209 protein-coding genes, 3 pseudogenes and 1 riboswitch (2 of these 213 cut by a window edge) are annotated in these 225,243 nt (G+C 73.0%); of the genes and pseudogenes, 103 read left to right on the top strand and 109 right to left on the bottom strand.

The window, feature by feature from the left end; all coding sequences use genetic code 11:
* A protein-coding gene (locus tag IE311_RS11555) for an MFS transporter (RefSeq protein ID WP_189831529.1) crosses the window boundary here: on the top strand, window positions 1-1,280 show its 3' portion. It extends 220 nt beyond the left edge of the window; only the last 1,280 of its 1,500 coding nucleotides appear in the window; its start codon lies beyond the left edge, outside the window; the stop codon is at window positions 1,278-1,280.
* 139 nt (window positions 1,281-1,419) lie between these two features.
* Here the strand turns inward: IE311_RS11555 and IE311_RS37075 are convergent, their stop codons facing one another.
* The 4 genes from IE311_RS37075 to IE311_RS11535 all read right to left on the bottom strand — a co-directional run bounded on the left by IE311_RS37075 (window position 1,420) and on the right by IE311_RS11535 (window position 5,235).
* Window positions 1,420-2,451, bottom strand: coding sequence for a hypothetical protein (locus IE311_RS37075; protein ID WP_268257182.1), 1,032 nt, complete (start codon window positions 2,449-2,451; stop codon window positions 1,420-1,422).
* Between the two features lie 101 nt (window positions 2,452-2,552).
* Window positions 2,553-3,218, bottom strand: a complete 666-nt coding sequence (locus tag IE311_RS11545; protein WP_189831528.1) for a response regulator transcription factor — start codon at window positions 3,216-3,218, stop codon at window positions 2,553-2,555.
* On the bottom strand, window positions 3,215-4,432 hold the full coding sequence (locus IE311_RS11540) for a sensor histidine kinase (protein ID WP_189831527.1): 1,218 nt from the start codon (window positions 4,430-4,432) through the stop codon (window positions 3,215-3,217). The genes IE311_RS11545 and IE311_RS11540 overlap by 4 nt, the downstream gene beginning before the upstream one ends.
* A 107-nt stretch (window positions 4,433-4,539) precedes the next feature.
* The gene (locus IE311_RS11535; RefSeq protein WP_189831526.1) at window positions 4,540-5,235 is read right to left on the bottom strand and encodes a TetR/AcrR family transcriptional regulator; all 696 of its coding nucleotides are present in this window, start codon (window positions 5,233-5,235) and stop codon (window positions 4,540-4,542) included.
* A gap of 156 nt (window positions 5,236-5,391) precedes the next feature.
* On the opposite strand from IE311_RS11535, the gene IE311_RS11530 reads away from it, so the two are divergent.
* Window positions 5,392-5,895, top strand: a complete 504-nt coding sequence (locus tag IE311_RS11530; protein ID WP_189831525.1) for a nitroreductase family deazaflavin-dependent oxidoreductase — start codon at window positions 5,392-5,394, stop codon at window positions 5,893-5,895.
* An 85-nt stretch (window positions 5,896-5,980) separates the two neighbouring features.
* Here the strand turns inward: IE311_RS11530 and IE311_RS11525 are convergent, their stop codons facing one another.
* Window positions 5,981-7,432 carry a geranylgeranyl reductase family protein gene (locus tag IE311_RS11525; RefSeq protein ID WP_229901863.1) on the bottom strand — a complete coding sequence of 484 codons (1,452 nt, stop codon included), beginning with the start codon at window positions 7,430-7,432 and terminating at the stop codon, window positions 5,981-5,983.
* A gap of 417 nt (window positions 7,433-7,849) precedes the next feature.
* Here IE311_RS11525 and IE311_RS11520 point away from each other — a divergent pair, with 417 nt between their 5' ends.
* Both IE311_RS11520 and IE311_RS11515 read left to right on the top strand, forming a co-directional pair.
* Window positions 7,850-9,214 carry a dipeptidase gene (locus IE311_RS11520; protein ID WP_189831523.1) on the top strand — a complete coding sequence of 455 codons (1,365 nt, stop codon included), beginning with the start codon at window positions 7,850-7,852 and terminating at the stop codon, window positions 9,212-9,214.
* A gap of 119 nt (window positions 9,215-9,333) precedes the next feature.
* Window positions 9,334-10,014 carry an MBL fold metallo-hydrolase gene (locus tag IE311_RS11515; RefSeq protein WP_189831522.1) on the top strand — a complete coding sequence of 227 codons (681 nt, stop codon included), beginning with the start codon at window positions 9,334-9,336 and terminating at the stop codon, window positions 10,012-10,014.
* Between the two features lie 148 nt (window positions 10,015-10,162).
* Here the strand turns inward: IE311_RS11515 and IE311_RS11505 are convergent, their stop codons facing one another.
* Window positions 10,163-11,197, bottom strand: coding sequence for an NUDIX hydrolase (locus tag IE311_RS11505; protein ID WP_189831521.1), 1,035 nt, complete (start codon window positions 11,195-11,197; stop codon window positions 10,163-10,165).
* Window positions 11,198-11,334: 137 nt separating this feature from the next.
* Here IE311_RS11505 and IE311_RS11500 point away from each other — a divergent pair, with 137 nt between their 5' ends.
* On the top strand, window positions 11,335-11,517 hold the full coding sequence (locus IE311_RS11500) for a hypothetical protein (RefSeq protein ID WP_189831520.1): 183 nt from the start codon (window positions 11,335-11,337) through the stop codon (window positions 11,515-11,517).
* A gap of 109 nt (window positions 11,518-11,626) precedes the next feature.
* Here the strand turns inward: IE311_RS11500 and IE311_RS11495 are convergent, their stop codons facing one another.
* Entirely contained in the window at window positions 11,627-12,610 is a 984-nt protein-coding gene (locus IE311_RS11495; protein ID WP_189831519.1) for an ROK family protein, read from the bottom strand.
* 131 nt (window positions 12,611-12,741) lie between these two features.
* Between IE311_RS11495 and IE311_RS11490 the strand changes: the two genes are divergently transcribed.
* Window positions 12,742-13,776, top strand: a complete 1,035-nt coding sequence (locus tag IE311_RS11490) for a LacI family DNA-binding transcriptional regulator (RefSeq protein ID WP_189831518.1) — start codon at window positions 12,742-12,744, stop codon at window positions 13,774-13,776.
* Between the two features lie 199 nt (window positions 13,777-13,975).
* On the opposite strand, the gene IE311_RS11485 is transcribed toward IE311_RS11490, so the two are convergent.
* From IE311_RS11485 to IE311_RS11465, 5 genes are all read right to left on the bottom strand, one after another.
* Entirely contained in the window at window positions 13,976-15,265 is a 1,290-nt protein-coding gene (locus tag IE311_RS11485) for a DUF6986 family protein (RefSeq protein WP_189831517.1), read from the bottom strand.
* A gap of 167 nt (window positions 15,266-15,432) precedes the next feature.
* Complete coding sequence (locus IE311_RS11480; RefSeq protein ID WP_189831516.1) at window positions 15,433-16,395, bottom strand: electron transfer flavoprotein subunit alpha/FixB family protein; 963 nt, start codon at window positions 16,393-16,395, stop codon at window positions 15,433-15,435.
* Window positions 16,396-16,482: 87 nt separating this feature from the next.
* Entirely contained in the window at window positions 16,483-17,268 is a 786-nt protein-coding gene (locus tag IE311_RS11475) for an electron transfer flavoprotein subunit beta/FixA family protein (RefSeq protein WP_189831515.1), read from the bottom strand.
* A gap of 199 nt (window positions 17,269-17,467) precedes the next feature.
* Window positions 17,468-17,998 (bottom strand): flavin reductase family protein, encoded by a 531-nt coding sequence (locus tag IE311_RS11470; RefSeq protein WP_189831514.1) that lies wholly within the window; start codon window positions 17,996-17,998, stop codon window positions 17,468-17,470.
* A 197-nt stretch (window positions 17,999-18,195) separates the two neighbouring features.
* Window positions 18,196-18,507: a TlpA family protein disulfide reductase gene (locus tag IE311_RS11465; RefSeq protein ID WP_189831513.1), complete on the bottom strand. Its 312-nt coding sequence runs from the start codon at window positions 18,505-18,507 to the stop codon at window positions 18,196-18,198.
* Window positions 18,508-18,742: 235 nt separating this feature from the next.
* On the opposite strand from IE311_RS11465, the gene IE311_RS11460 reads away from it, so the two are divergent.
* Entirely contained in the window at window positions 18,743-19,465 is a 723-nt protein-coding gene (locus IE311_RS11460; protein WP_189831512.1) for a lysophospholipid acyltransferase family protein, read from the top strand.
* A 45-nt stretch (window positions 19,466-19,510) separates the two neighbouring features.
* Here IE311_RS11460 and IE311_RS11455 read toward each other — a convergent pair whose 3' ends face one another.
* The 6 genes from IE311_RS11455 to IE311_RS11430 form a co-directional block, all read right to left on the bottom strand.
* Window positions 19,511-20,203, bottom strand: a complete 693-nt coding sequence (locus IE311_RS11455; RefSeq protein WP_189831511.1) for a B3/B4 domain-containing protein — start codon at window positions 20,201-20,203, stop codon at window positions 19,511-19,513.
* A 26-nt stretch (window positions 20,204-20,229) separates the two neighbouring features.
* Window positions 20,230-20,829, bottom strand: a complete 600-nt coding sequence (locus IE311_RS11450) for a transglutaminase-like domain-containing protein (protein ID WP_189831580.1) — start codon at window positions 20,827-20,829, stop codon at window positions 20,230-20,232.
* A gap of 99 nt (window positions 20,830-20,928) precedes the next feature.
* Entirely contained in the window at window positions 20,929-22,008 is a 1,080-nt protein-coding gene (locus IE311_RS11445; protein ID WP_189831579.1) for a threonine aldolase family protein, read from the bottom strand.
* Window positions 22,005-22,766, bottom strand: a complete 762-nt coding sequence (locus IE311_RS11440; protein ID WP_189831510.1) for an SDR family oxidoreductase — start codon at window positions 22,764-22,766, stop codon at window positions 22,005-22,007. Before IE311_RS11440 ends, IE311_RS11445 begins: the two co-directional genes overlap by 4 nt.
* A gap of 35 nt (window positions 22,767-22,801) precedes the next feature.
* On the bottom strand, window positions 22,802-24,208 hold the full coding sequence (locus IE311_RS11435) for a DUF6421 family protein (protein WP_189831509.1): 1,407 nt from the start codon (window positions 24,206-24,208) through the stop codon (window positions 22,802-22,804).
* Between the two features lie 156 nt (window positions 24,209-24,364).
* On the bottom strand, window positions 24,365-24,916 hold the full coding sequence (locus IE311_RS11430; RefSeq protein WP_189831508.1) for a GNAT family N-acetyltransferase: 552 nt from the start codon (window positions 24,914-24,916) through the stop codon (window positions 24,365-24,367).
* Between the two features lie 171 nt (window positions 24,917-25,087).
* On the opposite strand from IE311_RS11430, the gene IE311_RS11425 reads away from it, so the two are divergent.
* From IE311_RS11425 to IE311_RS11410, 4 genes are all read left to right on the top strand, one after another.
* Entirely contained in the window at window positions 25,088-25,651 is a 564-nt protein-coding gene (locus IE311_RS11425; protein WP_189831507.1) for a DUF5134 domain-containing protein, read from the top strand.
* 168 nt (window positions 25,652-25,819) lie between these two features.
* Window positions 25,820-26,755 (top strand): M56 family metallopeptidase, encoded by a 936-nt coding sequence (locus tag IE311_RS11420; protein WP_189831506.1) that lies wholly within the window; start codon window positions 25,820-25,822, stop codon window positions 26,753-26,755.
* A 117-nt stretch (window positions 26,756-26,872) separates the two neighbouring features.
* Window positions 26,873-27,556 (top strand): phosphatase PAP2 family protein, encoded by a 684-nt coding sequence (locus IE311_RS11415; RefSeq protein ID WP_189831505.1) that lies wholly within the window; start codon window positions 26,873-26,875, stop codon window positions 27,554-27,556.
* 129 nt (window positions 27,557-27,685) lie between these two features.
* A complete protein-coding gene (locus IE311_RS11410) occupies window positions 27,686-28,375 on the top strand; it encodes a TetR/AcrR family transcriptional regulator (RefSeq protein WP_189831504.1) in 690 nt (229 codons plus the stop codon).
* Here the strand turns inward: IE311_RS11410 and IE311_RS11405 are convergent.
* The gene (locus IE311_RS11405) at window positions 28,354-29,793 is read right to left on the bottom strand and encodes an LVIVD repeat-containing protein (protein WP_189831578.1); all 1,440 of its coding nucleotides are present in this window, start codon (window positions 29,791-29,793) and stop codon (window positions 28,354-28,356) included. The genes IE311_RS11410 and IE311_RS11405 overlap by 22 nt on opposite strands.
* Window positions 29,794-30,065: 272 nt before the next feature.
* Here IE311_RS11405 and IE311_RS11400 point away from each other — a divergent pair, with 272 nt between their 5' ends.
* Window positions 30,066-30,716 (top strand): DUF305 domain-containing protein, encoded by a 651-nt coding sequence (locus tag IE311_RS11400; RefSeq protein WP_189831503.1) that lies wholly within the window; start codon window positions 30,066-30,068, stop codon window positions 30,714-30,716.
* Between the two features lie 134 nt (window positions 30,717-30,850).
* Here IE311_RS11400 and IE311_RS11395 read toward each other — a convergent pair whose 3' ends face one another.
* Complete coding sequence (locus tag IE311_RS11395; RefSeq protein WP_189831502.1) at window positions 30,851-31,216, bottom strand: ArsR/SmtB family transcription factor; 366 nt, start codon at window positions 31,214-31,216, stop codon at window positions 30,851-30,853.
* A gap of 124 nt (window positions 31,217-31,340) precedes the next feature.
* On the opposite strand from IE311_RS11395, the gene IE311_RS11390 reads away from it, so the two are divergent.
* Window positions 31,341-32,426, top strand: coding sequence for an NADH:flavin oxidoreductase/NADH oxidase (locus tag IE311_RS11390; RefSeq protein ID WP_189831501.1), 1,086 nt, complete (start codon window positions 31,341-31,343; stop codon window positions 32,424-32,426).
* A 344-nt stretch (window positions 32,427-32,770) separates the two neighbouring features.
* Entirely contained in the window at window positions 32,771-33,853 is a 1,083-nt protein-coding gene (locus IE311_RS11385) for a WD40/YVTN/BNR-like repeat-containing protein (protein ID WP_189831500.1), read from the top strand.
* An 84-nt stretch (window positions 33,854-33,937) separates the two neighbouring features.
* Here IE311_RS11385 and IE311_RS11380 read toward each other — a convergent pair whose 3' ends face one another.
* Entirely contained in the window at window positions 33,938-34,615 is a 678-nt protein-coding gene (locus tag IE311_RS11380) for a uracil-DNA glycosylase (protein WP_189831499.1), read from the bottom strand.
* Between the two features lie 242 nt (window positions 34,616-34,857).
* Here IE311_RS11380 and IE311_RS11375 point away from each other — a divergent pair, with 242 nt between their 5' ends.
* Entirely contained in the window at window positions 34,858-35,829 is a 972-nt protein-coding gene (locus IE311_RS11375) for an N-acetylglucosamine kinase (protein ID WP_229901862.1), read from the top strand.
* Window positions 35,830-35,969: 140 nt separating this feature from the next.
* Entirely contained in the window at window positions 35,970-36,893 is a 924-nt protein-coding gene (locus IE311_RS11370; protein WP_189831497.1) for a sirohydrochlorin chelatase, read from the top strand.
* A 142-nt stretch (window positions 36,894-37,035) separates the two neighbouring features.
* Here the strand turns inward: IE311_RS11370 and IE311_RS11365 are convergent, their stop codons facing one another.
* The 5 genes from IE311_RS11365 to IE311_RS11345 form a co-directional block, all read right to left on the bottom strand.
* On the bottom strand, window positions 37,036-38,091 hold the full coding sequence (locus IE311_RS11365) for a lactonase family protein (RefSeq protein WP_189831496.1): 1,056 nt from the start codon (window positions 38,089-38,091) through the stop codon (window positions 37,036-37,038).
* A gap of 267 nt (window positions 38,092-38,358) precedes the next feature.
* Window positions 38,359-39,861: an FUSC family protein gene (locus tag IE311_RS11360; RefSeq protein WP_189831577.1), complete on the bottom strand. Its 1,503-nt coding sequence runs from the start codon at window positions 39,859-39,861 to the stop codon at window positions 38,359-38,361.
* A 376-nt stretch (window positions 39,862-40,237) separates the two neighbouring features.
* Window positions 40,238-40,798 carry a PH domain-containing protein gene (locus IE311_RS11355; RefSeq protein ID WP_229901852.1) on the bottom strand — a complete coding sequence of 187 codons (561 nt, stop codon included), beginning with the start codon at window positions 40,796-40,798 and terminating at the stop codon, window positions 40,238-40,240.
* 98 nt (window positions 40,799-40,896) lie between these two features.
* Window positions 40,897-41,274 carry a hypothetical protein gene (locus IE311_RS11350; RefSeq protein WP_189831495.1) on the bottom strand — a complete coding sequence of 126 codons (378 nt, stop codon included), beginning with the start codon at window positions 41,272-41,274 and terminating at the stop codon, window positions 40,897-40,899.
* Window positions 41,275-41,445: 171 nt separating this feature from the next.
* Complete coding sequence (locus tag IE311_RS11345) at window positions 41,446-42,108, bottom strand: MSMEG_1061 family FMN-dependent PPOX-type flavoprotein (protein WP_189831494.1); 663 nt, start codon at window positions 42,106-42,108, stop codon at window positions 41,446-41,448.
* Between the two features lie 234 nt (window positions 42,109-42,342).
* Here IE311_RS11345 and IE311_RS11340 point away from each other — a divergent pair, with 234 nt between their 5' ends.
* From IE311_RS11340 to IE311_RS11320, 5 genes are all read left to right on the top strand, one after another.
* Entirely contained in the window at window positions 42,343-43,167 is an 825-nt protein-coding gene (locus IE311_RS11340) for a YhjD/YihY/BrkB family envelope integrity protein (protein WP_189831493.1), read from the top strand.
* Window positions 43,168-43,317: 150 nt separating this feature from the next.
* A complete protein-coding gene (locus IE311_RS11335; protein ID WP_189831492.1) occupies window positions 43,318-43,686 on the top strand; it encodes a PRC-barrel domain-containing protein in 369 nt (122 codons plus the stop codon).
* Between the two features lie 198 nt (window positions 43,687-43,884).
* On the top strand, window positions 43,885-44,142 hold the full coding sequence (locus IE311_RS11330; protein ID WP_229901851.1) for a DUF6332 family protein: 258 nt from the start codon (window positions 43,885-43,887) through the stop codon (window positions 44,140-44,142).
* An 85-nt stretch (window positions 44,143-44,227) separates the two neighbouring features.
* The gene (locus tag IE311_RS11325) at window positions 44,228-44,743 is read left to right on the top strand and encodes a putative immunity protein (protein ID WP_189831491.1); all 516 of its coding nucleotides are present in this window, start codon (window positions 44,228-44,230) and stop codon (window positions 44,741-44,743) included.
* A 55-nt stretch (window positions 44,744-44,798) separates the two neighbouring features.
* Entirely contained in the window at window positions 44,799-45,308 is a 510-nt protein-coding gene (locus tag IE311_RS11320) for a hypothetical protein (RefSeq protein ID WP_189831490.1), read from the top strand.
* Between the two features lie 207 nt (window positions 45,309-45,515).
* Here IE311_RS11320 and IE311_RS11315 read toward each other — a convergent pair whose 3' ends face one another.
* A complete protein-coding gene (locus IE311_RS11315) occupies window positions 45,516-46,493 on the bottom strand; it encodes a hypothetical protein (protein ID WP_189831489.1) in 978 nt (325 codons plus the stop codon).
* A 216-nt stretch (window positions 46,494-46,709) separates the two neighbouring features.
* On the opposite strand from IE311_RS11315, the gene IE311_RS11310 reads away from it, so the two are divergent.
* From IE311_RS11310 to IE311_RS11300, 3 genes are all read left to right on the top strand, one after another.
* Window positions 46,710-47,186, top strand: a complete 477-nt coding sequence (locus IE311_RS11310) for a DUF4279 domain-containing protein (protein ID WP_189831488.1) — start codon at window positions 46,710-46,712, stop codon at window positions 47,184-47,186.
* A 153-nt stretch (window positions 47,187-47,339) separates the two neighbouring features.
* Window positions 47,340-47,819, top strand: a complete 480-nt coding sequence (locus tag IE311_RS11305; RefSeq protein WP_189831487.1) for an Lrp/AsnC family transcriptional regulator — start codon at window positions 47,340-47,342, stop codon at window positions 47,817-47,819.
* A 127-nt stretch (window positions 47,820-47,946) separates the two neighbouring features.
* Window positions 47,947-48,342, top strand: a complete 396-nt coding sequence (locus IE311_RS11300) for a TOBE domain-containing protein (RefSeq protein ID WP_189831486.1) — start codon at window positions 47,947-47,949, stop codon at window positions 48,340-48,342.
* 105 nt (window positions 48,343-48,447) lie between these two features.
* Here the strand turns inward: IE311_RS11300 and IE311_RS11295 are convergent, their stop codons facing one another.
* Complete coding sequence (locus IE311_RS11295) at window positions 48,448-50,511, bottom strand: SpoIIE family protein phosphatase (RefSeq protein WP_189831485.1); 2,064 nt, start codon at window positions 50,509-50,511, stop codon at window positions 48,448-48,450.
* A gap of 715 nt (window positions 50,512-51,226) precedes the next feature.
* Between IE311_RS11295 and IE311_RS11290 the strand changes: the two genes are divergently transcribed.
* Window positions 51,227-53,227, top strand: a complete 2,001-nt coding sequence (locus tag IE311_RS11290; protein ID WP_189831484.1) for a hypothetical protein — start codon at window positions 51,227-51,229, stop codon at window positions 53,225-53,227.
* A 53-nt stretch (window positions 53,228-53,280) separates the two neighbouring features.
* The gene (locus tag IE311_RS11285; RefSeq protein ID WP_373313824.1) at window positions 53,281-55,113 is read left to right on the top strand and encodes a serine/threonine-protein kinase; all 1,833 of its coding nucleotides are present in this window, start codon (window positions 53,281-53,283) and stop codon (window positions 55,111-55,113) included.
* Here IE311_RS11285 and IE311_RS11280 read toward each other — a convergent pair.
* Window positions 55,095-58,163 (bottom strand): helix-turn-helix transcriptional regulator, encoded by a 3,069-nt coding sequence (locus tag IE311_RS11280; RefSeq protein WP_229901850.1) that lies wholly within the window; start codon window positions 58,161-58,163, stop codon window positions 55,095-55,097. The genes IE311_RS11285 and IE311_RS11280 overlap by 19 nt on opposite strands.
* A 262-nt stretch (window positions 58,164-58,425) precedes the next feature.
* Here IE311_RS11280 and IE311_RS11275 point away from each other — a divergent pair, with 262 nt between their 5' ends.
* Window positions 58,426-60,030, top strand: coding sequence for a TerD family protein (locus tag IE311_RS11275; RefSeq protein ID WP_189831482.1), 1,605 nt, complete (start codon window positions 58,426-58,428; stop codon window positions 60,028-60,030).
* 51 nt (window positions 60,031-60,081) lie between these two features.
* Here IE311_RS11275 and IE311_RS11270 read toward each other — a convergent pair whose 3' ends face one another.
* The gene (locus IE311_RS11270) at window positions 60,082-60,516 is read right to left on the bottom strand and encodes a DUF2000 domain-containing protein (RefSeq protein ID WP_189831481.1); all 435 of its coding nucleotides are present in this window, start codon (window positions 60,514-60,516) and stop codon (window positions 60,082-60,084) included.
* 49 nt (window positions 60,517-60,565) lie between these two features.
* Here IE311_RS11270 and IE311_RS11265 point away from each other — a divergent pair, with 49 nt between their 5' ends.
* The 3 genes from IE311_RS11265 (at window position 60,566) to IE311_RS11255 (ending at window position 63,171) form a co-directional block, all read left to right on the top strand.
* A complete protein-coding gene (locus IE311_RS11265; RefSeq protein WP_189831480.1) occupies window positions 60,566-61,378 on the top strand; it encodes an AraC family transcriptional regulator in 813 nt (270 codons plus the stop codon).
* A gap of 102 nt (window positions 61,379-61,480) precedes the next feature.
* Window positions 61,481-62,347: a GNAT family N-acetyltransferase gene (locus IE311_RS11260; RefSeq protein WP_189831479.1), complete on the top strand. Its 867-nt coding sequence runs from the start codon at window positions 61,481-61,483 to the stop codon at window positions 62,345-62,347.
* Between the two features lie 272 nt (window positions 62,348-62,619).
* Window positions 62,620-63,171, top strand: coding sequence for a carboxymuconolactone decarboxylase family protein (locus tag IE311_RS11255; RefSeq protein ID WP_189831478.1), 552 nt, complete (start codon window positions 62,620-62,622; stop codon window positions 63,169-63,171).
* A 22-nt stretch (window positions 63,172-63,193) separates the two neighbouring features.
* Here the strand turns inward: IE311_RS11255 and IE311_RS11250 are convergent, their stop codons facing one another.
* From IE311_RS11250 to IE311_RS11240, 3 genes are all read right to left on the bottom strand, one after another.
* A complete protein-coding gene (locus IE311_RS11250; RefSeq protein WP_189831477.1) occupies window positions 63,194-63,550 on the bottom strand; it encodes an ArsR/SmtB family transcription factor in 357 nt (118 codons plus the stop codon).
* Between the two features lie 121 nt (window positions 63,551-63,671).
* Window positions 63,672-64,058 carry an STAS domain-containing protein gene (locus tag IE311_RS11245; protein WP_189831476.1) on the bottom strand — a complete coding sequence of 129 codons (387 nt, stop codon included), beginning with the start codon at window positions 64,056-64,058 and terminating at the stop codon, window positions 63,672-63,674.
* 244 nt (window positions 64,059-64,302) lie between these two features.
* A complete protein-coding gene (locus IE311_RS11240; RefSeq protein WP_373313817.1) occupies window positions 64,303-64,446 on the bottom strand; it encodes a hypothetical protein in 144 nt (47 codons plus the stop codon).
* A 245-nt stretch (window positions 64,447-64,691) separates the two neighbouring features.
* Between IE311_RS11240 and IE311_RS11235 the strand changes: the two genes are divergently transcribed.
* The gene (locus IE311_RS11235; RefSeq protein ID WP_268257181.1) at window positions 64,692-65,474 is read left to right on the top strand and encodes an NADPH-dependent F420 reductase; all 783 of its coding nucleotides are present in this window, start codon (window positions 64,692-64,694) and stop codon (window positions 65,472-65,474) included.
* Between the two features lie 313 nt (window positions 65,475-65,787).
* On the opposite strand, the gene IE311_RS11230 is transcribed toward IE311_RS11235, so the two are convergent.
* From IE311_RS11230 to IE311_RS11200, 7 genes are all read right to left on the bottom strand, one after another.
* On the bottom strand, window positions 65,788-66,492 hold the full coding sequence (locus IE311_RS11230; protein WP_189831474.1) for an isochorismatase family protein: 705 nt from the start codon (window positions 66,490-66,492) through the stop codon (window positions 65,788-65,790).
* A 183-nt stretch (window positions 66,493-66,675) separates the two neighbouring features.
* Window positions 66,676-67,422 carry a class I SAM-dependent methyltransferase gene (locus IE311_RS11225; protein ID WP_189831473.1) on the bottom strand — a complete coding sequence of 249 codons (747 nt, stop codon included), beginning with the start codon at window positions 67,420-67,422 and terminating at the stop codon, window positions 66,676-66,678.
* Window positions 67,423-67,514: 92 nt separating this feature from the next.
* Complete coding sequence (locus tag IE311_RS11220) at window positions 67,515-68,576, bottom strand: hypothetical protein (protein WP_189831472.1); 1,062 nt, start codon at window positions 68,574-68,576, stop codon at window positions 67,515-67,517.
* Window positions 68,573-69,859 (bottom strand): DUF2306 domain-containing protein, encoded by a 1,287-nt coding sequence (locus tag IE311_RS11215; RefSeq protein ID WP_229901849.1) that lies wholly within the window; start codon window positions 69,857-69,859, stop codon window positions 68,573-68,575. Before IE311_RS11215 ends, IE311_RS11220 begins: the two co-directional genes overlap by 4 nt.
* A 131-nt stretch (window positions 69,860-69,990) precedes the next feature.
* Entirely contained in the window at window positions 69,991-70,506 is a 516-nt protein-coding gene (locus tag IE311_RS11210; protein ID WP_189831471.1) for a PadR family transcriptional regulator, read from the bottom strand.
* Between the two features lie 53 nt (window positions 70,507-70,559).
* Window positions 70,560-72,953, bottom strand: a complete 2,394-nt coding sequence (locus tag IE311_RS11205; protein ID WP_189831470.1) for an ABC transporter permease — start codon at window positions 72,951-72,953, stop codon at window positions 70,560-70,562.
* Window positions 72,950-73,645: an ABC transporter ATP-binding protein gene (locus tag IE311_RS11200; protein WP_189831469.1), complete on the bottom strand. Its 696-nt coding sequence runs from the start codon at window positions 73,643-73,645 to the stop codon at window positions 72,950-72,952. The genes IE311_RS11205 and IE311_RS11200 overlap by 4 nt, the downstream gene beginning before the upstream one ends.
* 264 nt (window positions 73,646-73,909) lie before the next feature.
* Between IE311_RS11200 and IE311_RS11195 the strand changes: the two genes are divergently transcribed.
* Window positions 73,910-75,292, top strand: a complete 1,383-nt coding sequence (locus IE311_RS11195; RefSeq protein ID WP_229901848.1) for a sensor histidine kinase — start codon at window positions 73,910-73,912, stop codon at window positions 75,290-75,292.
* Window positions 75,289-75,987, top strand: coding sequence for a response regulator (locus tag IE311_RS11190; RefSeq protein WP_189831467.1), 699 nt, complete (start codon window positions 75,289-75,291; stop codon window positions 75,985-75,987). Before IE311_RS11195 ends, IE311_RS11190 begins: the two co-directional genes overlap by 4 nt.
* Here IE311_RS11190 and IE311_RS11185 read toward each other — a convergent pair.
* The 5 genes from IE311_RS11185 to IE311_RS11165 form a co-directional block, all read right to left on the bottom strand.
* Window positions 75,948-76,355 carry an STAS domain-containing protein gene (locus IE311_RS11185; RefSeq protein ID WP_189831466.1) on the bottom strand — a complete coding sequence of 136 codons (408 nt, stop codon included), beginning with the start codon at window positions 76,353-76,355 and terminating at the stop codon, window positions 75,948-75,950. The genes IE311_RS11190 and IE311_RS11185 overlap by 40 nt on opposite strands.
* A gap of 175 nt (window positions 76,356-76,530) precedes the next feature.
* A complete protein-coding gene (locus IE311_RS11180) occupies window positions 76,531-77,673 on the bottom strand; it encodes a 2Fe-2S iron-sulfur cluster-binding protein (protein WP_189831465.1) in 1,143 nt (380 codons plus the stop codon).
* A gap of 19 nt (window positions 77,674-77,692) precedes the next feature.
* Window positions 77,693-79,183, bottom strand: a complete 1,491-nt coding sequence (locus tag IE311_RS11175) for a phytoene desaturase family protein (RefSeq protein WP_189831464.1) — start codon at window positions 79,181-79,183, stop codon at window positions 77,693-77,695.
* Window positions 79,180-79,608: a nuclear transport factor 2 family protein gene (locus IE311_RS11170; RefSeq protein WP_189831463.1), complete on the bottom strand. Its 429-nt coding sequence runs from the start codon at window positions 79,606-79,608 to the stop codon at window positions 79,180-79,182. Before IE311_RS11170 ends, IE311_RS11175 begins: the two co-directional genes overlap by 4 nt.
* Window positions 79,609-79,772: 164 nt before the next feature.
* Window positions 79,773-81,086: a DUF418 domain-containing protein gene (locus IE311_RS11165; protein WP_189831462.1), complete on the bottom strand. Its 1,314-nt coding sequence runs from the start codon at window positions 81,084-81,086 to the stop codon at window positions 79,773-79,775.
* A 96-nt stretch (window positions 81,087-81,182) separates the two neighbouring features.
* Between IE311_RS11165 and IE311_RS11160 the strand changes: the two genes are divergently transcribed.
* Window positions 81,183-81,806 (top strand): GNAT family N-acetyltransferase, encoded by a 624-nt coding sequence (locus IE311_RS11160; RefSeq protein ID WP_189831461.1) that lies wholly within the window; start codon window positions 81,183-81,185, stop codon window positions 81,804-81,806.
* On the top strand, window positions 81,803-82,765 hold the full coding sequence (locus IE311_RS11155) for a PaaX family transcriptional regulator C-terminal domain-containing protein (protein ID WP_189831460.1): 963 nt from the start codon (window positions 81,803-81,805) through the stop codon (window positions 82,763-82,765). Before IE311_RS11160 ends, IE311_RS11155 begins: the two co-directional genes overlap by 4 nt.
* A 96-nt stretch (window positions 82,766-82,861) precedes the next feature.
* Here the strand turns inward: IE311_RS11155 and IE311_RS11150 are convergent, their stop codons facing one another.
* Entirely contained in the window at window positions 82,862-84,274 is a 1,413-nt protein-coding gene (locus IE311_RS11150; RefSeq protein ID WP_189831459.1) for an aminopeptidase P family protein, read from the bottom strand.
* 179 nt (window positions 84,275-84,453) lie between these two features.
* Between IE311_RS11150 and IE311_RS11145 the strand changes: the two genes are divergently transcribed.
* A complete protein-coding gene (locus tag IE311_RS11145; RefSeq protein ID WP_189831458.1) occupies window positions 84,454-85,437 on the top strand; it encodes a helix-turn-helix domain-containing protein in 984 nt (327 codons plus the stop codon).
* Here the strand turns inward: IE311_RS11145 and IE311_RS11140 are convergent.
* The 5 genes from IE311_RS11140 to IE311_RS11120 form a co-directional block, all read right to left on the bottom strand.
* Window positions 85,385-87,490 carry a prolyl oligopeptidase family serine peptidase gene (locus IE311_RS11140; RefSeq protein WP_189831457.1) on the bottom strand — a complete coding sequence of 702 codons (2,106 nt, stop codon included), beginning with the start codon at window positions 87,488-87,490 and terminating at the stop codon, window positions 85,385-85,387. The genes IE311_RS11145 and IE311_RS11140 overlap by 53 nt on opposite strands.
* Window positions 87,491-87,493: 3 nt before the next feature.
* Window positions 87,494-88,042, bottom strand: coding sequence for a heme-binding beta-barrel domain-containing protein (locus IE311_RS11135; RefSeq protein WP_189831456.1), 549 nt, complete (start codon window positions 88,040-88,042; stop codon window positions 87,494-87,496).
* A gap of 81 nt (window positions 88,043-88,123) precedes the next feature.
* Window positions 88,124-90,190 carry an iron ABC transporter permease gene (locus IE311_RS11130; protein WP_189831455.1) on the bottom strand — a complete coding sequence of 689 codons (2,067 nt, stop codon included), beginning with the start codon at window positions 90,188-90,190 and terminating at the stop codon, window positions 88,124-88,126.
* Between the two features lie 4 nt (window positions 90,191-90,194).
* Window positions 90,195-91,172 (bottom strand): iron-siderophore ABC transporter substrate-binding protein, encoded by a 978-nt coding sequence (locus IE311_RS11125; RefSeq protein ID WP_189831454.1) that lies wholly within the window; start codon window positions 91,170-91,172, stop codon window positions 90,195-90,197.
* Entirely contained in the window at window positions 91,169-92,029 is an 861-nt protein-coding gene (locus tag IE311_RS11120) for an ABC transporter ATP-binding protein (protein ID WP_189831453.1), read from the bottom strand. Before IE311_RS11120 ends, IE311_RS11125 begins: the two co-directional genes overlap by 4 nt.
* A 122-nt stretch (window positions 92,030-92,151) precedes the next feature.
* Between IE311_RS11120 and IE311_RS37325 the strand changes: the two genes are divergently transcribed.
* The 4 genes from IE311_RS37325 to IE311_RS11105 all read left to right on the top strand — a co-directional run bounded on the left by IE311_RS37325 (window position 92,152) and on the right by IE311_RS11105 (window position 95,999).
* Window positions 92,152-92,298 (top strand): putative leader peptide, encoded by a 147-nt coding sequence (locus IE311_RS37325; protein WP_373313813.1) that lies wholly within the window; start codon window positions 92,152-92,154, stop codon window positions 92,296-92,298.
* Window positions 92,299-92,662: 364 nt separating this feature from the next.
* Window positions 92,663-93,526 carry an ATP-binding cassette domain-containing protein gene (locus tag IE311_RS11115; RefSeq protein ID WP_189831452.1) on the top strand — a complete coding sequence of 288 codons (864 nt, stop codon included), beginning with the start codon at window positions 92,663-92,665 and terminating at the stop codon, window positions 93,524-93,526.
* Window positions 93,523-94,734 carry an LLM class flavin-dependent oxidoreductase gene (locus tag IE311_RS11110; RefSeq protein WP_189831451.1) on the top strand — a complete coding sequence of 404 codons (1,212 nt, stop codon included), beginning with the start codon at window positions 93,523-93,525 and terminating at the stop codon, window positions 94,732-94,734. The genes IE311_RS11115 and IE311_RS11110 overlap by 4 nt, the downstream gene beginning before the upstream one ends.
* Window positions 94,735-94,898: 164 nt before the next feature.
* Window positions 94,899-95,999, top strand: coding sequence for an NAD(P)-binding domain-containing protein (locus IE311_RS11105; protein WP_189831572.1), 1,101 nt, complete (start codon window positions 94,899-94,901; stop codon window positions 95,997-95,999).
* On the opposite strand, the gene mltG is transcribed toward IE311_RS11105, so the two are convergent.
* Both mltG and IE311_RS11095 read right to left on the bottom strand, forming a co-directional pair.
* Window positions 95,996-96,901 carry an endolytic transglycosylase MltG gene (gene mltG, locus IE311_RS11100; protein ID WP_189831450.1) on the bottom strand — a complete coding sequence of 302 codons (906 nt, stop codon included), beginning with the start codon at window positions 96,899-96,901 and terminating at the stop codon, window positions 95,996-95,998. The two genes, IE311_RS11105 and mltG, sit on opposite strands and share 4 nt — an antisense overlap.
* A 306-nt stretch (window positions 96,902-97,207) precedes the next feature.
* Entirely contained in the window at window positions 97,208-99,076 is a 1,869-nt protein-coding gene (locus IE311_RS11095; protein ID WP_189831449.1) for an ABC transporter ATP-binding protein, read from the bottom strand.
* A gap of 90 nt (window positions 99,077-99,166) precedes the next feature.
* On the opposite strand from IE311_RS11095, the gene IE311_RS11090 reads away from it, so the two are divergent.
* The 3 genes from IE311_RS11090 to IE311_RS11080 all read left to right on the top strand — a co-directional run bounded on the left by IE311_RS11090 (window position 99,167) and on the right by IE311_RS11080 (window position 104,278).
* Window positions 99,167-99,655, top strand: coding sequence for a MarR family winged helix-turn-helix transcriptional regulator (locus tag IE311_RS11090; RefSeq protein ID WP_189831448.1), 489 nt, complete (start codon window positions 99,167-99,169; stop codon window positions 99,653-99,655).
* Window positions 99,656-99,694: 39 nt separating this feature from the next.
* Window positions 99,695-102,640 (top strand): FAD-binding and (Fe-S)-binding domain-containing protein, encoded by a 2,946-nt coding sequence (locus IE311_RS11085; RefSeq protein WP_189831447.1) that lies wholly within the window; start codon window positions 99,695-99,697, stop codon window positions 102,638-102,640.
* Between the two features lie 219 nt (window positions 102,641-102,859).
* A complete protein-coding gene (locus IE311_RS11080) occupies window positions 102,860-104,278 on the top strand; it encodes a Gfo/Idh/MocA family protein (RefSeq protein ID WP_189831446.1) in 1,419 nt (472 codons plus the stop codon).
* 148 nt (window positions 104,279-104,426) lie between these two features.
* On the opposite strand, the gene IE311_RS11075 is transcribed toward IE311_RS11080, so the two are convergent.
* The gene (locus IE311_RS11075; RefSeq protein ID WP_189831445.1) at window positions 104,427-106,043 is read right to left on the bottom strand and encodes a peptide-N4-asparagine amidase; all 1,617 of its coding nucleotides are present in this window, start codon (window positions 106,041-106,043) and stop codon (window positions 104,427-104,429) included.
* Between the two features lie 193 nt (window positions 106,044-106,236).
* On the opposite strand from IE311_RS11075, the gene IE311_RS11070 reads away from it, so the two are divergent.
* Together IE311_RS11070 and IE311_RS11065 are read left to right on the top strand one after the other, a co-directional pair.
* Window positions 106,237-108,045, top strand: a complete 1,809-nt coding sequence (locus IE311_RS11070; protein ID WP_189831444.1) for an ABC transporter transmembrane domain-containing protein — start codon at window positions 106,237-106,239, stop codon at window positions 108,043-108,045.
* Window positions 108,042-109,823: an ABC transporter ATP-binding protein gene (locus IE311_RS11065; protein WP_189831443.1), complete on the top strand. Its 1,782-nt coding sequence runs from the start codon at window positions 108,042-108,044 to the stop codon at window positions 109,821-109,823. The genes IE311_RS11070 and IE311_RS11065 overlap by 4 nt, the downstream gene beginning before the upstream one ends.
* Before the next feature lie 62 nt (window positions 109,824-109,885).
* Here the strand turns inward: IE311_RS11065 and IE311_RS11060 are convergent, their stop codons facing one another.
* Window positions 109,886-110,677 carry a metal-dependent hydrolase gene (locus tag IE311_RS11060; RefSeq protein ID WP_189831442.1) on the bottom strand — a complete coding sequence of 264 codons (792 nt, stop codon included), beginning with the start codon at window positions 110,675-110,677 and terminating at the stop codon, window positions 109,886-109,888.
* A gap of 70 nt (window positions 110,678-110,747) precedes the next feature.
* Here IE311_RS11060 and IE311_RS11055 point away from each other — a divergent pair, with 70 nt between their 5' ends.
* The gene (locus IE311_RS11055) at window positions 110,748-113,321 is read left to right on the top strand and encodes a DEAD/DEAH box helicase (protein ID WP_189831441.1); all 2,574 of its coding nucleotides are present in this window, start codon (window positions 110,748-110,750) and stop codon (window positions 113,319-113,321) included.
* Window positions 113,322-113,334: 13 nt separating this feature from the next.
* The gene (locus IE311_RS11050; protein ID WP_189831440.1) at window positions 113,335-114,201 is read left to right on the top strand and encodes an acyl-CoA thioesterase; all 867 of its coding nucleotides are present in this window, start codon (window positions 113,335-113,337) and stop codon (window positions 114,199-114,201) included.
* A gap of 93 nt (window positions 114,202-114,294) precedes the next feature.
* Here the strand turns inward: IE311_RS11050 and IE311_RS11045 are convergent, their stop codons facing one another.
* Entirely contained in the window at window positions 114,295-115,365 is a 1,071-nt protein-coding gene (locus IE311_RS11045) for an RNA ligase (ATP) (protein WP_189831439.1), read from the bottom strand.
* A gap of 153 nt (window positions 115,366-115,518) precedes the next feature.
* Between IE311_RS11045 and IE311_RS11040 the strand changes: the two genes are divergently transcribed.
* On the top strand, window positions 115,519-116,277 hold the full coding sequence (locus tag IE311_RS11040; RefSeq protein WP_189831438.1) for a hypothetical protein: 759 nt from the start codon (window positions 115,519-115,521) through the stop codon (window positions 116,275-116,277).
* Here the strand turns inward: IE311_RS11040 and IE311_RS11035 are convergent.
* Window positions 116,263-116,505, bottom strand: a complete 243-nt coding sequence (locus IE311_RS11035) for a DUF6011 domain-containing protein (protein WP_189831437.1) — start codon at window positions 116,503-116,505, stop codon at window positions 116,263-116,265. The two genes, IE311_RS11040 and IE311_RS11035, sit on opposite strands and share 15 nt — an antisense overlap.
* Window positions 116,506-116,541: 36 nt before the next feature.
* Between IE311_RS11035 and IE311_RS11030 the strand changes: the two genes are divergently transcribed.
* Window positions 116,542-117,024: a glutathione peroxidase gene (locus tag IE311_RS11030; RefSeq protein ID WP_189831436.1), complete on the top strand. Its 483-nt coding sequence runs from the start codon at window positions 116,542-116,544 to the stop codon at window positions 117,022-117,024.
* 73 nt (window positions 117,025-117,097) lie between these two features.
* The gene (locus tag IE311_RS11025; protein WP_229901861.1) at window positions 117,098-117,799 is read left to right on the top strand and encodes a putative protein N(5)-glutamine methyltransferase; all 702 of its coding nucleotides are present in this window, start codon (window positions 117,098-117,100) and stop codon (window positions 117,797-117,799) included.
* Here the strand turns inward: IE311_RS11025 and IE311_RS11020 are convergent.
* Window positions 117,717-118,355: pseudogene (locus tag IE311_RS11020) on the bottom strand (MFS transporter); the annotation flags it as partial. The gene IE311_RS11025 and the pseudogene IE311_RS11020 overlap by 83 nt on opposite strands.
* 23 nt (window positions 118,356-118,378) lie before the next feature.
* Between IE311_RS11020 and IE311_RS11015 the strand changes: the two are divergent.
* Window positions 118,379-118,687 (top strand): annotated as a pseudogene (locus IE311_RS11015) (CGNR zinc finger domain-containing protein); the annotation flags it as partial.
* A gap of 115 nt (window positions 118,688-118,802) precedes the next feature.
* Here the strand turns inward: IE311_RS11015 and IE311_RS11010 are convergent.
* From IE311_RS11010 to IE311_RS10950, 13 genes are read right to left on the bottom strand one after another with little or no spacing between them, the layout of a single operon-like run.
* Window positions 118,803-119,567, bottom strand: coding sequence for a hypothetical protein (locus IE311_RS11010; RefSeq protein ID WP_189831434.1), 765 nt, complete (start codon window positions 119,565-119,567; stop codon window positions 118,803-118,805).
* A gap of 46 nt (window positions 119,568-119,613) precedes the next feature.
* Window positions 119,614-120,156: a nuclear transport factor 2 family protein gene (locus IE311_RS11005; RefSeq protein WP_189831433.1), complete on the bottom strand. Its 543-nt coding sequence runs from the start codon at window positions 120,154-120,156 to the stop codon at window positions 119,614-119,616.
* Between the two features lie 26 nt (window positions 120,157-120,182).
* Window positions 120,183-120,980, bottom strand: a complete 798-nt coding sequence (locus IE311_RS11000; RefSeq protein WP_189831432.1) for a hypothetical protein — start codon at window positions 120,978-120,980, stop codon at window positions 120,183-120,185.
* Window positions 120,977-121,492: a hypothetical protein gene (locus tag IE311_RS10995; RefSeq protein ID WP_189831431.1), complete on the bottom strand. Its 516-nt coding sequence runs from the start codon at window positions 121,490-121,492 to the stop codon at window positions 120,977-120,979. The genes IE311_RS11000 and IE311_RS10995 overlap by 4 nt, the downstream gene beginning before the upstream one ends.
* Window positions 121,489-122,766 (bottom strand): MCE family protein, encoded by a 1,278-nt coding sequence (locus IE311_RS10990; RefSeq protein ID WP_189831430.1) that lies wholly within the window; start codon window positions 122,764-122,766, stop codon window positions 121,489-121,491. Before IE311_RS10990 ends, IE311_RS10995 begins: the two co-directional genes overlap by 4 nt.
* The gene (locus IE311_RS10985; RefSeq protein WP_189831429.1) at window positions 122,763-123,971 is read right to left on the bottom strand and encodes an MCE family protein; all 1,209 of its coding nucleotides are present in this window, start codon (window positions 123,969-123,971) and stop codon (window positions 122,763-122,765) included. The genes IE311_RS10990 and IE311_RS10985 overlap by 4 nt, the downstream gene beginning before the upstream one ends.
* A complete protein-coding gene (locus IE311_RS10980; protein WP_229901859.1) occupies window positions 123,968-125,065 on the bottom strand; it encodes an MCE family protein in 1,098 nt (365 codons plus the stop codon). Before IE311_RS10980 ends, IE311_RS10985 begins: the two co-directional genes overlap by 4 nt.
* On the bottom strand, window positions 125,065-126,111 hold the full coding sequence (locus tag IE311_RS10975) for an MCE family protein (RefSeq protein WP_189831428.1): 1,047 nt from the start codon (window positions 126,109-126,111) through the stop codon (window positions 125,065-125,067). The genes IE311_RS10980 and IE311_RS10975 overlap by 1 nt, the downstream gene beginning before the upstream one ends.
* Complete coding sequence (locus tag IE311_RS10970) at window positions 126,108-127,163, bottom strand: MCE family protein (protein ID WP_189831427.1); 1,056 nt, start codon at window positions 127,161-127,163, stop codon at window positions 126,108-126,110. The genes IE311_RS10975 and IE311_RS10970 overlap by 4 nt, the downstream gene beginning before the upstream one ends.
* On the bottom strand, window positions 127,160-128,413 hold the full coding sequence (locus IE311_RS10965) for an MCE family protein (protein WP_189831426.1): 1,254 nt from the start codon (window positions 128,411-128,413) through the stop codon (window positions 127,160-127,162). The genes IE311_RS10970 and IE311_RS10965 overlap by 4 nt, the downstream gene beginning before the upstream one ends.
* Window position 128,414: 1 nt before the next feature.
* Window positions 128,415-129,221: an MlaE family ABC transporter permease gene (locus tag IE311_RS10960; protein ID WP_073902099.1), complete on the bottom strand. Its 807-nt coding sequence runs from the start codon at window positions 129,219-129,221 to the stop codon at window positions 128,415-128,417.
* Between the two features lie 5 nt (window positions 129,222-129,226).
* Complete coding sequence (locus IE311_RS10955) at window positions 129,227-129,991, bottom strand: MlaE family ABC transporter permease (RefSeq protein ID WP_189831425.1); 765 nt, start codon at window positions 129,989-129,991, stop codon at window positions 129,227-129,229.
* A complete protein-coding gene (locus IE311_RS10950; RefSeq protein ID WP_189831424.1) occupies window positions 129,988-131,001 on the bottom strand; it encodes an ABC transporter ATP-binding protein in 1,014 nt (337 codons plus the stop codon). Before IE311_RS10950 ends, IE311_RS10955 begins: the two co-directional genes overlap by 4 nt.
* A 580-nt stretch (window positions 131,002-131,581) precedes the next feature.
* Between IE311_RS10950 and IE311_RS10945 the strand changes: the two genes are divergently transcribed.
* The 4 genes from IE311_RS10945 to IE311_RS10930 all read left to right on the top strand — a co-directional run bounded on the left by IE311_RS10945 (window position 131,582) and on the right by IE311_RS10930 (window position 136,483).
* Window positions 131,582-132,217 carry a hypothetical protein gene (locus IE311_RS10945; protein ID WP_189831423.1) on the top strand — a complete coding sequence of 212 codons (636 nt, stop codon included), beginning with the start codon at window positions 131,582-131,584 and terminating at the stop codon, window positions 132,215-132,217.
* Window positions 132,218-132,347: 130 nt separating this feature from the next.
* On the top strand, window positions 132,348-133,982 hold the full coding sequence (locus IE311_RS10940) for a DUF6801 domain-containing protein (RefSeq protein ID WP_189831422.1): 1,635 nt from the start codon (window positions 132,348-132,350) through the stop codon (window positions 133,980-133,982).
* Window positions 133,983-134,113: 131 nt separating this feature from the next.
* A complete protein-coding gene (locus tag IE311_RS10935) occupies window positions 134,114-135,058 on the top strand; it encodes a hypothetical protein (protein ID WP_189831421.1) in 945 nt (314 codons plus the stop codon).
* A gap of 216 nt (window positions 135,059-135,274) precedes the next feature.
* Window positions 135,275-136,483: a helix-turn-helix domain-containing protein gene (locus tag IE311_RS10930; protein WP_189831420.1), complete on the top strand. Its 1,209-nt coding sequence runs from the start codon at window positions 135,275-135,277 to the stop codon at window positions 136,481-136,483.
* 53 nt (window positions 136,484-136,536) lie between these two features.
* Here IE311_RS10930 and IE311_RS10925 read toward each other — a convergent pair whose 3' ends face one another.
* The gene (locus IE311_RS10925) at window positions 136,537-137,934 is read right to left on the bottom strand and encodes a cytochrome P450 (protein WP_373313810.1); all 1,398 of its coding nucleotides are present in this window, start codon (window positions 137,932-137,934) and stop codon (window positions 136,537-136,539) included.
* A gap of 119 nt (window positions 137,935-138,053) precedes the next feature.
* Here IE311_RS10925 and IE311_RS10920 point away from each other — a divergent pair, with 119 nt between their 5' ends.
* Both IE311_RS10920 and IE311_RS10915 read left to right on the top strand, forming a co-directional pair.
* Window positions 138,054-138,521 (top strand): VOC family protein, encoded by a 468-nt coding sequence (locus IE311_RS10920; protein ID WP_189831419.1) that lies wholly within the window; start codon window positions 138,054-138,056, stop codon window positions 138,519-138,521.
* 221 nt (window positions 138,522-138,742) lie between these two features.
* A complete protein-coding gene (locus IE311_RS10915; protein ID WP_189831418.1) occupies window positions 138,743-138,922 on the top strand; it encodes a hypothetical protein in 180 nt (59 codons plus the stop codon).
* Window positions 138,923-138,941: 19 nt separating this feature from the next.
* Here the strand turns inward: IE311_RS10915 and IE311_RS10910 are convergent, their stop codons facing one another.
* Together IE311_RS10910 and IE311_RS10905 are read right to left on the bottom strand one after the other, a co-directional pair.
* Complete coding sequence (locus IE311_RS10910; protein WP_189831417.1) at window positions 138,942-139,427, bottom strand: DUF6221 family protein; 486 nt, start codon at window positions 139,425-139,427, stop codon at window positions 138,942-138,944.
* A gap of 466 nt (window positions 139,428-139,893) precedes the next feature.
* Window positions 139,894-141,108 carry an acyl-CoA dehydrogenase family protein gene (locus tag IE311_RS10905; protein WP_189831416.1) on the bottom strand — a complete coding sequence of 405 codons (1,215 nt, stop codon included), beginning with the start codon at window positions 141,106-141,108 and terminating at the stop codon, window positions 139,894-139,896.
* A 164-nt stretch (window positions 141,109-141,272) separates the two neighbouring features.
* Between IE311_RS10905 and IE311_RS10900 the strand changes: the two genes are divergently transcribed.
* A complete protein-coding gene (locus IE311_RS10900; RefSeq protein WP_189831415.1) occupies window positions 141,273-141,920 on the top strand; it encodes a TetR family transcriptional regulator in 648 nt (215 codons plus the stop codon).
* 125 nt (window positions 141,921-142,045) lie between these two features.
* On the opposite strand, the gene def is transcribed toward IE311_RS10900, so the two are convergent.
* The gene (gene def, locus IE311_RS10895; RefSeq protein ID WP_189831414.1) at window positions 142,046-142,606 is read right to left on the bottom strand and encodes a peptide deformylase; all 561 of its coding nucleotides are present in this window, start codon (window positions 142,604-142,606) and stop codon (window positions 142,046-142,048) included.
* Window positions 142,607-142,732: 126 nt separating this feature from the next.
* On the opposite strand from def, the gene IE311_RS10890 reads away from it, so the two are divergent.
* The 5 genes from IE311_RS10890 to IE311_RS10870 all read left to right on the top strand — a co-directional run bounded on the left by IE311_RS10890 (window position 142,733) and on the right by IE311_RS10870 (window position 147,415).
* A complete protein-coding gene (locus IE311_RS10890) occupies window positions 142,733-143,980 on the top strand; it encodes a Mur ligase family protein (protein WP_189831413.1) in 1,248 nt (415 codons plus the stop codon).
* A 19-nt stretch (window positions 143,981-143,999) separates the two neighbouring features.
* Window positions 144,000-144,728 carry a type 1 glutamine amidotransferase gene (locus IE311_RS10885; protein ID WP_189831412.1) on the top strand — a complete coding sequence of 243 codons (729 nt, stop codon included), beginning with the start codon at window positions 144,000-144,002 and terminating at the stop codon, window positions 144,726-144,728.
* Between the two features lie 191 nt (window positions 144,729-144,919).
* Window positions 144,920-145,945, top strand: a complete 1,026-nt coding sequence (locus tag IE311_RS10880) for a 6-phosphofructokinase (RefSeq protein ID WP_189831411.1) — start codon at window positions 144,920-144,922, stop codon at window positions 145,943-145,945.
* Between the two features lie 104 nt (window positions 145,946-146,049).
* Window positions 146,050-146,994, top strand: coding sequence for a cytochrome c oxidase assembly protein (locus IE311_RS10875; RefSeq protein ID WP_189831410.1), 945 nt, complete (start codon window positions 146,050-146,052; stop codon window positions 146,992-146,994).
* 208 nt (window positions 146,995-147,202) lie between these two features.
* On the top strand, window positions 147,203-147,415 hold the full coding sequence (locus tag IE311_RS10870) for a hypothetical protein (RefSeq protein ID WP_189831409.1): 213 nt from the start codon (window positions 147,203-147,205) through the stop codon (window positions 147,413-147,415).
* A gap of 59 nt (window positions 147,416-147,474) precedes the next feature.
* On the opposite strand, the gene IE311_RS10865 is transcribed toward IE311_RS10870, so the two are convergent.
* Together IE311_RS10865 and IE311_RS10860 are read right to left on the bottom strand one after the other, a co-directional pair.
* Window positions 147,475-149,268: an ATP-binding SpoIIE family protein phosphatase gene (locus tag IE311_RS10865; protein WP_189831408.1), complete on the bottom strand. Its 1,794-nt coding sequence runs from the start codon at window positions 149,266-149,268 to the stop codon at window positions 147,475-147,477.
* 182 nt (window positions 149,269-149,450) lie between these two features.
* Complete coding sequence (locus IE311_RS10860; protein ID WP_189831407.1) at window positions 149,451-150,506, bottom strand: DUF3048 domain-containing protein; 1,056 nt, start codon at window positions 150,504-150,506, stop codon at window positions 149,451-149,453.
* 79 nt (window positions 150,507-150,585) lie between these two features.
* Between IE311_RS10860 and IE311_RS10855 the strand changes: the two genes are divergently transcribed.
* The gene (locus tag IE311_RS10855) at window positions 150,586-151,275 is read left to right on the top strand and encodes a lysophospholipid acyltransferase family protein (RefSeq protein ID WP_189831568.1); all 690 of its coding nucleotides are present in this window, start codon (window positions 150,586-150,588) and stop codon (window positions 151,273-151,275) included.
* Between the two features lie 98 nt (window positions 151,276-151,373).
* The gene (locus IE311_RS10850; RefSeq protein WP_189831406.1) at window positions 151,374-152,411 is read left to right on the top strand and encodes an NAD-dependent epimerase/dehydratase family protein; all 1,038 of its coding nucleotides are present in this window, start codon (window positions 151,374-151,376) and stop codon (window positions 152,409-152,411) included.
* A gap of 52 nt (window positions 152,412-152,463) precedes the next feature.
* On the opposite strand, the gene IE311_RS10845 is transcribed toward IE311_RS10850, so the two are convergent.
* The 8 genes from IE311_RS10845 to IE311_RS10810 all read right to left on the bottom strand — a co-directional run bounded on the left by IE311_RS10845 (window position 152,464) and on the right by IE311_RS10810 (window position 159,574).
* Entirely contained in the window at window positions 152,464-154,044 is a 1,581-nt protein-coding gene (locus IE311_RS10845) for an alpha/beta hydrolase (RefSeq protein WP_189831405.1), read from the bottom strand.
* 180 nt (window positions 154,045-154,224) lie between these two features.
* Window positions 154,225-154,977 carry an urease accessory protein UreD gene (locus tag IE311_RS10840; RefSeq protein WP_189831567.1) on the bottom strand — a complete coding sequence of 251 codons (753 nt, stop codon included), beginning with the start codon at window positions 154,975-154,977 and terminating at the stop codon, window positions 154,225-154,227.
* Window positions 154,974-155,651, bottom strand: a complete 678-nt coding sequence (gene ureG, locus IE311_RS10835; protein ID WP_189831404.1) for an urease accessory protein UreG — start codon at window positions 155,649-155,651, stop codon at window positions 154,974-154,976. Before ureG ends, IE311_RS10840 begins: the two co-directional genes overlap by 4 nt.
* An 18-nt stretch (window positions 155,652-155,669) precedes the next feature.
* Window positions 155,670-156,335 carry an urease accessory protein UreF gene (locus IE311_RS10830; protein WP_189831403.1) on the bottom strand — a complete coding sequence of 222 codons (666 nt, stop codon included), beginning with the start codon at window positions 156,333-156,335 and terminating at the stop codon, window positions 155,670-155,672.
* Complete coding sequence (locus IE311_RS10825; RefSeq protein WP_189831402.1) at window positions 156,335-158,056, bottom strand: urease subunit alpha; 1,722 nt, start codon at window positions 158,054-158,056, stop codon at window positions 156,335-156,337. The genes IE311_RS10830 and IE311_RS10825 overlap by 1 nt, the downstream gene beginning before the upstream one ends.
* On the bottom strand, window positions 158,049-158,420 hold the full coding sequence (locus IE311_RS10820; RefSeq protein WP_189831401.1) for an urease subunit beta: 372 nt from the start codon (window positions 158,418-158,420) through the stop codon (window positions 158,049-158,051). Before IE311_RS10820 ends, IE311_RS10825 begins: the two co-directional genes overlap by 8 nt.
* 14 nt (window positions 158,421-158,434) lie before the next feature.
* Window positions 158,435-158,737, bottom strand: a complete 303-nt coding sequence (locus IE311_RS10815) for an urease subunit gamma (RefSeq protein ID WP_189831400.1) — start codon at window positions 158,735-158,737, stop codon at window positions 158,435-158,437.
* 219 nt (window positions 158,738-158,956) lie between these two features.
* On the bottom strand, window positions 158,957-159,574 hold the full coding sequence (locus IE311_RS10810) for a TetR/AcrR family transcriptional regulator (protein WP_189831399.1): 618 nt from the start codon (window positions 159,572-159,574) through the stop codon (window positions 158,957-158,959).
* Between the two features lie 105 nt (window positions 159,575-159,679).
* Here IE311_RS10810 and IE311_RS10805 point away from each other — a divergent pair, with 105 nt between their 5' ends.
* Window positions 159,680-160,687 carry an ABC transporter permease gene (locus tag IE311_RS10805; RefSeq protein ID WP_189831398.1) on the top strand — a complete coding sequence of 336 codons (1,008 nt, stop codon included), beginning with the start codon at window positions 159,680-159,682 and terminating at the stop codon, window positions 160,685-160,687.
* Between the two features lie 88 nt (window positions 160,688-160,775).
* Here IE311_RS10805 and IE311_RS10800 read toward each other — a convergent pair whose 3' ends face one another.
* On the bottom strand, window positions 160,776-161,054 hold the full coding sequence (locus IE311_RS10800; protein ID WP_189831397.1) for a type II toxin-antitoxin system Phd/YefM family antitoxin: 279 nt from the start codon (window positions 161,052-161,054) through the stop codon (window positions 160,776-160,778).
* 58 nt (window positions 161,055-161,112) lie between these two features.
* Here IE311_RS10800 and IE311_RS10795 point away from each other — a divergent pair, with 58 nt between their 5' ends.
* The 3 genes from IE311_RS10795 (at window position 161,113) to IE311_RS10785 (ending at window position 163,050) form a co-directional block, all read left to right on the top strand.
* Window positions 161,113-161,736, top strand: coding sequence for an ATP-dependent Clp protease proteolytic subunit (locus IE311_RS10795; protein WP_229901847.1), 624 nt, complete (start codon window positions 161,113-161,115; stop codon window positions 161,734-161,736).
* A gap of 7 nt (window positions 161,737-161,743) precedes the next feature.
* Window positions 161,744-162,049 (top strand): hypothetical protein, encoded by a 306-nt coding sequence (locus IE311_RS10790; RefSeq protein WP_189831395.1) that lies wholly within the window; start codon window positions 161,744-161,746, stop codon window positions 162,047-162,049.
* 391 nt (window positions 162,050-162,440) lie between these two features.
* A riboswitch (cyclic di-AMP (ydaO/yuaA leader) is annotated at window positions 162,441-162,570 on the top strand.
* A gap of 3 nt (window positions 162,571-162,573) precedes the next feature.
* Complete coding sequence (locus IE311_RS10785; RefSeq protein ID WP_189831394.1) at window positions 162,574-163,050, top strand: C40 family peptidase; 477 nt, start codon at window positions 162,574-162,576, stop codon at window positions 163,048-163,050.
* A gap of 88 nt (window positions 163,051-163,138) precedes the next feature.
* Here the strand turns inward: IE311_RS10785 and IE311_RS10780 are convergent, their stop codons facing one another.
* A complete protein-coding gene (locus tag IE311_RS10780) occupies window positions 163,139-163,576 on the bottom strand; it encodes an ATP-binding protein (RefSeq protein ID WP_189831393.1) in 438 nt (145 codons plus the stop codon).
* A 162-nt stretch (window positions 163,577-163,738) separates the two neighbouring features.
* Entirely contained in the window at window positions 163,739-164,926 is a 1,188-nt protein-coding gene (locus IE311_RS10775) for an 8-amino-7-oxononanoate synthase (RefSeq protein WP_189831392.1), read from the bottom strand.
* A 143-nt stretch (window positions 164,927-165,069) separates the two neighbouring features.
* On the opposite strand from IE311_RS10775, the gene bioB reads away from it, so the two are divergent.
* From bioB to IE311_RS10735, 8 genes are all read left to right on the top strand, one after another.
* A complete protein-coding gene (gene bioB, locus IE311_RS10770; protein ID WP_189831391.1) occupies window positions 165,070-166,323 on the top strand; it encodes a biotin synthase BioB in 1,254 nt (417 codons plus the stop codon).
* A gap of 5 nt (window positions 166,324-166,328) precedes the next feature.
* A complete protein-coding gene (locus tag IE311_RS10765) occupies window positions 166,329-167,609 on the top strand; it encodes an adenosylmethionine--8-amino-7-oxononanoate transaminase (RefSeq protein ID WP_189831390.1) in 1,281 nt (426 codons plus the stop codon).
* Between the two features lie 17 nt (window positions 167,610-167,626).
* A complete protein-coding gene (bioD, locus tag IE311_RS10760; RefSeq protein WP_189831389.1) occupies window positions 167,627-168,343 on the top strand; it encodes a dethiobiotin synthase in 717 nt (238 codons plus the stop codon).
* 59 nt (window positions 168,344-168,402) lie between these two features.
* The gene (locus tag IE311_RS10755; RefSeq protein ID WP_189831388.1) at window positions 168,403-168,747 is read left to right on the top strand and encodes a VOC family protein; all 345 of its coding nucleotides are present in this window, start codon (window positions 168,403-168,405) and stop codon (window positions 168,745-168,747) included.
* Window positions 168,748-168,757: 10 nt separating this feature from the next.
* A complete protein-coding gene (locus IE311_RS10750; RefSeq protein WP_189831387.1) occupies window positions 168,758-169,429 on the top strand; it encodes a class I SAM-dependent methyltransferase in 672 nt (223 codons plus the stop codon).
* A 148-nt stretch (window positions 169,430-169,577) separates the two neighbouring features.
* Window positions 169,578-170,003, top strand: coding sequence for a GNAT family N-acetyltransferase (locus IE311_RS10745; RefSeq protein ID WP_189831386.1), 426 nt, complete (start codon window positions 169,578-169,580; stop codon window positions 170,001-170,003).
* Window positions 170,004-170,311: 308 nt separating this feature from the next.
* Window positions 170,312-171,655, top strand: a complete 1,344-nt coding sequence (locus tag IE311_RS10740) for a hemolysin family protein (protein ID WP_189831385.1) — start codon at window positions 170,312-170,314, stop codon at window positions 171,653-171,655.
* On the top strand, window positions 171,652-172,671 hold the full coding sequence (locus tag IE311_RS10735) for a hemolysin family protein (RefSeq protein ID WP_189831384.1): 1,020 nt from the start codon (window positions 171,652-171,654) through the stop codon (window positions 172,669-172,671). The genes IE311_RS10740 and IE311_RS10735 overlap by 4 nt, the downstream gene beginning before the upstream one ends.
* Before the next feature lie 131 nt (window positions 172,672-172,802).
* Here IE311_RS10735 and IE311_RS10730 read toward each other — a convergent pair whose 3' ends face one another.
* Window positions 172,803-173,987, bottom strand: a complete 1,185-nt coding sequence (locus IE311_RS10730) for an RNA polymerase sigma factor (protein WP_189831566.1) — start codon at window positions 173,985-173,987, stop codon at window positions 172,803-172,805.
* Between the two features lie 8 nt (window positions 173,988-173,995).
* Window positions 173,996-174,403 (bottom strand): YciI family protein, encoded by a 408-nt coding sequence (locus IE311_RS10725; protein ID WP_189831383.1) that lies wholly within the window; start codon window positions 174,401-174,403, stop codon window positions 173,996-173,998.
* Window positions 174,404-174,638: 235 nt separating this feature from the next.
* On the opposite strand from IE311_RS10725, the gene IE311_RS10720 reads away from it, so the two are divergent.
* The 3 genes from IE311_RS10720 to mug all read left to right on the top strand — a co-directional run bounded on the left by IE311_RS10720 (window position 174,639) and on the right by mug (window position 177,554).
* Window positions 174,639-175,421 carry an SGNH/GDSL hydrolase family protein gene (locus IE311_RS10720; protein WP_189831382.1) on the top strand — a complete coding sequence of 261 codons (783 nt, stop codon included), beginning with the start codon at window positions 174,639-174,641 and terminating at the stop codon, window positions 175,419-175,421.
* Between the two features lie 130 nt (window positions 175,422-175,551).
* A complete protein-coding gene (gene purB, locus IE311_RS10715) occupies window positions 175,552-176,994 on the top strand; it encodes an adenylosuccinate lyase (protein WP_187623649.1) in 1,443 nt (480 codons plus the stop codon).
* A gap of 62 nt (window positions 176,995-177,056) precedes the next feature.
* On the top strand, window positions 177,057-177,554 hold the full coding sequence (gene mug, locus IE311_RS10710) for a G/U mismatch-specific DNA glycosylase (protein WP_189831565.1): 498 nt from the start codon (window positions 177,057-177,059) through the stop codon (window positions 177,552-177,554).
* A gap of 100 nt (window positions 177,555-177,654) precedes the next feature.
* Here mug and IE311_RS10705 read toward each other — a convergent pair whose 3' ends face one another.
* Entirely contained in the window at window positions 177,655-178,065 is a 411-nt protein-coding gene (locus IE311_RS10705) for a hypothetical protein (RefSeq protein ID WP_189831381.1), read from the bottom strand.
* A 173-nt stretch (window positions 178,066-178,238) separates the two neighbouring features.
* On the opposite strand from IE311_RS10705, the gene IE311_RS10700 reads away from it, so the two are divergent.
* Complete coding sequence (locus IE311_RS10700) at window positions 178,239-179,396, top strand: ROK family transcriptional regulator (RefSeq protein WP_189831380.1); 1,158 nt, start codon at window positions 178,239-178,241, stop codon at window positions 179,394-179,396.
* A 67-nt stretch (window positions 179,397-179,463) separates the two neighbouring features.
* Here IE311_RS10700 and IE311_RS10695 read toward each other — a convergent pair whose 3' ends face one another.
* Both IE311_RS10695 and IE311_RS10690 read right to left on the bottom strand, forming a co-directional pair.
* A complete protein-coding gene (locus IE311_RS10695) occupies window positions 179,464-180,204 on the bottom strand; it encodes a GntR family transcriptional regulator (protein ID WP_189831379.1) in 741 nt (246 codons plus the stop codon).
* Between the two features lie 282 nt (window positions 180,205-180,486).
* Window positions 180,487-181,392 carry an RNA polymerase sigma-70 factor gene (locus tag IE311_RS10690; protein WP_268257180.1) on the bottom strand — a complete coding sequence of 302 codons (906 nt, stop codon included), beginning with the start codon at window positions 181,390-181,392 and terminating at the stop codon, window positions 180,487-180,489.
* A gap of 123 nt (window positions 181,393-181,515) precedes the next feature.
* Between IE311_RS10690 and IE311_RS10685 the strand changes: the two genes are divergently transcribed.
* Window positions 181,516-182,346: an alpha/beta fold hydrolase gene (locus IE311_RS10685; RefSeq protein ID WP_189831378.1), complete on the top strand. Its 831-nt coding sequence runs from the start codon at window positions 181,516-181,518 to the stop codon at window positions 182,344-182,346.
* 48 nt (window positions 182,347-182,394) lie between these two features.
* Here IE311_RS10685 and IE311_RS10680 read toward each other — a convergent pair.
* Together IE311_RS10680 and IE311_RS10675 are read right to left on the bottom strand one after the other, a co-directional pair.
* A pseudogene (locus IE311_RS10680) lies at window positions 182,395-182,994 on the bottom strand (EamA family transporter); the annotation flags it as partial.
* Between the two features lie 285 nt (window positions 182,995-183,279).
* Complete coding sequence (locus IE311_RS10675) at window positions 183,280-184,260, bottom strand: helix-turn-helix domain-containing protein (protein WP_229901846.1); 981 nt, start codon at window positions 184,258-184,260, stop codon at window positions 183,280-183,282.
* A gap of 108 nt (window positions 184,261-184,368) precedes the next feature.
* Here IE311_RS10675 and IE311_RS10670 point away from each other — a divergent pair, with 108 nt between their 5' ends.
* The 6 genes from IE311_RS10670 (at window position 184,369) to IE311_RS10645 (ending at window position 194,733) form a co-directional block, all read left to right on the top strand.
* Window positions 184,369-185,400 (top strand): saccharopine dehydrogenase family protein, encoded by a 1,032-nt coding sequence (locus tag IE311_RS10670; RefSeq protein ID WP_189831377.1) that lies wholly within the window; start codon window positions 184,369-184,371, stop codon window positions 185,398-185,400.
* 79 nt (window positions 185,401-185,479) lie between these two features.
* Window positions 185,480-187,012, top strand: coding sequence for a MocR-like pyridoxine biosynthesis transcription factor PdxR (pdxR, locus tag IE311_RS10665; RefSeq protein WP_189831376.1), 1,533 nt, complete (start codon window positions 185,480-185,482; stop codon window positions 187,010-187,012).
* A gap of 220 nt (window positions 187,013-187,232) precedes the next feature.
* Entirely contained in the window at window positions 187,233-188,825 is a 1,593-nt protein-coding gene (locus IE311_RS10660; protein WP_189831375.1) for an alkaline phosphatase D family protein, read from the top strand.
* Between the two features lie 127 nt (window positions 188,826-188,952).
* Entirely contained in the window at window positions 188,953-190,362 is a 1,410-nt protein-coding gene (locus IE311_RS10655) for an SWIM zinc finger family protein (protein ID WP_189831374.1), read from the top strand.
* Between the two features lie 113 nt (window positions 190,363-190,475).
* Entirely contained in the window at window positions 190,476-193,220 is a 2,745-nt protein-coding gene (locus tag IE311_RS10650) for a DUF7824 domain-containing protein (protein ID WP_229901845.1), read from the top strand.
* 88 nt (window positions 193,221-193,308) lie between these two features.
* Window positions 193,309-194,733: a GNAT family N-acetyltransferase gene (locus tag IE311_RS10645; protein WP_189831373.1), complete on the top strand. Its 1,425-nt coding sequence runs from the start codon at window positions 193,309-193,311 to the stop codon at window positions 194,731-194,733.
* Here the strand turns inward: IE311_RS10645 and IE311_RS10640 are convergent.
* Window positions 194,648-195,871, bottom strand: coding sequence for a trans-sulfuration enzyme family protein (locus tag IE311_RS10640; RefSeq protein ID WP_189831372.1), 1,224 nt, complete (start codon window positions 195,869-195,871; stop codon window positions 194,648-194,650). The two genes, IE311_RS10645 and IE311_RS10640, sit on opposite strands and share 86 nt — an antisense overlap.
* Before the next feature lie 59 nt (window positions 195,872-195,930).
* Here IE311_RS10640 and IE311_RS10635 point away from each other — a divergent pair, with 59 nt between their 5' ends.
* From IE311_RS10635 to IE311_RS10625, 3 genes are all read left to right on the top strand, one after another.
* Window positions 195,931-196,428 (top strand): Lrp/AsnC family transcriptional regulator, encoded by a 498-nt coding sequence (locus IE311_RS10635; RefSeq protein WP_189831371.1) that lies wholly within the window; start codon window positions 195,931-195,933, stop codon window positions 196,426-196,428.
* A 49-nt stretch (window positions 196,429-196,477) separates the two neighbouring features.
* Window positions 196,478-198,181, top strand: a complete 1,704-nt coding sequence (locus IE311_RS10630; protein ID WP_189831370.1) for a DUF885 domain-containing protein — start codon at window positions 196,478-196,480, stop codon at window positions 198,179-198,181.
* A gap of 68 nt (window positions 198,182-198,249) precedes the next feature.
* The gene (locus IE311_RS10625) at window positions 198,250-198,699 is read left to right on the top strand and encodes an Lrp/AsnC family transcriptional regulator (RefSeq protein ID WP_189831369.1); all 450 of its coding nucleotides are present in this window, start codon (window positions 198,250-198,252) and stop codon (window positions 198,697-198,699) included.
* Here IE311_RS10625 and IE311_RS10620 read toward each other — a convergent pair.
* The 4 genes from IE311_RS10620 to IE311_RS10605 form a co-directional block, all read right to left on the bottom strand.
* Window positions 198,689-201,736, bottom strand: a complete 3,048-nt coding sequence (locus tag IE311_RS10620) for an AAA family ATPase (protein WP_189831368.1) — start codon at window positions 201,734-201,736, stop codon at window positions 198,689-198,691. The genes IE311_RS10625 and IE311_RS10620 overlap by 11 nt on opposite strands.
* On the bottom strand, window positions 201,733-202,911 hold the full coding sequence (locus tag IE311_RS10615; protein ID WP_189831367.1) for an exonuclease SbcCD subunit D: 1,179 nt from the start codon (window positions 202,909-202,911) through the stop codon (window positions 201,733-201,735). The genes IE311_RS10620 and IE311_RS10615 overlap by 4 nt, the downstream gene beginning before the upstream one ends.
* A 214-nt stretch (window positions 202,912-203,125) precedes the next feature.
* Window positions 203,126-203,752 (bottom strand): YigZ family protein, encoded by a 627-nt coding sequence (locus tag IE311_RS10610; protein WP_189831366.1) that lies wholly within the window; start codon window positions 203,750-203,752, stop codon window positions 203,126-203,128.
* A 56-nt stretch (window positions 203,753-203,808) separates the two neighbouring features.
* Window positions 203,809-205,134, bottom strand: a complete 1,326-nt coding sequence (locus IE311_RS10605) for a PucR family transcriptional regulator (RefSeq protein ID WP_229901844.1) — start codon at window positions 205,132-205,134, stop codon at window positions 203,809-203,811.
* A gap of 182 nt (window positions 205,135-205,316) precedes the next feature.
* Between IE311_RS10605 and IE311_RS10600 the strand changes: the two genes are divergently transcribed.
* The 3 genes from IE311_RS10600 to IE311_RS10590 all read left to right on the top strand — a co-directional run bounded on the left by IE311_RS10600 (window position 205,317) and on the right by IE311_RS10590 (window position 208,978).
* Window positions 205,317-206,816 (top strand): long-chain-fatty-acid--CoA ligase, encoded by a 1,500-nt coding sequence (locus IE311_RS10600; protein ID WP_189831365.1) that lies wholly within the window; start codon window positions 205,317-205,319, stop codon window positions 206,814-206,816.
* A 31-nt stretch (window positions 206,817-206,847) separates the two neighbouring features.
* Window positions 206,848-208,347 carry a carboxylesterase/lipase family protein gene (locus IE311_RS10595; protein WP_189831364.1) on the top strand — a complete coding sequence of 500 codons (1,500 nt, stop codon included), beginning with the start codon at window positions 206,848-206,850 and terminating at the stop codon, window positions 208,345-208,347.
* A gap of 190 nt (window positions 208,348-208,537) precedes the next feature.
* Window positions 208,538-208,978, top strand: a complete 441-nt coding sequence (locus tag IE311_RS10590) for a CoA-binding protein (RefSeq protein ID WP_189831363.1) — start codon at window positions 208,538-208,540, stop codon at window positions 208,976-208,978.
* Between the two features lie 49 nt (window positions 208,979-209,027).
* On the opposite strand, the gene IE311_RS10585 is transcribed toward IE311_RS10590, so the two are convergent.
* Both IE311_RS10585 and IE311_RS10580 read right to left on the bottom strand, forming a co-directional pair.
* Complete coding sequence (locus IE311_RS10585; protein WP_189831362.1) at window positions 209,028-209,591, bottom strand: YbaK/EbsC family protein; 564 nt, start codon at window positions 209,589-209,591, stop codon at window positions 209,028-209,030.
* A gap of 43 nt (window positions 209,592-209,634) precedes the next feature.
* The gene (locus IE311_RS10580; RefSeq protein ID WP_189831361.1) at window positions 209,635-210,207 is read right to left on the bottom strand and encodes a helix-turn-helix domain-containing protein; all 573 of its coding nucleotides are present in this window, start codon (window positions 210,205-210,207) and stop codon (window positions 209,635-209,637) included.
* A gap of 104 nt (window positions 210,208-210,311) precedes the next feature.
* Here IE311_RS10580 and IE311_RS10575 point away from each other — a divergent pair, with 104 nt between their 5' ends.
* A complete protein-coding gene (locus tag IE311_RS10575) occupies window positions 210,312-211,175 on the top strand; it encodes a DMT family transporter (RefSeq protein ID WP_189831360.1) in 864 nt (287 codons plus the stop codon).
* A 7-nt stretch (window positions 211,176-211,182) separates the two neighbouring features.
* On the opposite strand, the gene IE311_RS10570 is transcribed toward IE311_RS10575, so the two are convergent.
* Entirely contained in the window at window positions 211,183-211,950 is a 768-nt protein-coding gene (locus IE311_RS10570; RefSeq protein WP_189831359.1) for an acyltransferase, read from the bottom strand.
* A 131-nt stretch (window positions 211,951-212,081) separates the two neighbouring features.
* Here IE311_RS10570 and IE311_RS10565 point away from each other — a divergent pair, with 131 nt between their 5' ends.
* Complete coding sequence (locus tag IE311_RS10565; RefSeq protein ID WP_189831358.1) at window positions 212,082-212,609, top strand: gamma carbonic anhydrase family protein; 528 nt, start codon at window positions 212,082-212,084, stop codon at window positions 212,607-212,609.
* 106 nt (window positions 212,610-212,715) lie between these two features.
* Here IE311_RS10565 and IE311_RS10560 read toward each other — a convergent pair whose 3' ends face one another.
* Together IE311_RS10560 and IE311_RS10555 are read right to left on the bottom strand one after the other, a co-directional pair.
* Window positions 212,716-213,366: a DedA family protein gene (locus IE311_RS10560; RefSeq protein WP_189831560.1), complete on the bottom strand. Its 651-nt coding sequence runs from the start codon at window positions 213,364-213,366 to the stop codon at window positions 212,716-212,718.
* Between the two features lie 194 nt (window positions 213,367-213,560).
* Window positions 213,561-214,013 carry a DUF4442 domain-containing protein gene (locus IE311_RS10555; RefSeq protein WP_189831357.1) on the bottom strand — a complete coding sequence of 151 codons (453 nt, stop codon included), beginning with the start codon at window positions 214,011-214,013 and terminating at the stop codon, window positions 213,561-213,563.
* A gap of 107 nt (window positions 214,014-214,120) precedes the next feature.
* On the opposite strand from IE311_RS10555, the gene IE311_RS10550 reads away from it, so the two are divergent.
* A complete protein-coding gene (locus IE311_RS10550) occupies window positions 214,121-215,272 on the top strand; it encodes a hypothetical protein (protein ID WP_189831356.1) in 1,152 nt (383 codons plus the stop codon).
* Between the two features lie 279 nt (window positions 215,273-215,551).
* On the top strand, window positions 215,552-216,958 hold the full coding sequence (locus IE311_RS10545; protein ID WP_189831355.1) for an MFS transporter: 1,407 nt from the start codon (window positions 215,552-215,554) through the stop codon (window positions 216,956-216,958).
* On the opposite strand, the gene IE311_RS10540 is transcribed toward IE311_RS10545, so the two are convergent.
* Both IE311_RS10540 and IE311_RS10535 read right to left on the bottom strand, forming a co-directional pair.
* Entirely contained in the window at window positions 216,920-217,765 is an 846-nt protein-coding gene (locus IE311_RS10540; protein ID WP_189831354.1) for a spermidine synthase, read from the bottom strand. The genes IE311_RS10545 and IE311_RS10540 overlap by 39 nt on opposite strands.
* Before the next feature lie 24 nt (window positions 217,766-217,789).
* Entirely contained in the window at window positions 217,790-218,515 is a 726-nt protein-coding gene (locus tag IE311_RS10535) for a DNA alkylation repair protein (RefSeq protein WP_189831353.1), read from the bottom strand.
* Window positions 218,516-218,699: 184 nt separating this feature from the next.
* Here IE311_RS10535 and IE311_RS10530 point away from each other — a divergent pair, with 184 nt between their 5' ends.
* Window positions 218,700-219,467, top strand: coding sequence for a TVP38/TMEM64 family protein (locus tag IE311_RS10530; protein WP_189831352.1), 768 nt, complete (start codon window positions 218,700-218,702; stop codon window positions 219,465-219,467).
* A 136-nt stretch (window positions 219,468-219,603) separates the two neighbouring features.
* Here the strand turns inward: IE311_RS10530 and IE311_RS10525 are convergent, their stop codons facing one another.
* Window positions 219,604-220,773: a thiolase family protein gene (locus IE311_RS10525; protein WP_189831351.1), complete on the bottom strand. Its 1,170-nt coding sequence runs from the start codon at window positions 220,771-220,773 to the stop codon at window positions 219,604-219,606.
* 136 nt (window positions 220,774-220,909) lie between these two features.
* On the opposite strand from IE311_RS10525, the gene IE311_RS10520 reads away from it, so the two are divergent.
* The 4 genes from IE311_RS10520 to lnt all read left to right on the top strand — a co-directional run bounded on the left by IE311_RS10520 (window position 220,910) and on the right by lnt (window position 224,776).
* Complete coding sequence (locus tag IE311_RS10520; protein WP_189831350.1) at window positions 220,910-221,380, top strand: winged helix-turn-helix transcriptional regulator; 471 nt, start codon at window positions 220,910-220,912, stop codon at window positions 221,378-221,380.
* Between the two features lie 81 nt (window positions 221,381-221,461).
* Window positions 221,462-222,334, top strand: coding sequence for an undecaprenyl-diphosphate phosphatase (locus IE311_RS10515; RefSeq protein ID WP_189831349.1), 873 nt, complete (start codon window positions 221,462-221,464; stop codon window positions 222,332-222,334).
* A 117-nt stretch (window positions 222,335-222,451) separates the two neighbouring features.
* Entirely contained in the window at window positions 222,452-222,898 is a 447-nt protein-coding gene (locus IE311_RS10510) for a nuclear transport factor 2 family protein (RefSeq protein WP_189831348.1), read from the top strand.
* A 114-nt stretch (window positions 222,899-223,012) separates the two neighbouring features.
* On the top strand, window positions 223,013-224,776 hold the full coding sequence (gene lnt, locus IE311_RS10505) for an apolipoprotein N-acyltransferase (RefSeq protein WP_229901843.1): 1,764 nt from the start codon (window positions 223,013-223,015) through the stop codon (window positions 224,774-224,776).
* Here lnt and IE311_RS10500 read toward each other — a convergent pair.
* On the bottom strand, window positions 224,700-225,243 hold the 3' portion of the coding sequence (locus IE311_RS10500; RefSeq protein WP_189831347.1) for a Gfo/Idh/MocA family protein. 362 nt of this gene lie beyond the right edge of the window; 544 of the gene's 906 nt are visible here — the last part of the coding sequence; its start codon lies beyond the right edge, outside the window — the gene reads right to left on this strand; the stop codon is at window positions 224,700-224,702. The genes lnt and IE311_RS10500 overlap by 77 nt on opposite strands.

The following is a 225,243-nucleotide window of genomic DNA, read 5'->3' as shown; positions in this document are numbered from 1 at the left end:
TGCTCCTCGGCGGCCGTGCGGCGGACCTCCTCGGCCGACGGCGGGTCTTCCTCGTCGCCCTCGCCGTGTTCGCGCTCGCCTCCCTGCTCGGCGGGCTCGTCGACTCCGGGCCGCTGCTGATCGCCAGCCGGTTCATCAAGGGCCTGAGCGCCGCCTTCACCGCCCCCGCCGGCCTGTCGATCATCACCACGACGTTCAAGGAAGGCCCGCAGCGCAACCGGGCCCTGTCCATCTACACCACCTGCGCCGCCACCGGCTTCTCCATGGGCCTGGTCCTCTCCGGACTCCTCACCGAGCTGAGCTGGCGCTGGACGATGCTGCTCCCCGCGCCCGTCGCCCTCGTCGCCCTCGTCTTCGCCCTGCGCCTCATCCCGCACAGCCCGCGCGAGAACTCCTCCGGCGGCTACGACCTGCCGGGAGCCGTCACCGGCACGGCGGCGATGCTGCTGCTCGTCTTCACCGTCGTCCAGGCCCCGGAGGCGGGCTGGACCTCCGCCCGCACGCTGCTGTCCTTCCTGGTCGCCGCCGCCCTGCTCGTCTCCTTCGTCCTGATCGAACGGCGGAGCGCGAGCCCCCTCGTACGGCTCGGGGTGCTGCGCTCCGGCTCCCAGGTCCGGGCCCAGCTCGGCGCGGCCGCGTTCTTCGGCTCGTACGTCGCCTTCCAGTTCATCGTGACCCAGTACATGCAGTCCCTGCTCCACTGGTCGGCGCTCCAGACGGCCCTCGCCTTCCTCCCCGCCGGTGTGCTCGTGGCGCTCTCCTCCACGAAGATCGGCGGGATCGTCGACCGCTTCGGCACCCCCCGGGTGATCGCCGTCGGCTTCACACTGCTGGTCGTCGCGTACGCGCTCTTCCTGCGAATCTCCCTCACCCCGCAGTACGCCGCCGTCATCCTGCCGTCGATGCTGCTGCTCGGCGCGGCGTGCGCGCTGGTGTTCCCCTCGCTGAACATCCAGGCCACCAACGGGGTGGACGACCACGAGCAGGGCATGGTTTCGGGACTGCTCAACACCTCGATCCAGGTCGGCGGCGCCCTGTTCCTCGCCGTCATCACCGCCGTGATCACGGCGGACGGCAGCGCGGGGGCCTCCTCCCCGCAGGCGACCCTGGACGCCTACCGCCCCGGCCTCGCCGTGGTCACGGTCATCGCCCTGGCCGGACTTCTCATCACCCTGCCGGGGCTCCGGAAGCAGCGGCTGCGGGGCGACGGGGCCTCGGTCGTGGTGGCACGCTCCACCGTGCCCGAGGGCTCGCCCGAGAAGGTCTCGGTCCGCGACTAGGTCGCGTCCGAGAACCAGGGTCCGTCTCGCCCCATGCCGTGACGTTCCCGGTGTGGGGCGGTGCGGACGCCCGCGGCCTCACCAGCCGGTGCACGAACGGGGCCGAAGCCGATGCGCGAACGGGGCCGAAGCCGGTCGCTCAGGGTGAGGAGCCCCAGGGATCGTCGCACGGTTCGGGCTCTTCGGGGTGGAGCATGCGGCGAACGCAGCGCAGGAGTCCCGGTTCACCGGTTCCGGCGGCGGCGTACATCCACGGCAGGACCTCCATGGCGTGCGCGCGTTCGTCCGTGGCGAAGGTGTCGACGGTGCGGTGGAGGTCCTCGGGGGCGGGCTCATCCGTGAGGCAGAGCCAGCCGATCCCCGCGGCCAGACGGGCTTCGGGGGCCTCGGTCCGGTCCTGCCACCGCTCGCGGAACCACGAGACGGCCGACGGCTGTACGTGAGCCCGGGTGGTCTCGGCGGCGGCGAGGAGCAGGGCGGCGCGAACCATGGCGTCGCGCTCGGTGGCGAACCCGGTGGCGAAAGCGGTTCGGATCGCGCGGTCGGGGTCGGCGGCGGTGGCCAGGGCGTAGGCGGCGTCCCTGCGGATGGCGGGGTCGGAGTCGCCGAGAAGCGGCAGGAGTACGGGTGCGCCGGCGGTGATCGCGGCCCGGGCGGCGGCCACCGACCAGCCTGCCGGGTAGCCCGTCACCTCGACGCCGTAGCCGTCGTATCCGTCGGGGGCGTGGTGCCGAGGATCGTTGCGGTGGAGAAGGAGTTCGTCGCGGGAGGCGACGCCGTGGTGCCGGGCGCGGGCCGGGCCGGAGAGTACGGCGAGGGCGGCCGCACGGTGGGGGTGGTGGGCATCGGCGGCGAGGGGGATCAGGAACGGTACGGCGAGGGCGGCGGCGGCCCGGCTGTCGTTGGCGCACAGGCCCCCCAGCACGTCCGTCGGGGTACGAGCGGAGTCCGCGCCGGTGCGCAGCAGATGAACGGCCTCCCGGGCATCGCCGCCGTGGGGGAAGTTCCCCCACGGGACGGCGTCGAGGAGCACCCCGTGCCGAGCACCGGACCGGATGCCGGCCACCACCGCCCGCACGTCGAACGCGCCTCCCGCGAACGAGGCCGGATCCGCTCCGTCCGCCAGCGCCCGGCACATCGCGAACGTCGGATCGGTCCGCCAGTCCCTCACACCACACCCCCCGCCGAATCCCCGACGATTCGATCATGCCGGGCCCGCCGTCTCGGTCGGTCGGGCGCACATCGGACGAGGCGACCCGGGCCAGGGCCCGTTCAGCCCAGCCAGCCAGGCCGGACCAGGCCGGACTCGTAGGCGAGGACGACGAGTTGAGCCCGGTCCCGGGCGCCGAGTTTCACCATGGCACGGCTGACGTGGGTCTTCGCGGTGAGCGGGCTGACGACCAGCCTGCGGGCGATCTCCTCGTTCGACAGGCCGATGCCCACCAGGGCCATCACCTCCCGCTCCCGCTCGGTCAGGGCGCCGAGCGCGGCCGTGGCCGCCGGGGCCTTGGAGCGGGCTGCGAACTCCTCGATCAGGCGGCGGGTGACGCCCGGGGAGAGCAGCGCGTCCCCGTGGACGACGGCGCGCACGGCCCTCAGCAGTTCCTCGGGCTCGGTGTCCTTGACGAGAAAGCCGGAGGCACCGGCGCGGATCGCCTCGAAGACGTACTCGTCGAGTTCGAAGGTGGTCAGCATGACGACCCGGATCTCCCCCAGGTCCGGGTCGTCGGTGATCCGGCGAGTGGCTTCCAGGCCGTCGAGGCGCGGCATCCGGATGTCCATGAGGACCACATCGGGGCGCACGGCGCGCACCTGCTCCACGGCCTCGCTCCCGTCGGCGGCCTCCCCCACCACCTCGATGTCCGGCTGGGCGTCGAGCAGCGCGCGGAACCCTGCCCGGACCAGCGACTGGTCGTCGGCGAGCAGCACACGGATCACGGGGACTCCTGCGGTGACGGGGACTCTTCTCGGCGGAGCGGGAGCACGGCGTGGACACGGAAGCCGCCGTCCGGGCGGGCACCCGCGTCGATCGTGCCACCGAGGGCCGCGGCTCGCTCCCGCATGCCGGCGAGTCCGTTGCCGCTGCCGCCCGCCTCGGTGCCGGTGGCGGGACCGTCGTCGTCGACCGTCAGAGCCAGGTGCCCGGAGCCGTACCCGATCCGTACCCGGGCCGTACGGGAACCGGAGTGGCGCACCACGTTGGTGAGCGCCTCCTGGACGATCCGGAAGGCGGCCAGGTCGGCACCGGGCGGCGGATCGGTCCGCGGACCGGCCGTCGTGACGGTGACGGCGAGGCCCGCGGCGGCGGCCTGTTCGACGAGTTCGGGGAGCCGGCCGAGCCCCGGGGCGGGGGCGCGGGGTGCGTCTCCCCGGGTACGGAGGGTGTCGAGGACCTGACGCACCTCGCCGAGCGCCTCCTTGCTGGCCGCCTTGATGGTGGTCAGCGCGGAACGGGCCTGCTCGGGGTCGGAGTCGAGGAGGGCGAGGCCGACTCCTGCCTGCACATGGATCACGGAGATCGAGTGGGCGAGCACGTCGTGGAGTTCTCGGGCGATACGGAGCCGCTCCTCGTCGGCCCGCCGCCGCTCGGCGGCAGCCCGGTCGGCGCGCAGCTGGGCCCGCTGCTCACGCCGCACCCGGACCGTCTCGGACGCGGCCAGTACGGCGACGGCGAAGGCGGCCGCCGGGAGTTCCTGCCCCCAGGGGGCGGGACCGTCTCCCGCCGGGGGCAGCCAGCGGTAGAGCCAGTGGGAGAGCAGGAGATGGCCTGCCCACAGAAGGCCGAGCGCCCACGCGGCGGCGGTACGGTGACCGTGCACGACGGCCGCGAAGCAGGCGACGGCGATCATGCCGAAGACCGGTCCGTACGGGTAACCGGCCACCAGGTACCCGAGGGTGACGGCCGCGACGGTGAACACCACCGGCACCGGCCACCGGTGACGGAACAACAAGGGCGCCGCCGCGAGGAGCAGCAGGACGCGCCCGAGCGCGTCGAGCGCCTCCCGGTCGGGCTGGTTCCGGGCGGCGAAGCCGGTCCCCGCCATGACGACCACGGCGATCAGCACGGTGGACCGCCAGGGCAGCCCCGGTCCACCGTCTCCTCGCCGCCACCGGCCCCACGGGACGAGTCCGCCCGTCCGCTCCTGTTCCATGCCCGCCACGCTAGCCGCGCCCGACCCGCGAAAACGTCAGCCCGGCGGGGTGGTCGCCCCTACTCCCGGGGGAGTAGACGGCTCGGACCACGACGGCCGTCGCGGACTCAGCCGCGCGGCAGCAGGCCCACGTCCTGGCCGAGCCTCCGGGCGGCCGCCGCGAAGAAGGCGTCGCGGTCCTCGACGATGTTGTGGAAGTGCCCGAACACCTCGAAGGAGACCAGGCCGAACAGTTGCGACCAGGCGGAGACGAGCATGACCGCGAGGGCCGGCGGCAGATCCGGTGCGAGATCGGCGGCCAGCCGGGCGGCTTCGGGGCGGAGTCCTTCCGGGAGCGGAGGAAGGGCGACGCCCTCTCCCGTGTGGGCGCCGCGCGCGGTCTCGATGAGGACGAGGCCGACGCGCGAGGCCGGGCCGATGGTGTCCTCGGGGGCCGTGTAGCCGGGCACCGGGGAGCCGTAGATCAGGGCGTACTCGTGCGGGTGGTCGACCGCCCAGGCGCGGACCGCCCGGCAGACGGCGGTCCACCGGTCCAGCGGGCGCTGCCCGGCGGTCTCGGCGGCGGCCTGTTCGGCGGCGGCGCCGACGGCGTCGTACGCGTCGACGATCAGTGCCGTGAGGAGGTCGTCGCGGCTCGGGAAGTAGCGGTAGAGCGCGGAGGACACCATGCCGAGCTCGCGGGCCACGGCCCGCAGGGACAGTTTGGCGGCGCCTTCGGCCGCCAGCTGGGTGCCGGCCTCGTCCTTGATGGCGGCGGTGATCTCGATACGGGCGCGGGCGCGGGCTCCTCGAACGGTCGTCATGGAGAGCAGTGTATCCACTTTCAGAGCAGCGATACGAAACGAGAGCACTGCTCTTGCTTGAGAGCAGCGATTCATGCACACTGATCTCAAGCGAGAGCAGCGCTCACAGTTTGCTCTGGTGGTCAGCAGTCACCCGTTGATTCCGCAGGAGGAACCATGTCCGCCCAGCCCACCGGCTCGAACGGCTCCACCCCCGCCGCCCACGTCATGAAGCCCGGCTGGATCACGGTGAACCTCCTCAACCCCACCGTCGCCTGGCTGACCCGCCGCGGCATCAGCGTCTGGGGCTCCCGCGTCCTGGCCGTCCGCGGCCGCAAGAGCGGCGAGTGGCGCCGTACCCCCGTCAACCTCCTGACGCTGGACGGCAGCCGCTACCTCGTGGCCCCCCGCGGCCACGTCCAGTGGACCCACAACATGCGGGCCGCCGGCGGCGGACAGCTGATCCTCGGCAAGCACGTGCAGGAGTTCACCGTCGTCGAGGTGGCCGACGACGACAAGCCCGCACTGCTGCGCGCCTACCTCAAGCGCTGGAAGGCCGAGGTCGGTGTCTTCTTCGGCGGCGTCGGCCCCGACTCCTCCGACGCGGAGCTGCGCGCCATCGCCCCGAAGCACCCGGTCTTCCGCGTCACGCCGACGGGCCCCACCACCCCGGCCGCATGAACCGGCCGGAGCGGCGGAGCCCGCCCGTCGCACTCACCTCGCGTACACCGGGGCGTACGTCCGCATCGACACGTCCGTCGAACCGTCAGACGACTTCCGGGGCATCCGGCGCCCCGGGAGCCGCGGAGGTCCCGGAGTTCTCAGGGGTTCCTGAGTTCTCAGAGGTTCCGGAAGCGGCGGAAGCCCCGGACTCCCCCGGGGACGTCGGCCCCTCGGGGACGATCGCCTCGGCGGTCGCGTCCTTCGGCTCCTGCGGCGCCTCGTCCTGCGTGGCCGACCGCTCCCGCTGCCCGACCCCCCGGCCCGCCGGGCCGACGCCCGACGAGGTGTCCATCCGCCGGTCCAGGATCTCGAGCGCCCGCCGGGCCATGCCGTTCGAGCGGACCATGCCGCCGAGCGTCGCCGAGCCCCGGGTGATGTCCGCGAACGCGTTCCACGCGGGCCGAAACCCCGTGAGCGTCGCGTGCAGCAGTCCCGGCCGCCGCTCGAAGAGGGCGAGCATCCGACGGCCGACAGCCATCTCGACACCGAGCCCGGCCTTGATGGCGAAGGCGTAGTTCAGGGCCTGACGCCGGGCGTCGACCGCGTCGTTCGCCTCCGCGACCCGGACCGCCCACTCGCCCGCGAGCCGGCCGGAGCGGAGCGCGTACGAGATCCCCTCTCGCGTCCACGGCTCCAGGAGCCCGGCCGCGTCACCGCAGACGAGGACCCGGCCGCGGGAGAGCGGCGAGTCGTCCGTACGGCAGCGCGTCAGATGGCCCGAGGAGATCGTCGGCTCGAAGCCGGAGAGGCCGAGCCGGGCGACGAAGTCCTCCATGTACCGCTTGGTGGCCGCGCCCTCGCCGCGCGCCGAGATGACGCCGACGGTCAGGGTGTCGCCCTTGGGGAACACCCATCCGTAACTGCCCGGCATCGGGCCCCAGTCGATGAGGACACGGCCCTTCCAGTCCTCGGCGACGGACGGCGGCACGGGGATCTCCGCCTCGAGGCCCAGGTCGACCTGACCGAGCTTCACCCCGACATGAGCGCCTATCCGGCTGGCACTGCCGTCGGCGCCGACGACGGCGCGCGCCAGTACGGTCTCGCCGTCGGCGAGGACCACGGCGACGGTCCGCCGGTCGGGGACCGCCGGGCCGTGCTGCTCGACACGGCTCACCGTGACTCCGGTCCGGAGCTCGGCGCCGGCCTTCTGCGCGTGCTCGACGAGCTGCGCGTCGAACTCCGGGCGGTTGATGAGCCCGAAGAGCATCTTGCGCGAGCGGCGGGTGCGGGCGAAGCGTCCGTCCAGGGAGAAGGTGACGGCGTGCACCCGGTCCTGGAGGGGCAGTTCGAAGCCGGGCGGCAGACAGTCGCGGGAGGGGCCGATGATGCCGCCACCGCAGGTCTTGTACCGGGGCAGCTCGGACTTCTCCAGAAGCAGCACCCGGCGTCCTGCCACGGCCGCCGCGTAGGCCGCCGACGCGCCGGCCGGACCCGCGCCGACGACGACCACGTCCCAGACCTCGGCCGACTCGACCTCCTCGGCCCGCCGCTCCACCTCGGCGGACGGATCCGTCCCCGCCGCCTCGGCCGTCTCCGCCGTCCCGGTGGGCGCGGTCGCCCCGGTCGACGCCGTCGGCAGCGCCGACGCGCCGCCGTCCGTGCCGCGTTCGGCCGCCGGCTCCGCGACCTCGTCCGACACTGCGGCCGGGCCCGCGTCCGCCGCCGCCTCCACACCGATGCCCTCAGGAGCCGCGCCTTCGGGCGCGGTGTTCTCCGGACCGGCGTTCTCTGCGTGCTCGCTGCTCACGATGTGCTTCTGCTCCTGATCCGACCGGTGGTCTGCTCCTGACGCATCCTACGGCGCGGTAGCCAGAGGCCCGCGCCGTAGGATCGGCGGTGCGTTCGCCGTACCACGACATACGCCGAACGCACCCCTCACGTCGTAAACGTCGCACCCACCAGGAGCGTGCCCATGACCTCGAATCCGATCGCCGAGACCGTCCGGTCCCTGATGCCCCGTGCCAAGGACGAGCTCACGGAGCTGGTGGCCTTCGAGTCGGTGGCGGACGAGGCCGTGGCGCCCCGGAGCGAGTGCGAAGGCGCGGCCGGCTGGGTCGCCGACGCCCTGCGCGCCGAGGACTTCCAGGACGTGGCGCTGCTCGACACCCCGGACGGATCGCAGTCGGTGTACGGCATCCTGCCCGGCCCGGCCGGCGCGCCGACCGTCCTGCTCTACGCGCACTACGACGTGCAGCCGAAGCTCGACGAGTCCGCCTGGCTCACCCCGCCGTTCGAACTGACGGAGCGGAACGGGCGCTGGTACGGGCGTGGCGCGGCCGACTGCAAGGGCGGTGTCGTGATGCACCTCCTCGCACTGCGCGCCCTGAAGGCGAACGGCGGCGTCCCCGTGACGGTCAAGGTGATCGTCGAGGGTTCGGAGGAGCAGGGCACCGGCGGTCTGGAGCGGTACGCCGAGCAGCACCCCGAGCTGCTCGCCTCCGACGCGATCGTGATCGGCGACGCGGGCAACTTCCGGGTGGGGCTGCCGACGGTGACCGCGACCCTGCGCGGCATGACGATGATCCGGGTGGGGATCGACACTCTCGAGGGCAACCTGCACTCCGGCCAGTTCGGTGGCGCCGCGCCGGACGCGCTGGCCGCGCTCATCCGCGTACTGGACTCGCTGCGCGGCCCCGACGGTTCGACCGTCATCGACGGGCTGCCGGGCGACAAGGCCTGGGAGGGCCTGCAGTACCCGGAGCAGGACTTCCGGCAGGACGCCAAGGTCCTCGCGGGCGTGGCCCTGCCGGGCGCCGGCACGGTCGCCGACCGGATCTGGGCCCGCCCCGCCGTCACCGTCGTCGGCATCGACTGCCACCCGGTGGCCGGGGCGACCCCGTCGATCCCCTCCTCCGCCCGTGCCCAGATCAGCCTGCGGGTGCCGCCGGGCCAGGACGCGGCCGAGGCGACGAAGCTGCTCTTCGCGCACATCGAGAAGCACACCCCGTGGAACGCCCGGGTGTCCTTGGAGCAGGTCGGCCAGGGCCAGCCGTTCCAGGCGGACACGTCGAGCCCGGCGTACGCGTCGATGGCCGAGGCGATGCGGGTCGCGTACCCCGGTGAGGAGATGCAGACGGCCGGCATGGGCGGCTCGATCCCGCTGTGCAACACGCTGGCCGAGCTGTACCCGGAGGCGGAGATCCTGCTGATCGGGCTCAGCGAGCCGGAGGCGCAGATCCACGCGCCGAACGAGTCCGTGTCGCCCGAGGAGCTGGAGCGCCTGTCGGTGGCCGAGGCGCACTTCCTGCTCAATTACGCGCACTCGAAGAAGGTCTGACACGGTTTCCGTCCCGGACCGGACCGGCTTGCGGCGGGCTGTCGAATTCCGCGTTCGGCGAAGCTCGCCGAGAGCGTAGAAGCCTCCGCCGGACCTGCGGGGATACGTAGGTTCGCCGTATGGAACCCATCCGGATCACCCCGCGCCTCCACCTCCTCGACCACTCCATCGGACAGGCCTATCTCTGGCAGGACGAGGAGGAGTCGACTCTGATCGACGCCGGTTGGGCCGGTACGGCGACCGGGACGGCGGAGGCGATACGGGCGGCCGGTCTGGACCCGGACCGGCTGCGCCGGATCGTGCTGACGCACTGCCACCGGGACCACGTGGGCGCCGCGCAGGAGCTCGCGGACCGTCACGGCGCCGAGATCCTGGCGCACCGGCTCGACGCGCCGGTGATCCGGGGCGAGGCGCCGGTGCCCGAGCCCGATCTCCTGGACTGGGAGCTCCCCCTGTTCGAGCACGGTCTGACCGTGCCGGAGGCACCGCCGACACGGGTGGACCGCGAGGTCGAGGACGGCGAGGAGCTCGGTTTCGGCGACGGCGCGGTCGTGGTCCACACCCCGGGGCACACTCCCGGTTCGATCGCCGTGCACCTGCCGCGCCACGGCGTGCTGTTCACCGGGGACACGGTGGCGACGGTGCGGGACGTGACGTTCGGCGTGTTCCACGTCGACCGTGCGCTCGCCATGGAGTCGATGCGGGCTCTCGCGAAGCTGGCGCCTTCGGTGCTGTGCTGCGGCCACGGCGCTCCGGTGACCGAGGACACGGCGGACCGCCTCGCGGCCGCGGTGGCGTAGCGACTGTCCGGACGGACCCGCGAAACCGACCGAACCCGCCGAACCGACCGAACCCGCCGAACCGACCGAACCCGCCGAACCCGCCGAACCGACCGGACCCGCCGGACCCGCCGGACCCGCCGGACCCGCCGAGCACGAGACCCCGTCGTCAGCCGACCGGGTCTCCCGCCTCCAGATTGAGCACCGTGCCGCCTTCGCGGGCGCGCAGGGCCCAGCGGAGGCGGCGGTAGCGGACCGGGGGCAGGAGGTCGGCGGCCTCCTCCTCGGTGACGAAGCGCCAGTCGCGGAGTTCGGCGCCGGGGAGGTGGAGCCGGGCGGTGTCGGCGGGGCCGAGCGTGCCGCCGTCGAAGAGGAGACGCAGTCCTCCGTAGCCGGGCGGCCGGGGCCGTTCCCAGTCGACGAGGAGCAGGCGGGGTACGGCGTCGAGTTCGAGACCTATCTCCTCGGCCACCTCGCGCATACCGGCACGGGCCGGGGGCTCGCCGGCTTCGACGACACCGCCGGGGAACTCCCAGCCGGGCTTGTAGGTGGGGTCGACGAGCAGGAAGCGGTCCTGCTCGTCGAAGAGCAGCACACCGGCGGCGACGGTCTCGCCGGTCGGTTCGGGGGTCTGGACGATGCCGCAGGGCGTGGCGAGGCCGGTCTGGACGGCGTCGGCGACGGACCGGGCGGTCTCGGGCACGGTGAGCGCCGAGGTGTCGACGACGTACGCGTCGGCGGAGAGCCAGTCGAGGGCGGCCCGGTACGGCGGGAGGTGCTGATGACACCACTCCCGGACGCGGGCGTCGACCTCGGGGTCGCCGTACTCCGCGCGGTCGTCGATCCGTTGGCGCAGGATCGTTTCCTCCGGAGCCAGCAGGACATGGCGCACCTCGATGCGGCGGGCGGCGAGCCCGCCGAAGATCTCGTCCCGGTACTCCTGGCGCAGCAGCGTCATCGGGACGACCAGGACACCGCCGACCTCGGCGAGCAGCGCGGCCGCGGTGTCGACCACCAGGCGTCGCCAGATCGGCAGGTCCTGGTAGTCCTCGACCTCGGCGAGCCGCTTGGCCGGCAGGAGCCGGCGCAGTGCGCCACCGGTGTCCTCGGGGTCGTACAACGTGCAGTTCGGGATCAGATCGACCAGCTCGCGCGCGGTGCTGGACTTCCCCGCACCGAACGTCCCGTTGATCCAGACGATCACGATTCCCCCTCTTCGGTAGCCCCCTGTGGCTTGCCCGCAACACCCTGCCACGAAAACCACGAACAGACGTCTGGGCATGTGCGTGACACTTCCGCGCGGCTGTCGTTGAGAACGGCAAGCACGAGGGGGTGCGGAGAATGAGTCGTAGGGTTCTCGAGCGTTTTCCGGCCGGCGGCCCGCGGGGCAGCTGGCCGGCGGAGGAGTTCGCCGGTGCGCGGCGCGACGAGGGGGTGCCGGCCCGGGTCGTGATGGATCTGGAGTCCGACACGTTCCTGGTGATCGTCGAGCAGCGGACGGCGGAGCGGGTACGGGAGGAGTGAGGCGCGCGGGTGGCCCGGGCCGCGGCGCCCGCCGTCGGGCCGTGGGCCCAGGACCCGGGCGCGAGTACGGGTGCCCCGGTCGGTGGCTGCCCGCCGTCGGTCCGCCGGGTCAGGAAGCCCCGCCCGGCCACGCTCCCCCGCCGCCGGTGGACGAGGCCGCCGCCGCGGCGCCGAGAAGCCCCGCGTCGGTGCCCGTCAGGGCCGGGACGACCGTCAGCTTCCGTACGAAGGAGAGCGTGGCGTACGTGGCGAGGCTGCGTCGGAGCGGGGCGAAGAGGATCTCGCCCGCGCCCGCGACCCCGCCGCCGACGACAGCGATGTCGATCTCGACGAGGGCGGCCGTCGCGGCGATGCCCGCCGCCAGCGCCTGGGCGGCCCGCTCGAAGGACGCGAGGGCGACCGGGTCCCCCGCGTGCGCCGCGGCGGCCACGGCGGCGGCGGAGACGTCGCCGTCGGGCCCCGGGCGCCAGCCGTTCTCCCGTGCGCGGCGGGCGAGCCGCGGGCCGCTGGCGATGCCCTCGACGCAGCCGCGCCCGCCGCAGGCGCAGAGCTCGCCGTCCATGTCCACCACGATGTGGCCGATGTGACCGGCGTTGCCGGTGGGGCCGGGGTGGACACGGCCACCGAGAACGAGGCCGCCGCCGACGCCCGTGGAGACCACGAGACACAGGGCGTTGTCGTGCCCCCTGGCGGCTCCGAGCCAGTGCTCGGCGGCCGTCATGGCGACGCCGTCGCCGACCAGGACGACGGGCCGTCCGTCCGTCGCCCGGCGGACCCGTTCGACGAGCGGATAGTCGCGCCAGCCGGGCACGTTGACCGGACTGACGGTCCCGCGGTACGCGTCGACGGGGCCCGCGCTGCCGATGCCGACGGCTCCCGCGGCGTCCCACAGCGGGGAGGCCATGAGGTCGGCGAGGACGTCCTCGACCGCGCGCATCACCGTCTCGCCGGCCTCGCGCGCGGGAGTGGGCCGCTGCGCGCGGACACGGATGCGACCCTCGGCGTCGACCAGGGCGCCGGCGATCTTGGTGCCGCCGATGTCGAGAGCGACGACGAGACCGTCGACGGGGCCCGTGGCGGGGTCGGTCTGCATGGGCGCGGGGTCTCCAGTCGGCGACGGGCGGACGGAACGGTGTTCCTTACAGTCTCCCCTGCCGTGACAACGTTGTCCAGGCCCTATGCTTCGGGCAGGAACACCGAGCACCGACGGAGGAATCGCACATCGTGGCCGACATCGCCCGCCGCCCTGAGCACCGCTACGGCAACCGGCCCACGATGAAGGACGTCGCCGCGCGCGCCGGGGTCGGCCTGAAGACGGTGTCCAGGGTCGTCAACGGCGAGCCGGGGGTCACCCCCGAAACCGAGCGCCGGGTCCAGGAGGCCATCGAGATCCTCGGTTTCCGCCGCAACGACAGCGCGCGGGTGCTCCGCAAGGGCAGGACCGCCACGGTCGGACTCGTCCTCGAGGATCTCGCCGACCCCTTCTACGGGCCGCTCAGCCGGGCGGTCGAGGAGGTCGCGCGGGCACACGGCGCCCTCCTCATCAACGGCTCCAGCGCCGAGGACCCCGGCCGGGAGCAGGAGCTGGCCCTCGCGCTCTGCGCGCGCAGGGTCGACGGGCTGATCGTCATTCCCGCCGGGGACGACCACCGCTATCTGGAGCCGGAGATCCGGGCGGGTGTCGCGACGGTCTTCGTCGACCGTCCCGCCGGACTCATCGACGCCGACGCCGTCCTCTCCGACAGCTTCGGCGGGGCCCGCGACGGAGTGGCGCATCTGATCGCCCACGGACACCGCCGCATCGGCTTCATCGGCGACCGCCCCCGGATCCACACCGCGGCCGAGCGGCTGCGCGGCTACCGCGCGGCGATGGAGGACGCGGGCCTGCCGGTCCAGGACGCCTGGGTCTCGCCGGGCTCCACGGACCCCGAGCGGGTGCGGACGGCCGTACGGGAGATGCTGGCCGCGCCGGAGCCCGTGACGGCGCTCTTCGCGGGAAACAACCGGGTCATGGTCACGGTGGTCCGCGCGCTCGCCGAGCACCCGCGGCCCGTCGCGCTGGTCGGCTTCGACGACATCGAGCTGGCCGATCTGCTCGGTGTCACGGTCATCGCCCAGGACGCCGCCGCGCTCGGCCGGACGGCGGCGGAGCGGCTGTTCCGGCGTCTCGACGGGGCCGACGAGGCGCCGGAGCGGGTGGTTCTCGGCACCACGCTCCTCGCCCGCGGATCGGGCGAGATCCCGCCGACTGCCGCCTGAGCGAAGGGCCTACCCGGGGCCCGCCGCCCGAGCGAGGGCCGGGCCGACGGCCGTAGTGCCCCGCACGAAGGCCGCCCCGGCCCCCGACGCGGCGGCCCCGACCGGCCACGGCGGTTCGGGGGCCCGGCCCGGCCCCACGGCAACCCGTCGCCCGGACCGACCACGGCCGCAGCCGCCCGCCGGCCCGGACCGGGTCCCGCTACTCCGCGGAAGCGGTCAGATCGCCGCGGCGCGGGGCCGCGAAGCGGTCGAGGGCGGCTCGGTTCATACCGGTGAGCGCGTCGACCTCGGCGGTGTCGAGGGCTCCGCAGTCGATGCCGCGCAGCAGGTAGGAGCTGAGGGCCTTGGCGGTGGCGGGCTCGTCCATGACGTCGCCGCCCGCGTGGTTGGCGTAGGCGGAGAGCCGCTTGGCGGCCGCCTCGAAGCCCTCGCGGTAGAAGGCGAAGACCGCGGCGTACCGGGTGGGGATGTGGCCCGGGTGCATGTCCCAGCCCTGGTAGTAGGCGCGGGAGAGGGCGCGGCGGGTGAGGCCGTAGTGCAGGCGCCAGGCCTCGTGGACGTGCTCGGTGGAGCCGACCGGGAGGATGTTGGTGGAGCCGTCGGAGACGCGTACGCCCGTGCCCGCGGCGGCGACCTGCATGATCGCCTTGGCGTGGTCGGCGGCCGGGTGGTCGCTGGCCTGGTAGGCGGCGGAGACACCGAGGCAGGCGCTGTAGTCGAAGGTGCCGTAGTGCAGTCCGGTGGCGCGGCCCTCGGCGGCGCCGATCATGCGGGCGACGGCGGCGGTGCCGTCGGTGGCGAGGATGGACTGGCTGGTCTCGATCTGGATCTCGAAGCCGAGGCGGCCGGCGTCGAGGCCGTGGGCCTTCTCGAAGGCCTCCAGGAGCCGGACGAAGGCGGTGACCTGCTCGGGGTAGGTCACCTTGGGGAGGGTGAGGACGAGGCCTTCGGGGAGGCCGCCGTTCTCCAGGAGGCCGGTGAGGAAGACGTCGGTGGTGCGGATGCCGCGGTCGCGTACGGCGGACTCCATGCACTTCATCCGGATGCCCATGTACGGGGCGGCGGTGCCCTTCGCGTACGCCTCCGAGATCAGCCGAGCGGCGCGGGCGGCGTCCTGGTCCTCGTCCTGGCCGGCGTAACCGTCCTCGAAGTCGACCCGGAGGTCCTCGATGGGCTCGCGCTCCAGCTTGGCGCGTACGCGGCCGTAGACGTCCTCGGCGAGGTCGTCGGAGAGGCCGAGGACCGCGGCGAAGGAGTGGGCGTCGGGAGCGTGCTCGTCGAGGGCGGCGAGGGCCTGGTCGCCCCAGGAGCGGATCGTTCCGGCGTCGAAGACGTTGCCGGGGACATAGACGGTGTGGACGGGCTGGCGGGTGCCGGGGTCTCCCGGGTAGCGGCGGTCCAGCTCGGCGTCCACCTCCGCGAGGGAGGCGCTGATGCCCTCGCTGACCGTGCCCGCGAGGCTCGTCGACACCTTCTCCTGCTGACCCATCCCACATCCTCCTGTTTTCCGCTTCACGGAATCAAAAATCCGTATAGCGAAGTTAGTAGTCCGTCGGGACCCACGTCAATGGGTGTCCGAAACGGCCGGGGGCCGCGCGGTGATGATCACCACGCGGCCCCCGGACCGTACAGAATCGCAGGTCAAGCCTACCGAGCTCAGCCCTTGCGGGACTTGACCTCTTCGGTCAGCTGCGGGACGACGTCGAAGAGGTCGCCCACGACGCCGTAGTCGACGAGGTCGAAGATCGGCGCTTCGGCGTCCTTGTTGATCGCGACGATCGTCTTCGAGGTCTGCATACCCGCGCGGTGCTGGATCGCGCCGGAGATGCCCGACGCGATGTACAGCTGCGGCGAGACCGACTTGCCGGTCTGGCCGACCTGGTTGGAGTGCGGGTACCAGCCGGCGTCGACCGCGGCACGCGAGGCGCCGACGGCGGCACCGAGCGAGTCGGCGAGCGCCTCGATGATCGCGAAGTTCTCGGCACCGTTGACGCCACGGCCGCCGGAGACCACGATCGCGGCCTCGGTCAGCTCCGGACGGCCGGTGGACTCGCGCGGGGTGCGGGCGGTCACCTTGGTGCCGGTGGCCAGCGCGCCGAAGGAGACCGCGAGGGTCTCGACCGCGCCGGCGGCGGGGGCGGCCTCGACGGGAGCCGAGTTCGGCTTGACCGTGATGACCGGGGTGCCCTTGGAGACACGGGACTTGGTGGTGAAGGAGGCGGCGAACGCGGACTGCGTCGCGACCGGGCCCTCGTCACCGGCCTCCAGGTCGATGGCGTCGGTGATGATGCCGGAGCCGATACGGACCGCGAGGCGGGCCGCGATCTCCTTGCCCTCGGCGGAGGACGGGACGAGCACGGCGGCCGGGGAAACAGCCTCGTACGCGGCCTGGAGCGCGTCGACCTTGGGAACGACGAGGTACTCGGCGAACTCGGGGGCGTCGGCCGTCAGGACCTTCACCGCGCCGTGCTCGGCGAGGACGGCGGCGGTGTCCGCGGCGCCGGTGCCCAGCGCGACGGCGACCGGCTCGCCGATGCGGCGGGCGAGGGTCAGCAGCTCGAGGGTGGGCTTGCGGACGGCTCCGTCGACGTGGTCGACGTAGACGAGAATCTCAGCCATGGGACTTCAATCTCCTGCGAACGAAAAGGGGCGGTCTGAGGGGCTCGCGCGGGCCTCGGAAGAACCTCCGGCCCGCGAGACTGCCTCTTAGATGAACTTCTGCTCCGCGAGGAAGCCGGCGAGCTGCTTGCCGCCCTCGCCCTCGTCCTTGACGATCGTGCCGGCGGTGCGCGCCGGACGCTCTGCGGCGGAGTCGACCGCGGTCCAGGCGCCGGCGAGGCCGACCTCGTCCGCGTCGATGTCCAGGTCGTCCAGCTCCAGGGACTCCACCGGCTTCTTCTTGGCGGCCATGATGCCCTTGAAGGACGGGTAGCGCGCCTCGCCGGACTGGTCGGTCACGGACACGACCGCCGGGAGGGAGGCCTCCAGCTGCTCGGAGGCGCTGTCGCCGTCGCGACGGCCGGTCACCTTGCCGTCCTCGATCTTCACCTCGGAGAGGAGCGTGACCTGCGGGACGCCCAGACGCTCGGCGAGGATCGCCGGGAGGACACCCATGGTGCCGTCGGTGGAGGCCATACCGGCGATGACGACGTCGTAGCCGGTCTTCTCGATCGCCTTGGCGAGCACCAGCGAGGTGCCCATCACGTCGGTGCCGTGGAGGTCGTCGTCCTCGACGTGGACGGCCTTGTCGGCGCCCATGGAGAGCGCCTTGCGCAGCGCGTCCTTGGCGTCCTCGGGGCCGACCGTCAGCACGGTGACCTCGGCGTCGTCCGCCTCTTCGGCGATCTGCAGCGCCTGCTCGACCGCGTACTCGTCGAGCTCCGACAGCAGGCCGTCGACGTCGTCGCGGTCGACCGTCAGGTCGTCGGCGAACTTCCGGTCTCCGGTCGCGTCGGGCACGTACTTCACACAGACAACGATCCTCAAGCTCACGCCGGCTCTCCTACTGCATCGTCATAACTGGGCTGCCTTGTTGCTCGCAGCATAGGCGCCTGAAGGGCGGGTTTCCGGTCGGGGCGCCGGACGCCCCGACCGAAATATTACTCGCCAGTACACCCAGTCTGTTACCAGTAAGCAAGCGCTCAGCGATGTGATCTGCCCAACGCGCGGAGAGCGGCGCGCGCGGGAACTCTCAGTCGCGCAGCGCGTTGAAGCGCCCGTGGTGATAGAGGAGCGGCCGGCCCACCCCGTCGGGATCCCCGGCGACCGCCTGCGCGATCACGATCCGGTGGTCCCCGGCGGGCACGCGGGCCACCACACGGCAGACCAGCCAGGCGAGTACGTCGTCGAGCACGGGCACTCCCTCGGGGCCCTCGCTCCAGCGGGTCCCCTCGCCGAAACGGTCGGCGCCGCTCCGCGCGAAGGTGGCGGCCAGATCCTGCTGGTGCTCCCCGAGTATGTGGACGCCGATGTGCTCGGCCTCGGCGAGCACGGGCCAGCTGGAGGAGGAGGTGCCCACCCCGAAGGAGATCAGCGGGGGGTCGGCGGCGACGGAGTTGAGGGAGGTCGCGGTGAAGCCGACGGGGCGCTCGCCGCGGGCGGTGACGACCGCGACACCGGCCGCGTGCCGGCGGAAGACCGAGCGGAGCAGATCGGGAGAGGCCTGCCGGGGTGCGCCGATGGTGGGAACGGCGTCGACTCGGAGGTCTGACGAAACCGTCATGGAGTTGTCCTTCTGCGAGGGCGGCATGGAAGAGGTCCTGGGGTCGTCAGACGCCCGGACAGCGCGCGCTCGCGTTGCGGGCCAGGTCCACGTGGGTCCGGCCGTAGAGAAGGAGTTCTGGGGGCACTCCGCCAGGGTGACGATCGTTGCCGCGTGCAGTCAAGTGCGTACCGGGATGTGGGAGAAGTGTCACGACGTCAGACCGCGCGCCCCAGGGCGGCGATGACGTCCACCTTCCGCGGCTGCCCCGTGGCCCGGCGGACGACGGTTCCGGTCCGGTCGAGGACGAGGACGGTGGGGGTCCGGTCGATGCCCAGTTCGCGTACGAGATCGAGGCGTTCCTCCGCGTCGATCTCCACGTGCCCCACGCCCGGCACCATCGCGGCGACCTCGGCGAGGGTACGGCGGGTGGCCCGGCAGGGCTGGCAGAAGGCGGTGGAGAACTGGACGAGGGTGGCGCGCTCCCCCAGTTCGGCGCCGAGCGCCTCGGGTCCGAGTGTCGCGGTCACCCGTCGCACCTCTTTTCTTCCGGTCTCGGCGGCGTGTCACCAGGTGCAGCGTCGCACGGAAGCGTTCGATTCCCGCCACGACCACCGCGAGTGACGAGAATCTCCCTGTACGAAGCCGCCTGGACTGGTCACGGCGGCCCACATGGGGCACGATCTGCCCAAAGCCGAAAACCTACGGCTGCGTAACTTCGCCGGGAGAACCCTCCCCGGGCACGGAAGAAGGGGTTCATCCCAGATGGCAGAACTCGTGTATCGGCCGGTCGTCGGCGCCGCACTGACCCTGTTCAAGGCGCTCGACCTGAAGATCGACACGCAGGGTTCGGAGCACATCCCGCGCACGGGTGGCGCGGTGCTCGTCTCCAATCACATCAGCTATCTGGACTTCATCTTCACGGGCCTGGCGGCACTGCCGCAGAAGCGCCTCGTCCGCTTCATGGCGAAGGACTCGGTCTTCCGGCACAAGGTCTCGGGACCGCTGATGCGCGGCATGAAGCACATCCCGGTGGACCGCTCGGCGGGCGAGCACGCGTACAAGCACGCGCTGGAGTCGCTGCGCGCCGGCGAGATCATCGGCGTCTTCCCCGAGGCGACCATCTCCCAGTCGTTCACGCTCAAGGGCTTCAAGACCGGTGCGGCGCGGCTCGCCCAGGAGGCCGGGGTCCCGCTGATCCCGATGGCGCTCTGGGGCACCCAGCGCGTCTGGACGAAGGGCCGTCCGCGGAACTTCAAGCGGAGCCACATCCCGGTGACGATCCGCGTCGGCGAGCCCGTCGAGGCCCCAGCCGACCAGTACGCGGGTGCCATCACCCGGCGGCTGCGCGAGCGCTGTCAGGAGCTCCTGGAGGCCGCGCAGCGCGCCTACCCGGTCCGCCCCAAGGACGCGAGCGACACGTGGTGGGTGCCCGCGCACCTCGGGGGTACGGCTCCGACGCCCGCCCAGGTCAAGGAAGCGGGCTGACGGCAGCGCGGACGCGCGCCACGGCACCGTTCGAACGAAGAACCGTTACTCCGGATCCCGGACGGTGATCCGGGCTCCCGGGCTGAGCTTCCGCAGCGACTCGGCGAGCTCGGATCCCGCCGCGAGGAGCTCCTCCCGGGTCATGGGAGCGAGCGACTCCAGCAGGAAGAGCGCGTCGACGGTGTCGTCGTCGATGCGGGTGCGGGGTCCCTGGCGCCAGTTCCAGCGGCGGCAGGTGACTCCCTCCTCGTCGCACCAGACGATCTCCCCGGACTCGGGGTGCTCCACCGTCTCCACGCCGTCGGCCACGGTGACGAAGGGCTCGTCGCCGACGGCCCTGACCAGGCGCATGGCGCCCCGGATCCTGCCCAGGTCCTCGCCGCCGACCGGAATCAGGTGGGCGACGCTCACCGCGTTGTAGGCATCGACGAGCCGGTTGATCCGGGGCAGCCCGCCGTCGGCGAGCGCCCGCTTGGCCAGCGCCTCCGCGGAGTTGCGGGTACGGGAGGGCTTGGCGCCGAAGGCGGTGTACGCGGCGCGCCAGGCGGCGATGTGCGGATCCCGGTCCGGCGTCCGGCCGTCGAGGCGCTCGGCGAGCCGCCGCGCGGCCTCGTCGAGGAGGGCCGAACTCGCTTCGTCGCTCGGACCGTTGACCAGTCCATGGGCCTCGACGACCAGTGCGGTGAAGCCGGGTACGAGGGTGCGCACCTCGTCGGAGACGGTGAGCGTGGGAGTCATGATCCGCCGTTCGGTGGTGTCCGGGGTCAGAGCTCCGTGGGGAGCGTCCGCCAGAGGGACGGCCGGTCGGGCGCGGCGCGGAGCGCGTCCAGAACGGCCGGATGCGGTTCAGTGTAGAGCACCGGATAATCCACTTCATTGAACTCTGGCCGTACGGTCCAGGCCAGCCGCTCCTCCCCCAGGGAGAACCGCGCGTCAACCCCGGGCTTGTTGCCCCGCACGTCCTGGCGGGCCCAGACCCGTTCACCGGGCAGCAGGACGGCGACGAGACCGTGGATCACCGGGTTCGAACCGTCGTCGTCGGCGAGCCGCTGGTAGCACAGGGCGGCCGGGATGCCGCGGGCCCGGAGGAGAGCGGCGTACGCGACGGACTTGGCGTAACAGATGCCGGTGCACTGCTCCAGGACGTCCGAGGCGCGCCAGGTGACGCGGTGATCGCCCGCGTCCATGGAGTGCGGGACGGCGTCCCGTACGTACACGAAGGCCGCCTCGGCGTATGCGTATGCGTCGGGGTGGGCGTCGGCGAGGCGCTGCACGAGGGCCCGGACGACCGGGTGTTCATGGTCGACGGCTTCGCTCGCGGCCAGATAGGCCGCGATGTCGGGGTTCTGCTGGACGAGTTCCATGCGCTCCATGCGGGTGGAGCGTACGGAAACAGCCGGACGGAAGTCAATGACTTTCCATCCGGCCGCATACCTATTCAGTAGCGCGGGGTCGGCGCCGAACTAGCGGGCCAGCTCTTCCTTCAGTGCCTGGAGGAAGGCGTCCACATCGTCCTCCGTGGTGTCGAAGGCGCACATCCAGCGCACGTCGCCGGCGCTCTCGTCCCAGAAGTAGAAGCGGAAGCGCTCCTGGAGGCGCCTGGTGACGTCGTGCGGCAGCCGGGCGAAGACCGCGTTGGCCTGCACCGGGTAGAGGATCTCCACACCGTCGACCTCGCGCACCCCGGCCGCGAGGCGCTGGGCCATCGCGTTGGCGTGGCGGGCGTTGCGCAGCCACAGGTCCTTCGCGAGGAGGGCCTCCAGCTGCACCGACACGAAGCGCATCTTCGACGCGAGCTGCATGGACAGCTTGCGCAGGTGCTTCATGTGGCTGACCGCGTCGGGGTTGAGGACGACGACGGCCTCGCCGAAGAGCATGCCGTTCTTCGTGCCGCCGTACGAGATCACGTCGACGCCCACCGCGTTGGTGAACGCGCGCATCGGCACGTCAAGCGAGGCGGCGGCGTTGGCTATCCGGGCGCCGTCGAGGTGCACCTTCATGCCCTTGGCATGGGAGTGCTCGACGATCGCGCGGATCTCGTCCACCGTGTAGACGGTGCCCAGCTCCGTGTTCTGGGTGATCGAGACGACCTGCGGCATCGCCCGGTGCTCGTCCTCCCAGCCCCAGGCCTGCCGGTCGATCAGCTCGGGGGTGAGCTTGCCGTCCGGGGTCGGCACGGTGAGCAGCTTGAGGCCGCCCATCCGCTCCGGCGCTCCGCCCTCGTCCACGTTGATGTGCGCGGACTCGGCGCAGATCACGGCGCCCCAGCGGTCGGTGAGCGCCTGGAGCGCCGTCACGTTCGCCCCGGTCCCGTTGAAGACCGGGAACGCCTCGGCCATGGGGCCGAAGTGGCTGTGCATGATCCGCTGGAGGTGCTCGGTGTACTGGTCCTCGCCGTAGGCGACCTGGTGGCCGTCGTTGGCGAGGGCGAGGGCCGCGAGGACCTCGGGGTGGGCGCCGGCGTAGTTGTCGCTGGCGAAGCCCCGGACCGACGGGTCGTGGTGACGACGTGCGTCGGTCCTGGGGCCGAGGGCCGCGGTCACGGCTTGGGGGTCAGCCACAGACGCTGTCCATTCACTTCCTGGGCGGGCTTGTCCCAGAGCCCGGCGATCTCGTCGGCCAGGTCCTTCACGTCGGTGAAGCCCGCGAACTTCGCGTTGGGGCGTTCGGCGCGCATGGCGTCGTGCACCAATGCCTTGATCACCAGGATCGCAGCCGCCGCCTGCGGGCCGTCGTCACCCCCCAGCTTGCGGAACGAGTCCGCCATGGCGAGGGTCCAGGCCTCGGCAGCCGCCTTGCCGGCGTTGTACGCGGCGTTGTTGGCCAGCGGCTTGTGCGCGCCGACCTGGCTGATCAGGGCGTAGCGGCCGCGGCCACCGGCCCGCAGCAGTCCGTCGTGGAAGGCCAGCGAGGTGTTCTGGACCGTACGGATGAGGAGCTTCTCCAGGAAGTCCCAGTCCGCGAGGTCGGTCTCCGTGAAGGAGCCGCTGCCGCGCCAGCCGCCGACGAGGTGGACCAGGCCGTCGATCCGGCCGAACTCCTTCTCGGTCTTCGCGGCCCAGTCGCGCGTGGCGTCCAGGTCGAGCAGGTCGACGGTGTCACCGACGACCTTGGCACCGCCGTGCGCGTAGCGGGCGGCGTCCACGGCGTCCGCGAGACGCGCCGGGTCGGCGTCGGAGCCGACGACGGTCGCACCGGCCTCGGCGAGACGCAGCAGCGTCGCGCGGCCGGCCGGGCCGGCCGCTCCGGCGACCGCGATGACGGCGCCGTCGAGCGGCCCACCGTTTCCGTTGGCGTTCATGGGCGACGCCTCCTTCGTGTCCTCGGTACGAGAGCTCACGCGGCGGCCCGGTCGGTCCGTGAGACGTCGGCGGCGGTGATCCCCTTGGTTTCGGCGATCACGCCCTTCAGCTTCTTCGCGAGGGCCTCAAAGAACATGCTGAGCGGAAACTCGTCCGGAAGCACGTCGTCGACGAGCTTGCGGGGCGGGAGGGAGAGGTCGAGGGCGTCGGGGCCCTTGGCCCACTTCGATCCCGGGTGCGGGGCGAGGTAGGTGGAGACCAGCTCGTACGCCTTGAACCAGTGGACGAGCTTGGGACGGTCGATGCCGTCGCGGTAGAGCGTCTCGATCTCGGCGCAGAGCTGGTTCGTGACCTCGGGGGCCCGCTGCCAGTCGATCTTCAGGGTGTTGTCCGTCCAGCGCACCACGTCGTGCTTGTGAAGGTACGCGAAGAGGAGCTGGCCGCCGAGACCGTCGTAGTTGCGGGTGCGGTCGCCGGAGAGCGGGAAGCGGAACATCCGGTCGAAGAGGACCGCGTACTGCACGTCACGGCCGTGCGTGTTGCCCTCGGCCTCCAGCTTCACGGCCTCCTTGAAGGCGGTGAGGTCGCAGCGGAGCTCCTCCAGGCCGTACATCCAGAAGGGCTGGCGCTGCTTGATCATGAAGGGGTCGAAGGGCAGGTCGCCGTGGCTGTGGGTGCGGTCGTGGACCATGTCCCAGAGCACGAAGGCCTGCTCGCAGCGCTTCTGGTCGCCGACCATGGCGGCGATGTCCTCGGGCAGCTGGATGCCGAGGGTGTCCACGGCGGCCTCGGTGACCTTGCGGAAGCGCGCGGCCTCGCGGTCGCAGAAGATGCCGCCCCAGGTGAAGCGCTCGGGAGCCTCGCGGACGGCGATGGTCTCCGGGAAGAGGACGGCCGAGTTGGTGTCGTACCCGGCGGTGAAGTCCTCGAAGGTGATGCCGCAGAAGAGCGGGTTGTCGTAGCGGGTGGCCTCCAGCTCGGAGAGCCACTCCGGCCACACCATGCGGAGCACGACGGCTTCGAAGTTGCGGTCGGGGTTGCCGTTCTGCGTGTACATCGGGAACAGCACGAGGTGCTGGAGCCCGTCCACGCGGTCGGCGGCCGGCTGGAAGGCGAGCAGCGAGTCCAGGAAGTCCGGGACGACGAAGCCGCTCTCGGCCCACTTGCGCAGGTCGGAGACGAGGGCGCGGTGGTACGCGCCGTCGTGCGGGACGAGCGGGGAGAGCTGCTCGACCGCGGCGACGACACGGTCGAGGGTCAGCTCGACCAGGGCGCGCACGGGGGCGTGCTCGCGCTCGAAGTCGATGGAGCCGTCGGCGCTCTGCCAGACGCGGATCTCCTCCACGGCACTCTTGAGCTCGGTCCAGGCGGGGTGGTCGATCACCCGGGCGGCGGTGGATATCCCCCCACCGGTCACGTCGTGCACAAGAATTTCCGTCATGCCTCTTCCTTCACAGGAGAACCTCGCGTCAAGACACCGTAACCAGCAATGCTTGTCCACCACAAGAGGGGCAAGAGAAATTCTCCTGTGAGACCCCCCTGATCGCAGAAGTTTTTCCCGTGAGACAGGGGGGAAGCAGACCTTCCGCCGTAAGGCTCAGTCCAGTGGCTTAATCAGGAGCTCGAACTCCAGATCGTCACGCTGAGGCAGACCGAAACGCTCGTCGCCGTACGGGAAGGGGGTCGTCCGCCCCGTGCGCCGGTACCCGCGGCGCTCGTACCAGGCGATGAGCTCCTCCCGCACGGAGATGACCGTCATGTGCATCTCCCGCACGTCCCACAGCTCGCGCACCCGGCGCTCGGCCTCCGCGATGATCTGCTTGCCGAGGCCCGCGCCCTGAAGCTCGGGACGGACCGCGAACATGCCGAAGTAGGCGGCCTCGCCGCGGTGCTCCAGCTGGCAGCAGGCGACGAGCTCGCCCTCCCGCTCCACGACCAGGAGCCGGCTGCCGGGCGCGGTGATCACGGCGGCCACACCCTCGGGGTCGGTGCGCTGCCCCTGCAGGATGTCCGCCTCCGTCGTCCAGCCGCCCCGGCTGGCGTCGCCCCGGTAGGCCGACTCGACGAGCGGGACGAGGGCCGGGACGTCGTCCAGGACCGCCTCGCGGTAGCTGATCCGGCCGGTCTCGTGCGACGTGGCGGTGTCCATGTGAACGGGGCTCCCCTCGGGCGCTGACGATCGCCGTACGCGATCCGCCCGAGCCTAACGCGCGCACCTTCACTCCCCTTCGTACGCCTGTGCGCGCCCGTGCGCCCGCGTGTGCCCGACCGGCGGCGGGCATCCTCCGGGGAGGGGACGGCGTCGAGGGGGAGGTGTGCCGTGCACGGACCCGCCCTGTCCGGGTGGCTGATGGTCGCGCTGTGCGTGGCGACGGGCGGGTACTGCCTGCTGCGGATGCGGGCCTGCGCCGGCGAGGAGCGACGGGCGGCGGGCGGCGAGGCGGTGATGGGGTTCGGGATGGCGACCATGGCGCTGCCCGCGGCCGTGCTCAGCCCGCCGGGCTGGAGCTGGACGGTGTACGCGGCGGTGTTCGGCCTCGCGACGCTGCACGGCCTGCTCGCGGTCCGGCACGGCGGGCACCATCTGCACCATCTGGTCGGCTCGCTCGCCATGGTCTACATGGCGGTGGCGATGGCGGCGCCCACCGCGGGGGCGCACACGGGGCACACGGCGGGCGCGGCGGCCGGCATCCCCGTGCTCACGGGTGGACTTCTCCTCTACTACATGGGGTACGTGCTCCACGCGGGCACCAGACTCGTCCCGGTCGCGAGAGCGGCGACCGCGGGCGCCCCGGGGCCGGCCTGGGCGACCCGGCCGGAACTGACACTCGTCTGCCGGCTGTCGATGGCGCTCGCCATGCTCGCCATGCTGGTGACGATGTGAGGACCGGGACCGCACGGTCGCCGGTCGCCGGTCGCCGGTCGCCGGTCGCCGGTCGCCGGTCGCCGGTGACCGCTTCGGGCTCCTTGTGCGGCAACGAAACCGTGGCGTACGTCACTTGCCGTCCGAGGCCGTACCCCCGACCCGTATCCCCCTCATAGTGTTGCGCCCATGTGGGTCTCCCTCGCGCTGTTCCTGCTCGGCGTCCTGACCGCCCTCGCGGCCCCCCGGCTGCTGTCGCGGGCCGACTGGGTGGAGCGAGAACCCGTGGTCGCCCTCTGGGTCTGGCAGTGCGCGGTCGCCGCCGTCCTGTTGAGCTTCGCCCTCTCCATGACGTTCAGCGCGTCGACCGCCTGGCAGGCCGTGCGGGGACAGGTCTTCGCACCCGCGCCGCGCGCGGTGGTCGACGCGTACGAGCTGGGCACGACCGGACCCTGGTCCGCGGTGCTCGCCGTCGTTCTCGCCGCCGGCGGCGTCTGGTCCGGGGCCATGCTCGGACGGGAGTTCGGCCAGGCCCGCGCCCGGCGCAGGCAGCGCCGCTGCGATCTGCTCGTCCGCGCGCCCCTGTTGCCCGGGGAGGAGCCGGGCGGCGAGCGTCTCGTCGTCCTGGAGGGCGAACGGGCCGACGCCTGGTGGCTCGCGGGAACCACACCCCAACTGGTGATCACCACGGCGGCGCTCCGGAGGCTGAAGGGGCGCCAGCTCGACGCCGTCCTCGCCCACGAGCAGGGGCACGCGCGCGCCCGGCACGACTGGTTGCTGCACTGTTCGGCGGCGCTGGCCTCCGGGTTCCCGGGGATCCCGGTCTTCGCGGCCTTCCGCGAGGAGATGCACCGGCTGGTGGAGCTGGCGGCCGACGACGTGGCCTCGCGCCGGTTCGGGCGGCTGACGATCGCGCTCGCACTCGTCGAACTGAACGAGGACCGGGGGGTGTTCGGGCCCGGCCCGGACCCTTACGGGGATCTTCCGCGACGGGTGAACCGACTGCTGACCGCGGCCCCGCGCCTGACCGCCGGCCGCCGTCTCCGGCTCACGGCAGCCGCGTCCCTGGTGCCGGTGGTCCCGGTGCTCGTGGCCTTCGCCCCGGCGCTCAGCGCGCTGGGCTAGCGGGTGCCGGCAGACGCTCCGCTCCGGTCGGGTGCGACGGGGCGCGCGGCGACGCGCGCGGGCCGCTCGAGCGACGCGGAAGATCGCCCGGGGCCGTTCGTCGGGCAGGATCGGCGTATGCGTTCCTCCGCGGTGGTCTCCGGCGTCCTGTTCGTCCTGCTGCTGGTGCTCGTCGCCACGGGATGGGCCCCTCTGCTCTCCTTCGACCGCTGGGTCGTCGAGGCACTCCACCGCGACGCCCTCGCCGAGCCGGGACTCACCCAGGTCCACCGGGTCCTCAGCGACTGGATCTGGGACCCCTGGACCATGCGCGCACTGGCCGCGGCCGCCGTGGTGCTGCTGTGGTGGGGACGGGAGCGGCGCCTGGCGCTGTGGGTGGCGGGGACGAGCCTGATCGCCGTGGCGCTCCAGCAGGGCATCAAGTCGCTGGTCGGGCGGGAGCGTCCGCAGTGGGAGGATCCGGTCGACTCCGCGCGGTTCGCCGCCTTCCCGTCCGGGCACGCGATGACGGCCACGGTGACCTGCGGACTGCTGCTGTGGGTGCTCGCGATGCGCTGGCGGCCCGAGTGGCGCGGCTGGGGCACCCTCGCGACCGTCGCGCTCGTCTCGGTCCTCGGGGTGGGCTGGACGCGCATCTATCTGGGCGTCCACTGGCCCTCGGACGTGCTCGGGGGCTGGCTGCTCGGCTGGTGCTGCGTGGCGACGGCAGTCCTGACGTACCGCCGCGGCGGGCGCCGTGGCCCCAGCGCCGAGCCCGGGGAGACCGGGGACAGCGGGAGCAGAATGGGAGAAGCAGGATGAAGCCGCCTGTTCTGGACGATCCCCCGTGTCGCCCAGAACAGACGGCATCCCCGGCGACCTGCCACGAAGGCATGCCGACGGGATGCGCCGAGTATATTGGCCGGCAGCCAGTCAACGCAGGAGTCCAGCATGTCCCCGCGTAGCCCATCGGTCAATGAAGAGCTCCGGCGCAAGTCCCGGGAGCGCATTCTGCAGGCCACGGTGGAACTGGTCGACACACGTGGTTACGAGGCGACGACACTCGGCGACATCGCGGAGCGGGCCGGGTCGGCGCGCGGGCTGATCTCGTACTACTTCCCCGGCAAGCGGCAGCTCCTCCAGTCGGCGGTGCACCGTCTGATGCACCTCACGCTGGAAGAGGCGCTGGAGCGCGCACCGCGCACGGACGACGGCCATGAGCGGATGGCCCGCGCGATCGACGCGATCCTGGGGCTCGCGGCGGAGCGGCCCACGCTGATGCGGACCCATATGGCGGGCATCCTGCAGGCCGAGGGGTTCGTGCAGTGCCCCGAGCAGCAGCGCCTCGCGTTCCTGCTGCGGGACACCGTCACGCGGTACGGATCCGAGGACGTGGACACCGACTATCCGCTGCTGCGCGCCCTGTTGATGGGCGCGGTGGTGGCGGTCCTGCTCCCGGGCGCCCAGATGCCGTTGGCGCGGCTGCGGTCGGAGCTGTTCCACCGGTACGGCCTCGACTGGGAGGCGGGCGTGCCGCCGGACGGGGGTCCGCCCGACGGCACGCCGTCGCTCAGGCCGTCAGCAGGCCGTCGCGCGTCCGGTCACTCGGATCATTCGGTTCAGTCGTCGAAGTCGAAGTAGTCCGGCTGCGTCTGGACGTTGAGCTCGTCCATCCGGATCCGCTTCGCGGGGTCGGTACGACGGTCGGAGAGCTTCAGGACGTCGAAGCCCTTGGCGATGTCGTTCGAGTAGATGTAGCCGTTGTAGTAGTACGCGGACCACGAGCCGCCGGTCGCGATGGTGGTGGCGGACAGCGGACCGCGCTCGAAGTAGGCGATCTCCTTGGGCTTGCGGGAGTCGGTGAAGTCCCAGACGGAGACACCGCCCTGGTACCACGCCTGGACCATGAGGTCCTTGCCCTTGACCGGGATCAGCGAGCCGTTGTGGGCGACGCAGTTCTCGGTGTCGGCCTGGTGGCGCGGGATCTTGTAGTAGCTGCGGAACACCAGCTTGCTGCGCTTGCCCTTGCCGACGATGTCGTAGATGCCGTTGGCACCGCGGTTCGGGCCCACCACGGCGTTGCAGGTGGCACCGCCGCCGCCACCGAGCTCGTCGGTGAAGACGATCTTGTTGGCCTTCTGGTTGAAGGTGGCGGAGTGCCAGAACGCGAAGTTGACGTTGTCCTGGACCTGGTCGATCACCCGCGGGTGCTCCGGGTCCTCGATGTCGAAGAGGATGCCGTCACCCATGCAGGCGCCGGCCGCGATGTCCTTCTCCGGCAGCACGGTGATGTCGTGGCAGCCCGTGGTCTTGGAGACGCCCGGGTTGGTGGGACCGCCCGGGTTGCCGCCGCCGTCCGGGCCCTCGCCGGGGAAGAGGACGGGGAAGGAGACGATCGCGGCCTTCTCGGGCGCCTTGCGGGGCACCTTGATGACCGAGATGCCGTCGTGCGGCGGCTGGCAGTCCGGGAACGCGGCGTTGGGAGAGTAGGAGGAGACGTAGACGTACACGTCCCGCTTCTTGGGAACCAGCGTGTGGGTGTGCGAGCCGCACGCGGTCTCGACGGCGGCGACGTACTTCGGGTTGCGGACGTCGCTGATGTCGAAGATCTTCATGCCCTCCCAGGATTCCTTGACCGAGGCGGGCTGCGTGGTGCTGGCGCAGGAGTTGTCGCTCCGGGAGGAGTCCGTCGAGAGGAACAGCAGGTTCCCGGAGACGGAGATGTCGTTCTGGGAACCGGGGCAGAGGACCTGGGAGACGGTCTTCGGGGCCTTCGGGTTGCTGATGTCGAAGATCCGGAAGCCGTCGTAGTTGCCCGCGAAGGCGTACTTGCCCTGGAACGCGAGGTCCGTGTTGAGGCCCTGGAGCGCGTCCTTGGGGATGTTCGCGAGGTGCTGGATGTTCGAGCTGTGGACGATCTCGTCCACGCCGGGTATCTCACCGCTCTGGATGGCGGAGCGCGCGTCGGCCGCCTGCTCCGAGGAGACCTTGCCCTGGACGAGCGCGTCTCCGGGGTCGGGTGTGGCGGTCGCCGGGCCTGCCACGAGCAGGGTGGCCATCAGCCCTGCCGCGGCGGATGCCACGCCCAGGCGTCTGAGCCGGGCACGCGGGTCGCGCGTGGTGGTCGTGGTACGCGGGGTACGCAACGAAGTCACTCCGTCCTCCCTGGTATCCGTTCAGCCTTGAACGGGTGTTGGACCCCGGCAGTATCTTCCTTGCCGTGCACATCTCAACAGATGGCAACACAGACGTAATGAAGGTTTTTGATCGGTCGCCCCGAGAAAAGTGCTAGGAACGGTCACAGTCCCCGCAAGAACAACTGGAGGTCGCGTTGTTGATCCGCCGTCAGCGTGCCGTCGTCACCGTGGCCCTGTCCGCCCTCGCCGTACTCGCCCTGGCCGCCTGCGAGTCGGGGCCCGACAAGGGCGCGCCGGAGGCCGGGGCCTCGACCGGGACCACGGTGGTCGCACCGGGAAAGCCCGGTGAACCGGCCAGGCGGATATCCCCCGAGGAGGCCGCCCGGCTGCTCCCGGACGAGAGCCCCAACAGCGCGGACTTCACCTACGCGCAGATGATGATCGTGCACCACCGACAGGCCCTGACCATGACGGCACTGGCCCCGGAGCGGGCGGGCTCCTCCAAGGTGAAGAAGGTGGCGGAGCGCATCGCGGCAGCGCAGCAGCCGGAGATCGGCGCGATGGAAGGTTGGCTGAAAAACAACGGTGGACCACGCGAACAAGCGGGCCACGACCATCACTCGATGCCGGGCATGGCGACCGAGGCGCAGCTGAAGGAGCTGAGGAACGCGAAGGGCAAGGCCTTCGACGAGCTGTTCCTGAGGCTGATGATCACACACCACGAAGGGGCGGTGACGATGGCCGCCGAGGTGCTCGGCAACGGCAACAACGTCCTGGTGGAGGAGATGGCGAACGACGTGATCGCCCAGCAGACCGCGGAGATCGGCAGAATGCGGTCACTCTAGGCCGGGGCGCCGCGTCCGCCCGGGCCGATTCGCGTCGACCCGGCCCCGCGGGCACCCGGCGCCGCCCTCGGCCTCACGGGTACGCGGGCGCCGCCCTCGGCCTCATGGGCGGCGCGACCTTCGACGCGGCCCCCTCAGGAGAGCTGCGCGCCGGGCTCGCCCTCGCGGGCGGCCTGGGCGCCGGCCGCCGCGAGGACGGCGCCGAGGAGGCCGGGGAAGAGGGCTTCGAGGTCGTCCTCGCGCAGGGCGTTGAGCTTGGCCGTACCGCGGTACGTCTGCCGGATGACTCCCCCCTCGCGCAGCACCCGGAAGTGGTGCGTCGTCGTGGACTTGGTCACCGGGAGGTCGAAGTACGAGCAGCTCAACTCGGCGCGCTCACGCGCCATGTCCCGCACGATCAGCAGACGCACCGGGTCCGAGAGCGCGTGCAGCACGGCCTCCAGACGGATCTGGTCGCGCGTGGGGTGTTCGAGAGCGCGAGGGCTGGTGGCGGTCGTCATGACGGCGGCTCCACTTCATCCGGGATACCGATCATTGTACGAGAACCCTCGTAGTTTGACAGGTGCCGTACTACGATGGTTATCGTACTACCGTCCATCGAGGCATCCCGAAACGGAGTCCGTCATGAGCGCAGCCCTGTTCCAGCCCTACACCCTGCGGTCGCTGACCGTGCCCAACCGGGTCTGGATGGCGCCCATGTGCCAGTACTCGGCGGACGAGACCGGACCGAACGCGGGCGTGGCCACGGACTGGCACTTCGCCCACTACGCCTCCCGGGCCACCGGCGGCACCGGGCTGATCCTGGTGGAGGCCACGGCGGTCTCCCCCGAGGGCCGGATCAGCCCGGCGGACCTCGGCCTCTGGAACGACACCCAGACCGAGGCCCTGGGGCGGATCGCCGCCTTCCTCAAGGACCACGGCACCGTGCCCGGCATCCAGATCGGGCACGCGGGACGCAAGGCCTCGACCAAGCGCCCCTGGGAGGGCCGCGGGCCCGTCCCCGAGGGCGGAACCGGCTGGCAGCCCGTCGCGCCGAGCCCCGTCGAGTTCGCCGACGGCTACCCGGTGCCGACCGAGCTGACCGTCGAGAAGATCCGGGAGATCACCGGGCAGTTCGAGGCCGCGGCCCGCCGCGCCCTCGACGCCGGCTTCCAGGTCGTCGAGGTGCACGGCGCCCACGGCTACCTCATCGGCGAGTTCCTCTCCCCGCACAGCAACCACCGGACCGACGCGTACGGCGGTTCCTTCGAGAACCGGACCCGCCTCGCCCTGGAGATCGTCGACGCCGTGCGGGCCGTGTGGCCCGAGGAACTCCCCGTCTTCTTCCGCATCTCGGCCACCGACTGGCTCGAGGAGCAGGGCTGGACGGCCGACGAGACCGTGCGGTTCGCCGCGCTGCTCCGCGAGCACGGCGTCGACCTCCTCGACGTCTCCAGCGGCGGCAACGGCGGACCGGCCGAGATCCCGGTGGGGCCCGGCTACCAGGTGCCCTTCGCCGCCCGCGTCAAGGCGGAGACCGGACTGCCGGTGGCCGCCGTCGGTCTGATCACCGAGAGCGAGCAGGCCGAGAAGATCGTCGCCAACGGCGAGGCCGACGCGGTACTCCTCGGCCGCGAGCTGCTGCGGGACGCCTCCTGGGCCCGCCGCGCCGCCCGCGACCTGGGCGCCGAGACGCACGCCGCCCCGCCGCAGTACGCCTGGGCGATCTGAGCGACCCGCGACCGGGCGCCGTCGATGCCGGGCGCCGTCGTGACGCGGCGCCCTCGTGACCGGGCGCCGTCGTGACCGGGCGCCGTCGTGACCGGGCCCGGCTGTGAGGAGGCCCGGCTGCGACGGGGCCGCGGCTGTGAAGCGCCATGGTCGCGCCCCGTCGCCCCTTCGGCACCGCACGGGCCCTCCGGGAGCGCGAAGCCCGATTCCGGCACCGCGGGCCCCTCTTCCGGCACCACCGGCTCCGGCCGGGCGGTGCCGGACGCCGTGTCCGGGGGCTGTTGTCAGTGGCCGGGTGCAGACTGGCCCGTATCCGCGACAACGGCGTCCTGGAGGCGGTAGCCATGCCCGACGTACTTCTCACCGTAGGTACCCGCAAGGGGCTCTTCATCGGCCGCAGGCACGACGGCCGATGGGAGTTCGACGATCCGGCCTTCCCCGCGCAGGCGGTCTACTCGGTCGCCATCGACACACGGGGGCCGACCCCGCGCCTGCTCGTGGGCGGGGACAGCACCCACTGGGGCCCCTCCGTCTTCCACTCCGACGACCTCGGCAAGAGCTGGACCGAACCGGCCCGGCCGGCGGTCAAGTTCCCCGAGGACACCGGAGCCTCGCTCGAGCGTGTCTGGCAGCTGCACCCGGCTCCGGAACACTCCCCCGGCGTCGTGTACGCGGGGACGGAACCGGCCGCGCTCTTCCGGTCGGCGGACGGCGGGGAGTCCTTCGAGCTCGTCCGCCCCCTGTGGGAGCACCCGACCCGCTCCCAGTGGGTGCCGGGCGGGGGCGGCGAGGCCGTGCACACGGTGGTGACCGATCCCCGTGCCCCCGAGGCCCTCACGGTCGCGGTGTCGACGGCCGGGGTGTTCCGCTCACGGGACGGCGGGGCCGCCTGGGCGCCCTCCAACCAGGGCGTGTCCGCCGTCTTCCTGCCCGACCCCCACCCCGAGTTCGGGCAGTGCGTCCACAAGATCGCGCAGGACGCGGGCAACCTGGACCGGCTCTACCTCCAGAACCACTGGGGGGTCTTCCGCAGCGACGACGCGGGCGCCAGCTGGACCGACATCGGTTCCGGGCTGCCCTCCGACTTCGGCTTCGCGGTCGCCGCGCACCCCCACCGCCCGGACACCGCCTATGTCTTCCCCATCACCGCGGATTCCGACCGGGTCCCCGCGGGCCGCCGGTGCCGGGTCTACCGCACGACCGATGCCGGAGCCAGCTGGGAGCCGCTGACCCGGGGCCTGCCCGAGGGCGACCACTACGGCACGGTGCTCCGGGACGCCCTGTGTACGGACGACGCCGACCCGGCGGGTGTGTACTTCGGCAACCGCAACGGCGAGGTGTACGCGAGCGCGGACGACGGCGACAGCTGGCGGCTCCTCGCCGAGCACCTGCCGGACGTGCTGTGCGTGCGGGCGGCCGTGCTCTGAGCCGAGCACAGCCACCGCACGATCGATACGCGGTCGCCCGGGCCGGTCACCCGTCGTCCCCTCCTCCACGGAGGGGGCCGGCGGTCAGGGCAGACGCCAGTCCACGGGCTGGGCGCCCTGGTTCAGGAGCAGTTCGTTCGCACGGCTGAAGGGGCGCGAGCCGAAGAAGCCGCGGTCCGCCGACATCGGGGACGGGTGAGCGGACTCGATCGCCGGCAGGTCACCGAGGAGCGGGCGGGCGTTGCGGGCGTCACGGCCCCACAGGATCGACACCAGGGGCTTGCCCCGGGCCGCCAGCGCGCGGATGGCCTGCTCGGTCACCTCTTCCCAGCCCTTGCCCCGGTGCGCGGCCGGCTTGCGCGGGGCGGTGGTCAGCGCCCTGTTGAGGAGGAGGACACCCTGGCGGGTCCAGGGGGTCAGGTCGCCGTTCGAGGGACGCGGCATCCCGAGATCGGTGTGCAGCTCCCTGAAGATGTTCTCCAGGCTCCCCGGCAGCGACCGGACCTCGGGCGCGACCGCGAAGCTCAGCCCGATCGCCATCCCCGGTGTCGGGTAGGGATCCTGACCGACGATCAGGACCCGCACCTCGTCGAAGGGCTGCTGGAACGCGCGCAGCACGTTCTGTCCGGCGGGCAGATACGTCCGGCCCGCGGCGATCTCCGCACGCAGGAAGTCGCCCATCTCGGCCACCCGCCCCGCCACGGGGCTCAGGGCCTCCGCCCAGCCGGGCTCCACCAGTTCGTTCAACGGTCGCGCTGTCACAGTCCGTCACTCTACCGGCCTACAGTGACACCCCGGCCCGGGCGGCTGCCGGAGCCACCCCCTAGACTCCGCCCACTTCGCCCACTCCCCCGCCCCACCCCCTGCGAGGACGGTGCACCGTGGTCTCCGTGAACGACCCCTCCGACGCCTCCGACGCCTCCGCCCCCTCCGGCCCCACCGCCTCCGCCGAATCCACCGCCTCCAGCGCCGCCGAATCCGCCGGCGGCCAGGTCGTCGACGGCCTGGTCGTCGGCGTCGACTCCGGTGGTTCGGGCCTCCGGATCGCGCTCGCCGAGGCGGAGACCGGGACGGTTCTCGACACCCGCACCTCGCGGGAACCGGTGCGGACCGGCCCGGGCGGGATCTCCGCCCGGCACTTCCTCGACCAGGTCCTGCCGGCCGTCCACGCCCTGACGGAGCCTCACGGCGGACGACCGCTCGTCGCCGTGGCCGTGGGCGCCGCCGGGATGGCGACGCTCGGGGACGAGCTGAGAGCCGAACTGCCGGGCGCCTTCGCCGAGGCCTGGGGGGTGCGGCGGCTCGCTCTCGCGGCCGACGCGGTCACCGCGTACGCCGGGGCGCTCGGGCAGCGCCCCGGGGCCGTCGTCGCCGGTGGTACGGGGATGATCGCGCTCGGCACCGACCTGACGTCCTGGCGCCGTGCCGACGGCTGGGGTCACCTCCTCGGCGACTGCGGCAGCGGCGCCTGGATCGGCAGGGCGGGCCTCGAGGCGGCGATGCGCGCGTACGACGGGCGGCGCGGCGGTTCGGCGGCGCTCCTGGCCCGGGCCGAGAAGCTCTTCGGTCCGGCGGCGGGCCTGCCGGGCGCCCTCTATCCCCGTACGGACCGGCCGGCGGTGCTGGCCTCCTTCGCCCCCGAAGTGGGGCGGTGTGCCGCCGAGGACCCGGTGGCCGCGGACATCCTGGTGCGGGCCGCCGATCATGTCGCCGAGGCCGCCGAGGCGGTGTGTCCGGCCGCGCCCGGGGCGCTGGTGGCGCTGACCGGGGGCCTGTTCAAGATGGGCGACCCCCTGCTCGTACCGCTGCGTGCCGCACTCGGGGAGCGGATCCCGAGGGCCCGGACGGTGGCCCCCGCGGGGGATCCGCTCGCCGGGGCCGTCACCCTCGCGGCGGCGCTCGCCACCGGCACTCTGCGGCTGCCGGAGGACGTCTCCCTGCTCCGCCTGTTCGGGGACGAGGTGCCCACGGCATAGGCATCGGCCCAGGTAGGAGGCGGTGCGTGGGGCCATGACGGCCGCAGGGGGCACATCCAAGGGGGACATAGGGGGGCAGAAGGCGCGTGAGTGCACCTCAACCGACGGCGCACCGGGCGAAACCAGTAGCATGCGGCGCCATGAGCTCCCCCACTGGGCCTGCTTCCGGCCTGCCTGTACGAATGCCTCGACCCCGTCAGTCCGGGCGGCACCGTCGCCCCGAACCCGCGGCGGCGCCCGAGGGCGCTCCCGCACTGGTTCTCGCTGTGCCCGGCGTGCCTTCCGCCGCCATACGCTCGCTGGCCGAAGAGGTCGTGAGCATCGCCCGTTCCGAGCTGCCCGGCCTCGAGGCCCTGATCGGATTCCTGGAGGGCGACGACACCGAGTTCCCGTCGCTCGCGACCGCGCTCTCCGCGGCCTCCGCGATGCGCACCGAGCGTTACGAGCTGGCCGTGGCCGCCGGCCGCGAGGTCAGCGCCCCCGCCGGTCCCGCCGCGGTCGTCGTGCCGCTGCTCGCGGGCCCGGACAGCGCCCAGACGCGCCATGTGCGCCAGGTCGTCATGGACGCCGGCAACACCGCCGAGCTGACCGATGTCCTCGGCCCGCACCCGCTGCTCGCCGAGGCGCTGCACGTCCGCCTCTCGGAGGCGGGTCTGGCCCGCGCCGACCGCGCCCGGCTGTTCACGGTCGCGACGGCGGCCGACGGCATCATCCTGGCCACGGTCGGCGGCGAGGAGGCCGTGCAGGCCGCCGGGATCACCGGCATGCTGCTCGCCGCGCGCCTCGCCGTGCCGGTGATGGCCGCCGCGCTCGACCAGGAGGGCTCGATGACCTCCGTCGCCGAGCAGCTGCGCGCCGCCGGTTCGGAGCAGCTGGCCCTCGCCCCGTACCTGATCGGCCCGGAGCTGGCCGAGGGCCTGCTCGAAGAGGCCACGAAGGAGGCCGGCTGCGCCGCCGCCGAGCCGCTGGGTGCCTACCCGGCGATCGGCAAGCTGGTGCTCTCGCAGTACACGGCCGCCCTGGGCATTCCGCCGCAGCAGCCGCAGGGCGCGCCCTCGTTCTGAGGTCCGCCACCCCGCCCGTACGCCGAAGGGCCCGCACCGATCTCCGGTGCGGGCCCTTCGGCGTACGGGCGCGTCACATGCCCGGTCCGGTCGGCCCGGTCCGGCGCCGTCGCGCTTCCGACGTGCGCCGACCGGACAGACCTCAGCCGAAGACGACGCAGGAGGCGGCAGGGGCCTCGACGGAGCCCTCGCGCGCGGGGATCCCGGTCTCCGGGTCGAGCGTGAACCAGGTGACGTCGCCGGAGCGCTCGTTGGCCGCGTACAGGTGGCGTCCGGACGGGGCGAGGGTCAGGTCGCGGGGCCAGGTGCCGCCGCAGGGCACGGTGGCGACGAGGGAGGCCTTGGATCCTTCGGGATCGAGTGCGAGCACGGCGAGGGTGTCGTCACCGCGGACGGCGACCCAGAGGAAGCGCCCGTCGGGGGCGACGACGACTTCGGAGGGGTAGCTGGGGGCGACGGCTGCCTCGGGGACGACGGACGTCTCGCCGAGGGCTTCGAGCAGGCCGGCCTCGGCGTCCCAGCGGCAGACGGTGAGGGTCGGCTCCAGCTCGTTCAGGACGTACGCGTGCGTGCCGGCCGGGTGGAAGGCGAGATGACGCGGCCCGGTGCCGGGACGCAGGGCCGTCTCCGCGTGCGGAGCGAGCGCGCCGGTCTCCGGATCGAGCGCGCAGACGCGTACGGAGTCGGTCCCGAGGTCCACGCTGACGACCCACCGGCCGCTCGGGTCGGGGAGCACCTGGTGGGCGTGGGGGCCGGCCTGTCGCCCGGTGACGGGACCGCTGCCCTCGTGCCGCAGGACGGAAGTCGCGGGGCGGGCGGTGCCGTCCTCCGCGAGGGGCAGGGCCGTGACGCTGCCGGAGGTGTAGTTGGCGGTGAGCAGGTGCCCGGCGGCGAGGGCGAGGTGGGTGGGGCCCGATCCGTCGACGGGAACGGGCTCGCCGAGCGGCCGGGGGACGGGCCCGGCGACGTCGAACGCGGCCACCGCCCCCGCGTCGGTCTCGGACACGGCGTGGAGCACGGATCCCGCGACGGCGAGGAAGGAGGGGTCGGCGACGGCGTCACTGGCGCCGGTGACGGTCAGCGCTCCCGTCTCCTCGTCCAGCTCGGCGGCGAGGACACCGCGCCCGCCCGCCGAGGTGAAGGAGCCGATGTACGCGCGTGCCGCGCTCCGCCCCTGAACCGTCCCTGTGTCGCCCACGACGCCTCCCCTGTCCCCGGGGCCGGTCACGGTCGACCGGCCTGCGTCCGGCCGACGGTAGCAGGCGGTCTAGACCAAAGGGGTGAGTGGCGGCGGGTGGACGTACGTGGCGGTCCGGCGGACAGCCGGGCGGGCGCGGCGGCGTCGCCCGGCGGGGGCGGTGTGGTGGCCGCGGTGGTGGGGTGGCGCGGTGATCGACGCCGTCGCGGGGGTCGAGGTGGTCCGCGGTGGCCGAGACAGTCGAGGTGGTCGAGGCGGTCGAGTTCGTCAGGAGCGGACGAGGAGCGAGCCGGGGGGCGTCCGCAGGGGCTCGTCGAGGGCGGCGAGGAGCTTCTCCAGACCGCTGACGTGGCCGAGCGCGACCTGACCGGCGACCGGGGCGGCGGCGCCGTCCACCGACACCCGCTCGCCCGCCTCCGGGCGGGACCGGGGCGAGGTCAGCCGCTCCACGGCGGCCTCGACGCGCCAGGAGGCCGCGGCCAGCCGGGCGTCGTGGCTCGCGGCCGGATCGGCGGCCACCGCGGCGAGGCCCCGCACCTCCTCGGCACACTCGTCGAGGAGCGCCAGCACCTGACGGGCCCGGGCCTTCCGCCCCCGGAAGGGACTCAGCGGATGGACCAGCGGCGCGAGCGACAGCCGCACGCGGCCCAGCAGCAGCTCCAGCTCGGCGGCGTGAGGGCTCGGATCGGCGTCCTCGTCACCGGAGAGACGCTGCAGAGAGGCCGACGTCGCCGCACGTACGCCGCGCAGGGCGCGCTGGATCCACGCGTCGTTGATCGCGTGCGTGGTGACCGGAAGGATCAGCATCACGGCGAGCGCGGCGCTCACCGCGCCCACGGCCGTCTCCTCGAGACGCAGCACAAGGAGCGCCGGATCGAGGACGCCGAGGAGCCCGTACAGCAGGCCCGCCATGACGGTCACCGCCAGCATCATCCAGCTGTACGAGACGGGCGCCGTGTAGAAGATCCCGAAGACGCAGACGGCCACCAGGAGGGCCGTCGGCAGGGCGGCGCCGTCGAGCGGGATGGCGACGACCATGCCCACGGCGATCCCGATCACGGTGCCGAGGACCCGGCGGAAGCCGCGTACCAGCGTCTCGCCCCGCGACACGGTGTTGACGAAGATCCACCAGGTCGTGCCGACGGCCCAGTACCAGCGGTCCTCGGAGAGCACCTGGCCGATCGCGAGCGCCACGGCGCACGCGGCCGCGGCCTGGATCGCCTGCCGCGTGGTCACGCGGGAGAGCCCGGAACCGGGCAGCGGGGCGGGGGCGGCCGCGGGCGGGATGCGCCGCTCCAGCGGCCAGAGAACGAACCGGACCGCACCGGCGGCGGCCAGGGCGATCCCCACGGCGGCGTAGAGCTCGGGCAGCTGACCGGGCACGGCGTGCAGGAACTGGGTCGTGAAGAAGTTCATGAACGCGAAGATCCCCAGCGCGTGCCCGCGCGGGCCCCAGCGCCGGGCGTAGACCCCGCAGAAGACCACGACGAGGAAGGCGAGGTCCCTGAGGAGGGTGATGTCGTGCAGCGCGGTGGCCAGGGCGAGGACGGGGAAGCCCGCGGCGGGCAGCAGCAGCGTGGTCACGGCCTGCGACCGGACGGTGGAGTCCATCACGGTGAACAGCGCGAGCAGCGCCGCCAGACCACCGGTGATGGAGGCGGTCAGCGAGAGCCCGGCCAGCTCGGACAGGGCGACCGCGAGGGCGATGCCCATCACCGCCCGCAGCGAGTTCCTCAACCTGACGCGCCCCGGATCCGGCGCCACGAACATCCTCTTCACGGGTGTGAACCGCCCCCTTGTCTTGCCTTTCGCCCTGTCGCACGGCGTTCCCGGGGTGGTGGGAGCTCATGGACATGACGAAGGCGCCGCGGTCCGGACCGGCCTCGTCGCCGCTCCGGCGCTGCGCGGCGCCGAAAGTACCTGGATACGACAAGGAAACCATTGGGAGTACCCGTGGCTCAACTCAACCCCTGATCACTGAGCCAATGGACCAGCGGACCGCCCCAAAACCCGCCCACCCAGAGCCAAAGGACCACCCGGGCTCCCTGTCTCCCAGGACTGGCACCGTTCGGCGCTTCCGGCGTGTCCGGTCACGGAATCGCCGAAGGCCCTGACCACAGGGTCAGGGCCTTCGACACCGTCGTACTCAGATGCTGTTCAGGATCGCCGTGCGCCGGTCCTGGTACTCCGCATCCGTGATGGCCCCCACCAGGCGCAGCTGGTCCAGCGTCGCCAGACGCGACGCCACGTCCTGAGCGGCCGAAGGCACGGAAGCCGCGGGAGCGGCGGCGGCCGGCGTCTTCGAGAGTCGCATCCGCAGCTCGCCGGAGAGCGCCGCGCCCTGCGCCTTCGCCACGTTCTTGATGTCCGCCCGGTTGCCCGAGGCGTACACCGTGAGCGTGCCCATCAGCATGCCGCCGGTCCACTCGACGGACGAGATGTTGCCGAGCGGGAAGTCCTCCAGCTTCTGCGACATCATCCCGTGCTTGAAGAAGATCAGCCGCCGGTCCGTCAGCGCCACCAACCCGTTGCCCCCGCCGTACAGGCCCGTGACGAGCATGTCGACGGTCTCGCCCTCCCACAGGACGCTCGGAAGGTTCTCGATCTCGCGCTTGGAACCGAGCGCCGGCCCCGCCTTCTCGGCTGCCGCGTCGATGTCCGGCCTGACGTTGTACTTGCCCATGCCCACCCCTTCTGTCGTGGACAAGATCGTATCCACGCACCCACGGCGCCCGTAGGTGAACCGGGAGCCTGCAGGAGCAGGACGTGCCGGCCGGAAGCACGGTCCGGGCCGGGCCGGGCGGGTCAGCTCGTGTGCGCGAACACGAAGATCAGCACCAGGGCGCCGAACGGCACGACCGACCCGCCAAGCAGTGTCAGCGTCGCCGGTACCGCCGCCGTCATGGGCTCCCGGCCCCTCGTCCGGCCCGAGCGGAAGACCCGCAGGGCGAGAACGAGCGGCAACGTCAGGAGCCCTAGGAGTATCACCGGTACCGCGACCCGGCTGAACGCCGTGATGCCGGTGCCGGTCACCAGCTGCCAGGTGGTCGTGACGAAGATCGTCACCGGGCCCGCCAGCAGGAGGAAGGAGAGGACCGACGCCACGGCGACGGTCAGCCCTTCGACCAATCGCTCGGCACGCGAACGCCCCCGGGACGATTCCGTCGTTCCCGTGTTCCCCATGGCCCCTCCCCCGGGTCCTGCGGCCGGGTGCCGCCCCTCCGATCGAGCGCGACCCGCAGGGGTCGAGCCTCTCACGTTCCCGTTCCCGCTCGTGAAGGCCACGACAACTCCGAGGAAGGGCGCGGAGCTGTCAGGCGGTCCAGCTCGCTTCCGGGACTCATCGTCGGTACGTCACTCGTACCGGTACTTCAGCGACTCGGCCTCCGCCCGCTCGATGTCGGAGATCGTCAGCTCCGGCATCCGCAGTTGCGCCAGCGTCACCTCGGCCGAGGTCGGCTGGGCGTCCGCCGGCAGCCACTGGTCCGGCTTCCAGGCACCGCTGCGCAGCAGCGCCTTGGGGCAGTGCGGGTAGACCTCCTCGATCCCCACCACCAGCGCACTGGCCGGCGGCTTCCCCACGGCGGTCAGCTGCGACAGCAGCTCCGGGCGGGTGGAGACGACGGCCCGGCCGTTGACCCGCAGGGTGGTGGTCCGCCCGGGGACGACGAACACCAGCCCGGCCCGCCCGGTGGCGATGACGTTCCGCAGGGTGTCCAGCCGCTTGTTGCCGGTCGCGTCCGGTATCGCCAGCGTCCGTGAGTCCAGGACGGAGACGAATCCTGCGGGGCCGCCGCGCGGCGAGACGTCGCAGTTGCCGTCGGCGTCCGCGCTTGCGACCAGGACCAATGACGAGCAGCCGATCAGCCGCGTCGTCTGGTCGGTGAGTTCGGTCATCTGCTTGCGGACCGCCGCGTCGCCGGGGAGCGCGTACACCCGGCGCAGCTCCTCCGGGTCCGCCAGTGCGTCGAGGCGGAGCAGGTCGAAGGCACTGCCGGCAAGAGGTGTCGTCGTCATGCGCGCGAGCCTAACGAGCCGGCCTGCGAACGATCTTGCCCGGTGGGGCCGTCCGCCCTTGCGCGTCACGTCACCTCTCGTCACCTTCCGGAGCCGACGGGGGCTTCCGGTGCGGGTCGGTCCTACCCTGAAGAGAGCGTCGAATTCCCTGAGCCTGGAGCGCGCCATGCTCGACCTACCGGGTGCCGCGGTGGTGTCGGTGCCCCCGGTCCCGGCTCAGGAGCCGGACCGCTGATGGCCGCCCGTCCCGCAGGGCGACGGTCTCCGTTCGAACGCGTCCGGAGCGTGATCCGCCGGCTGCGGGCCGGTCATCTGTGGGCTCCGGTCAGCGGGCTCGATCTGTGGCAGCGGTCGCTGGGCTTCGCGGCGCTCGGGTTCCTCACCCTGATCCCACTGCTCATCGTCGTGTCCGCGGCAGGGGCCGGCAGCGGCAAGGGGTTCGCCCAGTGGCTCGGGGACGCCCTCGGCGTGTCCGAGCCCGCCAGGATGGAGATCGAGCGGTTGTTCGCGCTCCCCGGCCAGGTGCGGCGGACCACGACCGCCTTCGGTCTCGCCCTGCTCGCCGTGTTCGGTCTCTCCTTCGGCACCGTCGTGCAGAGCGGCTACGAGAAGGTCTGGGACCTGGCCCCCGCCCACTGGTGGGCCAGGTGGCGCCACGTGCTGTGGCTCACCGTCCTCCTGGGGCTGCTGTATCTGTTCGCCGTGGCCACCTCCTGGCGCCACGGTCCGGCCGGGGGCATCGTCTCCGTACTGAGCGGCACCCTGTTCTTCTGGTGGTCGCAGCGACTGCTGCTCGGTGGCAGGGTCGCGTGGACGGCCCTGCTGCCCGGGGCGGTGGCCACCGTGCTCGGACTGCTGGGGCTCAGGGTCTTCTCCCGGCTCGTCTTCTCCCCGCTGATCGCGTCCAGCGCCGTCACCTACGGGCCGTTCGGCGCCTTCCTCGTCATCCAGACCTGGCTGGTCGCGGTGGGCGTGGTCGTGTTCGGCGGCGCGCTGGCCGGCCGTCTGTTCCACGGGGAACTGCCCCGTGTGACACACGCGCTGAAACGGCGGAAATGAGGATCCCGAGCGAATCGGGGGCATGCGTCGCCGTGTCCGGGGCAGGCGAAGCCCAGGCGGGCACGACACCCGCCCCGTACGACACACGGAAAAGGGAGGGCGGCAGGGATGCGCACACCGCTCTCCACCGACCGGAGGAGTTGTTTTCGCGTGACCGAGAACGTGTGGAGCTACAAGTCGACCGCCGGCCACCTGGCCGGTACCGATCTGACCGGCTACAAGGTCGAGGCGACCGACGGCAGTATCGGCAAGGTGGACAAGCACTCCGACGAGGTCGATGACGCCTACCTGGTCGTGGACACCGGAGTCTGGATCTTCGGCAAGGAGGTCCTCCTGCCCGCCAGCACGGTGGTCCGCATCGACGTCGACGAGCGGAAGATCTTCGTCGAGCGGACCAAGGAGCAGATCAAGGACGCTCCCGAGTTCCACCGCGACAAGCACCTGGAGGACCCCGCCTACCGCCATGAGGTGGGCGCGTATTACGGGCTGGGCGGCCCGTTCGGCGGCCGCATCGTCTGAGCCACGGCACGGCGGAGGGCCCGGACTCGTCGAGTCCGGGCCCTCCGCCGTGCCGGTACGTCCTCACGGTGCCGCGCGCACCCTCGGACGGGCTCCTGGGGAACCCCGGCGGAGGACGGTTCGGCAGGCCCCCGCCCCACGGTCCGCCGCCGAAGTGCCCCCGCCGGGGCGGCTGCTCGGCCGTGTGACACTTGCGGCATGGACGACGAGGGGCGGGAGTCGCGGTGGGAGAAGGACGCGATGACGGTGGAGATCATGTTCGCCCTGGTGACGGCCGGTGTCCTGGCCGCGGCCGTCTTCGGCGTGCTGCTCGTGCCCGCGCTGGTCGTCGGCGTCTCCGAACCCGTGGGGAAGAGCCTGCTCACGGTGGGGGCCGTGCTGGCTGCCGCAGCCGGGGTGTGGCGTGTGGTGCGGGTACTGCTCCGGTTCGACGCGAAGCGGCGTCAGGGGCGCTGAACGGGCATCATGGCGCGACTCGGCGACTGGCGCCGATGCGCGCGGGAGCGAGTGGCACCGAAGCGCGCAGGCGGGAGTGCACGTCATGATCCTCCCCAAGGTTCGGGATCCCCGCTTCGTGACCATCCGCCGCGGGGGGACCCTCACCGATGCGGACCACCGTCTTCTCGCTCTCTGGGCCGCCTCGTGCGCGGAGCACGTCCTCGGCCTCTTCGAGTCGGCCCGGCCGGAGGACCCCCGCCCCCGCCGGGCCGTCGAACATGCCCGGGCCTGGGTGCGCGGCGACATCAAGATGATGGAGGCACGCGCGGCGGGCGGCCATGCGATGGGGGCGGCCAGGGACCTGCGTGGGGCGGCCCGGCACGCCGCGTACGCCGCCGGTCAGGCCGCGGTCGTCGCCCATGTCGCGGCGCACGAACTCGGCGCGGCCGCCTACGCGATCAAGGCCGCGCGGGCGGCGGCACCGGCGGGCGGGAGCGAGACCGCGGGGCGACTCGAGTGCCGGTGGCAACGTGATCAGCTCCCGGACGCGATCCGTGAGCTCGTCCTCGACGACCAGAGGCTGCGCAACGACATCTGCTGGTCGGTGTTCGACTGCTGAGTCGGACGGCGGCCACGTGTCATGCGGGCACGGAGGCTGTGCGAGGGTACGGACCGTGGCAGAAGAGGCGGACATCGATGCGGTGCTGCGGGCGGCTGATCGTGTGCAGGGCCCCTATCACCTGGAGTTCCCCGACGGCTTCGACCACCGTCGGGCCGTCTCGCGCGCTCAGGCCCTGGCCGAGCGGTTGCGGGCCGACTTCGACTGCACCTGCGTCCTGGACACCGGTGTCCAGGACGCCTCCTTCCACGCGACGGTCGTCGTCCCCGCCGAGGCGACGGCCGCCGGTGAGCAGATCGCGATTCGGCTGAGCAACCACGGCGACTTCGCCGTCGTCGCCGCGGAGCAGCCCGGCTGCTACGTGGACCTGGACGAGGCGGAGGCGTCGGCGGCCCTGACGTCCGCCGACCGCCGTACGGTCGAGACCGCGGTGGCCTCCCTCGGCTACGTCTTGATCCCGGAACCCGCCCTGCACCGCCCGTACGACGGCGTGACCGCACTCGGTACGCACACCAGCCCCCGCGGCGAGGTCACTTGGTGGATCCGGTTCTTCGACTACCTGTGACGCGAGGGGGCGTGGGGCGAGGGCCGAGGGGGCGAGGGGGCGAGGGCCGAGTAGGCGAGGGGTTCTCCCCTTGTGAACGAGCACCGGGGCTGGGGCGCCCGGACCGGAGGGCCGGACGGGGGGCCGGGACCGGGGGGCCCGGATCGAGAGGCCGGATCGGAGGCCGTCCTCGGAGTGCCGGGCTCGACCGTGCCGGGCTCGACGGTTCTACGGCTCAGGTTGTCGCTCCATGTCCCGCAGCACGCGGGCGGCCTGTTCGGCGGTGCGGCGGCCTTTCCTCACGGCACGCTCCGCGGAGGTCACCGCCTCCGCCGCCTTCGTGGCGGCCGCCCGGGCCTCCTGCTCGGCCTGCCGGGCCTCCCTCAGCTCGTGCTCCAGGCCGCGGACCCGCCCGGACGTCGCCTCGGCCTTCTCGGCCGCCGCCCGACGCGTGTCCCGCGCCTCGGCGAGTTCCCGCTGCTGTCGGTCGGCTTCCGCCTCGGCGTCCCCCGCGGTCGTACGGGCACGTTCGAGCTCGCGCCGCCGGCGCGCGTCCTCAGCGCGGCCGGACTTCACCCCCGACTTCTTCCCCGGCTCCTTCGCCGGTTTCCTCGCCGGTTTCTTCGCCGGCTTCTGCCCCGGATCGCTCTTCCGCTTCTCTTCCGGTCCGCTCTCCTGCGGCGACGGTTCCGCCGTGGACGGACGGGCGAGCACCGCCGCTTCCGGAGTGACCGCGCCGAACCCGACCGCGGCCTCGGGCACCTTCACGAGCCGGCCCCTCGACCAGTCCTCGGCGACGTCCTGGTCGGCGAGGACGCCGTGCAGGGTCTGCTCGATCTCGTGCAGCACGGTGTCGCTCACCGGTTGCCCGGCTTCCTTCGCCAGGCCGGCGGCCGTCCGGGCGAGTGCCGTGACCAGTTGGTTCCGCCGGCGGCTCGCAGACCGCAACTGTTCGCCGTCGAGTGTCCGGTGGGCCTCCCGCAGCGTCTCCCCCACCGCCAGGAACTGCTCCGCCTCCTGGCGCTTCTGACGCGCCAGCAGGTTGGCTGCCCAGGCCGCGAGCGCGGGGCGCCGCAACGCTGCGACGGCCTTCGCCGCCGCCGTGTCCTTCGCCTTGCGCGCCTCGGCGACGTACCTGTCCCGCGCGGGAACGAACTCCGCCGGCTTCAGCCCGTACAGCTCCTCGGCGACTCTCTCGACATCCACGCCGCCCACTCTGCGCCGTCGGCACACGGCCGACACGATCCCGCTCGCCGCCCCCTCCACCGGATGCCCGCGCCGATCACCCACTCGGACGCCACTTCAGCGCCGAGCACGACCTCCGCGGCACCGGTGGACGGGCGTGATCCGTTGCCTTCACCTCGTTGCGTAGGCACGAGAGCGGTAGGGGGGCCGCGGTCGGTGCGGGCGTACGCTGCGCGGATGCCCGTTCGCCAGTACGTCTACTTCGCTCTGACCAGCCGACTCATCACGCCGCAGGAGATCACCGCGGCCCTGGGCATCGAGCCCGACGAGACCAGGGTGCACAACCCGCGCCGCCTCCCCGTCGACCCGGAAAGGCCGTTCAGCCAGAGCTGGAAGGTCGTGCGCAGGGAGCCGGGGCTACGGGTGGACGAACAGCTCGCGCATGTACTGGACCGACTCGAGCCGCGGACCGAACGCATAGCCGAGCTCATCCGGCGATTCGACACGGGAGACGAGGAGCAGGAGCAGGGCCTCCAAGCCGTGCTCGAAGTCGTGCGCTACTTCGGCGACGGCGAGCCGGGAACGGAGCCCGGGCCGCATGCGGACGAGGAGAGGCCCAACCTCTTCGGATGGTGGCTGGACCGCCGGGCCATCGCCTTTCTCGCCGCCACCGGTGCGGTGCTGGACGTCGACGAGTACGACCTGACGGACTGAGTTCCGCCTCCGCTCCGCTCCTCGCGAAGTGCGCCGCCGCCGTGCGTTCCCACGCCTCGAATAGGCGATTCTGGATCAGAATGAAATATTCCGACTTTGAGTACTCAGGAACCCGGGGCTCGGGAACCCGGGCCCCAAGGAGGCCGGCGGCGCATGGCGGTGGACGAGCTCGACACCCGGATCCTGCGGCTGCTCATCGAGCAGCCGCGGACGAGCGTGCGTGAGTACGCGCGGATCCTGGGGGTGGCGCGGGGCACCGTGCAGGCCAGAATCGACCGTCTGGAGCGGGACGGGGTGATCACCGCGACCGGCCCCGTCCTCTCCCCCGCCGCCCTGGGACACCCGGTGCTCGCCTTCGTTCACGTCGAGGTGACCCAGGGTCATCTGGACGAGGTCGGCGACGCGCTCGCGGCCGTTCCGGAGATCGTCGAGGCGTTCTCCATCACCGGCGGCGGGGATCTGCTCACCCGGGTGGTGGCACGCGACGCCGGGCACCTGGAGGACGTCATCCAGCGGCTGATCCAGCTGCCCGGGGTGGTGCGCACCCGCACCGAGATCGCGCTGCGGGAACGGGTGGCGCACCGCCTGCTGCCTCTGGTCGAGGCGGTCGGACGACGCTCCGGGCCCTCCTGAACCGCATACTCCGCCCCTCCGTGCCACGCACTCCACAGGGAGGACATCGGGTAGCCGGGTGTAGCTGCGGCATCAAGTAGCACTTGAGCCTTGCAGATGCGAGGCAGATGAGCCTAGTCTCGTGCATATGCAGTCATACACCATCGGGCAGGCGGCACGTCTGCTGGGCGTCAGCCCCGACACCGCACGCCGCTGGGCCGACGCCGGCCGGTTCACGACCCATCGTGACGAGAACGGCCGACGGCTCATCGACGGCCACGATCTGGCCGCCTTCTCCGTCGAGGTCGCGCAGAGCGGCTCGGACGACGAGGACATGTCGTACACCTCGGCCCGCAACGCGTTCCCCGGCATCGTCACCGCGGTCAAGCTCGGTGACATCGCCGCGCAGGTGGAGATCCAGGCGGGCCCGCACCGGCTCGTGTCCCTGCTCACCCGTGAGGCGGTGGAGGAGTTGGGTCTGCAGGTCGGCATGCAGGCCACCGCTCGGGTGAAGTCGACGAGCGTGCACATCGACCGCGTCTGACCCCGTCCGACCGGCGGGGAGCACCTCCGGGAGCCGGAGACACCCTCGACCGGGCGGACCGGACCGGATCGGACCGGATCGGCCGACGCAGAGGATTCAGCGGATTCAGCGGATCGTACGGGCGAGCAGCATCGCCACGTCGTCCTGCGCCGGTGCCGCCAGGAGCCTTTCCAGAACCTCGTCGCACAGTTCGTCCAAAGGACGGTCGAGATGCCGGAGCGCCCGGGCGAGCTGCCGCATCCCCTCGTCGAGGTCACGCTCCCGCGCCTCGATGAGCCCGTCCGTGTAGAGCACGAGCAGGCTGCCCATGGGCAGGACGACCTCCTGCGTACCGAAGTCGTGGGCGCCGGTGCCCAGCGGGGTTCCCGGCGGTCCGTCGAGGAAGGTGATCGTGCCGTCCGGGGTGGCCACGGCAGGCGGTGGGTGGCCGGCGCGAGCGATGACCCAGCCTCCGGTGGCCGGGTCGTGGACGGCGTACACACACGTCGCCATCGCGTCCTCGCCGAGGTCCGCCACGACGGCGTCCAGGGAGCTGAGCATCTGCGCGGGCGGAATGTCGTGGCGTGCCAGGGTCCGCACCGCGGTGCGCAATTGCCCCATGACGGCCGCCGCGTGGATGCCGTGCCCCATGACGTCGCCGATCACCAGCCCCGTCCTGCCTCCGGGCAGGGCGATGACGTCGAACCAGTCGCCGCCCACGTCATGGGCGCTCGCCGGCAGGTAGCGGCCGGTGAGTTCGAGCCCGGTGGCGGCGGGCAGCGCACGGTTCATGAGGCTGCGCTGGAGCGTGAGGGCGGCCTCCCGCTGATTGGTGTAGAGGCGCGCGTTGTCGATGTTGAGGGCGGCCCGGGCTACGACCTCGTCGATGAGGACGCAGTCCTGGGCGTCGAACGGCTCACGGGTCCGCAGCCGGGTCACCGTGACCGCGCCCAGCACCTTGCCCCGCGCGACCATGGGAACGAGCCGGGCCGAACCGATCCGGGTGGCGAAGTAGGTGCGGAGCGCCTCCGTACGCGGGTCGGTGAAGAGCTTCGGGAGGTCGGACGTGTAGAGGTTCGTGGGCCGGCCGTGGGCGACGACCTGCTCGTACACGGAATCCAGCGGGATCTGGAAGGTCTGCCCCGGCGCGAGCAGTGACGTGGGGGCCGTCGGATCCGGGAAACGGGCCGCGATCCGCCGCAGCACCCCGCGCGTCGAGGCCACCGGGTCGTCCGGTTCGAGGACGGACTCCAGCATCTGTACGTCCGCCGAGTCGGCGAGCTGGGGCACGAGGAAACGTACCGTCTCCTCCGCCGTCTGCTTCAGGTCCAGGGTGGTGCCGATCCTGGCCCCCGCCTCGGCGAGCAGGGCGAAGCGGTGACGGGCCCGCTCGACCTCGGTGTGCGCCTCCTGGCTCTCGGTGATGTCGACGAGGGAGGCGATGAGCCCGAGGGAACGCCGGTCGTCGCTGCGGTCGAGGAGCGGGGCGTAGGAGCAGGACCAGATGTGGTCCCGGTCGGGGTCCGCTGGGGTACGGCCCACCCGGCGGGCGTCGACGACGGCGTGCCCGCTCTCGAGGACCTGCCGCATCAGCGATTCGAGGGAGGCGGCGTTGACGCCGGGCACGACCTCGGTGAGGCGGTGTCCCACGTGCTCGGCCGCCGGCACCCCGTTCATCCGGGCCAGGGCGTCGTTGACACGGAGGAACCGCAGGTCGGGGCCGAGGAGGGCGAGACCGATCGGCGACTGGGTGAAGAGGCTCTCCATCGCCGCCAGGTTCTCCCGCATGCGGAGGACCTCGGAGGTCTCCACCGCGATGAGCATCGCTCCCGGCCGCCCCTCCGGGTCGGCGGCCGGCACGATCCACATCTCCATGGCGATCGAGTGGCCGTCCCGGTGCCGGACCGGAAGCGTGCCGACCATGGTCTCGCCGGCCTGGACGCGATCGGTGAGCCGCTCGGCGAGTTCCCGATTGGCGTCGGGGACGAGCAGTGGGGCGGCGAGCCGTCCGAGCACGTGCTCCGGGCGGTGCCCGAGGAGGTCCTGGGCCGCGAGCGACCACTCGACGATGTGACCGTCGGCGTCCTCCCGCCAGAGGGCGATCGGCAGCAGCTCGCGGAGCACGCCCGCGTCACCGACGGCCGCCCGGGGCGGCTGCGGAACCCTGCTCGACGACTCTGGAGTCTCCAACGCATCGACCTACGCATCGGCCCGGCCCCGGGGGGCGCATTACCTGTCGAATCACCCTAACCGAGTACCTGACGGCGGGCGCTGCGCAGTGCGGCCGATCGATGCGGTGACGTGGCGGGGCGGCGCGGGTGAGGGGGCGCCGTGGGCGGTCGGGGTGCGTGGGTGAGCGGGCGCCGGTGGGCAGTCAGGGTGCGCGGGTGAGGGTGGTCGGAGGTGGGGGTGGGTGGGAGGTCGGTGTGGGTGGGAGGGAGGGAGGTGTGAGTGGGGTGCTCGGGCGGGGGTGGGCGGGTGCTGCGCCGGCAAGAAGGGGGTGGTGCGCGGCGGTGAGGGCTGGGGAGGGGCCGGGACGGGGCCTCGGCGCGGACCCCCAGGCCTCCGCTCGGGACCTACAGCCCGAGGGGTGGCCGGACCACTTCGGACCCGACAGCCTCGGACCCAGCGGATCCGGCCTCTGCTGGTCCGGCCTCTGCTGGTCCGGCCTCTGCTGGTCCGGCCTCTGCTGGTCCTCGGCCGGGGACCGGCGGCCGGAGTCGGCCGGAGACCGGCGGCCGAGGTCGGCCGGGGGGCGGCTCGTCTCGGCCGAGGCCGGACGGGTCCCAGGGTTCCGTAGTTCTACGGATGTGCGGGCGGCGCGGGGCTGCGAGAGTCGGTTCGACCTCTGCGTCAGCGCGTCCCCCCACCTTTGCACTCCCTCCCCTCCCCCGGAGCCCCCCGCATGAGCAGCCGCTCGCCCGACGAGTTCCGCCTCGGTGTGCGTCCGTACGACCAGGGGTTCCGCGGTGGCGACGAGCCGGAGGATCCGCACGAGCTGCTCCACCGGGCCCGGCGGCTCACCGCCGAGGGGCACCCCGGGGCCGGCGGCGCCTGGGAGCGGGCCGCGACGGCGCTTCGGCGCGCGGGCGGGGCCCTCACCCCCGGCGACCACGCCGACGCCCTGGACGCGACCGCGCTCGACTGCCGGGGCGCGGCACTGCCCGCGGCGGGACCGCTCTTCTTCCGGGCCGCCGACCTGCACGAACAGGCCGGGCAGCGCGGCAAGGCGCTGGTCTCACGGGCACGTGCGCTCGTCGCCGGTCCCGGGCCGGGCTGCGGCCCCGGCCCCGGTGCGACGGCCTGTGCCCGGCTGGCCGAACTGCGCGAGCGTGCCACCGCGCTCCATGCGGTCGGACAGGCCGACACCGCGGAGACCGCGACGGTGCGTCTGCTGCACGCCCGGGCGCGTGCCGATCTGCTCGACACCGCTCCCGACCCGATGGCCGAGGCCGCGGCCGTGCGCGAGGAACTCGACCGGCTGCTCGCCTTCGCCGCACCGCACCGGGCGGACCCCGCGGTCCTCGGCGTGCTCGCCGACACCCGCGCGGTCCTCGGCCGCATCACCGCGCCCGACGATCCGGCCGCCGCGCTCTCCCAGCTGAGGGCCTCGATCGACGACCACCGGGCGGGTGGCCGGCCGTGGCCTGCGACCGAGCAGCAGCTCCTGCTGTCCGCCGTCCTGCGGACCACGGGCGCGTTCGAGGAGGCGGCGACGCTCCTCCGCGCCGCCCTCGCGTCCGAGGTGCCCGACCCACCGCTGCGGGCCGGCGACCGGGCCCGGCTCTGCCTCGCCCTTGCGCGTACGGTCGCCGTAGCCGGGGAACGGTGGCGCACGACCGGCGGACCCGAGGTGGCGGACGAGGAGATAGCGCTCCTGAGGGAGTCCGTCCACCATTCCGACGGGCCCTCCGACGATGTCCGGGTGGGCGCACTCGCGCGCCTCCGTCTCGGTGTCGCGTACGCCGAGCGCGGGCGGTGCCGGGAGGCGTCCACCCTCCTCGAACGGGCCCTGGCCGGCTTCTCGGAAGAGGGCGACACGGCGGCGCGGGTACGGGCCAGGGCGTGGCTGGCGGACTGCGCGCTTCGCCTGGGCGAGTCCGGCCGGGCGTCGCGCGAGTACGCGCTCGCGGCGGTGGAGGCCCTGGCGTGGGACGACCGGAGGCATGGGGCGGCCCTGAGCCATCGGACGGCGGACGCGCTCGGTGTGGCCGGTGCGCCCGAGAAGGCCGCCCGCGCCTACGAGCGGGCGGCCGACCTGTGGCGGGCGGCCGGTGACCACGCCGCCGCGGCCCGCTCCCTGCGCGCCCGGTCCCGGCAGGTGCGGATCGCCTGGGGCGACGTCGCCGCCGAGGTGGTCCTGGCGGAGGCCGCCCGGGAGGCCGCGCGCGGACGGCACGGGAGCGCCGGGAGCCGCGCCGCACACGACCCGCCGGTCGGGAGCGCCGTGCCCGTGGAACATGCCCGGCCGACCCCTGCAGCGGGGGAAACCCGCCGCCCGGCGCATGGGGTTCACTCAGGGGACGGTACGGTCGACGCCTGCGACGGCGCCCCCACCGACGTCGCGGCTCATGCCGAGTCCGAGTCCGAGTCCCGGACCGAGTCCCGGACCGAGTCCGGGATCGAGGCAGGGGCCGGGACGAAGGTCGGGTTCGGGTTCGGATCCGAGGAGGATTCCATGACGGATTCCGAGGCGGGTTCCGAGGCGGGTTCCCAGACGGGTTCCCAGACGGATTCCGGGGTCGATCAGGGCTCCGGCGCGGGTGGGCCCTGGCCCGGGTTGCGTGAGCTCCCGGAGCCGTTCGGATCGCGGGGGCGCTACCAGGTGAACGTGTACGGCGAAGTGGGCGGGACCGGGCAGCGGGCCGCCACCGCCGCGGGGACCCGAGTACAGGGGTGCGAGTGAGCAGAGTGATCGACGGCCGCTTCGAGCTGGTGGAGCGGCTGGGCGGCGGCGGTATGGGTACGGTCTGGCGCGCCCGCGACCTGGCCCTCCACCGTGACGTGGCGCTCAAGGAGGTGCGCCCGCCGGACCCCGCGCTGGCCGAGCACGACGTCGAGGGGGCCAGGACCCTGCGTGCGCGCGTCCTGCGCGAAGCGCGCTCGCTCGCCCAAATCGACCACCCCAACGTGGTGACCATCCATCACATCGTCGACGCCGGCGAGGGAACCTACCCGTGGCTCGTGATGGAGCTGGTCACCGGAGGATCCCTCCAGGACCGGCTCGACCGCGGCACGATGACCCCCGTCGAGGCCGCGGCGATCGGCCGCGAACTGCTCTCCGCCCTGCGCGCCGCGCACGAGCGGAACATCGAGCACCGCGACGTGAAGCCGGCCAACGTGCTGCTGCGCCCCGACGGGCGCCCGGTGCTGACCGACTTCGGCATCGCCGCCGTCCAGGAGTCCACCGTCCTGACCGCCTCGGGCTCGATCATCGGCTCGCCGGACTACATGGCGCCCGAGCGGATCCGCGGCGGAGGGGGCAGCGGTCCGGCCTCCGACCTGTGGTCGCTCGGCATGCTCATGTACGTGGCGGTCGAGGGGCACCACCCGCTGCGCCGGGAGAACACCCTGGCGACGCTGGCGGCCGTTCTCTCCGACGACGTTCCGCCCCCGCGGCGTGCCGGGGAACTGACGGGCGTACTGAGCCGCCTGCTCGTACGGGATCCCGCCGCCCGGCCGGACGCGTCGGAGCTCGACCGCGCTCTCGCGGCCGTCGTGTCGCCGGACCCGGCCGCGCTCCCGGTTCCCCCGCAGGACGCGGGATCCGTACGGGACCTGGCGCCGGGCCCGGCGAGCGGGACGGGCCCGGCGGCGGGTGAACAGGTCACGGGGACGGCGAAGGACCGGGGAGACGTGACCTCGTTCCAGCTGGCACCGCCGTCGGCCGCGGCCTCGGCGGTCCCGGCTTCCGCCGCGGCTTACCCCACGACTTCCGGTGCCCCTTCTGGTTCTGATCCGCGTTCAGGTTCAGCTTCAGGTTCTGGTTTCGGTCCTGCTTCCGGTTCTGGTTTCGGTCCTGCTTCTGATTCTGGTTTCGGTTTGGGTTCCGCGGTGCCGCCGGCCACTGCTCCGACTCCGGCGGCAGGCGCTCCGGGGCGGACCGCCGGGGGGCGTCGGCGGAGCCGTACCGCACGGTTCCTGGGCTCCGCCGCCGTGGTGGTGCTCGCCGTCGGCATTCCCGTCGCCGCCCTGTCCTGGGACTGGCGCCCCTCCGACCCGGGCAGCGGGCCGAGCAAGGCGCCCTCGCAACAGGGTCCGGCCGCTCTGCGGCCCACACCCTCGAAGACTCCGACGACGACGGTGACGGCCACGGCCACGGACGCGGCGGATCCGGTGGAGCGCGATCTGCTGACTCCCGCCGGTGTCCGGGCCGCCATCGCCGCGATCAAGGCGGCCTCGGGCGGGACGCGAGTGACCGGCTTCGTCGTGTACCCGGACTACGCCGTCTCCGAATCGCTCGTCAAGGGCAGCACCAAGCTGTACGACCGTTACATCTACCGGGGCGAGGACGTGGCCGTCCGGCAGGGATCCGGCACCGCCTTCCCCGGCGCCCTCCCGAGCGACCTCAACGACTTCGCCTGGGACGCCCTGCCCGCCCTGATGAAGCGCGCGGACAAGGAGCTGGGCGTCGACGAGCCGACCAGTCGCTACCTCGTCCTCACCCCCGGCTCCTCGATTTTCGGGAGCAAGCCGGGAATGAGCATCTATCTGTCCGACTCGTACGGCAGCGCCTACCTGAACGCCGACGCGAAGGGCCGGGTGACCGCCACCTATCCCCGCAAGGTCTGACCGTCACCGACCCCGTCCCTGACCACCAGGGAGGCGAGTGCGGCCCGGGTCTCCACACCCGTCTTGCGGTAGACCCGGGCGACATGGCTCTCGACCGTGCGGGGGCTCAGACAGAGCCGGTCGGCCACGGCCTGGTTGGTGAGACCTTCGGCGACCAGGACCGAGATCTCGCGTTCGCGCGGGGTGAGGACGGCGAGCCGTCCCCCGGGGACGCCGTCCGGCGTGGCCGGCCGGGTGCGGTCGGCCACGTCCACCAGCAGGCGGGCACCGCCCTCGACAGCCAGCCGGCGACCCCTGCGCCACTGGGCGGCGGCCCGGGACGCGTCGCCCAGCGCACGGGTCATCGGGGCGGCGAGCAGCAGGCTCTGCGCCTCGCGCAGCGTGGCCCCGGAACGGGCGCTCTCCCTTGCCGCGTCGGTGAACGCCCGCGCGGCGGCGGCCGATTCGCCCCGCTGGGCGAGGACCTGCCCCCAGGCCCGCAGTGCGGCGGAACGCTGGACCGGCAGACCGAGCGGCTCCGCCTCCGCCAGGGCCCTGCGGGCGACCCGCTCGGCCTCCGTGCGGTCTCCGACGGCGAGGGCCGCGCCCGCGAGGAGTTCGAGATACTGGGGGCGCAACGAGGGCTGGAGCCGCGAGAGGTCCCGGTCGCCGCCCGCCCGTACGAGCACTTCACGCACCCGGTGCGGATCCCGGCCGAGCGGTACGACGAAGCCGAGGAGGCCTCGGGCCTGGGTGGCCCACCAGCCCTCGGCCGTTCCCAGCGTGGCCACGGCCTCTTCGGCCGCGGCCAGTGCCTCGGGGTCACCGAGGGGCCGGGCGTGGAGGAGGACGGCGGCCCGGAGTGCGCCGCTGAAGCCGAGGAGTTCGGCGCCGCCCAGGGTGCGGGCGACGTCGAGGGACTCCTCGGCCATGCCGAGCGCGGTGCCGACCCTCCCGGTCAGGAAGTGGACGTACGCCGAGCAGAGAAGGAGCTGCGACAGCGCGAACGGCCGCCCGGCGCGGCGCGCCATCGCGATGCCCCGGGTGGCGTGGCGCTCGGCACTGCCGTACTCCTCCAGGAAGACCTCGGTCCAGCCGAGCCGTACCAACGACTCGGCGTGGTCGGCCAGTTCACCGTCGGTGAAGGAGTCCGTGAGGGCGGCCGCCCCGGTCGCGTGGACGCGGGCGGTGGCGGTCTCGCCCTCGTACGCCTCCCCGAGCGCGGCCAGGGTGAGGGTCTCCGCCGTGCCCGCTTCGTCGCGCCGCCGCCGCGCCTCGTCGAGGGTCCGGGCGACCACGGACCGGACCTCGGGGTACCGGGCGGCGAAGAGAGCCCGGCAGCCCCACTCAACGACGAGCCAGGTCCGCAGGTCGGGGCGGGGCCCGGGGGTTCGCTCCAGCTCCCGGCGGAGCAGGGCGTCCGCCTCCGGGTAGCGGCCGAGGTGGCGTTCCATGAAGGCGCAGAGCAGGACGGCGGAGGTCCGCAGTTCAGCCGTGTCCGTCGCGTCAGCCGTGTCCGTCGTGCCGGCTGTGCCCGTCGTGTCTGCTGCGCCCGTCGTGTCCGTCGTGGTGTCGGTGGCGTCGAAACCCGTGGCCCCCTGTCTCTGCTCACGCCCGCCGGGGCGGCAGGCGTCGATGAGCCGGTGGAGGAGATCCCTGCTCTCCGCCACGCGGCCCGCCGACCCGAGCGCCTGGGCCTGCCGGAGCATCAGGTCGTGCCGGGTGGCGAGATGCTCGGGTGAGTCGGGAAGCAGGGCGAGGACGGCCGCCAACCAGTGCGCGGCGCAGGCCGGGTCGGCCGCGCCGATCCGCTCGGCGGCCTCGACCAGTTCGGCGGCGACGGCCGCGTCCCAGGAGGTGGTGGCCCGCACGAGATGCGGCGCACGCTCCGTCACCGGCGCCCCGGCCTCGGCGAGGGCAGCGGCCGCCCACCCGTGCAGCTCACGGCGCCGCCACGGATCGAGCGTGCCCCGGACGAGTTCCGGCAGCGCCGGGTGGCGCAGCACCAGGACACGCCCGTCCTCTTCGTGCCGGACGAGGTCACGGCGGGCCAGTTCTCCCAGAATCTCGTCCACGGCCACCCGGTCGGCCGGATGTGCGGTGCTCCGCGAGCGTGCGACGGCGGTGAGCAGCTCGGCCGTCGCACGCCCGTCGAGCACGGCGAGGGCCTCGACGACCGCCCTCTCCGCCTCGGTGAGCGGGGCGAGCTCGTCGAGGACCATCGCCACCGGCCCCGTGCCGGGCGCCTGGCCCCCGCGCGTACGGGCGTGCGCGAGGGCCCGGTGGTAGAGCGGGTTGCCGAGTCCGGCGGCGTGGATCTCCCGCGCGAGGCCGGGCGCCAGCCCGGGGACGAGCCCCGCCGCGCAGTCCTCCGCCGTCAACGGGCCGAGGGCGAGCCGGGCGAGGTCCCCCGAGTCGGCGGCACGGGCGAGGACCGGGGCGAGGACGGGCGGGGTCTGACGTTCGCGGCGGGCCAGGACCAGGAGGACGGGTGCGCGGAGGGGATGCCGGAGAAGGTGGTCGACGAGCGCGACCGAGGCGGGGTCGGCTCTGTGGAAGTCGTCGAGAACGAGCACCAGCCCAGGCGCCGGAACCCGGCCGAGCGCCGCCGCGATGTGCCGCACACGGTCGGCCCGACGCCCCACGCCCGTGCCCGGGCCGTCCCATGTGTCCCCCGCGGCGGGCACCGGCCAGGGCGATTCGACGAGTTCCGCAAGGGCGGCGAGGGCCGGGGACAGGGCACGGTCCCGGTGGTCCAGGTCGGCGAAGGAGTCGACGAAGGCCTGGACGGGCGGGCCGGAGTCCGGCTCGGCGGGTCCGGCCCGACCGCGCAGGACCGTCACCCCGTGCCGCCGGGCCCGTACCGCGAACTCGGTGAGGAGCCGGGTCTTGCCGATGCCCGGCTCTCCCGTGACGTCCACGGCCGCCGGGCCCGTTCCCTCACGCCGGTGGCGCAGCAGCCCGTCGAGCCGGTCGAGCTCCTGGGCGCGCCCGACAAGGGGCGCGCGGTCGACGCTCCCCAGGCCCGCGTCCGCGAAAGTGTCCACCTGCAGTCCCCCTCGTGCAGTCATGCGGTCATGCTGTCGTGCGGTCACGCTGTTGCGCGGTCGTACTTGGCGTTCTCGGTCGGCTCTCCCCGCTCTCAGTTGTACGGCACGCCACCGACACCGGCGTCAACGGTGGCGAGGTCCTGATGGCGATCACGGTGATCCGTCCCCCGCTCCTCGGCGAACCCGGTGTCCGGCGTGGCGGCGTGCGCGGTGTCGCGGCCGCGTCCCGTTTCGCCGCGGCCGGCCGTGGACCTGCCCGGGAGTGGCGTGCCAGCATGACGCGGTGACGCAGATCATCAAGGGGGAGAACCTGCTCATCCCCGGGCAGGCGTGGCGGATCGAGGTCGTCCGGCGGGCGGCCGGCGACGGGGTGCCGGAGGTGGAGGCCTCCGCGCTGTTCCTGGACTCCACCGGCGGGGCCGTCGGGCACCTGGTCCTGGAACGGGCCGGCACCGTGGACGACCGGTCCGCGGACCGGCTGGACCTCGACACCGAGCGGGTCGGAGCGGACGTCCGGCGCATCGTGATCGTCGCCGTCGGCCACAACGGCACGCTCGGGCGGGTGCCCGGCCTGTCGGTGCGGACGTCGGACGCCTCGACCGGGGAGCGACTCGCCCTGTACGAGATCGACGACGCCACCAGCGAGACGGCGCTCGTCCTCGGCGAGTACTACCGGCGCGACGGCGGCTGGAAGTTCCGCGCGGTGGGCGAGGGTTACGACGCGGGGCTCGGGGCTCTGGCGGAGGACTTCGGCATCTCCGTGCCGGTGCCGGGGCAGACGTCTGCCGCGGCCCCGCCACTGCGCGGTCCGGCTCCGCCGGAGCTTCCGCAGGGGGCGGTGGGCAAGTCCGCGGGCCCGGCCGGTCCGGTGCCGCTTCCACGCGGGGCCGTCGGCAAGTCCGCGTCCCTGGGGGCGACTCCCGACACGGAGCACGGGCAGGGCTCGCCTTCGGGGGCGGAATCGGGGTCGGGGTGGGGGTCGGGCTCGGGGTCGCCCCAGGGGCCGGGACAGGGACCGGCGAACGGCCGGGGCTCGCACGCTCCGCATGCGGTCGGCCAGGCCCAGGATCAGGCTCAGGCTCAGGCCGAGACAATGTCCGACACCCGGGCCGAAGCCCGGTCCCAGCCGTCGAGCTCGGACAGGACCTCGCCCCGCGCCCCGTCCCGGGGGCCCGGAGCGATCCCGGTGGTTCCCTCGCCCGCACCCTCACCCGAGGCGGTCGCCGCCGCAGGGATCCTCGGCGGGGAGTTCGACGACATCGTGTACAGCGGGCGCGGCAGCGCCAAGTTCACCATGGACACGACGCCGCCGCCCGGCTACGTCCTGGTCGAATTCGCCAGGACCGGCAAGGGCCTCTTCGGCCTGACCTCCATCGACTGGAACGGCAGGGATGCCATCGGCCTCGGAGGCTCGGCCACCTCCCACCGGTTCGAGCAGCGCGCGATGTGGTGCGACAGCCTGTACCCGTTGCGCTTCCGCGTCGACTGCACCAACTACGGCGACCCCGACGAGTGGACGATCGTGATCCGTCCCGTGAGCGCGGTGCGCGAACTTGGAGGTGCGGCCACCGGCCGGGGCTCCGAGGTGCTGCTTCACACCGGCCCCGCAGGCGAGCTGCTCTCCCGTCTGCGTCCGACGGCAGCGGACGGGTCCCTGCGTGTGGAGGGGTACAAGCCGCATCGCCCCGGCGCCCCCGCCAGGTACCCGGTCACACTGGCGAGCGAGTACGGCCGGAACCCCAAGGACGCGCGGGAGTTGCCTGCGGGGCCGCTGCTCGTGGGGGTCGTCGACGCCGCGGGCGACTGGTCGCTGGAGGTCCGTCCCTCCGGAAGCGTCCTGCCCCGGGAGAAGCGCTCCGGTTTCTGGCGACGCTTCGGCAGGTCCTAGGGGGCGGGGCGTTCGTCGAGGCTGGTGGACGAGGGCCTCGCCCCCCGGGGATCAGGGGTGCATCCGTGCGCCCTTCAGCACCTTGTCGACCGCGTTGCGCGGTCCGTACACGGCGAGGCCCGCCAGATCCAGCAGGTCGCGCCCCACGGCCCGTACCGCGGCACGGTTGTCCCGGTCGTTGCCGGTGGTGAAGAGGTCGGTCGTGAAGAGCGCCCTCGGAAGCCCGCGGGAGAGCACGCGCGCGTGCGCCGCGGTCAGGGTCTCCTTCGTGCCCTCGAAGACCAGGACGGGCTGCCGGAACATCGGGAGGTACGGGGTGCCGTCGGCGTCGGCGTACGGTCCGCCGATCACCTCGGGCACCTCGGAGCCGAGGCCGCTGACCAGGAACGCGGTGACGTTCAGCCGCTGCCAGGTCTCCAGGTCCTCCCGCAGGAGTACGGCGATCTTGGTGTCGAAGCGTACGGGGGCGGTGTCGGTGGTCGTCATGCTCCGAGACTGCCGACGGGCGCGCCCGGACGTCTTGTACATTCCTTGCATGGTGGCCCGGCAGGAGGTTTCGGCGTGGCGCCCGCGGATCCCGGGAGTGGTGGAGGTCTTCCACGCCCACTTCACCGCGCACGCGTACCCGATGCACGTCCATGACGTGTGGACCCTGCTGATCGTCGACGACGGCGCCGTCCGCTACGACCTGAACCGGCGCGAGCACGGCACCCCGGGCGACACGGTGTCCCTGCTTCCCCCGCAGGTGCCGCACAACGGCTCGCCCGCCACTCCGCACGGGTTCCGCAAGCGGGTGCTCTATCTGGACCTGACCCAGCTCGACGAGAGCTTCATCGGCGCCGCGGTGGACGGACCCGATCTCGTCGATCCGCTGCTGCGCCGACGCGTGGGGCAGCTGCACACGGCCCTGGCCGACCGGGGCGGCGAACTGGAGGCGCAGAGCCGCCTCACCCTCATCCGGGAACGACTGCGCACCCACCTGCGCCCCCGGTCGGCCGGCCGGGAGCGGCCGGCCGCTCCCGGGCTGGCCCACGGCCTGCGCGAGCTCCTCGACGAGCGGCTGCTCCCGGGGGTGACCCTGGACGAGGCCGCGCGGCTCCTGCACGCCCACCCCACCCATCTGGTACGGGCGTTCAGCGGCGAGTTCGGTATCGCGCCGCACCAGTATCTGACGGCCCGCCGACTCGACCGGGCCCGACGTCTGCTGCTCGACGGGCTGCCGCCCGGGGAGGTGGCGGCGGCCACGGGCTTCTACGACCAGTCGCACCTGAACCGCTCGTTCAAGCGGCTCGTGGGCACGACGCCCGGGCGCTTCGCACGGCAGCGCGGGGGCGATGCGACGAGTTGACGAGTCGTCGTATCGCCGAGCGCCCGGGGCATGTCCTGTCGATCTGGCCGGCTGAGGAAATCCAGGTGCGGCCGGTCGCGGCGATGGTGTGAGATGCGGGACATGACGATCGTTCTGAACGAGCCCGGCGTCGATGGGCTGACCGGGGTCGTGGATGCCCTCCGCGTATGGCAGGACGACCGCACGCCGCTGCAACTCCATCCGGGAGACCTCGGCTGGGCCTGGGCGCTGGGCGCGGAGAGGCTGGCCGCGGCCGTCCGCACCTGGAGCGTGGACGGCCGGATCATTGCCGTCGGATACCTGGACGACCCCGATGTGCTGCGCCTGACGACCGCGCCGGATCTACGACAGGACGGTGATCTGGCGCGCCGGCTGCTGGCGGACCTCGGTGATCCGGAGCGCGGGGTCCTGCCGCCCGGGAAAGTCGGCATCGAAATCCCCGACGGCGCCCTGCTCCGCGAGGTCATGTTGGAGGCGGGCTGGGTTCCGGACGAGCCGTGGACTCCGCTGCGCCACGACCTCGCCCAGCCGGTGAAGGACTCCGGCCTGCGGATCGAGGTGGCCGGCCCGGAGACGGCGGGGGTGCGGACCGCAGTGCACCGCTCGGCGTTCGGCAGCCCGGCGTTCACCGAGGAGATCTGGCACGTCCTCGCGGCCGGGCCGGTCTACGCCGACGCCCGCTGCCTGATCGGCTACGACGACCAGGACAACGCGGTGGCCGCGGCGACGGTCTGGTCGGCCGGGCCCGGCAAGCCCGGCCTGCTGGAGCCGGTGGGTGTGCACGCCGACCATCGCGGTCGCGGCTACGGGACGGCGATCAGCCTCGCCGCTGCGGCGGCGCTGCGTGAACTGGGTGCGTCAAGCGCGCTCGTCAGCACCCCGACCTCGAACGCTGCCGCCGTCGCCGCCTACAAGGCGGCCGGCTACGAGCCGTCGTCCGAACGGCTGGACGTCAGCCGAGCCGCCTGAAAATGATCAGACGGTCGGCATCGGTGAGGTCGCGTCGCTGACCCTGGCTGGGCCCGAACGCCCTTTGAGGACGTGGGGTAGGTCGGGATTCGATGATGGTCGGATGATTCGTCGTGGTACCCGCGCCGAGCTACGCCGGCACCGGATCGCCACCACCATCCCCGCGCGTGCTGATCAGAAATCCCGGCGCCGCGGCCGTCCACCTCAGTCGCCGAGGAACCTCTTTCAACCCCTCCTCGTTATACCCCCCACGGGTATAACGAGGAGGGTTCATGACCACGAGGAGACTGACCGCGCTCACCCCCGAGCAGGCGCCGGGCCGGGCGGGTGAGCTGTTGGGGGACATCGTCCGGCGACACGGCTCCGCCGGCGAGATGGTGTCGACCATGGCGCACTCGCCGGCCGTGCTCGACGGCTATCTGAACCTGTCCCGGGCGATGAAGCGGGTGAAGATCCCGCGCGCCCTGAGCGAGAAGCTGTCGCTCGCGGTCCAGGAGTGGATCGGCTGCGGCACCTGCCGCGAGTCCCATCGGGAGGCCGGCCGCGCGGCGGGCCTGAGCGAGACCGACATGGAACTGGCCCGCCAGGGCACGTCGACCGATCCGCGCGAGGCCGCGCTGATCGGCCTGGCGCTGCGGGTCCTCGCCGAACCGGGCGCCCTGTCCGACGAGGACGTCGCCGAGGTACGGGCACACGGCTGGAGCGACCGGGTGATCGCGGAGGTGGTGGGCGTGGTCGCCCTCAACCTGCTCACGGGAGCCTTCAACCTGCTGGCCGGCATCCAGCCGGCCGGCGGGGACCGGGCGGGCCGGGACGGGCCGTGACGGCGAGGCCCGGGGCGGGGATTCAGTCGCGCCGGGGAGCCTGCTCCGGGGGCACGGGCGCACGGAGGTCCGCCGGCAGTTCCACCTGGTTCGCGAGGACTCCGGAGAGTATGACGCGGGCGATGCGGAGCAGTTCGGCCACCTGCGGGCTCGTCAGCGCGTAGTGCACGGCCGTGCCCTCGCGCCGGGCGACGACCAGGTTCGCCCGGCGCAGCACGGCCAACTGCTGGGAGAGACAGGCCGGTTCGACGCAGGTGTCGCGAAGCATCTCGGCGACCCCGTGCCCGCGTTCGCTCAGCAGCTCCAGGACGCGGATGCGGACGGGATGACCCAGTGTCTTGAAGAACTCCGCCTTCAGTCGGTAGAGCGGCGCGCTCATCGCACCCAGCCCGCGCGTCGCGTCACCGTCCGGCCGCGACCGCAACTCGCCCGGCCGGTAAGGCTCCTGGGAAGCGCGGGCGCCCGACGTCCCACGCCCGCGCGGCACCGAGGGCGAAGGCTCAGGCCGTCGGCCACGCGTCGCTGCGCCAGGCCCGCTGCTCCGCGCCCGCGTCCTGGTGCGCGGCGAGCGCGGCGGCCAGGTCGTGGTGGACCTGGACCGGGGTCCCGTCGCCGGCCGGGACGAGAGAGCCGTCGGCGGGGATGGCGGCCAGTTCGAGCACCCGTCCGGCGGCCCGCAGCCGGAGGGCCGCCTCGGCGACGGCGAGCTGTCCGCCCACCGACCAGCCCCGCAGCCGGGTCAGATCGAGCACGACCGGTCCCGTGCCCCGCGCGACCGCCCATCCCACGGCCCCGGTGAACCGCCCCACGGCGTCGGCTCCGAGGAAACCGGCCAGGGACAGTACGCCCAGGTCCTGCTGGACGGTGTAGCGCCATTCGATGGTCATGTGCGTCGTCATCCTTCTCGTACGGCGATCACTGCGGCAGGTCGGGTGGGCGGCAGGACTGCACCGGGGGTGGCGACGGCGGCACCCCCGGCGGACAACGGCGAGCAGCCGCGAGCACGGGGGTCGCGGGGTACACAGGGACCGAGCGTGACACGCGGGCCGAGCGGGTTGCGCAGGGCGTGAGGGGCGCGCATGGCGACGACCCCCTGGGACTCAGCGCCTCGCCCGCCGCTCGCCGCCCCGTTCATCGGGCCGCGACCTCGATCCGCGCGAGCGGCTCACGTACGGGTGTCGGCCCGGTCCGGAGCGGTTCCGGGACCCGTATGCGTACGGGACGGCCCGGCATGCGGAAGGACTCGGCCTTGGCCTGGTGCAGCGGGACCGGCACGGTGAGTCCTCCGGGGCGGGGCGCGGGTGGAGCGTCGCGCCCGGGGCTTCCCACGGGCTCGGCCCGACCAGGATGTATCGAATTGCAAAATTGTGCAATTTGCCGATCATCCGACTCACCGAGGCGTCCGGCCACTCGCACCCGGAGGCCCCCGAGCCCCACCTCATAAACGGAGACACCCTCCGATTGTCAACCTTCGAGGGGTGTGAGAAGGAACCGACCGCGGCGACGAACGCCCGGGAAGGATGGCGGAGCAGCCGCCGTTGAAGTCGTCGTCAGGGCCTGAACGGACAGCCACCGCAGGGCACGTGGACGACCGGACAGCGGGCCGGAACATACAGCCGGAACAGACAGAAGGAACCACCATGAAGATCGGCATCATCGGCGCCGGCAACATCGGCGGCAATCTGACGCGCCGCCTCACCGCCCTCGGCCACGACGTGTCCGTGGCCAACTCCCGCGGCCCGGAGACCCTCACCGCACTGGCCCAGGAGACGGGAGCCACCGCGGTCACGGCCGCCGAGGCCGCGCGGGGCGCCGAGATCGTCGTCGTGACGGTCCCGCTGAAGAACGTCCCGGACCTTCCGGCCGGACTTCTCGACGGTGCCGCGGAAGGCTTCGCCGTCATCGACACCGGCAACTACTACCCGCGTGAGCGCGACGGCCGCATCGACGCGATCGAGGACGACGGTCTGACCGAGAGCCGCTGGACCGAGCGCCGGATCGGCCACCCGGTGATCAAGGCCTTCAACGGCACCTACGCGCAGGACATCCTGGACAGGCCTCGCCCGGCCGGCGACCCGGAGCGGCTCGCCCTGCCCGTGGCCGGGGACGACGCGGCGGCGAAGGAGAAGGTACGGCTCCTCATCGACGAGCTGGGCTTCGACACCGTGGACGCGGGCGGGATCGACGACTCCTGGCGCCAGCAGCCGGACACTCCCGTCTACGGCCTCCGGGAGGGCGTGGACGCCGTGACGAAGGCCCTCTCCGAGGCCTCCCCCGAGCGCCCCGAGGGCTTCCGGGGCTGACCGGCGCCCCACCGGGCCGCGCGACCGACCGCACCCGAGCGGCCAGGACGCCGCTTCTCGCCGCGATCGAGGCGTGGATGCGGCCGTTCGTCGAGGCGGGCGAGATCGCGCCGACCCCCGAGCCGCTGATCGAGGCCCTGGTCGTCGGGCCGGTCGCCGCGGTCTCCCACCGCCGGCTCTCCGGCGCGCACGACGTCGATCTCGCACGGACCGCCCGGATCTTTCGGACCGCATCCGGCGTGCGCTCCGCCCGGAGCGACGGGCGGGCCGGGCCCGTACGGGTGACGTCGAGCGCCTCCCGTACGGGTGGCGCTCAGCGTCCGGCGGAGACCGCGAGTCCGGTGGGGACCGTGAACGTGACGGCCGCGGCGGCGACGGTGACCTCCGCGTCGCTCCCGAGGGCGTAGGCCGCGACCCTGGAGACCATGGCCGCCGGGACGGTCTCGCTGATCCCGGGCACGGCCGGGACGTCCTGGGTCGCATGGGCGTCGTGCGGCACGACCACGTGATAGCCGCGCGCCAGGGCCGTACGAGCCGTCGCCTGCACGCACATCTCCGACATCACTCCGCAGACGGCGACCGCCCGCACCCCCGCGTCGGTGAGCACTCCGCCCAGCGGGGTCTCCGCGAAGCCGTCGTCGTGCGGCTTGCGGATGACGAACTCGGCGGGGCCGGGCGCGACGGGGTGGTGGAGCTCCCAGCCGGGCGTGTGGGGTTCGTCCTCCGCGCCGGGCGGTCCGTCGTTCTGGAGGTGGACGACGAGTGCCCCGTCCCTCCGGGCCCGCGCGAGCAGGTCCGTCGTGCGGTCGACGAGCCGGGCGGCCCCGGGCACGGCCCCCTCACCCGTGACGAAGGCGGACTGCACGTCCACGACGATGAGGGCGTCCACGGAGTGCGGATGCGGTTCCGCAGGGCGGTCCGAGAGCCCGTCCGCGTGCGGGTCCGGGCGCGAATCCGCCCGCGGGTCCGTGTCCGGCGGGGAGTGGGGGTGTGGGGTGGTCCCGGCGCGCTGCGTCATCCGGCCATCATCACGCCCACGCACCCACGCTGCCACGGGATTTCGGCCACGCGCGGCACCCCGGCCCGACCCGAGCCGTCGTGCACCGACGGCCGTCGCGCACGGGCGGGCCATCGTGCACCAGCAGCCGTCGCGCACGGGTGGGGCCGCACGCACCGGGAGCCACCACGCGCGGCCCGGACGTCAGGCGCGGCAGCGCAGCATCTCGAACGCCGGGTTGGCCCGGTAGTCCGCCCAGAAGTCCTCGCCGTACGCGGCGATCCCGGCGGGAGACACCTCGGTCGGCACCCAGGTGATCTCGCTGAACCCGGCCTTGGCCAGGCACGTCTCGAACACCTCGCGACGCGCCAGGCCGGCGGTGAACGAGATCGGCGCCCCCTCGAGCAGAGCGGTGATCCGCACCCGGGGCCCCGTGCCGCCCTCTTCGCCCGTCAGCTCGGTGAGGAAGCCGTACGGGCGCGGCGACGGTCCGGAGAAGTCGAAGTCCGGCGTCTGGTGGAGCATCAGGAACTCCCCGCCGCTCCTCAGGCTCTCGTGGACCCTGCGACACATCAGCTCGAACTCGTCGACGCTCTCCGCGTAGTTGAGCAGCATCACCGCGGTCGCCAGGTCGAAGGGCTCCTCCGCGGACGGCAGCTCGGCCACGTCGCCGACCGCGTAGCGCACACCCAGCGGGGCCGCCTGTTCGATGCCTTCCGCGGCGCGGATCATCTCGCCGGAGACGTCGACGCCGAACACGTCCGCCGCACCCCGCCGTTTCAGCTCTCGGCTGTAGAAGCCGGTGCCGCAGGCCAGGTCGATCACCTTCCTGCCGGAGACGTCGCCGACCATGCCGAGGAAGCTGGGCGCTTCCACGTACCGGGCCAACGGCAGGGCCTTGAAGCCCTCGAACGCCTCACCGATCTCGTCGTACGTCTCCTGCGCGCTCATCGCACACTCCTCCCGTCGAGGCGCCTCCGCCCCGGACACCGGCAGTCTCTCCATGTCCGGCGGCGGGTCCGTACTGGCGAAAGACACAAAGATCAACGACGGGGATCGGTGGTCGCACGGCCTCCGTTTCCGCCCGGGGAACCGACCGGGCCCGGCCCGCCGGGGTCGATCGCCGGGCTCGCGGCGCTGCCGCGCACGGCCCTGGAGAGCAGCGCCCGACCCGAGACCCCCGTGGCGAAAAGGCCGGTGACCAGGGCCAGAAGAGAGATGCCCGGGCCGGAGGTCCAGTCGACCGTCCGCAGGTGGACGGCAAGGACGACCGCCGCCGAGAGGGCCACCACCGGGACGGCCCGGAGCGCCGGGCGGAGGCGGGTGAGGTCGTCCTCGGCCAGGGCGCCGAGGACGCCGACGCCGAGGGCGAGTGCCCACACTCCGAGTCCCTGCGCGTCGGCGCGGTTCACCGTCCACGGCACGAGGGCGCCCCAGAAGCCGGGGAAGGCCAGCAGCCCGGCACCGATGCCGAACCAGCCCGAGCCGACGACGGCGAGCGGCGGCTTCGACCAACCGGGCATCGGAACGGCCGGCACCCCGCCCACCGAGGCGTCCGGAGCTCCACCCGTCCGGCCGGCCGGTGTGCGGTACTGCGCGGCGAGACAGCCCACGGCGCCGAGGGCGAGCAGTCCGAGAGTGGCGAGCCAGCCCAGGCTGAACAGGGCGAGGAACAAGGGGCCGCCCTCGGCCGCCTGAAGCGTCCCGCCGTTGAGCAGGCTCACCGTGAACAGGCCGACGAGCACGATCACCAGGGGGATCACCAGAGTCCGTACGTCCTCCCAGACGCGCGCCCGGCCGACGGTGAAGAGCGCCGGGGCCACGCCGGCCATGGCCGCGCCGATGAGTCCGGGGCTCAACGCCTCCGGCGACACCCAGGCGCCCGCCGCGTGGCCGAACAGACTCGTCACGGCGAGCAGGGCGCCGGTGGTGAGGCTGATTCCTCCCACGACGCCGCTCAGGACGACGATGCCGGGCGAGAGCCGGCGGCCTCCGGGCGCTCCCGCGCCCGCGGTCCCGGCGTGCGTCGCGGGTGCGGGACGCGCCGCCCCGGCCCCTGCCCCGGCCTTCGTGGTCGGCCTCTGTCCGCAGGAGTCGTCGCTCATCGGTGCTCTCCTTCGCCCACGAGGCCGAGTGCGTCGCCGAACTCCTGCTGTCGTTTCAGGACTTCACGGCCGTGCAGGATCCGCAGGCTGACGACGGTGATCGCCGCGTACGCGAGCATCCCGGCGCCGATGCCGACGCCCGCGATCAGGGAGGTGAGCCGGTCGAGGCCCATCGTCCGTTCCAGGACGGGCACGGTCACCGCCGAGAACGCGGGCGCCAGGCACTGGGCGGCCAGGTGCAGGCGCCACTCCTCACGCGCCCAGGGGGAGCCCTGCCGACGGGCGCGGGCCGCGCGGAAGGCGACGACGGCGTGGATCAGCGCGTACGGGACGAGGTACGCCACGAGCAGCCGCCGCCCCTGCGTTCCCTGGTCGAGAAAGGCGTACGTGATCCATCCCAGGCCGGCGGCGCCCGCGAGATGGGCGGCCACGAGAACCGGACCGGGGGCCCAGGTCCCGGTCAGGCCGGGGACGGAGGTACGCCGGTCGAGAGCCCGGGAGGCGAGGAGCGCGCCGAAGGCGACGAGGGCGCCGAGGTGCATGATCGCGACGCGGTTGACGTCCTGGAGCGGGAGGCCGGGGTAGAGCGGCGGCAGCGCGCCCCACTCCAGCCGGAGCAGCGGCGCGGTCATCAGGAAGCCGTAGCAGAGCAGCAGCCAGCGCTGGTGCAGGTCGGGGAAGCCGCGCAGGGCGGCGAGGATCCCGAAGGTCACGCTGCCGACGGTGCCCACCAGGATGGTGGCGAGGACGATCCAGAACGCGGCGCCGCTGAAGGCCTCCGCGGGCGGGGTGCGCAGCAGGTAGAGCGCCGCGCCGGCCATCGACACGTACACGGTGACGGCGAACACCGTCCCGGTGATCCGGTGGAGCCGGACGCGGCGGCGCACCGCCGAGAGGAGCTGCACCGGACCGAGCAGCATCAGGAGGCCGCCCAGGACCGAGTGGACGATCAGCGGGACCAGGCTGCGGCTGTACGGCCCCGTCCGGTCGCGCACCGCCTCGGCCACGAACTCCGGGGAGACGGACCGGCCGAGGAGCCATTCGCCGATGGCGGGCGCGCCGGGGGTGGCGTACGGCCAGAGTTCGGTCATGGCGATCGGCGCGTACACGAGGCAGACCACCGTCACCGCGACGGCGGACACCCGCCCCCAGGTGATGCTCCTGCCCGCACCTCTGCCGGTCTCCGTGCCCGTGCCGGTACGCGTGTCCGTACCCGTGCCCACACTCGTGTCCGTACCCGTACCCGTGCCCGTACTCGTGTCCGTGCTTGTCGGACGTCCCACGGCGCATCCCCCTCCACCGTCCGCGGCGCCGGTCGGCCGCGATAGTCCTTTCTGGACTATGGAGGAAGGTAGGACGGGGCACCGCCGGGGTCAACCGGTCGGTAACAAGAATCAGGACCCGCGGACGGGAATCAGGACTCGCGGCTCTCGACCCAGTGCCAGAAATCGACCATCATCCGCTCGTACCGGATGCCGAACTCCAGGGCCTCGCGCTGCCCGCGCGTCAGCAACTCACCCACGTCACCCGCGAGTTCCTCGTACTCGTCCAGGGTCCGCCGGTGCTCCTCGATCTGCACCGGGGCGTGGACGCGCGGGCTCGCACCGAACCACAGCTTGAGGATGCCGCGTTCGCGCGCCTCGACCGGGACGAAGTCGGGGTCCGCCAGCCAGCCGCGGAGCGCCGCCGTGCCCTCGCCGGTGAGCTTCATCAGGCGTCGGTTCCGCCCCCCGGTCTGTCTGACCTCCGAGAGCAGCCCCGCCTCCAGGAGCCGGTCGCACTGGGCGTAGACCTGTGCGTGGGGCATGGACCAGAACGGTGCCACGGTCCGCGCGGCCTCGACCTTCACGTCGTACGGGCTGGCCTCACCCAGCTTGTCGATGATGCCCAGCACGAGGAAGGAGGGCGTGGTCAACCGGACTTCAGACATGCGTCCGACGGTATCGCGAGGGCCCGGCCCCGCCCCCTCCCTCCGCTGCCCCGCTACTCCGCCCGCAGGGCCCGTGCCGTCGCCGCCCCGGCCGCCCAGCCCGCCGGGAGCAGGGCGCCGGCCGTCGCGATCACCACACCGGCGGTCGCGAGAAGTGCCAGCAGCGGCGCGCCGTAGACGTCGATGTCGGCGGACGGGATCGTGGTGCCGACCGCGCGGCCCATGGCGGGCATGACCTGGCGGTGCAGTGCCACGCCGAGCGGCACCCCGACCGCGCCCGCCACCAGGCCGATGGTGCCGACCGAGGTGAGGACCTGTACGACGGTCTGCCGCGGGGTCATCCCGAGCGCCTTGTACACGCCCAGGTCCCGCACGCGGTCACGGGTGTCGAGGACCACCGTGTTGAGCACCCCGAGACAGGCGACGACGACCAGCATCAGCGTGAGCATGACGATCAGGGCCTGCATCGCCCGGATGACGCTCGATTTGCCCGCCTCCGTGACCGCCGCCTCCGCGCCCAGCGGGGAGACGGCGGCGTCCAGCCGCTCGGCGTAGTCCGCGGGGTCCGTGCCCGGGGCGACGGTGACGGCGAAGTCCGCCGGCATGTAGGGAGGCCGCAGCGCGGCGACGGACGCGGTATCGCTGCGCAGGGTCATGCCGTCGCCGCCCAGGTCGAAGACCTCGCCCACGATCCGCACCCGTACGGTGCGCCCCTGTTCGGACAGGGTGACCGTGTCGCCCACGCGCACCCCCGTCGCGCGGAGGAACCGTGTCGGGGCCACCGCCTCGCCCACGGCCGCGAACCAGCGGCCGGAGACCATCGTGTGCGGACTGCCCGCGGTGCTCCCCTCGTACGCGACGAGCGGCGCGCCGCCCTTGAGCCCCGCCACCTCCACCTGGGTCCCCGCGGTCCGGTACACGGAGGCGGTGCCCGGGAGCGCGGCGATCGCCGCCGCGACCGCGGCCGGATCGGCCGGCTTCCCCGGCAGGGGCACCCCCGGTCCGCCGTCCTCGGCACCCGGCCGGCCCGGTGCCGGGTCGTCCGGCCGCGCCACCGTGCGGACGGTGACGTCACCGCCCTTGTCCGGATCCCCGTCGGTCTTCACCGCGACCAGGGTGCTCCCGAGTCCCACCGCGAACGTCACCGCGAGGGCGCCGAAGGCCACCGCCGCGGCCGTACTCGCCGCGCGCGCCGGGCGGGCGAAGGGCGCGGCCAGGCCCAGGGTCACGGGGCGCGGCAGCGGCAGCCGTCCGAGCAGGCCGCGGATCCGGAGGCCGCCCCCGCCCGCGGCGGACTCGCCGAGGCGGAGCACCGCCGCGGTCGGCATCCGGGCCGCGCGCAGCGCGGGGCCGAAGGCGGCCCCGGCAACCACCGCGAGGGCGGCCGCCGGTACCACGACGTCCACCCAGAGCGGGATGAGGACGGCCGTCGTCCCGTACGTCTCCGCCACCTCGGCCATGAGGGGAACGGCGAGCACGTTGCCGAGGGCGACACCGAGCAGAACCCCCGCGGAACCCGGGATCAGGGCCTGTGCCACATACGCCCGGCCGACCTGGAACGGGGTGAAGCCGAGTGCCTTGAGGATGCCGATCCGGCGGGTCGCGGCGCCCACGGCGCCGCTCACCACGATGCCGATCACCAGGACGGACATCGCGAGCCCGAGGAGGGCGAACGCGGTCACGAAGGGCACGAAGGCCGCCGTGTTCTCCTGGGCGGTCTCACGGACGTCGAGGTAGGACCGGGCCCCGACGACCGCTCCCGCCGGGGCCGCGGCGACGATCGCCCCGCGACCCGCCTCGACCTCCGCGCGCGTGTCGGCGGCGGTGAACCGGTAGAGCATCTGGAACGCGGTCGGGCGTTCCCCCGCGAGCGCCGTGAGCTGCGCCGGTACGACCCAGGCGTCGGCGCTCTCCCCGGCGGACCCGGCGATGCCGACCACGGTGAGGACGACGCTCCCGGCGGTCAGGCGGGTCCCCACCTCCGCGCCCGGCGGTCGGGAACCCCGTTCCAGGACGACCTCACCCGCGGCCTGCGCCCATCGGCCCTCCACCAGGGTCACCGCGTCCACGGCCCCCGCGGCGGACGCCCGGCCGACCACGGTCAGGGGCGGCGGTTCGAACCCGGGAGGAGTCGCCGTTCCGTCCGTACGGAGACGTACGGAGACGAGGGCGAACGGGCCGGCGGCCGCGGCGACTCCGGGCGCCTGCGCCGTCGCGGCCGGCCAGGCCCCCGCGCTGTCGGCCGAACCGGCGAACCGCACGGTCAGATGCGCCCCGCGCTGCTGGGAGAAGGCCCGGTCGAACGGGGCGCCCGAGGCGACGAGGAGGCCGACCGCGAGGACGGCGGAGGCGACGGACAGCAACGTGGTCAGCACCATCACCGCGGTCTGGGTACGCCGCCGTCCGACCCCCGCGCGCACGACCCGGCCGAGAGCGCCGCCGCTCATCGGGACACCGCCAGGACGTCCCTGGCGACGCGGCCGTCGACGAGTTCGATCGTGCGGGTCGCGCAGGCCTCGGCGAGCGCCAGGTCGTGGGTCACCAGGACGATGGTCTGCCCCTCGGCGTTCAGCTCCCGGAGGAGATCGCGGACGTCCGCGCCGGACGCGGTGTCCAGCGCGCCGGTCGGCTCGTCGGCGAGGAGCAGCGGCGGCCGGTTCATCAGGGCCCGTGCGACGGCGACGCGTTGCCGCTCGCCCCCGGAGAGGCGGCCGGGGTGCACGCGCGCGTGCCGGGCGACGCCGAGCCGCTCCAGGAGTTCGGCGGCCCGCGCCGCCGCCCGGGCCCGTGGCATCCCGGCGAGCTGGGCCGGGAGCAGCACGTTGTCGGTGACGGTGAGGTCGTCGAGGAGGTTGAAGAACTGGAACACCATCCCGATCCGGCTGCGCCGGTAGGTGGCGGACGCGGTCTCGTTCAGTCGGTCGACGCGCAGTCCGTCCACCGTCACCTCGCCGGTGGTCGGCCGGTCCAGGCCCGCGAGAAGGTTGAGCAGGGTCGACTTGCCGCTGCCGGAGGGACCGAGGACGGCGAGCGCCTCGCCCCGTGCGACACGCAGGGTCAGCCCGGACAGCGCGGCCCGGTCGTCGTCGTACGTCCTCCCGACGTCGTTCAGCTCGATCAGGGGCTCGGGTCCGGTCATGGGCCCTCCAGGGCTCGGGTGCGGGAGACGGCGTCGGAGAGAGCGCGGCCGGCCGGCTCCCGGCGGCGATCCCGTCGGCCGTGCCCCGCGCCGTACCGACGCTAGGAGCGGTCCCGCCACGGGCGCGTCGGCCTCGGTGCCGAAGATCCGTACCGTCCGCGGTGGAGGCGCGACCACGTCATCCGTGCGATGTACTCCCCGGGAGCGGAGGGCTGGTCCCAGGGGCTGATCCGCCCGCTCCGCCCGCCTTGGCAGACTGCACCGGTGAGCTGGTACGAGGAACTCGTCGACCGGGTGCGCGGACACCGGACCTTCGGTACGCCGCCCCCGTCGTCCCGCTGGGCATGGGCGGCCGACGGGCTGCTCGCCCTGGCGCTCGCGATCACGACGATCGTGGGTGATCTGAACCGCTCGTACGTGGACGTCCATCCGGATCCGGGCGACCCTCCGTTCCCTGTCCCGGCGCCGCCGCCGATCCCGTCGCCGCCGGGGGCAGCGTCCGCGTTCCCGGCGCCCTCGCCGCCCGTCCCCCCGGAGCTCCCGGCGGTTCCCCGTCCCGGGGCGGTGGAGTATCTGCTTCCCCCGGCCGAGTCCTGGGAGTTGCTCGCGGCCGCGCTGACGGCGCTGCCGCTGGTGCTGCGCCGCCGTTGTCCGCTGACCGTCTACTGGGTGGTGATGGGCACGACGGTGCTCCTGCACCAGGGCCATGTCGCCGCCGACGCGACCACGGTCACCTTCGCGTCGGGTCTGGTCGCGGCGTACAGCGCGGCGATGTACAGCCCGCACCGCACGGCGGTGGTCGTCTCCCTCGTCGCGGGTGCGGTGCTGTACGCGGTGTTTCCCCTGGTTCCGGAAGTGGACGAGGGCTTCGTCCCCCTGCTCGTCCTGCTGCCGATCGCCCTCGCCTCGCACGGTGTCCATCTGTGGCGCCGGCGGGAGCGGGCGCTGCGTGACGGGCGGGAGGCCGAGCTGCGGCGGGCGGTGGAGGCGGAGCGGTCCCGGATCGCGCGGGAGCTGCACGACGTGGTGACCCACAACGTCAGCATGATGACGATCCAGGCCGGTGCCGCGCGCACGGTGCTCGACACCTCCCCCGACCTGGCCCGCGAGGCGATGCTCGCGGTGGAGGCGGCGGGGCGGACGGCCATGTCGGAGCTGCGGCACGTGATGGGGCTGCTCACGATGGCCGCGGACGGCCCCTACCCGGCCGTCGACGTGGACCTCGCCCCGCAACCGGGCCTGGACCGGCTGACGGAGCTGACGGACCGGGTGCGGGCCTCCGGGGTGCCGGTGGGGGTGACGGTGGAGGGCGAACCGGTCGCGCTGCCGGCCGGGGTGGACCTCGCCGCCTACCGGGTGGTGCAGGAGGCGCTGACGAACGTCGTGAAGCACGCACCGGGCGCGCGGGTCTCGGTCACCGTGGCCTACGAGCCCCGCCGGCTCCGTGTGGAGGTGTGCGACACGGGCGCTGCCGGCCCCGGCGCCCCGAAGGGCCGGCCCGAGCGTGGGGCGGCGTTCCCGGGCGGCGGGCACGGCCTGCTCGGTCTGCGGGAACGGCTCGCGGTGTACGGCGGTACGCTGCGGACGGGCAGGGGCCCGGGCGGCGGGTACGAGGTCCGGGCGGTGATTCCGTGGGAGGCTCCGTGACCGACGCTCCGAGGGTGGTGATCGTCGACGACCAGGCCCTGGTGCGGACCGGTTTCCGGATGATCCTCGCCGCCGACGGCATCGACGTGGTCGGGGAGGCCGCCGACGGTGACGCGGCGGTGGCCGCGGTGCGGCGGACCCGGCCGGACGTGGTCCTGATGGACATCCGGATGCCCGGCACCGACGGCCTGGAGGCCACCCGCCGCATCCTCGCGGACAGGGCCGGGAACACGGACGGGGCGGACGGGCCGAGGCCGCCCAGGATCGTCGTCCTCACCACCTACGACCTCGACCAGTACGTGTACGCGGCGCTCGACGCGGGTGCGAGCGGCTTCCTGCTCAAGGACGTGACCCCCGAGCACCTGACGGCGGCGGTGCGGCTCGTCCGGTCGGGCGACGCGCTCCTCGCCCCGGCGATCACCCGCCGTCTGGTGGCGCGCTTCGCGACGTCCGGCGGGCGGGCGGCCGCCCCGCACCGGGAACTGGCCACGCTGACCCCGCGCGAACGTGAGGTCCTGGAGGCCCTGGCGCGCGGCCACAGCAACGCCGAGCTGGCCGAGCGGTTCCGCCTGAGTGAGGCGACGGTGAAGACGCATGTCGCCCGCATCCTGTCGAAGCTCCGGCTGCGCGACCGGGCGCAGGCCGTGATCGCCGCCTACGAGACGGGTCTGATCACCCCGGGGTCGGACGATTGAGGGTCCGCAGGCCCGGACAGGGACTCGGGTCCGTCCGGCCGCGCGGCCTCCGGGCACAGGAGGTCGCACAGCGCCGTCAGGCGGATGAGCCGGAGGATCCACGGCTGGTCGCAGACGAGTCTCCAGCGCGCGCCGCGCTGCCGTGTGCGCCCGGCGCAGTGGGCGAGGAGGCCGAGCCCGGTGGCGTCGCAGAACGTGAGGCGCCGGATGTCGACGGTCAGGGCGTCGGACTCCCGGACGAGGGCGTCCAGATCGGGCCGCAGGTGCCGTACGAGGACGAGATCGAGCTCACCGCGGAGGAAGGCGACGGTGTCACCGCCGGTCGAGCGGACGACGAGGTACGGGTCATGACGGGGGATCAGCTGCATCGGACGCTCCACAGGGTGGCTCCATGTGTCGCTTCGAGCGTGGCCGCCCCGCTGCGGGGAGGGACGTTTCGCCTCGGCCGCTGTCACCTGAATCGGTGAACAGTCGGGCCGTTCGATCTCGTCCGTACGCCCGAGCCCCACGTCCGCGTACGAGCGCCGGCCCTCCCCGCGCGCCTCAGACGTCCAGTTCCACGTCCGTCAGGGGGTAAGCGACGCAGGCGTGCGCGTAGCCCGAGTCCGGGTCGGAGAGCCGGAGCCGGGCCTCCTCCGCGTGGTGGACCTCGCCCTTGAGGACACGGATCCGGCAGAGACCGCACTCGCCGGAGCGACAGGCGGACTCGGGACGGACGCCGGCGTCCTCCAGGGCGTCCAGGAGGGGGCGGCCGCGCCGGGTGCGGAACGCGGTGCCGCGGGTGGCGACCGTGACCTCCCGCGCCGGGTCGGTGCCGTCCGGCCAGTGCCGCTGCGCGGTGGGGTCGGCGGGAGCGCCGTTGGCCTCGAAGCGGATCCGGCGGCGCGGGTGTCCGAGCCGCTCGGTGAGCTGGCCGAGGGCGTACGGGTAGAGGGCCTGCGGCCCGCACACGTACACCATCCGCCCGTCGAGGGGTCCGGCGAGTTCGGTGACGAGCTCGGCGGTCAGCAGTCCGGTGGGGCCCGACCAGCGCGGGTCCGGGTGCTGGAGGACGTGGTGGACCCGGATGTGGGGGTGGTCGGCGGCGAGCACGTCGAGTTCCGCGCGGAACAGGATGTCGTCGAGGGACCGGGAGCCGTAGAGGAGGTGGAAGCGCCGGTCGAGGCCCCGGTCGGCGATCTCCCGGATCATGCTCGTCGCGGGTACGACGCCGGAGCCGCCGGCGAGGAAGACCACGTCCTCTCCGTGGAAGAGCGGGTTGTGGTGGAAGGTGCCCTGCGGGCCGGTGGTCGTCACGGCCCGGCCGGCGGCGAGGGTGTCGAGGAGATGGTTGCTGATCCGTCCGCCGGGCACGCGGCGCACGGTCAGGTCGTAGTGGCGGAGGTCGGCGGGGCTGGAGGAGATCGCGTACGGCCGGTTGGTGCCGTCCGCGAACACCCCCACGTACTGCCCGGCGAGGAAGGGCGGCAGGTCGGCCCCGTCCGGACGGCGCAGCCGGAAGGTACGGGTGCTCGGCGTCTCGTCGACGACCCGGTCGACCAGGAGGTCGAGCCGTCGCGGGTGGTGGGCTTCGACGGCGCGGCGGGTCGGGGCGGCGTGGTCGGCGGTGTCCGCGGCGCGGGCCGCGATCTCGTCCCGGACGGCGTCCGCCCCGGCGAAGCGCGCGGCGAGGTGATGAGGCGTCACAGATGTCTCCCGGGTCTCTTCAGGCGGCCTTGGAGCGCAGCAGGCGACGGGCCACGCGCACGCCGGCTTCGAGGGTGGGCTGGAAGCCGCCCATGCCGGACCAGGAGCCGGCGAGGTGGAGCCCCGGGACGTGCGGGCGGCGTTCGCTGTCGCGGAACTGCCAGCTCTCGGTGGCATCCTGGTCGTAGCCGTAGATCGCCCCGCCGGGGTGGCCCAGGTAGCGGCTCATGGTGAGCGGGGTGGCGACGTCGACCTCCTCGATCGCGCCCCGGATGCCGGGGGTGACGGTCTCGACCAGGTCGAGCAGCGTCTCGGCGTAGGCGAACTTCTCCCGCGCGTACGCGGCGGGGGCGACGCCGTCCCAGGCGGAGCCGTACTGGAGGGTCATCAGGCTGACGTGGGTGGCCCCGCTCGGTGCGAAGCCGATCGGCTCGACGTCGTACGAGGTGACGCAGATCCCCCGGGCGGGCTCCCGGGTGTGCCAGGAGGCGGAGGTGCGGTCGGCGTCCAGGTCGGTGTTGACGAAGGTGGTGCTCGTCGTGAACCCGAGCTCCGCCGGTGTGGCGTCGAGGCCCATGTGCAGGACGAAGCCGGAGACTCCGATCCGGCGGGTGGCGAGGTCGGCGCGGACGGCGGCGGGGATGTCGAGGCCGTCGAGCATGCCGTAGGTGAGGGGCAGGGAGGCGTTGGAGACGACGTCGGTCGCGCTCACCTCCTGGCCGTCGTCGAGCCGTACGCCGACGGCCTTCCCGCCGCGCGTCAGGATCGCCTCCACCGATGTGTGGAACCGCACCTCGCCGCCGGCCTCCAGGAACGCGTCGAGGATCGCGCCGGACATCGCCTGCGAACCGCCCCGTACGTGCCAGGGCTTGAACTCCAGGTACGCGAAGAGGACCAGCGCGAGATCCTGGAAGGGCAGCCGGGACGGGGGCTGGCCGAGGTAGCCCCAGTAGGAGGACAGGACCGCCTTGAGCCGCTCGTCCTCGAAGTGCTCGTCGAGGACGTCCCGCGCGGGCCGCAGCCCGTGCCGGAAGAAGAGCTCGTCCACCTGGTCGGCCGGTGTGCCGCGCATGGCCGCGATCTGCCAGAACGTGAGGTCGCGCACGAGGGCGAAGAAGCGGTCGAGGCGGGCGCGGTTGCCCGGGAAGTGCGCGTCCAGGGTCGCGGTCGCGCCCTCCCAGTCGGCCGGGAGCGTCACGTCGAAGCTGCCGGGCACCACCGTGCGGTAGAGGTCGGGCTCGCGGACCCAGGTCAGCCGGTCGCCGATGCCGAGCCCGTCGAAGAGGGGGCGCAGGGAGAACGCCTGGCCCTCGGCGCCGATGCCGGAGAGCTGGTGCAGCGCGACCTCGAACTCGAAGCGTCCCCGCCGGAAGGAGGTCGCACAGCCGCCGGGCACGTTGTGGCGCTCGACGAGCAGGGTGCGGGCGCCGGCGCGCTGGAGTGTGGCGGCTGCGGTGAGGCCCGCGTTGCCCGCGCCGATGACGACGGCGTCGAAGTCGGCGCCGCTCACCGCTCGCCCTCGGAGGCGGTGTCGGCGGCCTCCGTCGCCGCGAGGGCCTCCGCCTTGATGCGGTCGAACTGGGCGCCCATGGCGGCGGAGAGCGCCTGCGCGGCGGAGAGGGGGCGGACCATGACCATGAAGTCGTCGATCCTGCCCTCCTCGTCGAAGTGGAGGAAGTCGCAGCCGTTGATCTCCATGTCGCCGACCTTCGCGGTGAAGACGAGGGCGTGGTCACGGCCGTCCTCGCTGCCGATCTCGCGGACGTACCGGAAATCGGTGAAGACGCGGATGACCCCGCGCAGGATCGCGGCGGTGATGGCCTTGCCGGGGTACGGCCGGAAGGCCACCGGGCTGGTGAAGACGACGTTCTCGGCGAGCAGGGCCTCGATGGCGGCGTGGTCCCGGTTCTCGACGGCCTTACGGAACGGATGCATGGCGCGACTCTCTATGCAATTTGTTGATTAGGTGCAAGTGCAGCTAACCGCATCCCTCGCGCCGCGTCCAGAGCACGACCACCGACGCCTCCCCGGCCGCCCCGGCATCCCGGCCTCCATCCACCGCCCGCGCCCGTCGCACCCCGGCCGCACCCCGCCCCCGCTCAGCCTTCCCGCGCCGCCGGGGACACCGGGGCCGCCACCGCGGTCCCCTCCGTGCGCCGGAGGGGCGGCCGGGTCAGCGTGGTCCACGCCCGCAGCAGCCATTCGACGGGGCCGTACCGACGGCTCCGGAGCCACCACCGGCTCACGACGATCTGCGCGGCGAAGAGCGTGAGGGCGATCGCGAGCACCACCGGCGGCGACACCCGGCCCACGAGGCCCGCCCCGTACCCCGTGAACAGCAGGGCGCAGACGAGGGACTGGGTGAGATAGCCGGTGAGGGTCATGCCGCCCACGGGACCGAGTGCAGCCACCGTCCGCCCGCCGAACCGCCCCTGGGTGATCCGGAGCAGGGTGGCCGCGTAGGCGGCGGCGAGCAGCGGCGCCGTGACGACGTCGACGCCCAGGGCGAGGATCTGGTACGCGCCTCCCGGGCGCACCAGGCTCGCGTGGGCGTACACGACACCGCCGAGGAGCCCGAGCGTGAAGCCCGCCCACTGGAGCCGGACCAGCGTCGTGCGGTGCCGGGCGAGGTCACCGAGCGCGCGGGCCCGCCCGGCGGCGAGGCCCAGGAGGAAGGCGGCGAAGGCGGCCGGGGCCTGGAAGAAGGCCAGCAGGAACACGACGTCGGGGAGCTGCCGCAGGTGCTCCCCGATCACGGCGCCCGCGCCGCCGCGCAGCGCGTCGGCGGCGCGCTCGGCCTCCGCGGCCGCACCCGGGTCCACGCCCGCACCGCCCGCCAGGTGCACACCGACGGCGAGCAGGACGTACCACGCGGCGGTCACGGCGAAGAGGGCCACGGCGGTACGGACGGCCGTGCGCGGCCGGAGCCGGCGGGCGGCGAGCAGGATCAGGCCGAGCACGGCGTACGTGGTGAGGATGTCGCCCGGGAACAGCAGGACCGCGTGCAGGGCGCCGAGCACGAACAGGCCCGCCAGGCGCCGCAGGAAGCGCGGGGCGAAGCGGGCACCGCTCCGCTCCGCGGAGTCGAGCTGGAGCGTGAAGCTGTAGCCGAAGAGGAACGAGAACAGCAGGAAGAACTTGGCCTCGAAGAACACCGTGACGAACCATCGGACCGCCCCGTCGAGGGGCGAGGCGAAGCCGGGGTCCTCCAGGCCCGAGCCGTGGTAGGTCGACGCCATGTAGCCGATGTTGACGACGAGGATGCCCAGCAGGGCGAAGCCGCGCAGGGCGTCGACCTGCGCGAGTCGCCCGCCGGCGCCTGCGCCGGTGTGTGTGCCAGTGCCAGCGCCCGAGCCTGCGCCTACGTCGGCTGTCGGATCGACGGTTCCCCGCTCCACCGCTCGTGGATTCATGACCTTCCCCCAGATCTATCGATTCCAAAACGCTCGTATCGAGAATGAACGTACTACGATCGATAGTGCAAGCCCGTCCCGACGAGGAGGAGTGGCATGAACACGCGGCCGGTGGTGCGCCGAGGGGTGCCCGAGGGGAGCGAGGCCAGGGTCGCCGCGCTGTACTGGGAGGCGTTCGGACGCAAACTCGGCGCCGCGCTGAACCCGCCCGACAAGGCCCGCGCCTTCCTCGCGGCCCACCTCCACCACGACCGGGGCGTCACCGCGCTCGTCGACGGCGAGGTGGCGGGAGTGGCGGGCTACCGGCTCGGCGGGCGCGGGCTCACCGGCGGCGGAGCCTCGGACGTCCTCGCCGCGTACGGCGCGCTGCGCGGGCTGCACCGCCTGGCGCTCCTCGCCCTCCTGGAACGTCGCCCCGCCGCCCGCGAACTGGTGATGGACGGGATCGCGGTCGCCCCCGAACACCGGGGCACGGGGATCGGCGGCCGGCTCCTGCGCGAGATCGCCGCGGTGGCCGCCGAGGCCCGCTGCCGCCGTGTACGGCTCGACGTCATCGATGTGAACCCGCGCGCCCGTGCCCTGTACGAACGGCACGGCTTCGTCGCCGTCCGCACCGAGAACACCCCGTATCTGCGCGGCCTGATGGGCTTCGGCGCCGTCACCACCCTGCACCGGCCCGTCACCGCGGCCGACTCCCGCCCCGGCCAGGAGACCTCATGACCCCCGGAACCCCGGAAGCCCCCGAAGCCTCCGGAATCCCCGCGCCCGAAGCCCCGGAAGCCCCCGACGGCTCCGCCACCCCCTGGAACACCGTCTCCACCCGCACCCTCGTGCACGCCCTCGTCCGGACGGACGGCACGGTCGACGCCGGGGAGCTCTACACCGTCGCCGGACTGCTCTCCATGAGCGACCAGCAGGTCCGGCTCTGCGTCAAACGCCTCGTCGCGGAGGGCCGCTTCACCCACGAGGGCCGGGGGCGCAAGGCCGTCCTGCGCGCGGTGGCCGACCCCACCGGCTCGTTCGCGCCCGATGCAGATCACGTCCGCTTCGCCTACCGCCAGGACCACGGGCTCGCGCCCTGGGACGGCCGCTGGCACCTCTTCGCCTTCGCCGTCCCGGAATCCGCGCGAGCCGCGCGCGACGCGCTCCGCGACACTCTGCTCGGCCTCGGCGCCACCCCGCTCCAGGGGGGCCTGTACGCCGCCGCGAACCCGATCGCACCGCTGGTCGAGGCCCGGGCCCACCAGCTCGGGGTCGCGTCCCAACTCACCTGCCTCACCAGCGCCGACCTGCGGATCGGGGCGCTCTCCGAACCCCGTGCGCTGGCCGCCGCGCTCTGGCCCCTGGACGAGATCGCCGCCCGGCACGAACGGTTGGCCGTCTTCGCGCGCTCCTGCCTGGACCGGCCCGGTCGTCCCGGACCCACGGACCGCGAACCCCTCACGGCCCCCGGGCGGCTGACGCTCGCCGTCCGGCTCGCCGCCGCGTTCACGTACGCGATGCGGCCCGACCCCCTGCTCCCGCCCGAGCTGCTCCCCCGGCCGTGGCCCGGCGCCCGGGCCCGCGAGGTCTTCGCCTCCGCCTGGACGGCACTGACGAAGACCCCCGCGCCGGACTCCGGTTCGCCGCTTCCCCGCCTCTTCGCGCTGTACGAGGACCTCGCCGACCGGACGCGCTGACAGGGGGCCCACCGGAGAACGGCGCCGCCGCGCCCCCCGCACACGGGGCGCGGCGGCGCCGTCGGCCGGTGGCCCGGCCCGGTTCGGCCCCCCGGCTCAGCCCGCGAAGCGGGCCATCCACGCCTCAACCTCGGTCGAGGAGCGCGGCAGTCCGTCCGAGAGGTTCTCGTGGCCCTCCTCCGTGACGACGAGGTCGTCCTCGATCCGGACGCCGATCCCGCGCCACTCCTCGGGCACGGTCAGGTCGTCGGGCTGGAAGTACAGCCCGGGCTCGACGGTGAGCACCATGCCGGGTTCGAGGACGCCGTCGACGTACTCCTCCGTGCGGGCCTGCGCGCAGTCGTGGACGTCCAGACCGAGCATGTGCCCGGTGCCGGCCATGGTGAAGCGGCGCTGGAGGCCGAGCTCGTACGCCCGGTCGACGGGGCCCTCGATGAAGCCCCACTCGACGAGGCGCGCCGCCAGGTGCCGCTGGGACGCCTCGTGGAAGTCGCGGTACGGGGCACCCGGCTTGACCGCGGCCATGCCGGCCTCCTGGGCCTCGTACACCGCGTCGTACACCTGGCGCTGCACGGGGGTGAAGGTGCCGCTGATGGGGAGGGTGCGGGTGACGTCGGCGGTGTAGAGGGAGTGGGTCTCCACGCCGGCGTCGAGCAGGAGCAGTTCGCCGGGGCGGACCGGTCCGTCGTTGTCCGTCCAGTGCATGATCGTGGCGTGCTCGCCCGCGGCGCAGATCGAGCCGTAGCCGACGTGGTTGCCCTCCAGGCGCGCCCGGCGGAAGAAGGTGCCCTCGATCCACCGCTCGGAGGAGGCGACGGCCCGGGAGAGCTCGCCGACGCAGTCGGTGAAGCCGCGGACGGTGGAGTCCACGGCCTTGCGCATCTCGCCGATCTCCCAGGCGTCCTTGACGAGCCGGAGGTCACTGAGCGCCCCCTCCAGCTCGATGTCGCGCTCCTCGTCGGTGGTGACGGCGGCTTCGAGGGCCGGGTCGATGCCGCGGACGATGCGGGTCGGTACGCCGGAGCCGGCGGCCAGGTCCTCGGCGGCGGTCCGGACGTCGCGACAGGACAGTCCGAGGACGGTCTCGGACTCGGCGAGGGAACGGCGCCGGCCCATCCACAGCTCGGCCGTGTATCCGATCCAGAACTCGTCGTTGTCGCGGCTGTCGCGGGGCAGCTGGTAGCAGTAGGCGTCGTGGCCGCCGTCGGCGCGGGGTTCGAGCACGAGGGCGCCGTCACGCGCCTGGTCGCCCGTCATGTGGACGTAGCCGGTGTACGGGCGGAACGGGTAGGTGTCGTCGTTGGAGCGGGTCTTGAGGTTGCCGGAGGGGATCACGAGGCGTTCGCCGGGGAAGCGCGCGGAGAGCGCCGCGCGGCGGCGGGCCGCGTACGGGGCCTGCTCGTCGGGCTCGAGCCCGTGCCGCTCGGTGTCCGCCCACCCCGACCTCATCAGGGTGGAGAGCTCCTCGGAGACGCCTTCGTAGAGGCCGTTCTTGCGACCCTTCGCCACGTCCTGCACCTTCTTCCGCGTGAGTTCCTCGTCCGCCGTGGTCCGGCGTCCGGGCGAACGTACTCCGCGACGCTCGCACCGGTTGCCGAAGACCGCCAGTGGCACGAATCGGCCACCGGCAGCGCCGGGAGGTGTCCTGCCGGCACGTGGCCGGGATCGGGGACGTCGATAATCGGTGCATGGCGAACGAGAAACTCGGTGAGGCACTCCGGCTGCTGGGGATCGGGCAGGAGGGCGCCCTGGTCTACCGGACGCTGCTGGACCTCGGGCCCGGGCCGCTGAGTGCGATCGGTGCCGCGGCCGGTCTCGAGGGCGCGGCGCTGACGGAGGCGTACCGCGAGCTGGTCGACTGCGGTCTGGCGAGCTCCGCCGAGGAGGGTTCCGACGTGGTGGCGCCGGTGCCGCCGACCGCGGGCCTCGAGATCCTCGGCCGGCGGAGGGCGGCCGAGCTCGACGCGTCCCGCATCACCGTCGGGGGCGCGTTCGAGTCGTTCCGGCGGCATCGGCTCGCCGGGTACCACGATCCGCTGGTGGAGGTGGTGACCGGGGAGTCCATCGGTCCCCGGATGCGTCAGGCGTGGGCGAGTGCCCGGGAGCAGATCCGGCAGTTCGACTCCCCGCCGTACTTCCCGATCGAGGGAGCGACGGACGACGCGCTGGCCACCCTGGCCCGCGGGGTGACACAGCGGGTCGTGTACTCCCGGGAGTCCCTCGAGTATCCGGGGCAGCTGGAGAACTCCATCGAACCCTGTATCGAGGCGGGCGAGCAGGCGCGGGTCCTGCCGTCGGTGCCGGTGAAGCTCGTGATCATCGACGACGCGTACGCGCTGGTCGCCCTGTCGATCAAGGAGACGGACGTGTACAACACCATGCTGGTCGTGCAGCCGTGCGGCCTGCTCTCCGCGCTGGTGGCGCTGTTCGAGCAGGCCTGGCAGAACGCGCTGCCCTTCCACGGCCGTTCGGCCCGGCCCGCCGGTCTGCTGCCGGCGGACCGGCGGCTGCTCCGGCTGTTGGCGGCCGGGGCGAGCGACGACGTGATCGCCCGGGAGATCGGCGTGAGCCGTCGGACGCTGTTCCGCCGGGTGCAGGTCCTGATGGCCCGGCTCGGTGCTACGAGCCGGTTCCAGATGGCGTTGCAGGCGCAGCGTTCGGGGTGGCTGTGAGCGGCCCGGGGACGGTCGGCCGTTCGGTACGGGTCAGCTGCTGCCACAGGTAGGTGTGCACGAGCGCGCTGTTGTGGGCGGCCTGTTCGTTGTCGCCGGCGCCCGCGTGGCCGCCGCCGGTGTTCTCGTGGAACAGGACCCGGTGACCGAGCTCCCGCAGGCGCGCCGCCGTCTTGCGGGCGTGGCCGGGGTGGACGCGGTCGTCGCGGGTCGAGGTCATCAGGAGGACCGGCGGGTAGTCGCGGTCCGCCGCGAGCCGGTGGTACGGGGAGAGTGCGAGCAGGTGGGGGCGGTCGGCCTCGTCGTCGGGGTCGCCGTACTCGGCGATCCACGACGCGCCCGCGAGCAGTTTGTGGAAGCGGGTCATGTCGAGCAGCGGGACCTGGGCGACGATCGCGCCGAACAGCTCGGGGTGGCGGGTGAGCATCGCGCCCATGAGGAGTCCGCCGTTGCTTCCGCCCTTGGCGCCGAGCATGGCCGGGGTGGTGATGCCGCGTGCGACGAGGTCCTCGGCGACGGCCGCGAAGTCCTCGAAGGCACGGGGTCGTTCGGCGCCGAGCGCGGCCTGGTGCCAGTCGGGGCCGTACTCGCCGCCGCCCCGGATGTTCGCGATGACGTAGGTGCCGCCGCGCTCCAGCCAGGCCCGGCCGGTCACTCCGCCGTAGAAGGGGGTGAGGGAGACCTCGAAGCCGCCGTAGCCGTAGAGCAGGGCGGGGCCGGGGCCGGGCGCGGCGGTGCGGTCGGGGCCGATCACGAAGTACGGGACGCGCGTGCCGTCGCGGGAGGTCGCGAAGTGCTGGTCGACGGTGAGGCCGGAGGAGTCGAAGTGGTGCGGGGCCTGCTTGAGGACCTCCGAGCCGGCGCCGATCCGCCCGAGGTGGAGGGTGGACGGCTGGAGGAAGCCCGACACGTCGAGGAAGTACTCGTCGGACTCGTCCGGGTCGGTGTCGACGACGCTGACGGCGGACAGGGCGGGAACCCCGACGAGCGGCTCGCGCGTCCAGCCGCCGCCGTCGGCGGCGGGGGCGAGCACCTCGATGTGGTTGCTGACGTCCCGCATCGTCTCCAGGAGGAGGTGGTTGCGCGTCCAGGTGTGTCCGGCGAGGGCGGTCCGGGGGTCGGGGGTGAACAGCACCTCGGGAGTGCGGTCGCCCGCCAGGAAGGCGTCGAAGCCGAAGGCGAGCAGCGAGCCCGTCGGCTGCCCGAGCCACGCGGACTTGAGGGTGACGATCAGGTACTGGCGATGGGCGTAGGCGCTCGCGTCGTCGGGCACGTCGATCCGCACGCGTGTGCCGTCGGGGCGCAGGAGGTACGTCTCGCTGCGGAAGAAGTCCAGGGAGCGGCCCACGAACTCGCGCTCGAAGCCGGGAGTGGTGTCCCGGTAGCCCCAGGCGGCCACGTCCGCCGGGTCGGCCTCGTAGACGAGTACCGCGTCCTCGACGGGGGTGCCGCGCCGCCATCTGCGGACGGTACGCGGATAGCCGGAGTCGGTGAGCGAGCCGGGGCCCAGATCCGTACCGACGAGGACGGTGTCGTCGTCGACCCAGCCGATCCGTGTCTTGGCCTCGGGGAGACGGAACCCGTCGGCGACGAACTCCCGCGTTCCGAGGTCGAATTCGCGGACGACGACGGCGTCCCCGCCGTCGCGCGAGAGGCGTACGAGGGCCCGGTCGTACGTCGGCCGCAGGACGCGCGCACCGTCCCAGACCCACTTCTCGTCCTCGTCGGCGGCGAGCGCGTCGACGTCGAGGAGCACCTCCCACTCGGGCGTGTCCTCGCGGTACCGCTCCAGGGTCGTCCGCCGCCACACTCCACGGACGTGGTCGGCGTCGCGCCAGAAGTTGTACAGGTAGGGGCCGCGCCGCACGGTGTAGGGGATGCGGTCCGAGGCGTCGAGCACCTCGCGCAGCCGTGTCCGCAGAGCCGCGAACCCGTCGTCACCCGCTACGGCGCCCGCCGTCTCGGCGTTCCGCTCGGCGACCCAGGCGAGGGCGGCCTCGCCGGAGATGTCCTCGAGCCACAGGTACGGGTCGTCGTCGCTCATGTTCCGCATCTTCTACTTCCCGTCCTCGCGCCGAAGCCGTGCCGAAAGGTGGTGCTGCAGTTCCCGGCCGACCGCTGCCAGGTCGTGGACGAAGTCGAGCGTGTCGCCGTCCGTCAGGGTGTAGCGGCGTCGGGTGGCCTCGACGTCCTTGGCCGTGGGGGCGAGCGCGATCGTGTGGGTGGTGAGGTCGACCGCCCCGCCGTCCGCGTGGCCGACCAGGATCTCGGCGATGCCGGTGGGCTGGGTGATCAGCGCCTCGATGCCGCCCTCCGGCTTGAGCCGCCACCAGCCGCTCTCCCTGGCCGCCGGGCGCAGCGGGGTGCCCTCCGCGTCGATGAGCCAGGCGCGCGCCTCGTAGTGGAGGAAGGGCCGCCCGTCGTGACTGAAGGTGACCTCCTGGGCGTACGTGAACTCCTCGGCGAGCGTCGGGTAGCCGCCCCGCCCGGTGCCGACCCAGGTGCCGAGCAGTCCGGTCACCGGCGCGAGGAGCTCGTGCGGAGCCGGCGCCGCGTCCGGCCGGAAGGCGTCGGGGTACGGGTACTGCCGGTCGCGGTCGGTCATGGTGCGCGCTCCTGGGTCGAGGCCGGTGCCGGAGGGCAGCTTAGGTCGTCCGCCCTCCGGTCGTGGCGTCGTGAGGAGTGTCTAGCCCCGGCTCCGTACCAGCAGGTAGAGGAAGTACGGGGTGCCGATCACCGCGGTCATGATGCCCGCTCCGAGCTGGGCGGGGGCGATCACCGTGCGCCCCACCAGGTCGGCGGTGCAGACGAGGACGGCGCCGATGAGCACGGCGACCGGGACCACGCGCGCGTGTTGCCGGCCCACGAGGGCGCGGGCCGCGTGCGGGGCGACCAGTCCCACGAAACCGATCGTGCCGGCGGCGGCGACGGCGGTCGCGCTGAGCAGGACGCTCAGCACGAGGAAGCCCAGGCGGCCGCGTCCCAGGTTCAGGCCGAGCAGTCTGGGGGTGTCCTCGTCGAGGGACACCAGGTCGAGTTCGGTGCGCCGGGCGACCGCGACGACCAGGCCGACGACGAGGACCACCGCGAGGGGCAGGATGTCGGTCGGGGTCCGTCCGTAGGTGGAGCCCGACAGCCAGGTGAGCGCCTTCGTCGCGTTGAACGGGTCGGTGAGGATGATCAGGAGGCTGATCAGGGCCGAGGCGCCGGTGGCGACTCCGAAGCCGACCAGGACGAGCCGGTTCTGCTGGAAGCCGCCGCGCGCGGCGAGGCCGAAGACGAGGACGGAGCTGACGGCGGCGCCGGCGAACGCCCCGCCCGCGACGCCCCACGATCCGACCATGGGGACCGTCGTCACGAGGAGGACCGCGCCGAGCGCGGCTCCGCCGGAGACGCCCAGGATGCCCGGTTCGGCGAGGGGGTTGCGGGTCACGGCCTGGACGAGAGTGCCTGCCAGGGCCAGGGCGGCGCCCGCGAACAGGGCCGCGAAGACACGGGGCACGCGGGTGTCGAGGACGAACGCCGTCGTCTGGCCCGCCCGTCCCTGCACCCAGTTCACGACGTCGCCGAGCAGCAGCTTGGCGTCGCCGAGGAGGACGGCCGCGACGACCACGCCCACCAGGACGGCTACGAGCGCGCCGGTGGTGGTGAGGAAGACGGCCCGGCTCCTGATGTGCAGCCGGTCGGGTGCGGAGGCCGCGGCCGTGTCCCGGGTGCGGGTGGCCATGACGACGAGGAAGACGGCGCCGACGAGGCTGGTGACGACGCCGGTCGGCACGCCGACGGCCACGTCCGTCGGCACGAGGGCGCGCAGGACGACGTCGGAGCCGATCACCAGGGCCGCGCCGACGAGACCGGCGGCGGGCAGGCTGCCCCGTGTCCGGGTGAAGCCGCGGAACCTCCGGGCGAGCGGCCGGACGATCGCCGGGGCGCAGAGGCCGACGAAGCCGATGGGGCCCGCGAGGGTGACCGCGGCCGTGGAGAGCAGGGCGGCGAGCACGACACCGGTGACCCGGGTGGCGCGGACGGGGACGCCGAGGCCGCGGGCCGCGTCGTCGCCGAGGGCGAGGGCGTCGACCCGGCGGGCGAGGAGGAGCAGTCCGACGAGTCCAACGACGGCGACGGGCGCCATCTTGAGGACGCCGTCGAAGCCGTTCTGGGCGATGCTGCCCTGGTTCCAGTGGTAGATGCCGTCCGTCTGCTGGGGGAACAGCAGGAGCAGTCCCTCGGTGACGGCGGTGAGACCGAGGGTGAGGGCGCTGCCCGCGAGGACGAGCCGGACGGTGCCGGTGCCGAGGCCGGAGAGGCCGAGGACGACGGCCGCCGCCGCGAGCCCGCCGGCGAACGCGATGCCGGAGGAGGCGAGCAGGGGCAGGGAGACACCGGTGACGGTGGCCATGCCGAGGGCGAAGTAGGAGCCCGCGTTGACCGCGAGGGTGTCGGGCGAGGCGAGGACGTTGCGGCTGACGGCCTGGAGGGCGGCGCCCGCCATGCCGAGGACGGCGCCGACGAGCAGTCCGGCGGCCATCCGGGGCAGCCGGGAGGCGACGACGACGGACGCGTCGGCCTCCTCGGCCCGGCCGGTGAACGCCTTCCACACTTCGGAGGCTCCGACCGAGGCCGTGCCCTGGGTGATGTCCACGACCGCGAGGGCGACGACGAGGAGGATGAGGGCGGCCGTCACCGCGGCCGCGCCCGTCCGGGACGTGGCCGTCTGCGGACGGGTGGCGGGGGTGGTTGCGGTGACGGCCATGGTGTTACTTCGTCAGGGCGGCGACGACGGAGTCGACGTACTTGTTCATCGAACCGGGACCGCCGAACATCCAGACGCCGTCGGGCAGACGGTGGACGTTGCCCTTCTTGACGAACGGCAGCGAGGTCCACACCTTGTCCTTGGCGAGGACGCCCGTGAACGGGTTGCTGGAGGGGTCGTTGTCGTTGCCGACGTAGGCGAAGTGCACGTCGCCGAGCTTGGTGAGGCCCTCGACGTCGGTGGCGGCGAGGCCGTAGGCCGGGTCGCCCTTCATCGTCCAGGCGTTCTTCAGACCGAGCTTCTCGTTGACGGCGCCGATGAGGGAGCCGCTGGTGTAGGGCCGGACCGAGACCTGGTTGGAGACGACGTAGCCGTCGGCGAACGCGTAAGAGGCGCCGGCGAGCTTCGCGTCGGCGAGGGCCTTCCTGCCCTCCTCGAGCTTCGCCTCGAACTGCTTCTTGAGCTCCGTGGCCTTGTCCGTGGTGCCGGTGGCCTTGGCGATCAGGTCGAGGTTCTCGGTCATCTGGCCGATGGGGTCGGCGGCGTCGGCGGCGCGCACGTTCAGCACCGGGGCGATCTTGCGCAGCTGCTTGACGGCGGCCGGCGGCAGGTCGGTGGTCGCGAGGATGAGGTCGGGCTTCAGCGCCGCGACGGTCTCCATGCTCGGCTCACCGCGGGTGCCGATGTCCTTGGGCTCGTTCTTCAGCGGGACGACCGTGTCCCACGTCTTGTAGCCCTTGACGTCGGAGACGCCCACGGGGTCGACGCCCAGCTCGATGAGGTGCTCGACGACGTTCCACTCGGTGCCGACGACCTTCTTGGCGGGGCCGGCGAGCTCCACCTTCGTGCCGGAGGCGTCGGTGAGCGTGATGCGCTCGGTCGACTTCTTCGCGTCGTCCGCGGCGGGCTCGGTGGTGCCGCAGGCGGTGAGGGTGAGGGCCGCGGTGGTGGCGGCCGCCGCGGTGATGAGGAGGCGTCTCATGAGGTGGTGCTGAGCCTTTCGCTTCGCGAGTGGTGCCGGCCTATCGCACGGGTGCGCAGCCGGCCGGTGAGGGGATCGGTGTCGACCTCGATGCGGATGCCGTACGTGTCGGTCAGCCGCTCCGGTGTCAGGACGTCGGAGGGGCTGCCGTCGGCGACGACCCGCCCCGTGTCGAGCAGGACGATCCGGTCGGCGACGGCCGCCGCCTGGTCGAGGTCGTGGAGGACGGCGCCCACGGCGATGCCGTGGTCGTCCGCCAGGTCACGCATGAGGTCGAGGAGTTCGACCTGGTAGCGCAGGTCGAGGTAGGTGGTGGGCTCGTCGAGCAGCAGGACGCCCGTCTCCTGGGCGAGGCAGCCGGCGAGCCAGACACGCTGGAGCTGGCCGCCGGAGAGGTGTTCGGCGCCGCGCCCGGCGAGTTCGGTGACGCCCGTCATGGCGAGCGCGCGGTCGACCGCGGCCCGGCCGTCGGGGTCGGCCTTGCCCCAGCGTCCCCGGTAGGGGTAGCGGCCGAACTCGACCACGTCCCGTACGGTCAGTCCGCTGGGGGTGGGGCGTCCCTGGGTGAGCAGCGCGACATGGCGCGAGAACTCACGGGGGCTCAGCGCGAGGCCGTCGGTGGCACCGTCGATGAGGAGTTCGGCGGTCCGTGGCCGCTGGAGTCGTGCGATCGTGCGGAGCAGCGTCGACTTGCCGCTGCCGTTGGGCCCGACGAGTACGGTCACCTCGCCCGGGCGCAGCGTCATGGAGGCGTCGTGTACGACATCGACGCCTTCGTACGCCACGGTGACACCCGTGGCCGAGAGTTCATGACCGTGGGGACGGGGAGTCGCGGCGGTCTCTTCACCTGCTTGCACGTCGCAGAGGTTAGCCTAACCTTATCGATCGGCAAAAGGGGGCCCCGGGGACCGGCCACAAGATGAAATCCGGCCAAGCTCGGGACTGATGGCCGTCCTCCCGACGGGGGCCCCTTCCGGACATGCGCACGTCCATGCTCCGAGACACCGTTGACCCGGCGGGCGGCCACCGCTACGTTCGCGCCATGTTGCGTACAGCCCTGCTCACCACGCGCGGTCACATCGACCTGCTGCGGGTGGCCTCCGCCGCGTGTCCCCGCGGCTGCTGACGCCCCTCTCCCCGCCCTGACGCCGGTTCGCGCGTCCTCCGCGCCGAAGCGCGCGTTCCGCCGCGCCGTTTCGGGCGATCCGAGAGCCCGTCGTCGCCCTGACGCTCCGTCGCCCCGCTGACGCCCCGACCTCCGTGCGCGCCTGCGGCCGCGCACGCGCGGCCGCCGGCGCGCGTTCCCCACCTCTCCTCCCCCGGAGTTCCGCCATGACGGCAGGCCACGCCCCAGCCGAATCCCCGCCCTCTTCCCCGTCCGGGACATCGGCATCACCGGACATCGAACCCTTCGCCACGGCTCGGCCGAAGCCGGCCTTCGGCACGTCGATCGACGCCGACGCCCGCTCCCTCGAAAGGCTGCTGCCGCCATGGCGACCGACCTTCACCGGGCAGTGACCGTCCAGGGCCTCACCCGCTCCTTCGACGGGCGCCGCGTCCTCGACGGGCTCGATCTGACCCTGCACGCGGGCCGGTTCACCGTGCTCCTCGGCCACAGCGGCAGCGGCAAGTCCACGCTCCTGCGGGTCCTCGCCGGGCTCGACCGGGAGATCTCCGGCACCGTCCTCGTCCCGCGCCGCCGCGCCGTCGCCGTCCGGGCGCCGCGCCTCGCGCCGTGGCGGCGGGTCTGGCGCAACGTCCTGCTCGGAAGACCCGGGAAGCCGGTCAGGGCGGTCGCGGAGCGGGCACTGGAGGAGGTCGGTCTCGGCCATCGCTCGGGCTCCTGGCCGGGGACCCTCTCCGATCCCGAGATCCAACGGATCTCCCTGGCAAGGGCCTTGGCGCGAGACCCGGACCTGCTGCTGCTCGACGACCCGTTCGGCGCGCTCGCCGCACCGGCCCGCGCCGAGGCCCGTCGACTGCTGGCCGAGCTGTGGCGGCGGCGCGGCTGCACGGTCCTGCTCGCCACCCACGACGTGGACGAGGCCCTGCTGCTCGCCGACCGCGTGCTGGTGATGCGGGACGGTGTCATCGCGTACGACACCGCTGTCGTCCTCGACCGGCCCCGCTCCCCCGGCGACCCCGCACCGGCCGCGCTCCGCGCCCGCCTTCTCTCCGAACTCGGCTTGGAGAGCGTCGAGTTCGCGGAAGAGGCGGCCCGGCCCATGGCGCCCCCCACCCTCGGTCTCGTCCCCCGCACCGCCCACCTCGCCGACCGCGTCGGCACCCGATTCGACACGGCCCCGCCGCCGTCGACCACTCCGGCACGCCGCTACGGAAAGGCCTCCTCATGACCGTCCATCTGCACTGGTTCCTGCCGACCGGCGGCGACGGCCGGACCCTCGTCGACCGGCATGCCTACACGGACGGCGGGATCACCCGCGACCGGGCCGTGTCCGGGGTGCGGGCACCCGACGTCGACTATCTGATCCAGATCGCCAAGGCGGCCGAGCAACTGGGCTTTGAAGCCGTGCTGACCCCGACCGGGACCTGGTGCGAGGACGCCTGGCTGACCACGGTCGCGCTCGCCCAGCACACCGAACGGCTCAAGTTCCTGGTGGCGTTCCGCCCCGGTGTGATCTCGCCGGTGCTCGCGGCCCAGATGGCGTCCACGTACCAGCGGATCACCCGCGGGCGGCTGCTGCTCAACGTGGTGACCGGTGGCGACTCGGCCGAGCAGCGCCGCTTCGGCGACCACCTGGACCACGACCGGCGCTACGCCCGCACCGGCGAGTTCCTGTCGGTGGTGCGCGGCGCGTGGAGCGGGCGGCCGTTCGACTACGAGGGCGAGCACTTCCGGATCGAGGGCGGGCTGACGGCGCTGCCGCCGGACCCGCTGCCCGAGATCTTCTTCGGCGGTTCCTCCGCCGCGGCCGGGCCGGTCGCGGCGGAGCACGCGGACGTCTATCTGACCTGGGGCGAGCCGCCGTGGCAGGTGAAGGAGAAGATCGACTGGATCCGGTCCCTCGCGGAGGAGCGCGGCCGTACGGTCCGCTTCGGGATCCGGCTGCACACGATCTCCCGCGATTCGGCGCGCGAGGCCTGGGCGACGACCGAGCGGCTGCTCTCCGATCTCGACGCCGAGACGGTCGCCGCCGCGCAGCAGGCCCTCGGCCGGAGCGAGTCGGTCGGCCAGCAGCGCATGCTGGCGCTGCACAAGGGGGGCTCCCTCGGCCGCGAGCAGCTGGAGATCGCGCCGAACCTGTGGGCGGGGGTGGGGCTCGTCCGGGGCGGGGCCGGCACCGCGCTGGTCGGCAGCCATGCCGAGGTCGCGGACCGGATCGAGGAGTACCACGACCTCGGCGTGGAGCACTTCGTCCTGTCCGGCTACCCGCATCTGGAGGAGGCCTACTGGTTCGGCGAGGGCGTGCGGCCCGAGCTGGCGGCGCGCGGGCTGCTGCCGACGAGCCTGCCGTCCCCGCTGCTCGGCGTCCCGGCCGTGAACGGCCGCCCGGCCTCGGCGCCGGGCGGAGCGCCGCTGCTGGTGCCCGGCGGGCGGTAGGACTCACGGCAGGACGGGCGGCGGGATCGGCGGGCGGACCGCCGGGGCGGGAGTGCGGGAAGATCCGCGCCCCCACCCCGGTTGGTAGAATCGTGAACGATTACGGGGTCGAAGAGATCGACAGGCTCGGGACCGCGGTGGCGGGCGGGCGGCGGAGCACACCGGTGGACGTCGTCGTCATAGGCGCCGGGCAGGCCGGCCTCTCGGCCGCCTTCCATCTGCGCCGCGCCGGACTCGACCCGGACCGCGACTTCGTGGTCCTCGACCACGCCCCTCGGCCGGGCGGCGCCTGGCAGTTCCGGTGGCCCTCGCTCACCTACGGCAAGGTCCACGGCATGTACGCGCTGCCCGGCATGGAGTTGACCGGCGCCGACCCCGCGCGCCCCTCGTCCGAGGTGATCGGCGCGTACTTCGACAGCTACGAGCGGACCTTCGACCTGCGGATCCACCGGCCCGTCGACGTCACCGCCGTCCGCGAGGGCGACGGCGGACGGCTGCTCGTCGAGACCTCCGAGGGCGCGTACGCCACACGCGCCCTGATCAACGCCACCGGCACCTGGGACCGCCCCTTCTGGCCGCGATACCCCGGCCAGGAGACCTTCCGGGGTCTCCAGCTGCACACCGCCGGCTACCCGGGTCCGGAGCAGTTCACCGGACAGCGGGTCCTCGTGGTGGGCGGCGGGGCCTCGGGCACCCAGCACCTGATGGAGATCGCGGACGTCGCCGCCGAGACGTTCTGGGTGACCCGGCGCGAGCCGGTCTTCCGCGAGGGTCCCTTCGGGGAGGCGGAGGGCCGGGCGGCCGTCGCACTCGTCGAGGAGCGCGTACGGCGCGGACTGCCCCCACAGAGCGTGGTCTCGGTGACCGGGCTCCCCCTCAACGACGCGATCCGCTCGGCACGCGCGCGCGGGATCCTGGACCGGCTGCCGATGTTCGACCGGATCACCCCGACAGGGGTGGCCTGGGACGACGGCCGGACGGTCGACGTGGACGTGATCCTCTGGGCCACCGGTTTCCGCGCGGCGATCGACCATCTGACCCCGCTGCGGCTGCGCGAGCCGGGCGGCGGCATCCGCGTCGAGGGGACGCGCGCGGTGCGGGACGAGCGCGTCCACCTCGTCGGTTACGGTCCCTCGGCCTCGACGATCGGCGCCAACCGGGCCGGGCGGGCGGCCGTCTCGGACATCCGGCGTCTGCTCGGCGGCCCGCATGCCCGAGGCACCGCGGACACCACGAGCACCGTGGACGCCGCGGGAACCCTCTAAGGGGCGCTCTTCGCCGCGCTCCGGTTGGCGTTGAACTCGGCCACGTTCTCCTGATGCGCCGCGTAGTCCGCCGTGAAGCGGGTGTCCCCGGGGGCCACGGTGACGAAGTAGAGCCAGTCGCCGTCCGCCGGTGAGATCACCGCGTCCACGGCCTGGTCCCCCGGATTGCCGATGGGGGTCGGCGGCAGCCCCTTCCGCACGTAGGTGTTGTACGGGCTCTTCGCCCGCGTGTCCTCGTGCGTCGTGTCGACGGTGCTGCGGCCGAGCGCGTAGTTGAGCGTCGAGTCCATCTGGAGGGCCATGCCCCGGGCGAGCCGGTTGTGGACGACCCGGGCGACCTTGGCCATGTCCTCCGGGTTGTCGGCCTCGGCCTGGACGATGCTGGCCGCGATCACCGTCTCGTACACGCTCATTCCGCGCGCCTTCGCGCCCTCGACGATCCGGGCGGCCCCGAAACGCCGACCGGCCGTGTCGACCATGAAGCGGAGCAGTGCCTCCGGGGTCGTGGTGCCGAGTACGGGATAGGTCGCGGGGAAGAGGTAGCCCTCGGGGTTGCCGCCGGCCGCGGCGGGGAGCGGGAGGGCGGCGCCGGGCGCGGTCGCGGTCTTCCGCGCGCTCCCCTCGGGCAGGCCGAGCGCCCGGTCGACGGCCGCGTAGACCTGACCGGCCCGCCAGCCTTCGGGGACGAGCAGCGCCCGGGGCTGCTCCACGGCCGGTTCGTCCCGCGCCGTCAGCAGCGGGACGGTGATCCCGGCGGCCACGGCGAGGACGGCCCCGAGCAGCAGCGCGAGCCGGCCGCGCCGGGTGAGCCGGGGACGGCGGGAGGGCCGGAGGGACCGGGGAAGGGAGGGTCGTCGGGCGCGGCGTGGGCGGGCGTACGGTGACGGCGGCCGGTGCGTCATGGCCGCACGCTAACCCGCCGCGTCCGCGATTCCCGGGAACCCGCGCACACGGCGGCGCCGACGGCCCCCTGGGACGGGGGGCCGGCGGCGCCGGGGAACTGCGATCGTCAGACGAGCCAGCCCAGGAAGTGGAGGACGCCGGCGAGCAGATCGGTGATGACGTTCATGGTGGTGCTTCTCCTCGTACAGGTACATCAGTGGGACTGATGCGTTACTGGGACCGCGCGGTCACGGTCTGCAGCCCGTCGATCGCGCACCGCAATCATCCGACGCCGTACGGGAGCGGGGCAACGAATCCGGGAACGATCACACGTTCTGGGGAACAACCGCTCCCACGTTCGCCTGTTCGGCTTCCGCGGTGGCACGCACGGCGCTCCGGGCGTCCCGCCGGACCAGGGCCGCGTACCGCCCGTCCCGGGCGAGCAGCTCCTCGTGCGTGCCGCGCTCGGCGATCCGGCCCTCCTCCAGGACGACGATCTGGTCGGCGTCGCGGACGGTGGAGAGCCGGTGGGCGATGGTGATGGTGGTGCGGCCCGCCGAGAGGGCGTCGATAGCCTGCTGCACGGCGTGCTCCGTACGGGTGTCGAGGGCGCTGGTCGCCTCGTCGAGGATCAGTACGGGCGGGTCACGGAGGATGGTGCGGGCGATGGCCAGGCGCTGCTTCTCGCCGCCCGAGAAGCGGTAGCCGCGCTCGCCGACCAGGGTGTCGTACCCCTCGGGGAGCGAGGCGATGTGCTCGTGGATCTGGGCGGCCCGCGCGGCGGCCTCGATCTCCTCGTCGGTGGCGTCCGGTTTGGCGAAGCGGAGGTTGTCCGCGACGGAGGCATGGAAGAGGTAGGTCTCCTGGGAGACGACGCCGACCGCGCGGGCGAGGGTGTCGAAGTCCAGGTCGCGCACGTCGACCCCGTCGAGGGTGACGCGGCCGTCGGTGACGTCGTACAGCCGGGGCACCAGGTAGCTGAGGGTGGACTTGCCGGATCCGGTGGGTCCGACGACGGCCAGGCTGCCCCCGGCGGGGACGGTCAGGTCGACGGCGTCGAGGGTCGGCCGGCCCTCGCCCTCGGGGTCGTAGCGGAACTCGACCTTCTCGAAGGCGACCTCGCCGCGCACCTCGGGGAGCCGGACCGGCTCGGCGGACTCGGTGATGTCCACGGGCAGGTCGAGGTACTCGAAGATGCGCTGGAAGAGCGCGAGGGACGTCTGCATCTGCACGCCGGTGGAGAGCAGACTGACGGCGGGCCGGAAGAGGCCCTGCTGGAGCGAGACGAAGGCGACGAGGGTGCCGAGGGAGATCTCGGACCCGCCGGATCCGAGGGCGATGCCGGCGGCCCAGTAGATCAGGGCGGGCATCGCGGCCATGACGATGCCGATGGTGGACATCCGCCACCGTCCGGCCATGGAGGAGCGCACTTCGAGGTCGACGAGGCGCTCGGACTCCTCGGCGAAGGACTTGGTCAGCGAGTCGGCGCGGCCCATGGTGCGGCCGAGCAGGATGCCGCTGACCGAGAGGGACTCGGTGACGGTCGCGGCCATGGCCGCCATCTGCTTCTGGCGCTGGGTGGTGATCCGCTTGCGCTCGCGGCCGACCCGTCGGCTGATCCAGACGAAGACGGGCAGCAGGAGCAGGGAGACGAGGGTGAGACGCCAGTCGAGGGCGAGCATGGCGACCACGGTCGCGACGACGGCGGTGAGGTTGGAGACGAGGGAGGTGGCCGTGGAGGTCACGGTCGCCTGCATGCCACCGATGTCGTTGGCGATGCGGGACTGGACCTCGCCCGTGCGGGTCCGGGTGAAGAAGGCGAGCGGCATCCGCTGGAGCTGCTCGTAGACCCCGGTGCGCAGGTCGTGCATCACGCGCTGGCCCACGGTGGTGGAGATCAGGGTCTGGAGCACGCCGAAGACGCTGGTCAGCACGGCGGTGGCGATCATGCCGAGGGCGAGCAGGCTGAGCAGCCCGGTGCGACCCTGGGGGATCGCGGTGTCGAGGATCTCCTTGAGCAGGAAGGGTGAGGCGACCGTGACGAGCGAGGCGGCGCCGACCAGGAGGCCGACGAGCACGAGGCGCGCGCGGTAGGGGCGGAAGAGCCGCAGGATGCGCCGCAGCTGCGCGGGCTCCTTCGGCTGGGCGGAGTCGCGGGGCGGGGGCGTCCAGTCGGACTGGTCGTGGGGGCGCATGGGCTCCTTCGTGGCTTCGACGATACCGGTCAGAGCATAGCTCATTGTTACCTATACTCACAATGAACAAGGTCCTGATATTGTTCCCGTATGAGCACCTCCGCCGTCCCGACCGGACCCGGCCGTTCGGGGGAACCCGACACCGAGGGCGCCGACGGCCTCCTCGCCGAGCAGCTGCTGCGCCTCACCCGGCGTCTGCACCGCATCCAGAAGCGCCACCTGGAGCCGGTCGGCATCACTCCGGCCCAGTCACGCCTGCTGCGTACGGTCGCGCACTTCGGGGACCCGCCCCGGATGGCCGACCTCGCCGCCCGGCTGGAGGTCGTCCCGCGCGCGGTGACCAGTCTCGTCGACGGTCTGGAGGCCGTCGACCGGGTGCGCCGGGTGCCCGACCCGAACAACCGCCGGGTCGTGCGGATCGAGCTCACCGACGCCGGCCGCGCCACGCTGCGGGAACTGCGCAGCGCGCGCCGGGCCGCCGCAGAGGACATCCTTGCTCCATTGACCGCCGCACAGCGCGAGGTGCTCGGAGGTCTGCTGTCCGCCCTGGTCGACCCCGGCCCGGAGGGCGCCTGCTGATCCCCCGGGCACGGGTACGCGCCGAAGGGGAGCCGTGACATGCCGTTGTTCGAGCCGAACCCGCAGGCCCTTCGCCCCGGTACGAAGCGGAGTCCGGCCCCGGACCGCGTGCCGGAGCTCCAGGCCCGGGGCACGCCGAAGCGGCTGCGCGAGGAGCTCGTCGAGTTCCTCGGCCCGGAGAAGGTCCTCTCCGGGATCTCCGACCTCGTGCGGTACGCCTCGGACGCCAGCCCGTACCGCTTCGTCCCGCAGGTCGTCGTGGTCGCCGAGGACATCGACGACATCTCCACGATCCTGTCGTACGCGCACGGCAAGGGCCGCGAAGTGGTCTTCAGGGCCGCCGGGACCAGCCTCAACGGCCAGGCGCAGGGCGAGGACATCCTGGTCGACGTCCGCCGCCACTGGGCGGGCGTCGAGGTGCTGGACGGCGGCGCGCGCGCCCGCGTCCGCCCCGGCACCACCGTCGTCCGGGCCAATGCCGCGCTCGCCCCGCACGGACGGGTCCTGGGACCCGATCCGGCCAGCGCGATCGCCTGCACGATCGGCGGGGTCGTCGCCAACAACGCCTCGGGCATGACGGCCGGGACCACCAGGAACTCGTACCGGACCGTCTCCTCGCTCACCTTCGTCCTGCCGAGCGGGACCGTGGTCGACACGGCCGACCCCGACGCCGACGAGGAGCTGGCGCACGCCGAGCCGAGGCTGTGCGCGGAGCTGATGGCCCTCAAGGCGGAGATCGAGGGGGACGCCGAGCTGACCGCCCGGATCCGGGCCAAGCACACCATCAAGAACACCAACGGCTACCGGCTCGACGCCTTCCTCGACGGCGACAGCCCGGTGCGGATCCTGCGCGGCCTCATGGTCGGCTCCGAGGGCACCCTCGGCTTCATCTCGGAGGTCGTCTTCGACACCCTGCCGCTGGACCGCGAGGTGTCCACGGCGCTGCTCTTCTTCCCCTCGCTGCCGGCCGCGGCGGAGGCCGTGCCCCGGTTCAACGCGGCGGGGGCGCTGGCCGTCGAACTGATGGACGGCAACACGCTGCGGGCCTCGGTGAGCGTCGCGGGCGTACCCGCCGACTGGGCGGAGCTTCCCAAGGAGACGGCCGCGCTCCTGGTCGAGTTCCGGGCGCCGGACGCGGCGGCGCGGGAGGCCTACGAGCGGGTGGCGGACGAGGTCCTCGCCGGGCTCGACCTGGTGGCCCCGGTGGCCTCGGTCGAGAACGCGTTCACCCGGGACCCGGGGAGGATCGCCGGCTACTGGAAGGCCCGCAAGGCGTTCGTGACGGCCGTCGGCGGCTCGCGCCCCTCCGGTACGACCCTGATCACCGAGGACTTCGCGGTGCCCCCGGCCCGGCTCGCGGAGGCCTGCGAGGCGCTGCTCGACCTCCAGTCCCGGCACGGCTTCGACGCGGCCGTGGCCGGTCACGCGGCGCACGGCAACCTCCACTTCCTGCTGGCCTTCGACGCGGGCGACCCCTCGGACGTCGAGCGGTACGCGGGCTTCATGGACGAGTTCTGCAAGCTGACCGTGGAGCGCTTCGACGGCTCGCTGAAGGCGGAGCACGCCACCGGCCGGAACATCGCGCCCTTCCTCGAACTGGAGTGGGGGACGAAGGCGACCGACCTGATGTGGCGGGTCAAGGAGGCCGTCGACCCCGACGGGGTGCTCGCCCCGCGGATCGTCCTCGACCGCGACCCGCACGCCCATCTGCGGGGGCTGAAGACGATCCCGTCCGTGGAGCGGATCGCCGATCCCTGCATCGAGTGCGGCTTCTGCGAACCGACCTGTCCCAGCCACGACCTGACGACCACTCCGCGCCAGCGGATCGTGCTGCGCCGGGAGATGATGCGGCAGAACAACGGCTCACGGGTCGAGGCCCGCCTCCTGGAGTCGTACGGCTACGACGCCGTCGACACCTGCGCCGGGGACTCCACCTGCAAACTGGCCTGTCCGGTCGGCATCGACACGGGTGCGCTGATGAAGGACTTCCGGCACGAGCGGCACACCGCGCGCGAGGAGCGGATCGCCGCCCTGGCCGCGAAGCACTTCCGCGCGGCGGAGGCCTCCGCGCGGCTCGCGGTCGCCGCGGCGGACCGGATCGGCGACCGGGTCCTGGCGTCGGTGACCGGGCTGGCCCGCCGGGCGATCAGCACCGAGCTCGTACCGGAGTGGCTGCCGCAGATCCCCGGCGCGGCGGCGCGGCGGCTGCCCCGCACCCACCGTCCGGCGGCGGTCGCCGTCTACTACCCGGCCTGTGTGAACCGTATCTTCGGCAATCCCGACGGCGAGCCCGGGCCCTCCCTGCCGGAGGCCGTGGTCGCGGTGTCGGCGCGGGCGGGCAGGCCGGTGTGGATCCCGGACGACGTGGCCGGAACATGCTGCGCGACCATCTGGCACTCCAAGGGGTACGAGCGCGGCAACGAGGTGATGGCGAACCGGATCGTCGAGGCGGCCTGGGGCTGGACGGCGGGCGGGACGCTGCCGCTGGTGGTGGACGCCTCCTCGTGCACGCTGGGCATCGCGCACGAGGTCGTGCCGTATCTGACGGAGGACAATCGGGAGCTGCACGCGCGGCTGAGGGTGGTGGACTCGCTGGTGTGGGCGGCGGACGAGCTGCTCCCCCGGCTCGAGGTGCGCCGCAGGGTCACCTCGGCCGTGGTCCATCCGACCTGCTCGATGCGGCACCTGGGTGACGAGGAGAAGCTGACCGAGCTGGCGCGGGCCTGTGCGGAGGAGGTCGTCGTCCCCGTCGACGCGGGCTGCTGCGCCTTCGCGGGCGACCGGGGGATGCTGCACCCGGAGCTGACGGCCGCGGCGACCGCTCCCGAGGCGGCGGAGGTCACGGCCCGGCCCTTCGACGCGCACCTCTCGGCCAATCGCATGTGCGAGATCGGGATGGACCGGGCGACCGGCCGGAGCTACGGATCGGTGCTCCTCACCCTGGAGCGCGCGACACGCCCTGACCCCTCGTCACACTCCCGTTGACGTCGGACGGAAAGGCCCCTCACCCCGTGCGGTGAGGGGCCTTTCGCCTGTTCGGGTGATGGTTGGTGTCCGGTACGGCTCGACGCGAGATCCGGAACAGTAAAGTCCAACTACCCGTCGCAAGAGTCCTATCGGCGCCCTTGCGCACCATCGGCCACCGGGGCCAGGGTCCTGTGCGGGATTCATGAATCAGCCGTGCACACCGCTCCGGGAGGTTCCATGAACGAGCAGACACCGCACACCCCGAGCCGGCGCAAGGTCCTCAGAACGACCGCCGCCGCCGGAACGGGCCTCGGTATCGGCGCCCTCGGCAGCGTGAACGCCGAGGCCGCCACCGGGACCGCCCCGGCGACGCCACCCGGGGCCGCCACCACGACCGTCCCCAAACGCGTGGGGGCCACCATGGCCGGGGTCCCCTTCACCGGCCGCTCCACCGTCCGCGTCGGGCTCATCGGCCTCGGCAACCGGGGCAACGGCATGATCGGCCTCTACCTCGCGCTGCCCTGGGTGCGGGTGGTCGCCGTCTGCGACCCGGTGCGCGAGAAGGCCGAGCGGGCCGCCGCCAAGGTCGTGGCCGCGGGCCAGCCCGCCCCCGCCGTCTACACCAAGGGCGAGGAGGACTACGAGAACCTCTGCGCCCGCTCCGACATCGACTTCGTGCACGTGGCCACTCCCTGGGACAGCCACTATCCGATCGCCCGCGCGGCGATGCTGGCCGGCAAACACGTCGGCGTGGAGTGTCCGGTCGCGATGCGCCTCGAGGAGCTCTGGGCCCTGGTCGACCTGTCGGAACAGACCCGGCGCCACTGCATGCAGCTGGAGAACTGCTGTTACGGCCGGAACGAGATGCGGGTGCTGCGGATGGCACACGCGGGGAAGTTCGGCACGCTCCTGCACGGGGCGGGGGCGTACAACCACGACCTGCGCGGGCTGATGTTCTCCCCGACGTACTACGAGGGGCCCTGGCGCCGGTTGTGGCACACCAAGTTGAGGGGCGATCTCTACCCCAACCACGGCTTCGGGCCGGTCGCCAACTACATGGACATCAACCGGGGCGACCGGGCGGTGAGCATCAGCAGCTTCGGCACCCCGGCGCTGGGTCTCGCCGAGTACCGCGAGGAGCACATGCCGGCCGGTGACCCGAGCTGGAAGGAGACGTACATCGGGAGCGACCGGACGATCAGCCTGGTCCAGACGGCCAAGGGCCGGGTGATCCGGCTGGAGCACGACGTCTCCACCCCGCACCCGTACAGCCGGATCAACAGCCTCGGCGGCACGAGGGGCGTCTTCGAGGACTATCCGGCCCGGATCTACCTCGAGCCGGACCACAAGGACGACCAGTGGGCGGACTTCTCGGCGTACGCGGGCGAGTTCGACCACTGGCTGTGGAAGGAGCACGCCAATCCGCCGGGCGGTCACGGCGGCATGGACTACATCATGGTGTACCGCCTGATGCAGTGCATGCGGCTCGGGCTGCCGCCGGACTTCGACGTGTACGACGCGGCCACCTGGACGGCGCCGGTGCCGCTGAGCCACGCCTCGATCAAGGCGAAGGGCGCGCCGCAGGAGATCCCCGACTTCACGCGCGGCGAGTGGCGCAAGGCCCGCTCGGGCGTGGACTCGGTGAAACCGGCCTGAGGGCGGGGCCGGTGAAGGCCGGCCGCGGGCGACCCCGGTGAGGCCCCGCCGCGGGCAGGACCGGTGAGGCCCCGCCGAGAACGCGATGCCCGGCCCCCTCTCCTGTCGGAGGGGGCCGGGCATCGTCCGGTCCGGCGGCGCCGGTGACTCAGCAGCGCCGCAGATCCTGGGTGAGGGCGCCCTGAACGGTCGTCAGGCTCCGGTCGTGGCAGCCGTCGGAGCCGTACAGGCGGTAGCGCTCCCGTGTGGTGCCGACCGCGTGCCGCTGATCGCGCGGGACGCCCGTGGTGTACGTCGCGTCCCCGGTGTACGTGTGGTCGAGCCGCGACCGCGAGAGCCGCCGTCCGTCGCGCAGGACGCCGATGTCGGCGTGGTCCCCGAGGGTGAGCACGGTCCGCAGCCGGTCGCCCGCGCCGACCGTCGTCTCGCCGTCCATGGTGTACGTCCGGTCGGCGCGGGTGACGGTCCGGCCGCTGGTCACGGTCTCCCGGTCGGTCCAGCGCGCGATGAACGCGTCCGGGTTCTCCCCCTCGCCCCAGCGGTGCGTGGAGCTGTGGGCGACGGTCCGGTCGACGCTGGTCGCGACCCGGCCGTGCGAGGTGTTCAGGTGCCCGGCGACGGTGAGCCGGTGCCCGGCCTCGGTGTCCAGCCGGTGGAGCGAGTCCGCGGTGCCCGGCGTGTAGTCGGAGGAGTTGCGCGGGGCGGTCTCCCGGTGGTGGTCGAGGCCGCCGGTGACGACGCGGCTGCCCTCGTCCTGCCAGAGCAGCACGTTGGTGGGCGTGGACCAGCCCGCCTGCCCCGCCGGGACTCCGGCGACGGTGACCTCCACACGGTGGGCGCGTCCGTCGTTGAGGAGGGCGGCGAAGGGGGTCAGGTCGTAGACGATCGGCTGGACGTCGAAGGCGCGGGGCCCGGGTGTGACGTACCAGAGGAAGGGGTTGGACCAGCCGCCGGTCCAGACCGTCGGGAAGGGCGCGGCGATGCCCGCCAGGCGTCCGTCGACGGAGACCCGGACCTCCCGGTGCGGTCCGTCGCCGGCCCGGCAGGAGTACGGGGCGGCGTCCGGGACGGTGAGGTACCAGTACTCCTCGCAGCCGCCGCCGGAGCCGGTGGCGTACACCTCGGCGAGGACGCGTTCGGTGTTGCGCGGGGTGGTGAGGGTGGCGCCGGTGAGGGGGATCACCCGGTCGGGCGTACCGGCGGCGGGCTTCACGCGGCCCTGCGCGGTGTGGAAGGTGAGGGTGACGCGGACGTCGAGGACACCGGTGTAGGTCTCGTTCACGACATTGCCGATCAGCATCTCGACCGGCTGCGGGCGGCTGAGGGTGTCGCGGTAGCGGGTGACGTCCTTCTCGACCGACCAGCTGATGCCGTCGGGCGAGGGCTGCGGTGTGGAGGTGCGGAGGATCTCCACACCGCCGACGGTGAGATACCCGAGACGGTCGTACTGGCGGCCCTTCACACTGCCTTCGAGGCGCAGGACGACCTTGTTCCAGCGGGTGCCGCACTCCTTCGGCGGGCTGTATTCCCCCTGGTAGGGGGTGAAGTCGCGGAACCGGGCGGCGGCGAGGGTGACCTCGCAGCTGCGGGTGCCAGGGGTCTCGACGGGCGGGGCGGCGGTGACCGGGTCGTGCCAGTCGGAGGTGAACTCGGCCGGCGGCGTCGGGCCGTTCGGGCCGTCGGCGGCGGCCGGGTGGGCGGTGAGGAGCGCGCCCGCGGCGAGGACCAGACCGCTGAGCATGCTCATGATCTTGAGTGATCTCATGGGGCGGAAGTGAAGCGCGACCGGCCCCGTGCGGTCCAGAGGACGATGAGCGGACATGGCGCGATCTGTTCCGTCGTGGGGAAAATCGATTGCCGCTCCCCGGGGAAGAGGCGAACCTTGCACGGTTTCCCCCCGCCGTCGCACACCCCGGCGCGCGTTCCCCCCAGACAAGACCCGGAGACCGTGGGACGCCATGCAGATTCGAGATCTTCCCTATGCCGACCCTGGGGTCCCGGACGTCCGCTCGGGCACCCGGTTCCTCGTCTGGCTCGGCCGTCAGCAGCTCGGCGGGCAGGTGAAGTCCATGCTCTGGGGGCTTCTGCACCACCTGGGCATCGCCGGACTCCCGCTCGGCATCGGCATCGCCGTCCAGGCGGTCGTGGACCGCGACGGCGGCCGGCTCGGGCTCGCCGGAGGCCTGCTCGTGGGCTTCGGCGCCGCGATCTCGGCCGGTGACGTGATGCTGCACCGCACCGCCGTCACCAACTGGATCACGGCGGCCGCCCGGGTCCAGCAGCTCCTCTCCCGCAAGACCGCCGAGCTGGGCTCCGTCCTGACCCGGCGGGTCGCCGCCGGCGAAGTCGTGTCCGTGTCGACCGGCGACGTGGAGAAGATCGGATGGTTCGTCGAGGCGCTGTCGCGGTTCGCCGCGGGCGCCGTCACCCTGGTGGTCATCTGCGTCGGCCTCACCGTCTACCAGCCGGCCCTCGGCATCGTGGTGGCCGTCGGCGTCCCGGTCCTCGCCCTGTCCGTCCTGCCGCTCCTCCCCCGCGCGACGCGCCGGGCGGACGTCCAGCGCGAGAAGGCGGGCAAGGCCACCGAGCTGGCCTCCGACACCGTCGCCGGGCTCCGCGTGCTGCGCGGCATCGGCGGCGAGGAGCTGTTCCTCGGCCGCTACCGCGCCGCCTCCCAGGAGGTCCGCGAGGCCGCCGTGCGCAGCGCGCGGATGTGGGCGCTGATCGCCGCGATCCAGGTCGTGCTGCCCGGCATCCTGCTGATCGCCGTGGCCGCGTACGGGGCGCGGCTCGCGCTCGACGGGCGGATCACGGTCGGCGAACTGGTCACCGTCTACAGCGCCGTGGCCCTGACCTACCACCCGCTGCGCAACTTCGAGGAGATCGCCATGGCGTTCTCCTTCTCCCGGCCGTCCGCGAAGCGGGCCGCCCGGGTGCTCGCCCTGACCCGCACGGCCACCGCCACCGCCGCCGGGGGCGAGGACCGCGTGGCGACCGGTGACCTGTACGACCCGCTGACCGGGCTGCGCGCCCCGGCCGGCCTGTTCACCGCGGTCGTCTGCGGCGACCCGGACGTGGCCGGGCGGCTCGCGGACCGGCTCGGCGGGCATCCGACCGAGCCGGGCGCGGACCACACCTCGGTCCTCCTCGGCGGGATCCCGCTCGACGAACTGCCGCTGGAGACCGCCCGTACGGTCGTGCTCGTCCAGGACAAGGACCCGGTCCTCCTCTCGGGCACGCTCCACGAGCTGCTCGACGTGCCCCGCTCCGGCGGGGTGCTCCCGGACCGGGCCCTGGCCGCCGCCCGGTGCGAGGACGTCCTCGACGCGCTGGCGCAGGCGTCCGTGGACACCGACGGCGATCCGATGCGCACCCGCATCACCGAGCGCGGCCGGTCGCTCTCCGGCGGCCAGCGCCAGCGGCTCGCCCTCGCCCGGTCCCTGGTGACCGACCCGGAGGTGCTCGTCCTCGACGAGCCCACCTCGGCGGTCGACGCGCACACCGAGGCCCGGGTCGCCGCCGGCGTCAGCGAGCTGCGCGAGGGCAGGACCACCGTGGTCCTCGCCTCCTCACCGCTCCTCCTGGACCGCGCCGACCGTGTGGTCCTGGTCCACGAGGGCCAGGCGGTCGCCCTCGGCACCCACCGGGAGCTGCTCGCCCGGGAGCCCCGCTACCGCGCGGTCGTCACCCGCGAGACCGACGACGAACCGATGCCCCCGACACCCCGTGTCGGCGAACTCGAAGCACTGGAAGGAGAAACGGCATGATCGGCCTGGCGCCACCGGAGTACGACCCGGCGGCCCCGACGACGGCGACCACCCTGCCCGTCGCCGCCAACGCGACCGTCCGCGGCTATGTGCGCGAGCTGCTGCGCCGCCACCGCCGGGCGTTCGGTCTGCTCGTCGGGGTGAACGCGGTCGCCGTGATCGCCTCGATGGCCGGCCCGTACCTGCTCGGTTCGATGGTGGACGAGCTGGCCTCGGGGGCGCGTGAGCTCCATCTGGAGCGCACGATCGCCCTGTTCGCGGTCGCGCTGCTCGTCCAGACCGCCTTCGTGCGGCTCGTCCGGCTGCGCGGGGCCATGCTCGGCGAGGAGATGCTCGCCGATCTCCGCGAGGACTTCCTGGTCCGCTCGGTCGGCCTGCCGCCCGGTGTGCTGGAGCGGGCCGGCACGGGTGATCTGCTCTCCCGCATCACCACGGACGTCGACCGGCTCTCCAACGCGATGCGCGAGGCCGTGCCGCAGCTGGCCATCGGCGTCGTCTGGGCGGGGCTGCTGCTCGGCGGCCTCGCGGTGACGGCGCCGCCGCTGGCGCTCGCCGCCCTGCTCGCGGCGCCGCTGCTGATCGTCGGCTGCCGGTGGTACTTCAAGCGGGCGCCGGCGGCGTACCGCTCGGAGTCCGCGGGGTACGCGGCGGTGGCCGGCGCCCTCGCCGAGACGGTCGACGCGGGCCGCACGGTCGAGGCGCACCGCCTCGGCGCGCGGCGGATCGCCCTGTCGGACCGGCGCATCACCGAGTGGGTCGCGTGGGAGCGCTACACCCTCTTCCTGCGCTCGGTGCTCTTCCCCGTCGTCAACGTCACCCATGTGACGGTGCTGTGTTCGGTGCTCCTGCTCGGCGGGGTGTTCGTGCTCCGGGGCTGGATCGACGTGGGCCAGCTGACCACGGGCGCGCTGCTCGCCCAGATGCTGGTGGACCCGATCGGGATCGTGCTCCGCTGGTACGACGAGCTCCAGGTCGCGCAGGTGTCGCTGGCCCGGCTCGTCGGCGTCCGGGACATCGAGCCGGACGCGGGCGACGAGGAGGTACGGCCGGAGGGCCGGGCCGTCAGCGCGGACGAGGTCAGGTTCGGCTACCGCGAGGGCGTCGACGTCCTGCACGAGGTGACGCTCAAGGTGGCGCCCGGCACCCGGCTGGCCCTGGTCGGCCCGTCCGGCGCGGGCAAGTCCACCCTCGGCCGGCTCCTCGCGGGCATCTACGCCCCCCGGACCGGCTCGGTCACCCTGGGTGCCGCCGAGCTGGCCCGGATGCCCGCCGAGCGGGTCCGTGAGCACGTGGCTCTGGTCAACCAGGAGCACCACGTCTTCGTGGGCACGCTCCGGGACAATCTGCTGCTGGCCAGGACCGGTGCCACCGACACCGATCTGTGGGCCGCGCTCGGCGCGGTGGACGCGGAGGTGTGGGCGCGGGGCCTCGACGAGGGCCTGGACACGGAGGTCGGCTCGGGCGGCCGGTCCCTCACACCGGCGCAGGCCCAGCAGATCGCGCTGGCCCGGCTGGTGCTCGCGGACCCGCACACCCTGGTCCTGGACGAGGCGACCTCGCTGCTGGACCCGCGGGCCGCCCGGCATCTGGAGCGGTCCCTCGGCCGCGTCCTGGACGGGCGTACGGTCGTGGCCATCGCGCACCGGCTGCACACCGCTCACGACGCCGATCTGATCGCGGTGGTCGAGTCCGGCCGGATCACCGAGCTCGGCAGCCACACGGAACTCGTCGCGGCGGACGGGGCGTACGCGGCGCTGTGGAGGTCATGGCACGGCTGACGGGTGGCGGGACACGGGGAGGGGCCGCACCGGTGATCCGGTGCGGCCCCTCCCCGTACCCGTCAGATGAAGCCGAGCGCCGAGGCGCCGCCCACCCCGCCCAGGAGCATGAACGCGGGCATCAGGACCTTCAGCTCGACCCAGCTGCCGGCCCGGAAGCGCATGCCCTTCGGCGGGCCGATCGGGTACCAGCGCTTCCGGCCGACCGGGATGGGCCACAGGATGGGGCAGCCGGAGACGGTCAGGGCGTCGCCGATGTCGTGGACGAGGGCGCCGAGCACGATCGGGAGCCCGAGCCACAGGTACTCCTGGCCGGGGCCGGTGAAGAACCAGTCCGAGCCGTTGCCCGGCTTGTCGAGGACGCCCGCCAGGATCCAGGCGCTGGTCGCGCCGAGCAGCCAGACCAGGACGTCGCTGGACACCCGGGCGGCCCGCCACAGCAGGCCTTCCACGGCGAGGACCAGGTGGACGAAGAGGATCGCGAGCACCGCCCAGCGGCCGCCGGTGACCGCCGCGACGGACGCGCCGCCGCCGATCAGGACCGCCCAGAGCCAGGTGTGGGTGAGGGTGCGGTGACCGCCGGACCTGCGGGGGTCGGCGGTGGAGCGGGTCGCCTTGTAGACGGCGTACGACAGCTTGTCGACGATCTCGCAGAGGCCCTTGGAGACCGGCCCGAAGGCGCGCGAGATGGTCGCGGACTTGTGGTCCAGGTCGGGGGCGAGGGCCGCGCCCGCGCAGATGAGCGCGCCGACGACGAGAACCGGCCACGGCATCGGGCGGTCGAAGGCCGCGGCGGCCGCTCCGACACCCAGCCATGCCGCCGCTCCGGACAGCGAGTGCGCCGGTCCCATCATGGTTGGTCCGCCCCGTTTCTCCCCTGCCGGCGCTCAGTTGACGACCGGTCGACGGACGAGCCTATCGTCCGTGATCTTCGTTCCGGTGGCCGGTTCCCTCATCGGAGCGGAATCCAGGCAAGATGGGGGCGTGACCCTTATCGATCAGCTGCCGCCGACCGCCGACCCCGACGCCCTCTTCGAGGCCTTCTCCTCCTGGGCCGAGGACCGGGGCATCACGCTCTACCCGGCCCAGGAAGAGGCGCTGATCGAGGTCGTCTCCGGGGCCAACGTGATCCTGTCCACCCCCACCGGCTCGGGAAAGTCGCTGGTCGCGGCGGCCGCGCACTTCACCGCGCTCGCGAACGACCAGGTGACCTTCTACACCGCGCCGATCAAGGCGCTGGTGTCGGAGAAGTTCTTCGACCTGTGCAAGATCTTCGGCACCGAGAACGTCGGCATGCTGACCGGCGACGCCTCGGTGAACGCCGACGCCCCGGTGATCTGCTGTACGGCCGAGGTCCTGGCGTCGATCGCGCTGCGGGACGGCAAGTACGCCGACATCGGCCAGGTCGTCATGGACGAGTTCCACTTCTACGCCGAGCAGGACCGCGGCTGGGCGTGGCAGATCCCGATCCTGGAACTCCCCCAGGCGCAGTTCGTCCTCATGTCGGCGACGCTCGGCGACGTGTCGATGTTCGAGAAGGACCTGACCCGGCGCACGGGCAAGCCGACCTCCGTGGTCCGCTCGGCGACCCGGCCGGTGCCGCTCTCCTACGAGTACCGGCTGACCCCGATCACGGACACCCTGACGGAGCTCCTGGAGACCAGGCAGGCGCCCGTCTACATCGTGCACTTCACCCAGGCGCAGGCCGTCGAGCGCGCGCAGTCGCTGATGAGCATCAACATGTGCACGCGCGAGGAGAAGGACAAGATCGCCGACCTGATCGGCAACTTCCGCTTCACCACCAAGTTCGGCCAGAACCTCTCGCGTTTCGTCCGCCACGGCATCGGTGTGCACCACGCGGGCATGCTGCCGAAGTACCGGCGGCTCGTCGAGAAGCTCGCGCAGGCGGGTCTCCTGAAGGTGATCTGCGGAACCGACACCCTCGGCGTGGGCGTGAACGTGCCGATCCGCACGGTGCTCTTCACCGCGCTCACCAAGTACGACGGCAACCGCGTGCGCACCCTGCGCGCCCGTGAGTTCCACCAGATCGCGGGCCGGGCCGGCCGCGCCGGCTTCGACACCGCCGGATACGTCGTCGCCCAGGCGCCCGAGCACGTCATCGAGAACGAGAAGGCACTCGCCAAGGCCGGCGACGACCCGAAGAAGCGCCGCAAGGTGGTGCGCAAGAAGGCCCCCGAGGGCTTCGTCGCCTGGAGCGACACCACCTTCGAGCGGCTCATCGACGCCGAGCCCGAGCCGCTGACCTCCCGCTTCAAGGTCACCAACATCATGCTGCTGTCGGTGATCGCCCGCCCGGGCAACGCCTTCGACGCGATGCGCAAGCTCCTGGAGGACAACCACGAGCCGCGCAAGGCCCAGCTGCGGCACATCCGCCGGGCCATCGCCATCTACCGCTCGCTGCTCGACGGCGGGGTGGTGGAGCAGCTGGACACCCCGGACGCCGAGGGCCGCACGATCCGCCTGACGGTCGACCTCCAGCAGGACTTCGCGCTCAACCAGCCGCTGTCGACGTTCGCGCTCGCCGCCTTCGACCTGCTCGACCCCGAATCCCCCTCGTACGCCCTGGACATGGTCTCCGTCGTCGAGTCGACGCTCGACGACCCGCGCCAGATCCTCGCCGCCATGCAGAACAAGGCGCGCGGCGAGGCCGTCGGGCAGATGAAGCGGGACGGCGTCGAGTACGAGGAGCGGATGGAGCGGCTCCAGGAGATCTCGTACCCGAAGCCGCTCGGTGAGCTGCTCTGGCACGCGTACGACGTCTACCGGAAGTCGCACCCGTGGGTCGGCGACCACCCGGTCTCGCCGAAGTCGGTCATCCGTGACATGTACGAACGGGCCATGACCTTCACCGAGTTCACCTCCTGGTACGAGCTGGCGCGGACCGAGGGCATCGTCCTGCGCTACCTCGCGAGCGCGTACAAGGCACTCGACCACACCATCCCGGACGACCTGAAGACCGAGGACCTGGAGGACCTGATCGCCTGGCTGGGCGAGATGGTGCGCCAGGTGGACTCGTCGCTGCTCGACGAGTGGGAGCAGCTCGCCAACCCGGAGGTCCAGACGGCCGAGGAGGCCCAGGAGAAGGCCGACCAGGTCAAGCCGGTCACGGCCAACGCCCGCGCCTTCCGGGTCCTGGTGCGCAACGCGATGTTCCGCCGGGTGGAACTGGCGGCCCTCGACAACGTGGACGCGCTCGGCGAGATGGACGCCGAGGCGGGCTGGGACGCGGACGCGTGGGGCGAGGCGATGGACGCGTACTGGGACGAGTACGACGACCTCGGTACGGGCCCGGACGCGCGCGGCCCGAAGCTGCTCGCCATCGAGGAGGACGCCGCCCACGGCCTGTGGCGCGTCCGCCAGACCTTCGCCGACCCGAACGGCGACCATGACTGGGGCATCAGTGCGGAGGTGGATCTGGCGGCCTCCGACGAGGAGGGCCGCGCGGTGCTCCGTGTGACGTCCGTCGGACAGCTGTAGAGGAGCACACGTCGTGACCAACCCCGCCGAGAGGCTCGTCGATCTGCTCGACCTGGAGCAGATCGAGGTCAACATCTTCCGTGGGCGGAGCCCTCAGGAGTCGCTGCAACGGGTCTTCGGCGGGCAGGTCGCCGGGCAGGCCCTCGTCGCGGCCGGCCGCACCACCGAGGGCGACCGGCCCGTGCACTCGCTGCACGCCTACTTCCTGCGGCCGGGCCGGCCCGGGGTGCCGATCGTCTACCAGGTGGAGCGGGTCCGGGACGGACGCTCGTTCACGACCCGCCGGGTCACGGCCGTGCAGGAGGGCCGGACGATCTTCAATCTCACGGCCTCCTTCCACATGCCCGAGGAGGGCGCCTTCGAGCACCAGCTGCCGCCGAGGCACCTGACGGACCCGGAGAGCCTGCCGAACCTCGCGGACGAGATCAGGGAGCACCTGGGGGCACTGCCGGAGGCGCTGGAGCGGATGGCGCGCCGGCAGCCCTTCGACATCCGGTACGTGGACCGGCTGCGCTGGACCCAGGACGAGGTCAAGGGCGCGGATCCGCGCAGCGCGGTGTGGATGCGGGCCGTGGGGCCGCTGGGCGACGACCCGCTGGTCCACACCTGCGCGCTGACGTACGCCTCGGACATGACGCTCCTGGACGCGGTGCGCATCCCGATCGAGCCCCTGTGGGGCCCGCGGGGCTTCGACATGGCGTCGCTGGACCACGCGATGTGGTTCCACCGGCCGTTCCGCGCGGACGAGTGGTTCCTGTACGACCAGGAGTCCCCGATCGCCACGGGCGGGCGGGGCCTCGCACGGGGCCGGATCTACGACCGCGAGGGCCGGCTGCTGGTGTCGGTGGTCCAGGAGGGCCTGTTCCGCAAGCTCGGGTGAGCGGACGGGGCGGCGGCCCGGGGACCCGCGTGCCCCGAGCCGCCCCCGCGGATCGGGGTCACTCGTACTCCGTACCGCTCTCGCGGGCCGGGATCACTCGTACTCCGTGCCGCCCTTGCGGGTCAGATAGGCCGGGCTGACCGCCTTGGCGATGGCCCGGCCGCCGAGGACCGGGCTGTACCGCTCGGTCGCGGACCGGACGACGACGCCCTCCCGCAGGTGCGTCTCCCGGCCTGAGACGGTCTCCCGGCCGGTCGCGTGCGCGAGGACCGTGTCCAGGTCGTACGGGCCGGAGTACAGCCGCGGGACGAGCGGGACCTCGCCGGCCTCCAGGACCTCGGCCGGGTCCAGCCACCGCACCCGGCCGTCGATCTCGGCCGAGACGTCGAAGAGGGCGTACCCGACGGTCTCGGAGCGGGCGTCGGCTCCGTACGCGAGGTCCTGCACCCCGGAGCCGTACACCTCGCCGAAGAAGCCGACCCGGCGGGCGCCGAGCCGCTTCGCGAGCCGCTCGGCGACCGCGGGCAGACCGTGGCCGTGGACGGCGCGCCAGTACAGATTGCGCGGGTCCTCCTGGAGGGCCAGGCCCTTCGATCCGAAGCCCTTGGACGAGACCTGGACGCGTCCCTCCTCGGCGAGGAAGGTCATCAGGCAGGCCGTGCCGTGGAGCTTCTCGGTCAGGACGACGGGCTCGCCGGCCTCGAAGACGCCCGGGTAGCGCTGGAGGTTCTCGATGTCGACCCAGGGCAGCAGGTCCGGGGCGACCTCCACCTCGCCGCTCATGGTCGGCGGTATCGGCGGCACCCACTTGACGATCCCGAGCGTCTCCGCGAAGTCGGTCCCCTCGGCCGCGGCGCGCACCAGATCGACCTCGGCGAGCGCGGCGGGCCGGCAGACGAGGCCCTGGGACAGCTCGCCGCGCAGCCGTACCGCCTTGACCCGGTCCGACTTCCCTCCGGCGAGGCGCCCGGTCAGCCCGAGCTCCTCGACGAGTCCGGCGGGCAGCACGGCCTGCTCGGGGATGTAGACGGCGGCGTCCCCGGTCCGATAGGCGCCCTTGGCGACGACGGCCCGGTAAAGGCCGACCTGCGCCAGCTCCAGGGCGTCGGCGTTGGGATGGGGATGGACGGTGAGGACTTCGGCGGTGACGCGCAGGGTCGACATCTCAGGGCTCCAGGTGCTCGGGTTTCCCGGGTTCGGTTCTCATCGCGGCCCACCCTGGCGGGCGGGGAATCGACTGGGCCATCGATTTGCGGCCTGGTAGCGTCGTGATCTTCGGCGGGCGACGTCCCGCCGGAGTCACGTCGGGACCCCTTCATGACCTCTGCCGCCCCCTCCCCCGCCCCGTCCCCCGCGCTCGCCGCCGCGCTCCGGCGCGTCGAGACCGTCTTCGACGGCATGACAGCGCCCGCCGAGGGGTGTCTGCGCTGCTTCACGGAGGAGGAACTCGCGCTGCTCGCGCTGCCACGGGCCCCGCTCGGCGACCAACTGCTGCGGGAACTGTTCCACGAGGGGCAGGACCACTTCCCCGACCACGACGGGGTCATCCGGCGGATCCTGCCGGAGTTCGTCGGCTACGTCACGTCCGGGCGGTTCTCCGGCATGGGCTACCTGCCCGGCGGCCTCGGCCGTACCGACTGGCGGGCGTGGCCGTCCGAGCAGGCGGCGGCGATCGAGGGGTTCCTCGACGCGTGGTGGCGGGCGACACTCGCCGATCCGGCGCCCGTGGACGGCCTGGAGGCCGTCTGGGATCTGTGTCTGGACAGCCAGGGCGCGCTCACGCCCCTGCTCGACGTCTGGGCCGCCACGCCACGCGGTGGGACCGAGGACCGGCACCTGGTGGAGTTCGTGGAGTGCTGGGTCGACATGCTGCTCCGGGACGACGGTACGAGCCTCCTCCGACGGGACGACGAAGCGCTCCTGTCCGAACTCCAGGCCTGGCTGGCCGAGCACGCCGTGGACCGCCTCGCCGGACATCCCGATCCGCTGCTCGCGCGGAAGACGGCGCTGCTCGCGCTCGAGCACGGCGAGCGGTGGGTGGCCTACCTCGACATGGACCCCTCAGCCGGTGGCTGAGGAGTCCATGCCCGGGAGCGTGTCCTGCTCCATCTCGTGGCGGCGGGTCCGGATCTCGGGGCCCGGAGGGTGGAGCTTGGCGTCGCAGGTGGGGCCCAGACCCGTGCGGCGGGAGTCGGAGCCGGTGAGGGGCCGGCCGCAGAGGCGGCAGGTGATCCGGCGCGGTCGGGACCCCGGTTCTGCCTCCGGTGCGGAATCGATCGAGATTGCCAGTGGTTCGTCTCCCATGCTGAGATCAAACCCTATTCCGACGAGGAGCAGTCCATGAGCCTGTACGACATTCCGCTGAAGAGCCTGACCGGCGAGCCGGTCTCCCTTGCCGACTACCGCGACCGCGCCGTCCTGGTCGTGAACGTCGCCTCCAAGTGCGGTCTCACCCCGCAGTACGCGGGCCTGGAGAAGCTGCAGAAGGAGTACGGGGACCGCGGCTTCACCGTGCTCGGCGTGCCCTGCAACCAGTTCGCCGGCCAGGAGCCCGGCAGCGCCGAGGAGATCCAGACCTTCTGCTCGACGACCTACGGCGTCTCCTTCCCCCTCCTGGAGAAGCTCGACGTCAACGGCGACGCCCGCCACCCGCTCTACACGGAGCTGGTGAAGGTCGCCGACGCCGAGGGCGAGGCCGGTGACGTCCAGTGGAACTTCGAGAAGTTCCTGATCGGCCGCGACGGCCGGGTCACGCGCTTCCGTCCGCGCACCGAGCCGGACGCCCCCGAGGTCGTCTCCGCGATCGAGGCGCAGCTTGTCTGACGTCGTGAGCGGCACGGGGGTCGTCGAGCGGCTGCGGGCCGCGGGCTGTGTCTTCGCCGAGGAAGAGGCGGAGATGCTGCTCGCGGCGGCGGGAGGGCCCGGCGAGCTGGACCTGATGGTCGAGCGGCGGGCCTCGGGCCTGCCCCTGGAGCATGTCGTGGGCTGGGCCGAGTTCGCCGGGCTGCGCGTCGAGGTGGACGGCGGGGTGTTCGTCCCCCGGCGACGTACGGAGTTCCTGATCGAGCACGCGGTGGACCTCGCCCGGCCGGGCGCCGTCTGCGTCGACCTGTGCTGCGGCTCCGGCGCGGCGGCCGCGGTCCTGCTCGACCGGGTCGAGGGCGCGGAGGTGTACGCCTCGGACATCGAGCCGGCGGCCGTGCGCTGTGCCCGCCGGAACGTCGAGCCGCGCGGCGGCCGGGTGTACGAGGGCGATCTCTTCGCCCCGCTGCCCGCCGCGCTGCGGGGCCGGGTCGAGGTCCTGGTCGCCAACGTCCCGTACGTACCGACCGGGGACATCGGGCTGCTGCCGCCCGAAGCCCGCGACCACGAACCGCTCGTCACCCTCGACGGCGGCCCGGACGGTCTCGACGTGCTGCGGCGGGTCGCCGCGGAGGCGCCGGAGTGGCTGGCGCCGGGCGGACGGCTGCTCGTGGAGACGAGCGAGCGGCAGGCCGAGCGGGCCGCGGACGTGGTCACCGCGTCCGGTCTGGAGGCACGCGTCCTGAGCTGCGAGGAGCGGTACGCGACCGTGCTCGTCGCGACCCCGGCGGGCTGACGGGGGCTCCGCCCCCGCCCGGCTCCCGATCCCGGCGGCTCACGGCCGCCCGGGGCACGACGGGCTCCTTCCGGGAGCCGGGTCGTCGACGGACGGCCGCGTAGACCACCACCGCCACGAGTTGCAGGGCCGCGACGGCGGCCAGATCCCGGGTGGCCGAGCCCGAGCCGGCCCACCCGGCGAGGGCCGCCCCGAGCGCCGCTGCGGAGATCTTCAGTCCGGCGCCGATGGTGAACACCTGGGTCCTGCGGTGCGGCGGTGCGTGGTCCGCGCGCAGGCGCAGGGTGGCGGTCAGCAGGAGGCCGTCGAACACCCCGGCGGCCGCGAAGGCGGCCGCGCAGGTGAGGGGCCCCGGGGCGAGGGCGGCCGCGGCGAGCGCGAGTCCGGTGCCGGTCATACCGGTCACGGCGAGGCGGACGGGGGCCGCGGTCGGCCGCAGCCGGGCGAGGGCGAGGGAGCCGGCCAGGGCGCCCGCGGCGAACGCGGTCATCAGCCAGCCGCCCGTCCCGGGACGACCCCGGCTGTCGGCCAGCAGGACGGCGGTCGTGGTCAGGGCGCCGAGGCCGAGGAAGGGAGGCCGCCGCGCCCCGCCTCTCTCGCCACGACGGGCACGCCTGGCACCTGCACGTCGACCGGAGCGACGACACCGGCTGGGGCAACTGGTTCCTCGCCTCCGGCGCTCTGGCGCTCGCGCAGATCCTCGGCGAGCACGGACGCGTCACCTGGGGCGCGTGCGAGGCGGCGAACTGCCGGAACCTCTATCTCGGCACCGGCCCCGGAAGCCCCCGCCGCTACTGCTCGGCCACCTGCGCGTCACGCGCACGGGTCGCGGCCCACCGCCGCCGCAAGCAGCAGGCGGCGCCCGCGGACGGCCGGCCGGACCGCTAGGGGGTGTCCCTTCCGGATCCCTGCCCGCAACGCCCGACGAGATCCGCAAGAGACGGCCCGGAGGCCGGGCCGGGCCGGGCCGCGTCGCGGGCCGCTCGGATGTCCCCGGGCCGGCTCAGCGGCCGAAGGTGTCGATGTTCTCCACGATCCAGCGGCCGTCGCGGCGCACGACGTCCACGGCGAACATCGCGCCCGCGTAGACGCCCTGGTCCTCGGCCCCGGCCGCCTTGCCCTTCGACGGCCGGCCGGCCGTGCTCACGCTGCTCTGGTCGGCGTAGACGAGGACGCGGGCGCGGTCGCCGTCGATCCGCTCCACCGCGCTGTCGGTGACGGTCGTGGTGATCACCGTCTTCTGCTGGGCGGCCTTGGCGAGCACCCCGCCCAGCAGCGTCCGGTGCTGGGCGACGGCCTTGCCCGTGAGAAGCGTCTTGCCGGCCCGTTCGAAGGGGGCGGTGTCGGCGTGGTCGTACGAGAAGAGCGCGGCGACGGCCGCGCCCGTCTGCCCCTTGATCTCGCTGGTGCGGGCGAGATCGGTGAGCGCGGTGTTGCCGCGCGCGGGGTCGTCGCGGAGTTCGCCCGCCCTGCTGTACGCCCAACCGGCGAAGCCGCCGAGCAGAAGCGTCAGGACACAGAGGACAGCGAGGGGGACGCGGCCCATCTTCTCGCTGCCGGAGCTCCGAGCGCTCCGCTCGCGCGCCTCCGTCTCCCCCTTGGGCTCGGCGGCCGTCTCCCGTACGGGCTTCGCCGCTCGTTGCCCGGTTCGCGGAGCGGGTTCCGTGAGCACACCCGCGGGCGTGCGGGACCCGCCGCCGGGTGCCGGACGGTCGGCGAGGGCCTCCTGGCGGCGGCGGCGGTTGAGGTGGTGGCGGGGCGTCGGCATCGTGCGTGTCCTTTCGGGTGCGGGCGGCTGTCGCGGTACGGCCCGGTCAGCCGGCCGCCGTGCCGCCCACCGGGGCCTGCCCCAGCGCACTGAGCTTCCAGCGGCCGTCGGTGCGGGTGAGTTCGCCGAGCATGCGGCTGTCCTTGTCCGTGCTCTTGCTGTCGGGCGTCGTGACGGTGATGCGCAGGGCGACGAGCAACCGGGCCCGCCCCGCCCGGTCGTCCAGTTCCGTGACGGCCCCGGACAGCACCCGGGCCGTGGTCACCGTCCGAGCGGCCCTCACCTGGCCGGTGAACTCCTCCCGGCCCTCGACCAGTTGCTTGTGCAGTTCACCGGTCGTGGAGGACTCCCAGAGGTCGAGCCCCTGTTCCACCCGCTTGTGGTCGAGGGTGTTGAGGTTCTGCACGGCCTGCTCCCCGGCCGCGAGTGCCTCGTCGCGCTGCACGGCGTACCCGGCGGAGTCGTCGTGGGCGGCCGCGTACCAGTCCCGGCCGGCCCAGGCCGCGGAGGCGCCCGCGGCGAGGGTGAGCACGAGGGCCACGGCCAGGGCGGGGCGGATCCCCGCCGGGGTGCGGACCGGACGTGTCATGGGGTGCTCCCGTCTCCCGCTCATGATCAGCGGGCCTTGATGTCGACGATCAGCCACCGGTCGCCCTGGAACCTCGCGGTGACGGTGAGCTGGGCCGCGGCGGAGGTGGCGGTCGCCCTGTCCTGACGCGCGTCGTCCCGGCGCGAGGTCTGGTCGAGGAACACGAGGAGGCGCGCGCTGTCCCCGTCGAGTTCGATCACGCCGGTGCGGACGGTCTGGGTGCTGAGGGTGACGCGCTGCTCGACGAGCTTCGCGCGGACCTGGGCGAAGAGGTCCGTGTACTGGCGGGCCGCGCGTCCGGCGAGGACGGTTCCTACGGAACGCTCGACGGCGTCGTCGCTCGTGGGCGTGTACGAGAAGATCCGGGCGAGGCCCTCGCCGACGTCACCGCCGACACGGGCGGTGGCCCCGGCGTCGGTGAGCGCGTGGTTGCGCGCCGCGGGGGTGGAGCGGAGCTGGTGGGCACCGTGGAAGAGGGCGCTCCCGGCGAGGAGCAGGGCGGCGACGACCGCGGCGAGGACGACCTTCCGCCAGGTGGCGGGGAAGCCGCGGGGGGCGCCGTCCGCGGGGGCCCCACCGTCCTCGTCCGTGGGGATCTCGCCGTCGCCGTCCCCGCTGCGGTCGCTGTCCTGGGCGGTCGGCTCGGCCTCGACCGTGGTCCCGGTCGTGGCGTCCACCGCGACCTCGTCCGTGGCTTCGGTCGTGGCTTCGGTCGCGGCTTCGGTCGGGGTGTCGTCCGTCTCCTCCGGGTGCTCCGGTGCCTCTCCCCCGTCGGTCGGGGGCCCGGCCGGCCGGGCGCTCGTCCTGCGCAGGAGTCGCGTCATTCGTCCTCGCTCCCCTCGGCGCCGACGACGGGGACCGCGCTCAGCGCGGCGACCCTCCAGGTGTCCTCGCCGGTGCGCGTCAGAACCGCCTCCAGACGTTTGCGGTCGGTGGTCGCGGCGCCGCCCCCGCGCGGAGTGACGTCCACGCGGACGGTCGCGATGAGTTTCGCCGTACCGGCTCTCGCGTCGAGCGCGGTGAGGGCGGCCTCGGTCACCGTGGCGCGCGCCGAGGCGCCCACCGCGGGCGCGGTCCGCCCCAGTTCGGTGCGGAGCGGTCCGGTGGACGCGTCGCGCCAGGCCCGGATGCCCGCTTCGGCGTGCTCGCGGGTCGAGGCGTCGAGGGAGTTGAGGACGGTGAGGCGTTCCCGGCCCTCGGCGAGCGCCGTGTCCCGCTCGCGGCCGAAGGCGAGGCCCTCGTCGGTGCGGGCCTGGGCATAGGTCCAGGCGCCGGTGCCGCAGAAGCCCAGGGCGACGACGAGGGCGCCGGCCCCCAGGATCCGGCCCCGCCTCATCGGGTGCTCCCGGTGTTCAGACCGAGGAGACCTGCCATGTCCGTCGGCCCGCCGTTCTGTCCGGGCAGCGCGAGCGCGCCGGGCAGAGACTGCCGCGGGTCCGTCGTGGTGCGCCCGTCGCTGCCCGAGGGCAGGGAGCCGGGCCGGGCCGGTACGGGGACGCGGCCGCCCTTCGGCGCGTGGGCCGAGCCGCGTACGTTGACCCCGGCCGCGGCGGAGCCCGTACACGAGGCGCCGGTGTTGAGGGCGGGCGCGGTGCCCAGGTCGAGGCCGTTGCGGTAGCGCGTGGCGCCGTATCCCGAGGTGCAGGGCAGCGGCTTGAAGAAGGTGACGGCCATGCCGAAGTTCATGCGGCCTCCTTCGACGGCGGTGGCTCCGGCCGAGACGGCCGCCGGGTACTTCACGAACAGTTCCTCCATGCCGCGCTGCCGGGTGACGGCGATCTCCGAGGTGGTCAGGAGGTTGGCGAGGACGACGCTCAGGCTCGGGTCGAGGTCGCGCAGGAGCCCGCTGACCTGGCCGGTCGCGTCGGGGGTGACGGCGAGGAGGCGGCGCAGGTCGCCGTCGGAGCCCTTGAGGGTGGTGGCCAGGGTGCGCGCGCCGGTGGCGAAGTCCCGGATGGCGCGGCTCTCCTCGGCCTGGGTGCGCAGGACGACCTCGCCGTCGTCGATGAGCCGGAGGGTGGCCGGCAGCGAGGTGTCGGCGGCCTGGACGAAGCGGCTGCCGCTGTCGAGGAGGACCTGGAGGTCGTCGCCGTGGCCCTGGAAGGCCTTGCCGAGTTCGTCGACGACCGTGCGCAGGGACTCCAGGGGTACGGATCGGGTGAGGTCGTTCATGCTCGCGAGCACGTCGGTGACCGGCGCCGGTACCTGGGTGTCGGACTGTTCGATGCGGGCGCCGTCGGCGAGGTAGGGGCCGTCGTCGCTCTCGGGGCGCAGGTCGATGTACTGCTCGCCGACGGCGGAGAGGCCGGCGACCACGGCCCGCGCGTCGGCGGGGATCCTCGGGGCGGACTTCTTGATGCGCAGTTCGGCCACGACGCCTTCGGCGGTCAGACCGATGTCGCCGACCCGTCCCACGGAGACGCCCCGGTAGGTGACGTCGGAGTGGGTGAACAGGCCGCCGGTGCGGGCGAGATGGACCCGCACGACGTAGTGGTCGGCGACGCCGGCGTAGCGGCCGAGGTCGGCGTAGCGGACGCCGACGAAGCCCAGGACGAGGACGGCGATGACGAGGAACGCGAGGTTCTTCAGCCGTACGGTACGGGTGATCACCGGTTCTCGCCTCCGTCCTTCGGCGGGGTGGCCGGGGGCAGCGGCAGGGGTGGGTTCGGGCTCGATACACCGCTGCTCGGCCCGGTGCCCCGGCGGGCGGCCGGGCCCGGGTCGGACGGGGCGGGCGCGGGGGTGGGGGTGGGCTCGGTCCTGGGGATCAGGGGTGGGATCACCTGGGTTCCCGGGGCGGCCGCGAGGTGCAGATAGGTGTTGAGGTAGTCGCCCTTGACGCCCCGGAGCACCTCGTCGGTGAAGGGGTAGGTGAGCAGCACCTGGAGCGATTCGGGCAGGTCGGCACCGGCGTCCGCGAGTGCCTTGAGGGTGGGCGCGAGGGCCTTGAGGTCGGCGACCATGTCCTTCTTGCTCGCGTCGATGGTGGAGACGGCGACGCCGGACAGGGTGTCCAGGGCGCGCAGCATGGTCAGCAGGGAACCTCTCTGGTTCTCCAGCGTCTTGAGGCCGGGGGAGAGTCCCGTGAGGACCGTGTCGACGTCCTTCTTGCGGCCGGCGAGGGTGGCGGAGAGCCGGTTGAGGCCGTCGAGGGCGCGGGTGATGTCGCCGCGGTGGGTGTCCAGGGTCGTCACGAGGGTGTTGACCCGCCTCAGCATCGCCCGGACCTCGGGTTCGCGTCCGCCGAGCGCCGCGTTGAGTTCGCGGGTGATGGTCTTGAGCTGGTTGACGCCGCCGCCGTTGAGGAGCAGGGACAGTGCGCCGAACACCTCCTCGACCTCGGTGTTGCGGCTGGTGCGGGCGATCGGGATGACACTGCCGTCGGTGAGCCGTCCGCCGTTGTCCTTGGGCGGGGCGACGAGCTGGATGTACTTCTCGCCCAGGAGGCTCGACTGTTCCAGGCGGGCGCCCGCGTCGGCGGGCAGCCGGACGTCGCCGTTGATCTTCAGGGTGACGCGGGCGGACCAGGTGTCGGCCCCGAGCTCGATGGCGGTGACGCGGCCGACGGCGACGTCGTTGACCTTCACCGCGGACTGCGGCACGAGGCTGAGGACGTCGTCGAGTTCGGCGGTGACCGTGTAGGGGTGGGGGCCGAGGTCGGCGCCGCCGGGCAGGGGCAGGTCCTCGATGCCGTCGAACCGGAGGGGGTTACCCGGGGTCACGCCGAGGACGACGGCGAGCCCGACGCCGAGCGCGACCACTCCGACGGCTCCGGCTCCGGCCGCCCGCCGGGTGGGCGGGGTGGGGCGCCTCATCGCTCCCCCTCTCCGGTGGCCGCCGAGGGAGCGCCGGCCGGCGAGGAACCGCCGGGCCCCACCGCGCCGCCGGCCCCCGCGGAGCCGCCGGCCGACGAGGAGCCGCCGCTCACCGGCAGTGGGAGCAGCGGTCCGCCCATGCTGATCTCGTTGAGGTTGGCGCGGCCGTCGAGGGTGCGGGTGTCCTTGTTGTACGCGTTGACGACGTTGCCGGCGGCGAGCGGGGCGACGTCCAGGGCTTCGGCGAGGGAGGCACGCTGGTCGACGAGGGTCTGGGTGAGGGGGACGAGCCGGTCGACGTTCTTCTTGAGCTCGCCGCGGTTGTCCTTGATGAACGTCTTGACCTGGACGAGGGCCCTGCCGAGTTCCTTGAGGGCGCCGGCGAGGTCGTCCTTGTTCTCCGCGAAGTAGCCGACGACCTCGTCGAGGCGTTCCTGCGCGGTGCGGACGTCGCCGTCCTTGTCCTTGAGCATGGTGGTGAAGGTCTGGAGCTGGCCGAGGGCGGTGAAGAGGTCCTCGCTGCTGCCGTCGAGGGTCTTGGCGGCCTTGCCGAACTCCTTGATGGAGGTGCCGATGGAGGTGCCGTTGCCCTTGAGGTTCTTCGCGCCGGTGTCGAGGAGTTCGGACAGGGCGCCGGTGGAGTTGGCGCCGTTCGGTCCGAGTGCCCGGCTCAGTTCGGTGATCGAGTCGTAGAGCTGGTCGATCTCGACGGGGGTGCGGTTGCGGGCGGCGGGCAGTTCCGCGCCGTCGGCGAGGGTGGGGCCGGTGCTGTACGCGGGGGTGAGCTGCACGTAGCGGTCGGCGACGATGCTCGGGGCGACGACGAGGGCCCGGGCGCCGGCGGGGACGCGTACGCCCTCGTCGAGGAGGAGCCGGACGCGTACCCGGGTGCCCCGCGGCTCCACGGACTCGACCTCCCCGACCCGCACGCCGAGGACGCGCAGGTCGGAGCCCGCGTAGATGCCGACGGTCCGGTCGAACCAGGCGGTGATCCGGGTGCCGTCGTCGCCGAGGGCGCGGACGGCGACGAGACCGCAGGCGGCGAGCAGCACGAGAGCGAGCCCGGCGACGAGGGGTTTTCTGGGTCTGGTCATCATTCACCGCTCCCCTTGGCCGTCGCCTTCTGTTTGGGCGGCAGGCATCCGGTGGTGGGCCCCGAGGTCTCGGGCAGATAGGTACGGGGCACCACGCCGCACAGGTAGCTGTCGAACCAGCGTCCGCTGCCGAGGGTGTTGCCGACGAGCCGGTAGTACGGGCCGATCAGCGCGAGTGTCCTGTCGAGCCGGCCGCTGTTCTTCTCCAGCACTCCGGTGACGCGGCTGAGGGCCTTGAGGGTGGGGCCGAGCTGCCGGTCGTTGTCGCCGACGATGCCGCTGAGTTCGGTGCCGAGCGCCCTGCTGCCCTTGAGGAGGGCGCGGATGGCGTCGCGGCGCTTCCGGAGTTCTCCGAGCAGGGAACCCCCGTCCTCGATGAGGGTCTCGAAGCTGGACTTCCTGGTCTCCAGGGTCTTGGTGAACTTCCTGCTGTTCGCGAGGAGCCGGGCGAGTTCGGTGTCGCGCTCGGAGACGGACCTGGAGAGCTCGGAGAGGCCGGTGGCGGCGTTGCGGACGTGCGGCGGCGAGTTCTTGAAGGTGTCGGAGATCGTCTCGAAGCTCTCCGCGAGCTTGGCGGTGTCGATGGCGTCGACGGTGCCGCTGAGGTCCTGGAAGGCCTGGGTGACGTCGTAGGGGGAGGTGGTCCGCGACTGCGGGATGCGGGTTCCCGGGTCCTGGCGGTCGGAGCCCAGCGGGTCGAGCGCCAGGTACTTCTCGCCGAGGAGGGTCTTGATGGCGATGGCGGCGGTGGAGCGGTCGCCGACCCAGGCGTCGCCGACCTCGAACGTCACCTTGACCTTGGCTCCGTCGAGGGAGACCCCGGTGACCTTGCCGACCTTGACGCCGGCGACGCGCACCTCGTCGCCGGTGTCGAGTCCGGCGGCCTCGGAGAAGTCGGCGCTGTAGGTGGTGTCGTCGCCGACGAGGGGCAGCCGTTCCACGTTGAACGCCAGGGCGGCGACCAGGGCGAGGAACAGCAGTCCGGCGACGGCGACGGCGACCGGGTTGCGCTCCTTGACCGGCTTGAGCCGGGGGCGGGGGATCATCCGCGGCACCTCGGCTGGGTCACGGAGATCCCGGTCGGCGGCTTGGAGCCGTCGGAGGTTCTCACGCCGCTCACGCGCGCCTCACAGAGGTAGAGGTTGAACCACGATCCGTACGAGGACAGTCGGGCCAGGGCGGTCATCTTGGCGGGGGTGTTGGCGAGGAAGGACTCGATGGCGGGGGTGTGCTCGCCGAGGGTGCCGGAGAGCCGGCCCAGTTCGCGGATGTCCTTCTTGAGGGGGGCCCGCGCCTCCTGGAAGAGACCGGCGGTCGTCGTGGTGAGGGCGCCGATGGCCTGGACGGCCTCGCCGAGGGGCTTGCGGTCGGTGTTGAAGCCGGTGACGAGCTTCTGGAGGGTGACGACGAGGTCGTCGAAGGCCGCCTCACGGTTGTTGAGGGTGGTGAGGACGGTGTTGAGATGGGTGACGACCTGGCCGATGACCTTGTCCTTGGCGGCGACCGTCCTGGTGAGGGAGCCGATGTGGCGCAGCAGGCTGTCGACGGTGCCGCTCTCGCCCTGGAGGACCTGCACGAGTGATCCGGCGAGGTCGTTGACGTCGGCGGGCGAGAGTCCCTCGAAGAGCGGCTTGAACCCGTTGAAGAGCAGGGTCAGGTCGAGGGCGGGCGTGGTGCGGTCGAGCGGGATGGTGTCCCCGTCCCGCAGGGTGCCGGCCAGGTCGCCGCTGCCCCGGCCGAGGGAGACGTAGCGCTGCCCGACCATGTTGAGGTACTTCACCGCGGCGGTCGCCGAGCGGGGCACGGAGCGGTCCTCGCGGACCGAGAAGGTGACCTGGGCGGTGCGTCGTTCGACGACGCGTACGTCGGTCACCTCGCCGACCTTCACTCCGGCGATGCGCACCGAGTCGCCCTTCACGAGTCCGGTGACGTCGGTGAACAGCGCCCGGTACGAGCGGGTGGCGGAGCCGACCCCGGTATTGGCGATGCTGAGGCCGAGGAGGGTGGTGGCCAGCGCCGTGACCAGGACGAACGCGAGGGACTTCAGGAGCGTGCCGGTCAGTCCGCGCCGGCGCGTGTGGGTGGGCCGCTTCGTCATCGGAGGGTCACCTCCGCGCCGCGGAACGCCGGTCCGACCAGCGTGCTGCTCCAGTCCGGGAGGTCCCCGGGCCGCTTCTTCGCCCCGGGGGCGAGGAGTTCGTTGACGAGGTCGTTCTCCTGCGGGGAGTTGGCGGGTCCGAGGTTCTGGTCGGCCGCGGCGGAGGCCCGTACGGCGGGTGCGACCGGGATGCCGAGGTAGGGCACGGGGTAGCAGCGCGGGCCGCCGCCGGAGCCGTACGACGGGGTGTCGCGGCCGGGGACGTACGCGCCGCGCGAGGGCACGGTGGTGACGTCGACGTGCAGCCCCGGCCGGTCGGTGCCCTTGCCGAGGGCCTTGTCCATGGCCGGTACGAACTGGGCGAGGGTGCGCAGGGTGCAGGGGAAGGACGGCGCGTACTCGGCGAGCAGCTCCACGGTGGGACGGCTGGTGGCGCTGAGCCGGATGATGTTGTTCTTGTTCTGGCGCAGGAAGGCGGTCAGGTCCTGTGCCGTCCTCGTGGTGGAGCCGAGGGCGCCGGCGAGGTCGGCCTCCTTCTCGGCGAGGGTGCCGCTGGTGGTGGTGAAGTCGGTGAGCGCCGTGACGATGTCCGGGGCGGCGTCGGCGTAGAGGTGGCTGACCTTCACGAGTTCTTTCAGGTCGCGGGTGAGGGCGGGCAGGTGGGGGTTGAACTTGCGGAGGTGGGCGTCGAGCCGGGTGAGGGTGTCGCCGAGCTTGTCGCCGCGCCCCTCCAGGGCCTGGGAGACGGCCGACAGGGTGGCCGAGAGCTTCTGCGGCTGGACGGCGGTGAGCAGGGGCAGGACGTTGTCGAGGACCTGCTGGAGTTCGACGGCGTTGCTGGAGCGGTCCTCCGGGATGACGGCGCCGGGGCCCAGCGGCTCGGCCGAGGAGCCGCCGGGCGGTACGAGGGCGACGAAGCGTTCGCCGAAGAGGGTCGTGGGCAGCATCTGGGCGCGGACGTCGGACGGCACGTGGCGGAGGGTTCCGGGCCGCATGGCGAGGGTGAGCCGGGCTCCGCCGTCGGTGGCGTCGATGGCCCGGACCTCGCCGATGACGACGCCGCGGAGCTTCACCTCGGCGCCGAGGTGCATCTCGTTGCCGACGCTGCCGGTCTCGACGACGATCGGGTCGGATTCGGTGAACTTCTTGTCGTAGACGGCGACCGCCAGCCAGGCGAGCAGGGCGGGCACCAGGAGGAAGACCACGCCGGCGAACCGGCGGCGCAGGGTCTCGGCACGTGAGTCGCTCATCTCACCCCGCCACCTTCACGGTCGTGGTCGCGCCCCAGAGGGCCAGCGACAGGAAGAAGTCGGTGACGCTGATCAGCACGATGGCGTTCCGCACGGAGCGGCCGACCGCGATGCCGACGCCGGCCGGGCCGCCGGAGGCGCGGAAGCCGTAGTAGCAGTGGGCGACGATCACCATCACGCTGAAGATCAGCACTTTCAGCACCGAGAGCAGAACGTCCGTCGGTGACAGGAAGAGGTTGAAGTAGTGGTCGTAGGTGCCCTGGGACTGGCCGTTGAACAGCACCGTCACATAGCGCGAGGCCAGGTAGGAGGAGAGCAGGCCGATCGCGTACAGCGGGACGATGGCGACGACACCGGCGATGATGCGGGTGGTGACCAGGTACGGCATGGAGCGGATGCCCATGCCTTCGAGGGCGTCGACCTCCTCGTTGATGCGCATGGCGCCGAGCTGCGCGGTGAATCCGGCGCCGACGGTCGCGGAGAGGGCGAGCCCTGCGACGAGCGGGGCGATCTCCCGGGTGTTGAAGTAGGCGGAGACGAAGCCGGTGAACGCCGCGGTGCCGATCTGTTCCAGGGCGGCGTAGCCCTGGAGGCCGACGACGGTTCCGGTGAAGAGCGTCATCGCGATCATGACGCCGATGGTGCCGCCGATGACGCCGAGGCCGCCGGAGCCGAAGGCGACCTCGGCGAGCAGCCGTTGCACCTCCTTGAGGTAGCGGCGCAGGGTACGCGGGACCCAGAGCAGGGCCTTGACGTAGAACAGGAGCTGGTCACCGGACCGGTCGAGCCAGACGAACGGGGAGGCCATCGGTCTCAGCCCCCCTTCGGCGGGACGATCTGCAGGTAGATGCCCGTCAGCACCATGTTCACGAAGAACAGCAGCATGAAGGTGATGACGACGGACTGGTTGACCGCGTCGCCGACGCCCTTGGGGCCGCCGCGGGGGTTGAGTCCCCGGTAGGCGGCGACGATGCCGGCGATGAACCCGAAGATCAGGGCCTTGAGTTCGCTGATGTAGAGGTCGGGCAGCTGGGCGAGGGCGGAGAAGCTGGAGAGATAGGCGCCGGGGGTGCCGCCCTGGAGGATGATGTTGAAGAAGTAGCCGCCGAGGGTGCCGACGACGGACACCATCCCGTTGAGCAGGACGGCGACCGCCATGGTCGCCAGGACGCGCGGGACGACCAGCCGCTGCACCGGCGAGACGCCCATCACCTCCATCGCGTCGAGTTCCTCCCGGATCTTGCGGGAGCCGAGGTCGGCGCAGATGGCGGAGCCGCCGGCGCCGGCGATCAGGAGGGCGACGATGAGGGGGCTGGCCTGCTGGATGACGGCGAGGACGCTGGCCCCGCCGGTGAAGGACTGGGCGCCCAACTGCTGGGTGAGCGAGCCGACCTGGAGGGCGATCACGGCGCCGAACGGGATGGAGACGAGCGCGGCCGGAAGGATCGTCACACTGGCGACGAACCAGAACTGCTCGATGAACTCCCGGAACTGGAAGGGGCGCCGGAAGACGGCCCTGGCCACCTCGGCGGCGAGGGCGAAGAGCCGGCCGGTCTGCCGCAGCGCGCCGGTGATCACGAGCCGCTCCCGGTGATCCGCTCCCGCTGGGGCAGGGTGTACGCCGCGTCCCTGGCGTAGGTGTCGCGGATGGCGGCCTGGGCGGCGCGCGGCAGACGGTCGAGCATGCCGAGGACGCGCTCCCGGCGGCGTCCGACCGCCGCGCGCGGCGGGAGGCCGGGCGAGGGTTCCAGCTGCGGGACGATGACGCGCGGCGCCGTCGCGTAGCCGGCGGGGTTGTCCAGCTCGGCGGCGAGCAGGGCGGCGTCCTTCTCCTCGGACATGCCGATGGGGCCTTCTCGGCGGCCGGCGAGGAACTGGGTGACGACCGGTTCGTCGCTGGTGAGGAGGACCTCGCGCGGGCCGAAGGTGACGAGGCTGCGCCGGAAGAACATCCCCATGTTGTCGGGGACCGTGGCGGCGATGTCCAGGTTGTGGGTGACGATCAGCATCGTCGCGTCGATGCGCGCGTTGAGGTCGATGAGCAGCTGCGACAGATAGGCGGTGCGGACGGGGTCGAGCCCGGAGTCCGGTTCGTCGCAGAGGACGATCTGCGGGTCGAGCACCAGGGCCCGGGCCAGGCCGGCGCGCTTGCGCATGCCGCCGCTGATCTCGCCCGGGAGCTTTCCCTCCGCGCCCAGCAGTCCGACGAGTTCGATCCGCTCCATCACGATGCGCCGGATCTCGGACTCCCGCTTGCGGGTGTGCTCGCGCAGCGGGAAGGCGATGTTGTCGAAGAGGGTCATGGAGCCGAAGAGGGCGCCGTCCTGGAACATCAGGCCGAAGAGTTTCCGGGTCTCGTAGATGTCCCGTTCCGGGCTGCTCACCATGTCGACACCATTGATGAGAACGCGGCCCTGTTGGGGTTTGAGCAGACCGATGAGCGATTTCAGGAAGACCGTCTTCCCGGTTCCGGAAGGGCCGAGCATCACGCTCACCTCTCCGGCCGGCAAGGTCAGGGTCACGTCCTGCCAGATATTCTGCTTGCCGAAGGACATGGTCAGCCCCTCAACGACTACCTCGATTCCCATCCCACCTCCAGCAAGCGTGCGTCGGGGGTGCGCCGCGGGCGCACGTTAAGTCGGTGCGGATCACTTGGACAAGAGGCTTGGCGCAAAATCCTTGATCCGCTTCTGTATTTGTCACCACGGAGACAAAGCCTGGGTTCGACTTTGTCTGCACGGAGACACACGGACAGGCCGACCTGCGACTCTGCTCGTCGCCCCGGGAACGTTACGGCCGAGTAACCTCCTCCGGCAATACCGGATGCGGAGTTTTCGATGCCAGCTGCGGGACAGCCGGACGTTTATCAGCCGGGAGACAATTCCATTTCGCCGCTTGTCACCGGGGAGAGCAACGCCTAATCCAGCCATCCCTGATCGATCATAATTGTCGACATTGCGCACCACGGAACCAAGGCGATTCCGGCCACCGCTCACCCGCTTGACAGGCAATTAGCCTTCTTCAAAGAATCATGGACTGCGGCATTGTTCAGCTAAGTTTCTCGCAAGTAACGTCTGGTTTCGCGGCCGAGAAATACCGGGCCGCCGGCCGCTCCCCCACCGCGGTCGAACCCTCAGCTGGTCAATCCCCAAGGAGAGTCCGGGACCCATGAAGAAGCAGATCAGAAACTTCGCCGTCGTCGCCGGGGCGGCCACCGCCGCGTTCGCCCTCGCCGCCGCCCCTGCCTCGGCCGTGCCCTCGACCGTCTGGACCGTCAACCCGACGCCCGCCGCCTTCACCGCGACCAACAGCGGCAACGTCGTACTGAGCGTCAACGGCATCGCCATGACGTGTACGAACTCGAAGGCCTCGGGCACCATGGCGAGCGCCACCGGCAACCCGGCGACCGTCGCGTCCATCAGCGCCATCGCCTTCGGCGCCACCGGCGCGCCCTGCACCAGCGTTCTGGGCAACGTGACCACCGTCGCGACCACCCCGTGGACCGTGGTGGGGCAGGACTACACCGCCGCGACCGGGGTCACCAAGGGCTACGTCGGCAACGTCGACGCCAAGGTGACGGTCGGCGCCTGCGTCTTCCGCGTGACCGGCAAGGCCTCCGGCACGTACACCAACTCGACGGGCAAGCTGGCGGTCAACAGCGTCACCGGCGAGCTCACCGTCGTCTCCTCGACCAACTGCGGCTCCGCCGTCCCGGTCGGCGCCAAGCCGCTCTTCAAGGGCGACTACCTGGTCAAGGTGGCCAACACGACCACCATCCCGACGATCGTCGGCTCCAACCCGTAAGGCGCGAGAACCCGCGTCCGCCCGGCCGGGGTCGCCGGCCGGGCGCACACGGGGCGTCCGCGCCCCCGACGGTCTTCCCTTCGCGCCCGCGCACCCGACGCTCGCGCGCACAATCCGAGCGGAGCACCAGATGAGAGGCCAGCGAGCCGCCCTGCGGCCCTCCCGCGCCCAGACCCGCGGCGCGGCGATCGCCGCACTCGTGGCACTCGCCCCCCTTCTCCCCGCGGCGGCCGTGGCCCTGGGCTCGCACGAGGTCGACGCCCGGCTCCCCTACCTCTGCACCCTGCCCTCGGGCCCGCAGACCGCGACGGTACGGATCAGGGCGACCGTCCCCGACCGGGCGACCGTCGGCGAGACGATCGAGGCGGCCGACGTCAGCACGACGCTGGAACTCCCGGCCGCGGTCGCGGCCGAGCTCACCGCCCTCGAGGCCGCCACGGTACGGATGGAGACGACGCTCACGGTCGGCGTGGGCCAGAACGGCGGGAGCACGGACGTCACATGGCTCGGCACGGCCCAGCCGGCCGCCGTCCCCGCCGAAGGGCCGCTCACGCTCACGAGCACCGGCGACGTCCCCGCTCTCACGACGGGCACCGCCGGCGAGCTGACCCTCACCGCCGGAAACCTCGCCGTCGGCCTCGCCCCGAGCAAGGCCGACGGCACGCCCACCGGTCCGGCGTCCCTCTCCGTCAGCTGTGTCCCCGGGCCGGACGCGGAGGGCCGGACGCTCGCCGGGATCCCCGTCACACCGGGCTCCACCGGCACCCCGGGTCCCGGCGCGCCGTCCACCCCCCCGACCGCCCCCGCCTCGTCCCCGGCCTCCTTCCCCTCGTCCTCGGCCGCCCCCTCCGGGCAGCCGTCGACCCCGGGCGGCCGGGAGACCGCGGGCGGAGCGGCCGGAGCGCCGCCGGACCCGGCGTCCGCCTCGGTCGCCGGCAAGGGCCCGAGGGTGGCCACCGGGAACGCGCCCGGCGCCGCCGCCCGCCCGAAGGCGCCGCCCTGCGTCACCGAGAAACCGACCTCCACCTCGCTCTCCGCGTACATCACCGGCTACTCCAATGTGCGCAAGCTCGACGGGGCCTCGCTCATCCCGGTGTCCTGCGTCCAGCTCGAGCAGGGCGAGCCGGTGATCGACTTCCGTCCGGACGGAAGCATCCACCTGCTCCAGAAGTCGGAGGGCTCCCTCCTGTACCAGGGGCGCAAGCAGTCCCCGCCCTTCACGTCCACCTTCCTGACCTTCGGCTTCGCGCCCACCACGGCGACCCTGGTGCTGGAACAGGCGGGACCTCTGATCGTCGAGTCGGACGTCCTCCTCGTCTTCCCCGACAACATCGCGGAGACGTACATCCGGGTGCCCCTCGTCCTGCGGGTTCTCGACGTCGAGGTCAACGGCACCCCGCTGGACGTCGGCCCCGGCTGCCGCACGGTCAAGCCCCTCGCCTCCCCCGAGCCCCAGCCCGCCAAGTACCCGGGTGACCACCTGGTGCTGCTCGGCAAGGGCCAGCTCCTCAACGGCACCGACGCCACCGGCTACGTCCTCACCAGCGGCGGCCCGCTCACCGGCGAGGTGACGGTCCCCGCGTTCAAGGGCTGCGGCGCCGGCGGCGAGAACCTGGACCGTCTCCTCACCGCGGCCATCTCCGGCCCCGGCAACCACATCAGGCAGATCCAGGGCCAGACCTGCGCGGTGGGCGTGGAGGTGCCCACCGAGGGCCAGTGCACCGCGGACCGCCAGCCGTACGTGGTCCCCAAGCCCGAGCGCTGAGCCCGCGCCCCCGAGCCGCCCCCGGCCCGCACCCGACCCGCACCCGGTCCGTCGCCTCCCCGCTCCACCGCTCGCCCCGCACCCTCACCACACCCCCGCACCCCCGCACCCCCTCGACGAAAGGCACCGTCATGCCCCTCGCCTCCTCCCGCAGGCGCCTCGCCACGCTCTCCGCCCTCACCGCGCTCGGCGCCTTCGCCTCCATCGGGACGGCGACGGCCACCGGCCCCCAGCTGAAAGGCAGTTGGGCGCCGTCCAACCGCTGCCCCGTCGACGCGGCCGGGATGCTCGCCTCGGACGGTCTCGACACGTCGCCGCAGTGCGTCGTGTCCTACTCCGTCAGCGGCTCCATCAAGCTGGGCAACACCACCGTGCCGACCGGCAGCACCAACCTCCAGATCGGCGTCGTCCAGAACCCCGACGGCACCAGCACCGTGGCCGCCCCGGCCGGCGGTGCGCTCATCGCCGCCCCGGCCACCGTCCCCGGCGGCCTCCTCGGTCTGATGTGTCCGAGCGACATCCCGTTCATCAGCGACATCTGCCGGCAGCTGACCGACGCCAAGCTCAACAAGATCACCGCCACCATGGAGTCGGTCGGCACCCCCTCGGACTTCGACCAGATCGCGGGTGTCCTCACGGACAAGCCGATCGTGTCCATCCCGGTCCGCATCCGCCTGGAGAACCCGTTCCTGGGCGGCAACTGCTACATCGGGACGAAGGCGAACCCGATCATCCTGCGCCCGAGCAACCTCACCTCGCCCGACTTCGGCGTGGAGCGCTTCAACGGCGACGGCTCCCCGAACGAGGAGGGCGACATGAGCCGCCTCAACATCCTCGGCTCGACCCAGAGCGACAAGACCTTCGCCGTCCCCGGCGCCAGCGGCTGCGGCCTGGGCTGGTTCGGCCTGATCGACGCCGCCGTCAACCTCAAGACGGGGCTGCCCTCCGCCGCCGGAAGGAACAGCCTCACCCTCAACAACACCCAGACCCACCTGACGGGCCTCTTCGCCCCCGGTCTCGCCGCCCCCGACGCGGGCAGGACCCTCTCCCGGAACTGGCACTCGGCCGTCCGGTAACAGCCACTCACGGTCGATTCCCGGCCGACTAGGTAAGCGCGTACCCCTCCGGCACGCCAACTCTTGCTCAACGTGTGTACAGCACACAGCAGGTGACCTAGCTTCAGCAGATCACGTTGGTACGCACCAGACGACCAAGGCGGAGCCCACCACGCCAGGCGGGGCTCCGCACCGTCGCTCCCCCACCGGTCGCGTAGGAGAGCAAGGGATCGGTTCATGCCCGCAATCACCCAGTCGCCGGACATCGGTGAACCGCTCGAACCGCTCCCCAGGGAGTTCGCCGCCCTGATGAGGCCGGAGATCCCCGGCCTCATCAAGGAGATCGGCATGGAGGTCCAGCGGACCTACCCCGTGTACGCCCATCTCTTCAACGGGCCCCAGTCGGACGCGATCCGCCAGGGCGTGGAGCAGGCGCTCGCCGCCTTCGTGGAGCGGGTCGCCGACCCCGGGACGAACTCGGCCCTCAGGGACGAACTGCTCCGCAAGTTCGGCCGCGTGGAGGCCTACGAGGGCCGCGACCTCGACACGTTACTGGGCGCCTACCGCCTGGGCGCGCGCGTCGCGCTGCGCCGGGCCAAGATCATCGGACGTACGTACAACCTCTCCCCCACCCTGATCCTCGCCTTCGCGGACGCCCTCTTCGCCTACGTCGACGAGCTGGAGGCCCTGTCCCGCGAGGGCTACGCCATGGTCCAGAATCGCGCGGTGTCCGATGTGGCCGCGCTGCGAAGACAGTTACTCCACCTGGTCGTCGCCGGCCCGCCGCTGCCCCGGGCGACGATCGCCGAGCTCTGCCGGGACGCCTCCTGGCAGCTCCCCGCCGAGTGCACCCTGGTCGCCCTCCGCCCGCCGCTCGCCGAACTCGTCCAGGCGGGGCTCGACCGGGACGTCCTCGCCGACGTCAGCCTTCCCCAGCCCTATCTGCTCATCCCCGGCCCGCTGACCGCCGACCGCCTCGCGATGCTCGGCTCCGCCCTGGCGGGCACCCCCGCCGTCGTCGGTCTGACCGTGCCGCCGGCCCAGGCCGCCCACTCCCTCCGCTGGGCCCGGCGCGTCCTCCAGCTCATCGACGACGGCATCGTCGCCGACGCGCCCCTCGTGCGCTGCGAGGACCACCTGACAACGTTGTGGCTGCTCTCCGACACGGCCCTGGTGGCCCAGCTGGCCCAGCGTGAACTCGCCCCGCTCGACGAGCTGTCCGGCACCCGGCGCGACCGGCTGATCGAGACCCTGCGCGTCCACATCTCCACCCGGGCGCCCGCCGAGCAGGTCGGCGAGATGCTCGGTGTGCACGCCCAGACGGTCCGCTACCGGCTGCGGAACCTGGACAGCCACTTCGGCGACCGGCTCCTCGATCCCGACCACCGGTTCGCCCTCGAAGCGGCCCTGCGCGCGCTCCACCTCGGCGGGAAGCGGAACGACTGAGCCGGGCCGCGTACGCCTCCCCGCGTCGCGGCCCCGGCCGTACGGAAGCCCGCCTACACCGTCCTGGGCGTGAGGCGGCAGCGGGCCGGGCCGGCCGCCTGGAGGGTGATCGCCGGCGCGACGGGCACCACGGTGTCGACGGCCTCCAGGTCGTACCGCTGAAGGATCATCGCCAGGGCGATCACCGACTCCAGCATCGAGAAGTGCTGGCCGATGCACGCGCGCGGCCCGCCGCCGAAGGGGAACCAGGCGTACCGCGGCCGGGCGGCCTCCGCCTCGGGCGTGAAGCGGTCCGGGTCGAAGCGCTCGGGGTCCTCCCAGTAGTCCGGGTGCCGGTGGGTGACCCAGGGGGCGACGATGACGTCCGCTCCGGCCGGGACGGTGACACCGCCGACCTGCGTGGCGGCGACGGCGCGGCGCCCGATGACCGGGGCTGCCGGGAAGAGCCGCATGGCCTCCTTGAGGACGCGGGTGACATGGGGCAGGGCGTCCAGGTCGTCGGCGCCGGGGGTACGGCCGGCGAGGACCCGGTCGACCTCCTCGTGGGCCCGCTTCCGCTCCTCCGGATGGAGGGCCAGGAGGTGGAGGGCGAAGCCGAGGGACGTGGCGGTCGTCTCGTGGCCGGCCAGCAGGAAGACGAGGACCTGCTCGCGCAGCTCGGTCGCGTCGAAGCTGCCGTCCTCGGCGCTCTCGGCCTCCACGAGGAGCGTCAGGAGGTCCTGGCCGTCGCCGGGGGCCTCGCCCGAGCTCCGGCGCTCGGCGATGATGCGGTCGCACACCTCGTACAGCGCCCGGTGGACGGTGGCGGCGCGGCGGTTGCCGGGGGTGGGCCAGTCGCGGGGCACGTTGAGCGGGGAGTAGCCGCGGCGCAGCACGTACGCGCCGAGGTCGGGGAAGCTGTTCTCGACGATCTCGACGGCGGCGTCCACGTCCGTGCCGAACAGGATGCGGGCGACGGCGCGCAACGCGAACCGGGCCATCTCCTGGAGGACGTCGACGGATTCGGCGCCGCTGTCCTGCCACTCCTGGGTGAGGGTGGTGATCTCGGCGGCGACGGCGGAGGCGTAGCCGTCGACGCGGCGGCGGGTGAAGAGGGGCTGCACGAGCCGGCGCTGGCGGAGGTAGTCCTCGTCCTGGCTGGTGAGCAGTCCGTTGCCGAAGGACTCGCGGATCTCCTGGTAGAAGGCGTTGTCCTTGCGGAAGTTGGCCGATTCCCCGGCGAGGACCTGCTGGGCGCCGTCGGCGGAGAAGACGCCGTAGACGACGGCGCGGATCCCGGGCGGGCCGGCGGTGATCCGGACGACGTCGCCGTGCTCGCGCTGGGCGCGCAGGAAGGTGCCCAGGGAGTCGTTCTTGAGGTCGAACATGGAGCCGAGCAGCGGAAGTCCCGCGAGTTCGGGCGCTTCGGTACCGGTGGTGATGGCCATGTACGGGTCCCCCTCGATCGTCATGTGCGCGCCGATTCTCCCCCAGCAGGTGACCGACGGGTAGGGATGCCCGAACAGCGGACCGAATCTGGCCTGTTGGCTCGAAACGGTCGACTGTCAGTGGTGTCTGGGAGGCTCGCGGTATGGAACGCCCCGAGCTGACGCTGCAACTGACCATCGACTGCGCCGACCCCCAGCGGCTGGTGCCGTTCTGGCTGGAGGCCCTGCGGTACGTCCCCGATCCGCCGCCCGAGGGGCACGCCAGCTGGCGTGCGTACTGGGAGGCGATCGGCGTCCCCGAGGACGAGCTGGGCGAGGACGCCGGCGAGCTCCCGGAGTCCATCGTGGACCCGAAGGGCGTGGGCCCCCGGGTCTGGTTCCAGCGCGTCCCCGAGCCGAAGACCGTCAAGAACCGGGTCCATCTCGACCTCAAGGTGGGCGGCGGCCGGGACGTCCCGCTCGCGCTGCGGCGCGAGCGGGTGGACGGCGAGGTGGCCCGTCTGACGGCGCTCGGCGCGACGATCCTGTACTCGATGGACGAGCCGAACGGCATGGACTACTACGCGGTGGTCCTCCAGGACCCGGAGGGCAACGAGTTCTGCCTGGTGTGAGAAGTCCCGGGACGGAGCGGGCCCAGCCCGGGGTCCGGGGGCGGGGACGGCCGTCCCCGCCCCCGGCGGTCGCGCAGCGAAACCGTCGAGTGCGTGGACGCACACGTGACACGCTTCACAGGTGCACCCCGCCGAGAAGCGGCCCTTCCGTCCTGGAGCGTGGCGGAACGCACGCCCGGACCCCGCCGGTTTTGTCGGACCGGGGCCCTAGCCTTGACTCCATGTCCGATCACCACAGAGAAACCCCGAGTCCCGAGGCCCTGAACGACGCCATCCGCACACTGTGGGTGCGCGCCGGCGAGCAGCGACGTTCCCTGACGGCCGACGAGCAGCGGATCTATCAGGTGCTCGTGGCGGCATGGGCCGAGGCGACGCAGGCCGGGCAGGAGCTCGCGGCCTAGGAGCCGCGGCGGTGATCGGCTACGGCCGCCACTCGGTCCGGTAGTCGGGGTGGCCGGCGTAGGGAAGCGCGAGGACGCGGAGTGTCCATTCCTGTGTGACGGGCGGGGCTGCGAACCGGGCGCCGGTGTCGTCGTACAACCAGCGCCCGCCGTCGGCCTCGTCGACCGGGCCCATCCAGCACAGCGCACATGACCCTCTGAACGAGTGCGCGCCCTCGGCCGCGCATGCCGCCGGGCAGTCGGCGGCCGAGGCGCCGAGCAGCCGGCGTCTGGCGTAGACCTCGGCCAGCACCCGCGCGGGATCGTGACGGGCGATGTGGCGACCGTGTTCGGGAGGAATACGGTCCTGGCGCCCTGTGGCGATGCCGTCACCCTCCCGGGCGGCTCGGACCCACCCGCTGTCGGAGTCGTGACGCCAGACGGGTCCCGGCCGGGCGCCGGCCGCACGGGCGGTCTGCTCGTCTTCGCCGAGGCGGGCGCGGAGGAACGCGATCAGGTCGTCCATGGGTGCTCCGGGAAGTGTCCCGTCCCGGAGCATCACGCCGGGGCGGGTCCGAGTGCCGCGTCGGTCGGTGGACGCGGAGGGACGCCCTCACTGTACGAACAGCCGCCGGCCGTCGGGGGTGAATCGCGGAGCTGAGCGTGCCGCCCGGCATGCGTGCCGAGCCACCACCGGCGGCGACATCCGGGCCCGCGCGACCCGCGGGCCCGACTCCGAGCCCGGCGTGCTCGGGTGGAGCACCCGTCGCGTCCGCGGGTGAGCGCCCGCCTCTCGGGGGGATGAAGGCGGGCGCTCGGTGGCAATTCCGCCGCGGGGGCGGGTCCGGATGCAGTCCGGCAGGACTTGGTGGCGATCCTCGCGGCATCTCACAACGGACCACGCGAGCGCCCGCCGCCCGATCGGGCGGCGGGCCCCGGCAAAGAGGCCCGCACCGTCTCGGTGCGGGCCTTCTCCTCGATGCGCCCTCCGCCTACTTCGCTATGGCCCGGCTGATCACCATGCGCTGGATCTCGCTGGTGCCCTCGAAGATGGTGTAGATGGCCGCGTCGCGGTGCATGCGCTCCACCGGGTACTCGCGGGTGTAGCCGTTGCCGCCGAGGATCTGGATGGCCTGGGCCGTGACCTTCTTGGCGACCTCGCTGGCGTACAGCTTGGACATGGAGCCCTCGGCCGCCGTGAAGGGCTTGCCGGCCGTGGCCATCCAGGAGGCGCGCCAGACCAGGAGGCGGGCCGCGTCGATCTGGGTGGCCATGTCGGCGAGCTGGAAGGCGACGCCCTGGTTCTCGATGATCGGGCGGCCGAACTGGACGCGGGTCTTCGCGTAGTCCAGGGCGACCTCGTACGCGGCGCGGGCGGTGCCGACGGCCATGGCGCCGACCGCCGGGCGGGAGGCCTCGAAGGTGGCCATGGCGGCGTTCTTGACCTGCTCGCCGCCCGCCCTGGACTTCTCGCGGGCCCGGGCGATGCGGTCGTCCAGCTTGTCCTTGCCGCCGAGGAGGCAGTGGCCGGGGACGCGGACGTCCTCCAGGACGACCTCGGCGGTGTGGGAGGCACGGATGCCGTGCTTCTGGAACTTCTGCCCCTGGGACAGCCCGGGGGTGTTCGGCGGGACGATGAAGGAGGCGTGGCCCTTGGAGCCGAGCTCGGGGTCGACGACGGCGACGACGACGTGGACGTTGGCGATGCCGCCGTTGGTCGCCCAGGTCTTGGTGCCGTTGAGGACCCACTCGTCCTTGGCCTCGTCGTAGACCGCCCGGGTCCGCATGGAGGCGACGTCGGAGCCGGCGTCGGGCTCGGAGGAGCAGAAGGCGGCCACCTTGACGTCGTCGACCTCGCCGTACATCTGCGGGATCCAGGTGCCGATCTGCTCCTCGGTGCCGTTGGCGAGGACGCCGACGGCGGCGAGGCCCGTACCGACGATGGAGAGCGCTATGCCGGCGTCCCCCCAGAAGAGCTCCTCCATCGCCATGGGGATGCCGAGACCGGTCGGGTCGAAGAACTGCTGGGCATAGAAATCGAGCGAGTAGATGCCGAGCTTGGCCGCTTCCTGGATGATCGGCCAGGGAGTCTCCTCACGCTCGTCCCATTCGGCGGCCGCGGGGCGCATCACATCGGCGGCGAAGCCGTGGAGCCAGTCGCGGACCTGCTTCTGGTCATCGTTGAGTTCGAGCGTGAACTCGCCCATATTCCCTCCCCAGCTGTACGTTACTTGCGGTAACACCAGTCTGTTACCGGCGGGTACATGCTGTCAACCTGCGGTGGAGCGGTTCGGCCCGACCGGCATCGGACACCGGGCGGGTGTTACGTTGCGACAGCCTCAAGGAATCACACGGGCGGGGAGACACGCTTATGGACATCGCACAACGGACCACCGACCAGCAGACGCCCGCCGAACAGCGGCGCCGCGAACTGCTGGAGGCGGCGGACCGGGTGGTGCTCCGGGACGGCCCCAAGGCTTCCATGAACGCGATCGCCGCCGAGGCCGGCATCACCAAGCCGATCCTCTACCGCCACTTCGGCGACAAGGGCGGTCTGTACCGCGCCCTCGCCATCCGGCACACGGACGCCCTCCTCGCCGCCCTGCGGGCCGCGCTCGACGCGCCCTCCGACCGCCGCCGCCGCGTCGAGTCCACCCTGGACACCTACCTCGCCTCGATCGAGGCGATGCCCCAGGTCTACCGCTTCCTCATGCACCCGGCGGAGGAGTCGCACCAGACCGAGCAGGGCTTCGACGTCGGCCGCCACTCCGCCCCGCTGCTCCGCCGCATGGGCGAGGAGCTCGGGCAGGTCATCGCCGAGCGCGTCGACCTGGGACCCGGCGCCGAGGCCCAGGCCCGGATCTGGGGGCACGGCATCGTCGGCATGATGCACGCGGCCGGCGACTGGTGGCTCGGCGAGCGCCCCTGCTCCCGCGCCGACCTCGTCCGCAGCCTGGCGGACCTCCTGTGGGGTCGACTCGCCCAGGCCCCGGACCTCCCGGGCGGCCCGGCGTTCTAGGGGGTGCCCTCCGGAACCTCGGCGGGTGCCGGAACGCTCGACGGCTCCCGTGACACCCGGCGGGTGCCGGAGCGCTCGGCCTCCGGCACCTTCGGGCGTCCCGGACCGTCCGGCCTCCGGTGCCGTCAGCCCTCCAGGACCCCGGCCCCGCTCCCCCACGGCTGCTTGCGGATCGTGCGGAGCAGACGTGACTTGCGCCACCCCGTGACGTGGTCCGCGTAGACCCCGCCCTCCAGGTGATCGGCCTCGTGCTGGAGGCAGCGGGCGAAGAACCCGGTGCCCTCGACCCGTACCGGAGTGCCGTCCACGCGCACGCCCTCGACCACCGCACGGTCGTAACGGGGCGTCGGAGCCTCCAGGCCCGGCAGCGAGAGGCAGCCCTCCGGTCCCCTGAACAGCTCCCCGTCCGCCTCCACCAGGCGCGGGTTGACCACATGGCCCAGGTGGCGGGTCTCCTCGTCGTCGGGGCAGTCGTACACGAAGACGCGCAGGCCCACACCCACCTGGTTCGCCGCGAGGCCGACGCCGTTCGCCGCGTACATGGTGGCGAACATGTCCTCGACGAGCCGGGCCAGTTCGGGTCCGAAGTCGGTGACGGGAGCGCAGGGGGTGTGCAGCACGGGGTCGCCGAGCAGAGTCATCGCTCGGACGAGGCCGGAACTGCCGGGGATGGGGCGGTTTCGCATGGCCGTAAGGGTACGGTCCGCTGTGACCTGGCTGTTTCGCGCGACCGCTCGGCGGTGCCGCTGTTCGGGCTGCTGGCCGGATCTCGATAGGCTGAGCCCGGACCGACGCAAGGAGGAACAAGAACGATGTCAGGACACCCCGGTAATCCAGAGCCGCTGTCGCCGCGCGCCAAGCTGGCCGTGACGGCGGGCAGGGCCGCGGCCGCGGTGTCGCGTGCGGCGGGGCGCGGCAGCGGATCGGTGATCGGCGGCAAGGTCGCGCTGAAGCTCGACCCCGACCTGCTGGGTCGGCTCGCGCAGCATCTGGACGTCGTCCTGGTGTCGGCGACCAACGGCAAGACGACGACGACCCGGCTGATCGCGGAGGCCCTGCGCGCCGCGGGCCCCGTGGTCTCGAACGCTCTCGGCGCCAACATGCCCGCGGGCATCACCTCGGCGCTGGCCGGCGGCTCGGACTCCAAGTTCGGTGTGATCGAGGTCGACGAGAAGTACCTCGCCGGCGTCGCCCGTGACACCACGCCCAAGGTCATCGCGCTGCTCAACCTCTCCCGCGACCAGCTCGACCGCGCCGCCGAGACCCGGATGCTCGCCGAGAAGTGGCGCGAGGGTCTCAACGGCACGAAGGCCGTCGTCGTCGCCAACGCCGACGACCCGCTCATCGTGTGGGCCGCCTCCTCCTCGCCCAACGTGGTGTGGGTGGCGGCCGGCCAGGAGTGGAAGGACGACGCCTGGTCGTGCCCCTCCTGCGGCGGTGTGATGCAGCGTCCGGGAGACGACTGGTTCTGCGGCGAGTGCGGCTTCCGCCGGCCCGCGCCGAGCTGGGCGCTCAGCGGCGACCACGTGCTCGACCCGCACGGTTCGGCCTGGCCGATCCGTCTGCAGCTGCCCGGCCGCGCCAACAAGGCGAACGCCGCGACCTCGGCCGCCGTCGCCGCCGTCTTCGGGGTGCCCCCGCAGGTGGCCCTGGAGCGGATGTACCAGGTGCAGGCCGTCGCCGGACGCTACGACGTGGTCGGCTTCCAGGGCCGCGAGCTGCGCCTGCTGCTCGCGAAGAACCCGGCCGGCTGGCTCGAAACGTTTTCCCTCATCGACGGGCCGCCCGCCCCGGTGATCCTCTCCGTCAACGCGCGCGGCGCCGACGGCACGGACACCTCCTGGCTGTGGGACGTGGACTACGGCCGGCTGGCCGGGCACCCGATCATGGTGATCGGCGACCGGAAGCTGGACCTGGCGGTCCGTCTGGAGGTCGCGGGTGTGGACTTCCGTGTCTGCGAGACGCTGGACGAGGCCGTCACGATGGCCCCGCCCGGGCAGATCGAGCTGATCGCCAACTACACCGCCTTCCAGGACGTCCGCCGCCGCGTCGGCAACTGACCCGTAGAGGACTTGCAGCATGAGTGACAGCAGCCTGCGCCTGGTCTGGGTCTACCCGGACCTGCTCAGCACCTACGGCGACCAGGGCAACGTCCTCGTCGTCCAGCGCCGTGCCGAACAGCGCGGCCTCAGCGTCGAGCGCGTCGACGTCCGCAGCGACCAGCCGGTGCCGACCTCGGGCGACATCTATCTGATCGGCGGCGGCGAGGACCGTCCGCAGCGGCTCGCGGCCGAGCGGCTGCGACGGGACACCGGACTGAGCCGCGCCGCCTCCAACGGCGCGATCATCTTCTCGGTCTGCGCCGGTTACCAGATCCTGGGCCACGAGTTCATCAACGACCTCGGCGAGCGCGAGGCCGGTCTCGGGCTCATCGACGTGATCTCGACCCGCGGCGAGGGGGCCCGCTGCGTCGGCGACGTCCTCGCGGACATCGACCCGCGGCTGGGTCTCCCCCAGCTGACGGGCTTCGAGAACCACCAGGGCATCACCCATCTCGGCCCGACGGCCCGGCCGTTCGCCCGGACCGTCCTCGGCAAGGGCAACGGAACCGGCGACGGCACCGAGGGCGCGTACAACGACACCGTCTTCGGTACGTACATGCACGGCCCCGTCATGGCCCGGAACCCGCAGATCGCGGACCTGCTCCTGAAGCTGGCCCTCGACGTGAACGCGCTGCCGCCGACCGACGACCGCTGGTACGAGGCGCTGCGCGCCGAGCGCATCGCGGCCGCCACGCAGCCCGCGTAGGGCTCGCACGGCCCGTCCGGGACGGGTCCGGGGGACAACACGCACGCCGTTGTCAGCCCCTCGTACGAACGTACGTTGTCCACTGTGCGGACATCCGGTTCGGCCCCGCCACCCTGCACCGATAGGGTGGCGGGGATCCAGCCGGACGACGTGGTCCGGGAGTCGGCCCACGTTGCAAAGGTTTTTGGGCTATGCGCATTGGCGTGCTCACCTCCGGCGGAGACTGCCCCGGTCTGAACGCTGTCATCCGTTCCGTCGTGCACCGCGCCGTCGTCGACCACGGCGACGAGGTCATCGGCTTCCACGACGGGTGGAAGGGCCTCCTGGAGTGCGACTACCGCAAGCTCGATCTCGAGGCGGTCGGTGGCATCCTGGCCCGGGGCGGCACCATCCTCGGTTCCTCGCGGGTCCAGCCCGCACACCTGGTCGGCGGCGTCGAGCGCGCCCGCGGCCATGTGGCCGACCTGGGGCTCGACGCGATCATCCCGATCGGCGGCGAGGGCACCCTGAAGGCGGCGAACCTGCTCTCCGAGGCGGGCCTCCCCATCGTCGGTGTTCCGAAGACCATCGACAACGACATCGCCTCCACCGACGTCACCTTCGGCTTCGACACGGCCGTCACCGTCGCCACCGAGGCCCTCGACCGGCTGAAGACCACCGCCGAGTCCCACCAGCGGGTCCTCGTCGTCGAGGTCATGGGCCGCCACACCGGCTGGATAGCGCTGCACTCCGGCATGGCCGCCGGCGCGCACGCCGTGGTCGTCCCCGAGCGCCCCTTCGACATGGACGAGCTGACCGCCCGCGTCGGCGAGCGCTTCGAGGCCGGCAAGCGGTTCGCGATCGTCGTCGTCGCCGAGGGCGCGAAGCCGCGTGAGGGCTCGATGGAGTTCAAGACCGCCGGCACCGACATCTACGGCCACGAGCGCTTCACCGGGATCGCCAACCAGCTCTCCGTGGAGCTGGAGCGGCGCCTCGGCAAGGAGGCCCGTCCGGTGATCCTGGGTCACGTCCAGCGCGGCGGCACCCCGACCGCGTACGACCGTGTCCTCGCGACCCGCTTCGGCTGGCACGCGGTCGAGGCCGCGCACCGCGGCGAGTTCGGCATGCTGACGGCGCTGCGCGGCACGGACATCACGATGGTCCCGCTGTCCCAGGCCGTGGAGAGCCTCAAGACGGTCCCCGCCGACCGCTACGCCGAGGCCGAGTGCGTGATCTGACCCACGCCCGCGCGTGACATCCGCCCCCGGTCGCAGTCGCGGCCGGGGGCGGTTCTAGTCTGGTGCGGACAACAAGCGCGAATCGGGCTCCAGGAGTGCACACGATGGATCACAGCGGGCACGGCATGACCACGGATCTGCCGCCGTTCACGCTGGGACGGGGCCTGGAGTTCTCTCCGGACCTCTTCTTCCTGATCGGCTGCCTCGCGGCGCTCGGTCTGTACGGCTGGGGCGTGGCGCGGCTGCGACGGCGCGGTGACGCGTGGCCGGTGAGCCGGACGGTGTCCTTCACGATCGGCGTGCTGACCATCGCTCTCGTGATGTGCACCAAGCTCAACGACTACGGCATGGTCATGTTCAGCGTGCACATGGTGCAGCACATGGTGATCTCCATGCTGTCGCCGATCCTGCTGCTCCTCGGCGCGCCGATGACGCTCGCGCTGCGGGCGCTGCCGGTGGCGGGCCGGGGTTCGACGGGGCCGCGCGAGCTGCTCCTGAAGCTGCTCCACAGCCGGTACATGAAGGTGATCACCCACCCCGGGTTCACGATCCCGATGTTCATCGCGAGCCTTTACGCGCTGTACTTCACGCCTCTCTTCGACGTGCTGATGGGCTCGAAGCCCGGCCACATCGGGATGATGGTCCACTTCCTGATGGTGGGCATCGTCTTCTTCTGGCCGATCATGGGCGTCGACCCGGGCCCGCACCGGCCTGGCTATGTGATGCGGATGCTGGAGCTGTTCGCGGGCATGCCGTTCCACGCCTTCTTCGGCATCGCGCTGATGATGGCCTCGGAGCCGATGGTCAAGGCGTACGCGAACCCGCCGGCCTCGCTGGGGATCGACGCGCTCACCGACCAGAACGCGGCGGGTGGAATCGCCTGGGCGTTCAGCGAGATCCCGTCGGTGCTCGTGCTGATCGCGCTGGTCTACCAGTGGTACCACTCCGAGCAGCGGCAGGCGGTCCGCCAGGACCGGGCCGCCGACCGGAACGGCGACAAGGAGCTGGAGGCGTACAACGCGTATCTGGCCTCGCTCCGGAGCCGGTGAACGTCCACGCGCTGTGAGCGGTCCCGTTCCGGGGGCCCTGTGAGCGGTCCCGTTCCGGGCCCGGTACCGACCTCGTGAGGGGTCCGGTGCCGGGCCCGGGGCCATTCCGGCGCACGCCGGAGCGTCCGGGGAGTAGCGCGCGCCCCTCTCGCGGGGTCACGATGGCCTGGACGGCTTCCACGGCCTCGGTCGGGAGGAGGGCGGACTGATGTCCGGTCCCACGAAGACGATGGCGGTGCTCACCTGCGCCGCACTGGTGATGACGACGGCGTACACGGTGGCGCTCGGCAGCAGCGGCTGGCTCTGGTTCGGCTGGGTGGTGCTCGGGGTGGCGACGATCGGTATGGCGGCGTCGGACAGCGCGGCCGCGGCCGGTTCGCCACGGCGACCGCCGGCAGGCCCGGGGGCCTCCCGCCCGTAGGGGGTGTCCGGCGGGTCCGGCGGGGCCGATCGCGCCCCGTCGGACCGGTGCGGCCCGCCTCAGGAGGGCAGGTTCTGCTCCGCCCAGACGACCTTGCCGGAGACCGTGCGGCAGGATCCCCATCTGCGGCAGAGCATGTTGATCAGCTGGAGGCCACGGCCACCCTCGTCGCTCAGGTCCGCGTGCTGGATCTGGGGCAGGTCGGGGCCGGTGTCCGAGACCTCCACGACGAGCCGGTCGCCGAGCAGCAGCCGGAGCTCACCCGGGCCGTTGCCGTAGCGCAGCGCGTTGCCGACCAGCTCGGAGACGACGAGCTCACACACATCGGCCAGCTCCGCGAGGCCCCATGCGGCGAGCTGGTCCGTGACCAGGCCGCGCGCCACGGACGCGGCCCGCCCCTCCTGGGGCAACCGCCAGACACGGAGGTCGGCCGGGTCGGCCCGGACGGTCGTCGCTCCGAGGAGCACCGCCTCGTCGAAGCGCGCGGCACCGGCCGGCGCCCGCTCCACCAGTCCGCCGCCCCCCAGGGCGGCGGCCCCGAGGTCGCGCGCCGCCGTGCGCAGCAGGTCGAGCTGATGGTCCAGGTCCGCGTGCCGGGACTTCACGAGGCCGTCCGTGTACATCACCAGATGGCCGCCCTCCGGCACGGTCACGCGCACCGGGTCGTAAGGGATGACGCCCGCGCCGAGCGGGGCGCCGACCGGCACGTCCACGAAGTCGGTGCCGCCCCGTCCGTCGAGCAGCAGCGGCGGCAGGTGACCCGCGCTGGCCAGCGTGTACGTGGAGTCGACCGGATCGTAGACCGCGCAGAGGCAGGTGGCGACCTGATCGTCCTCCAGGTCGCGGGTGGCGAGGTCGAGCCGGGCCAGGACGCGCTCGGGAGCCATGTCCAGGGCGATCAGGGTGCGGCCGACCGCACGCAGCCGCCCCATGGTCGCGGCGGCGGCCAGACCGTGCCCCATGACGTCACCCACCATGAGGGCCGTACGGCCGCTGGGCAGGGCCATCACGTCGTACCAGTCGCCGCCCACCCCGTGCTGGGCCGTCGAGGGCGCGTACTCGGCGTTCACCCGCAGTCCGGGGGTGACCGGCGTCGCGCGCGGCAGCAGGCTGCGCTGCAGCGCGACGACGTGCGCCCGCTCGCGTCCGTAGAGCCGGGCGTTGTCGATGAAGACGGCGGCCTGCGAGGCCAGCTGCTCCGCGAGTGCCAGGTCCGTGGAGGAGAACGGGGGCGTGCCCCGGCCGCGCACGAAGTCCGCGCTGCCCAGGAGCAGCCCGCGGGCGATCAGCGGCACCGCCAGGTAGCTGTGCACCCCGGCGGAGCGCATCTTGTCCGCGGCGCTGCGGGTCGGCGCGACCTTGATGAAGTCCTCCTCCCGCAGGCGGCTCAGCAGGACCGATTCGCCCTGTCTCAGACAGTGCCGGTGGAGGAGCGTCTCGTGCTGCTCCACGCGGGCGGAGGTCTCCCCCACGGGCGTGGGCTCCAGGGAGGTCAGCGACTCGACGGCGCAGACGGCGATGGCCCGCATCGGGGGGATGCCGGTACCCGTCCACCGGGAGCCCTCCTCGCCCCGCAGGACGCCTTCCAGGAGGTCCACGGCGGCTCCGTCGGCGAACTCGGGGACGGTGAACTCGGCGAGCTCCTGGGCGGTGCGCTTCAGGTCGAGGGTGGTCCCGATGCCTGCGCTGGCCGAATTCAGCCAGGCGAGCCGCCCTCGTGTGGAGAGCGGGTCGAAGCCGGCTCCTTCGCCGTTCCGGCCGGGCCTCCCGCGGCGCACGGCCGAGCGCAGCGCCGCGCTGCTTCCGGCCGTAGCCCTGCTGGTCAGGCGCCGTCGCCGGTTGCCGCCGTACACTCTCTCGGCCTCCAGACGGGTACGTGACGCATCGTGGTGCACAGCATGCACCGGAAGGGGCCGTTGTGCACAGAGATACGGAATGGCCTGTATGCGTTTGGCCCCTCCTCGTCGGGTCCCCCGTCGTGCGGGAGCCCGGTCCGCGGGCGCGGGCCGACGGGCCCGACCCGCGCGGCGCGGCCTCACGGCCTCGGGGCCAGGACCACCCAGACCTGGCCCGGGGCGAAGGTCATCGGCGCTCCGTCCGGGGTCGTGAAGGTGGTTCCTGACGTCGCGGACGGCCGGGACCAGCGGGACTCGTGGACACGCCCGTCGCGCAGGACGAGCGCGGTGCCGGTCCCGACGGTCTCGGTGTACGGGGAGACGTTGCCGAGGAAGTCGTGGAAGCGTGACGGACGGATGTCGACGTACTGGACCACGACCGTCGTGGGCCTCAGCGGCCCGGCGTCGGTGGTCCCGGCCGGGCGGCCGTCCATCGCGACCCGCCAGGCCCGGTCCGCCGGGGACCAGGTGAAGGTGTACCGGGCGGCGGGGTAGCGCACGGTGTGCGCGCCGACCGGGGTGCCGGCGTCGGGGGCCGGGCCGAAGCGGAAGCCGATGTCCTGGGCCATGCCCGTTCCGGGGGCCGCCGCGAGGGCCCTTCCCGGCAGCAGGTACAGGTTGTGGGGCGCGGGCCTGGCGGCGCTGCGGACGAAGGCCCGGGGCGTGTCCTCCTGGGGCAGTGCCCGCAGCGGCGCGGCCTTGAGCAGCGGTTCGAGGGCGGTCTGGGAACCGGAGTAGGCGAGCGCCGGATCGTCGAACTGCGCGAGCAGCTCCATGTCGGACTCGCGGGCGCTGCGGACGGGACCTGTCCGGTCCGGGAGCCGGGAGGAGAAGACCGCGAGGAGCCGCGTCTGGCCGCCCTCGACCTGCTCGACGTAGACCAGGTCGGCCGAGCCGAGGCCGGTGTGGGGGCGGGCCGGGCCGACGTTGTCGATCTTGACGGCGAGGACCGGCGCGGGGCGGGCGGCGAGCCCGGTGAAGGGCGAGCGGCCGGCGGGCACCGCGGTCGTCGGCGCGGGCGTCGTGGGTGCGGGGCTCGTGGGTGTGGGACTCGTGGCGGCGGGCACGGGAGTCGGTGTGGGGGCCGGTTCGGGCGGGCCCGAGTCGGAGCAGCCGTACAACCCGGCCGCCGTCAGCGCGCACAACAGCGCGGTGAGGACGCGGCCGGGGCGCCTGGCCCCGCGCTCGTCCGTCATGGTGACGCTCCCCCACCAGTGGACCACGGGCCCCCGCACGGATACAACGGGCTTGACGGACGACGAACGGGGGTCGCGGGTGTTCTACCACCTGATGAAGTACGTGCTGCTCGGACCGCTCCTGAAGCTGCTGTTCCGGCCGCGGATCGAGGGTCTCGAACACATCCCGGAGGAGGGCGCGGCGATCGTCGCGGGCAATCACCTCTCCTTCTCCGACCATTTCCTGATGCCGGCCGTGCTCGACCGGCGGATCACGTTCCTCGCGAAGCAGGAGTACTTCACGGGGCCGGGCATCAAGGGCCGGCTGACGGCCGCGTTCTTCCGGGCGGCCGGTCAGATCCCGGTCGACCGCTCGGGCAAGGAGGCGGGCAGGGCGGCGATCCGCGAGGGCCTCGGGGTGCTCGACCGGGGTGAGCTGCTCGGCATCTACCCGGAGGGGACGCGGTCGCACGACGGGCGGCTGTACAAGGGGAAGGTGGGCGTCGCGGTGATGGCGCTGACCGCCGGGGTGCCGGTGGTGCCCTGCGCGATGGTCGGCACCTTCGAGATCCAGCCGCCGGGGAAGGTCGTGCCGCGGATCCGCCGGGTCACGATCCGGTTCGGGGCGCCGCTGGACTTCTCCCGGTTCAGGGGGTCGGCGGGTGAGAAGGCTGTGGTCCGCGCCGTGACGGACGAGATCATGTACGAGATCCTGCGGCTGTCCGGGCAGGAGTACGTGGACGACTACGCGGCGGTGGTGAAGGCGGCGGAGGCGGAGTCCGACGACTGAGCCCTGCGGGAGGTTCCCGCGCCGGGAACGCCCTGAGCGGATCCGCGCTCGGCGCAAACCTCTGGGCGGCCGCGTCGGGCGGTCGTAGCGTCGCGATCATGACCAAGGGAACCGCGTTCGTACTGGGTGGATCGGGACAGGTGGGGCGGGCGGCCGTCAAGGCGCTCGCCGAGGACGGCTGGGAGGTGACGGCCGCCTCGCGGGGCGGCGGCAGGGACGAGAGGTGGCCGGCCGAGGTCCGGTCGGTGGCGCTCGACCGGACCGAGGAAGGCGCGCTCGCGGCCGGCCTGGGCGAGGGATGCGACGTGCTGGTGGACATCGTCGCGTACGACGCCGGGCACGGGCGGCAGTTGACGGGGCTCGCGGACCGGATCGGTTCGGCGGTGGTGGTGTCCAGCGGCGCCGTCTACGAGGACGCGCGGGGACGCAGTTTCGACACCCAGGACCGGCCGGACGGCTTCCCCGACTATCCGCTGCCGATCCCGGAGGACTGGCGGACGGTGGCGCCCGGCGACAGCACGTACGGCACGCGGAAGGTGGCGCTGGAGCGCGAGTTGCTGGCCGCGGGCGACGCGCTGCCGACGACACTGCTGCGGGCGGGCGCCATCCACGGGCCGCACTCCCCCGGTCCGCGCGAGCTGTGGTTCGTGAAGCGGGCTCTCGACGGGCGGCCGGTGCGCCCGCTCGCGTACGGCGGGGCCTCGCGGTTCCACCCGGTGCACGTGGACAACCTCGCGGAGCTCGTCCGGCTGGCGGCGGCGAACCCGGGCAGCCGGGTGCTGAACGGCGGCGACCCGGAGGCGCCGACGGTGGCGGAGATCGGGGCGGCGATCGACGCGGTCATGGGCGTCACGAGCGAGGCGGTACTGATCGAGGGCGCTCCGCCGGGGGACGTCGTGGGGGCCACCCCGTGGACGGCCCCGCGGCCCGTGGTCTACGACATGGCGGCGGCGCGGCGGGAGTTGGGGTACCGGCCGGTGGTCTCGTACGCCGATTCGCTGCCGGAGACGGTCGCATGGCTGACCGGGCGGCTGGCGGGACGGGAGTGGCGGGAGGCCTTCCCGGGTCTCGCGAAGTACGGCATGGACTTCTTCGACTACGCAGCGGAGGACGCCTGGCTGGCGGCGCGGGGGTGACACGGGTGAGGGGAGGGACGGCTGTCCCTCCCCTCACCGGACCGTCGGCGTGTTACGGCTTCGGCGTGGCGTGCGGGGCGCAGGTCTGCTCCCTGGCGTCCAGCTTGCCGGTGAGCAGGTAGGCCTCGACCTTGGTGTTGAGGCACGGGTTGACCAGGCCGGTGATGCCGTGCGAGCCGGCGTCCTTCTCCGTGATCAGACGCGAGCCCTTGAACCGCTTGTGCAGCTCGACGGCGCCGGCGTACGGGGTGGCGGCGTCACGCTCGGACTGGGCGATGAGCACCGGCGGCAGACCCTTGCCGGTCTTCACCTCGGTCGGACGCTGGCGCGGCGCGGACCAGGTGGCGCACGGCAGGTTCATCCATGCGTTGGCCCAGGTCATGAAGGGGTACTTCTGGTGGAGCCGGCTGTTGTCCCGGTCCCACGTCTTCCAGCTGGTCGGCCACGGGGCGTCGGCGCACTCGACCGCGGTGTAGACGGCGTTGCCGTTCTCCGAGGCGGCGTTGCCGGCGGTGTCGGTGGGGTCCGAGGCCGCGTTGTCGATGAGCGGCTGCGGGTCACCCGCGGCGTACGCGCTCCAGGCCTCGGCCACCGGGGCCCACATGGAGTCGTAGTACGGGGCGTTCTGGAAGAAGCCGATGAGCTCGGCCGGGCCGACCTTGCCGCCGAGGGGCGCCTTCTTGGCGGCGGCGCGCAGGGTCACCCACTGCTGCTGGACCTCCGCCAGGGTGTCGCCGAGGTGGTAGGTGGCGTCGTTCTGGGCGACCCAGGTCATCCAGTCCTTGAGGCGGCCCTCGAAGGCGATGTCCTGGTCGAGGTTGACCTCGTACCAGATCTTGCGCGTCGACGGGTTCACGACGCTGTCGAGGACCATGCGGCGGACGTGGGTCGGGAAGAGGGTGCCGTAGACCGCGCCGAGGTAGGTGCCGTAGGAGACACCGACGAAGTTGAGCTTCTTCTCGCCGAGGGCGGCGCGGACGACGTCGAGGTCACGCGCGGTGTTGGGCGTGTTCATGAAGGGCAGCATGTCGCCGCTCTTCTCGGCGCAGCCCTTGGCGTACTCGGCGGCGAGCTTGCGCTGCGCGCGCTTGTCGGCCTCGCTGTCGGGAACCGGGTCGGCCTTGGGTCCCTTGACGAACTCGGTCGGGTCGACACAGGAGATGGGGGCGGACTTGCCGACACCGCGCGGGTCGAAGCCCACGAAGTCGTAGGCCTTGGCGGCGCCCGCCCAGATCGCGTTCTTGGTGGTGACCCGGCGCGGGAAGCGCAGACCGGAGCCGCCGGGGCCGCCCGGGTTGTAGAGGAGCGCGCCCTGGCGCTCGGCGGGGGTGCCGGTGGCGTTGATCCGGTCGACCGCGATCTTGATCTTCTTGCCGTTGGGCTTCGCGTAGTCGACGGGGACGGTGACCCAGCCGCACTGGATCGGCTTCTCCAGGCCCCAGTCGGCCGGGCAGTCCTGCCAGTCGATGCCCGCCTGGGCGGCCCGCGCCGCGGCGACGGCGACGCCGATCGCCTCGGCGTCGCGCAGGTGGCGGCTGCTGTCGGCGTTCGCCGCCGGGGCCGCGAGCGCGCCCGCGACGAGTGTGCCCGCTATCAGGGTGCCGGCCGAGCCGAGCATTGCCGTACGTCTCAACGTGTACTCCCCCAAGATGAGCGCCACCCCCCGTGGCGGCGCTGTGTGTTGGCTGTCCGGGGGATCCTTTCGTCCTGGAGGCTCCCGATGAAAGACCGAACACGTGTTTCTTTGCCGAACCAATAACCGGTGAGCGGTGTACCGCTGAGCGGTGACCTCACGGCGGCCCCGAAGGCCCGGTCAGAACGGCCGGACCGGGGCGAGCCGGGACAGGGCGGTGTCGAGCAGGCGTCGTACCGCGAGGGCGTCCGGGGCGACGGCGGTGACGAGGGCCGCGGGTCCCGCGAGGGGGGTGACGGCGGCGTTCTCCCCGAGCAGCCGGGCCTCCACGGGCTTCTCCGCGAACTCCGGGTCGACCAGGAGGAGCTGCCCGGTGGCCCCGTGGCCCCCGAGGACCGCCCCACCGTCCCAGCCGCCGGGCGCGCCGGGACCGAAGGCCAGCTCCTGGTCGAGGAGCGGGCTCCCGGCGCGACGGACGGTGAGACGGGTGATCAGGGTGCCGGGCGGTTCGCCGTGCCGGCCCAGGATCTGCTCCTCGCGGAGGACGAGCCGCGCCGTGGGGGCGAGTTCGACGACCGTGCGCATCCGCAGGTCCGAGCCGTGGACGGAGACCAGCTGTTCCGGCAGCCAGCGCAGCACCCCCTCCGCGCCGACCGTGATCCGGACGTCGTACGCGGCGGGCTCGGCGCTCCGCCCCGGGAGGGCGAGGGTGGCGGCGGCCGAGTCGACGAGCAGCCGGGCCCCGTCCCGCACCTCCGTCTCGATCGCGAGCCGGTCGCCGCCGAGCGGGGCGCTCATGGCCCCGACGACGGTGACCCTGGTGTACGGCCCGGCGGCCCTGGTGCGGCGCAGGGCGAGCGGCCCGTCGCTCACCAGGACGGGCAGGCCCCCGTCGGCGTCCGCGACGATCCGGGCGGTGGCGCGCAGGCTCACGCGGTCCATGCCCCGAGCTGGGCCCGGACCCAGTCGGCGACCGGGGCGACGCCGTGCTCGGCGCGCAGCGAGGTGAAGGCGACGGGCAGGTCCCCGCGCTGCTCCTTGGCGTCGCGCGCCATCCGCTCCAGGTCGGAGCCCACGTACGGGGCGAGGTCGGTCTTGTTGACGACCAGCAGGTCGGCGGTGGTGACGCCGGGACCCCCCTTGCGCGGGATGTCGTCGCCGCCGGCCACGTCGATGACGAAGATCTGGGCGTCGACGAGTCCCTTGGAGAAGGTGGCGGTGAGGTTGTCGCCGCCGGACTCGACAAGGATGAGGTCGAGCGGACCGACGATGTCCTCGAGCTCCTCGACGGCTTCGAGGTTGGCGGAGATGTCGTCGCGGATGGCGGTGTGCGGGCAGGCGCCGGTCTCCACCGCCTGGATGCGTTCGGGCGGCAGGACGGCGTTGCGGAGCAGGAACTCGGCGTCCTCCCGGGTGTAGATGTCGTTGGTGACGACGGCGAGGGAGAGGGTGTCGCGCAGGACCCGGCAGAGGGCGGCGACGGTGGCCGTCTTGCCCGAGCCGACCGGGCCGCCGAGCCCGATGCGCAGGGCGCGGCGGGTGCCGTCGGGGCGGTGGGCGTCGGCGGAGACGGCGCCGTGGTGGTCGTGGCCGTGGTCGAGGTGCATGGGGCGGCTCCAGGGTTCTCAGGATGCGAAGAGGCGGACGGGCCAGGACGCGTGCTGCTCGGCGGTGATGTCGAGGAGGGGTGCGGAGGCCGCGGGCAGGGCGTCGATTCCCTGCCGGGCCGCGGCCGCGGCTTCCCCGGCGACCAGGTCCATGGCGGGGGCGAGGCGGGCGAGGACGGCGGTGGCCTGGAAGGGGTCCAGGCTCAGCAGCCGGACCGTGGCGGTGGCCGGCCCGCTGACGGTCTCGTACGCGACGCAGTGGGCGGCGTCCTCCGGGCCGAGCCCGGCGGCGCGGGCGGCGACTCCGAGGACGACGGGCTGGTGGGCGCCGCGCGGGAACGCGGCGGCGAGTGCGTCCAGTTCGGGGCAGGGCCAGGTGGCGCGGGCCGCTCGCATCATCTGCCGGCCGAGCTTGCGGGCGGCGGCGCGCAGGGCGGGTGAGGGGGTGCGGGCGTCCGCGGCCTCGTCGAGCGCGCACGGGTCGTGACCGAGCGCGGCCGCGGCCGCGAGCGCGGCGGAGGTGAGGCCGGTGGTGTGCAGCCGGCCCCGGCAGAACGCGGCGAGGCTCGCCGCGTCGGTGATCCGGCCGGCCTTGACGGCGGCCTCGGCCCCGCCGGAGTGGGCGTGCCCGCCGGCGGGGAATCGCCCGTCGGCGAGCACGAGGAGGGCTGCGCGACTCGTCATCAGAAGAGGAAGTAACGCTGGGCCATGGGCAGTTCGGCGGCGGGCGCGGGCTCGACCGCCTCGCCGTCGATGGTCACCGTGAAAGTGTCGGCGTCGACCTCGACCCGGGGCAGGGCGTCGTTCTCGCGCATGTCGGCCTTGGTGACCCGCCGGGTGGAGCCGATGGCGGCGAACTCCTTGTGCACGCCCAGCCGCTGGGCGATGTCGTCCTCGATCGCCGCCTGGGCGACGAAGTTGACCGAGCCCGCCGCGGCGGCCTTGCCGAGCGCACCGAACATCGGGCGGGGCAGGACGGGCTGCGGGGTGGGGATGGAGGCGTTGGCGTCGCCCATCTGCGCGTACGCGATCTGGCCGCCCTTGAGGACGGTGAGCGGCTTCACCCCGAAGAAGGCGGGCTCCCAGAGCACCAGGTCGGCGAGCTTGCCGGGTTCGACGGAGCCGATGAGGCGGTCCATGCCCTGGGCGACGGCCGGGTTGATCGTGTACTTGGCGACGTACCGGCGTGCGCGGTGGTTGTCGGCGCGGCCGTCGCTGGGCAGGGCCCCACGACGCTTCTTCATGACGTGGGCGGTCTGCCAGGTACGCATGATCACCTCGCCGATCCGGCCCATGGCCTGGGAGTCGGAGGAGATGATCGAGATGGCCCCCAGGTCGTGGAGCACGTCCTCGGCGGCGATGGTGGAGGGCCGGATCCGGGACTCCGCGAAGGCGAGGTCCTCGGGGACGGCCGGGTTGAGGTGGTGGCAGACCATCAGCATGTCGAGGTGTTCCTCGATGGTGTTGACGGTGTGCGGCCGGGTCGGGTTGGTGGAGCTGGGGAGGACGTACGGCTCGGAGACCACCGTGATGATGTCGGGGGCGTGCCCGCCTCCGGCGCCCTCGGTGTGGTACGCGTGGACGGTGCGCCCGGCGATGGCGGCGAGGGTGTCGCCGACGAAGCCCGCCTCGTTCAGGGTGTCGGTGTGGATGGCGAGTTGGGCACCCGTCTCCTCGCACACTCCCAGGCAGGCGTCGATGACGGCGGGGGTGGCGCCCCAGTCCTCGTGGATCTTGAATCCGAGGGCTCCGCCGCGCAGTTGGGAGTGCATGGCCTCCCGGGACATGGTGTTGCCCTTGCCGAGCAGACCGATGTTGACGGGGAAGGTGTCCAGGGCCTCGAACATCCGGGCCGTGTGCCAGGGACCGGGGGTGACCGTGGTCGCCTTGGTGCCCTCGGCCGGTCCCGTACCGCCGCCGACCAGGGTGGTGACGCCGGTGGCGAGGGCCTGTTCGACGACGGTGGGCGAGATGAAGTGGACATGGGCGTCGACGGCGCCGGCGGTGACGATCCGGCCGTTGCCGACGATGACCTCGGTCTCGGGGCCGATCACGAGGTCGGGGTGGACGCCGTCCATGGTGTCGGGGTTGCCGGCCTTGCCGAGGGCGGTGATCCGGCCGTCCCGGATGCCGATGTCGGCCTTGACGATCCCCCAGTGGTCGATGATCACGGCGCCGGTGATCACGGTGTCGGGGGCGCCCTCGGCGCGGGTCGTACGGGCCTGGCCCATGGACTCGCGGATGACCTTGCCGCCGCCGAACACGGCCTCGTCGCCCGCGCGGCCGGGTCCTCCGCTGCGGTCCTCCTCGATCTCGACGAGGAGGTCGGTGTCGGCGAGCCGGATGCGGTCGCCGGTGGTGGGGCCGAACAGGTCTGCGTGGACGGCGCGGTGCAGCTCAGGCACGGGGGTCTCCGTTCGCGTCCGGGGCGGACCGGTCCGGGCCCGGTCCAGCCGGGGTCCCGTCCAGGGGACCGGCCGTCTCGCCGCGCAGGCCGGGGACGACACGGCGGCCGGCGAGCGGGACGAGTTCGACCTCGACGGGGATGCCCGGCTCGAAGCGGACGGCGGTGCCGGCGGCGATGTGCAGCCGCTGTCCGTGCGCGGCGGCGCGGTCGAACCGCAGGCCGGGGTTGACCTCGGCGAAGTGGTAGTGGGAGCCGACCTGGACGGGCCGGTCGGCGGCGTTGAGCACGGTCAGACGTGTGACGGGGCGCCCCTCGTTGAGGGCGACGGGGCCGTCCGCGTACAGGATCTCTCCGGGGATCATCGGCGCGGCCCGTTTCAGACGATGGGGTCGTGGACGGTGACGAGCTTGGTGCCGTCCGGGAAGGTGGCCTCGACCTGGACGTCGTGGATCATCTCGGGGATGCCGTCCATGACGTCGTCGCGGGTGAGCACCTTGCGTCCGGAGGCCATGAGTTCGGCGACGGTGCGGCCGTCCCTGGCGCCTTCCAGGATGTGCGAGGTGAGGAGGGCGACGGCCTCGGGGTGGTTGAGCCGCAGACCCCGGGCCCGGCGCTTCTCGGCGACGTCCGCCGCCACATGGATGAGCAGTCGTTCCTGTTCGTGCGGGCTCAGTTGCACTCTTCCACCTCACAGTCGTCGTCCGGGGACACCCGGACAGCTGCGGACCCTACCGACCGTCAACACCTTGTTGAACTGCGGAGATGCGGCTCGCGGCCAGACATTGCACGTTAGGGCGGAAGTTTTTCCGGCTCGTTAACTCCGGCTTTGCGTTTTCATGATCGTCGGACCGGACGAGGGGATCGCCCGATCGGGCGGCCGGACCGGATGGCGGGACCGTCAGCCCGGGTCGACCGACATGGACATCAGACCCCGGAGCCCGTCCTCCAGGACGTCGACGTCGACGTCCCCGAAGAGGGCCTGCTGGGCGATGAACCCCTGGACGACGGCGATCAGGGTGCGGGCCATGTGGTCGGCGGGGACGTCGACGGGCAGGATGCCGCTCTCCCGGTAGACGGCGACCAGGTCCGCCCAGACGACGCGCATCCCGTTGTAGCCCTCGGAGAGGGTCTCCGCCAGCTGTTCGTTGCGCAGGGTCTCCGTCCACACCTGGATGATCAGGCGCGCGAAGGCCTGCCGGTCGGCGCCCTCGATCCGCTCCTCGAGGAAGAGCCGGAGCACCGCGCCGATCAGCACGTCGGGGGTGGGCGGCGGCGTGGTCCTGGACGCCTCCTCGAAGGCGCCCCGGATGCCGGCGAAGGCCTCGGTCGCGATGGCCGCGATGATCTCGTCCTTGCCGCGGAAGTACCGGTAGACCGCACCGGCCGACAGACCGACCTCACTCAGCACGTCCTGCATGGACGTGGCGTGGAAGCCGTTGCGGGCGAAGCAGCGCGCCGCGCCGTCGAGGATCTGGCGCCGCCGGGCGTCGAGGTGTTCCTGGGAGACACGAGCCATGCCCCGAACCTAAAACGAATATTCATTCTTGACAACTTCCGACACCCGAAGGACAGTGAGGTCCAGATAAAAACGAACGATCCTTCTCTTTGAATCGAGGACGCCATGTCCGCCAACGCCACCGCCGCAGACGCGGGGCGCAGGACCATCGCGGTGATGGTGCTGATCCCCTTCGTCGTCGCCCTGACCCTCTGGGCCTTCGCGTGGCCGGCCGCACGGACGGCACCCCGCGACCTGCCGATCGGCGTCGCGGGCCCCGCCACGGTGGTCACCGCCCTGGAGCAGGGATTCGCCCGGCACGAGGGGTCCTTCGAGGTCCACCGCTACGAGAACGAGGCCGCGGCCCGTGCCGCGATAGAGGACCGGCATGTATACGGAGCGGTGGTCGTGACCCCCGGCGGCACGGAGCTCCTGACCGCCTCGGCGGCGAGCCCCGTGGTGGCCGGACTGCTGCGGGAGGCCGTGACGGCGCAGGCCCCGGAGGGCACGAAGGTCTCCGTCACCGACGTGGTCGCCGCCCCGGCGGGCGACCCGCGCGGAGCCGTGCTCGCCTCCAGCCTGCTGCCGCTCGCCCTCGCCGGAGCGGCGGCGGGCGTCGTCACGACCCTGCTCGGTCTGCGCGGCGGGCGCGCGGTGGCGGCCCTCGCCGGGGCCGCCGCGCTCGCGGGCGTCGTCGGCACGGCCCTCGCCCACAGCTGGCTCGACGCGCTCGGCGGCAACTGGTGGGCCGAGGCAGGGGTGCTGGGCCTCACCGTCCTGGCGATCGGCTCGACGTTCGCGGGGCTCGCGGCCCTCGTCGGCAAGCCGGGTCTCGGGCTCGGAGCGCTGTTGATGATCCTGCTCGGGAACCCCTTCTCCGGGGTGTCGAGCGCTCCGGAGCTCCTGCCGACCGCCGTCGGCGCCATCGGCCGGTGGCTGCCGCCGGGCGCCGCGGGCTCGGCCCTGCGTTCCGTCTCCTCCTTCGAGGGCGCGGCGGCGGGCGGACCGCTGCTCGTCCTGTCGCTCTGGGCGGCGGCCGGCGTCACGGCGATCGTGCTGGGCTCCCGGCGGAGGCGCCCGGAAGCCGTGGAGCCGGTGACCGCGGCGGCCCCTGTTCCGGCGCGCGCGGGCTGAGTCCGGGCCACCTGGTCCGTACGCGCGAGAAGACGGCCGCGTGCCCCCGCTGTAGCGGACGGGGGTACGCGGCTTTTCCGTGCGCGACCTAGGAGATGCCGGGCTCGCGGTGGCGGGCGGCCAGGCCGAAGCGGGGCTGTTCGCCGGTAGCGGAGTCGAGCGCGTGGAGACCGGAGACCGAGCTGATCACATGCTCGTCGGCGGGCTTCTCGGCAGCCTCGAGTTCTTCCAGGTCAGCGGCGGAGACCAGGGCGACGAGCGGCTTCCCGTGGCGGGTGACGACGACGCGCTCACCGCCGTAGACGACGCGGTTGATGAGGTCCGCGAGCTCAGCCCGCGCTTGCGTCACCGGGATCTCGTAGGTCATGCTCCCCATCTTACGGGCTGTACGTCCTGTACATTTTTTACAGATGGAGGTACCCGCCATGGATGCTCGTTACGTCCTGCCCTCGTTCACGGAGCGCACCAGCTACGGAACCCGGACCCTCGACCCCTACTCGAAGCTCCTCGAATCCCGGATCGTCTTCCTCGGGACGCCGATCGACGAGACCTCGGCCAACGACGTGGTCGCCCAGCTCCTCCACCTGGACCACGCGGCACCGGACCAGGACGTCTCGCTCTACATCAACTCCCCCGGCGGCTCCCTCACCGCCATGACCGCGATCTACGACACGATCCGCTCGCTGCACTGCGACGTGGAGACCGCCTGCCTGGGCCAGGCCGCGTCGACCGCCGCCGTCCTGCTCGCCGCCGGCACCCCCGGCAAGCGGATGGCCCTCCCCGGCTCCCGGATCACGCTCCAGCAGCCCGCCGCCGACGAGCCGACACGGGGTCAGCTCAGCGACCTCGACCTCCAGGCCCGGGAGATGCTCCGGCTCCGCGCCCTGCTGGCGGGGATGCTCACCGAGGCCACGGGGCAGACCGCGGAGCGGATCGACGCCGACCTCGACCGCCTCACGGTCCTGGACGCGCCGGCGGCGGTCGCGTACGGCCTGGTGGACCACGTCATCACGAGCCGGGGCGCGACCTCCGGCGGCGCGGCGCGGTGAGCCGGCCGTGGTTCCCGAGTTGCCGCCGCTGCCCGCGCTGACCCGCGCGGAGGGTGAACTCGTCGACGCCTACCTCGAAGTCGTCGACCTCCTTGGGAAGATCAATCCATCCAGGAGCACGCATACCTATGGAGCGCTGCGTGCGGCACAGGCGCTGGTGGGGCGCGCCGAGGCGCTCCTCGAAGCCCTGACGCTCATGCATGTGCGGGGCGAGAGCGAGGTGCACGCGGACACGTTGGCGCGCGCCCTGCGGGTGTTGGACGGGGAGCGCAGGACCGGCCGCGTCACCGTCCCCCACACCCGGCCGAGTTGACATTCCCGCGTGTCGTGTCGAGGTCCGGACGGCCGACGCACACCGCAGATTCGCTCCCCCGTACGGCGTAGTCGACGAGTCGACATTTATGCCGGGTGAGTTGCACAACAGGTGTACGCATTTGGCGGAATGGGGCGTTCCGCTGCTGGTGCGGGGCTCGTCCGCCACCCCTTCGAAGATCACAAAGGCTTCCTGTCCACCCGAATGGATCAGTCGTGAGGAGCCTCACATATCGCCGTTTCAGCTCGGATTTCGACCCCGGTGTGGGTCAAGATCCCTGTCGACGACAAGCCCCCGCCGCCGCGGCGGGGCGGTCCGGGCGGACGCCGAGTCCTGCCGCTGTCCCGGACGTCTGGTCGACAGGAGTGGATCGGCAGGAGTGGAGGACCCGATTTTTACGGGGCTGAAGCGCTGTTTCGACAGCGGGACAGTCCCTTGGGGTGAAGCCGCGTCAGCGGCCGGGCATCTTCGCCAGCCCGAACCCGACAGGTCATCCTTCGCAGGCGGCTGACGAAGGGTTGCGCATGACCGCGCAGATGCATGTCCCGTCCCTGCTGTCCCGGGCCGGAGCCGTCTCGGCTCTCACCCTCGCCGCCGTCGGCGGCACGCTGTTCGCACCAGGTGCGGCATCGGAGGCCCAGGCAGCCACCACGCACGCGAACAAGGCACTGAGCGTCGCCGCGTCCAAGAAGGGAGCCCCGTACCGGTACGGAAGCACCGGACCCTCCAGGTTCGACTGCTCCGGGCTGACGCTCTACGCGTACAAGAAGGCGGGCAAGTCGCTGCCCCGCACCGCGCAGCAGCAGTACAACAAGACCCGGCACATCTCGGCCTCGACCAGACAGAAGGGGGATCTGGTCTTCTTCCACTCCGGTGGAAGGGTCTACCACGTGGGCATCTACGCCGGCAGCGGCAAGATCTGGCATTCGCCCAAGACGGGTTCCTGGGTGAAGCTCGACAAGATCTGGTCGTCGAAGGTCTACTACGGCCGCGTCCGCTGATCAGGCGGCGGTAGCGGTTCGTTCGTGAGGGGTGCGGTGGCGCCGCCGTACCCCTGGGACCCCGCCCGGCCCCGCGCCTCCGGGCCCGTCAGAGGCTCGCGACGTGAGCCACGCTCCACGGCAGGGTGATCCAGACCGTCTTGCCGCCGTCCGCGGTCGGGGTGACCGAGAGCCGGCCACCGGCCTCCGCCGCGAGGACGCGGATGATGACCATGCCGCGACCGTTGTCCTGCTGGACCGCCGCCGGGAGGCGGCGCGGACGGCGCGGATGACTGTCGGTCACACCGATGTGCAGCCGCTCCTCGCGTTCCAGCCGTACGTCGACCGTGAACGTGGGCGACTGGCCGAGCGTGTGCAGAACGGCGTTGGTGGCCAGCTCGGAGACGATCAGACGGATCGCGTCGGCGAAGTCCGCGGCGTCGTCGAGACCCCAGCCGGTGAGGACCTCCGCGACGTACCTCCGGGCCGTGGGGACCGAGGCGGGTTCGCTCGGCAGCGTGAGGGTTGCTTCCTGGTGATCTGCCATGGCGACGCTGTCCCTTTCCCGCCGGGGCCACTGCCCCGGATTGCGCTTCGCGTCAGAGTGCCACCGATCGTGCCGCGCCGTGCGGCGTTCCACCAAGATATGTCCCCATCTGTCGCCCGAAGCGGTGAACTCTGCTGCCCGGAAACGCTCTTGGGCCGCTCGTCAACCCTGCCGGGCGGCGGGCGCGGTACGCAGAATCGTCTCCACCGCCCGCTCGATCTGCGCGTCCGTCAGATCGGCGCGGGCCGTGAGTCGCAGCCGCGAGATGCCGTCGGGTACGGACGGAGGCCGGAAGCAGCCCACCGCCAGACCCTGCTCACGGCAGTCCGCCGCCCACCGCAGCGCCGCCTCGGGGGAGGGTGCGCGCACCGAGACGACGGCCGCGTCGGGCCGCGCCGCCGTGAGACCCGCGTCCGTGAGCAGCCGGTGCAGGGTGGTGGCGACGGTACGGGCCCGCTCGGCGAGGCCCGGTTCCGCCACCATCAGACGCAGGCTCGCGAGCGCGCCGCCCGCCGCCGCGGGGGCGAGCCCGGTGTCGAAGATGAAGGTGCGGGCCGCGTTCACCAGGTGCTCCACGACCCGGGCCGGGCCGAGGACGGCACCGCCCTGGCTGCCGAGGGACTTCGAGAGGGTCAGGGTGGCGACGACGTCCTCGTCGCCGGCGAGCCCGGCCTCGTGGAGGGCGCCCCGGCCCCCTTCGCCGAGGACGCCGAGGCCGTGGGCGTCGTCCACGACGAGCCCGGCGCCGTGGGCGCGGCAGGCCTCGGCGAGCTCCGGCAGCGGGGCCTTGTCCCCGTCGACGGAGAACACGGAGTCGCTGACGACCAGCGCGCGCCGCCCGGGGTGCGCGTCGAGGGTCTTCCGTACGGCCTCGGGGTCGGTGTGCGGGACGACGGCCGTCTCGGCGCGCGCGAGGCGGCAGCCGTCCACGATCGACGCGTGGTTGGAGGCGTCCGAGACGACGAGGGCGTCCCGGCCGCCGAGCGCGGTGAGCGCCGCCAGGTTGGCGGTGTAGCCGGAGGAGAAGACGAGGGCCGCTTCGAAACCGCAGAAGTCGGCGAGTTCGCGCTCCAGGCGGGTGTGCAGCCGGGTGGTGCCGGTGACGAGCCGTGAGCCGGTGGAACCGGCGCCCCAGCGCCTCGCCGCCTCGGCCGCCGCCTCGGTGACCTCCGGTCGGCGGGTGAGTCCGAGGTAGTCGTTGCTCGCCAGGTCGAGCAGCTCCGACTCGGCCGCCCGGGGCCGCAGCGTACGGACCAGACCGGCCTCCGCCCGGCGGCGTGCCTCGGTGTCGGTCCAGTCGAACGCGGTCCGGCGCGGGCCCGCGGCCCGTGCCTCGTCGGCCTGTGGCATGCGGCGATCCTTTTGTAGGCAGCGCACAGACCCTAACCGGAGCGTGCCGAGGTCGGGATGTGGTCATCCACACACCTCTATCGGCGGCGTTTGTTCGGATCCTCCTTGGCCCCGGGGCGGGCGGTAGGCAAGGATCAGCGGTTATGGACCTGCTGAACACGCTGGTGGAGAAGGGGCTGCGGCGCGAGCTGCCGACCCGTGAAGAAGCGCTCGCCGTCCTGGCGACCTCCGACGACGAACTGCTCGATGTGGTGGCGGCGGCCGGCAAGGTGCGCCGTCAGTGGTTCGGGCGCCGGGTGAAGCTCAACTACCTGGTGAACCTGAAGTCGGGGCTGTGCCCCGAGGACTGCTCGTACTGCTCGCAGCGCCTCGGCTCCAAGGCCGAGATCCTCAAGTACACCTGGCTGAAGCCGGACGAGGCCTCCCAGGCCGCCGCGGCCGGTGTCGCGGGCGGGGCGAAGCGGGTCTGTCTGGTCGCGAGCGGCCGCGGCCCGACGGACCGGGACGTCGAGCGGGTCGGCAGGACCATCGAGGCCATCAAGGAGCAGAACGAGGGCGTCGAGGTGTGCGCCTGTCTGGGACTGCTCTCGGACGGCCAGGCGGAGCGGCTGAAGGACGCCGGCGCCGACGCGTACAACCACAACCTGAACACCTCCGAGGCGACGTACGAGGGGATCACCAAGACCCACACGTACGCCGACCGGGTGGACACCGTGCAGAAGGCGCACGCCGCCGGTCTCTCGGCCTGCTCGGGCCTGATCGCGGGCATGGGCGAGACCGACGAGGACCTCGTCGACGTCGTCTACGCGCTGCGCGAGCTGGACTCCGACTCGGTGCCCGTCAACTTCCTCATCCCCTTCGAGGGGACGCCGCTCGCCAAGGAGTGGAACCTCACCCCGCAGCGCTGCCTGCGGATCCTGGCCATGGTGCGGTTCGTCTGCCCCGACGTCGAGGTCCGGATCGCGGGCGGCCGCGAGGTGCACCTGCGCTCGATGCAGCCCCTCGCGCTGAACATCGCGAACTCGATCTTCCTCGGCGACTACCTGACGAGCGAGGGCCAGGCCGGTCAGGCCGACCTGGACATGATCGCGGACGCGGGCTTCGAGGTGGAGGGCGCGGGCACGACCACGCTGCCGAAGCACCGTGCGGACGCGCTCGCCGCGGCGGGCGGCGGCTGCGGCTCGCAGGCGTCGGCGGGCTGCGGCTCGGACGCCTCGGCCGAGGGCGCGGGCTGCGGTTCGCACACCGAGGCGGGCGGCGGCTGCGGGCCGTGCGGCGGCCACGCCCCGGTTCCCGAGCCGGCGGAGTCCGCCGAGGCCGCGGCGAACCAGGCCCGGACGGACCTGGTCGCGGTGCGCCGCCGAGGTGCCGGTACGGACCTCGCCCCGAACGCGTGACGGCCGTGGGGAACGACGAGCTCATCGCTCTCGACCGGGCCCACGTCTGGCATCCGTACGGCCCCATGCCGGGCCGTACGGACCCGCTGGTCGTCGAGTCCGCGTCCGGCGTGCGCCTTCGCCTCGCCGAACCCGCCGAGGGGCGGGACGAGTTGATCGACGGCATGTCCTCCTGGTGGTCGGCGATCCACGGCTACAACCACCCCGTGCTCAACGAGGCGGTGCGCGGCCAGCTGGACCGGATGAGCCACGTCATGTTCGGCGGACTCACCCACGAGCCGGCCGTCAGGCTCGCCGCCCGGCTCGTCGAGATCACCCCCGAGCCGCTGCGGCACGTCTTCCTCAGCGACTCGGGCTCCGTGTCCGTCGAGGTCGCGGTCAAGATGTGTCTGCAGTACTGGCGCTCGCTCGGCCGTCCCGAGAAGCAGCGGATGCTCACCTGGCGCGGCGGCTACCACGGGGACACCTGGCAGCCCATGTCCGTGTGCGACCCGCAGGGCGGGATGCACGAGCTGTGGACCGGGGTGCTCCAGCGGCAGGTGTTCGTGGACGCCCCGCCGGCCGCGTACGAGGAGTCGTACGCCGACCTGCTGCGGACCGAGATCGGGAGCCACGCGCACGAGCTGGCCGCCGTGATCGTGGAGCCGGTGGTGCAGGGCGCGGGCGGGATGCGCTTCCACGACCCGGAGTACCTGCGGGTGCTGCGCGAGGCCTGCGACGCGCACGACGTGCTGCTGGTCTTCGACGAGATCGCCACCGGGTTCGGGCGCACGGGCACGCTGTTCGCCGCCGACCAGGTGGGGGTCTCCCCCGATGTGATGTGCGTGGGCAAGGCGCTGACGGGCGGCTATCTGTCGATGGCGGCGACGCTCTGCACGAGCCGGGTCGCCGACGGGATCTCTCAGGGCGAGGTCCCGGTCCTGGCGCACGGGCCGACCTTCATGGGGAACCCGCTGGCCTCCGCGGTGGCCCTCGCCTCGATCGACCTGCTCCTCTCCCAGGACTGGCAGGTCGAGGTCAAGCGGATCGAGACGGGACTGCGGGAGGGGCTCGCCCCCGTCGCCGGGCTCCCGGGCGTCCGCGAGGTACGGGTGTCCGGCGCGATCGGCGTCGTACAGCTCGACCACCCGGTCGACATGGCGGCGGCGACGCGCGCGGCGGTCCGGGAGGGCGTGTGGCTGCGCCCGTTCCGCGACCTGATCTACACGATGCCGCCGTACGTGACGGGTGACGCGGACCTGGCCCGGATCTGCGCCGCGGTGGGCGCGGCGGCGGCAGCGGGCTGAACGGAAGGACTGGAACAGTGGGAATCCTCGTCGTCAGCGGTACGGGCACGGAGATCGGCAAGACGGTGGTGACCGCGGCGGTGGCCGCCGTGGCCACGGCGGCCGGCCGGTCGGTCGCCGTCCTGAAGCCCGCGCAGACGGGCGTCGGACCGGACGAGCGCGGCGACGCCGACGAGGTCGTCCGGCTCTCGGGAGCCGCGGGCTCCGCCGAACTGGGCCGCTTCCCGGAGCCGCTGGCGCCGGGTACGGCGGCCCTGCGGGCCGGTCTCGCCCCGGTCGGGCCCGGGCAGGTCGCCGAGGCGGCCCGGAAGCTGGCCGCCGAGTACGACCTGGTGCTCGTGGAGGGGGCGGGCGGGCTGCTCGTCCGCTTCGACGAGGAGGGCGGCACGCTCGCGGACGCGGCGGCGCTGCTCGGCGCCCCGGTCCTCGTGGTCGTCCCGGCCGGTCTGGGCACGCTCAACTCGACGGCCCTGACGGCGGAGGCACTGCGGGCACGCGGGATCGAACAGCTGGGTGTGGTGATCGGCAGCTGGCCGGACGCACCGGATCTGGCGATGCGCTGCAATCTGGCGGACCTGCCGGAGTCGGCGGACGCGCCGCTCCTCGGGGCCGTGCCGGAGGGATCGGGCGCGCTCGGCCCGACGGAGTTCCGGGCGGCGGCGGGCGGCTGGCTGGGCCCGGCCCTGGGCGGTACGTGGGACGCGGAGGCCTTCCGGGAGCGGTTCCCCGCCTGAGCGCGACGGGCCGCTCCGCGAAGGGGGCCCGCGGGGCGCGGACTCCGTAGGCTGGAGGCATGCGCGCTCATGTTCAGGAGATCGTCTTCGACTGTGCCGATCCGGCCGCACTCGTCCGCTTCTGGGCCGGCCTCCTCGGCGGTTCTCCGGTCGACCGGAGCGCGGACTGGTCGTACGTCGACCCGCCGGGGTTCGCGCGGCTCGCCTTCCAGCGGGTGCCGGAGGGCAAGACGGTGAAGAACCGGGTCCATCTCGACCTGGAGGTGGAGCAGCCCGACCGGGCCGCCGAGGAGGCGCTGCGTTCCGGCGCGGCCAGGGTCGGCGGCATCGTGACGGACGAACAGGGCTCCTTCCAGGTCATGAAGGACCCGGAGGGCAACGAGTTCTGCTTCGTGACGGGCTGAGGTGGCTCCGATGACAGCGTCCCGCCGGGTCCGGCCGGAAACCCCGTCACCCCGAGTCCACCATCCGCTGTTCGCCCGCTTCTACAGCCGGTTCAGCGTCTCCGCAGAGACCAGGGGCGGACTCGGCGCACTGCGCGCCGAGCTGCTCGACGGTCTGACCGGCCGGGTGATCGAGATCGGGGCGGGGAACGGGCTGAACTTCGCGCACTACCCCGACGGGGTCTCCGAGGTGGTGGCCGTCGAGCCCGAGGCCCGGCTGCGCCGGCTGGCCCAGGAGGCCGCGCCCCGGGCGCCGGTCCCGGTGACCGTCCTCCCGGACACGGCGGAGGCACTGCCCCTGGAGGACGCCTCCTTCGACGCGGCCGTGGCCTCGCTCGTCCTCTGTACGGTACGGAACGTGCCGCAGGCCCTCGCGGAGCTGTACCGGGTGGTGCGCCCCGGCGGTGAGCTGCGGTTCTTCGAGCACGGGCTGGCGGAGACACCCGGCCTCGCGCGCGTGCAGCGGGGTCTGGACCGGACGGTCTGGCCGTTGCTCTTCGGCGGCTGCCACACCGCGCGGGCCCCGCTCGCGGCGATCGAGGCGGCCGGCTTCTCCCTTGACTCCTATCGCTCCTTCTCCGTGCCGGAGAAGGGGCCCCGGCTGCCCTCCTCGCCGTGTGTCCTCGGTGTGGCCCGGCGGTAGCCGGGCCCCTCGACCGGGCCGCTCCGAACATCGCTCCGGACACCGCCCCGGACACCGCCCCGGCCCTTCGCGCCGGGGCGGGACCGGCCCCGTCCCGGCACCCGGAACTGCATGGCAGCGGCTCGACTCCGCGTGATGGGATCGGGCCATGATCGATCTGCGGATACGTGCCGCCACCCCCGACGAGGCCGAGGCGGTCCTGGCCTTCTGGAAGGAGTCCGCCCACGGGACATCCGTCTCGGACGACGTTCACGGGGTGAGACGGCTCATCGACCGCGACCCCGAGGCGCTCCTCCTGGCCCTGGCCGACGGTCTGATCGTGGGGTCCGTGATCGCGGGCTGGGACGGCTGGCGCGCCTCCCTCTACCGGCTCGCCGTGCTGCCCTCGCACCGTCGCCGGGGCATCTCCACGGCGTTGCTGCGGGCGGCCGAGGAGCGGTTCGCCGCGCTCGGCGGGCGGCGGGTGGACGCCATGGTCCTGGAGGCGAACGAGACCGGGCGGCGGCTCTGGTCGGCCGCCGGGTTCGTGCGCGAGGAGCGCTGGCGCCGGTGGGTGAAGCCGCTCACGGGCTGAACCGCCCCGGGCCCGGAGGTGAGGGTCGTCCCCCGGCTTCCCCATGCCTCCCTCGGCGTCCTCGGCTTCCCCGCGCTTCCCTCGGCGTCCTCGGCTTCCCCTTCCTCCGAGGGCGGGGAGGCCGTCACCATCCTCTTTTGCCGACCCTTTACCATGGTGTCTCATCCAGACGACCCGACGACCGAAAGGTGTGAGCGTCCGCCCATGGGCGAGCCTCCCAGTAGCACTGGTTCCCGCAGCACCGGCTTCGAAGAACGACATCGCGCGTTCCCTTCCTCCCTGACTGATCATGGGACGGAGGTGAACCGATGACCGAAGTGCTTCTGCTCCTCCTGGCGCTCCTCCTCTCCGTCGCGTGCGGCGCGTTCGTCGCGGCCGAGTTCTCGCTGACCACGGTCGAGCGCAGCGACCTCGAAGCCGCCGCGGAGCGCGGCGAGCGCGGTGCGGCGGGAGCACTCAAGGCCGTCAGGTCGCTGACGTTCCAGCTCTCCGGCGCCCAGCTGGGCATCACCGTCACCAACCTGGTGGTCGGCATGCTCTCGGAGCCGTCGATCTCCAAGCTGATCCGGGGGCCCCTCGAGGACCTCGGTCTCTCCGCCTCGGTCGCCTCCTCGGTGGCGCTGGTCCTGGGCACCGCCCTGTCGACCGTCGTCCTGATGGTCGTCGGCGAGCTGGTCCCCAAGAACTGGGCGATCTCCTCGCCCCTCGCGGTCGCCAAGGTCGTCGCCACCCCGCAGCGGGTGTTCACGGCCGCCTTCAAGCCGCTGATCAGCCACCTCAACAACACCGCGAACCGGATCCTGCGCCGTCTGGGCATGGAGCCGACCGAGGAACTCGCCTCCGCGCGCTCCCCGCAGGAGCTGGTGGCACTCGCCCGCCACTCCGCGAAGGAGGGGGCCCTCGAGGCGGACACGGCCGAACTGTTCGTCCGCACCCTCAACCTGGCGGAGCTCACCGCGGAGAACGTGATGACGCCCCGCGTGCAGGTCACCGCGCTCGAGGTGCAGGCCACCGCCGAGGACGTCGCCAACGCGACCCGGGCGACCGGCCTGTCCCGCTTCCCCGTGTACCGGGGCAACCTCGACTCGGTCGTCGGCATCGCGCACATCAAGGACGTCCTGGCCATACCGGCCGAGGAGCGGCCGCACCGCCGGATCGGCGAGCTGCTGCGCGAGCCCCTGCTCGTCCCCGAGACGCTGACCGTGGACCGGCTCCTCGACCGGCTGTCCGGGAAGCAGACGATGGCCGTCGTCATCGACGAGTACGGCGGCACGGCCGGGGTCGCCACCCTGGAGGACATCGTCGAGGAGGTCGTCGGCGAGGTACGCGACGAGCACGACCCGCACGAGACGCCGGACCTGGCGCGCGCGGGCGAGGACACGGCCGGGCGTGAGCTCTGGTCCGCCGACGGCGCCGCCCGTACCGACCAGGTGGAGGCGATCGGCCTCCGGGTGCCGGACGGGCCGTACGAGACGCTCGCGGGCGTCGTCGCCCACGAGCTGGGCCGTATCCCGGCCGTCGGCGACAGCGTGGAGCTGGCCGGCTGGCGGCTCGACGTCGTGGACGCCTCGGGCCGGCGCGCCGCGCGCATGCTGATGCACGCCCCCGTCGCCCACGAGACCGAGGACAATTCCGGGGAGACCGGCCGATGATCGTCATCCAGTTGCTGATCGGCTTTCTGACCCTGATCGTCAACGCCTTCTTCGTCGGCGCCGAGTTCGCCCTGATCTCGGTCCGGCGCAGCCAGATCGAGCCGCTCGCCGAGTCCGGGAACCGCCGGGCGCGCAGCGTCATCTGGGGCCTGGAGCACGTCTCCGCCCTGCTCGCCGCCGCGCAGCTCGGCATCACGCTCTGCACCCTGGTGCTCGGCATCGTCGCCGAGCCGGCCATCGCGCACCTGCTCGAGCCGGTCTTCGACGCGATCGGAGTGCCGCACGGTCTGGTCCACCCGATCTCGTTCGTGATCGCGCTGTCCCTGGCCACGTATCTGCACATGCTCCTCGGCGAGATGGTGCCGAAGAACATCGCGCTCGCCGAGCCGACGCGTACCGCGCTGCTGCTCGGCCCGCCGCTGGTGACCTTCGCGCGGGCCCTGCGGCCGGTGATCTTCACGATCAACGCCTTCGCCAACACCCTGCTCAAGCTGTTGCGGGTGGAGGTCAAGGACGAGGTCGCCGCGACGTTCTCGGACGACGAGCTGGCCCGGATGGTCACCGACGCGGGCGACGCCGGGCTCCTGGACGACCGGGCCGCGGAGCGGCTGCACGACGCCCTGGAGCTGGGCCGTCGTCCCGTGAGGGATGTCGTCATGCCGGCGGACAAGGTCGTGTACGCGCAGGTCGGCACCACTCCGGCGGAGCTGGAGGCGCTGGCGGCGCGGACGAGCTTCTCCCGTTTCCCCGTGGTCGACGAGGATCGCCGGATCCTGGGCTATCTGCATGTGAAGGACGCCCTGGACGTGTCCCCGCGGGATCTGCCGTTCCCGGTGTCCGCGCTGCGGCCGATCGCCCGGGTCCGGGCGGCCACGCCGATGGACGACGTCCTCACGGCGATGCGCCGCAGCCGGACCCATCTGGCGGCGGTGCTCGACGAGGACGACAAGCCGGCCGGACTCGTGACGATGGAGGACGTCCTGCGCGAGCTGGTGGGCCGCCCCGCGGCGCCGTAGCGACCGGGTGACGGCCGATGTCGGCGCCCGGGTGATGCCGGACGTCGCGGCGTCCGGGTGAGACCCGGCAGGGAGGGCCCCGGGAGTTTCCCGGGGCCCTCTCGCGTACGCGGAGGATCCGGGCGCGTCCGTCAGCGGATCCGGCGGGCGTTGAGCCGGGCGGCCTGGCGGGTCAGATGGTCGCGCTCGGCGAGGTTGGACGCCAGGTGGGCGGCCTCGGCGTACAGCCGCGCCGCCGTCTCCGGGTCGCCGTCGCGCTCGTGGAGGTACGCGGCCACCGCGGTGTGACGGGGCAGCGAGGGGTCCAGCACCGCGAGCGCCGCCAGTCCGGCGCGCGGTCCGTCGGCCTCCCCGACGGCGACCGCGCGGTTGAGCCGCACGACCGGGTTGTCGGTCAGGCGCGTGAGCTCGTCGTACCACTCCACGATCTGCACCCAGTCGGTCTCCTCGGCGGTGGGCGCGTCGGCGTGGAGTGCCGCGACGGCGGCCTGGGCCTGGAACTCGCCCAGCCGGTCGCGGGCGAGGGCCGCCTGGAGGATCTCCACCCCCTCGGCGATCGACGCGGTGTCCCACCGGCCGCGGTCCTGCTCGGCGAGCGGCACCAGACTGCCGTCGGGCGCGGTCCGGGCGGCTCGCCGGGCGTGGTGGAGCAGCATGAGGGCGAGCAGCCCCGCCACCTCGGGGTGATCGATGCGGGCCGCGAGCTGCCGGGTGAGCCGGACGGCCTCGGCCGCGAGGTCGACGTCGCCGGAGTAGCCCTCGTTGAAGACCAGGTAGAGGACGCGCAGCACCGTGGCGACATCGCCGGGCCGGTCGAGCCCTCCTCCCGGTCCCGGGCGCGCTCGGCCGGGTGCCACCCCACCGTCGGAGAGGGTGCGCTTGGCCCGGCTGATGCGCTGCGCCATGGTCGCCTCCGGCACCAGGTAGGCCTCGGCGATCTGGCGCGTGGTGAGGCCCCCGACGGCTCGCAGGGTGAGCGCGACCGCGGACGCCGGGGTCAGCGACGGATGGGCGCACAGGAAGTAGAGCTGGAGGGTGTCGTCCACCCCGGGGGTGGGCCCGGGGGCCGGTTCCTCGTCGACGAGGTCCTCCCGGCGGCGCCGGGCGGCGTCCGCCCGGGTCGCGTCGAGGAACCGGTGCCAGGCCACGGTGACCAGCCAGCCCTTGGCGTCCCGCGGGGGGTCGTCCGGCCAGACGCGGACGGCCTGGACGAGAGCGTCCTGCACGGCGTCCTCGGCCGCCGCGAAGTCGGCTCCGCGGCGGACGAGGATCGTGATCACTCGGGGGATGAGCCCCCGCAGCAGTGCCTCGTCCATGGGGGCGGTCACTCCGTGACGGTGGGCGGCTCGGTCAGGAAGGGGCGGAGCTCCAGCCACTCGTGGATCGGTTCCCCGCCCGCCCCCGGGGCGGCCGACAGCTCCCCGGCCAGTTCGAGGGCGCGCTCGTAGCTGTCGACGTCGATCACCATCCAGCCGGCGATGAGGTCCTTGGTCTCGGCGAACGGGCCGTCGGTGACCGGCGGGCGGCCCTCGCCGTCGTACCGGACGAACGTGCCGCCGGGGGCGAGCGCCTGTCCGTCGACGAACTCGCCGGTCCCTTCGAGCCGGGTGGCGAAGTCCCTCATGTACCGCACGTGGGCCGAGATCTCCTCCGGCGTCCACTTCTCCATCGGTACGTCGTTGACGGCGGCCGGGGCGCCTCGGTAGTGCTTGAGCAACAGGTACTTGGCCATGGTGTCTCTCCTCGCCGGTGCGGCCTCTCGTGGTCGCGTTCACTGCGGGGACGGAGCCGGTCACGGGTTCTCGACATCGCCGTCCGGGTTTCCTTCGGACTCTCGGCCGAGCCCGGGTGGGACGCCTCTCAGCCTTGCCCGCGAGCCTTCCCGTGTCCAGCGAACGGCGCCGGGAGCGGGTGGCGGGGCCCACGGCGGGGAACGTCCGCATACCGCGCGGTATGATCGCTCCGTCATGGAGATCAATGCCTCATACAACAGTTTCGTCGCCCTCGGCGACAGCTTCACCGAGGGCATGTCGGACCGGAAGCCCGACGGTTCCTACCGGGGCTGGGCCGACATCCTCGCCGACCGGCTGGCCGCCCGCACCCCCGACTTCCGATACGCCAACCTCGCCGTGCGCGGCAAGCTCATCGGCCAGATCGTCGACGAGCAGGTCGAGACGGCCGCCGCGATGAAGGCGGACGTCGTGACCCTCGTCGGCGGGCTCAACGACACCCTGCGGCCCAAGGTCGACATGGGGCGGGTGCGCGGACTGCTCACCGAGGCCGTCGAGAAGCTCTCGCCCTCCTGCGGGCAGCTCGTCCTGATGCGCAGCCCCGGCCGGAACGGCCCGGTGCTGCAGCGCTTCCGCCCCCGGATGGAGGAGCTCTTCGCACACGTCGACGAACTCGCCGCCCGGCACGGGGCCCTGGTCGTCGACCTGTACGGCGCCCCCTCGCTCGCCGATCCCCGGCTCTGGGACGTGGACCGGCTCCATCTGACCGGCGAAGGCCACCGGCGGGTCGCCGAGGCCGTGTGGCAGACGCTCGGCCTGGCCCCCGAGGAGGACTGGCGGACGCCGATCCCCCCGTCCGCGCCGCCCGGCTGGACGAGCCGCCGCCTGGCCGACGCCCGCTTCGCCAGGGAGCACCTCGGCCCGTGGATCGGCCGGCGGCTGACCGGCCGCTCCTCCGGAGACGGCCGCGCCCCCAAGCGCCCGGAGCTGCTGCCGTACGAGCCGTCGACGGGGCCGTAGAGGGATACGGAGGAGGAGCCGAAGCCGTACGGGCAGCGGCGGCTCCCCCTCGCGTGAGCTGCGTCTCGTAGCAACCTCCACATGGGATCGTGGCGCTGGCCTGCACAAACCGCCAGTAGAATCTGTCCACGTGACTGCTGTGACTGCGAAGCCCCGTATCCCCAACGTCCTGGCCGGCCGCTACGCCTCCGCGGAGCTCGCCGTCCTCTGGTCCCCCGAGCAGAAGGTCAAGCTGGAGCGTCAGCTCTGGCTCGCCGTGCTGCGTGCGCAGAAGGACCTCGGGATCGAGGTTCCGGACGCGGCCCTCGCCGACTACGAGCGCGTGCTCGACCAGGTCGACCTCGGCTCCATCGCCGAGCGCGAGAAGGTCACCCGGCACGACGTGAAGGCCCGGATCGAGGAGTTCAACGCCCTCGCCGGCCACGAGCACGTCCACAAGGGCATGACCTCGCGCGACCTCACCGAGAACGTCGAGCAGCTGCAGATCCGGCTCTCCCTCGAGCTGATGCGGGACCGTACGGTCGCCGTCCTCGGCCGCCTCGGCAAGCTCTCCGCCGAGTACGCGGAGCTGGTCATGGCGGGCCGCTCGCACAACGTCGCCGCCCAGGCCACCACCCTCGGCAAGCGCTTCGCGACCGCCGCGGACGAGCTGCTCGTGGCGTACGCCCGCCTGGAGGAGCTGCTCGGCCGCTACCCGCTGCGCGGCATCAAGGGCCCGGTGGGCACCGCCCAGGACATGCTGGACCTGCTCGGCGGCGACGCCGGCAAGCTGGCCGACCTGGAGCAGCGGATCGCCGGTCACCTCGGCTTCGCGCACGCCTTCACCTCCGTCGGCCAGGTCTACCCCCGCTCGCTCGACTACGACGTGGTCACCTCGCTCGTGCAGCTGGCCGCCGCCCCGTCGTCGATCGCCAAGACGATCCGCCTGATGGCGGGCCACGAGCTGGTCACCGAGGGCTTCAAGCCCGGCCAGGTCGGCTCCTCGGCGATGCCGCACAAGATGAACACCCGCTCCTGCGAGCGCGTCAACGGCCTGATGGTCATCCTGCGCGGTTACGCCTCGATGACCGGCGAGCTGGCCGGCGACCAGTGGAACGAGGGCGACGTCTCCTGCTCCGTGGTCCGCCGGGTCGCGCTGCCCGACGCCTTCTTCGCGCTGGACGGTCTCCTGGAGACCTTCCTCACCGTGCTCGACGAGTTCGGCGCCTTCCCGGCCGTCGTCGCCCGCGAGCTCGACCGCTACCTGCCCTTCCTGGCGACCACCAAGGTCCTCATGGGCGCCGTCCGCGCCGGGGTGGGCCGCGAGGTCGCCCACGAGGCGATCAAGGAGAACGCCGTCGCCTCCGCCCTCGCCATGCGCGAGCAGGGCACCGTGCAGAACGAGCTGCTCGACAAGCTGGCCGCCGACGAGCGCATCCCCCTGGACCGGGCGCAGCTCGACGAGCTGATGGCGGACAAGCTGTCCTTCACCGGCGCCGCCGCCGACCAGGTCGCGTCCGTGGTCTCCCGTATCGAGGAGATCCTCAAGCAGCACCCCGAGGCCGCCGCCTACGCCCCCGGCGCGATCCTCTGACCGGGACCCCCCGGTTCACCAAGGAGCAGTTGGAGGCCGCCCGCGACCGCGTCGTTCCCGACGTGGCCGCGGGCGGCCTTTCCGTGCTGTTCTGCGGGATCAACCCGGGTCTCATGACGGCGGCGACGGGCCACCACTTCGCCCGCCCCGGCAACCGGTTCTGGCCGGTGCTCCATCTGTCCGGGTTCACCCCGAGGCAGCTGCGGCCGGACGAACAGGACGAGCTCCTGTCGTACGGTCTCGGGATCACCAACGTGGTGGCGCGGGCGACCGCGCGGGCCGACGAGCTGACCGCCGAGGAGTACCGGGAGGGCGGCCGGATCCTCGTCGCGAAGGTGGAGCGGCTGGCGCCGCGCTGGCTCGCGGTCGTCGGAGTCACCGCGTACCGCACGGCCTTCGGCGAGCCGAAGGCCGCCATCGGGCCGCAGGAGCGCCTGATCGGATCCACCCGGGTGTGGGCGCTGCCCAACCCGAGCGGCCTCAACGCGCACTGGACGGCGGCGACGATGGCCGAGGAGTACGCCCGGCTGCGGGAGGCCGCCGGGGCGCCCGAGGCCTGAGCGGGAGTGGTTCGCGGTCGGGACCGGCGGCAGCCCGGCCGTCACGCCGGCGGGTCGTGACGTCGGCGGGGCGACCGCCCCGTACGCATGAGCCCCGGCGTCATATCGGCGGGTCGACCGTGGTGAGCACGGCGAGGAGCTGGAACGGCAGCTCCTTGTCCCACTGGGAGACGCCCAGGCCGATCCAGGCCCCATCGGCCCGCCACAGGCGCAGGTTCGGTGTGTGACAGCTGAGTGTGGACCAGGGCTCGGGTATCGACTCGCCCTCCATGCTCCGTTCCAGGACGGGCCCGAGGTCGAGCTCCCGAGGGGTGCCCCAGCGCGCGGTGAGGAGGACGCCGAGGCCGTCCCGTTCCGCTTCGTACTGGTCCTCGACGAGCACGCGGCGCGTGCCGTCGTCCTCCCAGAAGTCCTCGCTCGTCGCGAGCTCCGCCAGGTGGAAGTCCGGTCCGCCGTCGAACCCCCGGGTCCGAAGTAATTCGATCGCCGCCCAATGGCCCGCCGTGGTCATGAGGCCAGTAAAGCCCCCGGCACTGACAGTTGGCGCCGCGTCAGAAGCGGCGCACCGGCTGCCGGGGCCCCGGGACGGGGGCGGATCCGGTGCGTACCGGGGGCGGCACTCGCCGCGACCGGGCCCATTGAGTACCATCCGCCGAAGAGGTGCACGAGCTGGGAGGACACACTGTGGGGCGGCTGACCGGCGGGGATCCGTCTCTGCTGCGGCGGATCAACTCCGCGGTGGTACTCCATGCGCTGCGTGGCGCCGACGCGCCCACGCTCACGGACCTGACCCGGATCACGGGTCTCTCACGGCCCACCGTCGAAGGGGTCGTCGAGGGACTCATGGAGGGCGGCCTCGTCGTCGAGGCGGCGCCCGAGGAGGGTGAGGCCCGCCGCCAGGGACGTCCCGCCCGGAGGTTCCGCTTCCGCGCGGAGGCCGGCCATCTGCTCGGCATCGAGATCGGCCCGCACCGCGTGGCCGCGCTGCTCTCCGGTCTGGACGGGCGGATCATCGGCGCCGGCTCGCGCGAGGTGTCGGAGACGGCACCCGAGGACGAGCGCCTCGACCGGGTCCGTACGGTCGTCGCCGACGTGCTGCGCCGGGCCGGGGTCGCCCGCTCGAACCTGCGGGCCGTCGGCGTCGGCACGCCCGGCATCGTGGAGGCCGACGGCACCGTCCGTCTCGGTACGGCCCTGCCGGGCTGGACGGGCCTCGCGCTCGGCGAGCGGCTGCGGCGCTCCTTCAAGTGCCCGGTGATCGTGGAGAACGACGCCAACGCGGCAGCCGTCGCCGAGCACTGGAAGGGTGCCGCGACCGACTCCGACGACATCGTCTTCGTGCTGGCCGGGCTGAGCCCGGGGGCCGGTTCACTGATCGGCGGCCGGCTGCACCGCGGCTTCGGCGGCGCGGCCGGGGAGATCGGCGCGCTGCACCTGCTGGGCCGGGACGTCACCCCCGAGCATCTGCTGTCGACCACGGACGAGCCGCTGCACCCGCTGGACGAGCAGGCGGTCGCCGAGGTCTTTGCGCTGGCCCGGAAGGGCGACGCGCGCGCGGAGGCGGCGGTGGACCGGTTCATCCAGCGGCTCGTGCACGACGTGGCGGCGCTGGTCCTCGCGATCGACCCCGAACTGGTGGTCGTCGGTGGCTGGGCGGCCGGTCTGGACGGCGTGCTCCAGCCGCTCCGGGAGGAGCTCGCGCGGTTCTGCCTGCGGCCGCCGCGGGTGGTGCTGTCGCTGCTCGGCGAGGCCGCCGTGGGAACGGGTGCGCTGCGGCTCGCCCTCGACCATGTCGAGGAGCAGCTCTTCGCGGTCGACGGCACGGTGACGGCCCGCCGCTAGGAAGATCCTCGCGACGGGCCGTCGACCGGTGTTCGGTGCTCGGAACTCGGTGTTCGTGGGAGGGGCGCTACGAGGCCATGACCAGGTCGACTGAGTCGCCGAAGGTGAGGCGGCAGGTGTCGGCACGGTAGGTGGCCACCGAGACGGCGGCGGTACGCCCTCCCGAGAGGTAGCGGGTCGTCACGACGAGCACGGGCGCGCCCGGCAGCCGGTCGAGCTCCTTGGCGTCGTCGGCGCGGGCCGAACCGAGCTCCACGGAGCGGTCCTGGCCGTCCAGGGCGAGGTGCTGGAGCTCGCGCAGCACCGCACGGGCACGTGCCGGTCCGGCGGGCGTGTCGATGGCGCTGAGACCCGGGACGGAGCCGGCGGGCACGTACAGCAGCTCGGCGGCGACGGGCTGGCCCTGGCTGACGCGGAGGCGGCGGACGATGTGCACCCGCTCGCCGGAGCCGGCCTCCAGGAGGCGCGCGACGGCGGCCGGGGCCACGTCGGAGGCGGAGTCCTGGGACTGCCAGGCCTCGTCGCCGACACCCGGCCAGGAGTGCTGGGTGGTGGAGACGTCGACGCCGACGCGCGGCGGGGCGACCGTGGTGCCGACGCCGCGACGGCGCTGCAGGCGGCCTTCCAGCTCCAGCTGCTCCAGGGCCTGCCGGAGCGTGGCCCGGGCGACGCCGAAGCGTGCCGCGAGCTCGCGCTCGTTGGGGAGGATCTCCCCGACCGCGAAGTCCGAGTCGAGCGCTTCGCCGATCACTGTCTTGAGGTGCTGGTACTTCGGCTCCGGTACCGATGCCAGCTGCGTGGTCCCCACCCTGATCCTCCGCAATTCGCCGTGTCCCGCGGCGTTTTTCCGCGCCCTTGTTTATTAAAGGTTCCTGCACTAACACTGCGACCATAAGGCGAGCCAATCCCTTGGTCAAGACCAATCCTCCGTCGAACGCCCCCGAATATGACCCTCTGACCCGGATCGTTCACAGGACGTTCGCGCCCCTGTGAGCCCCGCGCAGCAAGAAACCCCGCCTCCCGGGGTGGGAGACGGGGTGACTTCCGGCCGATCGGCGTGATCATGACGGCCGGGTCGGGCGGTGGGCCCTCAGAGCGCGGCGGCCTCCTCCAGGCCGTGGAGCTTGTCGGGGTTGCGGATGATGTAGACGCACTGGACGCGCCCGTCGCGCACCTCGATCTGGAAGACGGAGTCCGGCTTCCCGTCGGCGAGGGCGAGGAGCGCCGGGGCGCCGTTGAGCTCGACGAGGCGGAACTCGAAGCGCTCGTGCGCCCCCTCCGCGGTGGCGACCACGAAGCGGCCGACCTTGTCGGCGCTGTCGATGATCCGCAGCGGCGCCTTGGACTTGCCCCCGCTGTCGCCGACGAGACGCACGTCCGGGGCGAGCAGGGCGAGGAGGTCGCCGAGGTCGCCGCCCGCGGCGGCGGAGAGGAAGCGTTCCGTCAGGTCGCGACGCTCGACAGGGTCGACGTCGTAGCGCGGCTTGCCCTCGTCGACATGCCGCCGGGCACGCCCGGCGAGCTGGCGCACGGCCGCCTCGGAGCGGTCGAGGGTGGTGGCGATCTCCGCGAAGGGGAAGCCGAAGGCCTCGCGCAGCACGAAGACGGCCCGCTCCAGCGGCGAGAGGGATTCGAGGACGACGAGGACGGCGAGCGAGACGGAGTCGGCGAGCAGGGCGCGCTCGGCGGTGTCGGGCACGGACGGGCCGAAGTCGGTGACGACGGGTTCGGGCAGCCACGGGCCGACGTAGGACTCGCGGCGCGTCTGCGCCTGCCGGAGCCGGTCGATGGCGAGCCTGGTCGTGATCCGGACGAGGAAGGCGCGGGGCTCGCGCACCTCGGCCCGGTCCTCGGCGGTCCAGCGCAGCCAGGCCTCTTGGACGACGTCCTCGGCGTCGGCGGCGCGGCCGAGCATCCGGTAGGCGACGCCGAGGAGCATCGGACGGTGCTCCTCGAAGAGATCGGTCAGGGTGTCGGTCGGAGTATCGGTGGGCACCTGCCCATCCCAGCCCACCTTCGCCGTGCTGTCCAGTTTCGGACAGGGGCTTGAACTCCAGGCTACTCATCGGTAATTGTCACTGACGGGACGTCTAAGAAAGCCTCAGGACAGGGAGTCCGCATGCCCGAACGGATCGCGTTCACGATCGACACCCCGGCGGGTCCTCGCACGGCGTCCCTCACCTACGAGCGCCGGGGCTCGGGCGAACCCCTGTTGCTCCTCCACGGCATCGGCCACCACTGGCAGGCCTGGGAGCCCGTCCTGGACATCCTGGCCACCGAGCGCGACGTCGTCGCGGTCGACCTGCCCGGCTTCGGCGCCTCCGACGAGCTGCCCGACGGCTGCCCGTACGACCTGTCCGGTGTCGGGCGGGTGCTCGGCGCCTTCTGCGCGGCCGTCGGCATCGAGCGCCCGCACGTGGCGGGGAACTCGCTCGGCGGACTGCTCGCCCTGGAACTCGGCCGGGAGAAGCAGGTGCGCTCGGTCACCGCCCTCTCCCCCGCCGGCTTCTGGACCGAGGGCGAGCGCCGGTACGCCTTCCTCACGCTGCGGGCGATGCGGGGCGCGGCCCGGTCGATGCCCGTGCCGGTCATCGACCGGCTCTCCCGTACGTCCGTCGGACGGGCCACGCTCACGAGCAGCATCTACGCCCGCCCGGGGCGCCGTTCACCCGAGGCGGTCCACGCCGAGACGCTCGCCCTGCGCGGAGCCACCGGCTTCCGGCAGACCCTGGCCGCCGGCGGGAGCGTGCGCTTCCGCGACGACGTTCCCTCGGTGCCCGTCACCGTGGCCTGGGGCACCCGCGACCGGCTGCTCCTGCCCCGCCAGGGCGTTCGCGCCAAGCACACCATCCCCGGCGCCCGGCTGGTCCGGCTGCCCGGCTGCGGTCATGTGCCCATGAGCGACGACCCGGCTCTCGTCGCCCGCGTCATCCTCGACGGCAGCCGCTGAAGCCTCCCGGGTCCGTCGCGCGAACAGGCCGGTGCCCACGGCGGCACCGGCCCCCACGAGCAGGCTGCCGGCCGCCTGCGGAAGGCCGAAGCCGGTGCCCGCGACGAGGGCGGCGCTCAGCGCGGCCGCGACCGGGATCGCGCCGGTGAAGAGGGTGGCCCGCTCCATTCCCACGCGTTGGACGCCCATGTAGAAGAGGACGAATCCGACCACGGTGGCCAGGGCCGCCTGCCAGACCAGGGCGCCGGCTTCCGTCGGCGTCGGCACACGGACGAGACCGGCACCGTCCACCACCAGGCCCACGAGCGCCGCCTCGACCGCGCCGACCCCGCAGACGGTGGCGGTGAGGAGCTTCGGCCCGAGCAGCCGCAGGACCGGGACGGCCAGCACGGTGAACCCGACCTCGCCCGCGAGCGCCGCCACCGACCAGCCGATCCCGGCCAGGTCCGTACGCCCCCAGCCCTGCACGGTGAAGGCGCCCGCGGCGACGAGCAGCGCCCCGTACAGCACGGCGGGGGCGGGCCTGCGGCCCTCGGTCAGCGGGACCAGGACGGCGACGACGACCGGGGCGCAGCCGACCAGGACGCCGGGCACGGCGGGCTCGGCGGTCCGCTCGGCGGCGAGGACCGCCAGATTGAAGCCGACCATGCCGACGCCCGCGAGGGCGGCGAGCCGCAGCCAGTGACGGGCGGTCAGGGTCCGCAGCGGGGCGAGCCCGCCCCGGCCGAGCAGCGGGAGGAGGAGCAGGCAGGCGGCTCCGTACCGCAGGGCCTGGCCGCCCGCGTACGGGTAGGCGCCGAGCAGGCTGTTCGCGGTGAAGGAGGCGCCGACGAGGGCGTAGGCGAGGGTCACGAGGAGGACCCCGCGCAGGGCGTTCGCGTTCATGCCTCCGACGCTAGAAAACGGCGCGGCCCGCGTTGAGGTCCACTTCCCTCACGCCATCGGGGACCACTTCGGGGAGCCCGGGAGGGGGTGGGTCCGGGCGCGGAAGGTGCGGCGGTACGTGTCCGGGGGGACGCCCACGGTGCGGTTGAAGTGCCGGCGCAGGGTCGTGGCGGTGCCCATGCCGGTGGCCGTCGCGATGGCCTCGACGCTCTCGTCGGTGGCCTCCAGCAACTCCTGGGCGTGGCGGATCCGCTGGATCAGCAGCCACTGCAGCGGGGTCGTACCGGTCACCGACCGGAAGTGGCGGCCGAGATGGCGCGAACTCATCCGGGCCCGGCGCGCCAGGTCCTCCACGGTCAGCGGCTGGTCGAGGCGCTCCATCACCCAGGGGAGCAGCTCGCCGAGCGGATGGTCGTCCCGCTCGGGCACCGGGGTGGTGACGAACTGGGCCTGGCCACCCGCACGGTGCGGCGGCACGACCAGGCTGCGGGCGATCGTGTTGGCGACCGCCGAGCCGTGGTCGAGGCGGACGAGGTGGAGGCACAGGTCCATCGCGGCGGCCTTGCCGGCGGAGGTGAACACCCGGCCGTCGTCCACGTAGAGCACGTCCGGGTCGACCTCCACCAGGGGGTGACGGGCCGCCAGTTCCTCGGTGTGGGCCCAGTGGGTGGTCGCGCGCCTGCCGTCGAGGAGGCCGGCGGCGGCCAGCACGAACGCGCCGGTGCAGAGCGAGGCCACGCGGGCACCCGCCCCGTGAGCCGCGCGCACGGCGTCGACCAGGTCGGCGGGCGGGTCCCGGTCGGCATCGGCGAGGGCGGGAACGATCACCGTGTCGGCGCGCGCCAGCCGGTCGAAGCCGCCGTCGGGTTCCACCCGGAACCGGCCGATCCGCACGGCGTCCGGTCCGCAGAGGGCCAGGTCGTACCAGGGTTCGCCCACACCGTCCGGGGCGGGGCCGAAGACCTCGGCCGCCACGGACAGTTCGAAGTGCCGCATTCCCTCGGTGACGGCCAGCGCGACAGTGCTCACGTCCGTAATTGTACGCATGATGTCGTTCCGGACACTCGTGTGGGTCACGCGCGGGGGCCAGGATTGCCGCAACGGATCGACGGACGGTTCGAGAGCAGGGGAGAAGTCATGGAATCGGGTCTCACTGTCGCGGTGTTCGGCGCCTACGGACACACCGGGCGGTTCGTGGTGGCCGAGCTGCTCGCCCGCGGATTCTTCCCGGTGGCCTCCGGCCGCGACGCGGAGAAGCTGCGGGCCCTCGCGGCGTCCGTTCCCGGTCTCGACGTCCGGCCCGCCTCGGTCGACGACCCCGCCTCGCTGGACCGCGCGCTGTCCGGTGCGGCGGCCGTGATCAACTGCGCCGGCCCCTTCGCCACCACCGGCGCCCCCGTCATCGAGGCGGCACTGCGCGCCGGCATCCCGTACGTGGACGTGGCCGCCGAGATCGAGGCCAACGTCGACACCTTCGCCCGGTTCTCGGACCGCGCCCGGGCCGCGGGCGCGGTCGTCGTCCCCGCGATGGCCTTCTACGGCGGCCTCGGCGACCTGCTGGCCACCGCGGCCATGGGCGACTGGACGGCGGCGGACGAGGCGCACATCGCGTACGGGCTGAGCAGCTGGCACCCCACCGCCGGGACCCTCGCCGCGGGCAGGGTCTCCCGCGAGCGGCGGAACGGCCGGCACGTCCGCTTCACCGGCGGCCGGCTGGAGTACCACGACGACGCGTTCGCGGTCCTGGACTGGCCGTTCCCCGCCCCGATGGGCACCCGGCCCGTCATCGGCGAGTTCACGATGGCCGACGTCGTCACCGTCCCGAGCCATCTGAAGGTGCCCGAGGTCCGCACCTACATGGCGGTCGACGCGGCCCAGGACCTGTCCGCACCGGACGCGTCGGCACCGGCCGCCGTCGACGAGCACGGCCGCTCCGCGCAGACCTTCCTCGTGGACGTCGTCGTGCGCTCCGGCGACGCCGAACGCCGGGCCGTCGCCCGGGGGCAGGACATCTACGCCGTCACCGCACCGCTCGCGGTGGAGGCGGTCCGGCGGATCCTCTCCGGCCTGACCAGGACGACCGGTGTCGCCTCGGCCGGGGAGATCTTCGACGCGCCCGACTTCCTGCGCGCCCTGTCCGCCCATCTGGCGGTGGAAGTGCACCCGTGACGGAGGAGCATGATGGTCTCCGACCGGACCGGTGGCGGATCCGGACGAGGGGCGGACGAGGGGCGGGGGTCTCCATCGAATGAGCGGCCACGGACAGGCGGCCTGGGAGCTCCTCCTTCCCGCCGCCGGGGCCCCGGCGCGGCGGCGCGGCCGGGCCCTCCAGGAGGCGCTGCGCGAGGCGGTGCGCTCGGGGCGGCTCACGGCAGGGACGCGGCTGCCGTCGACGCGCGCGCTCGCGGCCGACCTGGGCGTGTCCCGGGGTCTGGTGACGGAGGCGTACGAGCAGCTCACCGCCGAGGGGTACCTGCGCAGCGACCGGGGCGCGGGCACCTGGGTGGGTGACGCCGCGAGGGCGACACACGCGCGTGGGGATGCCCGCGGCCCCGTCGCGGGGGCACGCGCGCGTGGGGACGCCCACGGTCCCGCGGCAGGAGCACGCGCGCGGGCCGGGTCCGGGCCGGGCGCAGGTGCGGGTGCACGCCCGCGCGGCGCGGCCGGGCGGGGCGCGGGGAGGTCGGAGGTCCGTGTGGACTTCCACCCCGGAACCCCTGATCTGTCGCTCTTCCCCAGGGCCGCCTGGTCCGGGGCACAACGCGCCGTCCTCGCCCGGCTGACCCACCCCGCGCTCGGCTACCCGGATCCGCGCGGGCTGCCCGAGCTGCGGGAGGCGCTGGCCGGGATGCTGACCCGACGGCGGGGCGTGGTGGCGGACCCCGAGCGGCTCGTGGTCTGCTCCGGAGTGGCACAGGCCTCGACACTCCTCGGTTTCGTCCTGCGGGCGCGGGGGCTCGACGCGGTCGGCATCGAGGACCCCGGCAGCCCGGAGCACGGGCGGCTCTTCGCCTCGACCGGTCTGGGCACGGTGTGGCTCCCCCTCGACGAGGAGGGGCTGATGCCGGAGCCGCTCGCCGCCTCCGGGGTCCGGGCCGTGGTGGTGACGCCCTCGCACCAGTTCCCGTCCGGGATCAGCTGGTCGGCGGAGCGGCGTGCCGCGCTCCTCGGCTGGGCGCGGGCGGTGGACGGCTACGTCCTGGAGGACGACTACGACGGCGACTTCCGGTACGACCGGGCGCCCGTGGGCGCGCTCCAGGGCCTCGATCCGGAGCGGGTCGTCTACGCGGGATCGGTCAGCAAGTCCCTGGCGCCCGGTCTGCGGCTCGGCTGGATGCTCGTCCCCGAGGACCTGGTCGACGAGGTCGTCGAACGGAAGCGGACCATGGATCTCGGCAACCCGGTGCTCGACCAGGCCGTGCTCGCCGAGTTCGTGACGCGGGGCGGGTACGACCGGCAGCTGCGCCGCTGCCAACGGGCCTACCGGGAACGGCGGGACGTGCTGCTCGCCGCCCTCGCGGAGCACCTGCCGGGAACCCGGGTGAGCGGTATCGCGGCGGGGCTGCACGTCATCGCGCGCGTACCGGGGCGTTACGGGCCGCCTGAACGGTTCCTGGCGCGGGCGGCGGAGGCGGGGGTCGCGCTGCGGCCGCTGGAGGAGTACGGCACGGCGCGTCCCGGGGACGGGGACGTACGGCTGGTCATCGGGTACGCGCATCTGTCGCCGTCGGCCGTGACGGCCGGGATCAGGCTGGTGGCGGAGGCGGTCGGCCGGGACTGATCCGTTCACACGCGTGCGTGGTGGCGCCGGAGGGTGTTCCGTCACGCCGGGGGCGGTGGTGCGGACCGATCCGTTCACACGCGTGCGTGGTGGCTGCGGCGGCGTCGCCCACCGGTCGCGGATGATCTGTTCACGCGGGGTTCGTGTGGGCGCCGCCCCCGGCCGTTAGGCATGGGGCGACGCACCGCCCCCGCCCGGACACCGCCTCGGAGGCTCATCCATGTCCCAGTCCGCACCCGGCAGTTCCCCCTCCCCCGCCCGTCGCAGTGTGCTGCGCGGTTCGCTGGCCGCGTCGGCGGCGCTGACCCTCGGCGGCGCCGGCCTCGCCGCCCCGGCGTTCGCCCTGTCGGGCCGCCCACGCGCCGCGTGGGGTGTGCAGACGGGCGACGTCACGGCGTCCTCCGGGCTGGTGTGGGTGCGCTCGGACCGGCCGGCGCGCATGCTCGTGGAGACGTCGGCGAGCGAGTCGTTCCGGCGGGTGCGCCGCCACCACGGGCCGCTGATCGGCGCGGGCACGGACTTCACCGGAACCGCGCCCCTGCGCGGGCTGCCGGCCGGGGAGCAGATCCACTACCGGGTCACCCTCGCGGACCCGGACGATCCGCGCCGGACGGGCGAGCCGGTCGTCGGCACCTTCCGCACCGCTCCCGACCGGCGTCGTGACGGCGTGCGGTTCCTGTGGTCGGGGGACGTCGCGGGACAGGGCTGGGGCATCAACCCGGACATCGGCGGCCTCCGGGCGTACGAGGAGATGCGCGGGCTCGACCCCGACTTCTTCCTGTGCAGCGGCGACTCGATCTATGCCGACGGGGTGATCCAGCCGAGCGTGACGCTGCCGGACGGGCGGATCTGGCGGAACGTCACGACCCCGGAGAAGTCGAAGGTCGCGGAGACGCTCGACGAGTACCGGGGCAACTTCCGCTACAACCTCCTCGACCACAACGTCCGGGCGTTCAACGCCCAGGTGCCCTCGGTGGTGCAGTGGGACGACCACGAGGTGCGCAACAACTGGTACCCGGGCCAGATCCTGGACGACGCGCGCTACACGGAGAAGGACGTCGACGTCCTCGCCGCGCGGGCGCTGCGCGCCTTCGGCGAGTACACACCGGTATCCACCCTCCACGCGCGCGGTGGCGGGCGCGAGCGCCGGATGCACCGAGTGGTCCGGTACGGGCCGCTGCTCGACGTGTTCGTCCTCGACATGCGTTCGTACCGGAACGCCAACTCCCCCGGCCGGCAGGGCGACGACACCACCGGCATCCTCGGCGCCGAGCAGCTGGCCTGGCTCAAGCGCGAGCTGGCCGCGTCGACGGCGGTGTGGAAGGTGCTCGCGGCGGACATGCCGCTCGGCCTGGTCGTGCCGGACGGCACGGCGAACATCGAGGCGATCGCGCAGGGCGATCCCGGTGCCCCGCTGGGCCGTGAGCTCCAGATCGCCGAGCTGCTGCGGTTCGTCAAGCACCGGCGGATCACCGGCACGCTGTGGCTGACGGCGGATGTGCACCACACCTCGGCGCAGCACTACGCGCCGGAGCGGGCCGCCTTCAAGGACTTCGCCCCGTTCTGGGAGTTCGTGTCCGGTCCGCTGGCCGCGGGCGGTTTCCCGGCGAACGCGCTCGACGCGACCTTCGGTCCGGAGCGGGTGTTCGTCCGGGCGCCGGAGCGGGGAAACGTGTCGCCGATGGAGAGCCCGCAGTACTTCGGTGAGGTCGACATCGACGGCCACAGCGGGGAACTGACGGTCCGGCTGCGGGCGGAGGGCGGGACGGTGCTGTTCAGCAAGGTGCTGCGGCCCGGTCGCGTCGGGCAGTAAGGCCTGGTCGCGTCGGGCAGTAAGGCCTGGTCGGACGTGGTGCGGGGACCGGTTCCCGGCGGTCGTGGGCGCCGTACGGGACCCTGCTCCCCGGTGATTGTCAGTGCCGGGTCCTAACGTCGTTTCCATGACGCGATCCGTACAGGCACTCGCCTATGTCCGCCCTTCCGCGCTGGAGTCGACCGGCTCCGGCCGGCTGCTCGGTCTGGAGACGGCGGGGGGTCTCACGCCCCGGGGGGCCGAGGCCCATCCGCGCTTCTTCGCCGGCTTCCTGGCCTCGCCGCAGGTCGCCGCCCGCGGCCTGCTGGCGGTCGCCGACGTGGCCGCGGCCCGCTACCACCAGCGGATACGGCCGGGGTCGCTCGACCCGGTGGTGACGGGGAACGGGGACCGGCTGCGGTTCGAGTCGTTCTCCGGCTGCGGCGGGGTGTACGCGCGCCTGGACGTGCTGGACGAGGGCCTCGGCGGTACGGAGACGGGGCACGGAACGACCAACGTCGACGTCAACAACCCGCTGCGCGAGGCGCTGTCGCGGATGACGGGGGACGGTCCGCTGCACCTCCGGGTGGGTCCCGAGGAGATGGCGGTGACCACGCTCGCCGGGGCGGTCGTGGAGAAGAAGGTCCCGCTGCCGGACCGCTGGCTGCGGGGCTTCGCCGAGGCGCAGGTCGCCTCGGCCCGGTTCGATCTGCGGGCCGAGCTGAGCGGCGCGGAGGCGGTGCGCTTCCTCCGCTCCCTGCCGCGGAGTCAGGCCCGTGGGCGCGGACCGATGTGGATCGTCCAGTCCGGCCGGACCCTGCGGCCGACGACCCGGCCCGGCGCGGGCGCGGTGTGCCTGCCGGGGCCCGACCGCCTCGTCGCGCTGGAGCGGGTGCTGAGGCATGCGACGGGGCTCCGGGTGTACGGGCCGGTGCCGGACGGCGGCCTGGCCACGGCGAGCGCCTGGGAGGTGGTCCTGCCGGGCATGCGGCTCACGCTCACGCTGTCGCCCGACCCCGCGCGGGGCTTCTCCGGCGAGGGCGGGGTCCTGGAGGCCCTGGCGACGGAGGAGGCCGCGCAGGACGCCGAACTGATCGCCGTCCTCCTCGCCTGGGAGCCGCGGATCGACCCGGCCGACCTGGCGGCGCAGGCCGGGCTCACGGTCGACCGGGTGCGGGCCGCGCTGACCCGGCTCGGCACGGCCGGGCGCGTGGGGTACGACGTGGCGGACGCGGCCTACTTCCACCGGGAGCTGCCGTACGACGCGGACCGCGCCGAGCGGCACAACCCGCGTCTGGTGAGCGCCCGCCGGCTGGTCGCGGAGGGCGCGGTGACCGTCGAAGGCGATCTGGCGACGGTGGCCTCGGGCGATCGGCGCTACCGGGTGCGGGAGTCGGAGGGGGTGCTGAGCTGCACCTGCCAGTGGTGGGCCGACTACCGGGGCCGGCGGGGCCCGTGCAAGCACGCGCTCGCGGTCCGGATGGTGCGGCGGGGCGCGACGCCCGGTCGCGCGGACGCCGCGGGTGCCGGCGCGACGGTCGCCGGAGCGGCGCGATGACGGGGAGCGACGCCGTGACGGGAGGCGGTACCGGGGCGGGGAGCGCCGGGACGGCGGTGGAGGGTGGGGGGACCGAGGTGGGGAACGGCCTGGTGAACAGGGTGATGGACAGCATGATGACCAAGGTGAGGAGCGCCGTGGTGCGCGGGGCGGGGAACGACACGGTGAGCGACGCGGGAAGCACGAACCGCGTCGCGGGAGACGCGGACGGTACGGAGGGGGGCACCCCGGTCGAGCAGTTGCTGGCGGCGGTGCGCTCCGGGCGCGCCCACAAGGTGCCGGCGCTCCTGGAGCCGCTGGACGCCGCCGCCCGCAAGGCCGCCCTCGGACCGTTGAAGTCCCTGCGCTCCGAGGTGCGCGCCTGGGACTGGAAGCGGTGGAACGAGGCGACCGCCGTGCGGCGCGCGCTGTACGTGGCGGGGGCCGGCTGTCAGACCGGCGCGGCCGCGACGGCCACCTGGCTCGGCGGGCGCGACCTGCTGAGCTGGCGCTCCGAGGACGGCACCCTGGTCCTCTCGGTGCTCGCCGACCGGGATCCGGTGTGGACGGCGGACGTGGCGCAGCGGCTCGCGGCGCGGCCCGCCGTGGCGGAGAGCAGTTACGGCCTGATCCGGGGGCTCGTGGAGCGCTCCGGGTGCGCGGTGCCCGCGACCGACGGCTATGTCCTCGCGTGGACGCGGGAGATCACCGACGCGCGCCTTCTGGAGCGGCTCCGGGAGGACTCCCACACACGCGTGCTCGTGCCGCACGCGCTCGCCATGGCGGAGACGCCCGACCGGCTGACCTGGTCGGTCGGCCCCGAGGCGCCGACACACTGGCCGACCGCGCTCGCGACGCTCGTCACGGAGGGCGTGCTCGACCGGGCCCAGGTCGTGGACCTGTGCGTCTCCCGGCTGCTGCGCGGCGGTCGGGCCCGGGACCTGCGGTTCCCGCTGGAGGTGCTGCGGCTCGTCGAGCCGAGCGAGGCCGAGCGCCGGGAGCGGGTACCGGACTGGATCGGGATGGCGGCCGACGCGCCGTCCCCGGTCGCGGGGTACGCGCAGGAGGTCCTCGCGGGCCTCGCCGCCGAGGGCGCGCTGCCGGCCGGGGCACTGGCCGAGATGACGGGCGGGGTGCTGTTCCGTACCGAGAAGAAGCTGGTGCGGGCCCAGTTGACGCTGGTGGGCAAGGTTCTGGCGCGGGAGCCCGGTGCCGTGGAGGAGCTGCTGCCGGCCGTGGCGGAGGCCTTCGGGCACGAGGACACCACGATCCAGGAGCGGGCCCTGAAGCTGGTGGGCCGTCATGCGGCGGCGGTGGACGCCTCCGTACGCCGTGAGCTCGCCGAGCAGGCGGGTCTGCTGAGTCCGGTGCACCGTCCGGCGGCCGTGGCGCTGTTCGGGAACGACCTGGAGGCGGAGCCCGGGGCCCCGTACGAGGAGATCCTGCCCCCGGTCCCGGAGCGGGAGCGGGTGGCTCCCCCGGCGACGACGGTCGAGGCGCTGGTGGAGGAGCTGCTGACGAGGGGCGGGTACCAGGACTCGGCGGCGTTCGAGCGGACGCTCGACGGTCTGGTGCGGCTCGCGCGTCGGGACCGGGCGGGGCTCGAGGCGGCGGTGCGCGAGGCGTTCCCGACGGAGCACTGGGAGCAGCAGCACTACTTCACCCACTACACCCACGGGACGGAGGTGGTACTCGCGGGGCTGCTGGGACTGCTGCCGGGGTGGCGCGTCGACTCCGGGCGGACGAAGGGGAACGACCGGAAGGCCTGCCACCACGAGGCGCTGTCGGGCATCCTGGACGCGCGCCTGTGGGAGGCCGCCGCCCTGATCGGCACGGACGCGCTGCCGTTCCTGCTCGCCGCACCGACCCTGCACACCGGTGAGATCGACCCGGTGGTGCTGGTGGAGCGGCTGCGCGGCTACCGGGACTCGGATGTCGAGCCGGCCCCTGCCGACTTCGCCCAGGCGCTGCTCCGGGTCGGGCGCAGGGACGCGTCGGCCGGGCGCGCGGCCGAGGACGCCGAGGCGCTCGGCACGCGGGCGGGGCGACGGCTCGCCGCGTGGCTGCGGGCGGGGGAACCCCTGGGGACGAGGGTGCGGTTCCTCGCCAGGGGGAAGGACCGGGCTTCGCAGAAGTGGTGGCTGACGGACCGGATCGTGGTGGAGATCGACGAGGGATCCGTGGTGCGCGAGGAGTTCCCGGCCGCGTTCCGGTGGCTGGGCGGCGAGCTGCGGGCGACGCCCCGTCGCTGCTACCACTGGCTGGACACGCGGGCGCACTGGGCCACGGCGCTGCCGGTGGACCGTGAGTTCGTGGCGGCGTGCGTCCTGTCCTCCCTCGCTTCGGGGGCCGACGCGGATCAGCGCGGGGTGACCGAACCGCTCACCGCGCTCGCCGAGGCGGGCGGCCCGGTCGGCCGGGCGGTCCATCTCGCCGTGGCGTTCGGGCTGGGCTGTCAGGACGCGGACGACCGGCTGCGCGCGGTGGACGCGCTGCTCGTCCTGGCGTCGCGGGGCGACCTGGGCGCCCGGCGGCTCGGCACGGAGCTGGCGTGGCTGGTCCTGGAGGGTTCGGTGAAGCCGAACCGGCTGGCGGACGCGCTCCGGACGGCGGCCTCCACGGGCGCCTACGGCACGGTGTGGGCGGTGCTGGAGCCGATGCTGCCGGAGCTGCTCGGCGCGGAGAAGCCGCTGCGCGGTCTGGGCGAGGTGCTCGCGGTCGCGGCGGACTGTGTGGAGCGGTGCGGGGCCCGGGGTGAGGTGGCCGGGCTCGACGCGATGGCCTCGGCACGGAGCTCCTCGCAGTTCGTCGTCCAGGCGAAGCGGCTGTCGGGCGCGCTCCGTCAGGGCACCGATCAGGCTCTGACAGAAACGGCCTGAATCGTTCCTTAAGGCGCCAGATCGGCGCTTAACCCGTCAGTCACAAAGCGTTCGTGATCACGCAACACCACTGGGTCACAGTGAGGTCATGACCGATGTGACGTCTTCGAAGAGCACCCGCCGCCCGCACCACTGGCGGCACGACCTGATCGAGCTGGCCGCCCTGTTCACCGCGGTGGTGGTGGCCGACACGATCGCCAAGAGCATCGTCAAGGGGCCCGACGGCCCCTACCTCCTGGTGTTCTCGGCGATCGCGTTGATCGCCACCGCGGGCTTCCACACGTGGTGGGCACGGAGGCACAGTCATGCGAGCCATGCCCCGCCCCCCGCACCCACCACGGCCGCCCCCGCCGGCTCCACCTCCGATGAGCACCCGGAGGAGGAGCCCGGGGTTCCGGCCGAGACCACGCTGTGGCGGATGCGGACGACCGTCGCGGACACACCGGGCAGCCTCGCCGCCCTGTGCACGGTCCTCGCCCGCCTGCGCGTGGACATCCTCACGCTCCAGACGCATCCGCTCGCCGACGGCACGGTCGACGAGTTCCTGCTGCGGGCCCCCGCCGATCTCTCCGCGCACGAGCTCGCCCGGGAGACCGCGGCGGCCGGCGGCCGCGACACCTGGACCGAGCGGGCCGACGCCCACGACCTGGTGGACACGCCCACCCGGGTCCTCGGCCTGGCCACCCGTACGGCACTCGACGCGGCCGAACTGCCGCTCGCGCTGCGCCGGCTCCTGGGCCGCTGCACGCTGCACTCGGTGCCCGCTCTCTCGCTCACCGGCCGCCCCACCGGCGAACCCGCCCCGGTCGAGGGGGTCCTGGAGGAGACGGTGATGCGGCTGCGCGACCCCAACGGCGGCACGCTGATCGTGGAACGGCCCTACCTCCCGTTCACCCCGACCGAGTTCGCCCGCGCCCGCGCCCTCGTGGAACTCGACGCCCGGCTGGGCCCGCGCGTCCCGCGCAGCCAGGACGTGCTGACGCTGCCCGAGGGCAACGAGATCACCGTGCGCCGCGCCGACCAGCGCGATCTGCCGGCCGCGCGCGCCATGCACGACCGCTGCTCGCCCCGCACGCTGGGCCTGCGCTACCACGGCCCGGTCGGCGACGCCGACCGCTACCTCGACCATCTGCTCAGCCCCCGCTTCGGGCGCACCCTCGCCGTGCAGACGACCTCCGGCCGTCTCGTCGCCCTCGGACATCTGCTCTGGGACGGCGACGAGACGGAGGTCGCGCTGATGGTGGAGGACGACTGGCAGCGGCGCGGCATCGGCTCCGAGCTCCTCGGCCGGCTGGTGACGATGGCCGAGGAGGCCGGCTGCGCGAGCGTGTACGCCGTGACGCAGTCCTCCAACACCGGGATGGTGGCCGCGATGCGGGCCCTCAACCTGCCCCTCGACTACCAGATCGAGGAGGGCACCCTGGTGATCACCGCGCGACTGGCCTCGGCACCTCGACCGGCCGCCCGTCCGCAGCAGGAACAGCACGAAGGGATCCGGCGGGCGGAGCGCTGAGCGCCTGGGTCAGGTCCCGCCACAGGTCCTCGACGTCCTCGAGGCCGACCGACATCCGCAGGAGCCGGTCGCTGACGCCGGACGAGCGCCGGTCTCCCTCGGCCACGATGCGGTGGCTGATGGAGGCCGGGTGCTGGATGAGGGTGTCGACACTGCCGAGGCTGACCGCGGGGGTGATGAGCCGGACGCCGGCGATGACGTCGTGCGGGTCGCCGTACACCTCGAAGGCGATCATCGCGCCGCCGATCCGCGGGTAGTGCACCCGGGCGATCCGGGGATCGGTGGCGAGCCGGCGTACGAGCTCCGCCGCCGTCCCGGACGCCGCCCTCACCCGTACGGGCAGGGTGGACAGACCGCGCAGCAGCAGATACCCCGCGAGCGGGTGCAGCACCCCGCCGGTGGCGAAGCGCACCTGGCGGAGGGTACGGGCGAACTCCTCGTCGCAGGCGACGATCCCGCCCATGACGTCACCGTGCCCGCCCAGGTACTTGGTCGCGCTGTGCAGCACGATGCGGGCGCCCTGCTCGACGGGCCGCTGGAGCACCGGCGTGGCGAAGGTGTTGTCGACCAGGAGGGGCACCGAGCCGCAGGAGTGTGCGAGGGCGCGGATGTCCGCCTCGGCGAGGGTCGGGTTGGCGGGCGACTCCACCATGACCAGGCCGGTGTCGGGCCGTATCGCGTCGGCGACACCCGCCGGGTCGGTCCAGGTCACCTCGGTGCCGAGCAGACCGGCGTCGAGCAGGTGGTCGCTGCAGCCGTACAGCGGACGGACCGCGACGACATGGCGCAGGCCCTGGCTCGCCCGGGCGAGGAGGACGGCGGTGAGGGCCGCCATGCCGCTGGCGAAGGCGACCGCGGCCTCGGCGCCCTCGAGGCGGGCGAGCGCCTCCTCGAAGCGGGCGACGGTGGGGTTGTCGAGCCGGGCGTAGACGGGCGGGCCGTCGAGCCGGGCGCCGGTGGTGGCGAACTCGTCGATGCGGGCGGCCTCCGCCCGGGCGTCGTACGAGGGGTAGGTGGTGGACAGGTCGATCGGCGGTGCGTGCAGACCGAGCGAGGCGAGGTCTTCGCGGCCGGCGTGCACGGCTTCGGTGGCGAGGGCTCTCGGGGTTTCCGAGCGGCCGTAGTCCATGGCGTCCATGGCGGCACTGTGAACGGATACCGGGAAGTAGAGGGAATGCGCCGTGCTACGTTCGCCAGATGGCCGATTCTGTCGTACTGGACGCGGTCGATCTGCACATTCTTCGCCTCCTGCAGAACGACGCCCGGACCACCTACCGTGAACTCGCCGCCGAGGTCGGTGTGGCACCGTCCACCTGCCTCGACCGGGTGGCCCGGCTGCGCCGCACGGGCGTGATCCTCGGACACCAGCTACGACTGGATCCGGCCAAACTCGGCCGTGGGCTGGAAGCACTCCTTCTCGTCCAGGTCCGCCCACACCGGCGGGAACTGATCGGTCCGTTCGTCGACCGGATCCGGGCCCTGCCGGAGTCCCGGGCGCTGTTCCATCTGACGGGACCCGACGACTACCTGGTGCACGTGGCGGTGGCGGACCCCGCCGACCTGCAGCGACTCGTACTCGACGAGTTCACCTCGCGCCGTGAGGTCGCGCGCGTCGAGACCCGGCTGATCTTCCAGCAGTGGGAGTGCGGCCCGCTTCTGCCGCCCTCGTCGAGCCCCTCCATGTCAGCCGACTGAGCCCCGACGAGGGTGACGCGGGCCCGCCGGACGCGCCAGGATGGCCCGCATGCCAGAGACTTCCAGCAGCCCGCTGCCCCGCCAGGTCGCCGACGAACACGTCGACGCACTCATCGCCCTCGACCCGATCATCGGTACGTACCTGGGAGTCAAGGAGAGCGCCGGACTGCTGCCCGACTTCTCGCCCGCCGGCCAGTCGGTCGTGGCCGACCTCGCCCGCCGTACGCTCGCCCGGCTCGACGAGGCGGAGCGCTCCCCGGGCGCGGACAGCGAGGCGGAACAGCGCTGCGCGAGACTGCTGAGGGAGCGCCTGACGGCGGAACTCGCCGTGCACGACGCCGAGGAGGGCCTCTGCGCGGTCAGCAACATGCGTTCGCCGGCGCACAGCGTGCGGATCGTCTTCACCGTGATGCCGACGGAGACCGAGGAGGACTGGGTGGCGGTCGCCTCCCGGCTGCGCGCGGTTCCCGGCGCGCTGGAGGGCTACCGCGCCTCACTCGCGCTCGGTCTCGAGCGCAAGCTCCTCGGCGGTCCGCGGCCCACCGCCACCTTCGTCGACCAGCTCACCGAGTGGGCGGGCGCGGACGGCGAGAAGCCGGGCTGGTTCGAGGAGTTCGCCGCCGCGGGCCCCGACACCCTGCCCGCCGACCTGCGCGCCGCGCTGGCGACGGCGGGCCGGGGCGCCACCGACGCCGTCCTGGCGCTGCGCGACTGGATGCGGGACGTGTACGCCCCCGCCGTCGCCGGCGCCCCGGACACGGTGGGGCGCGAGCGCTACCAGCGCTGGACCCGCTACTTCAACGGCACCGACCTCGACCTCGACCAGGCGTACGCGTACGGCTGGACCGAGTACCACCGGCTGCTGGGCGAGATGCGGACCGAGGCGGACCGGATCCTGCCGGGCGCCGACCCCTGGGAGGCGCTCGCCCACCTCGACGAGCACGGCACGCACATCGAGGGCGTGGACGAGGTCCGGGTCTGGCTCCAGGGAATCATGGACGAGGCCATCGAGGCCCTCGACGGCACCCACTTCGAACTGGCCGACCGGGTGCGCCGGGTGGAGTCCCGGATCGCCCCGCCGGGCGGCGCCGCCGCGCCGTACTACACCGGCCCGTCCGAGGACTTCTCGCGTCCCGGCCGCACCTGGCTGCCGGTGGACGGCACGACCCGCTTCCCGGTCTACGACCTGGTGTCGACCTGGTACCACGAGGGCGTTCCCGGCCATCACCTCCAGATCGCGCAGTGGGTGCACGTCGCCGACCGGCTCTCCCGCTACCAGGCGACCATCGGCAAGGTCAGCGCCAACATGGAGGGCTGGGCGCTCTACGCCGAGCGGCTGATGGACGAGCTCGGCTTCCTGCCCGACGCTGAGCGGCGCCTGGGCTACCTCGACGGGCAGATGATGCGCGCGTGTCGGGTGATCGTGGACATCGGCATGCACCTGGGTCTGGAGATCCCGGCCGACGCGCCGTTCCACCCCGGCGAGCGCTGGACGCCGGAGCTGGCCCAGGCGTTCTTCCAGCGGCACAGCAGCCGCCCGCCGTCCTTCGTGGAGAGCGAGATGACCCGCTATCTGTCGATGCCGGGCCAGGCGATCGGCTACAAGCTGGGCGAACGCGCCTGGCTGCTCGGCCGCGCCAAGGCGCGGGCGGCGCACGGTGAGGCGTTCGACGCGAAGGCCTGGCACATGGCGGCCCTCTCGCAGGGCCCGCTGGGCCTGGACGACCTGGTCGACGAGCTCTCCCGCCTCTGAGGCTCCGGTCACGAGATTCCCCGGCCGATCACTTGATCGGCCGGGGAATCCCCTGCTATTCCTGCTGTATGACCAGCGAGTACACCCCCGATGCCACCGACTGGCACATCCTCGAAGCCCTCCAGTCCGAGGGCCGCGCCAGCTTCGCCGAGCTGGCCCGCACCGTGTCGATGTCCCCGTCCGCGGTGACCGAACGGGTGCGGCGCCTGGAGGAGGCCGGGGTGATCGCCGGGTACACGGCGATCGTCGACCAGGACCGGCTCGGGCTGCCGATCCTCGCCTTCGTACGGCTCCGCTACCCGCACGGCAACTACAAGCCGTTCCACGACCTGCTCGACGCGACGCGGGAGGTCCTGGAGGCCCACCACGTCACCGGTGACGACTGTTTCGTCCTCAAGGTCGCCGCGCGCTCCATGAGGCACCTGGAGGAGATCACCGGAAAGATCTCCACGCTGGGCTCGGTGACCACGAGCGTCGTCTACTCCTCACCGCTCCCCCGGCGTTCGCTCAGCCGCTGAGCGCGTCCCCGCCCGTACGCAGCCGCACCGCCGAGCCGTCCCGCGCCTTGACGACCTCGAGCTGGGCCGGGATACGGCGGCGCAGGTCGCCGACGTGGCTGACGATGCCGACGCTGCGGTCGCGCTCGCGCAGCGAGTCGAGGACGTCGAGGACCTCGTCGAGCGTCTGCTCGTCGAGGCTGCCGAAGCCCTCGTCGATGAAGAGGGTGTCGAGCCGTACGCCGCCCGCCTCCTCCGTGACGACGTCGGCGAGGCCGAGGGCGAGGGCGAGGGAGGCGAAGAAGGTCTCGCCCCCGGAGAGCGTGGCGGTGTCGCGCTCGTTTCCGGTCCAGGCGTCGACGACGTGCAGACCGAGGCCGGCCCGCTTGCCGCCGGAGCGCGCGTCGGAGTGGACGAGGGTGTAGCGGCCGGAGGACATCCGCTGGAGGCGGGCGGTCGCGGCGGCCGCGACCTGCTCGAGGCGGGCCGCCAGGACGTACGACTCCAGGCGCATCCGGCGCTCGTTCTCGGTGGAGGTGCCCGCGGTGAGGGCGGCGAGGCGGGCCACCCGGTCGTACTCCTCACGGAGCGGCCCGAGCCGGCGGACCTCGCTCAGGGCCTGCCGGGAGAGCCCGGCGAGTCCGGTGCTCCGCTCCTGGGCGGCGGCGAGGGCGGCGGCGGCCTCGCGGAGGGCGCGTTCGGCCGCCGCGTGGGCGGTCTGCGCGGCGGCGGGGTCGGCGGGCGGAAGGGCCGCGGCGGCCGCGGTGCCGGGCTCGGCGAGCCGGTCCGCGACGGCGGCGGCCTCGGCCTGCCAGGCGTCCACGCGCTGCTGGTGTTCCCTGCGGTCTCCCTCGCGCAGCAGGGCCGCGGCGGCCTCGGCCGGGGTGGCGAAGCCCGCGCGGTAGGCGGCGTCGGCGAGCCGGTCGTCGGCCTCCTTGAGCCGCTGGGCGGCGATCTCGGCGGAGCGTACGGCCCCGGTGGCGTCGACGAGGAGCGCGATCCGCCGCTCCAGACGGGTGGCGTGCTCGGCGACACTGGCGAACTCCCCACGCCCCCGGGCGAGTTCCTCGTCGAGCGAGCTCTGCTCGCGGTCCAGGGCCTCGCGCCGCGAGGTCCGCGCGGCGACCCGCCGCTCGGCCTCACGCTGTGCGCCGACCCGTTCCTCGTGCTCCCGCTCGGCGTGCGCGAGCGTCTCCCGGGCTGTGTGGGTCTGTCCGGCGAGGGCGTGCGCCTCGGCGTGGAGCCTTCCCAACTCCTCGACCTGAAGGGTCAGTTCACCGACACTCGGCTCGGTCTCCGCGGGCTCGTCCGCGGCGCCTCCCGCCTGGACCTCGGCGCGGGCCGCGGACCAGGACTCATGGGTGACGGCCAGCGCGCGTTCGGCGGCCGTGCGGGTCTCCTCGGCGTGGGTGTAGGTCGCGTAGGCGGCGTCCTCGGCGGCTCGGTCGACATGGCCCGCGGTGGTCCGGGCCGGCTCCGGGTGGGCCGTGGACCCGCAGACCTGGCAGGGTTCGCCGGGGCTGAGGGTGACCGCGAGCTCGGCGGCGATGCCCTCCAGGCGGCGGGACTTGACGTCCAGCCAGCTCTCGTGGGCGGCGTTCCGCCGCTCGCGGGCGTCCGCGAGGCGCGCTTCGGCCGACCGGGTGTCCTGGGCGAGCGTGTCACGGCGGCGGGCCGCGGCGAGCCTGCGGCGGGCCGGCTCGAGGCGGCCCGCGAGATGCTCGGCGCGGGCGGCGTCGTCCCGCGCGGCCTCGACGCCGTGGAGGAGCGCGGCCCGGCGCGGCTCCCATCCGGAGAGCCAGTCGGCCGCGTCCCGGAGGACCTCGTCGTCGGCGCGCGCCTCGCGCGCGAGGACGGCCCGCTCCTCGGCGATCGTGGCGGCCCTGCGCTCGGCGCGGCGGGCCGCCTCGAGACCGCCGAGCTCCTCGCGCAGCCGGTGTTCGACGGCGGAGAGGTGCTCGGCCCCGGCGTCGGCGAGGTCGGGGCGCAGCTGGGCGCGGGAGCGTTCGCGTGCGGTGTGCGCGGTGGCGTACTCGCGCTCGGCGTCCTGGCGCAGCCCGAGCGCGGGGGCCACCCGGTCCGCCTTGAGGCTGCGGTCGAGGGCGGCCTGGAGACGGTCGCGCTCGGGGGCGCGGGCGGTGAGCCGCTCGTGGCGCAGGAGCGCGTCGGCGTGCCGGGCCTGGCGGGCCGCCAGGTCGTTCTCGGCGTCGAGGGCGCCGCGCGCGGCGGCCTGCCGGCTCTCCGCCGCGTCGAGCCGTCCGCGCGCGATGTCGAGTGCCTCGCGGGCCTCGGTGCGGGCGACGGCGGCCCAGGTGAGGACCGCGTCCGCGAGCCCGGGGTCGCCGGGACGCCCCTCCACGGAGGTACCGGCGACGCCGAGGCCACCGGCGGCCTGGCCCATGCGGTGGGCGAGGGCGAGGAGCCGCTCGTCCCCCTCCTCGACCTGCTGCTGGGCCGCGCGCCGCAGTTCGGCGAGGCGATCCTCGACGGCGGCGAACCGACGGGTGTCGAAGAGCCGGCCGAGGAGCTTGCCCCGGGCCTCGGCGTCGGCGCGCAGGAAGCGGGCGAAGTCGCCCTGCGGCAGGAGGACGACCTGGCAGAACTGCTCGCGGCTCATGCCGACGAGCTGTGTGATCTCCTCGCCGATCTCCTGGTGGGAGCGGCTGAGGCCGGTCCACGCGCGCGTGGCGGGGTCGTACTCGCGCAGCCAGGTCTGGGCCTTCTCGGTGGTGAGGCCGCCGCCCCGCTTCTTGGGGCGCTGCTGGGCCGGACGCCGGGTGATCTCCAGGCGCCGGTCCCCCACGGTCAGTTCGAGGAGGACCTCGGTGGAGGTGCCGACGGGGGCGTGGTCGCTGCGCAGGGACGCGCCGGGGGTCTGGCGGACGCCGGGCACGCTCCCGTACAGGGCGAAGCAGACCGCGTCCAGGACGGAGGTCTTGCCGGCCCCGGTCGGACCGTGGAGGAGGAAGAGCCCCGCGGTGGACAGGGCGTCGAAGTCGACGGTCTGCGTGCCGCCGAAGGGGCCGAACGCGGTGATCTCCAGGCGGTGCAGCCTCACCGGCCCACCTCGCGCTCGGCCGCGTCGACCCGTACGTCGTCGAAGGCGCCGTACAGGACGGTCCGCTCGGCCCCGTCGAGGGCCGCGCCGCCGCGCACATGGGCCACGAAGTCCTCCGCGATCTGCTGGTCGGTGCGGTCCCTGAGCCGCTGGGCGTAGGAGGCGCCCGTGTCGGCGTCGCCGCGCTCGGGGTCGAAGACCAGGTGCAGGGTGTGCGGGAAGCGCTCGGCGAGCCGGGCCATCGGGTCGGCCGGCCGCACCGGGTCGGTGAGCGTGGCCTCGACCCAGGACCGCTCGTGCGGCGCGAGCCCGGGGTCGGCGAGGAGGTCGTCGAGCCGCCCCCTGATCCGGGCGAGAGGACGCGGGACGGGGCAGTCGAGGCGTTCGGCGCCGGTGATCGCCCCGTCGGGGCCGGCCGCGCCCAGGTCGACGAGCCACATCGACTTGCGGTGGTCTGCCTCGGAGAAGGAGTACGCGAGGGGGGAGCCGGAGTACCGCACGCGCGGGGTGAGGGCCTGGCTGCCGTGCAGGTGCCCGAGCGCCACGTAGTCGACCCCGTCGAAGACCCCGGTGGGGACGGCGGCGACACCGCCGACGGTGATGTCCCGCTCGCTGTCGCTGGCCGCGCCGCCGGCGACGAAGGCATGGGCGAGGACGACGGAGCGGGTGCCGGCGGGGCGGCCGGCCAGGTCGGCGCGGACCCGGTCCATGGCGGCGGCGAGCACGGCCTCGTGCCCGGCCTTCGCGGCGCCGAGCTGTTCCCGGACGAGCGCCGGTTCCAGGTAGGGCAGGCCGTAGAGGGCGACGTCGCCGTGGGCGTCGCCGAGGACGACGGGGGTGCCGATTCCCGCGGGGTCGGTACGGAGGTGGATGCCGGCCCGTTCGATGAGTCCGGCGCCGACGCCGAGACGGCGGGCCGAGTCGTGGTTGCCGGAGATCATGACGGTGGGCACCCCGGCCTCGGCGAGGCGGTGCAGGGCGGTGTCGAAGAGCTCGACGGCGGGCAGCGGGGGCACGGCCCGGTCGTAGACGTCGCCGGCGACGAGGACGGCGTCCACCCCGTGCTCGTGGACGGTCGCGACGAGGTGGTCGAGGAAGGCGGCCTGGGCGTCGAGGAGGCCGACGCGGTGGAAGGAGCGGCCGAGATGCCAGTCCGAGGTGTGCAGGAGCCTCACGTCGCCGTCCCACCCCGCATGTGCGCCGCTCCTCGCCGCCGGTCCCCGTTCGTGTGCGCCCTCCACGCTATCCCGCCGGGGGGTGTGGTCGGGGCCGTACGGGACGGGCGGTGCCGGTCGGGCCCTGGCCTCGAACGGCCGGGCCCCGGGCCCCGGCCTGAGGCACCGGGTGTCGGACCTCACGCCGCACGCGCCGGGTGTCGGACCTCACGCCTCAGGCGTCGCCGTACGCCTCGCCGCCGAGTTCGAACGAGGCGCTGCCCGCCGTGGCATCGGCGAGCCAGGCGCGGAAGGCCGGGACGTCCGAGTCCGGGAGGCCGATCTCGATCGTGACGGCGTCGGTGTACCGCACGTCACGGACGGCGCGCCCGGTCGCCCGCAGATCGTTCTCCAGCTTGCCCGCCCGCTGGTGGTCGACGGTGACGGTGGCGAGCCGGAAGCGCTGCCGGGTCACCGTGCCCAGCGCGTCGAGGGCCTCGCCGACGACCCCGCCGTACGCGCGGATGAGGCCGCCCGCGCCGAGCTTCACACCGCCGTAGTAGCGGGTGACGACGGCGGCGACGTACCGCATCTCGCGGCGCAGAAGCATCTGGAGCATGGGGACGCCGGCCGTGCCGCCGGGCTCACCGTCGTCGCTCGCCTTCTGGACGGAGGCGTCGGCGCCGAGGACGTACGCGAAGCAGTTGTGGCTGGCGGTCGGGTGCTCCCTGCGGACGCGTGCGACGAACTCCTGCGCCTCCCGCTCGTCGGCGACGGGCGCGAGCGCGCAGAGGAAGCGCGAGCGGTTGATCTCGGTCTCGTGCACGCCCTCGTGGGCCAGGGTGAAGTACTGCTCCTGCATCCGGCCAGCCTACGTTCCGGGGCCGCCGCCACCTTCCGGCGGTCGCGGCGGGCCCACTAGGAGGTGTCCGGTTCGCGCTCCCCCGCGGCCGTTTCGGGCGCGGTCGTGAGCCCGGCGTACGGCAGGGCGCGCAGGGCCAGGGCCCAGCCGAGGCGGGCCTCGCCGGACTCGCTGGAGCGTCCGGTCAGCTCGGAGATGCGGCCGATGCGGTTGAGGACGGTGTTGCGGTGGCAGTAGAGCTGCTCGGCGGCCCGGGAGGCCGAACAGCCGTGGTCGAGCCAGGCCCGGAGCGTGGTGAGGAGCGCGGCCCGTTCGCCGCCCGTGGCCAGCACCGGTCCGAGGTGGACGGTGACGATCCGCTCGGCGATGTCGGTGCGCCCGCTGAGCAGCACCTGGGCGAGCCGGTCGTCGAAGACGGCGACCTCACCGCTGCCCGCGGGAAGGGTACGGAGGGTCTGCTCGGCGAGGCGCAGGGCGCGGCCGGCCTGGGAGAGCCGTTCGAACTCCGGGGAGACCCCGGCGGTCGCCCCGGTCCGCTCCTTCAGGGCGGCGAGCAGCGCGCGCGTGGCCGGGTCGGCGCCGCCGCCCGGACGGGCCGGGGAGGTCCGTCCGGCGGGCGCGTCCCGGCGCGGCAGCCGGACGATGCCGGCGTAGCGGCCGGAGCGGGGCCGCCAGTACGACCACATGCCCTGGTCCTCCAGGGCGGGCGAGGGGTGCGGCGGGGCGGCCGGGTCCTGCGCGGCGACCACGACGACGTACCGGTCCACCGGAGGGACACCGAGCGCGGCCGCGGCGGCCGAGGCGACGGCCGGGTCGTCGGCGCGGCCGTCGAGCAGCGCCTCGAAGAGGGCGACCCGGCGGGTGTCCTGGCGGCTCTCCAGCTCCAGCTGGGCGATCCGGTACGCGTCGGCCATGGCGACCGAGTAGCGGTCGATGGTCTCCCAGACACCGCTCGCCATGTCGAGCTCGATGTCCCGGCTGTCGGAGTCGCGTCCGGCCCTGACCCGGAGGTACTCCGCCATGACCTGCCAGAGGACCCGGCCGCCGCGCCGGTAGGCCTGGAGCACGGTGTCGAGCGGCACGCCCTGCTCGGCGCGGCGGCGGCCGGTCTCACGGGCCGCCCACTCGAAGTCCCCGCCGGTCGCGGCGAGGCCGCCGAAGTCCTCCAGTGCGCGCAGCAGGTTGTCGCGGCAGATCTCCCAGAGGTCCTCGCGGGTGACGGGGGCGCCGGAGGCGTACGTGCCGGAGTGGGCGCGGATGTCGTCGACGGCCCGGTCGGTGAGCCGGTCGATGTCGGCGAGCATCGCCGTCGCGAGGGCCTTGCGGAGCGCGCCGGAGCGCGCCCCCGAGGGCTCGCCGGGTACGGCCGGGCTGTGCGTCATGGCTCGCACCGTAGCGCCGGGATTTGGCGAATGCCACGGGTCGGGCCGGACGGCGGGGCCGCTGCCCAGTTCGGCGGGCCGCATGGTGGGCACCTGCACATGGCGTCCGGGTGGGGTCGCGGCGGATTCTGTGGTCACCGATCGTCAACAGAGCTGTTGACTCCGCGTATCTGGAGCGTGCCATGTCACTGAGCGTCGCCGGCGTCCTCGGCGAGTCCGCCCGTCACTTCCCCGACCGGATCGCGGTCGTCGAGGGGGCGACCCGGCTCACCTACGGGGAACTGTGGACGGAGGCGCTGCGCTGCGCCGCCGGGCTGCGCGACGCCGGGGTGAAGCCGGGCGACCGGCTGGCCGTCCTGCTGCCGAACACGATCGAGTTCCTGCGGGTGTACTACGGGGCGCTCGCGGCGGGCGCGACGGTCGTCCCGGTGCACGCGCTGCTCGTCGCCGACGAGGTGCGGTACGTCCTGGAGCACAGCGGCGCGGTGGGCATCGTCAGCGGCGGGCCGCTGTGGGCCGTGGCCGACGAGGCGGCGCGCGCGGCCGGGACACGCGCCTTCCAGGGGGCGCCCTCGGCGCCGGAGCCACTGGCCGCGGCGGAGCCGGCCGAGCCCTCGGACACCGCGGTGATCCTCTACACGAGCGGGACCACGGGCCGCCCGAAGGGGGCCCTGCTCACCCATCTCAACATCGTCATGAACGCCTCCGTGACCTCGCAGGACCTCCTCGGGCTCGGCGTCGGCGACGTGGTCCTCGGCTGTCTGCCGCTCTTCCACAGCTACGGCCAGACCTGCGCGATGAACGGGACGCTCCGCCAGGGCGCGACGCTCGTGCTCATGCCCCGGTTCAGCGGTCCCGCGGCCCTGCGGGTGCTGGCCGACGAGGGCGTGACGGTCTTCATGGGGGTGCCGACGATGTACCACGCCCTGGTGGAGGCGGCGGCCGGTTCGGAGCTGCGCCCGGAGGCCCTGCGCGCCGCCGTGTCGGGCGGCGCGGCGCTGCCGGTCGCCGTTCTCGAGCGCTTCGAGGAGACCTTCCGTACGCAGGTCCTGGAAGGGTACGGACTGACCGAGACGTCGCCGGTCGCGACCTTCAACCAGCCGCACATCGGCCGCCGGCCCGGGACGGTCGGGCACCCGGTGTGGGGGGTCGAGGTGGGCATCGCGGACGCCGCCGTCGACGGGGAGATCCGGCTGCTCGCGGACGGTGGGATCGGCGAGGTCGTGGTGCGCGGGCACAACGTCTTCGCCGGCTACCTCGACGACCCCGGGGCGACGGCGGCGGCGGTCGTGGACGGCTGGTTCCGCACGGGTGACCTGGGCGTACGGGACGAGGACGGCTTCCTGCGGATCGTGGACCGCAAGAAGGACCTGGTCATCCGGGGCGGCTTCAACATCTACCCGCGCGAGGTCGAGGAGGTGCTCGTGCGCCACCCCTCGGTCTCTGAGGTCGCGGTGATCGGCGTCCCCGACGAGGCGAAGGGCGAGGAGGTGTGCGCCGTGGTGGTACGCCGGGAGGGCGCCGCCCCGCTCTCGGCGGAGGAGCTGGTCGACTGGTCGCGGGAGCGGCTCGGCCGGCACAAGTACCCCCGGATCGTGCGGTTCGTCGAGGCACTGCCGCTGGGTCCGACGGGCAAGGTCCTGAAGCGCGCGCTGGTGGCGCAGGCCGGGCCGCGGGCCTGAGACTCCGACGTTCCGAGGAAGGGTGACATCGATGGTGGAGCGCGGACCCGAGGTCCTGACCCGGTACGGATCCCTGTGCGGCGCGGCGAAGGACGGGGTCGCCGCCTTCCTGGGCGTGCCGTACGCGAAGGCCCCGGTGGGCCCCCTGCGGTTCCGCGCTCCGGAGCCGGTCGAGCCCTGGGAGGGGGTGCGGGAGGCCACGGCCTTCGGCGCGACGGCGCCGAAGCGCCCGTACGCCCCACCGCTCGACGCCCTGCTCCCCGACCCCGACGTCGCGGGCGACGACTGCCTCAACCTGAATGTGTGGGCCCCCTGGGACGGGACCGGCGCCGCGGACGGCGACGACGGCGCCGACCGGGGCCCCGGTGGGGGCGGTCGGCCGGTGATGGTCTGGATCCACGGCGGTTCGCTGATCCACGGCTCCTCCGCGGTTCCCGTCTACGACGGCACCGCCTTCGCCCGGGACGGAGTCGTCCTGGTCTCGGTCAACTACCGGCTGGGGATCGAAGGGTTCGGCGTCTTCCCCGACGCCCCGGGAAACATCGGCCTGCGTGACCAGATCGCCGCGCTGTCCTGGGTGCGGGAGAACATCGCGGCCTTCGGCGGGGACCCGGAGCGGGTGACCGTGTTCGGCGAGTCGGCGGGCGCGATCTCGATCGCCGCGCTCCTGGCCTCACCGCTCGCCGAGGGGCTGTTCCGGCGCGCGGTGGTGCAGAGCGGGGCCCCGATCGCCCAGCCGCTCGCCACGGCCCGCCGGACCACGGAGGCGGTGGCCGCCCGGCTCGGGGTGCCGGCCACGGCCGAGGCCTTCGCGGGCGTGGACCGGGCGCGGCTGCTCGCGGCGCAGACCGAGGTGACCGGCAAGGGGTCACCGCTGACCGGCGGGCACTCCTTCCAGATCGTCGTGGACGGGGAGGTGGTGCCGCGCGATCCGGCGGAGGCGCTCGCGGACGGGGCCTCGGCCGGGGTGGATCTGCTGATGGGCACGACCACGGAGGAGTACCGGCTGTGGTTCGTGCCGAGCGGCGTCACGGAACGGGTGGGGCCCGTGGTCCAGCGGCTCCTGCTGCGGAAGGCGAAGGTGCCGTCGCGCGCGGCCCGGGTGTACCGAGCGGGCCGCCCGGGGGAGAAACCCGGTGAGGTCCTCGGCGCGCTCGCCACGGACAAGCTGCTGCGGATCCCGCTGAACAGGCTCGCGGACGCCCGGCTGCGTTCCGGCGGACCCGGCGAAACGTATCTGTACGAGTTCGGCTGGCGCTCCCCCGTGCTCGATCTCGGCGCCTGTCACGCGCTCGAACTCGGTTTCGTCTTCGACACCCTCGACCTTCCGGAGACCCGCGCCCTGACGGGTCCGGACGCGCCCCGCGACCTGGCGGCGGCGATGCACGCGGCCTGGGTCTCCTTCGCCTCGACCGGAGACCCGGGCTGGCGCCCCTGGGACCCGGCCCGCCCGGTGATGACCTTCGGTCCCGGCCTCCCGTCCCTGGTCGAGGCCCCGCGGGAGGCCGAACGCAGGGCGTGGGAGAACTGAGTCCTCCGTAGGGGACGGCCGACCCTCCCGTACGGGACAGCTGATCCTTCCGTACGGGACGGCCGACCCTCCCGTACGGGACAGTCGAACCTCCCCTGCGGGACGGCCCCGCCTCCCGTACGGGAATCACGCCGCGGAACGGCTGGTTGACCGGGATGACTGGCCGCGCCGATGAGAGGCAGCAACAGCGATGAGTGTCGAGACCACGACCACCGGACCGACCGGGTACTCCGCCTCGGAGACGGTACGGCGGATCCTGACGTCCACGGGCGACACATGGGCGGTGGTGGGCCTGTCCTCGAACCGGGCACGGGCCGCGTACGGGGTGGCTGCCGTGCTCCAGCGCTTCGGGAAGCGGATCGTCCCGGTCCATCCGAAGGCGGAGACCGTCCACGGCGAGCGGGGCTACGCCTCCCTCGCCGACATTCCCTTCCCGGTCGACGTCGTCGATGTCTTCGTCAACAGTGAGCTGGCGGGCGGGATCGCCGACGAGGCGGTGGCGATCGGCGCGAAGGCGGTCTGGTTCCAGCTGGACGTCGTCGACGACGACGCCTTCGCCCGCACCCGCGCGGCGGGCCTGGACATGGTCATGGACCGCTGCCCCGCGATCGAGATCCCCCGCCTCGGCTGAGCCCCGCGGGGGCTCCCGAGCCTGTCGTGCGAGGCGGCCCGGGGGCCGCTCAGCCGACGGGGACGCCGAGCCCCTCCAGGACGACCACGCCCGGCAGTTGGGCGAAGGCCTTCCCCGGCACGATCAGCTTGCCGCGCCTCCGGCCGCTGCCGATCAGGACCCACTCGGTGTCCAGCACGGCGGCGTCCACGAGGAGCGGCCAGGCGGCGGGGAGGCCGACGGGCGTGATGCCGCCGTACTCCATGCCGGTCTCACCGGTGGCGGTGTCCATCGGCGCGAACGAGGCCTTGCGCGCGCCGAGATGTTTGCGTACGACCCCGTTGACGTCGACCCGGGTCGCCGACTTCACGACGCACGCGGCCAGGGTGGTGGTCTCGCCGCGCCTGCCCGCGACGACCACGCAGTTGGCGGACGCGTCGAGCAGTTCGGGCCCGTGGTGCTCCACGAAGACGGCCGTGTCGGCGATGTCCGGGTCGGTGTCCACGTACAGGAGCCGGTCGGCCGGTACGGGTCCGCTCCAGGCGCGGACGGCGGCGGCGACGGGGCCGGTCAGCAGGTCGAGGCAGTCGGGGGCGGGCCGGGCGTCGTCGAAGGATCCGATGGGTGCGCGCATGGCCTCACGCTAACAACCGCCGTCCGGGGTGCGGACGGCCGTCTCAGCGTACGGGCGGGATGGAGACCGCCATGGTCATCTCGACCGGCTCGGCGCCGTCGTTGCGGTAGTCGTGCGCCTTGCTCGCCTCGAAGGCGGCGGAGGTGCCGGCCGGCAGGGTGTGCTCCCCGCCGTCGACGACCAGGGTGAGGACGCCGGCGGTGACGTGCAGCAGCTCGACCGTGCCCTCGAGGTGCGGGTCGGAGGCACTTCCCTCACCCGGCATGAGGGTCCAGGACCACAGCTCCAGGGGGCCGCGGGCCTCGGTGCCGACGAGGAGGGTGGTGTGGCTGCCGGTGGAGGTGGACCACATGCGGACGGCCTGGTCCGGGGGGACGAGCCGGACCTGGGGGCCCTGTTCGTAGTCGAGCAGGGTCGTGATGGAGACGCCGAGGGCGTCGGCGAGCTTGACCGTGGTGCCGACGCTGGGGTTCGTCCGGGCCTGCTCGATCTGGATGATCATGCCGCGGCTGACGCCCGCCCGTGCGGCGAGGGCGTCCAGGGTGAGTCCCCGCTCCTTGCGCCAGTGCTTCAGGTTCCGGGCGAGCGACTGCGTGAGCTGATCGAGGTCCGACACATTCCGTCCAATATTTTGGATGACAGAGTTCAATTCACTGAACTACGGTGAGGTGTACCCGAATGTTCACTGCACTGTACTGCCGTCCGTGACTGCGAGGATCCATGACCGCCCTGTTCGCCCTGGCCACCAGCCTTCTGTGGGGCCTCGCCGACTTCGGCGGCGGACTCCTCACCCGCCGCATCCCCGCCCTCACGGTCGTCGTGGTCTCCCAGCTCCTCGCGGTGCTCGTGCTCGGCACCGTCGTCCTCGCGACCGGCGCCTGGACCGAGGCGGGCCCCCAGCTCTGGTACGCGGTCGGGGCGGGCGTCGTCGGCCCGGCGGCCATGCTCGCCTTCTACAAGGCGCTCGCCCTCGGCCCGATGGGCGTGGTCTCCCCGCTGGGCTCGCTCGGGGTCGTCGTCCCGGTCTCCGTCGGCCTCCTCGTCGGCGACCGCCCGGGTCTCGTGCAGTTCGCCGGCATCGGGGTGGCGATCGTCGGCGTCCTCCTCGCCGGAGGACCCGAGCTGCGCGGCGCGCCCGTCCAGCGCCAGGCCGTCCTGTTGACCCTGGTCGCGGCCTTCGGCTTCGGCTCGGTGATGGCGCTGATCGCCGAGGCCTCCACGACCGTCACCGGGCTCTTCCTCGCCCTGTTCGTCCAGCGCGTCACCAACGTCCTGGTGGGCGGCGGAGCCCTGTACGCCTCCGTGCGGCGCGGCGGCCGGGCCCTGCCCGAGGAGGGCCCCCGGGTGGTCCGCGCGGCCCTCCCCGCGCTCGCCTTCGTCGGCCTGGCCGACGTCGCCGCGAACGGTACGTACGCGATCGCCGCCCAGCAGGGCCCGGTGACCGTGGCCGCCGTCCTCGCCAGCCTCTACCCGGTCGTCACGGCCCTCGCCGCCTACGGCGTCCTCAAGGAACGCCTCCGGGCCGTCCAGGCGGCGGGTGCGGGCCTCGCCCTGGTGGGCACGGTCCTGCTGGCGACGGGCTGAAAGCCCCTCAGGACAGCCCGGACACACCCTGGCGCGACCGCTCGGCCTCCCACGCGGCCAGCGCCGCGAGCTGTTCCGAGGTCACGTGATCCGGGATCGGGACCGGGGGCGGGGTCCGCAGGGGCGGCTGCCAGCCCTTCTCGGGATCCCAGCTGCGGACGACCCTCGCCGGGGCGCCCGCGACCACCGAGTGGTCGGGGACCTCGCCGCGTACCACCGCGCCCGCCGCGACGACCACGTTCCGGCCGAGGCGCGCGCCGGGAAGGATCACCGCGCCGGTGCCGAGCCAGCAGCCGGGGCCGATCGTGACCGGCTCGGAGCGCGGCCACTGGCGGCCGACCGGCTCGTCGGGGTCGTCGTAACTGTGGTTGGTCGAGGTGATGTAGACGTACGGGCCGCAGTACGTGTCCGAGCCGATGCTCACCTTCGCGTCGGCGATCACATGACTCCCCCGGCCGAGGACCACCCCGTCGCCGAGCGTCAGGACCGTCTCCGTCCCGAGGTCGAGACCCGGCAGCATCCCGGCCGTCAGCGTGACCTGCTCGGCGACGATGCAGCATTCGCCGATCTCGATCCACCGCTCGCCGAAGACCGTGCCCTGCGGGAAGGCGAGCCGGGTGCCCGCGCCGAGCCGGCGGAAGCTCAGCTTCCCCGGGTGTTCGGCGGTGACGGAGCCGGCCTCCTGCACCCAGCGCCAGCCACCCTGTACGGCACGGGCGAGGACCCGGCGTCGCCAGGCGGCGAGGGATGAGAACGTGTTTCGGTTCCTGGGCACCCGGACACCGTAGTCGGCGCCGTCGTGCCTGATCAGTGCGGTGCGCTGTGATGTCCGTCATGAGCACGGCATAGGCTGCCGCCGGGGGCACCCCCGGGCGTGACACGACGGCTGACGATCAGGAGCGAACCATGACAGAGGCGTTGATCAAGGGTGTGGGCGGCAAGGAGCCGCGGATCGACCCGACCGCCTTCACCGCCCCGACCTCCGTGGTGCTCGGCGAGGTGACGCTCGGCGCCCGGGCGAGCGTCTGGTACCACGCGGTGCTGCGGGCGGACTGCGGCCCCATCGCCGTCGGCGAGGACTCCAACATCCAGGACAACTGCACCGTCCATGTCGACCCCGGGTTCCCCGTCTCGATCGGGGCCCGCGTGACCGTCGGCCACAACGCGACCGTGCACGGCTGTGTCATCGAGGACGACGTGCTCGTCGGCATGGGGGCGACCGTCCTCAACGGCGCTCGGATCGGTGCCGGTTCGCTGGTCGCCGCGCAGGCGCTCGTCCCGCAGGGGATGGAGATCCCGCCGGGCTCGCTCGTCGCCGGCGTCCCGGCGAAGGTGCGCCGTCCGCTGACCGAGGAGGAGAAGGCGGGCATCCGCCTGAACTCCGAGATGTACCTGCTGCTGGCCAAGGGCCACGCGGAGGCCTTCGAGGACTGAGCCCCGCGCCCCTTCCGGACGCGAGGGCGGGTATGCGGGTATACGGAGGAGGGCGGCACCCGTCGACGGGTGCCGCCCTCCTCCGCGTGTCCACCGCGTCCCGGTGTCAGTCCGCGACCGCGACCGGCTCCGGCTCGGGAGTCTCCACCCGCTCCGCCGCCTTCTTGGCGCGGTTCTTGACGATCAGCATGGAGGCCACGCCGATCAGCACGGCGAGGACGAGGCCGAGCCACGAGAAGCGCTTGAGCCAGGCCTCGGCGACGATGCCGACCGAGTAGATGACGGCCGTCGTGCCGCCGGCCCACAGGATGCCGCCGAAGACATTGGCGATGAGGAACTTCCAGTACGGCATCTGCAGCACGCCCGCGAGCGGCCCGGCGAAGATGCGGAGCAGGGCGATGAAGCGGCCGAAGAAGACCGCCCACATGCCCCACTTCTGGAAGGAGCGCTCGGCGAGGGCGATATTGGCCTCGCTGAAGTGCTTGGGGAACTTCTTCCCCAGCCAGGCGAGCAAGGGCCGTCCGCCCTTGCGGCCGATCGCGTAGCCGATGGAGTCACCGATGATCGCGCCGGCGACGGCGCAGGCGCCGAGCACGTACGGATTGATGTCGCCGTGCTGCGAGGCGAGCAGCGCCGAGCTCACGAGCACGATCTCTCCCGGCAGCGGGATGCCCAGGCTCTCCAGCCCGATCACCACCCCCACAAGGACGTAGACGGCGACCGCGGGGATCGTCTCCAGCCACTCCTGGACGTGCAACGCGGCTTCCTCCCGTTTGGACTGCCCTGCCGCGCCCGGCCCGTGGTCGGGGGCCCTGGCGCCGGCGTGCACCTCGGCGGGCACGCCGGGGCAGCCTACCCGGTCGGGGCGGCGGACCTTCGACGTCGGGCGCCCGGAGCACGGCCGCCCCCGCACCCTGGTCGGGTACGGGGGCGGGGGCGCGACGTCCGAGGTCAGGCGTTCGGGCGGAGCGTCCAGACGACGGTCATCTCGCCGGTCACGGCGCCGTCCTCGCGGGTGATCTCGATCCGCACCGGGAACTCGGGCCGCTGCCCGGCGTCGAGCTCGGCGACGACGTCGGCGGCCGGACGGCCGAGGGTGGCGGTGGCCGTGACGATGCCCATGGCGAGCTTCTTGTAGCCGATCTCGGCCTTGACGGCGAGCGGCACGGCGCGGCTCAGCTGGTCGCCGAAGGCGGCGAGCACGATGGCGCCGCTGGCGGACTCGGCGAGCGTGAACATCGCTCCGGCGTGCGGGCCGCCGACGTGGTTGTGGTAGGCGGGCTGGTCCGGCAGGCGCACGACGGCGCGCTCGGCGGTGGTCTCCAGGAACTCGAGGTTCAGGGTTCCGGCCATGGGGACCGTGGCGGCGAGCATCTCGCCGACGGACATCTGGTCTGCGCTCATGGATGGTGATGTTACCCACCGGTAGCAGCCTTGGCCATCCCTCCCTCGTCGCCCGGCCCGGGGGCGGACGTGGTCCAGCCGCCTCCGCACCTCTATGGTTACTGGCCATGTGGCCAGGACAGCAGCCGCCCGGGGGCGAGCAGAACCCGCAGGACCAGAGTCAGAACCCCTACCAGCAGTCGGGGTACCAGCAGCCGAACCCGTATCAGCAGCCGCCTGCCCAGCCCGGGTACCCGCAGCAGCCGCCGACACAGCCCGGCTATCCGCAGCAGCCCGCGCAGCCCGGCTACGGGCAGCAGCAGCCGCCCGCACAGCCCGGCCACCCGCAGCAGGGATACGGCCAGCAGCCGGGTTACGGCCCGCCGAACCCGTACCAGCAGCCGACCATGCCCCAGCAGTACGCGGTCCCCGGCCCGGGCCTGCCCGGCGGTCCCGACGGCGGGAAGAAGAAGCAGACGACGCTCGTGGCGATCGTCGCCGCGACCGCCGTGGTCGTCGCCGCCGGCGTCACCGGCTTCCTCGTCCTCGGCAAGGACGACGACAAGAACCAGGTCGCCGACGACAAGAAGCCGTCCGTGACGGCCTCCGCCCCGACGGACCCGTCGACCCAGCCGAGCGAGAGCCCGTCCGGGATCGACAATCCGCGCGACGGCGCGAGCCACCAGCCGACCATCCCCGGCTGGAAGGTCGTCTACAACCCCAAGTACGGCACCCTCTTCGACGTACCGCCGGAGTGGGAGGTGCTGAAGCCCGGGTCGATCACCGCCTTCGACGACGAGAAGAAGAACGACGGCACTCCTCTCGTGACGATGTCGTCGCCGACGCGGCTCAAGAGCAAGTGGTGCACGTACGACGTGGACAAGAACGGCACCGAGGAGACCTGGGGCCTGAGCACCGCCGGCACCAAGGGCGGCCAGGGCGCCAAGAACACCTCGGACGCCGCCTACAGCGAGGCCGCCACGTGGGTGTGGGGCGGCTACGCGCAGCACATGCCGCAGAAGACCATCAAGATCACCAAGGCGGTGCCGTACACCACGAAGTCCGGCCTCCAGGGCAGCATGGCGACCGCGACGGCGCCGGGCGTCAAGAAGCGCAACAAGTGCGAGACGGACGGCAAGTCGATCGCCTTCACCTTCAAGAACGCCAAGGGCGACTTCTCCACCTGGCTGCTCTACGGGGCCGACGGCGTGGCGGACGAGCTGCCGGACGCCACGATCAAGCAGATCCTCTCCACGGTCCGCCTGGCCCCGCAGTCCTGAGGCACCGGGAGCTCCGGTCCGGACGGCCCGAACCACCGTCCGGACCGGAGCCTCGCCGTGCGAGCCGGGGCCTCACCGCCCGGACCGGATCCTCGCCGTGCGAGCCGGGGCCTCGTCGCACAGGCCGGGGCCTCACCGTCCGGACACCCGGTCCCGGCTCGCCCGGCCGGGTTCCGGCTCGCCCGGCCGGCCGTTCCCGCACCTCGCGGTCCGGTCGGCGGAACGGACCGTCCGGATATCGGGTTGGCATCCTGGCGGCCCGACAGGGATAGTCCCGGGGTGACCAGACCCGCCGCCTCCCCGCACAGCACCCCGCTCGGCTCCCGCCGCCCCGAGTGGGCCGGACGCAACTACGTCCTTCTCACCGCCGCCACGATCGTGACCAACCTCGGCACGCACGGCGCGCTGATCGCCACGACCTGGGCGGTGTTCGACACCGGCGGCGACGCGGGCGACGTGGGTCTCGTCGCGATGGCGCGCTTCCTCCCGCTCGTCCTCTTCCTGCTGATCGGCGGCGCCGTCGCCGACCGGGTGCCCCGGCACCGGGTGATGGTCGCCGCCAACGCCCTCAACTGCGTCTCGCAGGCCCTCTTCGCCGCACTCGTGCTCTCCGGGCATGCCCAGATCTGGCAGATGATGGTGCTCACCGCGCTCTGCGGCACCGGACAGGCCTTCTTCAACCCTGCGGCCGAGGGCATGCTGATGTCCAGCGTCACCGGGGAGCAGGCCGGCCGCGCGTTCGCCGTCTACCGGATGGCCATGCACGGCGCGTCCATCGGCGGCGCCGCCCTGGGCGGTGCGCTCGTCGCCTTCGTCGGACCAGGCTGGGTCCTGCTGATCGACGCCGTCGCCTTCGCCGTCGCGGGCGGGCTGCGCGCCTTCCTGGACGTGAGCGGCATCCCCGAGCGCGCTCCCGGCGGCGGTCTCTTCGCCGATCTGCGGGAGGGCTGGCACGAGTTCGTCGGCCGGCCCTGGCTGTGGTCGATCGTCGCCCAGTTCTCCGTCGTGGTGGGACTGATCGGAGCGGTCGAGTCGGTGTACGGACCGCTGGTCGCCAAGGCCGATCTCGGCGGCGCGCGCCCGTGGGGCATCGCGCTCGCCGCGTACGGCGTGGGCACGGTCGCGGGCGCCGTCCTGATGACCCGGTGGAAGCCGCGCCGGATGCTGCTCGTCGGAACCCTCGGTGTCTTCCCGATCGCCCTGCCCTCGGCCGCACTCGCCGTACCCCTCGACGCGGCGGGGCTCACGGCCGCGATGTTCGTGAGCGGCGTGGCCATCGAGATCTTCGGGGTCTCGTGGATGACGACGATGCACCAGGAGATCCCCGAGGAGAAGCTCTCCCGGGTCTCGGCCTACGACTGGTTCGGCTCCACGGCGCTGCTGCCGCTGACGACGGCGCTCGCGGGCCCGGCGGAGAGCGCGTTCGGCCGGAGCGAGGCCCTGTGGGGCGCGGCGGCGCTGATGGTGCTCGTCACGGCCCTCGTGCTGCTGGTGCCGGACGTCCGGAACATGACCCGGCGCACGTACACGAAGGAGATCACGGGTGCGGATCCGTCGGCCGCGAAGGCCGAGACGGCCACGCGTGCCGCGACGGCCGCGCTCGCTCAGGCCTCCGCTCCCGCGGTCGCACCCGCCCCGGCCCCGGCCTCAGCCGATTCCGAAGGCGCCCTCCGGCGGGACGGGTGACGGTACGGCCCCGGCGTCCAGGACCGGTTCCGCGGCTCCGGTGAACCGGCGGAGCGTCTCCCCGTGCTCCACGCGCGCGGGGAACGCGTCCGCCGCGGCCCGGCGCGCCAGGTGGGCGATGTCGATCTCCCGGCCGGAGGCGACCAGGACCGCGTTCCCGAAGCGGCGGCCGCGCAGGACGGCGGGCTCGGCGACCAGTGCCAGCTCGGGGAAGACGGCGGCGAAGGTGGCGAGCTGGGAGCGGAGGAAGGCGAAGGGCGCCCCGTCGGCCAGATTGGCGGCGTAGATGCCGTCGGGTCGCAGGACGCGCCCGACCTCGCGCGCGTACTCGACGGAGGTGAGGTGCGCGGGCACCCGTGAGCCGCCGAAGACGTCGCCGACGACGAGGTCGGCGGAATCGGCGGGGGCCTCCTCCAGCCAGCGCCGGGCGTCCGCGCCGTGCACGGTGATCCCGGAGCCCTCGGGCAGCGGCAGGTGTTCGGCGACGAGACCGAGCAGCGCCCGGTCCGCCTCGACGACGTCCTGGCGCGAGCCGGGGCGGGTGGCGGCGACGTAGCGGGGCAGGGAGAGCGCCCCGCCGCCCAGGTGCAGGACGTCCAGCGGCTCGCCGTCGTCGGCGGCGCCGTCGACGACGTGCGCGAGCCGGCGCGCGTACTCGAACTCCAGGTACGCCGGGTCGTCGAGGTCGACGTACGACTGGGGGGCGCCGTCGACCGTCAGGAGCCAGGCCCGCTCCCGGTCCACGTCGGGCATGAGGCGCGCGGTGCCCTGGTCGACCTCGCGGAGGACGGGAATGTGCTCGTTCACGCCCTCATTGTGCCGGGGGCGGGATCAGAGGTGCTTGAGGGCCTCTCGTACGGAGAGGGGGGAGAGCCGCGTGGAGTGCGCGGCGACGAAGGCGCGGACCTCGGACGGGGCGGTCTTGGCGTACTCGCGCAGGCTCCAGCCGATGGCCTTGCGGAGGAAGAAGTCCGTGTCGGCGGCGCGGCGCAGGCAGTGGGCGAAGAGCCGGTCGGCGTCGGTCGCCTCTTTGAAGCGCAGCTGGTGCAGGAGCGCGGTGCGGGCCACCCAGAGGTCCTCGTCCTCGATCCACTCGTCCATGCGGGCGCCGAGGGAGGGGTCGGCCGCCACCAGGCCACCGACGACGTGGGCGGCGAGGTGGTCGACGGTGTCCCACCAGGAGACGGTGGTGACGAGCCGTCGGGCGACGGGCAGGAACCCGGAGGAGCAGCGCTTCACGTGGCGCCGCAGATAGTCGACGGCGAAGTAGTGGTACTCGCGCTCGGGCAGGGCGAAGCAGCGCAGGGCGACGGCGGCGCAGTCCCGCTCGTCGGGGCGCGGGGTGCCGTCGAGGACGGTGCGGGACAGGGCCCGGCGTTCGGGGGTGCGAAGGCCGAGGAAGGGGGCGACGCCCTTCATGTACGCGACCATCTCCTGCGCCCGGAACGGGTTCCCGGCGGCCGGGTAGACCGTGGTGAGCCGCTCGAGGACGGTGTCGGCGAGGGCGCTGTCCGGGATGTCGACGAGGGCGCCGACGGGCGTCGCGGTGCCGGTCATGGGGCCTCCCTGTCGTACGGCCTGTCCTGCGTCGTGCACGCGGTCCGTCGGCCCGTCGTCCGCCCTCACATCGGGCGATACGCCGGGCTGTACGTCGGGCGGCGGTGATGCGGCCCGCCTCCGCCGTGGACGGACATGACGCACATTACGGCGATCATACTGACGCGTCCGTTACTCTCCCCGAATGCTCGCTCCCGCGCCCCGGCCGCCGGGCTCCGTCGCCGTCCGCTGCTCCCGGGCCCTGCTCGCGCCCCGCGCACGCCTCTCGATGCTCGCCGCGCTGCTGCTCACGGCGGCGGCCCTCGTGGTGCTGTACGAGCCGCAGCGGCTGCTCGCCTCGGGCTGGCCGCCGCAGACGAGCGGCGCCGGGGCGGTGCTGCTCTTCGGTCTCGCGTACGGCGTGTGCACGGCGGCGTTCGTACCCCGCCCGGTGCTCAACCTCGCGGCGGGCGCGCTCTTCGGCTCCGCCGCCGGTCTGACGGCGGCGCTCGCGGGGACGGTGCTCGGCGCCGGGATCGCCTTCACCCTCGGCCGTTACCTGGGACAGGACGCGCTGCGACCGCTGGTGCGCGGCCGCTGGCTGACGGCGGCCGACGGGCAGCTCAGCCGCCACGGGTTCCGGTCGATGCTGGCGATCCGGCTGTTCCCGGGGGTTCCGTTCGCGGCGGCCAACTACTGCGCCGCGGTCTCCCGGATGGGATACGTGCCGTTCCTCCTGGCGACGGCGATCGGCTCGGTGCCGAACACGGCGGCCTATGTCGTGGCGGGTGCCCAGGCCGATTCCCCGGGCTCGCCGGCCTTCCTCTTCTCGGCGGGGTTCATCGTCCTGTCGGGTCTCGCCGCGGCGGTGGTGGCCTGGCGCAAGCGGCACGGCCTGCGCGCTCCGGCCCCGGCCCCCTCCTTCTCCACCGCCGACGCTCCGGAACCGGAGCCGGTGGGCAGCACGCGGTAGAGCCGGCGGGCGGCATCTCCGGAACCGAGGAGCGGCACCCGCCGGAGCCGAGGAACGGCAACCGCCGGACCGATGGGCCGCACCCTCCGGAACCGAGGCGCGGCACCCGCCGAACGCCGGCGGCGGCACGTTCGGGTCAGAGCGCCTCGACGATCATCGCGTTGGCCAGACCGCCCGCCTCGCACATCGCCTGGAGCCCGTAGCGGGCCCCCCGCGCCCGCAGCGCGTGGACGAGGGTCGTGGTGAGACGGGTGCCACTGGCGCCGAGCGGGTGGCCCAGGGCGATCGCGCCGCCGTGGACGTTGACCTTGGCCGGGTCCGCGCCGGTCTCCTGCTGCCAGGCGAGGACCACGCTCGCGAAGGCCTCGTTGATCTCGAAGAGGTCGATGTCGGCGAGGGCGAGACCCGACCGGCGCAGCACCTTCTCGGTGGCGGGGATGACGCCGGTGAGCATGAGCAGCGGGTCGGATCCGGTCACGGCGAAGCCGTGCAGCCGGGCGAGGGGCCGCAGTCCGAGGCTCCGGGCGGTGTCGGCGGCCATGACGAGCACGGCGGAGGCGCCGTCGTTGACGGGGCTGCTGTTGCCGGCCGTGACGGACCAGTCGATCTGCGGGAAGCGCTCGGCGAAGGCCGGATCCTCGAACGAGGGCCGGAGCCCCGCGAGGATCTCGGGGGTGGTCGAGGGGCGCACCGACTCGTCGCGGCGGACGTCCCCGTAGGGGGCGACCTCGGCGTCGAGGAGTCCCGCGCCCCAGGCGCGGGCCGCCTTGGTGTGCGAGGTCGTGGCGAACGCGTCCATGGCCTCGCGGCCGATCGACCACTTGGCGGCGATGAGCTCGGCGCTGACGCCCTGCGGGACCAGGCCCTCGGTGTAGCGCTCGGCGACGCCGGGCCCGAAGGGGTCTGCGCCGGGCGGCACGTTCGACCACATGGGAACCCGGCTCATGGACTCCACTCCACAGGCGACGGCGATGTCGTACGCCCCGGAGAGGACGCCCTGGGCGGCGAAGTGCACGGCCTGCTGGGAGGAGCCGCACTGCCGGTCGACGGTGGTGGCGGGCACGGACTCGGGGAACCCGGCGCCGAGCCAGGCGTAGCGCGTGATGTTCATCGCCTGTTCACCGACCTGGTCGACGGTGCCGCCGATCACGTCGTCGACGAGGGCGGGGTCGATGCCGCTGCGTTCGATCAGGGCGCGCAGGGTGTGGGAGAGGAGGGCGACGGGGTGGACATGGGACAGGGCTCCGCCCGCCTTGCCCTTCCCTATCGGGGTCCGGACGGCTTCGACGATGACGGCGTCGCGCATGACAGGCTCCTGAGTTGGATGACTGGACCAACACTCATCGGTAACTTATCCCAGTGAGTTGGGTTTCCAAACCCACATCTGCATGCTGAGTTGGGTTTTCGAACCCACCACCCTCCCGCTGGCCTACGCTTGCCCCATGAAGGCAGCCCCCCGCCCCTGCTCCATCGCCGACACGCTCGCGCTCGTCGGTGAGAAGTACTCGCTGCTCGTGCTCCGCGAGGTCTCCCTCGGCGTGCGCCGCTTCGACCGGATCGCCCGCAACACCGCCGCCCCCCGCGACATCCTCACCACCCGCCTCAAGAGGCTCGTCGAGGCCGGGATCCTGGAGAAAGTGCAGTACAACGAGCGCCCGCAGCGGTTCGAGTACCGGGCCACGGCCGCCGGCGAGGAGCTCCAGCCGGTCCTGATGACCCTGATGGCCTGGGGCGACCGCCACCTCAACACCGACGACCGCCCGGTCGTCCTGGAGCACCGCTGCGGGGAGGTCCTCAGCCCCCGGGTGGTGTGCGCCCACTGCGGCGACGAGGCCGACCGGGAGAGCCTCACCGTCCATGTCCGGGCCCCCGGTTGGACGACGGCGGGCCCCGAGGCCCCCCGGGAAGGCTGACCACGGACCCGTCACTTTGGGAAGGTACGCTGCGCTCGACCTTCTGACGGCACACGTACATAACGGGATGGCACTAGCCCCATGAGTTGGTTCGAATCGTTCATCCTCGGACTCGTCCAGGGGCTGACGGAGTTCCTTCCCATCTCCTCCAGCGCGCACCTCCGTCTCACCGCGGCCTTCGCCGGCTGGGAGGACCCGGGGGCGGCATTCACGGCGATCACCCAGATCGGCACGGAGACCGCGGTCCTGATCTACTTCCGCAAGGACATCGCGCGGATCGTCACGGCCTGGTTCCGCTCGCTCACCGACAAGGCGATGCGCTCCGACCACGACGCCCAGATGGGCTGGCTGGTGATCGTCGGCTCGATCCCGATCGGTGTCCTCGGCATCACGCTCAAGGACCAGATCGAGGGCCCCTTCCGTGACCTGCGGCTGATCGCCACCACCCTGATCGTCATGGGCATCGTCCTCGGTGTCGCGGACCGGCTCGCCGCCCGCGACGAGGCCGGCGGCCGCCACCGGGCCGTCCGCGAGCGCAAGTCGCTCAAGGACCTCAACGTGAAGGACGGCCTGATCTTCGGCGTCTGCCAGGCGATGGCCCTGATCCCGGGCGTCTCCCGCTCGGGCGCCACCATCTCCGGCGGTCTCCTCATGGGCTACTCCCGCGAGGCGGCCGCGCGGTACTCCTTCCTCCTCGCGATCCCGGCGGTCCTCGCCTCGGGCGCGTACGAACTGAAGGACGCGGGCGAGGGGCACGTCTCCTGGGGCCCGACGATCTTCGCCACGATCATCGCCTTCGCCGTCGGTTACGCGGTGATCGCCTGGTTCATGAAGTTCATCACCACCAAGAGCTTCATGCCCTTCGTGATCTACCGGATCCTCCTCGGCATCCTCCTCTTCGTCCTCGTCGGCACCGACACCCTGAGCCCGCACGCGGGCGAGTCCGGGGACTGACACCCGACGACGGGATGCGCGCGCCGGGACGGCCGGCACATGGGTGTCGGCCACGGCCCCGGAACCCCCGCACGCACGCCCCTTGGCCCCTGGCCCGGCCTGCCCGACACTGATCCGATGACGCAGCGCGTGGACCTCGCGACCGTGATGGACCGACTCGCCGTCGACGACCTGATCACCGGGTACGCGGCGGCCGTGGACGACTCCGACTGGACCGCCTACCGGGCGCTGTTCGCTCCGGACGGCCGGGCCGACTACCGGGGGTCGGGCGGCATCGAGGGACCGGCGGCCGAGGTGGCCGACTGGCTCGCCGAGACGATGACGCTCTTTCCCGTACGCCAGCACTTGATCGTGAACCGGCGGGTCCTCTTCCGGGAACCGGCCGGCTACCCGGAGACGGGCGACGCCGCGGACATCCGCGCCGACTACGTCAATCCGATGCGGTTCACCTCCGGCGAGGACTTCGTCTGCGGCGGCCGGTACGCGTTCGGCGCGCTGAGGACCGTCGACGGCTGGCGCCTGAGCTCGGTCGTCGTCGACGAGCGGTGGCGCCGCCACCAGTGAGCCGAGGGCTCCGGTCCGAGCGGCCCCGGGGAGCTGGCCGCCGAGGGTCGGGGCCGTCCGGGCCGCGCCGGACCCGTTCACGCCCGACACTGAAGGCAAGGGCGGAGGCATGCCATGCGAATTCCGTTCGTGAACGGGGACCGAGAACCGGGCGACCGCCGGCAGCCGGGCCGGGACCAGGAGCGCGCTCAGGAGCGGGCCCGGGAGCAGAGCCACGCCGAGGACCAGGACCGTGACCGTGACCGGGATCGGCGCCCTGACCCGACCCGCCCCCCGCCCCGAGGGCCCGTCCGCGGATCCGCCCGATGGCCCGCCCGGCGTCGGGCCGCCGGGCGTTCCCTCCTCGCCGTCGGCTGCGGCGCGCTGCCCGCGCTCGCCTTCCCCGCCCTCGGCCTGTGGTGGTGGGCCTATCTGGCGCTCGTCCCCTGGCTGCTCCTGATCCGTACGGCTCCCGGGCCGCGCCGCGCCGCGCTGGACGGCTGGCTCGGCGGCATCGGCTTCGTCCTCGCCGTCCACCACTGGCTCCTGCCCAGCCTGCACGTCTTCTTCCTTCCGGTCGCCGCGCTGCTCGGCCTGCTGTGGCTGCCGTGGGCGTTGCTCGTGCGGTCCCTGCTGGGCGGTGTGCCCTCGGTACCGCGGGCCGCCGCCGGCCTGATCGCCGTGCCCTCCGGCTGGCTGCTGATCGAACTGGTCCGTTCCTGGGAGGGGCTGGGCGGTCCGTGGGGCCTGCTCGGGGCGAGCCAGTGGGAGCTTCCGGCTGCGCTGCGGCTCGCCTCGATCGGCGGGGTGTGGCTGGTGAGCCTGCTCGTGGTGGCGGCCAACACGGCCGTGGCCCTGCTCGTGGCGGCCCCGGGGCTGCGTGCCGTCGGGGTCGCGGGGATCGCGGCCTGCGCACTCGTCGTTGGCACGGCCGCGTGGGGGGTCGGGTCGCCCCGCGAGAGCGGGACGGTACGGGTGGCCCTCGTACAGCCGGGGGTGTTCGACGGTTCGGAGGGGGCCGAGCGGCGGTTCGACCGCGCCGAGGAACTGACCCGTTCGCTCGCCGGGCAGGACCTCGACCTGGTGCTGTGGGGGGAGAGCGGGGTGAGCGCCGACCCGGCGGGCCGTCCCGACATCGCCGCCCGGCTCTCCGCGCTCGCGCGCGAGGTCGGCGCGCCGCTCCTGGTGAACGTGGACGCGCGCAGGACCGACCGCCCGGGCATCTTCAAGAGCGCCGTGCTGTTCGGTCCGGCGGGGTTCACGGGTCAGCGCTACGACAAGATGCGGCTGGTGCCGTTCGGCGAATACGTCCCGGCACGCGGTGTCCTCGGCTGGGTGACGTCGGTCGGCAAGGCCGCCGACGAGGACCGGCGGCGGGGCACCACGCCGGTCGTGATGACGCTGCCCGGCACCGGCGACGGGCCCGGACTGCCGATCGGACCCCTGATCTGCTTCGAGTCCGCGTTCCCCGACATGAGCAGGCATCTGGTCCGGGACGGCGCCGCGCTCCTGGTCGTCCAGTCGGCGACCAGCACGTTCCAGGACAGCTGGGCGCCGGACCAGCACGCGTCCCTGGCGGCGCTGCGGGCCGCGGAGACCGGCCGGCCCGTCGCCCACGCCACACTCACCGGGGTCAGCGCGGCCTACGGCCCGGACGGGCGCCGGATCGGGCCCGTGCTCGGCACGGACGCGAGCGCCGTCGCCGTCCGCGAGCTGCCGCTCTCGGATACGACGACGGCCTATGTCCGGTGGGGCGACTGGCCGCTGTACCTGGCGCTCGTCGTGGTGGGCGCGGTGTGCGCCGCCGAGGGCTCCGGCGGGCTCAGGAGGCCTGGGTCAGCGCCTCGCGCACGACGCGCTCGCACAGCTCGTGGGTCAGCAGGGCGTCGCGGGCGCTGAGCACCCGCCCTTCGCGTACGGCGTCGAGGAAGGCGAGTACGGCCTGCTCGATCCCGCGCTGGCGGGCCACGGGCACCCAGTCGCCGCGCCGCCGCAGGGTGGGCTGGCCCTTGTGGTCGACGACGTCGGAGAGATTGACGACCTGGCGCTTGGTGTCCTGTCCGGAGACTTCGAGGATCTCCTCGGTGGAGCCGTTCATCCGGTTCATCATGCCGATGGCGGTGAAGCCGTCGCCGGACAGCTGGAGCACGACGTGGTGCATCAGTCCGTCCCGGATCCGGGCGCGTACGTCGACGTGCTCGATGTCGCCGGGGAGCAGGAACCTCAGGGTGTCGACGACGTGGATGAAGTCGTCGAGCACGAGCGTGCGCGGGTCCTCGGGCAGTCCGACCCGGTTCTTCTGAAGGAGGATCAGTTCACGCGGGTGCTCGACGCACTGGGCGTAGGAGGGGGCGAGGCGGCGGTTG

Origin of the sequence: Streptomyces zaomyceticus (assembly GCF_014656215.1) — a bacterium.
GTDB lineage: Bacteria > Actinomycetota > Actinomycetes > Streptomycetales > Streptomycetaceae > Streptomyces > Streptomyces zaomyceticus.
Note: the sequence above shows the minus strand (reverse complement) of the source record. Positions and strands in the feature narration are given on the sequence as shown.

Bases quoted from the DNA above. Each gene is read 5' to 3' on its own strand.
- IE311_RS11540 (WP_189831527.1), bottom strand. From the start codon at position 4,432: ATGGAACAGGAGCGGACGGGCGGACTCGTCCCGTGGGGCCGGTGGCGG.
- IE311_RS11535 (WP_189831526.1), bottom strand. From the start codon at position 5,235: ATGACGACCGTTCGAGGAGCCCGCGCCCGCGCCCGTATCGAGATCACC.
- IE311_RS11530 (WP_189831525.1), top strand. From the start codon at position 5,392: ATGTCCGCCCAGCCCACCGGCTCGAACGGCTCCACCCCCGCCGCCCAC.
- IE311_RS11520 (WP_189831523.1), top strand. From the start codon at position 7,850: ATGACCTCGAATCCGATCGCCGAGACCGTCCGGTCCCTGATGCCCCGT.
- IE311_RS11515 (WP_189831522.1), top strand. From the start codon at position 9,334: ATGGAACCCATCCGGATCACCCCGCGCCTCCACCTCCTCGACCACTCC.
- IE311_RS11500 (WP_189831520.1), top strand. From the start codon at position 11,335: ATGAGTCGTAGGGTTCTCGAGCGTTTTCCGGCCGGCGGCCCGCGGGGC.
- IE311_RS11495 (WP_189831519.1), bottom strand. From the start codon at position 12,610: ATGCAGACCGACCCCGCCACGGGCCCCGTCGACGGTCTCGTCGTCGCT.
- IE311_RS11485 (WP_189831517.1), bottom strand. From the start codon at position 15,265: ATGGGTCAGCAGGAGAAGGTGTCGACGAGCCTCGCGGGCACGGTCAGC.
- IE311_RS11480 (WP_189831516.1), bottom strand. From the start codon at position 16,395: ATGGCTGAGATTCTCGTCTACGTCGACCACGTCGACGGAGCCGTCCGC.
- IE311_RS11470 (WP_189831514.1), bottom strand. From the start codon at position 17,998: ATGACGGTTTCGTCAGACCTCCGAGTCGACGCCGTTCCCACCATCGGC.
- IE311_RS11460 (WP_189831512.1), top strand. From the start codon at position 18,743: ATGGCAGAACTCGTGTATCGGCCGGTCGTCGGCGCCGCACTGACCCTG.
- IE311_RS11455 (WP_189831511.1), bottom strand. From the start codon at position 20,203: ATGACTCCCACGCTCACCGTCTCCGACGAGGTGCGCACCCTCGTACCC.
- IE311_RS11450 (WP_189831580.1), bottom strand. From the start codon at position 20,829: ATGGAACTCGTCCAGCAGAACCCCGACATCGCGGCCTATCTGGCCGCG.
- IE311_RS11440 (WP_189831510.1), bottom strand. From the start codon at position 22,766: ATGAACGCCAACGGAAACGGTGGGCCGCTCGACGGCGCCGTCATCGCG.
- IE311_RS11435 (WP_189831509.1), bottom strand. From the start codon at position 24,208: ATGACGGAAATTCTTGTGCACGACGTGACCGGTGGGGGGATATCCACC.
- IE311_RS11430 (WP_189831508.1), bottom strand. From the start codon at position 24,916: ATGGACACCGCCACGTCGCACGAGACCGGCCGGATCAGCTACCGCGAG.
- IE311_RS11420 (WP_189831506.1), top strand. From the start codon at position 25,820: ATGTGGGTCTCCCTCGCGCTGTTCCTGCTCGGCGTCCTGACCGCCCTC.
- IE311_RS11415 (WP_189831505.1), top strand. From the start codon at position 26,873: ATGCGTTCCTCCGCGGTGGTCTCCGGCGTCCTGTTCGTCCTGCTGCTG.
- IE311_RS11410 (WP_189831504.1), top strand. From the start codon at position 27,686: ATGTCCCCGCGTAGCCCATCGGTCAATGAAGAGCTCCGGCGCAAGTCC.
- IE311_RS11405 (WP_189831578.1), bottom strand. From the start codon at position 29,793: ATGGCCACCCTGCTCGTGGCAGGCCCGGCGACCGCCACACCCGACCCC.
- IE311_RS11395 (WP_189831502.1), bottom strand. From the start codon at position 31,216: ATGACGACCGCCACCAGCCCTCGCGCTCTCGAACACCCCACGCGCGAC.
- IE311_RS11390 (WP_189831501.1), top strand. From the start codon at position 31,341: ATGAGCGCAGCCCTGTTCCAGCCCTACACCCTGCGGTCGCTGACCGTG.
- IE311_RS11385 (WP_189831500.1), top strand. From the start codon at position 32,771: ATGCCCGACGTACTTCTCACCGTAGGTACCCGCAAGGGGCTCTTCATC.
- IE311_RS11370 (WP_189831497.1), top strand. From the start codon at position 35,970: ATGAGCTCCCCCACTGGGCCTGCTTCCGGCCTGCCTGTACGAATGCCT.
- IE311_RS11360 (WP_189831577.1), bottom strand. From the start codon at position 39,861: ATGTTCGTGGCGCCGGATCCGGGGCGCGTCAGGTTGAGGAACTCGCTG.
- IE311_RS11350 (WP_189831495.1), bottom strand. From the start codon at position 41,274: ATGGGGAACACGGGAACGACGGAATCGTCCCGGGGGCGTTCGCGTGCC.
- IE311_RS11345 (WP_189831494.1), bottom strand. From the start codon at position 42,108: ATGACGACGACACCTCTTGCCGGCAGTGCCTTCGACCTGCTCCGCCTC.
- IE311_RS11340 (WP_189831493.1), top strand. From the start codon at position 42,343: ATGGCCGCCCGTCCCGCAGGGCGACGGTCTCCGTTCGAACGCGTCCGG.
- IE311_RS11330 (WP_229901851.1), top strand. From the start codon at position 43,885: ATGGACGACGAGGGGCGGGAGTCGCGGTGGGAGAAGGACGCGATGACG.
- IE311_RS11325 (WP_189831491.1), top strand. From the start codon at position 44,228: ATGATCCTCCCCAAGGTTCGGGATCCCCGCTTCGTGACCATCCGCCGC.
- IE311_RS11310 (WP_189831488.1), top strand. From the start codon at position 46,710: ATGCCCGTTCGCCAGTACGTCTACTTCGCTCTGACCAGCCGACTCATC.
- IE311_RS11305 (WP_189831487.1), top strand. From the start codon at position 47,340: ATGGCGGTGGACGAGCTCGACACCCGGATCCTGCGGCTGCTCATCGAG.
- IE311_RS11300 (WP_189831486.1), top strand. From the start codon at position 47,947: ATGCAGTCATACACCATCGGGCAGGCGGCACGTCTGCTGGGCGTCAGC.
- IE311_RS11290 (WP_189831484.1), top strand. From the start codon at position 51,227: ATGAGCAGCCGCTCGCCCGACGAGTTCCGCCTCGGTGTGCGTCCGTAC.
- IE311_RS11285 (WP_373313824.1), top strand. From the start codon at position 53,281: ATGGGTACGGTCTGGCGCGCCCGCGACCTGGCCCTCCACCGTGACGTG.
- IE311_RS11280 (WP_229901850.1), bottom strand. From the start codon at position 58,163: ATGACTGCACGAGGGGGACTGCAGGTGGACACTTTCGCGGACGCGGGC.
- IE311_RS11270 (WP_189831481.1), bottom strand. From the start codon at position 60,516: ATGACGACCACCGACACCGCCCCCGTACGCTTCGACACCAAGATCGCC.
- IE311_RS11265 (WP_189831480.1), top strand. From the start codon at position 60,566: ATGGTGGCCCGGCAGGAGGTTTCGGCGTGGCGCCCGCGGATCCCGGGA.
- IE311_RS11260 (WP_189831479.1), top strand. From the start codon at position 61,481: ATGACGATCGTTCTGAACGAGCCCGGCGTCGATGGGCTGACCGGGGTC.
- IE311_RS11255 (WP_189831478.1), top strand. From the start codon at position 62,620: ATGACCACGAGGAGACTGACCGCGCTCACCCCCGAGCAGGCGCCGGGC.
- IE311_RS11250 (WP_189831477.1), bottom strand. From the start codon at position 63,550: ATGAGCGCGCCGCTCTACCGACTGAAGGCGGAGTTCTTCAAGACACTG.
- IE311_RS11245 (WP_189831476.1), bottom strand. From the start codon at position 64,058: ATGACCATCGAATGGCGCTACACCGTCCAGCAGGACCTGGGCGTACTG.
- IE311_RS11235 (WP_268257181.1), top strand. From the start codon at position 64,692: ATGGCGGAGCAGCCGCCGTTGAAGTCGTCGTCAGGGCCTGAACGGACA.
- IE311_RS11230 (WP_189831474.1), bottom strand. From the start codon at position 66,492: ATGACGCAGCGCGCCGGGACCACCCCACACCCCCACTCCCCGCCGGAC.
- IE311_RS11225 (WP_189831473.1), bottom strand. From the start codon at position 67,422: ATGAGCGCGCAGGAGACGTACGACGAGATCGGTGAGGCGTTCGAGGGC.
- IE311_RS11220 (WP_189831472.1), bottom strand. From the start codon at position 68,576: ATGAGCGACGACTCCTGCGGACAGAGGCCGACCACGAAGGCCGGGGCA.
- IE311_RS11210 (WP_189831471.1), bottom strand. From the start codon at position 70,506: ATGTCTGAAGTCCGGTTGACCACGCCCTCCTTCCTCGTGCTGGGCATC.
- IE311_RS11205 (WP_189831470.1), bottom strand. From the start codon at position 72,953: ATGAGCGGCGGCGCTCTCGGCCGGGTCGTGCGCGCGGGGGTCGGACGG.
- IE311_RS11200 (WP_189831469.1), bottom strand. From the start codon at position 73,645: ATGACCGGACCCGAGCCCCTGATCGAGCTGAACGACGTCGGGAGGACG.
- IE311_RS11185 (WP_189831466.1), bottom strand. From the start codon at position 76,355: ATGCAGCTGATCCCCCGTCATGACCCGTACCTCGTCGTCCGCTCGACC.
- IE311_RS11170 (WP_189831463.1), bottom strand. From the start codon at position 79,608: ATGCATCCGTTCCGTAAGGCCGTCGAGAACCGGGACCACGCCGCCATC.
- IE311_RS11165 (WP_189831462.1), bottom strand. From the start codon at position 81,086: ATGAATCCACGAGCGGTGGAGCGGGGAACCGTCGATCCGACAGCCGAC.
- IE311_RS11160 (WP_189831461.1), top strand. From the start codon at position 81,183: ATGAACACGCGGCCGGTGGTGCGCCGAGGGGTGCCCGAGGGGAGCGAG.
- IE311_RS11155 (WP_189831460.1), top strand. From the start codon at position 81,803: ATGACCCCCGGAACCCCGGAAGCCCCCGAAGCCTCCGGAATCCCCGCG.
- IE311_RS11145 (WP_189831458.1), top strand. From the start codon at position 84,454: ATGGCGAACGAGAAACTCGGTGAGGCACTCCGGCTGCTGGGGATCGGG.
- IE311_RS11140 (WP_189831457.1), bottom strand. From the start codon at position 87,490: ATGCGGAACATGAGCGACGACGACCCGTACCTGTGGCTCGAGGACATC.
- IE311_RS11135 (WP_189831456.1), bottom strand. From the start codon at position 88,042: ATGACCGACCGCGACCGGCAGTACCCGTACCCCGACGCCTTCCGGCCG.
- IE311_RS11130 (WP_189831455.1), bottom strand. From the start codon at position 90,190: ATGGCCGTCACCGCAACCACCCCCGCCACCCGTCCGCAGACGGCCACG.
- IE311_RS11125 (WP_189831454.1), bottom strand. From the start codon at position 91,172: ATGAGACGCCTCCTCATCACCGCGGCGGCCGCCACCACCGCGGCCCTC.
- IE311_RS37325 (WP_373313813.1), top strand. From the start codon at position 92,152: ATGCGCACGTCCATGCTCCGAGACACCGTTGACCCGGCGGGCGGCCAC.
- IE311_RS11115 (WP_189831452.1), top strand. From the start codon at position 92,663: ATGGCGACCGACCTTCACCGGGCAGTGACCGTCCAGGGCCTCACCCGC.
- IE311_RS11110 (WP_189831451.1), top strand. From the start codon at position 93,523: ATGACCGTCCATCTGCACTGGTTCCTGCCGACCGGCGGCGACGGCCGG.
- mltG (WP_189831450.1), bottom strand. From the start codon at position 96,901: ATGACGCACCGGCCGCCGTCACCGTACGCCCGCCCACGCCGCGCCCGA.
- IE311_RS11095 (WP_189831449.1), bottom strand. From the start codon at position 99,076: ATGCGCCCCCACGACCAGTCCGACTGGACGCCCCCGCCCCGCGACTCC.
- IE311_RS11090 (WP_189831448.1), top strand. From the start codon at position 99,167: ATGAGCACCTCCGCCGTCCCGACCGGACCCGGCCGTTCGGGGGAACCC.
- IE311_RS11085 (WP_189831447.1), top strand. From the start codon at position 99,695: ATGCCGTTGTTCGAGCCGAACCCGCAGGCCCTTCGCCCCGGTACGAAG.
- IE311_RS11080 (WP_189831446.1), top strand. From the start codon at position 102,860: ATGAACGAGCAGACACCGCACACCCCGAGCCGGCGCAAGGTCCTCAGA.
- IE311_RS11075 (WP_189831445.1), bottom strand. From the start codon at position 106,043: ATGAGATCACTCAAGATCATGAGCATGCTCAGCGGTCTGGTCCTCGCC.
- IE311_RS11070 (WP_189831444.1), top strand. From the start codon at position 106,237: ATGCAGATTCGAGATCTTCCCTATGCCGACCCTGGGGTCCCGGACGTC.
- IE311_RS11065 (WP_189831443.1), top strand. From the start codon at position 108,042: ATGATCGGCCTGGCGCCACCGGAGTACGACCCGGCGGCCCCGACGACG.
- IE311_RS11060 (WP_189831442.1), bottom strand. From the start codon at position 110,677: ATGATGGGACCGGCGCACTCGCTGTCCGGAGCGGCGGCATGGCTGGGT.
- IE311_RS11045 (WP_189831439.1), bottom strand. From the start codon at position 115,365: ATGTCGACCCTGCGCGTCACCGCCGAAGTCCTCACCGTCCATCCCCAT.
- IE311_RS11040 (WP_189831438.1), top strand. From the start codon at position 115,519: ATGACCTCTGCCGCCCCCTCCCCCGCCCCGTCCCCCGCGCTCGCCGCC.
- IE311_RS11035 (WP_189831437.1), bottom strand. From the start codon at position 116,505: ATGGGAGACGAACCACTGGCAATCTCGATCGATTCCGCACCGGAGGCA.
- IE311_RS11030 (WP_189831436.1), top strand. From the start codon at position 116,542: ATGAGCCTGTACGACATTCCGCTGAAGAGCCTGACCGGCGAGCCGGTC.
- IE311_RS11025 (WP_229901861.1), top strand. From the start codon at position 117,098: ATGCTGCTCGCGGCGGCGGGAGGGCCCGGCGAGCTGGACCTGATGGTC.
- IE311_RS11010 (WP_189831434.1), bottom strand. From the start codon at position 119,567: ATGCCGACGCCCCGCCACCACCTCAACCGCCGCCGCCGCCAGGAGGCC.
- IE311_RS11005 (WP_189831433.1), bottom strand. From the start codon at position 120,156: ATGACACGTCCGGTCCGCACCCCGGCGGGGATCCGCCCCGCCCTGGCC.
- IE311_RS11000 (WP_189831432.1), bottom strand. From the start codon at position 120,980: ATGACGCGACTCCTGCGCAGGACGAGCGCCCGGCCGGCCGGGCCCCCG.
- IE311_RS10995 (WP_189831431.1), bottom strand. From the start codon at position 121,492: ATGAGGCGGGGCCGGATCCTGGGGGCCGGCGCCCTCGTCGTCGCCCTG.
- IE311_RS10985 (WP_189831429.1), bottom strand. From the start codon at position 123,971: ATGAGGCGCCCCACCCCGCCCACCCGGCGGGCGGCCGGAGCCGGAGCC.
- IE311_RS10980 (WP_229901859.1), bottom strand. From the start codon at position 125,065: ATGACCAGACCCAGAAAACCCCTCGTCGCCGGGCTCGCTCTCGTGCTG.
- IE311_RS10975 (WP_189831428.1), bottom strand. From the start codon at position 126,111: ATGATCCCCCGCCCCCGGCTCAAGCCGGTCAAGGAGCGCAACCCGGTC.
- IE311_RS10970 (WP_189831427.1), bottom strand. From the start codon at position 127,163: ATGACGAAGCGGCCCACCCACACGCGCCGGCGCGGACTGACCGGCACG.
- IE311_RS10965 (WP_189831426.1), bottom strand. From the start codon at position 128,413: ATGAGCGACTCACGTGCCGAGACCCTGCGCCGCCGGTTCGCCGGCGTG.
- IE311_RS10960 (WP_073902099.1), bottom strand. From the start codon at position 129,221: ATGGCCTCCCCGTTCGTCTGGCTCGACCGGTCCGGTGACCAGCTCCTG.
- IE311_RS10950 (WP_189831424.1), bottom strand. From the start codon at position 131,001: ATGGGAATCGAGGTAGTCGTTGAGGGGCTGACCATGTCCTTCGGCAAG.
- IE311_RS10945 (WP_189831423.1), top strand. From the start codon at position 131,582: ATGAAGAAGCAGATCAGAAACTTCGCCGTCGTCGCCGGGGCGGCCACC.
- IE311_RS10940 (WP_189831422.1), top strand. From the start codon at position 132,348: ATGAGAGGCCAGCGAGCCGCCCTGCGGCCCTCCCGCGCCCAGACCCGC.
- IE311_RS10935 (WP_189831421.1), top strand. From the start codon at position 134,114: ATGCCCCTCGCCTCCTCCCGCAGGCGCCTCGCCACGCTCTCCGCCCTC.
- IE311_RS10930 (WP_189831420.1), top strand. From the start codon at position 135,275: ATGCCCGCAATCACCCAGTCGCCGGACATCGGTGAACCGCTCGAACCG.
- IE311_RS10925 (WP_373313810.1), bottom strand. From the start codon at position 137,934: ATGACGATCGAGGGGGACCCGTACATGGCCATCACCACCGGTACCGAA.
- IE311_RS10920 (WP_189831419.1), top strand. From the start codon at position 138,054: ATGGAACGCCCCGAGCTGACGCTGCAACTGACCATCGACTGCGCCGAC.
- IE311_RS10915 (WP_189831418.1), top strand. From the start codon at position 138,743: ATGTCCGATCACCACAGAGAAACCCCGAGTCCCGAGGCCCTGAACGAC.
- IE311_RS10910 (WP_189831417.1), bottom strand. From the start codon at position 139,427: ATGGACGACCTGATCGCGTTCCTCCGCGCCCGCCTCGGCGAAGACGAG.
- IE311_RS10905 (WP_189831416.1), bottom strand. From the start codon at position 141,108: ATGGGCGAGTTCACGCTCGAACTCAACGATGACCAGAAGCAGGTCCGC.
- IE311_RS10900 (WP_189831415.1), top strand. From the start codon at position 141,273: ATGGACATCGCACAACGGACCACCGACCAGCAGACGCCCGCCGAACAG.
- def (WP_189831414.1), bottom strand. From the start codon at position 142,606: ATGCGAAACCGCCCCATCCCCGGCAGTTCCGGCCTCGTCCGAGCGATG.
- IE311_RS10890 (WP_189831413.1), top strand. From the start codon at position 142,733: ATGTCAGGACACCCCGGTAATCCAGAGCCGCTGTCGCCGCGCGCCAAG.
- IE311_RS10885 (WP_189831412.1), top strand. From the start codon at position 144,000: ATGAGTGACAGCAGCCTGCGCCTGGTCTGGGTCTACCCGGACCTGCTC.
- IE311_RS10880 (WP_189831411.1), top strand. From the start codon at position 144,920: ATGCGCATTGGCGTGCTCACCTCCGGCGGAGACTGCCCCGGTCTGAAC.
- IE311_RS10875 (WP_189831410.1), top strand. From the start codon at position 146,050: ATGGATCACAGCGGGCACGGCATGACCACGGATCTGCCGCCGTTCACG.
- IE311_RS10870 (WP_189831409.1), top strand. From the start codon at position 147,203: ATGTCCGGTCCCACGAAGACGATGGCGGTGCTCACCTGCGCCGCACTG.
- IE311_RS10860 (WP_189831407.1), bottom strand. From the start codon at position 150,506: ATGACGGACGAGCGCGGGGCCAGGCGCCCCGGCCGCGTCCTCACCGCG.
- IE311_RS10850 (WP_189831406.1), top strand. From the start codon at position 151,374: ATGACCAAGGGAACCGCGTTCGTACTGGGTGGATCGGGACAGGTGGGG.
- ureG (WP_189831404.1), bottom strand. From the start codon at position 155,651: ATGCACCTCGACCACGGCCACGACCACCACGGCGCCGTCTCCGCCGAC.
- IE311_RS10830 (WP_189831403.1), bottom strand. From the start codon at position 156,335: ATGACGAGTCGCGCAGCCCTCCTCGTGCTCGCCGACGGGCGATTCCCC.
- IE311_RS10820 (WP_189831401.1), bottom strand. From the start codon at position 158,420: ATGATCCCCGGAGAGATCCTGTACGCGGACGGCCCCGTCGCCCTCAAC.
- IE311_RS10810 (WP_189831399.1), bottom strand. From the start codon at position 159,574: ATGGCTCGTGTCTCCCAGGAACACCTCGACGCCCGGCGGCGCCAGATC.
- IE311_RS10805 (WP_189831398.1), top strand. From the start codon at position 159,680: ATGTCCGCCAACGCCACCGCCGCAGACGCGGGGCGCAGGACCATCGCG.
- IE311_RS10800 (WP_189831397.1), bottom strand. From the start codon at position 161,054: ATGACCTACGAGATCCCGGTGACGCAAGCGCGGGCTGAGCTCGCGGAC.
- IE311_RS10795 (WP_229901847.1), top strand. From the start codon at position 161,113: ATGGATGCTCGTTACGTCCTGCCCTCGTTCACGGAGCGCACCAGCTAC.
- IE311_RS10785 (WP_189831394.1), top strand. From the start codon at position 162,574: ATGACCGCGCAGATGCATGTCCCGTCCCTGCTGTCCCGGGCCGGAGCC.
- IE311_RS10780 (WP_189831393.1), bottom strand. From the start codon at position 163,576: ATGGCAGATCACCAGGAAGCAACCCTCACGCTGCCGAGCGAACCCGCC.
- IE311_RS10775 (WP_189831392.1), bottom strand. From the start codon at position 164,926: ATGCCACAGGCCGACGAGGCACGGGCCGCGGGCCCGCGCCGGACCGCG.
- bioB (WP_189831391.1), top strand. From the start codon at position 165,070: ATGGACCTGCTGAACACGCTGGTGGAGAAGGGGCTGCGGCGCGAGCTG.
- IE311_RS10755 (WP_189831388.1), top strand. From the start codon at position 168,403: ATGCGCGCTCATGTTCAGGAGATCGTCTTCGACTGTGCCGATCCGGCC.
- IE311_RS10750 (WP_189831387.1), top strand. From the start codon at position 168,758: ATGACAGCGTCCCGCCGGGTCCGGCCGGAAACCCCGTCACCCCGAGTC.
- IE311_RS10745 (WP_189831386.1), top strand. From the start codon at position 169,578: ATGATCGATCTGCGGATACGTGCCGCCACCCCCGACGAGGCCGAGGCG.
- IE311_RS10740 (WP_189831385.1), top strand. From the start codon at position 170,312: ATGACCGAAGTGCTTCTGCTCCTCCTGGCGCTCCTCCTCTCCGTCGCG.
- IE311_RS10735 (WP_189831384.1), top strand. From the start codon at position 171,652: ATGATCGTCATCCAGTTGCTGATCGGCTTTCTGACCCTGATCGTCAAC.
- IE311_RS10730 (WP_189831566.1), bottom strand. From the start codon at position 173,987: ATGGACGAGGCACTGCTGCGGGGGCTCATCCCCCGAGTGATCACGATC.
- IE311_RS10725 (WP_189831383.1), bottom strand. From the start codon at position 174,403: ATGGCCAAGTACCTGTTGCTCAAGCACTACCGAGGCGCCCCGGCCGCC.
- IE311_RS10720 (WP_189831382.1), top strand. From the start codon at position 174,639: ATGGAGATCAATGCCTCATACAACAGTTTCGTCGCCCTCGGCGACAGC.
- IE311_RS10705 (WP_189831381.1), bottom strand. From the start codon at position 178,065: ATGACCACGGCGGGCCATTGGGCGGCGATCGAATTACTTCGGACCCGG.
- IE311_RS10685 (WP_189831378.1), top strand. From the start codon at position 181,516: ATGCCCGAACGGATCGCGTTCACGATCGACACCCCGGCGGGTCCTCGC.
- IE311_RS10670 (WP_189831377.1), top strand. From the start codon at position 184,369: ATGGAATCGGGTCTCACTGTCGCGGTGTTCGGCGCCTACGGACACACC.
- pdxR (WP_189831376.1), top strand. From the start codon at position 185,480: ATGAGCGGCCACGGACAGGCGGCCTGGGAGCTCCTCCTTCCCGCCGCC.
- IE311_RS10660 (WP_189831375.1), top strand. From the start codon at position 187,233: ATGTCCCAGTCCGCACCCGGCAGTTCCCCCTCCCCCGCCCGTCGCAGT.
- IE311_RS10655 (WP_189831374.1), top strand. From the start codon at position 188,953: ATGACGCGATCCGTACAGGCACTCGCCTATGTCCGCCCTTCCGCGCTG.
- IE311_RS10650 (WP_229901845.1), top strand. From the start codon at position 190,476: ATGATGACCAAGGTGAGGAGCGCCGTGGTGCGCGGGGCGGGGAACGAC.
- IE311_RS10645 (WP_189831373.1), top strand. From the start codon at position 193,309: ATGACCGATGTGACGTCTTCGAAGAGCACCCGCCGCCCGCACCACTGG.
- IE311_RS10640 (WP_189831372.1), bottom strand. From the start codon at position 195,871: ATGGACGCCATGGACTACGGCCGCTCGGAAACCCCGAGAGCCCTCGCC.
- IE311_RS10635 (WP_189831371.1), top strand. From the start codon at position 195,931: ATGGCCGATTCTGTCGTACTGGACGCGGTCGATCTGCACATTCTTCGC.
- IE311_RS10630 (WP_189831370.1), top strand. From the start codon at position 196,478: ATGCCAGAGACTTCCAGCAGCCCGCTGCCCCGCCAGGTCGCCGACGAA.
- IE311_RS10625 (WP_189831369.1), top strand. From the start codon at position 198,250: ATGACCAGCGAGTACACCCCCGATGCCACCGACTGGCACATCCTCGAA.
- IE311_RS10610 (WP_189831366.1), bottom strand. From the start codon at position 203,752: ATGCAGGAGCAGTACTTCACCCTGGCCCACGAGGGCGTGCACGAGACC.
- IE311_RS10605 (WP_229901844.1), bottom strand. From the start codon at position 205,134: ATGACGCACAGCCCGGCCGTACCCGGCGAGCCCTCGGGGGCGCGCTCC.
- IE311_RS10600 (WP_189831365.1), top strand. From the start codon at position 205,317: ATGTCACTGAGCGTCGCCGGCGTCCTCGGCGAGTCCGCCCGTCACTTC.
- IE311_RS10595 (WP_189831364.1), top strand. From the start codon at position 206,848: ATGGTGGAGCGCGGACCCGAGGTCCTGACCCGGTACGGATCCCTGTGC.
- IE311_RS10590 (WP_189831363.1), top strand. From the start codon at position 208,538: ATGAGTGTCGAGACCACGACCACCGGACCGACCGGGTACTCCGCCTCG.
- IE311_RS10585 (WP_189831362.1), bottom strand. From the start codon at position 209,591: ATGCGCGCACCCATCGGATCCTTCGACGACGCCCGGCCCGCCCCCGAC.
- IE311_RS10575 (WP_189831360.1), top strand. From the start codon at position 210,312: ATGACCGCCCTGTTCGCCCTGGCCACCAGCCTTCTGTGGGGCCTCGCC.
- IE311_RS10565 (WP_189831358.1), top strand. From the start codon at position 212,082: ATGACAGAGGCGTTGATCAAGGGTGTGGGCGGCAAGGAGCCGCGGATC.
- IE311_RS10555 (WP_189831357.1), bottom strand. From the start codon at position 214,013: ATGAGCGCAGACCAGATGTCCGTCGGCGAGATGCTCGCCGCCACGGTC.
- IE311_RS10550 (WP_189831356.1), top strand. From the start codon at position 214,121: ATGTGGCCAGGACAGCAGCCGCCCGGGGGCGAGCAGAACCCGCAGGAC.
- IE311_RS10535 (WP_189831353.1), bottom strand. From the start codon at position 218,515: ATGACCGGCACCGCGACGCCCGTCGGCGCCCTCGTCGACATCCCGGAC.
- IE311_RS10530 (WP_189831352.1), top strand. From the start codon at position 218,700: ATGCTCGCTCCCGCGCCCCGGCCGCCGGGCTCCGTCGCCGTCCGCTGC.
- IE311_RS10525 (WP_189831351.1), bottom strand. From the start codon at position 220,773: ATGCGCGACGCCGTCATCGTCGAAGCCGTCCGGACCCCGATAGGGAAG.
- IE311_RS10520 (WP_189831350.1), top strand. From the start codon at position 220,910: ATGAAGGCAGCCCCCCGCCCCTGCTCCATCGCCGACACGCTCGCGCTC.
- IE311_RS10515 (WP_189831349.1), top strand. From the start codon at position 221,462: ATGAGTTGGTTCGAATCGTTCATCCTCGGACTCGTCCAGGGGCTGACG.
- IE311_RS10510 (WP_189831348.1), top strand. From the start codon at position 222,452: ATGACGCAGCGCGTGGACCTCGCGACCGTGATGGACCGACTCGCCGTC.
- lnt (WP_229901843.1), top strand. From the start codon at position 223,013: ATGCGAATTCCGTTCGTGAACGGGGACCGAGAACCGGGCGACCGCCGG.